Origin of the sequence: Blastococcus capsensis (assembly GCF_030165005.1) — a bacterium.
Classification (GTDB): Bacteria; Actinomycetota; Actinomycetes; order Mycobacteriales; family Geodermatophilaceae; genus Blastococcus; species Blastococcus capsensis.
Genome location: NZ_JASNNW010000012.1, coordinates 1 through 189029 on the forward strand (window position 1 = coordinate 1; position 189029 = coordinate 189029).

The 189029-nt window shown below is 74.2% G+C and carries 176 protein-coding genes, 3 tRNA genes, 2 pseudogenes and 1 riboswitch; of the genes and pseudogenes, 76 read left to right on the plus strand and 105 right to left on the minus strand.

Annotated elements, in window-relative coordinates:
- Positions 1-1986, plus strand: a 1986-nt coding sequence (locus tag QOZ86_RS11825) for an HNH endonuclease signature motif containing protein (RefSeq protein ID WP_284492166.1), incomplete at its 5' end; no start/stop codon positions are given.
- Between the two features lie 164 nt (positions 1987-2150).
- Here the strand turns inward: QOZ86_RS11825 and QOZ86_RS11830 are convergent.
- On the minus strand, positions 2151-2459 hold the full coding sequence (locus QOZ86_RS11830) for a putative quinol monooxygenase (protein WP_284492167.1): 309 nt from the start codon (positions 2457-2459) through the stop codon (positions 2151-2153).
- 73 nt (positions 2460-2532) lie between these two features.
- Between QOZ86_RS11830 and QOZ86_RS11835 the strand changes: the two genes are divergently transcribed.
- Positions 2533-3942, plus strand: coding sequence for a ferredoxin--NADP reductase domain-containing protein (locus QOZ86_RS11835; RefSeq protein WP_284492168.1), 1410 nt, complete (start codon positions 2533-2535; stop codon positions 3940-3942).
- Here the strand turns inward: QOZ86_RS11835 and QOZ86_RS11840 are convergent.
- From QOZ86_RS11840 to QOZ86_RS11855, 4 genes are all read right to left on the minus strand, one after another.
- On the minus strand, positions 3939-5042 hold the full coding sequence (locus tag QOZ86_RS11840) for an inositol monophosphatase family protein (RefSeq protein WP_284492169.1): 1104 nt from the start codon (positions 5040-5042) through the stop codon (positions 3939-3941). The two genes, QOZ86_RS11835 and QOZ86_RS11840, sit on opposite strands and share 4 nt — an antisense overlap.
- Positions 5035-7872, minus strand: a complete 2838-nt coding sequence (gene ppc / locus QOZ86_RS11845) for a phosphoenolpyruvate carboxylase (protein ID WP_284492170.1) — start codon at positions 7870-7872, stop codon at positions 5035-5037. Before ppc ends, QOZ86_RS11840 begins: the two co-directional genes overlap by 8 nt.
- Positions 7873-7920: 48 nt before the next feature.
- Entirely contained in the window at positions 7921-8781 is an 861-nt protein-coding gene (locus QOZ86_RS11850) for a tetratricopeptide repeat protein (protein WP_284492171.1), read from the minus strand.
- A gap of 115 nt (positions 8782-8896) precedes the next feature.
- Positions 8897-9877 carry a TIGR03557 family F420-dependent LLM class oxidoreductase gene (locus QOZ86_RS11855; RefSeq protein WP_284492172.1) on the minus strand — a complete coding sequence of 327 codons (981 nt, stop codon included), beginning with the start codon at positions 9875-9877 and terminating at the stop codon, positions 8897-8899.
- 102 nt (positions 9878-9979) lie between these two features.
- On the opposite strand from QOZ86_RS11855, the gene QOZ86_RS11860 reads away from it, so the two are divergent.
- Complete coding sequence (locus QOZ86_RS11860) at positions 9980-10648, plus strand: UdgX family uracil-DNA binding protein (RefSeq protein WP_284492173.1); 669 nt, start codon at positions 9980-9982, stop codon at positions 10646-10648.
- Between the two features lie 17 nt (positions 10649-10665).
- Here QOZ86_RS11860 and QOZ86_RS11865 read toward each other — a convergent pair whose 3' ends face one another.
- The gene (locus QOZ86_RS11865) at positions 10666-11991 is read right to left on the minus strand and encodes an MFS transporter (RefSeq protein ID WP_284492174.1); all 1326 of its coding nucleotides are present in this window, start codon (positions 11989-11991) and stop codon (positions 10666-10668) included.
- A 96-nt stretch (positions 11992-12087) separates the two neighbouring features.
- Entirely contained in the window at positions 12088-12735 is a 648-nt protein-coding gene (pdxH, locus tag QOZ86_RS11870) for a pyridoxamine 5'-phosphate oxidase (protein ID WP_284492175.1), read from the minus strand.
- 265 nt (positions 12736-13000) lie between these two features.
- On the opposite strand from pdxH, the gene QOZ86_RS11875 reads away from it, so the two are divergent.
- The 3 genes from QOZ86_RS11875 (at position 13001) to QOZ86_RS11885 (ending at position 18109) form a co-directional block, all read left to right on the plus strand.
- Positions 13001-14119 carry a citrate synthase 2 gene (locus QOZ86_RS11875; protein ID WP_284492176.1) on the plus strand — a complete coding sequence of 373 codons (1119 nt, stop codon included), beginning with the start codon at positions 13001-13003 and terminating at the stop codon, positions 14117-14119.
- A 95-nt stretch (positions 14120-14214) separates the two neighbouring features.
- Positions 14215-15327: a phosphoserine transaminase gene (serC, locus tag QOZ86_RS11880; protein WP_284492177.1), complete on the plus strand. Its 1113-nt coding sequence runs from the start codon at positions 14215-14217 to the stop codon at positions 15325-15327.
- A gap of 67 nt (positions 15328-15394) precedes the next feature.
- The gene (locus QOZ86_RS11885; RefSeq protein ID WP_284492178.1) at positions 15395-18109 is read left to right on the plus strand and encodes an ATP-binding protein; all 2715 of its coding nucleotides are present in this window, start codon (positions 15395-15397) and stop codon (positions 18107-18109) included.
- An 8-nt stretch (positions 18110-18117) separates the two neighbouring features.
- Here the strand turns inward: QOZ86_RS11885 and QOZ86_RS11890 are convergent, their stop codons facing one another.
- Both QOZ86_RS11890 and QOZ86_RS11895 read right to left on the minus strand, forming a co-directional pair.
- A complete protein-coding gene (locus QOZ86_RS11890; protein ID WP_284492179.1) occupies positions 18118-19593 on the minus strand; it encodes a circularly permuted type 2 ATP-grasp protein in 1476 nt (491 codons plus the stop codon).
- On the minus strand, positions 19590-21482 hold the full coding sequence (locus QOZ86_RS11895; RefSeq protein WP_284492180.1) for a S9 family peptidase: 1893 nt from the start codon (positions 21480-21482) through the stop codon (positions 19590-19592). Before QOZ86_RS11895 ends, QOZ86_RS11890 begins: the two co-directional genes overlap by 4 nt.
- A gap of 250 nt (positions 21483-21732) precedes the next feature.
- On the opposite strand from QOZ86_RS11895, the gene sepH reads away from it, so the two are divergent.
- Positions 21733-22644, plus strand: coding sequence for a septation protein SepH (gene sepH, locus QOZ86_RS11900; protein WP_284492181.1), 912 nt, complete (start codon positions 21733-21735; stop codon positions 22642-22644).
- 59 nt (positions 22645-22703) lie between these two features.
- Complete coding sequence (locus QOZ86_RS11905; RefSeq protein ID WP_284492182.1) at positions 22704-23177, plus strand: YflT domain-containing protein; 474 nt, start codon at positions 22704-22706, stop codon at positions 23175-23177.
- On the opposite strand, the gene QOZ86_RS11910 is transcribed toward QOZ86_RS11905, so the two are convergent.
- Positions 23174-23986 (minus strand): TrmH family RNA methyltransferase, encoded by an 813-nt coding sequence (locus QOZ86_RS11910; RefSeq protein ID WP_284492183.1) that lies wholly within the window; start codon positions 23984-23986, stop codon positions 23174-23176. The two genes, QOZ86_RS11905 and QOZ86_RS11910, sit on opposite strands and share 4 nt — an antisense overlap.
- A 197-nt stretch (positions 23987-24183) precedes the next feature.
- Between QOZ86_RS11910 and QOZ86_RS21185 the strand changes: the two are divergent.
- Together QOZ86_RS21185 and QOZ86_RS21015 are read left to right on the plus strand one after the other, a co-directional pair.
- Positions 24184-24309, plus strand: a pseudogene (locus QOZ86_RS21185) (TetR family transcriptional regulator); the annotation flags it as partial.
- A gap of 85 nt (positions 24310-24394) precedes the next feature.
- Entirely contained in the window at positions 24395-24547 is a 153-nt protein-coding gene (locus tag QOZ86_RS21015) for a TetR/AcrR family transcriptional regulator (protein WP_431521217.1), read from the plus strand.
- Between the two features lies 1 nt (position 24548).
- Here QOZ86_RS21015 and QOZ86_RS11920 read toward each other — a convergent pair whose 3' ends face one another.
- Positions 24549-25382: an acyl-CoA thioesterase gene (locus QOZ86_RS11920; protein WP_284492185.1), complete on the minus strand. Its 834-nt coding sequence runs from the start codon at positions 25380-25382 to the stop codon at positions 24549-24551.
- An 18-nt stretch (positions 25383-25400) separates the two neighbouring features.
- Here QOZ86_RS11920 and QOZ86_RS11925 point away from each other — a divergent pair, with 18 nt between their 5' ends.
- The gene (locus QOZ86_RS11925; protein ID WP_284492186.1) at positions 25401-26378 is read left to right on the plus strand and encodes an aldo/keto reductase; all 978 of its coding nucleotides are present in this window, start codon (positions 25401-25403) and stop codon (positions 26376-26378) included.
- A gap of 203 nt (positions 26379-26581) precedes the next feature.
- On the opposite strand, the gene thpR is transcribed toward QOZ86_RS11925, so the two are convergent.
- From thpR to QOZ86_RS11950, 5 genes are all read right to left on the minus strand, one after another.
- Positions 26582-27112 carry an RNA 2',3'-cyclic phosphodiesterase gene (gene thpR / locus QOZ86_RS11930; protein WP_348637971.1) on the minus strand — a complete coding sequence of 177 codons (531 nt, stop codon included), beginning with the start codon at positions 27110-27112 and terminating at the stop codon, positions 26582-26584.
- The gene (locus QOZ86_RS11935; RefSeq protein ID WP_284492187.1) at positions 27013-27399 is read right to left on the minus strand and encodes a hypothetical protein; all 387 of its coding nucleotides are present in this window, start codon (positions 27397-27399) and stop codon (positions 27013-27015) included. The genes thpR and QOZ86_RS11935 overlap by 100 nt, the downstream gene beginning before the upstream one ends.
- Before the next feature lie 67 nt (positions 27400-27466).
- Entirely contained in the window at positions 27467-28801 is a 1335-nt protein-coding gene (locus QOZ86_RS11940; protein WP_284492188.1) for an MFS transporter, read from the minus strand.
- 47 nt (positions 28802-28848) lie between these two features.
- Positions 28849-29301 (minus strand): MarR family winged helix-turn-helix transcriptional regulator, encoded by a 453-nt coding sequence (locus tag QOZ86_RS11945; protein WP_284492189.1) that lies wholly within the window; start codon positions 29299-29301, stop codon positions 28849-28851.
- A gap of 29 nt (positions 29302-29330) precedes the next feature.
- Positions 29331-30890 (minus strand): NCS2 family permease, encoded by a 1560-nt coding sequence (locus QOZ86_RS11950; RefSeq protein ID WP_284492190.1) that lies wholly within the window; start codon positions 30888-30890, stop codon positions 29331-29333.
- 156 nt (positions 30891-31046) lie between these two features.
- Here QOZ86_RS11950 and QOZ86_RS11955 point away from each other — a divergent pair, with 156 nt between their 5' ends.
- Positions 31047-31331, plus strand: coding sequence for a DUF2530 domain-containing protein (locus QOZ86_RS11955; RefSeq protein WP_284492191.1), 285 nt, complete (start codon positions 31047-31049; stop codon positions 31329-31331).
- Here QOZ86_RS11955 and QOZ86_RS11960 read toward each other — a convergent pair.
- Complete coding sequence (locus tag QOZ86_RS11960) at positions 31328-32131, minus strand: DUF3027 domain-containing protein (RefSeq protein ID WP_284492192.1); 804 nt, start codon at positions 32129-32131, stop codon at positions 31328-31330. The genes QOZ86_RS11955 and QOZ86_RS11960 overlap by 4 nt on opposite strands.
- Positions 32132-32256: 125 nt before the next feature.
- Between QOZ86_RS11960 and QOZ86_RS11965 the strand changes: the two genes are divergently transcribed.
- Both QOZ86_RS11965 and QOZ86_RS11970 read left to right on the plus strand, forming a co-directional pair.
- Positions 32257-33714 (plus strand): MFS transporter, encoded by a 1458-nt coding sequence (locus QOZ86_RS11965; RefSeq protein WP_284492193.1) that lies wholly within the window; start codon positions 32257-32259, stop codon positions 33712-33714.
- Positions 33711-34175, plus strand: coding sequence for a DUF2771 family protein (locus QOZ86_RS11970; RefSeq protein ID WP_284492194.1), 465 nt, complete (start codon positions 33711-33713; stop codon positions 34173-34175). The genes QOZ86_RS11965 and QOZ86_RS11970 overlap by 4 nt, the downstream gene beginning before the upstream one ends.
- 9 nt (positions 34176-34184) lie before the next feature.
- Here the strand turns inward: QOZ86_RS11970 and QOZ86_RS21190 are convergent, their stop codons facing one another.
- Positions 34185-34577: a cold-shock protein gene (locus tag QOZ86_RS21190; RefSeq protein ID WP_431521216.1), complete on the minus strand. Its 393-nt coding sequence runs from the start codon at positions 34575-34577 to the stop codon at positions 34185-34187.
- A 135-nt stretch (positions 34578-34712) separates the two neighbouring features.
- Between QOZ86_RS21190 and QOZ86_RS11980 the strand changes: the two genes are divergently transcribed.
- On the plus strand, positions 34713-35069 hold the full coding sequence (locus tag QOZ86_RS11980; RefSeq protein ID WP_284492195.1) for a YidH family protein: 357 nt from the start codon (positions 34713-34715) through the stop codon (positions 35067-35069).
- Positions 35066-35392, plus strand: coding sequence for a DUF202 domain-containing protein (locus tag QOZ86_RS11985; protein ID WP_284492337.1), 327 nt, complete (start codon positions 35066-35068; stop codon positions 35390-35392). The genes QOZ86_RS11980 and QOZ86_RS11985 overlap by 4 nt, the downstream gene beginning before the upstream one ends.
- Here QOZ86_RS11985 and QOZ86_RS11990 read toward each other — a convergent pair.
- Positions 35379-35945, minus strand: a complete 567-nt coding sequence (locus QOZ86_RS11990) for a hypothetical protein (RefSeq protein ID WP_284492196.1) — start codon at positions 35943-35945, stop codon at positions 35379-35381. The two genes, QOZ86_RS11985 and QOZ86_RS11990, sit on opposite strands and share 14 nt — an antisense overlap.
- Before the next feature lie 76 nt (positions 35946-36021).
- Between QOZ86_RS11990 and QOZ86_RS11995 the strand changes: the two genes are divergently transcribed.
- Together QOZ86_RS11995 and QOZ86_RS12000 are read left to right on the plus strand one after the other, a co-directional pair.
- Positions 36022-36789, plus strand: coding sequence for an endonuclease/exonuclease/phosphatase family protein (locus QOZ86_RS11995; protein WP_284492197.1), 768 nt, complete (start codon positions 36022-36024; stop codon positions 36787-36789).
- Positions 36790-36838: 49 nt separating this feature from the next.
- Complete coding sequence (locus QOZ86_RS12000; RefSeq protein ID WP_284492198.1) at positions 36839-37144, plus strand: hypothetical protein; 306 nt, start codon at positions 36839-36841, stop codon at positions 37142-37144.
- Positions 37145-37147: 3 nt separating this feature from the next.
- Here QOZ86_RS12000 and QOZ86_RS12005 read toward each other — a convergent pair whose 3' ends face one another.
- From QOZ86_RS12005 to QOZ86_RS12015, 3 genes are all read right to left on the minus strand, one after another.
- Complete coding sequence (locus tag QOZ86_RS12005) at positions 37148-38803, minus strand: AMP-binding protein (RefSeq protein ID WP_284492199.1); 1656 nt, start codon at positions 38801-38803, stop codon at positions 37148-37150.
- Between the two features lie 154 nt (positions 38804-38957).
- Complete coding sequence (locus tag QOZ86_RS12010; RefSeq protein ID WP_284492200.1) at positions 38958-39188, minus strand: hypothetical protein; 231 nt, start codon at positions 39186-39188, stop codon at positions 38958-38960.
- A 115-nt stretch (positions 39189-39303) separates the two neighbouring features.
- On the minus strand, positions 39304-39828 hold the full coding sequence (locus QOZ86_RS12015; RefSeq protein WP_284492201.1) for a hypothetical protein: 525 nt from the start codon (positions 39826-39828) through the stop codon (positions 39304-39306).
- A 52-nt stretch (positions 39829-39880) separates the two neighbouring features.
- Between QOZ86_RS12015 and QOZ86_RS12020 the strand changes: the two genes are divergently transcribed.
- Both QOZ86_RS12020 and QOZ86_RS12025 read left to right on the plus strand, forming a co-directional pair.
- Complete coding sequence (locus QOZ86_RS12020; protein ID WP_284492202.1) at positions 39881-42142, plus strand: helicase C-terminal domain-containing protein; 2262 nt, start codon at positions 39881-39883, stop codon at positions 42140-42142.
- A gap of 64 nt (positions 42143-42206) precedes the next feature.
- Complete coding sequence (locus QOZ86_RS12025; protein ID WP_284492203.1) at positions 42207-43892, plus strand: DNA repair helicase XPB; 1686 nt, start codon at positions 42207-42209, stop codon at positions 43890-43892.
- A 23-nt stretch (positions 43893-43915) separates the two neighbouring features.
- Here QOZ86_RS12025 and QOZ86_RS12030 read toward each other — a convergent pair whose 3' ends face one another.
- Both QOZ86_RS12030 and QOZ86_RS12035 read right to left on the minus strand, forming a co-directional pair.
- On the minus strand, positions 43916-45940 hold the full coding sequence (locus QOZ86_RS12030) for an HNH endonuclease signature motif containing protein (protein ID WP_284492204.1): 2025 nt from the start codon (positions 45938-45940) through the stop codon (positions 43916-43918).
- A gap of 55 nt (positions 45941-45995) precedes the next feature.
- Complete coding sequence (locus QOZ86_RS12035; RefSeq protein WP_284492205.1) at positions 45996-46580, minus strand: GNAT family N-acetyltransferase; 585 nt, start codon at positions 46578-46580, stop codon at positions 45996-45998.
- 34 nt (positions 46581-46614) lie between these two features.
- On the opposite strand from QOZ86_RS12035, the gene QOZ86_RS12040 reads away from it, so the two are divergent.
- The 4 genes from QOZ86_RS12040 (at position 46615) to QOZ86_RS12055 (ending at position 52227) form a co-directional block, all read left to right on the plus strand.
- The gene (locus QOZ86_RS12040) at positions 46615-47151 is read left to right on the plus strand and encodes a 2Fe-2S iron-sulfur cluster-binding protein (protein WP_284492206.1); all 537 of its coding nucleotides are present in this window, start codon (positions 46615-46617) and stop codon (positions 47149-47151) included.
- Positions 47148-48161, plus strand: a complete 1014-nt coding sequence (locus tag QOZ86_RS12045; RefSeq protein ID WP_284492207.1) for an FAD binding domain-containing protein — start codon at positions 47148-47150, stop codon at positions 48159-48161. Before QOZ86_RS12040 ends, QOZ86_RS12045 begins: the two co-directional genes overlap by 4 nt.
- A complete protein-coding gene (locus QOZ86_RS12050; protein ID WP_284492208.1) occupies positions 48158-50257 on the plus strand; it encodes a xanthine dehydrogenase family protein molybdopterin-binding subunit in 2100 nt (699 codons plus the stop codon). The genes QOZ86_RS12045 and QOZ86_RS12050 overlap by 4 nt, the downstream gene beginning before the upstream one ends.
- 197 nt (positions 50258-50454) lie before the next feature.
- Positions 50455-52227, plus strand: a complete 1773-nt coding sequence (locus QOZ86_RS12055; protein ID WP_284492209.1) for a DEAD/DEAH box helicase — start codon at positions 50455-50457, stop codon at positions 52225-52227.
- On the opposite strand, the gene QOZ86_RS12060 is transcribed toward QOZ86_RS12055, so the two are convergent.
- Both QOZ86_RS12060 and QOZ86_RS12065 read right to left on the minus strand, forming a co-directional pair.
- Positions 52224-53945, minus strand: coding sequence for an alkaline phosphatase D family protein (locus QOZ86_RS12060; protein WP_284492210.1), 1722 nt, complete (start codon positions 53943-53945; stop codon positions 52224-52226). The two genes, QOZ86_RS12055 and QOZ86_RS12060, sit on opposite strands and share 4 nt — an antisense overlap.
- A gap of 324 nt (positions 53946-54269) precedes the next feature.
- Positions 54270-54968, minus strand: coding sequence for a phospholipid scramblase-related protein (locus tag QOZ86_RS12065; RefSeq protein ID WP_284492211.1), 699 nt, complete (start codon positions 54966-54968; stop codon positions 54270-54272).
- A gap of 59 nt (positions 54969-55027) precedes the next feature.
- Here QOZ86_RS12065 and QOZ86_RS12070 point away from each other — a divergent pair, with 59 nt between their 5' ends.
- Both QOZ86_RS12070 and QOZ86_RS12075 read left to right on the plus strand, forming a co-directional pair.
- Positions 55028-56296, plus strand: coding sequence for an ArgE/DapE family deacylase (locus QOZ86_RS12070; RefSeq protein WP_284492212.1), 1269 nt, complete (start codon positions 55028-55030; stop codon positions 56294-56296).
- On the plus strand, positions 56293-56949 hold the full coding sequence (locus tag QOZ86_RS12075) for an HD domain-containing protein (protein ID WP_284492213.1): 657 nt from the start codon (positions 56293-56295) through the stop codon (positions 56947-56949). Before QOZ86_RS12070 ends, QOZ86_RS12075 begins: the two co-directional genes overlap by 4 nt.
- On the opposite strand, the gene QOZ86_RS12080 is transcribed toward QOZ86_RS12075, so the two are convergent.
- Positions 56891-57166, minus strand: a complete 276-nt coding sequence (locus QOZ86_RS12080) for a DUF4031 domain-containing protein (protein ID WP_284492214.1) — start codon at positions 57164-57166, stop codon at positions 56891-56893. The genes QOZ86_RS12075 and QOZ86_RS12080 overlap by 59 nt on opposite strands.
- Positions 57167-57204: 38 nt before the next feature.
- Here QOZ86_RS12080 and QOZ86_RS12085 point away from each other — a divergent pair, with 38 nt between their 5' ends.
- The 3 genes from QOZ86_RS12085 (at position 57205) to QOZ86_RS12095 (ending at position 59767) form a co-directional block, all read left to right on the plus strand.
- Complete coding sequence (locus QOZ86_RS12085; protein ID WP_284492215.1) at positions 57205-58200, plus strand: Gfo/Idh/MocA family protein; 996 nt, start codon at positions 57205-57207, stop codon at positions 58198-58200.
- The gene (locus QOZ86_RS12090; protein ID WP_284492216.1) at positions 58197-59024 is read left to right on the plus strand and encodes an SDR family oxidoreductase; all 828 of its coding nucleotides are present in this window, start codon (positions 58197-58199) and stop codon (positions 59022-59024) included. The genes QOZ86_RS12085 and QOZ86_RS12090 overlap by 4 nt, the downstream gene beginning before the upstream one ends.
- Before the next feature lie 107 nt (positions 59025-59131).
- Positions 59132-59767 carry a hypothetical protein gene (locus QOZ86_RS12095; protein WP_284492217.1) on the plus strand — a complete coding sequence of 212 codons (636 nt, stop codon included), beginning with the start codon at positions 59132-59134 and terminating at the stop codon, positions 59765-59767.
- Between the two features lie 47 nt (positions 59768-59814).
- Here the strand turns inward: QOZ86_RS12095 and QOZ86_RS12100 are convergent, their stop codons facing one another.
- Complete coding sequence (locus tag QOZ86_RS12100; RefSeq protein WP_284492218.1) at positions 59815-60597, minus strand: DUF72 domain-containing protein; 783 nt, start codon at positions 60595-60597, stop codon at positions 59815-59817.
- 55 nt (positions 60598-60652) lie between these two features.
- Between QOZ86_RS12100 and QOZ86_RS12105 the strand changes: the two genes are divergently transcribed.
- Complete coding sequence (locus QOZ86_RS12105; protein WP_284492219.1) at positions 60653-60787, plus strand: VOC family protein; 135 nt, start codon at positions 60653-60655, stop codon at positions 60785-60787.
- 774 nt (positions 60788-61561) lie between these two features.
- Here QOZ86_RS12105 and groL read toward each other — a convergent pair.
- The 3 genes from groL to thrC all read right to left on the minus strand — a co-directional run bounded on the left by groL (position 61562) and on the right by thrC (position 65260).
- A complete protein-coding gene (groL, locus tag QOZ86_RS12110) occupies positions 61562-63187 on the minus strand; it encodes a chaperonin GroEL (RefSeq protein ID WP_284492220.1) in 1626 nt (541 codons plus the stop codon).
- Between the two features lie 370 nt (positions 63188-63557).
- Positions 63558-63758: a cold-shock protein gene (locus tag QOZ86_RS12115; protein ID WP_284492221.1), complete on the minus strand. Its 201-nt coding sequence runs from the start codon at positions 63756-63758 to the stop codon at positions 63558-63560.
- A gap of 200 nt (positions 63759-63958) precedes the next feature.
- Entirely contained in the window at positions 63959-65260 is a 1302-nt protein-coding gene (thrC, locus tag QOZ86_RS12120; RefSeq protein ID WP_284492222.1) for a threonine synthase, read from the minus strand.
- Positions 65261-65272: 12 nt separating this feature from the next.
- A riboswitch (SAM riboswitch) is annotated at positions 65273-65406 on the minus strand.
- A gap of 58 nt (positions 65407-65464) precedes the next feature.
- Between thrC and QOZ86_RS12125 the strand changes: the two genes are divergently transcribed.
- On the plus strand, positions 65465-66286 hold the full coding sequence (locus QOZ86_RS12125; RefSeq protein ID WP_284492223.1) for an HAD family hydrolase: 822 nt from the start codon (positions 65465-65467) through the stop codon (positions 66284-66286).
- A gap of 127 nt (positions 66287-66413) precedes the next feature.
- Here QOZ86_RS12125 and QOZ86_RS12130 read toward each other — a convergent pair whose 3' ends face one another.
- The 5 genes from QOZ86_RS12130 to rarD form a co-directional block, all read right to left on the minus strand.
- Positions 66414-67295 (minus strand): ABC transporter permease, encoded by an 882-nt coding sequence (locus QOZ86_RS12130; RefSeq protein ID WP_284492224.1) that lies wholly within the window; start codon positions 67293-67295, stop codon positions 66414-66416.
- 80 nt (positions 67296-67375) lie between these two features.
- Positions 67376-70198, minus strand: a complete 2823-nt coding sequence (locus tag QOZ86_RS12135; protein WP_284492225.1) for an alpha/beta fold hydrolase — start codon at positions 70196-70198, stop codon at positions 67376-67378.
- A gap of 137 nt (positions 70199-70335) precedes the next feature.
- Entirely contained in the window at positions 70336-71520 is a 1185-nt protein-coding gene (locus tag QOZ86_RS12140) for a LytR C-terminal domain-containing protein (RefSeq protein ID WP_284492226.1), read from the minus strand.
- 296 nt (positions 71521-71816) lie between these two features.
- The gene (locus QOZ86_RS12145; RefSeq protein ID WP_284492227.1) at positions 71817-72155 is read right to left on the minus strand and encodes a DUF3263 domain-containing protein; all 339 of its coding nucleotides are present in this window, start codon (positions 72153-72155) and stop codon (positions 71817-71819) included.
- Positions 72156-72273: 118 nt separating this feature from the next.
- Entirely contained in the window at positions 72274-73191 is a 918-nt protein-coding gene (gene rarD / locus QOZ86_RS12150; RefSeq protein ID WP_284492228.1) for an EamA family transporter RarD, read from the minus strand.
- A gap of 74 nt (positions 73192-73265) precedes the next feature.
- On the opposite strand from rarD, the gene QOZ86_RS12155 reads away from it, so the two are divergent.
- From QOZ86_RS12155 to QOZ86_RS12185, 7 genes are all read left to right on the plus strand, one after another.
- Positions 73266-73661: a DUF5313 family protein gene (locus QOZ86_RS12155; RefSeq protein ID WP_284492229.1), complete on the plus strand. Its 396-nt coding sequence runs from the start codon at positions 73266-73268 to the stop codon at positions 73659-73661.
- Between the two features lie 717 nt (positions 73662-74378).
- On the plus strand, positions 74379-74642 hold the full coding sequence (locus QOZ86_RS12160) for an SDR family NAD(P)-dependent oxidoreductase (RefSeq protein WP_284492230.1): 264 nt from the start codon (positions 74379-74381) through the stop codon (positions 74640-74642).
- Positions 74635-76515: a glycoside hydrolase family 15 protein gene (locus QOZ86_RS12165; protein WP_284492231.1), complete on the plus strand. Its 1881-nt coding sequence runs from the start codon at positions 74635-74637 to the stop codon at positions 76513-76515. Before QOZ86_RS12160 ends, QOZ86_RS12165 begins: the two co-directional genes overlap by 8 nt.
- 102 nt (positions 76516-76617) lie before the next feature.
- Positions 76618-78414, plus strand: a complete 1797-nt coding sequence (locus QOZ86_RS12170; RefSeq protein ID WP_284492232.1) for a thiamine pyrophosphate-requiring protein — start codon at positions 76618-76620, stop codon at positions 78412-78414.
- Between the two features lie 10 nt (positions 78415-78424).
- Entirely contained in the window at positions 78425-81526 is a 3102-nt protein-coding gene (locus QOZ86_RS12175) for an FAD-binding and (Fe-S)-binding domain-containing protein (RefSeq protein WP_284492233.1), read from the plus strand.
- The gene (locus QOZ86_RS12180) at positions 81523-82641 is read left to right on the plus strand and encodes an enolase C-terminal domain-like protein (RefSeq protein ID WP_284492234.1); all 1119 of its coding nucleotides are present in this window, start codon (positions 81523-81525) and stop codon (positions 82639-82641) included. Before QOZ86_RS12175 ends, QOZ86_RS12180 begins: the two co-directional genes overlap by 4 nt.
- Before the next feature lie 137 nt (positions 82642-82778).
- The gene (locus tag QOZ86_RS12185; protein ID WP_284492235.1) at positions 82779-83219 is read left to right on the plus strand and encodes a PPC domain-containing DNA-binding protein; all 441 of its coding nucleotides are present in this window, start codon (positions 82779-82781) and stop codon (positions 83217-83219) included.
- A gap of 54 nt (positions 83220-83273) precedes the next feature.
- On the opposite strand, the gene QOZ86_RS12190 is transcribed toward QOZ86_RS12185, so the two are convergent.
- The 3 genes from QOZ86_RS12190 to QOZ86_RS12200 all read right to left on the minus strand — a co-directional run bounded on the left by QOZ86_RS12190 (position 83274) and on the right by QOZ86_RS12200 (position 84566).
- Positions 83274-83346 (minus strand) — tRNA-Thr (locus tag QOZ86_RS12190).
- The gene (locus tag QOZ86_RS12195) at positions 83325-83804 is read right to left on the minus strand and encodes a hypothetical protein (RefSeq protein WP_284492236.1); all 480 of its coding nucleotides are present in this window, start codon (positions 83802-83804) and stop codon (positions 83325-83327) included. Before QOZ86_RS12195 ends, QOZ86_RS12190 begins: the two co-directional genes overlap by 22 nt.
- A 78-nt stretch (positions 83805-83882) precedes the next feature.
- Positions 83883-84566: a hypothetical protein gene (locus QOZ86_RS12200; RefSeq protein ID WP_284492237.1), complete on the minus strand. Its 684-nt coding sequence runs from the start codon at positions 84564-84566 to the stop codon at positions 83883-83885.
- 252 nt (positions 84567-84818) lie between these two features.
- On the opposite strand from QOZ86_RS12200, the gene QOZ86_RS12205 reads away from it, so the two are divergent.
- The 5 genes from QOZ86_RS12205 (at position 84819) to QOZ86_RS12225 (ending at position 89896) form a co-directional block, all read left to right on the plus strand.
- Complete coding sequence (locus QOZ86_RS12205) at positions 84819-85715, plus strand: universal stress protein (protein ID WP_284492238.1); 897 nt, start codon at positions 84819-84821, stop codon at positions 85713-85715.
- Between the two features lie 216 nt (positions 85716-85931).
- Positions 85932-86705, plus strand: coding sequence for an ABC transporter permease (locus QOZ86_RS12210; RefSeq protein ID WP_284492239.1), 774 nt, complete (start codon positions 85932-85934; stop codon positions 86703-86705).
- Positions 86706-86808: 103 nt separating this feature from the next.
- Entirely contained in the window at positions 86809-88083 is a 1275-nt protein-coding gene (locus QOZ86_RS12215; protein WP_284492240.1) for a trypsin-like peptidase domain-containing protein, read from the plus strand.
- A gap of 42 nt (positions 88084-88125) precedes the next feature.
- Positions 88126-89406 (plus strand): DUF445 domain-containing protein, encoded by a 1281-nt coding sequence (locus QOZ86_RS12220; protein WP_284492241.1) that lies wholly within the window; start codon positions 88126-88128, stop codon positions 89404-89406.
- A gap of 13 nt (positions 89407-89419) precedes the next feature.
- Positions 89420-89896: a nucleoside deaminase gene (locus QOZ86_RS12225; protein ID WP_284492242.1), complete on the plus strand. Its 477-nt coding sequence runs from the start codon at positions 89420-89422 to the stop codon at positions 89894-89896.
- Between the two features lie 105 nt (positions 89897-90001).
- Here the strand turns inward: QOZ86_RS12225 and rlmB are convergent, their stop codons facing one another.
- From rlmB to QOZ86_RS12255, 6 genes are all read right to left on the minus strand, one after another.
- On the minus strand, positions 90002-91006 hold the full coding sequence (gene rlmB / locus QOZ86_RS12230; RefSeq protein WP_284492243.1) for a 23S rRNA (guanosine(2251)-2'-O)-methyltransferase RlmB: 1005 nt from the start codon (positions 91004-91006) through the stop codon (positions 90002-90004).
- Positions 90988-92418 (minus strand): cysteine--tRNA ligase, encoded by a 1431-nt coding sequence (gene cysS / locus QOZ86_RS12235; RefSeq protein WP_284492244.1) that lies wholly within the window; start codon positions 92416-92418, stop codon positions 90988-90990. Before cysS ends, rlmB begins: the two co-directional genes overlap by 19 nt.
- A gap of 107 nt (positions 92419-92525) precedes the next feature.
- Complete coding sequence (locus QOZ86_RS12240; protein ID WP_284492245.1) at positions 92526-93800, minus strand: S8 family peptidase; 1275 nt, start codon at positions 93798-93800, stop codon at positions 92526-92528.
- A gap of 202 nt (positions 93801-94002) precedes the next feature.
- Entirely contained in the window at positions 94003-94485 is a 483-nt protein-coding gene (gene ispF, locus QOZ86_RS12245) for a 2-C-methyl-D-erythritol 2,4-cyclodiphosphate synthase (RefSeq protein ID WP_284492246.1), read from the minus strand.
- Positions 94482-95141 carry a 2-C-methyl-D-erythritol 4-phosphate cytidylyltransferase gene (ispD, locus tag QOZ86_RS12250; protein ID WP_284492247.1) on the minus strand — a complete coding sequence of 220 codons (660 nt, stop codon included), beginning with the start codon at positions 95139-95141 and terminating at the stop codon, positions 94482-94484. The genes ispF and ispD overlap by 4 nt, the downstream gene beginning before the upstream one ends.
- A 36-nt stretch (positions 95142-95177) precedes the next feature.
- Positions 95178-95660 (minus strand): CarD family transcriptional regulator, encoded by a 483-nt coding sequence (locus QOZ86_RS12255; RefSeq protein WP_091929357.1) that lies wholly within the window; start codon positions 95658-95660, stop codon positions 95178-95180.
- Positions 95661-95790: 130 nt separating this feature from the next.
- Between QOZ86_RS12255 and QOZ86_RS12260 the strand changes: the two genes are divergently transcribed.
- The 5 genes from QOZ86_RS12260 to QOZ86_RS12280 all read left to right on the plus strand — a co-directional run bounded on the left by QOZ86_RS12260 (position 95791) and on the right by QOZ86_RS12280 (position 100551).
- Positions 95791-96639: a UbiA family prenyltransferase gene (locus QOZ86_RS12260; protein ID WP_284492248.1), complete on the plus strand. Its 849-nt coding sequence runs from the start codon at positions 95791-95793 to the stop codon at positions 96637-96639.
- Between the two features lie 161 nt (positions 96640-96800).
- A complete protein-coding gene (locus tag QOZ86_RS12265) occupies positions 96801-97394 on the plus strand; it encodes a copper chaperone PCu(A)C (protein ID WP_284492249.1) in 594 nt (197 codons plus the stop codon).
- A gap of 77 nt (positions 97395-97471) precedes the next feature.
- Complete coding sequence (gene radA / locus QOZ86_RS12270; RefSeq protein ID WP_284492250.1) at positions 97472-98839, plus strand: DNA repair protein RadA; 1368 nt, start codon at positions 97472-97474, stop codon at positions 98837-98839.
- 116 nt (positions 98840-98955) lie between these two features.
- Positions 98956-100041 carry a DNA integrity scanning diadenylate cyclase DisA gene (disA, locus tag QOZ86_RS12275; protein ID WP_284492251.1) on the plus strand — a complete coding sequence of 362 codons (1086 nt, stop codon included), beginning with the start codon at positions 98956-98958 and terminating at the stop codon, positions 100039-100041.
- A 78-nt stretch (positions 100042-100119) separates the two neighbouring features.
- Positions 100120-100551 carry a hypothetical protein gene (locus QOZ86_RS12280; RefSeq protein WP_284492252.1) on the plus strand — a complete coding sequence of 144 codons (432 nt, stop codon included), beginning with the start codon at positions 100120-100122 and terminating at the stop codon, positions 100549-100551.
- Positions 100552-100589: 38 nt separating this feature from the next.
- Here QOZ86_RS12280 and QOZ86_RS12285 read toward each other — a convergent pair whose 3' ends face one another.
- Entirely contained in the window at positions 100590-101273 is a 684-nt protein-coding gene (locus QOZ86_RS12285) for a MucR family transcriptional regulator (RefSeq protein ID WP_284492253.1), read from the minus strand.
- A gap of 77 nt (positions 101274-101350) precedes the next feature.
- Here QOZ86_RS12285 and QOZ86_RS12290 point away from each other — a divergent pair, with 77 nt between their 5' ends.
- Positions 101351-102244, plus strand: coding sequence for an HhH-GPD family protein (locus tag QOZ86_RS12290; protein ID WP_284492254.1), 894 nt, complete (start codon positions 101351-101353; stop codon positions 102242-102244).
- A gap of 89 nt (positions 102245-102333) precedes the next feature.
- On the opposite strand, the gene QOZ86_RS12295 is transcribed toward QOZ86_RS12290, so the two are convergent.
- From QOZ86_RS12295 to QOZ86_RS12325, 7 genes are all read right to left on the minus strand, one after another.
- Entirely contained in the window at positions 102334-104871 is a 2538-nt protein-coding gene (locus QOZ86_RS12295; RefSeq protein WP_284492255.1) for an ATP-dependent Clp protease ATP-binding subunit, read from the minus strand.
- A 343-nt stretch (positions 104872-105214) separates the two neighbouring features.
- Positions 105215-105565, minus strand: coding sequence for a histone-like nucleoid-structuring protein Lsr2 (locus tag QOZ86_RS12300; RefSeq protein ID WP_284492256.1), 351 nt, complete (start codon positions 105563-105565; stop codon positions 105215-105217).
- A gap of 146 nt (positions 105566-105711) precedes the next feature.
- Positions 105712-107235 carry a lysine--tRNA ligase gene (gene lysS / locus QOZ86_RS12305; protein ID WP_284492257.1) on the minus strand — a complete coding sequence of 508 codons (1524 nt, stop codon included), beginning with the start codon at positions 107233-107235 and terminating at the stop codon, positions 105712-105714.
- Between the two features lie 11 nt (positions 107236-107246).
- Complete coding sequence (locus QOZ86_RS12310; RefSeq protein ID WP_284492258.1) at positions 107247-108050, minus strand: type III pantothenate kinase; 804 nt, start codon at positions 108048-108050, stop codon at positions 107247-107249.
- 16 nt (positions 108051-108066) lie between these two features.
- Positions 108067-108558: an aspartate 1-decarboxylase gene (gene panD / locus QOZ86_RS12315; protein WP_284492259.1), complete on the minus strand. Its 492-nt coding sequence runs from the start codon at positions 108556-108558 to the stop codon at positions 108067-108069.
- 8 nt (positions 108559-108566) lie between these two features.
- Positions 108567-109421 carry a pantoate--beta-alanine ligase gene (panC, locus tag QOZ86_RS12320; RefSeq protein ID WP_284492260.1) on the minus strand — a complete coding sequence of 285 codons (855 nt, stop codon included), beginning with the start codon at positions 109419-109421 and terminating at the stop codon, positions 108567-108569.
- The gene (locus QOZ86_RS12325) at positions 109418-110395 is read right to left on the minus strand and encodes a Rossmann-like and DUF2520 domain-containing protein (protein ID WP_284492261.1); all 978 of its coding nucleotides are present in this window, start codon (positions 110393-110395) and stop codon (positions 109418-109420) included. Before QOZ86_RS12325 ends, panC begins: the two co-directional genes overlap by 4 nt.
- A 281-nt stretch (positions 110396-110676) precedes the next feature.
- On the opposite strand from QOZ86_RS12325, the gene QOZ86_RS12330 reads away from it, so the two are divergent.
- Positions 110677-111429, plus strand: coding sequence for an SDR family oxidoreductase (locus QOZ86_RS12330; RefSeq protein ID WP_284492262.1), 753 nt, complete (start codon positions 110677-110679; stop codon positions 111427-111429).
- 6 nt (positions 111430-111435) lie between these two features.
- Here the strand turns inward: QOZ86_RS12330 and QOZ86_RS12335 are convergent, their stop codons facing one another.
- On the minus strand, positions 111436-112887 hold the full coding sequence (locus QOZ86_RS12335; protein WP_284492263.1) for a DUF6779 domain-containing protein: 1452 nt from the start codon (positions 112885-112887) through the stop codon (positions 111436-111438).
- A gap of 82 nt (positions 112888-112969) precedes the next feature.
- Here QOZ86_RS12335 and QOZ86_RS12340 point away from each other — a divergent pair, with 82 nt between their 5' ends.
- On the plus strand, positions 112970-113578 hold the full coding sequence (locus tag QOZ86_RS12340) for a DUF1684 domain-containing protein (protein WP_284492264.1): 609 nt from the start codon (positions 112970-112972) through the stop codon (positions 113576-113578).
- A 69-nt stretch (positions 113579-113647) separates the two neighbouring features.
- On the opposite strand, the gene QOZ86_RS12345 is transcribed toward QOZ86_RS12340, so the two are convergent.
- The 3 genes from QOZ86_RS12345 to QOZ86_RS12355 form a co-directional block, all read right to left on the minus strand.
- Positions 113648-114640 (minus strand): glycine betaine ABC transporter substrate-binding protein, encoded by a 993-nt coding sequence (locus tag QOZ86_RS12345; RefSeq protein WP_284492265.1) that lies wholly within the window; start codon positions 114638-114640, stop codon positions 113648-113650.
- Positions 114641-114786: 146 nt separating this feature from the next.
- A complete protein-coding gene (locus QOZ86_RS12350; RefSeq protein WP_284492266.1) occupies positions 114787-115515 on the minus strand; it encodes an ABC transporter permease in 729 nt (242 codons plus the stop codon).
- Positions 115512-116210, minus strand: coding sequence for an ABC transporter permease (locus QOZ86_RS12355; protein WP_284492267.1), 699 nt, complete (start codon positions 116208-116210; stop codon positions 115512-115514). Before QOZ86_RS12355 ends, QOZ86_RS12350 begins: the two co-directional genes overlap by 4 nt.
- A 26-nt stretch (positions 116211-116236) precedes the next feature.
- Between QOZ86_RS12355 and QOZ86_RS12360 the strand changes: the two genes are divergently transcribed.
- The gene (locus tag QOZ86_RS12360) at positions 116237-117424 is read left to right on the plus strand and encodes an ABC transporter ATP-binding protein (RefSeq protein WP_284492268.1); all 1188 of its coding nucleotides are present in this window, start codon (positions 116237-116239) and stop codon (positions 117422-117424) included.
- 45 nt (positions 117425-117469) lie between these two features.
- Here QOZ86_RS12360 and QOZ86_RS12365 read toward each other — a convergent pair whose 3' ends face one another.
- The 10 genes from QOZ86_RS12365 to dacB form a co-directional block, all read right to left on the minus strand.
- Positions 117470-117982, minus strand: a complete 513-nt coding sequence (locus tag QOZ86_RS12365) for a DUF3180 domain-containing protein (RefSeq protein ID WP_284492269.1) — start codon at positions 117980-117982, stop codon at positions 117470-117472.
- A gap of 7 nt (positions 117983-117989) precedes the next feature.
- On the minus strand, positions 117990-118511 hold the full coding sequence (gene folK / locus QOZ86_RS12370; RefSeq protein WP_284492270.1) for a 2-amino-4-hydroxy-6-hydroxymethyldihydropteridine diphosphokinase: 522 nt from the start codon (positions 118509-118511) through the stop codon (positions 117990-117992).
- Positions 118508-119020, minus strand: a complete 513-nt coding sequence (gene folB, locus QOZ86_RS12375; protein ID WP_284492271.1) for a dihydroneopterin aldolase — start codon at positions 119018-119020, stop codon at positions 118508-118510. Before folB ends, folK begins: the two co-directional genes overlap by 4 nt.
- Positions 119013-119867: a dihydropteroate synthase gene (gene folP / locus QOZ86_RS12380; RefSeq protein WP_284492272.1), complete on the minus strand. Its 855-nt coding sequence runs from the start codon at positions 119865-119867 to the stop codon at positions 119013-119015. Before folP ends, folB begins: the two co-directional genes overlap by 8 nt.
- 75 nt (positions 119868-119942) lie before the next feature.
- Positions 119943-120560 carry a GTP cyclohydrolase I FolE gene (gene folE, locus QOZ86_RS12385; protein ID WP_284492273.1) on the minus strand — a complete coding sequence of 206 codons (618 nt, stop codon included), beginning with the start codon at positions 120558-120560 and terminating at the stop codon, positions 119943-119945.
- A 13-nt stretch (positions 120561-120573) separates the two neighbouring features.
- Positions 120574-122550, minus strand: a complete 1977-nt coding sequence (gene ftsH, locus QOZ86_RS12390) for an ATP-dependent zinc metalloprotease FtsH (RefSeq protein WP_284492274.1) — start codon at positions 122548-122550, stop codon at positions 120574-120576.
- 415 nt (positions 122551-122965) lie between these two features.
- On the minus strand, positions 122966-123550 hold the full coding sequence (hpt, locus tag QOZ86_RS12395; RefSeq protein WP_284492275.1) for a hypoxanthine phosphoribosyltransferase: 585 nt from the start codon (positions 123548-123550) through the stop codon (positions 122966-122968).
- Positions 123441-124574 carry a tRNA lysidine(34) synthetase TilS gene (gene tilS, locus QOZ86_RS12400; protein ID WP_284492276.1) on the minus strand — a complete coding sequence of 378 codons (1134 nt, stop codon included), beginning with the start codon at positions 124572-124574 and terminating at the stop codon, positions 123441-123443. The genes hpt and tilS overlap by 110 nt, the downstream gene beginning before the upstream one ends.
- A 7-nt stretch (positions 124575-124581) precedes the next feature.
- A complete protein-coding gene (locus QOZ86_RS12405) occupies positions 124582-125670 on the minus strand; it encodes a zinc-dependent metalloprotease (protein WP_284492277.1) in 1089 nt (362 codons plus the stop codon).
- A gap of 167 nt (positions 125671-125837) precedes the next feature.
- Positions 125838-127265: a D-alanyl-D-alanine carboxypeptidase/D-alanyl-D-alanine endopeptidase gene (gene dacB / locus QOZ86_RS12410; RefSeq protein ID WP_284492278.1), complete on the minus strand. Its 1428-nt coding sequence runs from the start codon at positions 127263-127265 to the stop codon at positions 125838-125840.
- Positions 127266-127322: 57 nt separating this feature from the next.
- Here dacB and QOZ86_RS12415 point away from each other — a divergent pair, with 57 nt between their 5' ends.
- Positions 127323-127817, plus strand: coding sequence for an inorganic diphosphatase (locus QOZ86_RS12415; protein ID WP_284492279.1), 495 nt, complete (start codon positions 127323-127325; stop codon positions 127815-127817).
- Positions 127818-128450: 633 nt separating this feature from the next.
- On the opposite strand, the gene QOZ86_RS12420 is transcribed toward QOZ86_RS12415, so the two are convergent.
- The 3 genes from QOZ86_RS12420 to tmk all read right to left on the minus strand — a co-directional run bounded on the left by QOZ86_RS12420 (position 128451) and on the right by tmk (position 132108).
- Positions 128451-128526 (minus strand) — tRNA-Thr (locus QOZ86_RS12420).
- Positions 128527-128662: 136 nt separating this feature from the next.
- Entirely contained in the window at positions 128663-129862 is a 1200-nt protein-coding gene (locus QOZ86_RS12425; protein WP_284492280.1) for a DNA polymerase III subunit delta', read from the minus strand.
- The gene (gene tmk / locus QOZ86_RS12430) at positions 129859-132108 is read right to left on the minus strand and encodes a dTMP kinase (RefSeq protein WP_284492281.1); all 2250 of its coding nucleotides are present in this window, start codon (positions 132106-132108) and stop codon (positions 129859-129861) included. Before tmk ends, QOZ86_RS12425 begins: the two co-directional genes overlap by 4 nt.
- A 205-nt stretch (positions 132109-132313) precedes the next feature.
- Between tmk and QOZ86_RS12435 the strand changes: the two genes are divergently transcribed.
- Positions 132314-133141 carry a trans-aconitate 2-methyltransferase gene (locus QOZ86_RS12435; protein WP_284492282.1) on the plus strand — a complete coding sequence of 276 codons (828 nt, stop codon included), beginning with the start codon at positions 132314-132316 and terminating at the stop codon, positions 133139-133141.
- 4 nt (positions 133142-133145) lie between these two features.
- Here the strand turns inward: QOZ86_RS12435 and QOZ86_RS12440 are convergent, their stop codons facing one another.
- The 3 genes from QOZ86_RS12440 to QOZ86_RS12450 form a co-directional block, all read right to left on the minus strand.
- Entirely contained in the window at positions 133146-133277 is a 132-nt protein-coding gene (locus QOZ86_RS12440; protein WP_284492283.1) for a hypothetical protein, read from the minus strand.
- 183 nt (positions 133278-133460) lie between these two features.
- Positions 133461-136325: a type I DNA topoisomerase gene (gene topA / locus QOZ86_RS12445; protein ID WP_284492284.1), complete on the minus strand. Its 2865-nt coding sequence runs from the start codon at positions 136323-136325 to the stop codon at positions 133461-133463.
- A gap of 265 nt (positions 136326-136590) precedes the next feature.
- The gene (locus QOZ86_RS12450; RefSeq protein WP_284492285.1) at positions 136591-138855 is read right to left on the minus strand and encodes a sodium-translocating pyrophosphatase; all 2265 of its coding nucleotides are present in this window, start codon (positions 138853-138855) and stop codon (positions 136591-136593) included.
- Positions 138856-139284: 429 nt separating this feature from the next.
- Here QOZ86_RS12450 and QOZ86_RS12455 point away from each other — a divergent pair, with 429 nt between their 5' ends.
- On the plus strand, positions 139285-141774 hold the full coding sequence (locus QOZ86_RS12455; protein ID WP_284492286.1) for a DEAD/DEAH box helicase: 2490 nt from the start codon (positions 139285-139287) through the stop codon (positions 141772-141774).
- A 44-nt stretch (positions 141775-141818) separates the two neighbouring features.
- On the opposite strand, the pseudogene QOZ86_RS21200 reads toward QOZ86_RS12455, so the two are convergent.
- The 7 genes and pseudogenes from QOZ86_RS21200 to ssd form a co-directional block, all read right to left on the minus strand.
- Positions 141819-142154, minus strand: a pseudogene (locus QOZ86_RS21200) (Rv3654c family TadE-like protein); the annotation flags it as partial.
- Positions 142151-142525 (minus strand): TadE family type IV pilus minor pilin, encoded by a 375-nt coding sequence (locus QOZ86_RS12460; protein ID WP_284492287.1) that lies wholly within the window; start codon positions 142523-142525, stop codon positions 142151-142153. The pseudogene QOZ86_RS21200 and the gene QOZ86_RS12460, both read right to left, overlap by 4 nt.
- Before the next feature lie 4 nt (positions 142526-142529).
- Positions 142530-142796, minus strand: a complete 267-nt coding sequence (locus tag QOZ86_RS12465; RefSeq protein WP_284492288.1) for a DUF4244 domain-containing protein — start codon at positions 142794-142796, stop codon at positions 142530-142532.
- A 115-nt stretch (positions 142797-142911) separates the two neighbouring features.
- A complete protein-coding gene (locus tag QOZ86_RS12470) occupies positions 142912-143658 on the minus strand; it encodes a type II secretion system F family protein (RefSeq protein ID WP_284492289.1) in 747 nt (248 codons plus the stop codon).
- The gene (locus QOZ86_RS12475; RefSeq protein ID WP_284492290.1) at positions 143655-144458 is read right to left on the minus strand and encodes a type II secretion system F family protein; all 804 of its coding nucleotides are present in this window, start codon (positions 144456-144458) and stop codon (positions 143655-143657) included. Before QOZ86_RS12475 ends, QOZ86_RS12470 begins: the two co-directional genes overlap by 4 nt.
- Positions 144455-145594 carry a TadA family conjugal transfer-associated ATPase gene (locus QOZ86_RS12480; protein WP_284492291.1) on the minus strand — a complete coding sequence of 380 codons (1140 nt, stop codon included), beginning with the start codon at positions 145592-145594 and terminating at the stop codon, positions 144455-144457. The genes QOZ86_RS12475 and QOZ86_RS12480 overlap by 4 nt, the downstream gene beginning before the upstream one ends.
- Entirely contained in the window at positions 145591-146673 is a 1083-nt protein-coding gene (ssd, locus tag QOZ86_RS12485; protein ID WP_284492292.1) for a septum site-determining protein Ssd, read from the minus strand. The genes QOZ86_RS12480 and ssd overlap by 4 nt, the downstream gene beginning before the upstream one ends.
- Before the next feature lie 126 nt (positions 146674-146799).
- Between ssd and QOZ86_RS12490 the strand changes: the two genes are divergently transcribed.
- Entirely contained in the window at positions 146800-147639 is an 840-nt protein-coding gene (locus tag QOZ86_RS12490; protein ID WP_284492293.1) for an HAD family hydrolase, read from the plus strand.
- Positions 147640-147658: 19 nt separating this feature from the next.
- On the opposite strand, the gene QOZ86_RS12495 is transcribed toward QOZ86_RS12490, so the two are convergent.
- Positions 147659-148435: a Fic family protein gene (locus QOZ86_RS12495; protein WP_284492294.1), complete on the minus strand. Its 777-nt coding sequence runs from the start codon at positions 148433-148435 to the stop codon at positions 147659-147661.
- Between the two features lie 68 nt (positions 148436-148503).
- On the opposite strand from QOZ86_RS12495, the gene QOZ86_RS12500 reads away from it, so the two are divergent.
- A complete protein-coding gene (locus QOZ86_RS12500) occupies positions 148504-149055 on the plus strand; it encodes a histidine phosphatase family protein (RefSeq protein ID WP_284492295.1) in 552 nt (183 codons plus the stop codon).
- A gap of 342 nt (positions 149056-149397) precedes the next feature.
- Here the strand turns inward: QOZ86_RS12500 and QOZ86_RS12505 are convergent, their stop codons facing one another.
- From QOZ86_RS12505 to def, 4 genes are all read right to left on the minus strand, one after another.
- A complete protein-coding gene (locus QOZ86_RS12505) occupies positions 149398-149901 on the minus strand; it encodes an FKBP-type peptidyl-prolyl cis-trans isomerase (RefSeq protein WP_284492296.1) in 504 nt (167 codons plus the stop codon).
- A gap of 123 nt (positions 149902-150024) precedes the next feature.
- Positions 150025-150354 (minus strand): tetratricopeptide repeat protein, encoded by a 330-nt coding sequence (locus QOZ86_RS12510; RefSeq protein ID WP_284492297.1) that lies wholly within the window; start codon positions 150352-150354, stop codon positions 150025-150027.
- Positions 150355-150394: 40 nt separating this feature from the next.
- Positions 150395-151573, minus strand: a complete 1179-nt coding sequence (locus tag QOZ86_RS12515) for a glucose-1-phosphate adenylyltransferase family protein (RefSeq protein ID WP_284492298.1) — start codon at positions 151571-151573, stop codon at positions 150395-150397.
- Positions 151574-151711: 138 nt separating this feature from the next.
- Positions 151712-152269, minus strand: a complete 558-nt coding sequence (gene def / locus QOZ86_RS12520; RefSeq protein ID WP_284492299.1) for a peptide deformylase — start codon at positions 152267-152269, stop codon at positions 151712-151714.
- 67 nt (positions 152270-152336) lie between these two features.
- Here def and QOZ86_RS12525 point away from each other — a divergent pair, with 67 nt between their 5' ends.
- The 3 genes from QOZ86_RS12525 to QOZ86_RS12535 all read left to right on the plus strand — a co-directional run bounded on the left by QOZ86_RS12525 (position 152337) and on the right by QOZ86_RS12535 (position 155644).
- Entirely contained in the window at positions 152337-153287 is a 951-nt protein-coding gene (locus QOZ86_RS12525; RefSeq protein WP_284492300.1) for a cobalamin biosynthesis protein, read from the plus strand.
- A gap of 192 nt (positions 153288-153479) precedes the next feature.
- Positions 153480-154145: a lysophospholipid acyltransferase family protein gene (locus QOZ86_RS12530; protein ID WP_284492301.1), complete on the plus strand. Its 666-nt coding sequence runs from the start codon at positions 153480-153482 to the stop codon at positions 154143-154145.
- Positions 154142-155644 (plus strand): cobyric acid synthase, encoded by a 1503-nt coding sequence (locus QOZ86_RS12535; RefSeq protein WP_284492302.1) that lies wholly within the window; start codon positions 154142-154144, stop codon positions 155642-155644. The genes QOZ86_RS12530 and QOZ86_RS12535 overlap by 4 nt, the downstream gene beginning before the upstream one ends.
- On the opposite strand, the gene QOZ86_RS12540 is transcribed toward QOZ86_RS12535, so the two are convergent.
- Complete coding sequence (locus QOZ86_RS12540; protein WP_284492303.1) at positions 155631-156020, minus strand: acyl-CoA thioesterase; 390 nt, start codon at positions 156018-156020, stop codon at positions 155631-155633. The two genes, QOZ86_RS12535 and QOZ86_RS12540, sit on opposite strands and share 14 nt — an antisense overlap.
- 37 nt (positions 156021-156057) lie before the next feature.
- Here QOZ86_RS12540 and QOZ86_RS12545 point away from each other — a divergent pair, with 37 nt between their 5' ends.
- Positions 156058-156657, plus strand: coding sequence for an MSMEG_1061 family FMN-dependent PPOX-type flavoprotein (locus tag QOZ86_RS12545; protein WP_284492304.1), 600 nt, complete (start codon positions 156058-156060; stop codon positions 156655-156657).
- A 254-nt stretch (positions 156658-156911) separates the two neighbouring features.
- Here the strand turns inward: QOZ86_RS12545 and QOZ86_RS12550 are convergent, their stop codons facing one another.
- Positions 156912-157109 (minus strand): hypothetical protein, encoded by a 198-nt coding sequence (locus QOZ86_RS12550; protein WP_284492305.1) that lies wholly within the window; start codon positions 157107-157109, stop codon positions 156912-156914.
- Between the two features lie 171 nt (positions 157110-157280).
- Between QOZ86_RS12550 and QOZ86_RS12555 the strand changes: the two genes are divergently transcribed.
- The gene (locus QOZ86_RS12555; RefSeq protein WP_284492306.1) at positions 157281-157781 is read left to right on the plus strand and encodes a type II toxin-antitoxin system PemK/MazF family toxin; all 501 of its coding nucleotides are present in this window, start codon (positions 157281-157283) and stop codon (positions 157779-157781) included.
- Between the two features lie 6 nt (positions 157782-157787).
- Here the strand turns inward: QOZ86_RS12555 and QOZ86_RS12560 are convergent, their stop codons facing one another.
- Both QOZ86_RS12560 and QOZ86_RS12565 read right to left on the minus strand, forming a co-directional pair.
- Positions 157788-158003 carry a hypothetical protein gene (locus QOZ86_RS12560; RefSeq protein ID WP_284492307.1) on the minus strand — a complete coding sequence of 72 codons (216 nt, stop codon included), beginning with the start codon at positions 158001-158003 and terminating at the stop codon, positions 157788-157790.
- Positions 158004-158124: 121 nt separating this feature from the next.
- On the minus strand, positions 158125-159189 hold the full coding sequence (locus QOZ86_RS12565) for an AbrB family transcriptional regulator (RefSeq protein ID WP_284492308.1): 1065 nt from the start codon (positions 159187-159189) through the stop codon (positions 158125-158127).
- A gap of 404 nt (positions 159190-159593) precedes the next feature.
- Here QOZ86_RS12565 and QOZ86_RS12570 point away from each other — a divergent pair, with 404 nt between their 5' ends.
- Positions 159594-159875, plus strand: a complete 282-nt coding sequence (locus tag QOZ86_RS12570) for an aminotransferase class I/II-fold pyridoxal phosphate-dependent enzyme (RefSeq protein ID WP_284492309.1) — start codon at positions 159594-159596, stop codon at positions 159873-159875.
- A 184-nt stretch (positions 159876-160059) separates the two neighbouring features.
- Positions 160060-161253: a uroporphyrinogen-III C-methyltransferase gene (gene cobA, locus QOZ86_RS12575; RefSeq protein ID WP_284492310.1), complete on the plus strand. Its 1194-nt coding sequence runs from the start codon at positions 160060-160062 to the stop codon at positions 161251-161253.
- A 14-nt stretch (positions 161254-161267) separates the two neighbouring features.
- On the opposite strand, the gene QOZ86_RS12580 is transcribed toward cobA, so the two are convergent.
- The 4 genes from QOZ86_RS12580 to QOZ86_RS12595 form a co-directional block, all read right to left on the minus strand.
- Complete coding sequence (locus QOZ86_RS12580) at positions 161268-161882, minus strand: class F sortase (protein ID WP_284492311.1); 615 nt, start codon at positions 161880-161882, stop codon at positions 161268-161270.
- On the minus strand, positions 161863-162702 hold the full coding sequence (locus tag QOZ86_RS12585; protein ID WP_284492312.1) for a hypothetical protein: 840 nt from the start codon (positions 162700-162702) through the stop codon (positions 161863-161865). The genes QOZ86_RS12580 and QOZ86_RS12585 overlap by 20 nt, the downstream gene beginning before the upstream one ends.
- Positions 162703-162989: 287 nt before the next feature.
- Complete coding sequence (gene ygiD, locus QOZ86_RS12590; protein WP_284492313.1) at positions 162990-163841, minus strand: 4,5-DOPA-extradiol-dioxygenase; 852 nt, start codon at positions 163839-163841, stop codon at positions 162990-162992.
- Between the two features lie 34 nt (positions 163842-163875).
- Positions 163876-164616, minus strand: a complete 741-nt coding sequence (locus tag QOZ86_RS12595) for a (2Fe-2S)-binding protein (RefSeq protein WP_284492314.1) — start codon at positions 164614-164616, stop codon at positions 163876-163878.
- Between the two features lie 132 nt (positions 164617-164748).
- On the opposite strand from QOZ86_RS12595, the gene acs reads away from it, so the two are divergent.
- From acs to QOZ86_RS12610, 3 genes are all read left to right on the plus strand, one after another.
- Positions 164749-166707, plus strand: coding sequence for an acetate--CoA ligase (gene acs, locus QOZ86_RS12600; RefSeq protein ID WP_284492315.1), 1959 nt, complete (start codon positions 164749-164751; stop codon positions 166705-166707).
- 218 nt (positions 166708-166925) lie between these two features.
- A complete protein-coding gene (locus tag QOZ86_RS12605; protein ID WP_284492316.1) occupies positions 166926-167426 on the plus strand; it encodes a phage holin family protein in 501 nt (166 codons plus the stop codon).
- A gap of 5 nt (positions 167427-167431) precedes the next feature.
- Positions 167432-168361 (plus strand): alpha/beta fold hydrolase, encoded by a 930-nt coding sequence (locus QOZ86_RS12610; protein ID WP_284492317.1) that lies wholly within the window; start codon positions 167432-167434, stop codon positions 168359-168361.
- Positions 168362-168519: 158 nt separating this feature from the next.
- On the opposite strand, the gene QOZ86_RS12615 is transcribed toward QOZ86_RS12610, so the two are convergent.
- Genes QOZ86_RS12615 through nth form a run of 5 tightly spaced genes read right to left on the minus strand, consistent with a single transcriptional unit; the run spans position 168520 to position 172321 of the window.
- Positions 168520-169701, minus strand: coding sequence for a MarP family serine protease (locus QOZ86_RS12615; RefSeq protein WP_284492318.1), 1182 nt, complete (start codon positions 169699-169701; stop codon positions 168520-168522).
- A 4-nt stretch (positions 169702-169705) separates the two neighbouring features.
- Positions 169706-170194, minus strand: a complete 489-nt coding sequence (locus QOZ86_RS12620; RefSeq protein WP_284492319.1) for a plastocyanin/azurin family copper-binding protein — start codon at positions 170192-170194, stop codon at positions 169706-169708.
- Positions 170191-170952: an NUDIX hydrolase gene (locus tag QOZ86_RS12625; RefSeq protein WP_284492320.1), complete on the minus strand. Its 762-nt coding sequence runs from the start codon at positions 170950-170952 to the stop codon at positions 170191-170193. The genes QOZ86_RS12620 and QOZ86_RS12625 overlap by 4 nt, the downstream gene beginning before the upstream one ends.
- On the minus strand, positions 170949-171521 hold the full coding sequence (locus QOZ86_RS12630) for a TlpA family protein disulfide reductase (RefSeq protein WP_284492321.1): 573 nt from the start codon (positions 171519-171521) through the stop codon (positions 170949-170951). The genes QOZ86_RS12625 and QOZ86_RS12630 overlap by 4 nt, the downstream gene beginning before the upstream one ends.
- Positions 171521-172321, minus strand: a complete 801-nt coding sequence (gene nth, locus QOZ86_RS12635; RefSeq protein ID WP_284492322.1) for an endonuclease III — start codon at positions 172319-172321, stop codon at positions 171521-171523. The genes QOZ86_RS12630 and nth overlap by 1 nt, the downstream gene beginning before the upstream one ends.
- Positions 172322-172422: 101 nt before the next feature.
- Between nth and QOZ86_RS12640 the strand changes: the two genes are divergently transcribed.
- Both QOZ86_RS12640 and QOZ86_RS12645 read left to right on the plus strand, forming a co-directional pair.
- Entirely contained in the window at positions 172423-172665 is a 243-nt protein-coding gene (locus tag QOZ86_RS12640) for a hypothetical protein (protein ID WP_284492323.1), read from the plus strand.
- Positions 172666-172845: 180 nt separating this feature from the next.
- Positions 172846-173520, plus strand: coding sequence for a Crp/Fnr family transcriptional regulator (locus QOZ86_RS12645; protein WP_284492324.1), 675 nt, complete (start codon positions 172846-172848; stop codon positions 173518-173520).
- 192 nt (positions 173521-173712) lie between these two features.
- Here QOZ86_RS12645 and QOZ86_RS12650 read toward each other — a convergent pair whose 3' ends face one another.
- The 3 genes from QOZ86_RS12650 to sp36 all read right to left on the minus strand — a co-directional run bounded on the left by QOZ86_RS12650 (position 173713) and on the right by sp36 (position 175274).
- Positions 173713-174501 carry an NUDIX hydrolase gene (locus QOZ86_RS12650; RefSeq protein WP_284492325.1) on the minus strand — a complete coding sequence of 263 codons (789 nt, stop codon included), beginning with the start codon at positions 174499-174501 and terminating at the stop codon, positions 173713-173715.
- Between the two features lie 126 nt (positions 174502-174627).
- The gene (locus QOZ86_RS12655) at positions 174628-175107 is read right to left on the minus strand and encodes a RidA family protein (protein ID WP_284492326.1); all 480 of its coding nucleotides are present in this window, start codon (positions 175105-175107) and stop codon (positions 174628-174630) included.
- Complete coding sequence (gene sp36, locus QOZ86_RS12660; protein WP_014374390.1) at positions 175104-175274, minus strand: Sp36 family protein; 171 nt, start codon at positions 175272-175274, stop codon at positions 175104-175106. Before sp36 ends, QOZ86_RS12655 begins: the two co-directional genes overlap by 4 nt.
- A 108-nt stretch (positions 175275-175382) precedes the next feature.
- Between sp36 and bagA the strand changes: the two genes are divergently transcribed.
- Genes bagA through QOZ86_RS12675 form a run of 3 tightly spaced genes read left to right on the plus strand, consistent with a single transcriptional unit; the run spans position 175383 to position 179948 of the window.
- The gene (bagA, locus tag QOZ86_RS12665; RefSeq protein WP_284492327.1) at positions 175383-176453 is read left to right on the plus strand and encodes an ATPase BagA; all 1071 of its coding nucleotides are present in this window, start codon (positions 175383-175385) and stop codon (positions 176451-176453) included.
- Entirely contained in the window at positions 176450-177670 is a 1221-nt protein-coding gene (gene bagB / locus QOZ86_RS12670) for an ATPase BagB (protein ID WP_284492328.1), read from the plus strand. The genes bagA and bagB overlap by 4 nt, the downstream gene beginning before the upstream one ends.
- Before the next feature lie 40 nt (positions 177671-177710).
- Entirely contained in the window at positions 177711-179948 is a 2238-nt protein-coding gene (locus QOZ86_RS12675; RefSeq protein WP_284492329.1) for a transglycosylase domain-containing protein, read from the plus strand.
- 48 nt (positions 179949-179996) lie between these two features.
- On the opposite strand, the gene QOZ86_RS12680 is transcribed toward QOZ86_RS12675, so the two are convergent.
- Positions 179997-180449: a GatB/YqeY domain-containing protein gene (locus tag QOZ86_RS12680; protein ID WP_284492330.1), complete on the minus strand. Its 453-nt coding sequence runs from the start codon at positions 180447-180449 to the stop codon at positions 179997-179999.
- 54 nt (positions 180450-180503) lie between these two features.
- On the opposite strand from QOZ86_RS12680, the gene QOZ86_RS12685 reads away from it, so the two are divergent.
- From QOZ86_RS12685 to QOZ86_RS12695, 3 genes are all read left to right on the plus strand, one after another.
- A complete protein-coding gene (locus QOZ86_RS12685) occupies positions 180504-181415 on the plus strand; it encodes a metallophosphoesterase (RefSeq protein WP_284492331.1) in 912 nt (303 codons plus the stop codon).
- A gap of 60 nt (positions 181416-181475) precedes the next feature.
- A tRNA-Pro gene (locus QOZ86_RS12690) sits at positions 181476-181549 on the plus strand.
- A gap of 66 nt (positions 181550-181615) precedes the next feature.
- Positions 181616-183487: a S9 family peptidase gene (locus QOZ86_RS12695; RefSeq protein WP_284492332.1), complete on the plus strand. Its 1872-nt coding sequence runs from the start codon at positions 181616-181618 to the stop codon at positions 183485-183487.
- A 138-nt stretch (positions 183488-183625) separates the two neighbouring features.
- Here the strand turns inward: QOZ86_RS12695 and QOZ86_RS12700 are convergent, their stop codons facing one another.
- Both QOZ86_RS12700 and QOZ86_RS12705 read right to left on the minus strand, forming a co-directional pair.
- A complete protein-coding gene (locus QOZ86_RS12700; RefSeq protein ID WP_284492333.1) occupies positions 183626-184684 on the minus strand; it encodes an aspartate-semialdehyde dehydrogenase in 1059 nt (352 codons plus the stop codon).
- Positions 184681-185946, minus strand: a complete 1266-nt coding sequence (locus tag QOZ86_RS12705) for an aspartate kinase (RefSeq protein ID WP_284492334.1) — start codon at positions 185944-185946, stop codon at positions 184681-184683. Before QOZ86_RS12705 ends, QOZ86_RS12700 begins: the two co-directional genes overlap by 4 nt.
- A gap of 74 nt (positions 185947-186020) precedes the next feature.
- On the opposite strand from QOZ86_RS12705, the gene QOZ86_RS12710 reads away from it, so the two are divergent.
- Positions 186021-187613 carry a phospholipase D family protein gene (locus QOZ86_RS12710; protein WP_284492335.1) on the plus strand — a complete coding sequence of 531 codons (1593 nt, stop codon included), beginning with the start codon at positions 186021-186023 and terminating at the stop codon, positions 187611-187613.
- A gap of 172 nt (positions 187614-187785) precedes the next feature.
- On the opposite strand, the gene QOZ86_RS12715 is transcribed toward QOZ86_RS12710, so the two are convergent.
- Entirely contained in the window at positions 187786-188949 is a 1164-nt protein-coding gene (locus QOZ86_RS12715) for an IS701 family transposase (protein WP_284493342.1), read from the minus strand.
- Positions 188950-189029 lie beyond the last annotated feature (80 nt).

The following is a 189029-nucleotide window of genomic DNA, read 5'->3' on the forward strand; positions in this document are numbered from 1 at the left end:
GGCGCGCCGGTGGCCGGCTGGGCGTCGGGGCCGTTGGGTGCGGTGCAGGTCGCCGATCGGGAGATCGCCCGGCAGACGGCGGCGCGGGCGCGGGCGGTGGCGGAGTTCGCGGCGTCCCGGCCGGCGTCGGCCGACCGGCAGCCCGGTGAACGCGGTGCGATGAGCGCGGCGCGGCGGGCGGCCCGGCCGGCGGTGCTGGCCGATGTGTCGGAGTGGGCGGCCCAGGAGCTGTCGATCGCCCTGGGGTCGAGCAAGGAGGCCGCCGGGCAGCTGCTGGAGCGCTCCCTCACCCTGGTGCACCGGCTGCCGGGAACGCTGGACGCGCTGGAGTCCGGGCTGTTGCACGCCGGGCACCTGTGGGCGCTGCTGGAGCGGGTCGCGCCGGTTCCCGATGACCGGAAGCGGGCCGAGCTGGAGCGGGACGTGCTGGCCTGGGTGGCTACGCGGGCCGGCAAGCGGCAGCTCACCACCCCCGCACAGCTCGGTGCGAAGCTGCGCCGGATGGGTCTGGGCCGCGACCCTCGGGAGGAAGCGAACGAGCTGCTGGCGGCGCTCAAGGAGCGTGGGGTGTGGGCACGGCCGGACCGCCGCCCCGGCATGGCGGCGCTGACCTCGCTGCTCACCCAGCCCGAGGCCCAGGCGGTGGTCGACGTCCTGGGCCGCTACGCCGACGCCCTCGACGACCCCGCCGACCGCCGCACCCGGGGTCAGCGGATGGCCGACGTGCTGCTGGACCTGGTGCTGCGCCCGGGCGAGAGCCGGCTGCCGCCGGTGCAGGCGCAGCTGACCGTCGTCGCCGGCGTCCGCACCGTGCTCGGCGGCAGCCAGGCCGGGGAGATCGGCGGCGAGCCGGTGCCGGCGGAGATGGTCCGCGCCGTCGCCCGCGCCCTGGGCCTGCTGCCGACCCCCGCAGCCGGCCCGGCGCCTCCCGACCCCGTCGGCGGGGACCGGAGCCCCGAGCGACCGCTCACCCGGTGGGATCCCGAGGACCCGGCACAGCAGATGTGGCCGGACTGGCTGCGCGAAGCCGACCAGCGGTGGTGGGCCGAGCTGGAGGCCCGCGCCCTGGCCGGCGTATGGGCCGGTGAAGAGGATCCGCCACCGGAGGTGCAGCAACGGATCTGGGCGGAAGAAGCCCGGTGGGCCGCCCAGCCGCCGGCCGACGATCGCGAGTCCGGAGCAGCGCACACAGACGTCCTCACGCGGAAGGACCAGAGGTGGGCGGCCACGGAGTCCGATCCCTCCAGGTCGCCGACCCCGGTCGAACTGTGGCCGGCCGCGCATGCGGCAGTGGATGAAGCGAACCTCGCCCAGCTGGAGCTGGACCGGGCGATCGACCGCGCCTCCGGGGCGGTCGACCGGGCGCGACTGGCCGACCGCAAGGACGAGCAGAGCTGGCGACACACCCCGGACGGCCGGGTCGACGCGGCCCGATCGGACCTGGCAGCGCTGGCCGCGGCGACCGTCGCCCAGCGCGCCGAGCTCGCCGCGCTGCTCGACCTGTCCGGTGGTGGCACGCTGGTCGACCGGCCGCGCATCGCGGTCGTCGACGAGCTCACCGGCGCCCTGCTGGCGCTCACCGACAGCCGCGAACTACGCCGCCGCGCGACCTGCGGCCGCCCGGCCTGCCGCCGGAGACCGGCCCGCTGCGACCACGACCTCAGCGACCGCCCGGGCCTCGGCCCGCCGCCACCCACCGACGGCTACCGGCCCGCCGCCGACCTCGACCGGTACCTGCGCGCCCGTGACCACCGCTGCCGCTTCCCCGGCTGCCGCCGCCGCGTGCCCGGGAGCGGTGAACTGGACCACAACACGCCCTACCCCGACGGGCCGACCGCCGCGGAGAACCTGACCGGCTTCTGCACCGGCGACCACCGCGGCAAGCACCAGGCACCGGACTGGAGCTACGACCTGACGCCCGACGGCACACTCACCGTCACCACCCCCACCGGCCTGGTCGCCCAGACCGAACCGCCCCCGTTCTGACCCGGATGTGCGGCGGTCACAGCGTCCGGACGTAGGCCGCGCTGTCGGCCTGCGCCCGCTGCCTCTCCGACCCAGGACCACCCGGGCGCGATGCAACCCCCGCCGATGCGGCGCGCCGGCCCGACCTCCGCTGTGTGGCCACCCCCACGACTCGTGGATCTCGGTCAGACCGCGCCCTTGTCGGCGTCACCGGCGGGCACGGCGGTCAGCCGGCGCACGTCCGGCGCAGCGGCCAGCTTGTCCGCCAGCGCGGCGCCCAGCGTCGTCAGCGCCTCGGCCTTGCCGTGCGCACGGAGCGCCTCCGGGCTCTCCCACCGCTCCACCATGACGAAGATCCCCTCGCCCTCGTGCAGTGCGTAGAGCTCGCAGCCCGGCTCGGCGTGCACCTCGGGTACGGCGGCCAGGATCGCCTCCCGGACGGCATCCACCGCGTCGGGCTTGGGCGTGAGGGTGGCGACGACGACGACGGACACGGGGCCTCCTGGAGCGACGGCGATCAGGGAACCCGGGCGGTTGCTCTGGTGGAGCGGCCCCGGCGGGGTCAGGATGCCAGTCGTGGTCGACGACGGTTCCCCCGCTCCCCCGTCCGCAGGCCACCCCCTGCGGGTGGCGGTCGTCGGCGCCGGCCCCGCCGGCATCTTCGCCGCCGACGCCCTCACCCGGCAGAGCGCGGTACCCGTCGCCGTCGACCTGGTCGACCGGCTGCCCACGCCGTTCGGCCTGGTACGCCACGGGATCGCGCCGGACCACCCGAAGATGCGGGCCATCCGGGACACGCTGCACCGCAGCCTCGACCACCCGCTGGTCCGGTTCGTGGGCAACGTCGAGGTGGGCACGGACATCACGCTGGCCGAGCTGCGCGAGCACGTCGATGCGGTGATCTACACCTACGGGGCCGCGCTCGACCGGCACCTGGGCATCGAGGGCGAGGAACTGCCGGGCAGCCTGGCAGCCACCGACGTCGTCGCCTGGTACTGCGGGCACCCCGACGCCGACCGCGGCACGGTCGAGGCCGCCCTGGCCGGTGTCCGGTCGGCCGTGGTGATCGGGGTCGGCAACGTCGCCCTCGACGTCGGGCGGATCCTCGCCCGCACCGCCGAGGAGCTGGAACCCACCGACATGCCCCAGCACGTCATCGACGCCCTCGCCGCCGCGCCGGTCGAGGAGGTCACCGTGCTCGGCCGGCGCGGCCCGGCGCAGGCCACCTTCACCACCCAGGAGCTCCGGGAGCTCGGCGAGCTGGCGGCGGCCACGGTGCTCGTCGACGCCGCCGACCTGGAGCTCGATCCCGACGCCGAGGCGCGCGCCGCCGCCGACCGCAACGCCGCCCGCAATCTCGCCGTCCTGCGCGAGTACGCGACGCACACCCCGGAGCCCGGGCGCGCCCGGCTGCGGCTGCGCTTCTACTCGCGGCCGGTGCGGCTGCTGGGCACCGACCGGGTGACCGGCGTGGAGGTGGAACGCACCGCCGTCGACGGCGACGGCCGGGCAATCGGGACGGGTGAGTTCGAGGTGCTGCCGGCCGACCTGGTGGTGCGGTCGGTGGGCTACCGCGGCAGCCCGCTGCCCGGGCTCCCGGTCGACGAGCGCTCCGGCACGGTGCCGAACGAGGAGGGTCGGGTGCTGCGGGAGGGCCGCCCATCGCCCGGGGAGTACGTCGCCGGGTGGATCAAGCGCGGGCCCAGCGGGGTGGTGGGGCACAACAAGCACGACGCGCGGGAGACCGTCGCCGCACTCCTGGCCGATGCCGCCGAGGGGTCGCTGCGCGTGCACGGGGAGCGCGATGACCTGGTGCACACGCTGCGGGCCCGCGGCGCGGAACCGGTGCTGCTCGAGGACTGGCGGGCGATCGACACCGCGGAGCAGGCGCTCGGGGCCAGCCGGGGCCGGGCCAGGACCACGCTGCACGAGCGGGAGGCGCTGATGGCCGCCGTCCGGGCTGCCACCGCTCGCTAGCCCACCGCGCGGATCAGTTCCTCCGCGGCTCCCGCCGAGGACGCCGCGACGAAGCGGATCTTCGTCGCGGTGTCCGGGTCCAGCCGCAGCGGCCGCCCGTCGTCGGTCAGGGCGGCCCCGCCCGCGGCCAGCAGCACCGCCAGGCCGCCGGCGACGTCGTGCACGTGCGTCCCGCTGCGGTCCAGGTCGTGCCAGGCCGCCGCCGCCCCGTCGGCCACCAGGCACAGGTCGACGGCGGTGCAGCCGGTCACCCGCACCCGCTGCGCCGTCGACGGGACGGCGACGGCGCCGCCCCCCGGCCCGCTGGGGACGACGACGGTACTGCCCGGCCGCGGCTCGATCGGGACGGCGTCCCGCTCGGCACCCACCCCGTGCACGCCGGTCCACCGCCGCCCCGACGCCAGGTCGGCCACCAGTCCCGCGACCGGCACCCCGCCCTCCACCAGGCCCGCGGAGAACGCCCACGGCGGCAGCCCGGCGGAGAAGTTGCCGGTGCCGTCCAGCGGGTCGAGGACGATCCAGGGCTCCCCGGCGGTGACCGGGCGGTCGCGGCGTTCCTCGCTGAGCACGGTCACCCCGAGACCGCCCAGCACCTCGACGGCAGCGGCGTGCGCGGCCTCGTCCGCGGCCAGCGACGGGCTGCCGTCCCGCTTGGTCCGCTCCTCGCCGCTGTCGCGGGCCAGCGCGACGGCGATCTCCACCCGGGTGGCAGCCAGCGCGGCCAGGTGCCGGAAACGGTCGGCCAGCGGGGCCTCGGGGGCAGGCACGGGCACGGCGACCCAGCGGTCGGTGCTGCCGTGCCGGGCGCGTTCGCACCCCCACCCCGCGGCCAGCGCCCGGACGGCCGGGTGGTCCAGGGTGACGCCGGTGCGCCGCAGGACGACGGCCTCGGCGAACCCGTCGGAGTGCCACTGCCGCCGGACCAGCGCCGCCTGCCCGGTGCCGAGCAGCACCCGCAGCCGGGGGTCGTGGACGGCCGGGGCCAGTGCGGCCGGCTGCAGGCCCAGGGTGAGCGCCGCCGCCCGCACGTCCGTCCCGCTGACCGCCACCCGGAGCTCCCCCTCGGGTGCCGGCCGTCGCAGGAACCAGCGCTCAGCCACTGTTGCGCAGTGCGGTCGCGATGCCGTTGATGGTGAGCTGGATGTTCCGGCTGGTCAGCTCGTCGTCGGGGCCGTCGTCAGGAACGGCACTGCGCCGGCGTCGCAGCATCTCCACCTGCAGGTGGTGCAGCGGCTCCAGGTACGGGAACCGGTTGCGGATCGAGCGGGCCAGTGACGGGTTGTCGGCCAGCAGGTCCTCCTCACCGGTGATCGCCCGCGTCATCCGGCAGGTGCGCTCGTGCTCCGCGCTGATCCGGTCGAACACCCGGGCACGCAGCTCCTCGTCGGGCACCAGCCCGGCGTACCGGGCAGCCAGGCCCAGGTCGGTCTTGGCCAGCACCATGCCCATGTTGGACAGGACCGTGCGGAAGAACGGCCAGCGCCGGTACAGCTCCCGGAGCTGCTGGAGCCGTTCGGGCGATCCGTCGACGAACGACTCCAGCGCCGATCCGGTGCCGTACCAGCCGGGCAGCATGATCCGGGTCTGCGACCAGCTGAACACCCACGGGATCGCCCGCAGGTCGGCGATCGAGTCGCCGGCCTTGCGGGAGGGCGGCCGGCTGCCGATGTTGAGCTCGGCCAGCTCGCCGATCGGGGTGGCCGCCCGGAACCACTCGACGAATCCGGGCGTCTCGTGCACGAGCTCCCGGTAGGCCCGCTGGGCGCGGGCGGCGAGGTCGTCGAGCAGCGCGTACGCCTCGTCGGCGTCCTGGCCCAGCCCCTCGACGTCCAGCAGCGTCGACTCCAGGGTGGCGGCGACCAGCGCCTCCAGGTTCCGGCGGGCCAGGTCCGGATCGGCGTACTTGGCGGCGATCACCTCGCCCTGCTCGGTGATCCGCAGGGCCCCGGCCACCGCACCGGGCGGCTGCGCCCGGACCGCCTCGTAGCTGGGGCCACCGCCCCGGCCGACGGTGCCCCCGCGACCGTGGAAGAGCCGCAGCCGGATGCCCTCCCGGCGGGCCACCTCCACCAGGTCGAGCTCGGCCCGGTACAGCGCCCAGTTGGCGGCCAGGTAGCCGCCGTCCTTGTTGCTGTCGGAGTAGCCGAGCATGACCTCCTGGACGTTCCCCCGGTTGGCCACCAGCGACCGGTACAGCGGCTGGTCGAGCACCGCACCGAGCGTGGTCCCGGCAGCCTGGAGGTCGCCGATGGTCTCGAACAGCGGCGAGATGCCGACCGGGCAGGTGGGCCCTGGGTGGGTCGGCGAGGAGAGGACGCCGGCCGGGTCGAGCAGGCCGACCTCCTTGAGCAGGACGGCGACCTCGAGCACGTCGCTTCCCGACTCGCACATGCTGATCACGTAGTTCGGGATGGTCCTCGGTCCGAGCAGCGCCACCTGCCCGGCGGCGGCGAGGAGCACGTCGAGCTCCTTCCGGGTGCCCTCGGAGAGCTGGGCGTCGGGTCGCACCAGCGGACGGCGCAGCGCCAGCTCCCCGGCCAGGAGCTCGACCCGGGCCGCCTCGTCCAGCGCCGTGTAGTCGTCGCACACCCCCGACCAGGCGAGCAGCTCGGCGACCACCTCCTCGTGCACCGCCGAGTTCTGCCGCAGGTCCAGTCCGCACAGGTGGAAGCCGAAGACCTCGACCGCCTCCCGCAGCCGCAGCAGGCGGTCGTCGGCCAGCGCACCGGCACCGTGGCTGCGCAGCGACGCGTCGACGACGTCGAGGTCGGCCCGCAGTTCGTCCGGATCGGCGTAGGCGGCGACCTCGGGACCGGGTGGGCGGCCACCGGGCACGGTCCCCAGCACCCGGACGGCGGTGGCGGCCAGGCGCGCGGCGATGCCGGTGAGCGCCCGGCGGTAGGGCTCGTCGGCGCGGAAGGGCGAGTCGTCGCCCGAGGCCTCGGCCAAGGCGTAGAGCTTCGGCGTGGGGGTGATCAGCCGGTCGGACATGGACAGGTCGCTGCGCAGCTGCGCGAGCTCGGCCAGGTGGTGGCCCAGCGCCGTCTCCGCCTGCCGGGTGGTGGCCCGGCGCAGCGCCTCGGCGGTGACGAACGGGTTGCCGTCCCGGTCGCCGCCGATCCAGGAGCCGGGCAGCAGCATCGGCCGGCGCAGCACCCCTGCCCCCGGCCACCGCTCCTCCACCGCCCGGCGCAGCTGGGCGTTGATGGCCGGCACCACGTCGAACAGCGACAGCTCGTAGTAGCGCAGCGCCTCGTCGATCTCGTCCTCGAGCCGGAGCCGCGACAGCCGCAGCAGCGCGGTCTGCCAGAGGGTGAGCACCGAGCGCCCCAGCCGCGCCGACCACTCGCCGTCGACGTCCCCGTCGCCCGTGCGGTCCCGCTGCCGGATCAGCTCGGCGATCTGGCGCTGCACCTGGAAGACGGTCTTGCGGCGCACCTCGGTGGGATGGGCGGTGACCACCGGGCAGACCAGGGCACCGGCCAGCTCGCGGGCGACGGTGTCGACGGAGAGGTCGGCGCGGTCCAGCAGCGCGAAGGTGGCCGCCAGGCTGCCCCGCTGCGGCGGGGAGCCGGCCCGCCGGTGGTGCCGCCGGCGGCGCTCGTGGTGGATGTCCTCGGCCAGGTTGGCCAGCACGGAGAAGTGGCTGAAGGCCCGGATCACGTGGTTGGCCGAGCGGACGTCGAGCCCGTCGAGCCGGGCGGCGAGCGCCACCCGGTCGCCCTCCGAGCGGTGGACCCCAAACGCCGCCAGCCGGGTGGACTCGACGAGCTCCAGGACGTCGGGCCCGGCGTGCTCGCCGATCACCCCGCCGAGGACGCGCCCCAGCAGCCGGATGTCCTCGCGCAGCGGCTCGTCGTCGGCGCGGCCGCCGGTCCCGGCGGATCCGGAGTGGCGGAGATCGGCGACGTCGACGGTTGCTTCGGACACGGCCCGAGTATCTCGGACGGGGAGACGGGGATCACACCCCCACCGGTCTCAGTCGTGTTCGAGCTCCCCCAGGCACTGCGCCGCCAGCTGGTCGCCGGCAGCGGCGCCGAGGCGGAACTGCTCCACCGCACCCTCGAGGTCGCCCCGGTCGGCCAGCAGGACGCCCAGGTTCTGGTGGCAGTAGGGATCGCCGGCGGCGATCCCGCTGCGGTAGGCCTCCTCCGCGGCCTCCTCGTCACCGAGGTCCTCGCGGTACAGGTTGCCCAGCGGCAGCCAGGCGACCTGCTCGCCGAGCTTCGCCCCGCGCTCGAGCACCGAGCGGGCCTCGCCGGAGCGGCCGGTCTCGCGCAGCAGGTGGGCCAGATCGGCCCGGGCGGCCGGGAAGTGGTGCTGGCCGGCCCGCAGGTCCGCCTCCAGCGAGGGGTCGAGGCTGGAGCACCAGCGCCAGCAGGCGACGACGGCGGCGGCCTCCTCGTCCCCGGCGGCGGCGAACTCCTCCGCGACCACCAGCGCCTGGTCCCGCTCGCCCTGCTCGCGCAGCAGGAAGGCCAACTGCAGCCCGCCCTCCAGGTCGCCGGCGGCGGCGGCGCCCCGGTAGGCGCGCATCGCCCCGGCGAGGTCCCCGAGGTCCTCCAGCACCAGGCCGAGGTTGCGCCAGGCGTCGGCCTCGCCGCCGCGCAGCGCCACCTCGTAGGCGTCGACCGCCTCCTCCCACTGGTTCCGGGCGGCGAGGGAGTTGCCCAGGTTGAACGCGGCGACGGAGTCGCCGAGGTCGAAGGCCCGGCGGAAGCACGTCTCGGCGTCCTCCTGCCGACCGGCGTCGGCCAGGTCGCAGCCGAGGTCGATCAGCGCATCGGCGTCGTCGGAGGCGAGCAGCCGCCGCAGCCGCACGTCCAGGTCCTCGGTCATGCCGCCGATGATCACGGCGGCACGGCCGGTTCCGCGCCTGTCCGTCCGGGAACCTCACCCCAAGGGAGCGCCCGGGGGCACCGGGGTCACCCGATCAGCTGTCCCCGGCCCCCGCTCAGGCTCCGAACGCCTCCCGCCAGGCCGGCATGAGAGCGCGCTCGGCCCACTCCAGGTACGGCTTCTGCTGGTCACCACCGATCTGCACGAGGGCCAGGTGGGTGAAGCCGGCGTCGGCGAACTCCCTGGCTCCCTCGATCACCGCCTCGACGTCGTCGCCGCACGGGATCGACCCGGCGACGTCGTCGGGCGTCACGAACTGCGCGGCGGCGTCGAAGGCGCTCGGGCCGGGCAGCTCGGCGTTGACCTTCCACCCGAACCCGAACCAGCGGAACAGCTCGTGGGCCCGCGCGACGGCGGCGTCCCGATCGGTGCCGAAGCTGATCGGCATCTGCCCGATGCGCGGCTTGCCCGCGCCGCCGGCGGCGTCGAAGTACTCGCCGAGCTCGGCCTTCGGCTCGACGGCGACCATCACGTCGCCGAGCTCACCGGCGATCTCGCAGGACTGCTTGCCCGAGACCGCGATGCCGATCGGCACGCGGGTCTCCGGCAGGTCCCAGAGCTTGGCCGACTCGACGTCGAAGTGCTTGCCCCGGACGTTGGTGTGGCCCTCGCCGTCGAAGAGGTCGCGGATGATGTGGACGGCCTCGACCAGCATCTCGTGGCGGACGTCTGCCGGCGGCCAGCCCCCGCCGACGATGTGTTCGCTGAGGTTCTCCCCCGCGCCGAGCCCGAGGGTGAACCGGCCCTCGGAGAGGATCTGCAGGGTCGCCGCCTGCTGGGCGACGACGGCCGGGTGGTAGCGGAACGTCGGGCAGGTCACGTAGGTCATCAGCGGGATGCGGCTGGTCGCCTGCGCGGCCGCGCCCAGGGTCACCCAGGCGTTCGGGGAGTGACCCATCTCGGCCAGCCACGGGAAGTAGTGGTCGCTGCTGACGGCGAAGTCGAAACCGACCTCCTCCGCCCCCACCACGTGGCGGACGAGATCCTTCGGCCCGGCCTGCTCGGTCATCATCGTGTAGCCCAGCTGCATCGCCATGCGGCGCGGCTACCCCGGGCCGATCGCGCCCAACCGGGCCGACGCCCGGGTGGCCGGCCGGGTCGGCTCGCGGTCGTGGGCCGGGTGCGGTGTCATCGGGTCATGAGCGAGCGCAACGGCGTGGCGCAGCCGCCTCCGGGCGTCGGCCTGGAGCAGCTGCGCACCGCAGCCGCCGGCTGCCGGGCGTGCGAGCTGTGGCAGGACACCACCCAGGCCGTCTTCGGCGAGGGCCCCGAGACCGCCCGGATCGTCTTCGTGGGCGAGCAGCCCGGCGACCAGGAGGACCGCAGGGGCGAGCCGTTCGTCGGCCCGGCCGGCCGGCTGCTGGACAAGGCGCTCGACGAGGCCGGGATCGACCGCGCCGAGGCGTACGTGACCAACGCCGTGAAGCACTTCGGGCACGTCACCAAGGGCAAGCGGCGGATCCACCAGACACCGGGTGCGGAGCACCTGCGGGCCTGCCGGCCGTGGCTCGAGGCCGAGTTCGCCGTCCTGCAACCGGAGGTGGTGGTCGCGCTCGGTGCGACGGCGGCGAAGTCGCTCATCTCGCCCTCGTTCCGGATCACCCGCGAGCACGGGCAGCTGATGCCGTGGAGCCCTCCGGGCGCCGCCACGCCGGCCGAGGACGACGACGAGGACGCCCCGCACCAGACCTGGATCCTCGCCACCACCCACCCCTCGGCGATCCTGCGCACCCCCGCCGAGGCCCGGGACGCCGCCTACGGCGCCCTGGTCGCCGACCTGAGGGTGGTCGCGCACGCCCTGGCCTGAGCTCGCTGCGCCGGCGGTCAGGCCCGCTCGTCCACCGTCGACCTCGAGGCGCGGAACAACCAGAACGAGGGCACGAGCACCGCGACGGCGACCATCGCGACGATCACCACCACCCCACCGGATGCCATGGCGAAGGTGACCCCGGCGGCGCTGGCCAGCCCGCCGGCGCGCAGGTCGCCCAGCCGGGGGCCGCCGGTGACCACGACGATGAAGACGCCCTGCATCCGGCCCCGCATCTCCTCCGGGGCGGCCAGCTGCAGCATCGCCGACCGCAGCACCGCGCTCACCATGTCCCCCGCCCCCGCGACGGCCAGGCACAGCACCGCCAGCCACAGCGTCGGGGCGTAGCCGAACCCGATGATCGCCACGCCCCACACCGCGATGGAGACGATCACCACCGCGCCCTGCCGGTCGACCTTCGAGACCCAGCCGGAGGTCAGGCCCATCGCGAGCGCGCCGATCGAGATGCCGGCGAACAGCCAGCCCAGCGCGTTCGGCGACCCCTCGAACCGGGTCTCGGACAGCTCGGGGAACACCGCCTGCGGCCAGGCGAAGAGCATCGCGATGATGTCGACGACGAACGTCATGAGCAGTACCGGCTGGGTGCGCAGGAACGCGAAGCCCTCCCACACCCCCTGCAGGGTCGTCCCCAGCCGCAGCGGGCCGGCACCCCGCCCGGGTGGCAGCGGCGGTAGCCCCCGCAGCAGTACCACGGCGACGAGGAACCCGACGGCATCGATGGCGTAGGCGGTGAACAGCGAGCCGAGCCCGATCAGCAGGCCGGCCACCAGCGGGCCCACGATGACGCCGATCTGCCGGACGGTCATGGCCAGTGCGTTGGCCGCCGGCACGCCGGCCGGCCCGACCAGCGCGGGGATGACGGCGTAGCGCGCCGGGGAGTTGACGGCGGTGAAGGCGGAGACCGCGGCGGTCAGCACCCACAGCAGGGCGAGATTCCCGCCCCCGGGCAGCAGCGCCTGCGCCGCGAGCAGGGCGCTGGTGACCGCGGCGCCGACGGAGGTGATCACCAGCAGCCGGCGGCGGTCCATGGCGTCGGCGATCGCCCCGCCGAGCAGCCCGAAGACGATGAGCGGGACCAGCGCGACCATCGAGGTGATGCCGACCATGAACGAGGACCCGGTCAGCGCGTAGACCTGGAACGGGACGGCCACCAGCGTCATCTGCTGCCCGACGGTGGTGGTTGCGATCCCCCAGAACAGCCGCCGGTAGCCGGGGTCGCGCAACGGCGTGGTGTCGATCGTCCACCCACGCCGGCGCACCCGCTCCGGGACGGGCTCCTGGACCGGCGCGCCACCCTCCGCAGGGTCGACCGGCTGGGTCACGGTGCCACCTGCCGGCTCACGGTGTCACCTGTTCGCTCCCGCGGGCCGCTCCGCTCCTCGCTCGTTCCTCGCTGCGATGCTCACGTCCCTGTCCGCTCACGGCGCCAGCCGTTGGACGATCCAGCCGCCGCCTTCCGCCTCGTCGCGCACGAAGCGCAGCCGGTCGTGCAGCCGGTCGCCGCCGCCCTGCCAGAACTCCACCCGCTCGGGGACGACGCGGTAGCCGCCCCACGCCGGCGGCCGGGGCAGCGGCCCCTCCGGCGCCTGGGCGTCGAGCAGGCGCACCCGCTCCGCCAGCTCGTCCCGGGAGTCGACGACGGTCGACTGCACCGACGCCGCGGCCGCGAGCTGGGCGCCGCGGGGACGGGGGTCCCAGAGCCCGTCGGACGCGGCCTCGCCGATGCGCTCCACCCGGCCGGCCACCCGCACCTGGCGCTGCATCGGGTGCCAGGGGAAGACCAGTGCCGCCCGCGGGTTCACCGCCAGCTGCGCACCCTTGGCCGAGGCGTAGCTGGTGCCGAAGACGAACCCGGAGGCGTCGTACCCCTTCAGCAGCACGATTCGCGCGTCTGGTGCGCCGTCGGCGTCGGCCGTGGCCACCACCACGGCGTTGGGCTCGGGCAGTTCGGCGGCGACGGCGTCGGTGAACCACCGGTCGAACTGCTCCAGCCAGGTGGGCGCGAGGCCCTCTTCCGGGAAGCGGCCGGCGTCGTAGTCACGGCGCATGCGGGCGAGGTCGGGCACGCCGCAATGCTGACACCGGGCGCCGGCGCCGGCTCGGGAGGGCACCGCACGGGTCCCCACGCCTGGGCATCGGGGCGCGCACGGCGCCTCTCGAAGCCGCGCGCATGCGCATCCGGGCGGCGCACCGCCGGTGCGGGTACAGGCCGCTGGACGGTCCCCGCACCGCCCCCCCGTGTGCCGCGAGCCTGCCGAAGGCCTAGGGTCGGCAGGCAATCGAGCGCCCCCACCGGGCGTATGCAGGTCCGCGCGCAGAGGAGCATGCGAGATGGCCGACGACTTCGTACCCGGCCTGGAAGGCGTCATCGCCTTCGAGACCGAGATCGCCGAACCGGACAAGGACGGCGGTGCGCTCCGCTATCGCGGCGTCGACATCGAGGATCTCGTCGGCAAGGTGACCTTCGGCAACGTCTGGGCCCTGCTGGTCGACGGGAAGTTCGGCCCGGGTCTGCCCCCGGCCGAGCCGTTCCCGATCCCGGTGCACAGCGGTGACGTCCGGGTCGACGTGCAGGCCGCGCTGGCGATGCTGGCGCCGTTCTGGGGCTATCGCCCGCTGCTGGACATCGACAGCGAGACGGCCCGGGAGCAGCTGGCCCGCGCCGCGGTCATGGCGCTGTCCTACGTCGCGCAGTCCGCCCGCGGCATCGGCACCCCTGCCGTGCCCCAGGCCCGGATCGACGAGGCCGACACCATCGTCGAGCGGTTCATGGTGCGCTGGCGCGGCGAGCCCGACCCTCGCCACGTCGCCGCCGTCGACGCCTACTGGACGTCGGCCGCCGAGCACGGCATGAACGCCTCGACGTTCACCGCCCGCGTCATCGCCTCCACCGGCGCCGACGTCGCTGCCGCGATGTCCGGCGCGATCGGCGCGATGTCCGGCCCGCTGCACGGCGGCGCCCCCTCCCGCGTGCTGCACATGCTCGACGACGTCGAGAAGACCGGCGACGCCGAGAAGTACGTGAAGGACCTGCTCGACCGCAAGGAGCGGTTGATGGGCTTCGGCCACCGGGTCTACCGCGCCGAGGACCCCCGCGCCCGCGTGCTCCGCCGCTCCGCCCAGGAGCTCGGCGCCCCGCGCTTCGAGGCTGCGCTCGCCCTGGAGAACGCCGCCCTCAAGGAGCTGCGCGAGCGGCGTCCCGACCGGCCGGTCGAGACCAACGTCGAGTTCTGGGCGGCGATCGTCCTCGACTTCGCCGAGGTGCCCAGCCACATGTTCACCTCGATGTTCACCTGCGCCCGCACCGCCGGCTGGTGCGCGCACATCCTCGAGCAGAAGAACACCGGACGCCTCGTGCGCCCCTCGGCCCGTTACATGGGCCCCGAGTCCCGCAAGCCCGAGGACGTCGAGGGCTGGGACACCATCAACCACGAGGCTGCCTCGATCTGAAAGAGGACCCCGTCCCTCTCACCCCTCGCACGCCCGGGGCGAGCCTCCGGACGGGGCCACGGCCGACCCACACCCCCCAGAGAGACTTCCCCCGGATGAGCATCACCATCCCCGCCGAGCTCCTGCCTGCCGACGGCCGGTTCGGGTGCGGCCCGTCCAAGGTGCGGCCCGAGGCGCTGCGGGCGCTGGCCGGTGCGGGGGCGGCGCTCATGGGGACCTCCCACCGCCAGGCGCCGGTGAAGCAGCTGGTCGGCCGGGTGCGCGCGGGCCTGCGTGAACTGTTCGACCTGCCGGACGGCTACGAGGTGGTCCTGGGCAACGGCGGCACCACGGCCTTCTGGGACGCCGCGCTGTTCGGTCTGATCCGCGACCGCGCCGCCTTCGGCACCTACGGGGAGTTCTCCGCCAAGTTCGCCTCCGCCGCCACCGAGGCCCCGTTCCTCAGGGATCCGCTGGTCGTCACGGCCGCGCCCGGTTCGCTCGCCCTGCCGCCCGCCACCGACGGCGTCGACGCATACGGCTGGGCGCACAACGAGACCTCCACGGGTGTCATGGCCCCCATCGCCCGGCCCTCGGGCACCGAGGACGCCCTCGTCCTGATCGACGCCACCAGCGGCGCCGGCGGCCTGCCGGTCGACGTCTCGCAGACCGACGTCTACTACTTCGCACCGCAGAAGTCCTTCGCCGCCGACGGCGGGCTGTGGGTGGCCGTGATGAGCGCCGACGCCCTGCAGCGCATCGCCGAGATCAAGGCCGCGGGACGCTGGATCCCCGGCTTCCTGGACCTGTCCATCGCCGTCGACAACTCGGCGAAGGACCAGACCTACAACACCCCCGCCGTCGCCACCCTCTTCCTCCTGGCCGAGCAGATCGACTGGCTGCTCTCCCTCGGGGGGCTGTCCGGCGCCGTCGGCCGCAGCCGCCAGTCCTCGTCCCGGCTCTACGGCTGGGCGGAGAAGTCGCCCTACGCGACCCCGTTCGTGGCCGACCCCGACCACCGCAGCTACGTCGTGGGCACCGTCGACTTCGCCGACTCCGTGGACGCCACCGCCCTGGCGAAGACGCTGCGGGCCAACGGCGTGGTCGACGTGGAGCCCTACCGCAAGCTGGGCCGCAACCAGCTGCGCGTGGGCATGTTCCCCGCCGTCGACCCCGACGACGTGACGGCGCTGACCGCCTGCATCGACTACGTGGTGGAGCGCCTCTGACAGAGGCCCCCGGGCCCCCACCGCTCGCGCGCTCGCGGCGGGTCCCTGGCAGGCGTAGTAACTCTTCGTGACGTGCAGGTCTTTCTGGCGGGAGGTGGATGTGAGCTCCGGTGGGTCGTCGGGCCCCGGCGCAGGCGACCTGTTCGCGGCCGGTGGTGAGGCCGGCCGGATCATGGCCGACCTGGACTGGTCGCGGACCTCCGTGGGCCCGGTCGAGACGTGGCCGGTGAGCCTGCGGATGGCGGTCCGCACGGTGCTGGTCTCGCGCTTCCCGATGATCGTCTGCTGGGGACCGGACCTCCTGCAGTTCTACAACGACGCCTACGCGCCCGTCCTCGGCGCGAAGCATCCCGCGATCGGCAAGGACATCCGGCTCACCCAGCCCGAGACCTGGGATGCGCTGCGTCCACCGATCGAGCACGCGATGACCACCCTCGAGGCCTCCTGGATGCCGGAGCTGCTCCTCCCCCTGGATCGGGCCGGGTACCGGGAGGAGACCTACTTCACGGTCTCCCACGCCCCGGCGTTCGACGACGACGGCCGGGTGGCCGGCATCCACGCCGTCTGCACCGAGGTGACCCGGGAGGTGCTGGCCGCCCGGCGCCAGCAGCTGCTGCGCGAGCTCGCCGCCGTCGGCACCCGGCTGGGCGAGGAGGCCGACATCGTTGCGGCGATGTGCCGGACGCTCAGCGCGGACGGGCTCGACGTGCCGTTCGCGGCGGTCTATCTCACCGTGCCGGGTAGCGCGGAGCTGCACCGCGTCGCCGCCGTCGGCTGCGGCGCCGACCTGCTGCCCGCCGGAGCGGGAGCCGGTGACGACGCCCTGGTGCCGGACGTGACCGCGCTCGGCGTCCGCGGCGGGCCCTGGGGCGATCCGGTGACCGACCACGTCGCGCTGCCGCTGCCGACCGGCGGGGACGGGGAGCCGCTGGGGCTGCTCGTCGCCGGCCGCAACCCCAACCGCGCGATGGACGACGAGTACCAGTCCTTCTACGAGCTCGTCGCCGGCCAGTTCGGCGCCGTCGTCACCACGATCCGCGCCTTCCAGGCCGAGCGGCGGCGGGCGGAGTCCCTGGCCGAGCTGGATCGCGCGAAGACCACGTTCTTCTCCGACGTCAGCCACGAGCTGCGCACCCCGCTGGCCCTGCTCCTGGGGCCGATCGGCGACGTCCTGGAGAACAGCACCCCCGCGCTGCCCGCCGACGTGCGCGACCAGCTGGAACTGGCCATGCGCAACGGGCAGCGCCTGCAGCGGCTGGTCAACGACCTGCTCGACTTCGCCAGCATCGAGGCCGGGCGGGTGACGCCGGTCCGGGTCGAGACCGACCTCGCCGCCTTCACCGCCGAGCTGGCGGGCGTCTTCCGCTCCGCCGCGGAGCGGGCCGGTCTCCGGCTCACGGTCGACTGCCCTCCCCTGGACCGGCCCGCCTACGTCGATCCCCGCATGTGGGAGAAGGTCGTCGTCAACCTGCTCGCCAACGCGGTGAAGTACACCTTCGTCGGCTCCATCGACGTGGCCCTCCGGTCCGACGGGGCCCGCCTCCTGCTCACCGTCACCGACACCGGTGTGGGCATCGTGGCCGAGGAGCTGCCGCACCTGTTCCAGCGGTTCCACCGCGTTCCCGGCTCTACCGCGCGCACCCGCGAGGGCACCGGCATCGGCCTGGCGCTGGTGCAGGAGCTGGTCGGGCTGCACGAGGGCACGGTCACGGTCACCAGCGAGCCCGGCCGCGGCAGCACGTTCACCGTCGCGATGCCCTTCGGCGAGCCCGACGCCGTACCGGTCGGCCGCGCCGCGGTGCCGTCGGAGGCGGCGCGCGGTGAGGCGGCGAGCTGGGAGCAGGAGACCTCCCGGCCCGTCGGTGGGGCTCCCGGCGCCTCGGGGGCGGCGACCGTCCTGGTGGTCGACGACAACGCCGACATGCGCGCCTACCTGACCCGGCTGCTCGGCCCGCACTGGACGGTGCGGACCGCCGCGAACGGGGAGGAGGCGCTCGCCGCGGTGACCGGAGGGGCGCCGGACCTGGTGCTGACCGACGTGATGATGCCCCGCATCGACGGCTTCGAGCTGCTCCGCAGGCTCCGCGCCGATCCGGCCACGCGCGGCATCCCGGTGATCATGCTGACCGCCCGCGCCGGGCAGGAGGCCTCCGTCGAGGGCCTCCAGGTCGGCGCCGACGACTACCTGGCCAAGCCGTTCCGCTCCACGGAACTGCTCGCCCGGGTGCGCGTGGTGCTCGAGCGCGCGGCCGGCCGTGCCGCGCCGCCGGCACCGGCTCCGGCCGGCCTGCCGGACACCCGGCGGCCGGAGCCCACCCCGCCGCCGACGAGCACGCCGGTCCAGCGCCCGGAGCCGATCCCGGTGCCGCGGACCGCCGTCCGGCCGGCCGACCGGCCTGCGGACCGCCGCGACGAGCGCTGGCGGCTGCCCTCGGAGCTGTCGTCCATCCCGGCGGTGCGCCGGCGGCTGCGCCGGTTCCTCAGCGACGCCGGGGTCGGTGAGGAACAGGCCTACGACCTGCTGCTGGCCACCTGCGAGGCGACCAGCAACGCCATCGAGCACGCCCAGGACCCCACCGAACCGTTCGTCGAGGTGAGCGCCTGCATCGGGCCCGGCCAGGTGGAGATCACCGTCCGCGACCACGGCCAGTGGCGGGAGCGGGTGCCCAGCATGGACCGTGGGCGGGGCTCGACGCTCATGAGCGCGTTCGCCGACGTGACGGCGATCCCCAGCCCGGAGGGCACCACGGTCCGGATCCGGGCCACCATCTCCACCGGCTGACTCTCCCGTCAGCGGAGCAGCCAGGTGTCCTTGCTGCCGGCCCCGGGCACGCCGACACGGGCCGGCGCCGCCTCGGGAGCCACCCGCGTCAGCGCCACCGGCAGCGTGGTCGTGGTCGCCCCCGCCACGGAGAACACCCGCAGATCCACCGGCCGGGGCCGGAGCACGCCGTCGACCAGGGTGGGCGCGGTGGAGGGCTCCACCGGCTCCCGGGCCACGAAGCGGTGCGGGGCCGCGGCGATCTCCTCGCGCAGGGCGGCCAGCTCGGCGGCCGAGCAACCCGGGCCGTGGACCACGCCTCGCCCGCCGTACCCGGCGACCTCCTGGACCTCCAGCTCGTGCAACCGGTCCCGGACAGCGGCCCACGCGGACGGGTCCGCCAGCACCCAGGTCCGCGCCGACTCCAGCAGGGGCTCCTCCCCCAGGTAGAAGCGGATCATCGCCGGCACCCACGCGTAGCCGGCGGCGTCGTCGGCTACGCCGTTCCCCGGCACGTTGGCCAGCGTGAGCCGGCCGGCGCGGACCGCCTCGGTGAGCCCCACGTCGAGCGGGAGTCCGGCACCGGTCGGATAGGCGCCGAGCAGCGCGTCGTCGAAGCGGCGGTACAGCACGTCCACCGGCAGCCGCCCGCCGTCGACCGCCACCTCGACCCCGCTGTCGCCGCGGGGCCACAGGTCACCGGCCCGTACCAGCGGGGCTCCGAGCGCCTCGGCCAGCACCTGGTGCTCGAACCAGGCGCCGTCGCTCTCCCCCTGGGTGAGCACCGCGATCTGCGGGGTGCCCGTGCACGCCGGCGGTGCGGCAGCGGTCAGCGCGCCACGCAGCAGCCGCACCGCGTCCGTGGGGTCGACCAGCCGGCTGCCGAGCCCGGTGAGCAGCTCCGGGGTGGCCGCCCGGGCACTCTCCCGGTTGGCCAGCGCGTACCCGATGCCGGACGGCACCCGCAGGGCGTCCCGCATGACCAGCCACCGGCCGTCGGCGCCGCGTATGACATCGGCGGCCGCGACGGTCGCCCTGGGCTGCCCGGGCCAGGCGCGGGCGACCGCGCCCGGATCGCGACCGGGACCGTGCGCGACGGCCCACTCGGGAACCATCCCGGCCCGGACGATCTCCGCGGCACGGTCGGTGTCACCGCGCCGTCGTCCGGCCGGCCGGTAGACGTCGGCGAGGAAGGCGTTGAGCGCGCGGTGCCGTTGCGCGACCCCGCTCGACAGCGCCGCCCACGTGCCGGCGTCCATCACCCGGGGCACGGGATCCATGGGGACCGGGCGCAGCTCCTGGCGGCCGTCCGCCCAGGCCGAGACCACGACGCCGCGCTCCCGCCGCCGCGCGCCGAGGTCCCCGGCGGCCGCGACCAGGCCGGCGGACCCCAGCCGCTCCAGCGCAGCGGCCACCTCCACCCACCCGTTGCGCAGCCGGCCGTCCGGGCCGACGGCCTCGTCGACGCGGGCGGTGGGGTAGCCGGCGAACAGTTCCCCGTTCACAGCCACCGATCGAACCAGGCGGCGAGCCGCTCGCCCAGTTCGACCAGGTTGGCGCGACCGACGATCGCGTGGCCCTCCCCGGGGAAGAGCAGCAGATCGGTGCGCGCGCCCCGGGCCTGCAGCGCCTGGTGGGCCTGCACGGACTCCGCGACGGGCACGTTGCTGTCGCGGTCCCCGTGGGCGAGGAGCACCGGGGCGGTGAGCCGGTCCAGCGCGGTCATCGGCGAGATGCCGGCCAGCAGATCCCGGTCGGCGACGGGGTCGCCGTACTCGGTCACCGACGCCGCGGCCATCCACGGCTCGGTACCGGCGAAGAAGGTCCGCAGATCGCTCATGCCCGCCAGGGAGGCGCCGGCGGCGAACAGCTCCGGCCACCGGGTGAGCGCGACCAGCGTCAGGTAGCCGCCGTAGGACCAGCCGTGGGCACCGATCTGCCCGGGAGCCGCGATCCCGGCGGTCACCAGCTCGTCGACCGTCGTCCGGACGTCCGCGAAGGACCCCTCGCGCGCCGGTCCGTCGTCGGCGGTCATGAACGCCCGGCCGAACCCACCCGAGCCGCGCACGTTGGGGGCGAAGACGGTGAGGCCCGCCGCCACCATGCACTGCACCATCGGCGTCCAGAACGGCCGCTCCTGCCCTTCCGGCCCGCCGTGGAAGCTGACCACCGTCCGGTTGGGCCCGCGGGAACCAGAGGGTGCGTACAGCAAGCCCGACAGCCGGACGCCGTCCGGGGCCACGTACTCGTGCCAGACCGGCTCGACCAGCCCGTGCGTCCCGGGCCGGGACGGCGAGCACGCCAGCAGCTCCGGTACGCCGTCCAGCGGCACCCGCCACAGTGCGCGCGGCGCCCGCGGTCCGGTCAGCTCGGCGACCAGCGCCGCACCGTCGGCCGTGGGCGCCCAGGCGGACAGCACCGGCTCGGGCAGCGGAACGCGCCGCACCACGGCGCCGTCGGACAGGGCGTGCAGCGACAGCTCGCTGACGCCGTCGACCGTCCAGAGCGCCACCACGGTCCCGTCGCCGCGCACCGCGTAGCCGTCCAGGTCGGCGTCGGCCCGGTACAGGACCGTGCGCCCCCGTCCGGGTACGCCGTCGCCGTCGACGGGCACGGCGACCAGGCCGGCCCGGTCCGCACCGGGCGGGCCGGGCAGCGCGGCCCGCACGTACACCGTGCGCCCGTCGGCGGAGAACCGGCCGTCCTCCGAGGCGATGCCGCCGGGGACGTCCAGCGGGAGCGCGCGTCGCTGCACGCCGGTGGGCACGTCGATCAGGACGACGTGCCGGTAGCCGCGCGGGCCCCGGCGGGCCAGGACGGTCCGGCGGTCGGCGGAGACGGCGGTGACCGACAGGAAGCCGCCGGACGCCAGGGTGCGGTGCTCACCGGAGACGACGTCGACGACCACGACGTCCGCGTCCGGACCGGAACCCGGCGCGATGGAGCAGGCGTAGTGGTGCGGGCCGGCCCACGAGCCGGCGAAGACCGTGGCGCGCGGGTCCTGCCCTGCCAGCAACCGCCGGCCGGTGCCGTCCGGGCGGACGACGTGCAGCTCGGCGCAGATGGAGCCACCGGGGCTGACCAGGTAGGCCAGCCAGGCGCCGTCGGGCGACCAGGAGACGGAGACGACCTCCTGGTCCGGGCCGGACAGCTCCGCCGGCGGCGTGCTCCCGTCGAGCGCGGCCACCTCCAGCCGCGGCAGCCCCGAGCGGTCGGTGACGTAGGCGATCCGGCGGCCGTCCGGCGACGGCGCCGGGCACCAGGCGGCCGCGGCGCCGGCGACCCCGGCGATGACCCCGCGGACGTGCGCCGGCAGCGCCTCCGGCGGCGCGAGCGCCTCCAGGGCGGAGAGTCCTGCGGGCGCCGTCCGCTGGTCGTTTCCGGGACCGGCCATCGCACCTCCTCGGCTGCGTGAGTGCCTGCGGCGCGCCCGTCCACCGTGGCAGGCGCCCGTCGCGGGCAGATGTCAGCGCTGTCATCGGCGGAGAACGGCCCCGACCGCACCCCCCGGCGGAGGGAGCCGGCTCCCGCAAGTGCTCCGCGCCACGCCGGTCCGCCTGCGCGCAGGACCCCGCCGGCCCCGATAGCCTCGGGGACCCGGACTCTCGTACGGGTCCGCCGCGCCGGTTGCAGGAGGTCGCCCCATGCGCACGCTGCGCCTCGTGGCGCTCTCCGACGACGGGAAGAGCCTCGTCCTCGCCGCGGAGGGGCCTGACGCCGACGGCGGCGAGCGGTTCGAGCTGCCCATCGACGACCGGGTGCGCGCGGCCGCCCGGGGGGACGCCCGCCGGCTCACCCAGATCGACGTGGACCTCGGCACCGAGCTGCCGCCGCGGGTGATCCAGTTCCGCATCCGGGCCGGCGAGACCCCCGAGCAGGTCGCCGTCGCCACCGGGGCCCGGGTGGAGCGGATCATGCGGTTCGCCCACCCCGTGCTCCAGGAGCGCGAGCGCGTCGCCGGCCAGGCGCGCGAGGCGCGCGTCCGGCTGACCGAAGGGGCGCCCGGCGCGGTCCTGCAGCAGTTCATGGTCGAGCGGCTGCGGCTCATCGACACCGACATCGACGCGGTGCAGTGGGACGCGTTCCGCGGCGAGGACGGCGCCTGGGTGGTCACCGGAGCCTGGCGCGCGGGGGCCAAGTCCGGCATCGCACGCTGGACCTACGACCTGCCCTCCCGCACCGTCACCCCCGCCGACGCCTCCACGGCGGACTTCGCCGAGGGCACCCGCCTGGTGCGGGTGGTCCCGGAGGTGCCGGCCGGCCCCCCGCTCTCCCCCTCACCCCGCAGCCGGCCCGTCTCCGTCGTCCGCACGCCCGGACCCGACCCCGTCCCCGCCCCCGTGCCGGCGCGCAGGGACGACGAGCACGTCCGCGACGTGCACGCGCCCGCTGGCTCGCCGGCGGACGAGGACGCGATGACCGCGCTCCTGGACGAGGTCGCCGACCACGACACCGTCGTCCTGGGGCGGAACACCGACGGCCCGGACGACGAGGACCCCCGCGCCCGCATCCCGGCGTGGGAGGACATCGTCTTCGGGGTCCGCCGCAACCGCTGAGCAGATCCCCGTTGGCACCCGTGGTGGAACAGGACGCTCGTCCGGGTAGTTGACCAGGCATGAGTGCTTCCGTGTCGATGCCGCTGGGCGGCGTCCAGGTGGGTTCCTACGACAGCTACGAGCAGGCGCAGGCCGCGGTCGACTACCTGTCCGACGAGAAGTTCGCGGTCGAGAACGTCACGATCATCGGCACCGACCTGCGGATGGTCGAGACCGTGACGGGGCGCATGACCATGGGCCGGGCGATCGCCGCGGGCGCCGCGGCCGGCGCCTGGTGGGGTCTGTTCGTCGGGCTCCTGCTGGGCATCTTCGCCCCCGACGGCGGGAACTGGATCGGTTCGGTGCTGACCGGCCTGCTGATCGGTGTCGCCTTCGGTGCGGCCTTCGGCGGGATGGGCTACGCCGCCACCCGCGGCCGGCGCGACTTCACCAGCACCAGCAAGATCACGGCCAGCCGGTACGACGTCATGTGCCACCCGGCGCACGCCGAGCAGGCCCGCGAGATGCTGGCCCGCTTCTCCCTGCGGAGCTAACCCGAGCGGAGAGCGGCGAAGGCGACCGCCGCGGCGGCGGCCACCCCGAGGGAGTCCACGCCCGCCCGCATCGGGATGCGGGCCCGCACCCGTGCGGCCCGCTGCGCCTCGGAGGTGAGCCCTGGGCCCTCCGCGCCCAGCAGTACCGCGGTGCGCCGGTGCGCGCGCGGATCGACGTCGACCAGGTCGACCGCGTCGGGCGCGGGGGTGAGCGCCACGGTCAGGTAGCCGGCGTCGTGCAGCCGCTCCAGCCCGGCCGGCCACTCGGGCAGCACCGCGAACGGCAGCGACAGCACGTGCCCCATCGAGACCCGGACCGAGCGCCGGTAGAGCGGGTCGGCGCAGCGCGGGTCCAGCAGCAGTCCGTCGACCCCCAGGGCCACCGCCGAGCGGGCGATCGACCCCAGGTTCTCCGCGTCGTTGAGCGCCTCGAGGACGGCGAGCCGCCGGGGTGCGGCCGGCTCGGGCCCGGCCAGGAGCGCGTCGAGGTCCGCGGGCGGCCTGCGGTCGGCGGAGGCGACGACGCCGCGGGTGAGCCGGAAGCCGATCACCTCCGAGAGCACCCACTTGTCGGCCTCGTAGGCCGGGACCTCGTCGGGCAGGCCGAGCACCGCCACCCGGCCGGGGACGCCGAAGACCGCCCGCACCCGGTACGGCGAGGCCAGCAGCCGCTGCACCGCCGGCACGCCCTCCACGATCACCGGTCCGGTGCCGCGCTCCCGGCCCGCCGGCCGGTCACCGGCCTTGAGGTCGCGGAAGTCCTCGACCCGCGGGTCGGCGGGGTCGGTGATCAGGACGGGGGCGCGCACGGTGCCCGATTCTGCCCGGCGCCCCCACCGCGATGACCAGGTGACCTGATCATCGAGCGCCCTCCCTCACGGTGGGCGGTGAGGGAGGACGCTTCACCTTGGCGGCGGCGACCCTGCGGAGGAGGACCAGCTGAGCACTCCGCGGTCGGCTCGGCGCCCCGGGGCGGCGCCCGGGGAACCCCGGCACCCGGGACGCCGTGCTCGCCGCCGCGCGGGAGGCCTTCGCCGAGCGGGCGTTCGACGGCGCCACGATCCGGCAGATCGCCGGCGCCGCCGAGGTCGACCCGGCGCTGGTGCACCACTACTTCGGCAGCAAGGACAAGTTGTTCCCGGCCGCGATCGAGGCACCGGCCGACCCGGCGGACTTCCTGCCCGAGGTGCTCGCGGGAGGCCGGGACCAGCGGCGCCCTGGTCGCCAGCCAGCTGGTCGGTGTGGTGATCGCCCGGTACGTGCTCCGGCTGGAGCCGCTCGCCTCGGCGTCCCCGGAGTCCCTGGTCGCCGCGATCGGGCCCACCGTGCAGCGCTACCTCACCGGCGAGGTGGAGCTGCCCAGCCGGTGACTCAGCGGGGGGCGCGGGCCAGCTGACGGCTCTGCGCGACGAGCCGCCCGGTGGAGTCCCAGATCCGGTACTCCTCGTCGAGCCAGCCACCGGCGATCTCGTTCGCCCGGGCCTCTGCCAGACACCACCCCGGCGCCGGCAGCGCCCGCACCAGCACCTGGAGCTGGACGGTCGGCGCCCAGCCCATCAACCCCATCGACCAGCTCGTCGGGGGAAGCACGTCGGCGAAGAGCAGCAGCGCCAGCGGGTCGGGATCCCGACCGTCGGCGAGCCGCAGCCAGGCGCGCATGACCGGCTCACCCGACGGAGTGCCGAGCGCCCATCCCGCGGTCGCCGGGTCCAGGCGGGTCTCCACCCGGTGCCGCAACCCCACCGCGGGCACGGGGTGCCCGCCCATCTCGGCGCCCGGCTGCGCGACCAGGCACTCCTCGACCGGCGGCACCTCCGGCGCCGGCGAGGAGTGCACCGGGGCGTCGTCGGAGAGCATCGCCGTCGTCACCTGCACGCTCAGCGTGGGACCCTCGGCGCCGCTGAGGACGACGCCCGTGTGCGCGAGGGTGCGCCCGGCCGGTCCCGGCGCGACGGCCAGGATCGCCGGGCCAGGCGGCGTCGCGCGCAGGTAGCTGGCCGACACCGCGACCGGGTGCGGATGCGGGCTGTCGGCCACGGCCGCCCGCGCCGCGACGGCGAGCAGGTAGCCGCCGTTGAGGATCCCGCTGCCCACGTCCCAGCCCGGCTGGAGGTCGGCGACGTAGCCACCGGCCTCGGCGCGGCGGACCGTCGTCGCGCGGTCGAACTCGGAGTCGGCGGTGGTGAGCTGATCAACCTGCGGCACGGTGCCCAGGGTGCCAGGGTGCCTGTCGTGGAGTACACGCACCTCGGCCGCAGCGGCCTGTCCGTCTCCCGGCTCTGCCTGGGCACCATGAACTTCGGCTGGAAGACCGGGGAGGCGGACTCCCGTGCAGTGATGGACCGCGCGCTGGACGAGGGCGTCAACTTCTTCGACACGGCCAACGTCTACGGCTTCGATGCCGGCAAGGGCCGCACCGAGGGGGTGCTGGGCAGCTGGTTCGCCCAGGGGGACGGCCGCCGGGAGAAGACCGTGCTGGCCACCAAGGTCTACGGCGGGATGTCCGACTGGCCGAACGACACGTTCCTGTCCGCCCGCAACATCGTGCGGGCCTGCGAGGCGTCGCTGCGCCGGATGGGCACCGACTGGATCGACCTCTACCAGTTCCACCACGTCGACCTGCGCACACCGTGGGAGGAGATCTGGCAGGCCTGCGAGACGCTCGTGGCCCAGGGCAAGGTCCTCTACGTCGGCTCCTCCAACCACGCGGCCTGGCAGATCGCCGCCGCCAACGAGGCAGCCGCCCGCCGCAACTTCCAGGGCCTGGTCAGCGAGCAGTCGCACTACAACCTGCTCACCCGGCACGTCGAGCTCGAGGTGCTCCCGGCCGCCCAGCACTACGGCGTCGGCATCATCCCGTGGAGCCCGCTGGCCGGCGGCCTGCTCGCCGGCGCGCTCGAGAAGAACGCGGGCACCCGGCGCAACGAGGAGCGCAACCAGAAGCGGGTCGAGGAGCACCGTCCCGCGCTCGAGGCCTACGAGGCGTTCTGCCGCGAGCTCGGGCACCCGCCGGCCGACGTCGGGCTGGCGTGGCTGCTGCACCAGCCGGCGGTCACCGCCCCGATCGTGGGTCCGCGCACGATGGCACAGCTCGAGGGGACGCTCGGCGCCCTGGAAGTCCGCCTGGACGACGCCGCGCTGACCCGGCTGGACGAGATCTTCCCGGGCTACCGGCCGGCCCCGATGGAATACGCCTGGTAGGCGATTTGATGACCACCCCGGTCGTCGACCATCGGCGAATGGCTGCCCGACACGCCGCCGGAGCCGACCGCATGCCGATGATCAACCCGGAAGGGGCCAGGTGGCGAGAGTCTCGTAGCGCGCCTCGGCACCCAGCCGACTCTCCTCCAGGCGCACCCCGGCCACCCGCCAGTCGGGGCCCCGGTAGCCGGCCAGCCGGTCGGTCAGCCTTCCGTCGGCCGGCCGGGTCGCCAGCGGCCGAGGGTGAGGTGCGGGCGGAACGGGCGGTCCTCGACCGGGAGTCCCAGCCCGCGGGCGCCGGCGGTCAGCCGGACCGCCAGCTCGGAGAGCGGGCCGACGTCCCCGTCGACTCCCGCCCAGGCCACCTGCGGCCGGCGGGCGGAGCCGAACCGCCCGCCCCCGGCCAGCCGCAGCGTCATGGCCGGGGCGTCCGCGACGGCGGGCCCGGCCGCGGCCACGAGGTCGGGCACGACCGGGTGGGGCACCTGCCCGAGGAACAGCAGCGTCAGGTGCCACCGACCGGGACGGCTCCACCGCGGCGCGCCGGGAGCGTCGCGCAGCGGTGCCAGGGCCGCGTCCAGGTCGCGGCGGGCCTGCTCCGGCGGGACGACAGCGAAGAATAGCCGGCCGGCGCTCAGCCGTCCACCCGCAGCCCCGCCGCGCGCAGCGCGCAGTTCACCCGCAGCCGCTCGACCTCCCGGGCCCGGCCCTCGGGCACGGCGGTCAGCCCGCAGGCCACACCCACCATGCCCGCGGCCTCGGCGAGCACGTCGTCGTAGGCGGCCAGCAGCGCGCGTCGCCGCACCATCGGCGACCCGGCCGGCACGAGCGCCACCTGGCGGGCCAGCCGGCGCAGGTCTGCGGCGACCGCCTGCAGCGGCCGGGCCTGCGGGACGGGATGACGGACGGCGCGGCGGCGGGCCGCCCAGTGCTCCAGCCGGCGGGTGAGCGGCCCGGTGAAGGCCACCAGTGCGGCGAAGGCAGCGAGCAGGGCGACGAGCTGGATCAGTGCGGTGGCCATGTCCGCCCCCTGGGCACGTGCGACGACCGGTGCGACCCGACGGTACGCGCGTCCGGGGCCGAGCGAGTCACACCGACTGCTGACCCGGCGCCTTCTCCGAGAGCTTCTCCTCGGCCGCGCGTACCTGCGGTGAGGGCACCCCGGGGGCGCCGTCGCCGATCCGGAGGCGGGCCCGCAGCGGCGCCCGCTGCACCTCCACCCGCACCGACCGGTCGCGCGCCAGCCAGACCGCCGCCCCGAGCCCCGCGACGACGCAGACCGCCCCGCCGAGGATCAGCCCCCAGGGCGCACCGAAGTGCTCGGAGATCCAGCCCACCAGCGGCGCCCCGACCGGCGTGCCCCCCATGAAGCACATGAAGTACAGGGCCATGACCCGGCCGCGCATCTGCGGGTCGACACCCAGCTGCACGAAGCTGTTGGTCGCCACGCTGAACACCAGCGCGGCCGCGCCGGTGGGCACGAGCAGCAGCGCGAAGCTCGCGTAGCTCGGCATCAGCCCGGAGACGACGGTGAGCACGCCGAACAGCACGGCCGAGCCGACCAGGAACCGCTGCCGGGGCCGGGCGCTGCGCCGGGTGGACAGCAGCGCACCGGTCAGCGAGCCGACGGCGAAGGCCGTGGAGAGCAGCCCGAATGCCGCGGCGCCCAGCTCGAAGGTCTCCCGGGCCATCAGCGCGATGGTCACCTGGTAGTTGAAGCCGAAGGTGCCGATGACGAACGCCAGACCCATGGCCAGCAGCAGATCGGGGTGCGCCCACGTGTAGGCCAGTCCGGCGCGCAGCTGCCCCTTGCCGCGGGCGACCGGTGGGCTGGGCAGCAGCTCGTCGGCGCGCATGCCCGCCAACGCCACGATGGTGAAGGCGAAGCTCGCCGCGTTGATGAAGAAGGTCGGCGCGGTGTCGCCCGACGCCGCCGCGATCAGCAGCCCGGCCAGCGCCGGCCCGACCAGCCGGGCGCCGTTGAAGATCGTCGAGTTGAGGCTGACGGCGTTGGTGAGCAGCGCGGGCCCGACCATCTCGGAGACGAACGCCTGCCGCACCGGCACGTCGACGGCCGACACCGACCCCAGCGCCCCGGCGAGCACGAACACGTGCCAGAGCTCGACCGTGCCGGTCGCGACCAGCACTCCGAGGACCAGGGAGAGCAACCCCATGAGGGCCTGGCTGATCAGCAGCAGCCGGCGCTTGGCGTAGCGGTCGGCCAGGACGCCGCCGTACATGCTCAGCAGCAGCGAGGGCCCGAACTGCAGCGCGGTGATCAGCCCGAGCGCGACGCCGTTGTCGTCGGACAGCTGCAGCACCAGCCAGTCCTGGCCGATGCGCTGGATCCAGGTGCCGGTGAGGCTGAGCAGGTTGGCCGAGGCGTAGCGACGGAAGTTGCGCACCCGGAGGGCACGGAACATGCCGCTCCCCTGCTCGGACGACGTCCGCTGGTCAGTGTTCGTGCAGGTCACCCACTGGCGAGCTTGTCCATGATCCCGGCGGCCTGCCGCAGCACCGCACGCTCCTCGGCGGTGAGCTCCTGGAGCCGGCCGGCCAGCCAGGCCTCGCGGGCCTGCGCCTCGGCCGCGAGCATCTCCTCCGCCGCCGGCGTCAGGCCGATGATCACCTGCCGGCCGTCGGTGGGGTGCGGGGTGCGGGTGACCAGCCCGGCGGCCTCGAGCGCGACCACGACGCGGGTCATCGACGGTGGCTGCACCCGCTCGTGGCCGGCCAGCTCACCAGGGCTCATCGGACCGTGCCGCTTCAGCGTCGACAGGGCGGCGAGGTGGGTGAGCGTCACCGAGGTGTCCACCCGCTGGTTGCGCAGCCGCCGCGAGAACCGCATGACCGCCAGCCGCAGCTCGTGCGCGAGCGCGGCGGTGTCGAGCGTCGTCCGGCCCACGGCGATCAGCGTAGCCACCCAGGTGTCCCGGTTCGGCCCGTCCGCGATCAGAACAGCTGCTGCAGCGGCTCCAGGGCGAAGTAGACGACGAAGAGGACCGCGATCACCCACATCAGCGGGTGCACGTCGCGGCGCCGGCCGACGGCGAGCCGCAGCAGCACGAAGCTGATGACACCGGCGCCGATGCCGTTGGTGATCGAGAAGGTGAACGGCATCAGCGCGATCGTGAAGAACGCCGGGATCACCAGGGACATGTCGTCCCAGGCCAGGTGCCTGATCTGGCTGATCATCAGCGCACCGACGATCACCAGGGCCGGGGCCGCCGCCTCCGACGGCACCACGGTCACCAGCGGAGTGAAGAACACGGCTACCAGGAACAAGAGCCCGGTGACGATGCTGGCCAGGCCGGTCCGGGCACCGTCGGCCACCCCGGCAGTGCTCTCGATGTAGGTGGTGTTCGACGAGACGCTGCCCGCGCCGCCCGCGGCGGCGGCGAGCGAGTCGACGAGCAGGACCGGCTGCGACCTGGGCAGGTTGCGCTTCTCGTCGAGGAGATCCCCCTCGGCGCCGACAGCGGTCACCGTGCCCACGGTGTCGAAGAAGTCGGCGATCATGATCGAGAAGACGATCAGCAGGGCGGCGATGACACCGATCCGCTCGAAGGCGCCGAAGAGCGAGAAGTTGCCGAGCAGCGAGAAATCCGGAACGCCGACGATGTCGCCGGGCAGCGCGGGGACCTGCAGCGCCCAACCGCGGTCGTTCACCGCGCCGTCACCACCGAAGCGCGGACCGATCTCTGCGATGGCCTCGACCACGATCGCGATCACCGTCGTCGCCACGATGCCGATGAGCAGCGCCCCCTTGACCCGGCGGACCACCAGCACGCTCGTCACCAGCAGGCCGACGACGAAGACGAGCATCGGCCAGCCGGCCAGCTGACCCTCGACGCCGAAGACGATCAGGGGGGGACCCGGCCGGACGATCCCGGCGTTCGCCAAACCGATGATGGTGAGGAAGAAACCGATGCCGACGGCGATGGCGGTCTTCAGCTGGGGCGGGATCGCCTCGAAGACCGCCTTCCGGAAGCCGGTGAGCACCAGCACGGTGATCAGCAGGCCCTCGAGCACGACCAGGCCCATGACCTCCGGCCAGGACAGCTGCGTGGCGGCGAAGACCGCGACGATCGCGTTGATCCCCAGCCCGGTGGCCAGCGCGAAGGGGTACCGCCCGACGACGCCCATGAGGATCGTCAGGGCGCCGGCGAGCAGCGCGGTGACGGCGGCGATCGAGCCGAACGGGAGCACCGTGCCCTCGACGTCGGCCCCCTGCACGCCGTCGGGTCCGGCGATGCTGGTCAGGATGATCGGGTTGAGCACCACGATGTAGGCCATCGCGAAGAACGTCGTGAGCCCGCCGCGGACCTCGCGGCTGACGGTCGACCGGCGGGCGCTGATCTCGAAGTACCGGTCCATGCCGTTCTTCGGCTTGACCCGGGGCCCCTCGCTGCGGCGCGGCGTGGTCGGGGGTGCGCCGGCCGAGACGTCGGCAGGGGTGTCGCCGGTGGCGGTGACGGACGCACCTGCGGACGAGCGGGACTTCTCGGGCATGCGGTCTCCCGGTGACGAGGCTGCGGAACTGGCGGGCGGCCCTGCCCGCGCCCGGCCGGTCGGACGGCACCGAGCGGCGACAGCGTGTCACACGATCGTTGCGGCCCTGCAACGGCCGACCGGCCCTCGCCGTATCCGACGCCCTAAGGTCGCGGCGTGCCCCGCCCGACGAAGCAGGCCCCGCCGCCGCTGCAGGTGGACACCCTCCGGGTGGTCCTCGCCGGGATCGCCGTCTGGGCTGTGGCGCTGGTCGTCCTGCTGATCCTCGGTGACCGGGTGGACCGCCTGTGGACCTGGACCTGCGTGGCCGCCATCGGGCTGGCCTGCCTCGGCATCTGGGTCATGCACGCCCAGGGGCAGCTGAAAGACCACTCCGCCCCCCACCGCTCGCACGCTCGCGGCGGGCCCCTGCGGAGGGGCCGTTCCAGGAGCAGCGACTAGAGGACGTCGTACTCGGAGGTGTCGTAGCGGGCGGAGGTGACCACCTCGGTCTCCTCGACCACCACGAGCGTCGCCTGGCTGTGCGCACCGCAGCCGTAGTCGGCGGTCACCACCCGGCCGTCGGCGGGAGCGTAGGCGTTGCCGCAGGCGCCGAGCACCTGCCGCAGTGAGCCGGCCAGCGGCAGGTAGAAGCCGCAGGTGACGCACGGGCCGGGCGCCTGCCGCGCCATCGGGGCCGACGGCCCGAAATCACCGGCGGTCCAGCGGTCGACCGCCTCCGAGCGGCCCTCGCGGGACATGACCCGCTCGCGCCCGAACCCGATCTCGCGCGCGACCACGCGCCCCTCCGGATCCTCGGCGGAGTCGTCGTCGACCGTGTACGCCGGGGCCAGCCGCCCGTCGTCCTCGGTGGCCGGCAGGACGTCGCCCACCGACAGGTCCCCGGGGCGCAGCCGCTCGTGCCACGGCACCCAGGCCGGCGCGAGGAGCGCCTGCTCGCCGGGAAGCAGCACCACCTCGTCGACGGTGACGCCGTCCTCGCCGGGGATCTGCGCGATCGTGACCGCCCAGTGCCAGCCGACGTAGCCGGGAAGGCGGCTGGCGAAGGTGTGCGTGAGCACCGCGCCCAGGCCGGCACCGACCTCGGGCTCGGCGACGGCGCCCAGGTGATCGCCCACCAGATCGGGGTCGCCGGCCGTCTCGACGGCGGCCGCGCGGGCCGGCTCGATCGCGGCGGTCAGCGGGTCGACCGCCGCGGGGGCGGGCCGGACTGCTGCGAAGGACTCGGACACGCCTCCCATTGTGGCGGACGACCGCCCGGACGTCTCCGACCGGACTCCCCGGGTCGGTGCGGCACCATGGTTCCGTGTCCGCCGCCCGCCGCCCGCCCGGAGCGCCCCGGCGGTCCCGGCTGTCCCGTCGCGCGGTGCCGTCCGCCCCGGACCGGCTGGACACCACCCCGCTCGGCGTCCCGCGGCCGCAAACCCGGCCGCTGCCGGCGGCGCCGGAGCCCGAGCCGGGGACCGGGCAGCCGAAGGTCACCGTCACCCGCGTGGCCGCCGCCCGCAGCCGGGAGCTGACCCTCGCCGCCGCCCGGCGGGTGCGCGCGGCCAGCCGGGCCGACGGCGCCGCCGAGAGCGGCCTGACCCAGCTGCTCTGGGTCAACGCCCTGCACATGGCCGGCGACGCGATGATCGCCGTCTCGCTCGCCGGAACGCTGTTCTTCGCCGCCACCACCGACGCGCAGCGGGGCAACGTCGCGCTGTACCTCCTCGTCACCATGGCGCCGTTCGCGCTGCTCGCGCCGGTGATCGGGCCCGCTCTTGACCGGCTGCAACGGGGGCGCCGGTGGGCGCTGGCGGTGTCCCTGGGTGGCCGGGCGGTGCTGGCGCTGGTCATGGCGGCGCACTTCGACGACCTCTGGCTCTACCCCGCCGCGCTCGGGGTGCTCGTCCTCTCCAAGGCGCACAACGTGCTGCGGGCGGCGGTCGTCCCCCGGGTGCTGCCGGGCGCGATGTCCCTGACCTCGGCCAACGCGCGGCTGTCGGTGTTCGGCCTGGCGACGGCGGGCGTCGCCGGCGGCCTGGCCGCGGGGGTCGCCGCGCTCGTCGGCTTCGACTGGGAGCTGTGGGCCACCGCGGCGGTGTTCGTCAGCGGCGCGGTGCTCGCCGTCCGGCTGCCCCCGCACGTCGACGTCCCCACCGGCGAGGAGCCGGCCCACGTCCTCACCACCACGACCGAGATCCCGCGGCCCGGCCGGCGCCGGCGGGTCAGCCCGCACGTGGTCCTCGCACTGCGGTCCAACGCGGCGCTCCGCGGGCTGGGCGGCTTCCTCACCATCTTCTCCGCGTTCCTCGTCCAGGCGACCTTCGCCGATGGCTGGGAGGCCACGCTCGCGCTGGGTGCGATCGCGGCGGCCGCCGGGGCGGGCAGCTTCACCGGGACGGCGGTGGGCTCGCGGCTGCACACCGCCGCTCCCGACCGGCTGGTGCTCTACGCCGCCGGGACGGCTGCGGCGATCACGGTGGTGGCCGCGGTGTTCTACGGCTTCGGCATGGCGGTGCTGGTGGCCGGGGTCGCCGCCGTCGCCAATGCGCTGGGCAAGGTGTCCCTGGACGCGATCATCCAGCGGGAGGTGCCCGAGAGCCTGCGCGCCTCGGCGTTCGCCCGGTCGGAGACGATGCTGCAGCTGTCGTGGGTGGCCGGTGGCGCGCTCGGGATCGCGCTCCCGCCCACCGGCTGGCTGGGCTTCACCGTCGCCGCGGTGCTGCTCGGGCTCGCCGTGGCGCTGATCCTCTGGAGTCTCCACCGGAGCCGGCGACCGCCCGCGCCGACGGGGTCCGCGGAGCTGCCGACGACGCCGGTGGGACCGTCGTGGTCGTGAGACGTCCCGCCACCGCACTCCTGCTCGCCCTCTGCACGGCCGGCCCGCTGTCCGCGTGCGCCGGGGAGCCCGAGGCGCCCGGCGACGTGCGGGTGCAGGCCGGCGGCCAGGACATCACCGCGCGGCCGACCCAGTACTGCGTGGACGGCGAGGGCCAGCGCTACGAGACCACGCCACCGGTCGTCGAGGTCTCCCCCGACACCGCGATCGGCCTCACCGTGCCGGAGGAGATCGCCGAGCGCGGCTGGCAGGTGCAGGTGTTCGACGAGTCGCTGCAGGAGGTGATCGGCGAGGTGGACGTCCCCGACGGCACGGAGACCTTCGACGGGATCAACTCCTCCGACGTCCTCCCGCCGGCCTTCTACCTCGTCGTGGTCGAGGACAGCGGCGGGGACTGCGGCGAGTTCGGCGCCGCCTGGCCGATCGGCTTCCTGCGGGCCGGCGGCGACCTGGGGACCTGAGTCCCCGGGTCAGCCCTCCAGGTCGGTGGCCACGGCGCGCAGCACCGACGCGACCTTGCGCGACTCCGCGCGGTCGGGGTGCCGGCCGTGGCGCAGACCCTCGCCGACGTCGTCGAGCAGCTTGATCAGGTCCTCGATGATGGGGACCAGCTCGTCGGGCTTCTTCCGGCTCTTCGCGGCCACGGTGGCCGCCACCGACGGCAGCGGGTCGAGCAGCCGCACCTGCAGCGCCTGGTCACCCCGGCGGCCGGCCACGATGCCGAACTCCACCCGCTGGCCGGGCTTGAGGTCGGTGCCGGCGGGGAGCGCGTCCTTGTGCACGAAGACGTCGGGCCCGTCCTCGCGGGACAGGAAGCCGAAGCCCTTCTCCGCGTTGAACCACTTCACTCTGCCGGTGGGCACGGTGGGATCCTCATCCTCGATGGCACGGCCGCGCAGGCCGGGGAACGACGGCGGCACGACGCCGCTCGTCGCAAGGTTAACCGTCCGTCTCCCGCGCCCCGTCCCGCCTTTCCGGCAGGTCCCTACCCTGACCCGGTGCACGAGCCCACCGACGGCCCCGACCACCCCGACTACCGGTTCACCCTGGCCAACGAGCGCACCCTGCTCGCCTGGCTGCGCACCGGGCTGGCGCTGGTCGCCGGCGGGGTCGCCGTCGCCACCTACGCGCCGGACCTCGGGGTGTCCTGGGGCAGCGCGGCGATCGCTCTGGCGCTGGTGCTGGTCGGGCTGGGAGCCGCCCTGGCGGGATACCACCGCTGGCGCCGGAACGAGGCGGCCATCCGCGCCGACCAGCCCCTGCCGCAGGGCTGGGCGGTGCCCGCTGCGACCGCCGCCATCGCCGCCGTGGTGGTCGTGGTGGGCGTGCTGGTCGCCCTGGAGGTGCTCCGCTGACCCGGCCGGAGGTCCCCGGGGCGGCGGGTGAGCGCACCGACCTGTCCTGGCAGCGCACCGGCCTCGGGGTCCTCGCCGTCGCCGGGTTGATCGGATTCCGGGCGGTGGCCGCCGACCGCCCCGCCCTCGTCGTCGCCGCCGGCCTCGCGGCCCTCATCGGCCTGGGCATCCTGGGCGGCCTGGCGCCGCTGCGCTACCGGCGGCTCCGCCACCAACGGGCCGCGGGGGAGAGCGTGGCCTCCCCCGCGCTGGTGGGAGCCGCCACCGCCGGGGTCGTGGTCACCGCGCTCGCCGCCGCGGTCGCCGTGGTCATCCCGGGCTGAGGCCCGGCACGATGTCCAGCCGGTCCAGCAGCGCCAGGAAGACGACGGCGAAGTCGTTCTCGGCCACCTCGCGCCCGACCTGCGCCCAGTCGACCTGCTCGCGCATCGCCCGGGCCACCGGCAGCAGCCGGGCGAGGTCGCAGTAGTGCTCGTCGAGCGCCATGAGCTTGGAGACGACGAGATCGGTGGCGTCGAGCACCGGCATCTGGACCGAGAGCACCGGCATCACCTCCGACCGCTCGATCAGGTCGGTCTCCACGAACCGGCCGCAGGTACGCCACAGCACGTCGACGAAGACGTCGTCGCGCACCACCTTGATCAGCCAGTCCTCCGCGGGGTCGACCACCTGCAGCCCGGCGTCGGCCAGCGCCTTCGCCGCCCGCTCGGACTCGGCGGCCGGCACCACGAAGTCGGCGTCGTGGTCGGGCTCGGGGGCGCCCCGCACCCAGGCGGCGTAGCCACCGCACAGCGCGAAGGGCACCTCGCCCTCCTTGAGCGCGACGGCGGTCCGTTTCAGCAGGTCGCGCACCTGGTCGCGGGGAGAGGTCTGCACGCACCGACTGCTACCCGGAGGTAACCGCCGCACACAGCAGGGGTAGAGCGGGTGGCCGCCGGGGCACAGGGAGCAGGTGCGCATCGCCACCTTCAACCTCCTGCACGGACGCTCGCTCGACGACGGCCGGGTCGACGTCGACCGGCTGGCCGCCGCGGTGAAGACCCTCGACGCCGACGTCCTCGGCCTGCAGGAGGTCGACCGCGACCAGCCGCGCTCGCTGGGGGCCGACCTGACCGCGGTCGCCGCCGAGGCCATGGGCGCCCCGGAGCACCAGTTCGTGGCCGCGCTGTCCGGGACGCCCGGCGGCACCTGGATGGCTGCGACCGGCGACGAGCAGCCCGGTTCGGCCAGCTACGGGATCTCGCTGCTGTCGCGCTATCCGGTGGTGTCCTGGCGGGTGGTCCGCCTGGCGCCGCTGCAGGTCAGCGTGCCGCTGTGGTCACCCCAGTCCCGGCGCCCGTTCCTCGCCCGCGACGAACCGCGGGTCGCCGTCGCCGCCGTCCTGGACGGGCCCTTCGGGCAGTTCACCGTCTGCAACACCCACCTGTCGTTCATCCCGCGGTGGAACGCCCACCAGCTGCGCATGCTCGTCCGGTCGCTGGAGGGCACCCCTGAGCCGCTGGTGCTGATGGGCGACCTCAACATGCCGCAGCGCGCGGCCGCCCGGCACAGCGGGCTGCGGCCGATCGCCACCGCCGCCACGTTCCCGGCGCCCCGGCCCACCCGGCAGCTGGACCACGTCCTGGCGCGCGGCGCCCTCCGGGCCGGCGGGCCGGCCGAGGCGGTGCACCTGCCGCTGTCGGACCACCGGGCGCTGGTGGTGCCGGTCGAAACGGCCTGAGCAGCGACGACGGGTCGCGGATGGGGCCGGCGCAGTGGATCATGCGCCCATGGCCCGTGTCCTCTCGCTCCTCGCCACGGTCGTCCGGGTCGTCGCCTCGGGAATCGCCGGGCTGATCGTGGTGTACGCCGTCTTCGTGTTCTTCGAGGCCAACCCGGCGAACCCGCTGGTGGAGCTCACCCGGGGCGTCCGGGAGAACTTCGGCTGGTTCACCCAGGACCTGTTCGCGCCGGAGGACCCGAAGATCGCCGAGACGGTCAACGCCGCGCTGGCCGCACTCGTGTGGGTCGTCGCCGGCATGCTGATCTCGAAGCTGATCGTCCGGCTGACCCCCAGGACGAGCGCAAGGGTCTAGCGCTCAGGCGTTCCGGACCGCCGCGGCGGACTCCAGCCCCAGCTCCTCGACCGACACCTGGCGCATCTCGACCTTGCGGATCTTGCCGGTGACCGTCATCGGGAACTCCTCGACGACCTTCACGTACCGGGGCACCTTGTAGTGGGCGAGCCGGCCGGCGCAGAACTCCTTGAGCGCCTCGGCGGTGAGCGGCTCGGCGCCCTCGCGCAGCCGCACCCAGGCCATCAGCTCCTCGCCGTACCGCTCGTCGGGAACGCCGATGACCTGCGCGTCGACGATGTCCGGGTGGGTGTAGAGGAACTCCTCGATCTCCCGCGGGTAGACGTTCTCCCCGCCGCGGATCACCATGTCCTTGATCCGGCCGACGATGTTCAGGTAGCCGGCCTCGTCCATGACGGCGAGGTCGCCGGTGTGCATCCAGCGGGCGGCGTCGATGACCTCGGCGGTCTTCTCCGGCTCGCTCCAGTACCCCAGCATCACCGAGTACCCGCGGGTGCAGAACTCCCCCGGGGTGCCGCGCGGCACGGTGAGCCCGGTGGCCGGGTCGACCACCTTCACCTCGAGGTGCGGGTGCACCCGGCCGACGGTGGCCGTGCGCCGGTCGATGTCGTCGTCCGCGCCGGTCTGCGTGGACACCGGTGAGGTCTCGGTCATCCCGTAGCAGATGGTCACCTCGGTCATGCCCATCTCGGCGACCACCCGCTTCATCACCTCCACCGGGCACGGCGAGCCGGCCATGATGCCGGTGCGCAGGCTGGAGAGGTCGTAGTCGGCGAAGTCCGGCAGGCCGAGCTCGGCGATGAACATCGTCGGGACGCCGTAGAGCGAGGTGCAGCGCTCGTCCTGCACCGCCTGCAGGGTCAGCGCGGGGTCGAAACCCGGCGCCGGGATGACCATCGTCGCGCCGTGCGAGGTGGCCCCGAGATTGCCCATGCCCATGCCGAAGCAGTGGTAGTACGGCACCGGGATGCACACCCGGTCGGCCTCGGTGTAGCCGCACCCCTCACCCACGAAGAACCCGTTGTTGAGCAGGTTGTGGTGGGTGAGCGTGGCGCCCTTCGGGAAGCCCGTCGTCCCGGAGGTGTACTGGATGTTGATCGGGTCGTCGGCGGAGAGCTCGGTCTCCCGCTCGGCGAGGAGCCCGCGGTCCCCCGCCCGGCCGGCGTCCATGAGCCGCTCCCACTCCGGGGAGCCGAGGAAGACGATCTCGCGCAGCTCGGGGCAGTCGCCGCGGACCTCGGCGACCATCGCCCGGTAGTCGCTGGTCTTGAACTCCGGCGCCGAGACCAGCACCGAGATGCCGGCCTGCTGCAGCACGTAGGCCAGCTCGTGCGTGCGGTAGGCCGGGTTGATGTTGACCAGGATCGCGCCGAGCTTCGCCGTCGCGTACTGGACGAAGACCCATTCCGCGCAGTTGGGCGCCCAGATGCCGACCCGGTCGCCCTTCCGCACCCCGAGGTCGTCCAGACCGAGCGCGCAGGCGTCGACGTCGGCGACCAGCTGCGGGTAGGTCCAGCGGCGACCGGAGGCGCACTCGACCAGCGCCTCGTGGTCGCCCACCCGCGCTGCCGTCCGATCGAGGTTCGCCCCGATCGTGTCGCCCAGCAGGGGCACCGTCGCGGTACCGCTGCTGTAGGACGGCAGCGCGGGCTGTGTCATCGCTCGACTCCGCCCTCGTTCCGCTCCTCGGTCGAAAGCATGGGTCGCCTCCGCGGTCGCTCCGCTCCTCGCTCGCTGGCGCTCGCTGCGATGCTCACTCCCTGTCGGCTCCCGGCATCTCCCTGCGATGCTCGCTCGGGCGTCGTCTTCGCCCTCACCGCCGACGCCGCCCCTCGGGCGTCTGCACACCGGCCCGGTTCGGCTTGTCGGTCGGGTGCGCGTAGCGCAGCCGCTCCGCAGGCAGCGGGAAGCTGTGGTCCTGCCCGAAGGGCGACAGCGAGCCGGCGACCGAGGCCGAGAGCTCGGTCAGCGGCGGGCCGCCGTCCTCGGACTCGCCCCAGGTGGGCTCTACCAGGTGCGCGTGCTTCTCGTTGCGCTTGGCCATGACGCCTCCGTGTGCGGTACCGGTGCACCGCGCGGTGCACCTTTCCCGCTCATCTTGGCCGATCACCCCCTGCGGACGCACGCCACCGCCCCGGGCGGGCGATCCCGGGTCGCCGTCAGCGCCGGCCGCGCACCTCGCGGGCGCCCCACACGGTGCCGGCGCCGTCGGCGGTGAGGACCCACCGGTCGCCCCCCACCGGCGCGGCGCGGACGGTTCCACCGTCGAGGCCCTGCACGGCCCGGGTCCGCCACACCGCGGTGCTGAGCAGCCGCAGCCGAACCGGCTCGTCGGCCAGCTCGTCGTACCCGGCGGGCTCGAACGACAGAGCGGCCGGCCCGGCGATCCGCAGCGTGCCGGTGCACCAGGCCGTGCCGGCGAGTGCACGGCGCCAGCGGCGGGTGCGCAGCAGGGCGCCGGTACCGACACCGACGGCGACGAGCCCGACGACCACCAGGGCGACGACGACCAGCCCGGCGGCGGGCACCCGCCGCCCGTCCTCCCCCGCCATGGCCGCCGCCGCGACGGCGAGCAGCACCCCCAGGACGACGGCGATGACCCCGCCGCCGAGCCAGCGCAGCGCGCCGACCTGGTGGGCGGCCAGGGCGGTACGGGTGCTCGGGTCCTCACTCGCGGGGTGCACCCGCCCATGCTGGCAGCAGCACGGGCAGGTACCGCGACGTAGCGTGGAGCGGATGTCCACGGAAGCTCCTGCGACGCTCGCCGCCTGGCTGCGCACGCGCAGCGACGAGCAGCTGGGTGCCCTGCTGGCGGCCCGGCCCGACGTCGCGCGCCCCGCGCCTGCCGACGTCGTCGCGCTGGCCGGCCGGCTGGCCGTACCGGTGTCGGTGGACCGTGCGCTGGACGAGCTCGACGCCGGCACGCTGCAGGTGCTCGACGTGGTGCTGCTCGCCCCCACCGACGGCCTGGCCCCCGACGAGCTGATCGCGGCGCTGCCCGAGGTGCCCGACGACGTGCTCGCCGGCGCGCTGGAGGCGCTCACCACCCGGGCGCTGCTCTGGGGGGACGACGTGCTGCACGCGCCCGACCCGGTGCGCCGCGCCGTCCGCCACCCGGCAGGCCTGGGCCGGCGCGCCGTCGACCTGCGCGTGCAGCTGCCCGCCGACCTGCCGGCCGCCGTCGCCGAGCTCGCACCGGAGGAACGCGCGGTCCTGGAGAAGCTGGCCGGCGACCGCCCCGTCGGCCACCTCCCCGACAGCCCGGACGGTGGGTCGACGCCGGCCCGCCGGCTGCTGCAGCGCGGTCTGCTCGCGCGCATCGACGCGCTGAACGTCGAGCTCCCCCGGGAGATCGGCCTCCTGCTGCGCGGGAACCACCCCTACGGCCGACCGCGGCGCCGTCCCGCACCTGGCGTGGTCACGCGCGACCCGCAGGTGGTCGACCGCCAGGCCGCCGGCGCCGCGCTGGAGGGCGTCGGCCGGATCGGCGAGCTGCTGGCACTGCTGGAGGAGGAGCCCGCCGGGCTGCTGCGCAGCGGCGGGGTCGGCGTGCGCGACCAGAAGCGGCTGGCGAAGGCGCTGAAGGTGCCCGAGCCCGATGCCGCGTGGCTGCTCGAGCTCGCGTTCGCCGCCGGGCTGCTGGACGTGGGCGGGCCGCACCGCGACGAGTGGCTGCCCACCCGTGCCTACGACGTCTGGCGGGAGCAGGACCTCGCCGACCGGTGGGCGCTGCTCGCGGCCGGCTGGCTGGACGGCGTGCGGCTGCCCTCGCTGGTCGGAGTCCGCGACCTGGCGGGCAAGGCGGCCAACGCGCTGTCCCCCGATCTGGTGCGGCACACCGCGCCGGCGATCCGGCGCTCGGCGCTGCGCGTGCTGGCCGAGCAGCCGGCCGGCTCGGGCCTGGCAGCCGAGGACCTCACCGCGCTGCTGCGCTGGCGCACCCCCCGGCGGTCCGACCGGCTCGCCCCGGTGCCGGACATGCTGGCGGAGGCGGCGCGGCTCGGCGTCCTGGTATCGGGAGTGCTCTCCACCGCCGGCCGAGGGCTGCTGGCCGGCGGGGAGGACGGCGCGGCCGGCGGCATGCGGAGGCTGATGCCCGAGCCGGTGGACCACGTGCTCGCGCAGCCCGACCTCTCGCTGATCGCGCCGGGGCCGCTGGTCGCCGAGCTGGCCGACACCCTCGCCGTCGTCGCCGATGTCGAGTCCTCCGGTGGGGCGACGGTGTTCCGGGTGTCGGACGGCAGCGTGCGCCGGGCGCTGGACGCCGGGTGGTCGGCGACCGACCTGCACGACTTCTTCGCCAAGGCGTCGCGCACCCCGGTGCCCCAGGCGCTGGACTACCTGATCGACGACGTCGCCCGCCAGCACGGCCGGCTGCGGGTCGGGGCGATCGAGTCCTACGTGCGCTCGGACGACCACGGGCTGCTCTCGCAGGTGCAGGGCGACCGGCGGACCGCATCGGCCGAGCTGCGCCGGCTGGCGCCGGGCGTGCTGGTCAGCGCCCTGGGGGCCGACGAGGTGCTCACCGTGCTCCGCGAGGCCGGTTACGCACCGGCCGGGGAGCACCCTGGTGGCGCCGTCCTCACCCGGCCGCCGGCCCGCCCGCGCGCCGCCGGCCGCCGCACCGGCAGCGAGGCGCACCCGGCGCCGCGGGCGTTGAACCCGGACGACCTGGCCGCCACGGTGCGCGAGATCCGGGCCGGCGACGCCGCGCTGGCCGCCCGCCGCGGCGAGGCGGTGCGGCAGGTGCCCGGGGTGACGACGGCCTCGACGCTGGAGCTGCTCTCGCGCGCGGTGCGCGAGGGGGTGCCGGTGTGGCTCGGGTACGTCGACGCCCAGGGCAGCGGCAGCCAGCGCGTGGTGCAGCCGGTGTCGCTCGCCGGCGGCTTCCTCTCCGGCTACGACGAGCGGCGCGGGGAGAACCGCACCTTCGCCGTGCACCGGATCACCTCGGTCGCCCTGGTCGAGGGGGAAGCTCCCGAGGGCTCCGGCGGTTGACCCCGACGAGCCCGCCGGCCGTGCCGGTACGCACGATCCCCAGCCCCTGCCAGGAAGGCCTGCGTTGAACGACGGTCCGCTCATCGTCCAGTCGGACAAGACCCTGCTGCTCGAGGTCGACCACCCGCTGTCCCGTGACTGCCGGGCGGCGATCGCCCCGTTCGCGGAGCTGGAGCGCTCCCCGGAGCACGTGCACACCTACCGGGTGACCCCGCTCGCGCTGTGGAACGCCCGGGCCGCCGGCCACGACGCCGAGCAGGTGGTCGACGCGCTGGTGCGCTACTCGCGCTACCCGGTGCCGCATGCGCTGCTGGTCGACGTCGCCGACACGATGGACCGGTTCGGCCGGCTGACGCTGGCGAACAACCCGGTGCACGGGCTGGTGCTCACCACCACCGACCGCGCGGTGCTGGAGGAGGTCATCCGCTCCAAGCGCGTGGCCCCGATGCTCGGCGCACGGATCGACGCCGACAGCATCGCCGTGCACGCCGCGGAGCGCGGCCGGCTGAAGCAGGCGCTGCTCAAGATCGGCTGGCCGGCCGAGGACCTCGCCGGATACGTCGACGGCGCCGCGCACCCGATCGAGCTCGACCAGAGCAGCTGGCACCTGCGCGACTATCAGCAGGAGGCCGTGGACGGCTTCTGGGCCGGCGGGTCCGGCGTCGTCGTGCTGCCGTGCGGGGCGGGGAAGACGCTGGTGGGTGCGGCCGCGATGGCCGAGGCGAAGGCCACGACCCTGATCCTGGTGACCAACACCGTCTCCGGCCGGCAGTGGAAGCGCGAGCTCATCGCCCGCACCTCGCTGACCGAGGACGAGATCGGCGAGTACTCCGGGGAGCGCAAGGAGATCCGCCCGGTCACCATCGCGACCTACCAGGTGATCACCACCCGCCGGAAGGGCGAGTACCGGCACCTGGACCTGTTCGACGCGCAGGACTGGGGGCTGATCGTCTACGACGAGGTGCACCTGCTCCCCGCCCCGATCTTCCGGCTGACCGCGGACCTGCAGTCCCGCCGCCGGCTCGGTCTCACCGCGACGCTGGTGCGCGAGGACGGGCGTGAGGACGACGTCTTCTCCCTCATCGGGCCGAAGCGCTACGACGCGCCGTGGAAGGACATCGAGTCGCAGGGCTACATCGCGCCGGCCGAGTGCGTCGAGGTCCGGGTCTCCCTCGACGACGAGGAGCGGATGACCTACGCCGTCGCCGAGCCCGAGGAGCGGTACCGGATCGCGGCGACCGCGCACTCGAAGCTGCCGGTGATCCGCCGGGTGCTGGATCGCCACCCCGAGGAGCAGAAGCTGGTCATCGGCGCCTACCTGGACCAGCTCGAGGAGCTCGGCACCGCGCTGGACGCGCCGGTGATCCAGGGGTCGACGACTAACAAGGAGCGCGAGCGGCTGTTCCAGGCGTTCCGCACCGGGGAGATCAAAACCCTGGTCGTCTCCAAGGTCGCGAACTTCTCCATCGACCTGCCCGAGGCCGCGGTCGCCGTACAGGTGTCGGGAACGTTCGGCTCACGGCAGGAAGAGGCGCAGCGGCTCGGCCGGGTCCTGCGGCCCAAGGCCGACGGCCGGCAGGCGCACTTCTACACGGTGGTCAGCCGCGACACCCTCGACAGCGAGTACGCCGCGCATCGGCAGCGGTTCCTCGCCGAGCAGGGTTACGCGTACACGATCGTCGACGCCGCCGACCTGGCCGGCCCCGGCGAGGTCAACGGACCCGACTGGGTGGACGAGCCGGCGGACTGACGCGGCCACCTCGGCGCCGTGCCTCAGAACGACGGGGGCGCGGTGTCGGCGACCAGGCCGGTCGGGGTGGTGACGGTGAGGGTGCCGTCGGCGGACAGCTCGTGGCGCCACCCGGGCGCCTGGTGCTTGCCGCGGTGGTGGCCGGTGCAGTAGCCGGTGAGGTTGGTCGCGGCGGTGGGCCCGTCGGGGTACGGGCGGTCGTGATCGAGTTCGCCGCCGCGGGGCACCGGCCGGCGGCAGCCGGGGAAGCGGCAGCGCCGGTCGCGGGCGCGGAGGTAGCGGTCGAGCGCGGCACTCGGCCGGTAGCCGTCGGTGGGCGGCGGTGGGCCGAGCCCGGGGCGGCCGGTCAGGTCGTGGTCGCAGCGGGCCGGGTCGCGGCGGCAGGCGGCGTCCCCGCAGACGGCCAGCCGGCGGAGCTCCGGCGCATCGGTGAGCGCCAGCAGGGCACCGGTGAGCTCGTCGACGACCGCGATCCGCGGCCGGTCGTTCATTCCGCCGCCGGCGGTGCGGTGCAGCAGGTCGGCCAGGGCCGCGCGCTGTTCCTGGGCCGCCACAGCCAGGGCGGCGATCGCATCGGCTGCCGCGGACGTCCTTCCTTCGGGGCCGGCCTGCCACGCCTCCTCGTCGTCGGCGTCGGCGAGCCGCGCGGCCGTGACCGCACTCTGCGCCCGCCCCACGGCGCGCTCCAGGTGGAGCAGCGCCACACCTGCGACATCGACGGCACGATCGGCCGCCGCCCACGTGCCGGCGGCAGGCTGAGGATGTGCCTCGGACCCGGGGCCGTCGGCCGGTGAGGAGGGGCGGGCTCGCACCCCGCCGTGGGGTGCGGGTTCGTCGGACCACCATGGGTCGTGGGGCGGTGCCGCACCGGCCCGCGGTGGGTCGAACACACCCATGTCCACGGGTGAGGGCATGCGGTGGAAACGGGCCTGCTCGGCCCAGTAGCGTTCCATCTCCTCCTCCGGCGGCTCCTCCGCACCGCCCCACTCGGCGAGCACGAGCGCCTCGGTGGCCGCACACCAGTCGGCGAAGGCCTCCTCCTCCTTGGGCCAGGCGGCACGTGCCGGAGTGGGTGGCGCGGCGGGCGGAGCAACGGCCGGCGCGGCCTTCCCCGCAGCGGTGTCGGGCAGCAGGCCCAGGGCGCGGGCGAGCGCCCGCACCATCTCCGCAGGCACCGCCTGGCCGCCGATCTCGCCCGGCTCGTCACCGCCCAGCAGGGTGCGCACGCCGGCGACCACGGTGAGCTGGGCCTGCACCGGCGGCAGGCCGTTCTCACCGGGCCGCAGCACCAGGTCGAGCAGGCAGTCGGCCATCTTCTGGCCGCGGGTCCGCCGGTCCTCGGGGTCAACATCGAGGGCGTCGGCGTACCGGCCCAGCGCATCCAGCAGCGCCTGGGCCTCGGGCACGGTGAGCAGCGCGCTGAAGACCGCCATCCCGTCGGCGGCGTCCGGCCGCACCGACACCCCGCGCCGGCGCAGCGCCCGGTCCAGCCGGCCGGCGGCATCCCGGGCGTCGCGGCGCAGCACCACCCGCCGCGCCTTGTCACCCAGCTGGGCCGGGGTGGTCACCCGCCCCGCCGCCCAGGCCAGCACCTCGGCCTCCACCTGCCCGCGCACCGTCGCGTCGACGATCGGGGCCACCGTGCCCAGCATCGGCCACAGGTGACCCTCGTGGATCGCGCCGGACTCCAGCGCGTCCAGCGTCTGCGGCAGCCGGTGCACCAGCGTCAGCGACCGCTCCAGCAGCGCCTCAGCAGCCTGCGACGTGCGGGACAACGCCACGACCAGCTCCTGGGCCGCCCACTCGCTCACGTCGGCCAGCACCTCGGGGCGAGCCGCCCGGCGCTCGGCACTCATCGCGCCGGGCTGGCCGGGCTGCCGATCCGCCGACGCCGGGCGGGTGGCGGCGAACTCCGCCAACGCCCGCGCCCGCAACGCCGTCTGCCGGGCGATCTCCCGGTCGGCGGCCTGCACCGCACCCAGCGGCCCGGACGCCCGACCGGCCACGGGCGCGCCGGTACCGGCGGCGGGGGGAACCTCCTGCTCCATGTCTCGAACATAGGTTCGACCACCGACAGTTTTCCGTCGCGCCGTGACATCGGGATCAGAACCGTGGTGCGTGGGTCAGGACCGTGGCACGCGGGATCAAGACCAGATCGAGCCCCATCAGCACCTCGTCGCGCCGGTCGTCAGCACTGATCTGCAGCGCGCCCGGCCAGCAGCCGGCCACCGTCCAGCCGAACTGCCCGTAGAAGCCCTCCAGCCCCATCCCGCCGCGCACCTCCAGCCGGAGCGACGCCAGCCCCAGGTCCTCGCGGGCAGCCCGGGCGACCTCGGCCATCAGCAGGCGGGCGATCCCGGTGCCCCGCGCCGGCAGCGCCGTCTGCACGTGGGTCACCCGCCCCCAGTGCGCCACCACCGGATCGGCGTTGCCCGTGAGCACCAGCCACCCGGCGAGGTCGCCTGCGCGGGTGGCGACCAGCAGCCGGCGCAGACGCGGGTCGAGCCCGGCGACGAGCTCGTCGACCACCGGCCGGACGACGTCGTCCCCGACCGGCAGCCGCTGCGCGAACCCGACCGCTCCCCCGGCGTCGGCGACGTCCCGCCAGCACGTGGCCAGCTTTCCTCGCAGCGCCTCGGGCACCTGCTCCGGCGCGCAGTACCAGCGCAGCGAAGGGTCGGCGGTCACCGCGCCAGCCTCGCAGGACGCCACCGGGTTTGCCGTGCCTGCCCCACCGGGCACCGCCCCGGCCATGGACGCGGACATCACCCTGCGGGTCGACGGCGAGACCCGCCGGCTGACCGTCGACACCCGCACCTCGCTGCTCGACGCGCTGCGCGAGCGGCTCGGCAACCCCAGCCCGAAGAAGGGCTGCGACCACGGCCAGTGCGGGGCCTGCACGATCCTGCTCGACGGGCAGCGCGCGCTGTCCTGCCTGGCGCTCGCGGTCGCGTACGACGGCGCGGAGATCACCACCGCCGACGGCCTCGCCCGGGACGGCGAGCTGCACCCCGTCCAGCGCGCCTTCCTCGAGCGCGACGCCTTCCAGTGCGGCTACTGCACCCCGGGCCAGATCTGCTCGGCGGTCGGCGTGATCGACGAGTTCGAGAAGGGCTGGCCGAGCCACGTCACCGAGGACCTCACCGGCGAGCCGGAGATCACCCATGACGAGGTGGCCGAGCGGATGAGCGGCAACCTCTGCCGCTGCGCGGCCTACGTGAACATCACCCCCGCCGTCCAGGAGGCGGCAGGCGCATGAAGCCCTTCGCCTACGCGCACCCCGGCGACGTCGCCGAGGCGGTCCGCGACGTCGCCGCCGAGCCGAACGCCGTCTTCCTCGCCGGCGGCACCAACCTGGTCGACCACCTGCGCCTCGGCGTCGCCCGGCCCGACCTGGTCGTCGACGTCCGCACCCTCACCTCGCGCGAGATCACCGACCTCGACGACGGCGGCCTGCGACTGGGGGCCGCCAGCACCAACAGCGAGGTGGCCGCCGACCGGCGGGTGCGCGAGCGCTACCCGGTGCTCGCCCAGGCGCTGCTGGCCGGCGCCACCGGGCAGCTGCGCAACATGGCGACCACCGGCGGCAACCCGCTGCAGCGCACCCGCTGCCCGTACTTCCAGGACGTCACGACGCCCTGCAACAAGCGCCAGCCCGGAACCGGCTGCTCCGCCGTCGGCGGGTACACCCGCTACCACGCGATCCTCGGGACGCCGGGCGCGCTGCCCGACCCGACCGCCCCCGAGACCTGCATCGCCACCCACCCCTCGGACATGGCCGTCGCCCTGACCGCGCTGGACGCCCAGGTCCACACCCTCGGCCCGGCCGGCGTCCGCACCGTCCCCTTCGTCGACCTGCACCGGCTGCCCGGCGATGACCCGTCGAAGGACACCGTGCTCGAGCACGGCGAGCTGATCACCGCGATCGACCTCCCGCCGCTGCCGGCCGGTGCCCGGTCGGCCTACCGCAAGGTGCGCGATCGGGCGTCCTACGCGTTCGCGCTGGTGAGCGTCGCGGCCGTGGTCCACGACGGCGATGTCCGCATCGCGCTCGGCGGCGTCGCCCACAAGCCGTGGCGGGCGACCCGCGCCGAGGAGATCCTGCGCGGCGGCCCGCTCACCGACCACGCCGTCCGCGCCGCGATGGACGCCGAGCTCGCGGTCGCCCAGCCACAGCCCGGCGTCGAGGGCGGCAACGGGTTCAAGATCCCTCTCGCCGCCCGCACCGTCGCGGCTACCGTGCGCACGCTGACCGAGGAGCAGTCATGACCGACCTGCTGGAGCCGCGCGCGATCGGGCAGGGCCTGGTCCGCCGGGACGGCGAGCTCAAGGTGCGCGGCACCGCCACCTACGCCGTCGAGACGCCGGTCGAGAACCCGGCCTACTGCCACCCGGTGCAGGCGACCGTCGCGCGCGGCCGGGTCACCGCCATGGACACCGCAGCGGCCACGGCCCTCGACGGGGTGCTGGCGGTGCTCACCCCGTTCGACGCCGAGCGCCTGGCGAGCACCGAGGACGCCGAGTACGCCGTCCTGCAGAGCGACGAGGTCGCCTTCCGCGGGCAGCTGATCGGCGTCGTGATCGCGGAGACCTCCGAGGTCGCCCGTCAGGCCGCGGACTCGGTCAGGGTCACCTACGACGAGCAGGAGCACGACGCGGAGCTCGCGGTCGACCACCCCGGCCTGTACAAGCCGGAGAAGGTCAACGCGGGCCACGAGACCGACACCGCGGAGGGCGACGTCGCCGCCGCGATGGCCACGCCCCAGCGGGACGGTGGAGTGACCCTGGAGCGCACCTACTCCACCGCGATGTACCACAACAACCCGCTCGAGCCGCACGCGACGACGGCGCTGTGGGACGCCGACGCGCAGTTCCTGACCCTGTGGGACTCGACCCAGGGCGTGCACCCCGACCGCGCCGCGGTCTGCGAGGTGTTCGGCCTGGAGCAGGAGCAGGTGCGGGTGGTCTGCCCGTACGTCGGCGGCGGGTTCGGCTCGAAGGGCACCCCGCACGCGAACGTCATGCTCGCCGTGATGGCCGCCCGCGCGCTGCCCGGCCGGCCGGTGAAGCTGGCGCTCACCCGGCAGCAGATGTTCTTCCTGGCCGGCTACCGCACGCCGACCATCCAGCAGATGCAGCTGGCCGCCGACCGCCGCGGCCGGCTGCAAGCGATCGCGATCGACGTGGTCGAGCAGACCTCGCGGATCAAGGAGTTCGCGGAGCAGACCGGCGTCCCGGCCCGGATGATGTACGCCTCCCCCAACCGGCGCTCCACCCACCGGCTGGCCGCCCTCGACGTCCCGGTGCCGTCCTGGATGCGCGCACCCGGCGAGTGCCCGGGCATGTTCGGCCCCGAGGTGGCGATGGACGAGCTGGCCGAGGAGCTGGGCCTCGACCCGGTCGAGCTGCGGGTCCGCAACGAGCCGGAGGTCGACCCGGAGACGGGGAAGCCGTGGTCGAGCCGCAACCTGGTGCGCTGCCTACGGGAGGGCGCCGAGCGGTTCGGCTGGGCCGAGCGCCCGCGCGGGCGGCGGGAGGGCGACTGGCTGGTCGGGTACGGGGTGGCGTCCTCGGTCTACCCGACGATGCGCCAGGCGACGTCGACGGCGAACCTGCGCTACGCGGACGGCCGCTACGTCGCCGAGATCGGCGCCGCGGACCTGGGCACCGGGGCGTGGACGATCCTGCCGCAGATCACCGCCGACGCCCTCGGCGTGGACGTCGGCGACGTCGACGTGCGGATCGGCGACACGCAGTACCCGACCGCCTCGGTGGCCGGCGGCTCCTCGGGCACCAACACCTGGGGCTCGGCGCTGGTGGTGGCCGCCCGCGCGTTCCGCGACAAGTTCGGCGGATCGCCGGACGACGGCGACGAGATCTCCGGCGACGTCGACCAGGCCGCCAAGGACGACGCCCACGCCCCCTATGCGTTCGGCGCCCAGTTCGTGGAGGCGCGGGTCAACGCCGACACCGGGGAGATCCGGGTGCCGCGCCTGCTCGGCGTCTTCGGCGTCGGCCGGGTGATCAACCCGCGCACCGCGCGCTCGCAGCTGATCGGCGGCATGACCATGGGCCTGTCGATGGCGCTGCACGAGAACAGCGTCTGGGACCCGCGGATCGGGCAGGTGGCCAACCACGACCTCGCCGAGTACCACATCACGGTCAACGCCGACGTCGGCGAGATCGAGGCGGTGTGGCTCGACGAGCACGATCCCTACGTCAACGCGATGGGGTCCAAGGGCATCGGCGAGATCGGCATCACCGGGACGGCGGCCGCCGTCGTCAACGCCGTGCACGCCGCGACGGGCGTGCGGGTGCGGGACCTGCCGGTGACGCTGGACAAGGTCCTGCCGGGGCTGCCCTGACCCGTGCGCCGGGCGTGACCGGCGTGACGTGACGGGTCGGTCCGGCACGGGCATGACTCTTGCCACAGCGCCGACCGCCGTCGATGAACGCGCTGGTCAGCGGCTCGCCGGCAGCCCGCCATACGTCCCGACGGCGGTGGCGCGCGGGAGGGCCCCGTTGGGCGTGTCGTCTCCGCGGCAGCGAAGATGTCTCCGACATGGCGACTGCAGCAGCAGCGGCGGCCCGGGCCCCGCAGACGACCAGCCGACCGCTCCGGGCATGGCAGCAGGCCGCCCTCGGCCAGTACGAGGAGGCCTCCCCCAAGGACTTCCTGGTCACCGCTACGCCGGGCGCCGGCAAGACGACGTTCGCCCTGACGCTGGCCGCGCGGTTGCTGGCCCGTCGCGAGGTCGCGCGCGTGGTCGTCGTCGCCCCCACCGACCACCTGCGGCTGCAGTGGGCCGAGGCCGCCGACGCGATGGGCATCGTGCTCGACCCGAACCTGACCAACGCCGTCGGCCCGGTGCGCGCCGGCACCCAGGGCTACGTGACCACCTACGCGCAGGTCGCGGGCAAGCCGATGCTCCACGCCGCCCGCTCCACCGCCGTCAAGTCCCTGGTCATCCTCGACGAGGTGCACCACGCCGGCGACGGCCTCTCCTGGGGCGAGGCGGTCGAGGAGGCCTACGGCATGGCCGCCCGTCGGCTGTGCCTGACCGGGACGCCGTTCCGCACCAAGCCCGACGAGCGCATCCCCTTCGTGCGGTACGAGGAGGACACGTTCGAGGGCGAAGCGGGCGGCCTGGTCAGCCGCGCCGACTACACCTACGGCTACAAGGAGGCGCTGGCCGACGACGTCGTCCGCCCGGTCGTCTTCGCCGCCTACACCGGCACCTCGCGCTGGCGGAACTCCGCCGGCGAGGTCGTCGCCGCATCGCTGAGCGAGGCCGGCACGAAGTCGGTGGAGATGCAGGCCTGGCGCACGGCGCTGGACCCCAAGGGGCAGTGGGTGCCGCACGTCATCGCCGCGATGGACGACCGGATCACCCACCTGCGCGAGGAGGGCGGCATGCCCGACGCCGCCGGCCTGATCCTCGCCAGCGACCAGGACGACGCCCGCGCCTACGCCAAGATCGTCCGCCGGGTCACCGGCAAGGCCGCGGAGCTGATCCTCTCCGACGACCCGAAGGCGTCGAAGAAGATCGAGAAGTTCGCCACCGGGTCCGCGCGGATCGCGGTCTGCGTCCGGATGATCTCCGAGGGCGTCGACGTGCCACGCGCCGCCGTCCTGGCGTGGATGACCTCCTACCGGACGCCGCTGTTCTTCGCCCAGGCCGTCGGCCGCGTGGTCCGTTCCCGGGCGTCGCACGAGTCGGCCACGGTGTTCCTGCCCGCCGTCCGCCCGCTGCTGTCGCTGGCCGCCTCCATGGAGGAGCAGCGCAACCACGTCATGCCGCCGCCCAGGAGCCAGCCGGAGGATGAGCTCGAGGCGCTCGACCTGCCGCCCCGGGAACCGCGGGAGGGCGAGATGAAGCAGTGGGAGGCCCTGGAGGCCGACGCCCGCTTCGCGCACGTGCTGCACGGCGGGACGGCGCACACCGGCGAGGGCCGCCCCGCGCTCGTGGCGCCCGAGGAGGAGGACTTCCTCGGCATCCCCGGCCTGCTCACACCCGAGCAGACGGCGTCGCTGCTGGCCAAGCGGGACGACGAGCTGCGGGTGCGCATCGCCTCCCGCCAGCACTCCGACGACGAGGAGTTCATGCTCGTCGAGGACCACCCCGACGAGCACGATGCCGGCCGCTCGTGGCGCGACGCCGCCGAGCTGCGCCGGGAGATCAACCGCCTGGTCAACCGGGTGGCGGCGCGGACCTCGCAGCCGCAGGCCGTGGTGCACACCCAGCTGCGCCAGTCGGTGCCCGGGCCGCCGTCGGCGTCGGCATCGGTCGACGTGCTCCGCGCCCGCCGGGAACGCCTCCGCACGATGCTCTAGCTGCCCGGCGAGGTCCCCTCAGGCCGGTGCCGGCCCAGGCGCTCGGCGTGCACCTCGGTCAGCGCGGCGCGGCCCTCGCGCCGCACGGCCCGCTCGATGCACAGACCGGCGGCCGACGCGTCGAGGTGCAGGCTGACCAGGGTGTTGCCGTAGAGCGGACCGGTCGTGACCCGCCAGTCGGGAACGGGCGGACGCACCCCGGCCGAGCGGGTGAGCAATCGCCCGACCGCCTCGGCGACCCGGGTGGAGGCGAACCGGAAGGCACGCTGCCCCCGCCGCGGGAAGGCGTTGCGCAGCGGCGAGCTGACGATCTGCACGACCTCGCTGGTCACCCCCTCCGCGGGGGGATAGCGCACCGGTGCCACGTACGAGTGGTGGACGTCGCCGGAGAGCACCAGCACCGAGGCCGGGGCGCGCCCGCGCCGTCCGGCGGCGACCTCGCCGAGCCGGCCGGCCAACCGGTCGAACGAGCTGCGGAAGGCAGCCCAGTGCTCCAGGTCCACCCCTTGGCGCACCCGCTCCCCCAGGCTCGCCGCCCGGCGGCCCCAGGCACCGCCGCAGACGGCCTCGTTCCAGCTCTCGAGGTCGTGCACGGCCCGCTCGAGGAAGACCGGGAGGGACGAGGCCACGAGCAGGTGGGCGCAGTCGCCGCGGAGCTGGCCCTCAACCCCGCTCCACTCGGCCTCGCTCAGCATGCTGCGCCGCCCCTGCTCGAGCACCCGCCCCGACCGCGTGTCCACCACGACCAGGCGGGCCACGCCCATGTCGCGCGCGTAGCTCCACCACGACAGCTTGCGGCCGTCGACTTCGTCGTCCGCGCGTTCGGCCCGGGCCCGGAGCGGCTCCCCGGCCGCGCCGGGAGCCCGCAGCAGGTCGAGCAGCCCGTCCTCGGCGAGCTCGGCCGGCGAGACGTTGCCGATGTGCTGGTACGCCCAGTACGACATGTAGGCGCCCGCGATCCGTTCGGACCACCAGGGCAACTGCTGGATCTGGTGCCGCCAGACCTCGGACGTGTTCCAGTCGTCGTGCACGTCGTGGTCGTCGAAGATCATCGCCGAGGGCACCGTCGACAGCAGCCAGCGGACGTCGGGGTCGGTCCAGGAGTCGCGGTAGAGCCAGGTGTACTCCTCGAAATCGGCCACCCCGCGCCGGGGCTCGCTGTCCGGACCCCGCCGGGCGATCTGCATGTCCCGGATCCGCGGGGCCAGCCCCTCGTCGGCGTAGACCTGGTCGCCCAGCATCAGCAGCAGATCCGGCAACGGCCGCTCGCCGCGCGCGCACGCCACCGACAGCGCGGCCAGCGCGTCGACGCCCACGCCGCGCTCGTCCTGCTCGGGTTCGAGCACCCACGGCTCGGTGTGCGGACGGTCGACCCGGCAGGACCCGAAGACCACGTCCAACGGGGCGTCGGGCCGTCGGGTGCGCAGCCGGCTGGGTGGCCGGTCGTCGTCCTCGGGCCACACCCGCTCGCCGTCCAGGGCCACGGTGTAAGGCGAATCGGTGCCCGGCGCCAGCCCGTCGACGACGACGAGGGCGTAATGGTGGCCCTCGACCTCGAACGTGCGGTCACGGACGGTGACGTCGCTGGCGCGGACCTCGACCTCGCAGGCCGCTGACGTCTCCATCCACACCGTGGCCGTGGTGGCATCGGCGTAGCGCGGCATCGGTCCCAGCACCAGGCCGGCGGTCTCGCAGAAGTGCTGGATGTCCGACGGCATGGCGTCGTCCCTACCGCAGCCGTCGCCCGGAGGCCAACGCGGAAGCGATGTCAGGGTCCGGACCGGATGACGGCCGCCTCGCGGCGAGATGCACAACGCGGCTCCAGGCCCCCGACCGAGGTCGGGGCGGTAGTCCGTGAAGGCGTAACCAAATGGCACCCGGGGGCACGTGGCACCCGGCCCGGACGCTGTCGAGGCTACCCGCGGACGGCGGATCGTGTCGTGCCGAGTGGGCCCGGAGGGTCCCGCGCAGGCGCGACGAAGCGGCTCCACGCAAGCCGGGACGGCACCTGGTCGCGGTGCGGTCCGGAGGACCGCGATGTCTCAGCGCTCGTCCTGCTTCAGGGCGGTGTCCACGGTGAGTGCCGAGGCGATCACCATGCTGGCCAGCGGCTCGGGCAGCCGGTAGTGCACCAGGACGACGTAGCGGTCCGCGGTGGTGAACATCGTCCGCGCCAGGCCCTCCCACTTCTTCGTGATCCGGGCGACCTCGACCCCGGCCGCGTCGGTGATCGCGAAGTCCCAGGCCCGCCAGTTCTCCGCCTGGATGGCACCGACCAGCTGACCGCCGGCCACCAGGTCAAAGCGGATCCTGCCGAACACGTTGGCCTGCACGATCTCGCCGATCGGCGCCCCGTCGGGGCGCTCCACCACCACCCGGGACTTCACCAGCTTCGCCGGCCGGGTGAGCACCAGCACCGGGCCGCGGGCGTCGCGCACCTCCAGCCGGTGGGTGAGGAACTGGTCCAGGCTCGACAGCAGCCGGACCGCCTTCTGCACCCCGCTCTGGCCGACCTGGACGACGGCGCCGATCTGCTGGCCGTCGCCGTCGAGGACGGCGTACTCGTTCGTCAGCTCGATCAGCTTGGTCTTCTGGTTCACCAGGAGCACCGGCTGGTCGTACAGGGACGGCCCGGCCGGCGCCTGCTGGACGGAGCCGGTCCAGCCCTGGCCGTCCCACCAGCGGGTGCCCGCGGTGCCGGCGGGGTCGGGGTACCAGCCGGGCGGCGGGCTCTGGGTCACCCGGTCACGCTAGCGCCGCTCCCCGGAGACCCCCGGCGAGGCGTGCCAGACTCCGGCCCATGGCCGACCTCACCCCCGTCGAGGCCCGGGTGCTCTCCGCCGTCGACGAGCAGTGGGCGGTCGACCGGCTATGCGCCCTGATCGCCGTCCCCTCGGTCGGCGGCACGCCCGCTGAGAGCGAGGCGCAGCACCTGCTCGGCGACTGGCTCGAGGAGCTCGGCTGCGACGTCGACCGCTGGCCGATCGACCTCGTCGAGGCATCCGCAGCTCCGGACGCCCCGGGCCAGGAGGTCGTGCGCACCGAGGCGTGGGGCGTCGTGGGCACGGTGGGTGGCGAGGGCCGGCCGGCCCTGGTGCTGTCCGGGCACACCGACGTCGTCCCGCCCGGTGACCCCGGCCTGTGGGCCGGCGACCCCTTCGTGCCCCGGATCGTCGACGGCGCGGTGCACGGGCGCGGCGCCTGCGACATGAAGGCCGGCGTCGTCGCCTCGCTGGCCGCGGTGCACGCCCTGCGGACGGCGGGGGTGCGCCTGGCCCGGCCGCTGGCGGTGCACGGTGTCGTCGGCGAGGAGGACGGCGGGCTCGGCGCGTGGGCCACCCTGCGCCGCGGGCACACCGGCGACGCGTGCGTCGTCCCCGAGCCCACCGAACAGGCCGTCGTCACCGCCGCCGCCGGGGCGCTCACCTTCCGGCTGGAGGTCACCGGGCACGCCGCGCACGCCGCCATGCGCGACCGCGGGGTCAGCGCGATCGAGCTGTTCGCCCACGTCCACGCCGAGCTGCTCGCGTTCGAGGCGGACCGGCAGCGGGACGCTGATCCGCGCTTCGGCGATGCCCGCTTCCCCTACGGCCTCAGCATCGGCCGGGTGCAGGCCGGCGACTGGGCGAGCTCGGTGCCCGACCGGCTGGTGGCCGAAGGCCGGTACGGAGTCCGCGTCGGCGAGCCCGTCGAGACGGCGAAGGCGGCGCTCGAGACGCGGCTGGCCGACGTCTCCGCCGGGCACCCCTGGCTGGCCGGACGCCCGGTGCGGCTGACGTGGACCGGCGGGGCCTTCGCCAGCGGTCAGCTGCCGACCGGGCACCGGTTGCTGGACGACGTCCGTGCCGCCGTCGCCGACGCCGGCGGTGGGCTGCCACCCGAGCGGGCGGTCGCCGCGGGCACCGACCTGCGGCTGTACGCCGCGGCCGGGATCCCCACGCTGCACTACGGCCCGGGCGACCTGCACCTCGCCCACGGCCCGCTCGAGTCGGTGCCGGTGGCCGAGGTGGTCACCGCCGCCCGCGCCCTCGCCCTGCTCGCACTGCGCAGCTGCGGGGCGGCGCGATGAGCGGCCCGGTCGGCTCCGACGCCTGGGCGGCGCTGGCCGGCGACTCCCCCACCTCGCGGACCGAGTGGGCCGCCGTCGTCGCCGCCTGGAGCGAGCCGCACCGGCGCTACCACGACCTGGCGCACCTGGCCGCCGTGCTCGGGCTGCTCGACGGGTTGACCGCCGACGTCCCGGATCCGGACGCCGTGCGGCTGGCCGCCTGGTACCACGACGTCGTCTACGACCCGCAGCGCCCGGACAACGAGGAGGTCAGCGCCGCTCGCGCGCAGGCGGGGCTTCGCGGGCTGGTGCCCGACGAGCGGGTGGCCGAGGTGGTGCGGCTGGTCCGGCTCACCGCCGGGCACGACCCCGAGCCCGCGGACGGGAACGGCGCGGCGCTGTGCGACGCGGACCTCGCGGTGCTGGCCGGACCGCCGCAGGTCTACGCCGGCTACGCGTCGGCGGTCCGCGCCGAGTACGGGCACCTCCCCGACGAGGAGTTCACCGCCGGGCGGACCGCCGTCCTGGAGCGGCTGCTCGCCCTTCCCCGGCTCTACCGGCTGCCCGCCACCAGGGAGTGGGAGCCCCTCGCGCGCGCCAACCTGGCCGCCGAGCTCACCCTGCTGCGGTCGCGCGCTTCCGCCGGCGGAGCCCCGCCGCCAGCAGGCGGCTGAGCAGCTCCCGGGCACCCACCGGCTCCGCCCCGGCAGCGACGGCGACGGCGTAGAGGTCCTCGGGGACGTCGTAGTGGTCGCCCTGGAACGCCCGGCGCGGGATGCCGAGCTCGGCCGCGACGAAGGCGTGCAGCTCGTCGTAGCTGACGTCGCTCACCAGGTGCGACCAGCGGCGCCCCCGCCACGGCCACACCGGGGAGTCGATCAGGACGGCCACGGGGAGCAGTCTGCCGTGCCCGGGCTAGCGTCTGCCCGGTGAGCAGGGAGATCCGCTGGGGCGTCGTCGGGCCGGGCCGCATCGCCGAGAACGTGGTGCGCGACTTCGCCGTCGTCCCCGATGCACGCGCGGTGGCCGTCGCATCGCGCTCGCAGCAGCGGGCCGACACCTTCGCCGCCCGCCACGGGCTGGAGCGGGCCTACGGGTCCTACGCCGAGATCATCGCCGACCCCGACGTGGACGTCCTCTACGTCGCCACCCCGCACCCGCAGCACCACGCGATCGCGCTGGCCGCCCTGCGGGCGGGCAAGGCGCTGCTGGTGGAGAAGGCGTTCACCGCCACCACGGCCGGCGCCGCGGAGGTGGTCGACACCGCACGGCACACCGGGATCTTCGTGATGGAGGCGATGTGGACCCGGTTCCAGCCGGCCGTCGTCGCCGTCCGGGAGCTGGTCGCCGACGGCGCCATCGGCGAGGTGCGGTCGGTGCAGGCCGACCTCGGGATCGCCCGCGAGTACGACCCGCTGGACCGGCTGTTCGCCATGGAGCTCGGCGGCGGCGCGCTGCTCGATCTGGGGGTGTACGTCGTGTCGTTCGCCCAGATGCTGCTCGGCACGCCCGAGCGGGTGGTCGCCGCGGGTTCGCTGCTCCCCTCCGGGGCCGACGCCGACGCCGCGCTGCTGCTCGACTTCGGGAACGGCCGCACGGCGACGCTCGCCACCTCGCTGCGCACCGCCCTGCCCGGCCAGGCCCGCGTGTTCGGCACGACCGGCTGGATCGACGTCCTCCCCCGCTTCCACCACCCCGACACGATCGTGCTGCACCGCGCCGGCGCCGAGCCCGAGACGATCACCCGCCCACAGACCGGCGCGGGATACGCGCACGAGCTGATCGAGGTCACCGAGTGCCTGCGCGCCGGGCGGACCGAGAGCGCCGTCATGCCGCTGGCCGACACGCTCGTCGTGCAGGACGCGCTCGGGCAGGCGGCCGACCAGCTCGGCGTCCGGCACGCCGAGGCGCTCGACGCCCTGTGATCGTCGTGACCGCCGCCGGCGGGGCCACCGGAACCGCCGTCGTCCGCGCGCTGCTGTCGGGGGGTGAGCAGGTCCGCGCGGTCGTCCCGTCGCGCCGACCACGCCCCCAGCTGGACGGGCTCGGCGCCGAGGTCGTCGCCGGGGACCTGACCGGCGATCTCTCCGACGCGTTCGCCGGCGCGGACGGCCTGTACCTCATCTGGCCGAACTTCGACCCGTCGGAAGCCACGGGGGCGCCCGCCGTGCTGACCGCCGCCGCCCGGGCCGGGGTGCGCCGGCTGGTCTACCACTCGGTGCTCCGGCCCCAGGCCCGAGCGATGCCGCACCACGCGGCGAAGGACCGCGTCGAGGAGGCGCTCGACGGCGCGGTCGTGGGGACGGCGGCGCGGTGGCGGGTGCTGCAGCCCTGCGCCTACGCCGACAACCTCGACGGGCAGCTGGCGGAAGCGGTGGACGGCGGCGAGCTGCGCAGCCCGTGGGGCCTGGAGCAGGCGCAGTCCTTCGTCGACCTGTACGACGTCGCCGAGGCCGCCGCGGTGCTGCTCACCACGGACGGCCTGGACAGCGGCACCTTCGAGGCCGTGGGTCCCGAGGAGCTGACCGCACCCGACGTCGCCGCGCTGCTGTCCGCCCGCTCCGGGCGCCCGGTCACCGCCGTCGACGTCCGGGTCGACGACGACGGGGCCTACGCCGGTCGCTGCCGGACCACGATGTTCGACTGGTACCGCGTGAACGGGTTCACCGGCAGCCCGCGCGTGCTCACCGACCTGCTCGGACGGTCGCCGCGCACGTTCGCCGAGCGCCTCGCCCTCCCGTCCGGGTAGTTCCCGTCCGGGTGAATCCGCCTGGACGGCTACAGCCGGACCCGCCCGATGCCGATACCCCTTCGAACCGCCGCGTCCGCGGTCCCCGTTCGGAAGGAGCTCCACCCATGGCACTGCTCGAAGGACTCGCCGTCGTCGTCGCCAAGATCGCCGGTGCCGGCACCGCGGCGCAGGTGGCCACCGGCCTGGGCATCGCGGCCGCCGGCGTGACCGGCGCCGGTGCGGCCGGTGCGCTGCCGGCCCCGGTGCAGGACGCCGTCGCGTCCGCCGTGGAGACGGTGACGCCGTTCGAACTGCCCGAGTCCGATGACTCCACGGGCGGGGACCTGTCGTCCGACGACACCACCGAGGTGGAGGCCGTCGAGACCGAGGAGGCCACGGAGGACGCCACCGAGGAGGCGACCGAAGAGGCGACCGAGGACGGCGCCGACGACACCGACCTCCGCGGCCTGGACAACGCCATCGCGCACGCCGACGAGCACGCCCAGGAGGCGCTGGAGGCGGCGAAGGAGCGCAAGGCGGCCCATGACGCGGAGAAGGCCGCCCGGGACGCCGTCAAGGAGACCGAGAAGGCCGCGCGGGAGGCGGCCGAGGAGGCACGCGAGGCAGCCGAGGAGGCAGCCGAAGAGGCACGCGAGGCAGCGGAGGAGGCGGCCGAGCAGGTCCGGGAGGACGCCGAGGAGGCCGCCCAGCAGGCCCGCGAGAACGCCGAGCGCGCCGGCGGGAAGCCCGGGGACGACTGACCGCCGCGAGGCCGGGCTCCCCGCTGGGGATCCCGGCCGCCGCCGCGTCAGGCAGTCGCCCAGGCCAGCCCGGTCGCCTGGTCGGCCGTGGGTACGCGGGTCGGGGTCCCCCCGGCCCGGCGGACCGCCTCGGCGAAGACCACCGAATCGATGACCGCGTTGCAGCCGGGGTCGTTGTTGAAGTACACGAGCACATCGTCGTCGCCGTAGGCCGCGGCGATCCGGTCGGCCCACAGCTGCAGCGTCTGCGGTCGGTAGCCCCAGCTCTCGAACCCGTGGTGCAAGCGCAGGTAGCCCCAGCCGGTGGTGCGCCACAGCGGTGCGACCGGCTGCTCGTCCCGATCGGCCCAGCACAGCGCCGCGCCGTAGCGCTCCAGCAGCGCGCGCACCTCGTCGGTCCACCACGACTCGTGCCGCGGCTCCACGGCCACCCGGGTGCCGACGGGGAACTGCGCGAGGCACTCGCGGAGCAGGTCCGGGTCGGCCTTCAGCGTGGGCGGCAGCTGCAGCAGGATCGTGTCGAGCTTGTGCTCCAGGCCCGCGGCCCTGCCCACCAGCCGCGCGACCGGCTCCTCGGGTTCGCGCAGCCGCTTGATGTGGGTGAGGAAGCGGCTGGCCTTGACCGCCCACCGGAAGTCCGGTGGCGTGCGCTCCCGCCACTTCACGAACGTCTCGTGCTCGGGCAGCCGGTAGAAGGCGTTGTTGCTCTCGACGGTGGCGAAGTGCTGGACGTAGTGCTCCAGCCACAGCCGCTGCGGGAGCTTCGGCGGGTAGAAGGCGCCGCGCCAGTCTCGGTACTGCCAGCCCGAGGTCCCGATGATCACAGCCACGCCGGTGATCGTTCCCCGGGTGCGGCCGGCTCGCCTCCTGTGCTGAGCTGATCGGGTGACCGCTCCGGCCCGCTTCAAGGACCTCTGCCTCGACGCCCGCGACCACCAGGCCCTCGCCGACTGGTGGTGCGCCGCCATCGGCTACACCCGCGGCGAGTGCGACGAAGTCGTGGCCATCAGCATCGGATGACCACGACTTCGTCGCACTCGGTGGCGACAGCCCCCAAGGATCGGGTGCTCTCCGAAGCACTGAAGGCGGAGGTCGTCCCAGTAGGCGTTGGGCATCGCACGTTGGAGGGGAGCGGACCCGGCGATCCGCCAGACGCCCTTGCGAGAGCTACCCCACTCGTGGGCGTCACGGCGTTTCATGCCAAGCGCGATCAAGTTCCGCACGCGTGTTCTGGGCCGCTTCCATTCCTTCCAGCGCATCGCCCGCAGCCGTCTGCGCACCCACTCGTCCAGATCCCGGAACCGACGAGGGGCGGTAGCCCACTCACCTGACGTTCGACCCTTCCCGGCTGTTCCGTTCCCCGACCGGTACTACGGCCTCTGCTGACTCCTGCCCGGTCAGCCGCCACCTTCCAGCAACGACCGTCACCGGCAACCCTCACCGCTGACACCCGAACAGGCCTCCCCGGATAAGAACGACTGATGTCCCTCTACCGCCGCCGCGTCTACACCCCGGCCCTGTTGGTGGTGACGGGCTTCGTCATGGCGTGCTGACTCACCCAGACCGGACCGCCTCATACGCGGTTGGTGTTCCTCGGTGCAGAGGTCTCGCCTCGGGCTTCCTCCCGACCTCACGATGACGCCGTCGCCTCCGGCTCGGGGTTGGCACCACCGCCTCCCCCAGGGGACTTCCACCCCCAATCGATCGCCCATGCCAGGCGTACACGCCGCCAGGGGCGGCCCCGCGATGCGGGACCGCCCCTGGCGGGCAGTGCTGGTGCCTAGGTGGTCGGACTCAGAAGTCCATGCCGCCCATGCCGTCGCTGTTCGGCATCGCCGGCGCGTTCTTCTCCGGCTTGTCGGCGATGACGGCCTCGGTGGTGAGGAAGAGCGCCGCGATGGAGGCGGCGTTCTGCAGCGCCGAGCGGGTCACCTTGGCGGGGTCGATGATCCCGGCGGCGACCAGGTCCACGTACTCGCCGGTGGCGGCGTTGAGGCCCCAGCCGGTCTCCGAGTTGCGGACCTTCTCCGCCACGACGCCGCCCTCGAGGCCGGCGTTGACGGCGATCTGCTTCAGCGGCGCCTCGAGCGCGACGCGCACGATGTTGGCGCCGGTGGCCTCGTCACCCTCGAGCTCGAGCTTGTCGAACGCGACGGCCGTGGCCTGCGCGAGAGCGACGCCACCACCGGCGACGATGCCCTCCTCGACGGCGGCCTTGGCGTTGCGCACCGCGTCCTCGATGCGGTGCTTGCGCTCCTTGAGCTCGACCTCGGTCGCGGCGCCGGCCTTGATGACGGCGACGCCACCGGCCAGCTTGGCCAGGCGCTCCTGCAGCTTCTCGCGGTCGTAGTCGGAGTCCGACCGCTCGATCTCGCTGCGGATCTGGTTGACCCGACCCTGGATCTGGTCGGCGTCACCGGCACCCTCGACGATCGTCGTCTCGTCCTTGGTGACGACGACCTTGCGGGCGCGCCCGAGCAGCTCGACGCCGGCGGTGTCGAGCTTGAGGCCGACCTCCTCGCTGATGACCTGGCCACCGGTGAGGATGGCGATGTCGCCCAGCATGGCCTTGCGGCGATCACCGAAGCCCGGGGCCTTGACGGCGACGGACTTGAAGGTGCCACGGATCTTGTTCACGACCAGGGTCGCGAGGCCCTCGCCCTCGACGTCCTCGGCGATGATGGCCAGCGGCTTGCCCGACTGCATGACCTTCTCCAGCAGCGGGAGCAGGTCCTTGACCGAGCTGATCTTCGAGTTGACGACGAGCACGTACGGGTCGTCGAGGACGGCCTCCATGCGCTCGGCGTCGGTGACGAAGTAGGGCGAGATGTAGCCCTTGTCGAAGCGCATGCCCTCGGTGAGCTCGAGCTCGAGGCCGAAGGTGTTGCTCTCCTCGACGGTGATGACGCCTTCCTTGCCCACCTTGTCCATCGCCTCGGCGATGAGCTCACCGATGGCGGGGTCAGCGGCGGAGATCGACGCGGTGGCGGCGATCTGCTCCTTGGTCTCGACGTCCTTGGCGGTGGCGAGGAGGTACTCGGTGACCGAGGCGACGGCCTTCTCGATGCCCTTCTTCAGGGCCATCGGGTTGGCACCGGCGGCGACGTTGCGCAGACCCTCGCGGACGAGCGCCTGGGCGAGCACGGTGGCGGTGGTGGTGCCGTCACCCGCGACGTCGTCGGTCTTCTTCGCGACCTCCTTGACGAGCTCGGCCCCGATCTTCTCCCACGGGTCCTCGAGCTCGATCTCCTTGGCGATGCTCACGCCGTCGTTGGTGATCGTGGGGGCGCCCCACTTCTTCTCCAGCACGACGTTCCGGCCCTTGGGGCCGAGGGTCACCTTGACGGCGTCGGCGAGGGTGTTCATGCCCCGCTCGAGGCCGCGGCGCGCCTCTTCCTCGAAGGCGATCATCTTGGCCATGTGGTGATGTCCTCCATGCATTGATCGCTGCACGGCCGGGTTGGTGCCCGCGACGGACGACACCAGCGACGTGGGCGCTCCGTCGGCCCACGGACCGGTGCCTCACCGTTCCGACCTGATTGGCACTCAGGAGCCCCGAGTGCCAGAAACGAGTTTGGCACTCGACCCCGGCGAGTGCAAGAAGTGGGGGGTCACGAGCCACTCGTTCCGGCCCCCCGGCCCCCCGGCATAGGAGGCTTTACCTACGGATGCGGCCCCGGATCCACAGGCAAAGCCTCCTATGCCGCCAGAGGCGCAAGCGGGTCCCGGACGAGCGAAGGGCCCGGTCCCCCTCTCGGGGAACCGGGCCCTCAGTGCTTCTGGTACCGGCTCAGGAGGCGGTGACCGCGTCGGCCTGCGGGCCCTTGGCGCCCTGGACGACCTCGAAGCTGACCCGCTGGCCCTCTTCGAGGCTCTTGTACCCGTCCATCTGGATGGCCGAGTAGTGGACGAAGACGTCCTGGCCGCCGTCGACGGCGATGAAGCCGAAGCCCTTCTCGGCGTTGAACCACTTCACGGTGCCCTGTGCCACGTGCGCTCCCACGTTTCGTGCGTACGGACGGTCCCTCTGGATCGGGGAACCGGGTCGAGCTCTTCCGCCCGTTCGAGCACGAACATGGAACTGGAACCGCGCGAGAACGTACAACAGCAGGTGCCCGGTCGCGGTAGATCGATGCCGGACCGTTGCCCGGATCGGGCGACGTGTCGCGCGCCCGCTCCGCGCCCCGGACCTCAGCCGATGAGCCCGGCCGTTCGGACCGACTTGAGCGACGGCTCGACCCGGTGCGTCGGGCCGACGACCGGCTCCAGCGGGTCGAGGGTCTTGAGCCCCTCACCGGTGTTCAGGACGACGGTCTCCTTGGCCGGGTCCAGCCGCCCGTCCTCCACCAACTGGCGCAGTACGGCGACGGTCACCCCGCCGGCGGTCTCGGCGAAGACGCCCGTGGTGCGGGCGAGGTCGCGGATGCCCTGCACGATCTCGTCGTCCCCTACCCGGCCCACGGCGCCACCGGTGCGGCGGACCGCGTCGAGTGCGTACGGGCCGTCGGCGGGGTTGCCGATGTTCAGCGACTTGGCGATGCCGGTCGGCTTCACCGGCTTGACGACGTCCCAGCCGTTGTCGAAGGCGGTGGCGATCGGGTCGCAGCCGGCCGACTGGGCACCGAAGATCGTCCACTCGGTGGCCTCGACGATGCCCGCGGCGGTCAACTCGCGGAAGGCCTTGTCGACCTTGGTGAGCAGGGAGCCCGACGCCATGGGGATGACGACCTGGGCCGGGATGCGCCAGCCGAGCTGCTCGGCGAGCTCGTAGCCCATCGTCTTGGAGCCCTCGGCGTAGTAGGGCCGCACGTTCTGGTTGACGAAGGCCGTGTCCTCGAACTCGTCGGTCTCGGCGAGTTCACTGGTCAACCGGTTCACGTCGTCGTAGGAGCCGTCGACGGCGACCAGCGTCTGCCCGTAGACGGCCGACTGCACGACCTTGCCCGGCTCCAGGTCGCTCGGGATGAACACGACCGACGGCAGGCCGACGCGGGCGGCGTGCGCGGCGACGGAGTTCGCCAGATTGCCGGTCGAGGCGCAGGCGATCTTCCGGTAGCCCAGGCCCTTGGCCGCGGTCGCCGCCAGGCTGACGACGCGGTCCTTGAACGAGTGCGTCGGGTTGGCCGAGTCGTCCTTGACCCACAGCCCGCCGGTGAGGCCGAGCTCCGCGGCCAGCCGGTCGGCACGCACCAGCGGTGTCATGCCCGGGTCCAGCGACACCCGGTCGGCCGGGTCCTGGCCCACCGGGAGGAGGGCGGCGTAGCGCCAGATGTTCTGCGGCCCGGCCTCGATCTGCTCGCGGGTGACGGCCTTCATGAGCTCGGGGTCGTAGTCGACCTCCAGCGGGCCGAAGCACTCCGCGCAGGCGTGCTCGGCGACCAGACCGAAGGTGGCGCCGCAGTTGCGGCAGACCAGCCCGCGGGCCGGACAGGGGGGAACAGGGCCGCCGGCGGACGAGTCGGCCTGGGCGGAACCGGGAGCGGTGAGAGTCATGCGACGACTACCTCCTCATCTTCCCCGCTGCGGGCCGTCGAGCCGCGCGGGACGGAATTGGCACCTCCCGCCGGCGCGGAGATCGCGTCGGACGGCGGTTGCCGGGGCTTCAACGGGCCGTGTCCCTCTGCCCCTCTGGATGAGTGAACGGGATGCATCGTACCCGCGGGCGGTACCGGGTCCGGCGCCGGACAGGATGGTGTCGTGGCAGCCCGCATCGTCTACACCGATCTCGACGGCACCATGGTCGGCCCGCGCGGCTCCTTCTGGCACACCGCCGGCCGGGAGCTGACCGACGGGCCGGCGGGTGCACTGCTCGACCTGCACCGGGCCGGGGTGTCGTTGGCGCTGGTCAGCGGCCGGACCTACGAGCAGGTCGTGGAGGCCGCGCGGATATTCGCCGCCGACGGCGCCATCGCCGAGCTGGGCGCCACCATCGGCTGGGGCTACGGGCGCAACACCCACCGGCTGCGCGGCGAGCTGCCCGAGGAGTTCGGCGACCGGACGCCGATGGTGGTGATGGCGCAGCTCGGCGTCGTCGAGGAGCTGATCGCCGCCCACCCCGGACGGCTGGAGTGGCACGCCCCCTGGCACGCCACCCACGACACCGACGCCCTGCTGCGCGGTCGCGTCGACCCGCTGTCGGTCGACGCCTGGCTGGCCGAGCGGGGAGTGGGCTGGCTGACGCTCAAGGACAACGGCGCGATCCCCGCGGCGTCGTGGATGGGTCTGGACGCCGAGCCCGTGCCGCCGCGGATCTACCACCTGATGCCGCGCGGCATCTCCAAGGGCGCGGCCATCGCGTGGGACCTGGAGCGCCGCGGCCTGTCCCCCGCTGACGCCGTGGCCATCGGGGACAGCGTGAGCGATCTCGACATGGCGCCCGCGGTGGGGCGGTTGTGGATCACCGCGAACGGCGCCTCCGTCGACGGCATGGCCGGCCTGATGGACGCCGTCCCGAACGTGACGGTCACCGACGCCGCCATGGGCGAGGGCTGGGCGCAGGCGGTGCGGGCCAGCTTGTAGGGCGAGCCGTGCACGATGCGATCCGCACCCCGCTCCCCGCTCCCCGCTCTTGCGGTGATGCACCGCCGCAAGAGCGTGCACAACACCGCAAGAGCCCACCGGGATGGGGCGGACGTCGCCGCCCGGACTAGCTGGTGACGTCGCGCCGGGCGAAGTGCCGGAAACCCAGTGCGGTGAAGACGGCGATGTAGACCAGCGACTGGATGACGCCGCGGAACAGGTCGTCGGACTGGATCGGCGTCTGCAGCAGGTCGGTCCAGGCGAATTCCTCCGCCGTCGGGAACCAGTCGCGGATCGAGCCCAGCTGCTCCACCTGGTCGAGGATCGCGAAGACGAACATGGTGAACACCGCGCCACCGACCGCGGCCAGGGGTGCATCGGTGATCGTGGAGAACCAGAACGCCAGCGCGCCGACGACCAGCAGGTGGACGGCGAGGTACCCGAGCATCCCGGCCAGTCGCAGCATCCCGTCACCCTGCTCGATGGCGACCCCCACCGGCGTCCGGATGTCGTCGAACCCGAAGGCGATGCCGCCTGCGACCACGGCCACCGCCGCCAGCGTCAGCAGGGCCGCCACCGACTGCACCAGCGCGGCCAGCCACTTCTGCCGGAGCAACCGCATCCGAGGGACCGGGGTGGCGAGTGCGTACCGCAGCGACCCCCACTGCGCCTCCACGGCCACCGTGTCGCCGAAGAACAGCGCGTACACCACGACCAGGAAGAAGCTCGTCGTCGCGAACAGCACGAACAGGGTGAAGTTCAGCCCGCTCGCCGTCGCGACGTCGACCAGGTTGATCCGGCTGTTCTCCGCCGCCTCCTCGCTGGCACCCAGCTGCAGCGCCGCGATGAGCACCAGCGGCAGCGCGATCATCAGCGCAAAGACGCCGATGGTGCGCCGCCGCTTGAACTGCCGGCGCAGCTCCACCGACAGCCGCAGGGTGCGCTCCGGCCGGTAGCCGGCGACGGCGCCCGTCGGCTGTACGTGATCGGTCTCGACCGCTCGGTGCATCGGCTCGACTCCGGATACGATCCGCTCCCCGGTCGCTGGCGCTCCCTGCGATGCTCCCTCGCCCGTCGTTCTCGCGGTGCTCATGACTCCCCCACCAGCGCCAGGAAGGCGTCCTCGAGCCGCCGGCGCGGCGTGAACTGGTCGACGGCGATGCCCGCGGCGACCAACGCCTGCAGCACGTCGGCCCGTCGAGCGCCGTCGAGCTCGGCGACCAGGCCGTCGTCGGTCACGCCGGCGGTGACCCCGGGCAGCGCGGACAGGACACCGATCGCGCGGGCGGTGTCGGCGTCGTCGGCGAGGCCAACCAGCACCGAGCCACCACTGCCGACGATCTCCTCCACCGTGCCCTGCACGATCTTCTGCCCCTTCGCCATGACGACGACGTGGCTGCAGGTCTGCTCGATCTCACTGAGCAGGTGGCTGGAGACGATCACGGTGCGGCCGGTCGCGGCGTAGTTGCGCAGCACCTCGCGCATCGCGTGGATCTGCGGCGGGTCCAGCCCGTTGGTCGGCTCGTCGAGCACCAGCAGGTCGGGCAGACCGAGCATCGCCTGGGCGATCGCGACACGCTGCCGCATGCCCTGGCTGTACCGGCGCACCGGCCGGTCGAGCGCCGCACCGAGCCCGGCGACCGCGATCGCCTCCTCCATGTGCGCGTCCTCTGCCGGCCGGCCGGTCGCGGCCCAGTACAGCGTCAGGTTGTCGCGACCGGACAGGTGCGGCTGCAGCCCGGTGCCCTCCACGAAGGAGCCCAGCCGGGACAGCACCGGGGCGCCCGGCCCGGCGGCGTGCCCGAAGACGCTGATCCGTCCCTCGGTCGGCCGGATGAGGCCCATGAGCATGCGCAGCGACGTCGTCTTGCCGGCCCCGTTGGGGCCCAGCAGGCCGAGGACCTGACCGCGGCGCACCTCGAAGGACAGGTCGCGGACGGCCACGAAGCCGTCCTTGTAGGCCTTCGTCACGCCGTCGAACCGCAGCGGCACGTCCTCGCCGTCGGGCGCGACGTGCGAGACCTGGCGCCGGCGGTGCCGGCCCCACAGGAGTGCCGCTGCCCAGCCGAGCAGACCCAGTGCGACGACGGCGGCCAGCAGTGCCCACCAGCGCAGTGAGCCGGCCGCGGCCTCGGTGCGGCCGTCGACCTGCGGGACGGCGAGCAGCGTCTCGCCCGCGGCCGTCCCGTTCACCGCCTCCGTCGAGGCGAGCCCGACCGAGTACACCGCCGCCTCGTCGGGGAGCGCGTAGGCCTGGTCGGTCGAGGACACCACCAGCCGCATCGCGTGCCCGGCCTCGAAGCGGTGCACGATGCCCGGCAGCGTGACGCTGACCCGGGTGGGCGCGGTCGCGTCGGTGGAGATGCCGTTGAACGACAGCGGCGCCACGAGACCGCCCGGCAGCGTCGTGCCGCCGTTCGGTCCGACGTCGTAGAGCTTGGCGAAGAGGGTGGCCGAGCCGGTGGGCGAGGCGACCACCAGCTCGACGGTCGAGGCACCGACCACCTCGACCGCGGTGTCGAGCGGCTCGCTCTCGAAGGCGGCGAACTGGCCGGGGATCTCGGCGGCCGTCCCGCCGAGGGCCGCGGTGAGCGCACCGAGGCCGGGCACGGTCGTGAGCGCCGCGGGCGTGCCACCGGCCGGGGTGACCACCGGCTGCACCGGGCCGGCGAGGGTCACCGGCTGCCGTTCGGCCGGGTCGGCGCCGCCCAGGCCCGGGTACTCCTCGGCGACGACCGTCTGGCCGCCGCCCTGCACCCGGCCGATCGTGGCGCCCAGACCGGTCGGAGCGGGGAACTCGAAGCCGGCGCCCGGGTCGGGGCCTCGGGTGGGGTCGCCAGCAGAGCGCAGGTGCCAGTCGAACCAGCCGGCAACCTGCTCGCGCAGGTCCTCCTGCTGGCGGTCCGTCCCGGGGGCGTCGTGACCACCGGCGAACCAGACGACCTTGACCGGCGTGCCGTCGCCGGCGATGCCTCGGGCGTTGGCGTCCGCGTGCCCCAGGCCGAACAGCGAGTCCTGCGTGCCCTGGACGAGCAGCGTCGGCGCCTCGATGCGGTCGAGCACCCCGGCCGGGCTGCTGCGGTCGAGGACGGCGGCGACCTCCGGCGTCAGGGTGCCGGTGGAGGCGGCCGACTGGTAGGCCGCGCAGATCTCGGGCCGGAAGCGGCCGCAGGTGAGCAGCTGCTCGACGGCCTCCGGGTTCTGGGCGGCGCGCTCGAGCAGCTCCTCCGGCGGCGCGGCCGCGGCGCCCTGTGCCCCGCTCGGTCCCCCGCCGACGGCGTCGAGCAGGCCACCCGCCGCCGAGCCGATACCGAAGAACAGCCCGGCCCACAGCTGCTTGAAAACGCCGTCGTCCACGGTCGGGGGTACGGCGGCGACCGTGCCGGTGTCGAGGTCGCCGGTGTAGGACGGGAACAGCGCGGTGGTCAGCGAGTGCCAGGTGATCTGCGGGGCGATCGCGTCGATGCGCTCGTCGTAGGCGGCGCCGAGCAGGGCCAGCGCCCCGCCGTAGGAGCCGCCGGCGACGCCCACCCGCGGGTCGCCGTCGCCGTCGAGCTGCACCTCGTCGCGCTCGGCCAGCAGATCGAGCAACGTGGAGAGGTCGGCGACCTCGTAGCGCGGGTCGTTCAGGCCGATCCGGCCGCTGCTCTTCCCGAAGCCACGAGCCGAGTAGGTGAGGACGACGTAGCCGCGCCCGACGAGGTCGAGCGCGTCATCGGCGACCGAACGCTTGCTGCCACCGAACCCGTGCGCCAGGACCACCGCGGGCGCCGGCTCGTCGTTGTCGGGCAGGTAGAGCGTCGCGTCGAGCTCCACCGCGTCGGGACCGGAGCCGGACGGCACCCGGATGTCCTCCGTGCCGACCTCCGCCGCACCGGCGGGGGACGCGAGCACGAGGAGGCCCAGGGACAAGGCGAGGATGAGCAGAGCCGCGAGCGTGGCGCGCGCACCAGGGCGCGGGCGGGAACGCACGAGCCCGCAGAGGGAGCGCACGATGCGCCCAACGGCCGGCCGGCCGTGCGTGTTCCGAACCGGCCCGGAGGCACCGATCAGGGCTGCCAGTTGCCGGTGGCGACGATGACCAGACCGGGCGCCGGCACGTCGGCGACCTCGAAGAAGCGGGGCGCGGGGCCGGCCAGGTCGGGGAACTGCTCGATCAGCTGGAGCGCGGCCTGCCGCTGCTGCTCGTCGCCCTCGGTGAAGAAGACGGTCGTGGTGGCCACGTCGGTGCCGGGGTAAGCCCCCGCGCCCGGGGACTCCCAGCCGCCGGCGACGACGGTGTCGGAGATGCTGCCGGCCAGCCCGGTGACGTTGGTCGCGTTGAGCACGGTGACCGGGACCCGGACGGGTGTCGTCGCCGCAGCCTCGACGTCCAGGGGCAGGGTGTTCAGCGGGGGCAGGGTCTGGGTCGGCGGGGCGACGGGGGGCGGGCTGGACGGGGCCGCGGCGTCGGCCTGCGCAACGGGTGCCGTGGGCCCCGGCTGGGTGACCGTGTAGACGCCGAGCACGGCGCCGGCCACGACTGCCATGGCGACGAGGCCCTTGAGGACGCGCCGGGGCTTGCGGTCGAGTTCGTCCTCGAACAGCACGTCGGGGGTGCCGTTGCGCTTGGCGGCCTTGCGGCGCGCCGCGTCCGCTGCCTGCCGCTCCGCACGGTAGGTGGCCCGGCTGCGCTTCGCGGACCCGATCCCCGGGCCCGCGACCACGGCGGACCCGCCGGCGGGCAGCTCGTCGTCGTCGTGGTCGTGGTCCGGGTCGGCGTCGGCGTCGGCGTAGTACTCGTCCTCGGCGAAGTCATCGCGGAGGTCGTCGTCGAGGTCGGCGACCTGGTCGCGACGGGCCGCTGTCTCCCGCTCCGGGATCGCGGTGGTGGCCGGCGCCAGGGGCACTCGCTGCAGCTCCGGCCCGGCGTCCGGCCCGAGCCGCGATCGACCGGTCTCGTCGCTCCGGGAGGGCTTGGTCCAGTCGCCGTAGGAGGACGAGGGGGTGCCCGCGGGCGTGGTCTGGCGCGGGACACGGGGAACCCGCGGTGCGGCGGTGCGCACGCCCTGGCCGCGGCCGGTGGTCGCCAGCGGCTCGTCCACCACCCACGTGCGCGACGGCATGACGTCCGCGACGGCGGCCTTTCCGGCGGGGCGGGCCGGCTGCTCGCCGAACGCCGGGGCCGCGGGAACCAGGACGTCGGCGCCACGGCTCGGAACCGGCCGCTCCACACGCGGCTCGGGCGCGGGCACGACCTGGAAGGGAGTGGCGCCGCTGCGTGCGGCTGCGGGGCGAGACCCAGCCGGAACCGGGGGAAGCGGCAGCCGGGAACGGGACATCTGCCTCGGCGGCTCGGCGGGGGTGTCGAGCCGCACGTCGCGACCCCGCCCGCGCCCGGGTGCGGTCGGGTGATCGGACAGCCCCTGAGCGATGCCCGGCCGCGAACCGTCGAGGGAATCGGTCCTGCGCCGCCCAGCGGCTGCAGACGCGTTCCCCTGGTTCAGTCCGTCACTGCCTGACGCGGCGTGCCTGCCCACGGTGAGCAAATCTAATCCATGTAATTCCCCTTGCCCAGGACCTGGGACGAACGCGTTCGTTGCCGTGCCGTCCGGAGCCGGCGCAGCCGCCGCACCAGCAGTGGGTCGGCGGCCAGCGCCTCGGGACGGTCGACCAGGGCGTTGAGCGTCTGGTAGTAACGGGTCGGCGTGGTATCGAAGAGGTCCCGGATCGCCGTCTCCTTGGCGCCGGCGCGGCGCCACCACTGCCGTTCGAATCCGAGGATCTCGTGCTCGCGTCGCGACAGACCCACCGTGCCGACCTGCGCGGACGCCTCCCCTGACCCGTCGACCCGGGGCGGGGAGACCACGGGGGCTGGGTCGCTGTCCATGGCTAGTCCATCTCCTGCCGTGCGCGGCTGCCCGGGTGCCCCGGGCGGCTCGATCACGACCGTAGCGCCGCCCACCGACGTTTCCCGCCGCGCGCCGCGGCGGGTCCGGGGAGCCGCGTCAGGGGGTGACGACCACCGCGTCCGCCGGCGCACGCCGGGCACCGGCCCGGGCGTGTCGGAGCGTGTCGACGGTGAACACCGCCAGGGCCGCCCAGACGATCACGAAGCCGGCCAGCCGCGCGGGCGGCATGGGCTCCCCGTAGACGAAGACGCCGATGGCCAGCTGCATCAGCGGGGTCAGGTACTGCAGCAGACCCACCGTCGACAGGGGGATCCGCCGGGCCGCGGCCGCGAAGAGCAGCAGCGGCACCGCCGTCGCCACCCCGGCGCTGGCCAGCAGCACGGCGTGGCCGGTACCCGCGTTGGCGAACGTGCCGGTCCCGTTCGAGTGCATCACCGCCAGGACCACCGCGGCGGGGATCGCCACCAGCGCCGTCTCGAGGAACAGCCCGGGAGCCGCCTCGACCGACACCACCTTCTTCATCAGCCCGTACAGCCCGAAGGACAGTGCGACACCGAGCGCGATCCACGGCGGGCGCCCGTAGTCGATGGTCAGCACCGCGACGGCGACGGCGGCGATCCCGACGGCGACCCACTGCAGGGGACGGAGCCGTTCGCTGAAGACGACGACCCCGAGGACGACGCTCACCAGCGGGTTGATGAAGTAGCCGAGGGAGGTCTCGACGACCTGGCCTGAGTTGACGCCGTAGACGTAGATCAGCCAGTTCGTGGCGATGAGCACCGCCGCACCGGCGAGCACCAGCAGCGTGCGCGGGCTGCGCACCGCCGCCCGCACGTGCCCCCAGCGGCGGACGACGCACAGCAGCAACCCGACGAACAGCAGCGACCACAGCACCCGGTGGGCGACGATCTCGAGTCCGCCGGCGGGCTCCAGGAGGGGGAAGTACAGCGGGAAGACACCCCAGAGCGCGTAGGCGCCGAGCCCGGAGACCACCCCCAGGCGACGCTCGTCCACACGACGCACCGTACGCGCGGCGACGGGGCGGTTCCGCGCCCCCGGCCGGCGCCGCGGCGGCCTACCGTCGGCACGTGCGCAACCAGCCCAATCCGGTGCAGTGGGTCTGGTACGCCCTCGGCGGGCGGCTGCCCCGGAACCTCTCCCCGTGGGTGCTGGCCGACACGACCGGCAGCACGTGGGTGTGGCGGCACCTGGCCCGGGCGGTCGTCCAGCTCCTGCCGGTGGTCGCCCTCTGCCTGCTGGTGGTGCCCGTCCCCCTGGTCTACCGGCTCTCGGCCGCCGGCGGCGGCCTGCTGCTGGGGTTGCTGTTCTCGCTCGCCTTCATGGTGGAGACGACCGAGCACCGGGTGGTCAAGGCCGGGTACGAGCCGGGGACTGCCGCCCGCGTCCGCGCGGAGCGGGTCGAACGCGCGCGGGTCGAGCGGCTGTCGCGCTACCGGCGCGACGGCGCGGGCAGCTTCGACTGAGCCGACGAGGGGACTCGAACCCCTGACCGCCCGACTACCGGGTCGAATGTGACCACTGCTGACCGCCCCCCAGCCCCCACTGAGGTGCGGTTTCTGTCCGTGTCAGCCATCTCCGGACGCCGCTGCACACGTGTGAGAACGCTCCTGTCCGTTGGTTCTCCGACGGCACAGCCGGGACCACGGGGCGTCCCCCGCTACCGATCGGCACTCACGGTCCCATCCGCTGCTGCAAGACGGACAGCGCCGGCCGCCGAGCAGGCGTCGAGGCTCGCACTGCGGGGACCGGGCTCGGACGCCGACCGGGCGCGTGGGGTTCGCAGACCACCCGGTCGAGGGAGGGCCGCGACGATGTCGAGCACACGGGCATCCGCACCGCCAGACCTTCGTCAGCCCACTGGTCGAGGAGGCCGCCGTCCGCGGCGACGAGGAATGCGTGCTGGCTCGCGCGGCGCCCGGGGTCGGAGGGCGCGGCCCGAGGTCGTCGTCCGCGAGGTGATCATCCGTGGGGAAAGAGCTTCCCACGGCCTGCTCGCCTGCGATCGAGTCCGAGTCGTGAGGTCGCGTGCCCGCAGGCCGTGCGGAAGGGTGGACGCGAACTGAACGTCGTCCGCGCGAAACGGCAAGCCCGTCGGCTGCGGTCCGGGGTCGTGCGGAATGGAACACACGTACCTGCATCGCCTGCCTCAGCAGACCGTCAGGCCGACGGAAGGAGTTGCCATGCCGCGAGCCCCCGCTGCCTCCCGGCATCCGAAGGTGATCGTGGTGACCGGCGCCAGCGGGGGGATCTGCCGGGCGACGGCCGTGGCCATCGCCCGCCGCGGCGACGCGATGGCGCTGCTGGCCCGGGGCGAGAGAGGTCTGGCCGCAGCCGCCGACGACGTGCGAGCCGCCAGCGGCACGTCCCCCGTCCTTCCGGTCGGCGTCTCCGACGCCGGCGCCGTCGAGGCCGCCGCGGGCGCCGCCCTGTGGCGGCGTGCGTGAGCCGCCGGCCGGCCAATTGACGGAGCGGAATGCGGCGGCGCCCGGCCGCATCGAGGACTACGGCCTGATCGGTGACCTGCAGACCGCGGCGCTGGTCGGGCGTGACGGCTCCATCGACTGGCTGTGCCTGCCGCGGTTCGACTCCGCCGCCTGCTTCGCCGCGCTGCTCCACGACGAGCACGCCGGCCGCTGGCTGCTCGCCCCGGCCGGGGGCGGCCCCGCCACCCGCCGCCGCTACCGGGGGGACTCGCTGGTCCTCGAGAGCGAGTGGACGGCCGACACCGGGACCGTCCGGGTGATCGATCTCATGCCGGTACGTGGCGAGGCCGCCGACGTCGTGCGCGTGGTCGAGGGTGTCACCGGCCGGGTGCGGATGCGCACCGAGCTGCGGCTGCGGTTCGACTACGGGCACGTGCCCCCGTGGCTGCGCCGGCAGGACGGCGGCCTGGTCGCGATCGCCGGCCCGGACGCTGCCTGGCTGCGCACGCCGGTCCCGCTCGACGAGTCCGACGGCGCGTGCGCCGCCGAGTTCGAGGTCGGCGCCGGCGAACGGGTGCCGTTCGTGCTCACGCACGCCGCGTCATACGGTCCCCGTCCGCAGCCGGTGGATGCCGACCAGGCGCTGAACGACACCGAGACCTTCTGGGCCGACTGGATCGGCCGCTGCGACTACACCGGCCACTGGCCGAACGCCGTGCGGCGCTCCCTGCTGACGCTCAAGGCGCTGAGCTACGCGCCGACCGGCGGCATCGTCGCCGCGGCGACGACCTCGCTCCCGGAGGACCTCGGGGGCGTGCGCAACTGGGACTACCGCTACACCTGGCTGCGCGACGCCACCTTCACCCTGCAGGCCCTGCTCGGCACCGGATACGTGCGCGAGGCCCGTGCCTGGCGGGACTGGCTGCTGCGGGCGGTCGCCGGCGACCCGACCGACCTGCGGATCATGTACGCCCTCGACGGGGCCCGGCGGATCCCGGAGCAGGAGCTGCCGTGGCTGCGCGGGTACGAGGGTTCGGCGCCGGTACGCATCGGCAACGCGGCGGCCGACCAGTTCCAGCTCGACGTGTGGGGCGAGGTCCTCGACGTGCTGAACCTGTCCCGCGAGGCCGGCCTGACCAGCACCGACGACGCCTGGCGGCTGCAGCGCGGGCTGCTGGACTTCCTGGAGGGCGCCTGGGACCAGCCCGACAACGGGTTGTGGGAGGTCCGCGGCCCGCGCCGGCACTTCGTGCACAGCAAGGTCATGGCCTGGGCCGGCGTCCACAGCGCCGTCCAGGCCGTCGAGCGGCACGGCCTCGACGGCCCGGTCGACCGGTGGAAGGCGCTGCGTGCGGAGATCCACGCCGACGTCTGCGCCCGGGGCTACGACGCCGAGCGGAGGACCTTCACCCAGTCCTACGGCTCCCCGGGACTGGACGCCGCCCTGCTGCTGATCCCGAGGTTCGGCTTCCTCGACTGGCGGGACGAGCGGGTCATCGGCACCGTCGAGGCCGTCCAGCGGGAGCTCACCGAGGGCGGCCTCCTGCTGCGCTACCGGACCGACACCGACGACGGGTCGGTCGACGGCCTGCCCGGCCGCGAGGGCACCTTCCTGGTCTGCAGCTTCTGGCTGGTCGACGCGCTGGCCGGCATCGGCCGCCCGGCGGAGGCCGAGCGGTTGTTCGAACGGCTGCTGGACCTGCGCAGCGACCTGGGGCTGCTCAGCGAGGAGTACGACCCCCGCACCGGCAGGCAGGTGGGCAACACCCCCCAGGCGTTCAGCCACGTCGGGCTGGTCAACGCGGCGCGGCACCTCAGCGGCACGCAGGCGGCGGAGGAGAGCGAACCGGGTCCGGATCCGGGCAGGTGGGCCGCCCGGTCGGGTGGACTGTGACGAACTCGTGACACGCCTGGACCGGCCGTTTGGCCTGCCCCCGGTAGCGGCTAGGGGCCCTCGGAACGTTGCTGCGCTCGACCGGACTCCGTGGAGGTCACCATGACCCAGACCGTCGCCGACTACCTGCTCGCCCGCCTGCGGGAGTGGGGGGTGCGCCAGGTGTTCGGCTACCCCGGGGACGGTATCAACGGACTGCTCGCCGCCTGGGGCCGGGCGGACAACGATCCGGAGTTCGTCCAGGCCCGCCACGAGGAGATGGCGGCGTTCGAGGCGGTCGGGTTCGCCAAGTTCAGCGGCGGCTTCGGGGTCTGCGCCGCGACCAGCGGGCCCGGGGCGATCCACCTGCTCAACGGGCTCTACGACGCCAAGCTCGACCACGTCCCGGTGGTCGCGATCGTCGGGCAGACCGAGCGCTCGGCGATGGGCGGGTCCTACCAGCAGGAGGTGGACCTGCTCAGCCTCTACAAGGACGTCTGCAGCGACTACGTGCAGATGTGCACCGTGCCCGAGCAGCTGCCCAACCTCATCGACCGCGCGATCCGGGTCGCGGTGAGCGAACGGGCGCCGACGGCGCTGATCTTCCCGTCCGACGTCCTCGAGCTCGAGTACGAGCCCCCGCAGCACGCGTTCAAGGACGTGCCCTCCAGCCTCGGCATCGCACCCTCGGTGCCGCAGCCGGACCCGGCCGCCGTCCAGCAGGCGGCCGATCTGCTCAACGCCGGCGAGAAGGTGGCGTTGCTGGTCGGCCAGGGTGCGCACGGCTGCCAGGAGGAGCTGACCGAGGTGGCCGACCTGCTCGGCGCCGGCGCGGCCAAGGCGCTGCTGGGCAAGGACGTCCTGCCCGACACCCTGCCGTGGGTCACCGGAGCGATCGGCCTGCTGGGCACGCGGCCCAGCTACGAGATGATGATGGACTGCGACACGCTGCTGACGGTCGGCTCGAACTTTCCCTATACGCAGTTCATGCCCAAGCTCGACCAGGCCCGCGCCGTCCAGATCGACCGCTCCGGCAGCTGGATCGGGATGCGCTACCCGTACGAGCTCAACGTCGTCGGCGACGCGAAGGCCACCCTGCGCGCGCTCATCCCCCTGCTGCGCCGCAAGGAGGACCGGTCGTGGCAGGAGAAGATCAGCTCCGACGTGGCCGACTGGTGGCAGACCGTCGAGCGGCGGGCGCTCACCGACGCCGACCCGGTCAACCCGATGCGGATCGTGCACGAGCTCTCCGAGCGACTGCCGGCCAACGCCATGGTCACCAGTGACTCCGGCAGCGCCGCCAACTGGTACGCCCGGCACCTGAAGGTCCGTGGCGAGGTCACGTGCTCGCTGTCGGGCACGCTGGCCACGATGGGCCCGGGCGTGCCCTACGCCATCGGCGCCAAGTGGGCCCACCCCGACCGGCCCGCCATCGCCCTGGTCGGGGACGGCGCGATGCAGATGAACGGGCTGGCCGAGCAGATCACCATCGCCCGGTACTGGAAGCAGTGGTCCGACCCCCGGCTGATCACCGCCGTCTTCCACAACGACGACCTCAACCAGGTCACCTGGGAGATGCGGGCCATGGAGGGCGCGCCGAAGTTCGCCGAGTCGCAGACCATCCCCGACATCGACTACGCCGCCTTCGCCCGTGGCCTGGGCCTGCAGGCCATCAACGTCGACAAGCCCGAGGACGTCGGGCCGGCCTGGGAGGCGGCGCTGTCGGCCGACCGCCCGACCCTGCTCGACATCCGATGCGATCCCGACGTGCCCCCGATCCCGCCGCACGCCACCTTCGAGCAGGCCATGGCCACGGCGAAGTCCGCGATGAAGGGCGACGAGGACGCCGTCGGGTTCATCAAGCAGGGCGTCAAGCAAAAGGTGCAGGAGTTCCTGCCCGGCTCCAAGAGCGACGACTGAGGGGCGGCCGATGACCTCGGTCGACCTGCCCGCGCCCGTCGTCCGGCCCCCGGAGGACGCCGGTCCCGTCGCCGGTGTCGACGTCGCCGCCCTGGAGCGCGACCTGCGCGCCCGGGTGGACGGCGAGGTGCGGTTCGACGCCGGTTCCCGCGGGGCCTACAGCACCGATGCCTCCAACTACCGGCAGGTGCCGATCGGGGTGGTGGTGCCGCGGTCGGTGGAGGCGGCCGCGGAGGCCGTGGCCGTCTGCCGCGACCACGGCGCGCCGCTCCTGGCCCGCGGGGGAGGCACGAGTCTCGCGGGCGAGTGCACCAACACCGCCGTGGTCCTCGACTTCTCCAAGTACTGCAACCGGCTGGTCTCGGTCGACGCGGATGCGCGCACCTGCGTGGTGGAGCCGGGCATCGTGCTCGACGAGCTGAACCGGCAGCTGGCGCCGTACGGGCTGGAGTTCGGCCCCGAGCCGGCCACCCACAACCACTGCACGATCGGCGGGATGATCGGCAACAACTCCTGCGGGGCGACGGCGCAGCGCACCGGCAAGGTCGTCGACAACGTCGTCTGGCTGGACGTACTGCTCTACGACGGGACCCGGATGCGGGTCGGTGCCACCTCCGACGAGGAGTACGCCGCGATCGTGCAGGCCGGGGGGCGGCGGGGCGAGGTGTACCGGCAGCTGCGCCAGCTGCGCGACCGGTACGCCGACGAGATCCGGCGGCGTTATCCGGACATCCCCCGCCGGGTGTCCGGTTACGACCTCGACTCGCTGCTGCCGGAGCGGGGGTTCGACCTCGCCCGGGCACTGATCGGCTCGGAGAACACCCTGGTCACGGTGCTGCGAGCCGAGCTGCGGCTGGTGCCGGTGGTCGAGCACCGGGCGCTCGTGCTGCTCGGCTATCCCGACGTCGTCGCCTCGGCCCGCGACGTGCCGGCGATCGTCGAGCAGGAGCCGATCGCCCTGGAGGGTCTGGACCAGTACCTGATCAGCTTCCAGCAGGCCAAGGACCTCAACCCCGACACGCTGGACCTGCTGCCCGAGGGGCCGCGCGCCTGGCTGCTGGTCCAGTTCGGCGGCGAGACCCACGACGAGGCCAGTGGCCGGGCCAGGGAGTTCGCCGACCTGGTCGGCGGCTGGCCGAGTGCTCCCTCGGCCACCGTGTTCGACAAGGGCGAGCACCAGGCCGACATCTGGAAGGTGCGTGAGGCGGGGCTCGGCGCCACCGCCCGCGTGCCTGGGCAACCGGACGCCTGGCCGGGCTGGGAGGACTCCGCGGTCGATCCGGCCGACCTCGCCGACTACCTCGCCGACCTGCAGCGGCTCTACGACGAGTTCGGCTTCGAACGCGTGTCGCTGTACGGCCACTTCGGGCAGGGGTGCGTGCACACCCGCATCCCGTTCGACCTGATGACCGCCTCCGGGGTCGACCAGTTCCGCAGCTTTCTCGAGCGGGCGGCGGACCTGGTGGTGTCCTACGGCGGCTCGTTCTCCGGGGAACACGGCGACGGCCAGGCCCGCGGTGAGCTGCTGCCGAGGATGTTCGGCTCCGAGCTGGTCGACGCCTTCGCCCGGCTCAAAGCGGTCTTCGACCCGGGCAACCGGATGAACCCGGGCAAGGTCGCCGCCCCGTATCGGCTGGACGAGAACCTGCGGCTGGGGCAGGACTACGAGCCCCGGCAGGCGGAGACCCACTTCCGCTATCCACACGACGACGGCAGCTTCGACCGGGCCGTGCTGCGCTGCGTCGGCGTCGGCAAGTGCCGCCGGCACGAGAGCGAGGGCACCGTGATGTGCCCCTCGTACATGGTGACGAAGGAGGAGGAGCACTCCACACGGGGACGCGCGCGACTGCTGTTCGAGATGATGCAGGGCCACGACGACTCGCCGATCGCCGACGGCTGGCGCTCGGAGGCGGTCCGTGACTCGCTCGACCTCTGCCTGGCCTGCAAGGGCTGCAAGACCGACTGCCCGGTCAACGTGGACATGGCCACGTACAAGGCCGAGTTCCTGTCGCACCACTACGCCCGCCGGCTGCGCCCGATCACCCACTACACGCTGGGCTGGCTGCCGCTGGTGGCCAGAGTCGCCGCCATGGCCCCTCGGGTGGTCAACGCCCTCACCCAGGCGCCGGTCATCCGGCGGATCGCGACGACCGTCGGCGGGGTGGCGCCACAGCGGGAGATCCCGCAGTTCGCCGACCAGACGTTCCAGGCCTGGTACGCGGGCCGCAGGCCGCGGGGCACGGGGCAGCGCGGCGAGATCGTGCTGTGGCCGGACACGTTCAGCAACTCCTTCCAGCCCGGGCTGGCGAAGGCCGCCGTCGAGGTGCTCGAGGACGCCGGCTGGCGGGTCGTCGTCCCGACCGACGCCGTCTGCTGCGGCCTCACCTGGATCTCGACCGGGCAGCTGGACGTCGCCAAGCGGGTGCTGCGGCGCACGATCGACGTGCTGCGCCCGCACGTGCAGGCGGGAACCCTGGTGCTCGGGCTCGAGCCGTCGTGCACGGCGGTGTTCCGCTCCGACGCCGCCGAGCTGTACCCGGACGACCCCGACGTCCAGCGGCTGCGGCAGCAGACCGTGACGCTGGCCGAACTGCTCACCGAGCACACCCCGGGGTGGGAGCCGCCCCGCCTGCGCCGGCGGGCCGTCGTGCAGACGCACTGCCACCAGCACGCGGTGATGGGCTTCGACCGGGACGTCGAGCTCATGCGGCAGATGGGGATGGACGTGGACGTGCTCGACTCCGGCTGCTGCGGGCTGGCCGGCAACTTCGGGTTCGAACGCGACCACTACGACGTCTCGATGGCCTGCGCCGAGCGCGTGCTGCTGCCCGAAGTCCGCAAGGCCGGCCCTGACGACGTCGTCCTCGCCGACGGGTTCAGCTGCCGGACCCAGATCGAGCAGGGCGACGCCGGAGGCCGGCAGGGAGTGCACCTGGCCGAGGTACTCGCCGCCGCACTCCGCGACGACCCGGCCGCGCCCGGCGAGCGGCCGGAACGTGCCTACGCCGACCGGCCGTCGACCCCTCGCGTCGCGGCCTGGACGGCGCTCGGCGGGACGGTCGCACTCGGGCTCGGTGCGGCTGGGGCGGCGGCCCGGGCGCTGCGCCGGTGAGCAGTCGAGGCACGGCGTCGGCCCCGACGGTCGAGCACGTCGACGTCGCCGTCTACACCGTTCCCACCGAGCAGCCCGAGTCCGACGGCACCCTGACGTGGGACTCGACGACCTGCGTCGTGGTCCAGGTCCGGGCAGCGGGCCGGACGGGACTCGGGTACACCTACGGACCGGCCGCGTGCGCAACGCTGGTCACCGACGTCCTGGCAGACGTGGTCCGCGGCCGGCCGGCGCTGGCGGTACCGGCCGCCTGGGAGGCGATGGTGCGCCGCTGCCGGAACGCCGGACGTCCCGGCGTGGTCTCCATGGCGATCGCCGCGGTCGACACCGCCCTCTGGGACCTCGCCGCGCGACTGCTGGAGGTGCCCCTCGTCGTCGCACTGGGCCAGGCGCGCGACGACGTCCCCGTTTACGGCAGCGGCGGTTTCCCGACGTGGGACGAGGCCACGTTGTCCCGGCACGTCGAGCACTGGGTCGGGGAGCTGGGCATCCCGGGGGTGAAGATCAAGATCGGTGCGTCGTGGGGCAGCCGGTCCGACCGCGATCTGGCCCGTGTCCGCCGGACCCGTGACATCGTCGGCGACGGGGTCGAGGTCTTCGTCGACGCCAACGGCGGCTACACGCCTGGCCAGGCCCGGCGGATCGGCCGGGAACTGGACGGGCTCGGCGTCACCTGGTTCGAGGAGCCGGTCTCCTCGGACGACCTGCCGGCGCTGGCGGAGCTGCGCGGCGTCCTGGCCGTGGATATCGCGGCCGGCGAGTACGCCTACGACCTTCCCTACGTGTACCGCATGTGCGACGCCCGCGCCGTCGACTGCCTGCAGCTCGACGTCACCCGCATCGCCGGGGCCACCGAATGGCGCCGGGCGGCGGCGGTGGCCGCCGCGACCGGGCTGGAGGTCAGCGCGCACTGCGCACCGGCCCTGCACGCACACGTCGCCGCCAGCGTGCCGAACCTCCGCCACGTCGAGTACTTCGTCGACCACGCCCGACTGGAGCCGATGCTCTTCGACGGCGTGCCAGAGGTCCGCGAGGGACGGATGCATCTCCGGCTGGACCGGCCGGGGAACGGACTGCTCCTGCGTCCCGCCGCCGAGCGGTACCGGGTCGCCTGACGCCGTGCGGCGTTCGGAATTCGGGCGGAGCGGTCCAGAGAGAGGGGCCTGACACGCGCGCCGACGTACGGCGCATGCCGCCCGCGACCCCGGGTAGGAGCGCGATGTCCGCACTGCACAGAGAGAGAAGTGATCCCATGAAGGCGGCGACGCTCACCGACGGGCCTCCCGTACAGCACGTTCTGGTCTTCGAGCCCGGGGAGGAGGTCGTGTCCGGGCTCACGGACTGGGCCACCGAGAACCAGATCCCCGGCAGCTCGTTCACCGGCGTCGGCGCCTTCACCGAGGCGACACTGGGCTACTACGACCTCGACCGGCAGGAATACGACGAAATCCCGGTCGACGGCCAGGTCGAGGTGCTGGTGCTCGCCGGTGACATCACGCTGGACGGGCAGGGCGGGTGGAAGGTTCACGGACACGTCGTGTGCGGCCGCCGGGACGGCTCCACCGTCGGCGGGCACCTGCTACGTGCGGTCGTCCGCCCGACCCTGGAACTGGTGGTGACGGCCAGCGATCGGCACCTGCAACGCCGGCAGGACGCTGCATCCGGTCTCGCCCTGATCGACCCGGCGGCCTGACCGCGCTCGACTTCCTCTCGTGTGCCGGGAGTACAGGCCTGCCGAACTTCGGAGAGCCGACGAGGGGACTCGAACCCCTAACCGCCCGATTACAAGTCGGGTGCGCTACCAATTGCGCCACGCCGGCGGAACCTGGGAGCAAGTCCCGGGACAAGGATAGGTACAACCCATGACGCCGCCGCCCACCACGGCGAAGACCACGGCCACCCACCGCTGGCCGTTCCACTCCCGCACCTCCTCCCGCAGAGCCCGCCGCCACAGCTCGTGATCCGGATCGGGCGGGAGGACGCCCGATCTCATGGCCGATGCGACAAGCCTCGACTGCCGGGTACGGACCTGAGCGGAGGACTTCTGCGGGAGGCGGCCGCGGTCGACCGCTCGCCAGGCCAGCCACATGGCCGGCGGCCCGAGCACAGCCCACCTCACGACGTAGACCGCCATCTCCGCCCAGTTCCACGGCTCGCCGCCCACGAGGCCGCGTACGGCCTGCTGGAAGCCTCCGACGAAGATCCCCGCGGCAAGCCCGAGCGCCAGCAGGAGACCCCACCGCGGCCCGGGCCGCACGTCGGTCATGCGGACGGTCATGGGGACAGCCCGTGCGCCGCCACCCATCGGCTATCAGTTCACCCGGTCACTCCGGGGCGCCTTCCCGCGCAAGGGCTGTCAGGCGGCCTCGGCCTCGGTGCCCGGAGTAGCTCGCGGGGGTTCGCTGCGCACGAAGCCGGCCGGGTCACCGCCGTGCAGCGGGCCGGCGGCCAGCCAGCGGGCGAACCCGGCGGGGTCACGGCGCTCGAGCTCGTCTAGCACCTGCCCCCGCCGCGTGACGATCCGCTGCCGGACGGCAGGGGCGAGCGGGCCCTGCAGCGCGGCGCCCGTCCGCAGCCACTCCTCTCCCAGCGCCGCGGTCGGCAGCCCCGCCACGGCCGGCGCCGGCGACGACGGGCCGGGAAGCGGGCGGACCACCGGGGACGGCGTCGCGAAGAGCGAGCCGGTGGCGGCCTGCTGGCGGTCGCGGAACCAGCGGAGCGCGGCCCAGCCGGCGACCAGGACGCCGACGAGCAGCAGCGCCGTCGCGCCCCCCGCGATCACGGCGGTACCGCTCACGACCAGCAGCGCCCCGATGGTGATCGCGGCAGCCTGGCCGGCCGCCTCGACGGTCGACCGGCGGGCCGGGCCAGGCGTCTCCCGGGCCACCCCCGCGGCGACGCAGCCGGCCAGCGCACCGGACACGCAGACGGCGACCAGCCCCGGACCGCGCAGCGCGATGCCGCCGACGACGGCCACCACGGCGGCACAGGTCAGGCCCAGGCCGAGGAGGAACCGGAGCAAGGGACGACGGGCGGGCACGGGCAGCCTCCACGGCAACCGACGGGACGGGACCGGCGGCCGGCGGGCACCGACCCGGCCCGGCCGTCGGGCACCCCCCTACCCAGCTGCAGCTCTCCCTGCACACGCAGGCACCGATCGATCACGCCCAGGACGGACGGCGCCCGGGCGGGATGCCGAGGACGCACTGCGGCACCAGGAGGTCTTCCCTCCGGGCGTCGACGGGAGGACCCTCGGAGAGGCGAAACGCCCGCTGCACTCCGGAGGTGCGCCGTGCCGACCTCGACCCCCCTCGCCCCGTCCCGGCGGCAGACGGCCGGTGGACCGGATCCCGGTGCCCGGGAGGTCGTCGTCGGGGTGGACGGCAGCGAGTGCGCGCTGGGCGCCGTCCGCTGGGCTGCCGGCGAGGCGCAGCGCCGCGGTGCCCCGCTGCGGATCGTGCACGCGGCCCCCTACCTGGCGCACCGCCGCGGCTCGGGCGAGGAGCCGCCGCCACAGCTGGCGCGAGCCCGGCAGATCACCGGCACCGCCTTCACGGTGGCCCGGCACACCGAGCACGACCTGCCCGTCACCACCGAGATCGTGCCGGGCGACCCCGCACCCACGCTGCTGGGTGCCGCGGCCGCCGGGCAGCTGGTGGTGCTGGGCAGCGCCACCACCGGAGCGGCCGACGAGATGGTCCTGGTCCCGGTGGCGCGGCGGGTCGCCGCCCGCTCGCCGCAATCGGTCGTCGTCGTCCCCCGGCGCCGGGGCAGAACCACCCCGGGTCGGCCCGTCGTCGCCGTCCTGGGCGCCGGGGACCCTGACGACGACGTCGCCGTCGCAGAGTTCGCCGCCTCCGCCGCGGAGCGCACCCGCGCCCCGCTCTCCGTGCTGCTGACCGGCCCGGCCGGCGGCTGGGCGGACGACCCCGCCGAGTGGGACCGCCGCTTCCCGGGCACCGACGTCGAGCGCACCGAGCTGCCCGCCGCCGGCGCGCGGCAGATCCTCGAGGCCGCCTGCCCCGCTCCGCTGCTGGTGCTCAGCGCCGGCCACGGCAGTCTGTTGCACCGCGGGCTCGACGGGCCGCACCGCTGGCTGCTGCGGCACTGCACGTCGCCGATGGCGCTGGTGCCGCCGGTGCACCGCCCGGAGCTCGAGCCGCACGAGGAGATCGTCGCCGTCGGCTGACAGCCTCGGGAGCATCGCAGCGAGCGCCAGCGAGCGAGGAGCGGACCGGGGCGCGGAAGCCGACCAGGGTGATCGTCGGCTGACAGCCTCGGGAGCATCGCAGCGAGCGCCAGCGAGCGAGGAGCGGACCGGGGCGCGGAAGCCGACCGGTGTGACCGTCGGCTGACAGCCCTGCCCTGCCGGGGCACGTGCGCCGATCCGGCAGGATCGGCGCACGTGGGGTCCTCCGTGGTCGACGTCGATCTGCGCCTCGCCGTCGTCCTCGTCATCCTGACCGCGCTCGCCGCGGGAGGCGGGCGGCTCTCCGGGCTCGGCGAGGACCGCCCGGTCCTGGTGGCCGCCCTGCGAGCCACGGTGCAGCTGGCGGTCGTCTCGGCGCTGCTGCTGGTCGTCGTCGACTCGCTCTTGCTCTCGGCGGCCTTCGTCCTGCTCATGGTCGGCGTCGCCACCGTCACCGCGACCGGCCGGACCACCGCCCGGCCGCTCCGCACACCCGGCAGCGCCCGCCGACTGGCCGCCGTCACGCTCCCGGTCGCCGGCGGCGCGGCCCCCGTCGTCGCGCTGGTCCTGGCCAGCGGCACGGTCCCGCTGCGCGGGGAGGCGGTGATCCCGATCGCGGGCATCCTCATCGGCGGCGCCATGACGGCGACCTCCCTGGCCGGCCGTCGGTTGCGCGAGGAGCTGGCCCAGAAGCGCGGCGAGATCGAGGCCGCGCTCGCCCTCGGCCTGGTGCCCCGCGACGCCGTCCTGCTCGTCGCCCGCCCGGTCGCCGGCACCGCCCTGGTGCCTCCGCTCGACCAGACCCGCACGGTGGGGCTGGTCACCCTGCCGGGCGCCTTCGTGGGCGTGCTCCTGGGTGGGGGCAGTCCGCTGGAGGCCGGCGCCGCCCAGCTGCTGGTCTTGATCGGCCTGCTCGCCGCCGAGATGCTCGCGGTCTGGGCGGTCACCGAGCTGGTCGCGCGAGGCCGGCTCCTGCCGGTGCCGCGGTAGCACCCAGGAAGTTCACAGGCTCTCCCCAGCGTTGGGGCAGAGGCGGGTCGGACAGTGGGTAGCGACGCAGCAGCCGCGACGGCTGCGCGAGGAGAGGACACCAGTGAGCGAGCACCAGCACCAGTACCCCGGCGCAGGCCAGCAGTTCGCCTGGCAGCCACCGCAGCAGCCGACGGCGACGCAGCCGACCACCCCGCAGCCGATGGCGCCCCCCGTCTACCCGGGGTACGGCGGCCTGCCCTCCCCCACGATCCCGCTGCCGGAGCGCCCGGAGCCGCGCCGCGGCGGGCGGCTGCGGATCGGCCTGGCCGGTCTGGTCGCCGGCGCGCTGATCGGCGGCGGCGCCGGCGCAGGCGTCACCGCGCTGATCGACGAGCCGGCGGCCGGCGGCGGCACGTCGGCGTCCGCCCAGAGCGTGACCATCGACAACCCCGAGCGGGCCACGACCGCCACGGCGGCCGCCGCCAAGGCCGCACCCAGCGTGGTGACGGTGTACGTGAGCACCGGCACCGGCGGGGGCAGCGGCTCCGGCGTCGTCCTCACCGCCGACGGCTACGTGCTCACGAACAACCACGTCGTGGCCGGCGACGGCGGGAGCACCGGCACCGTGCAGGTGCGCACCGCCGACGGCACGCTCTACGACGCAGAGGTGGTGGGCACCGACCCCGCCTTCGACCTCGCCGTCCTGCGCCTGACCGACGCCCAGGACCTCGTCGCCGCTGTGTTCGCCGACTCCGACGAGGTGCAGGTGGGTGACATCGCCGTCGCCATCGGCGCCCCGCTCGGCCTGTCCAACACGGTCACCGACGGCATCATCAGCGCCACCGGTCGCGCCGTGGCCACCGGCTCCACCCAGGACGACGCGACGGTCCTGGACGCCATCCAGACCGACGCCGCGATCAACCCCGGGAACTCCGGCGGAGCGCTGGTCGACGGCGCCGGCGAGGTGATCGGCATCAACACCGCGATCGCCACCGTCGCCTCCGGGATCCCGGGCGGCCAGTCGCAGAGCGGCAACATCGGTGTCGGCTTCGCGATCCCGGGCAACTCCGCTCAGCGCATCGCCCAGGAGATCATCGAGACCGGCAGCGCCACCCGCGCCCTCCTCGGCGTCCGGGCGAGCACCGCCGCCGACGACGGGAACCGCGAGGTCGGCACCGGAGCCGAGGTCGTCAGCATCGAGATCGGCAGCGCGGCCGAGGAGGCCGGCCTGCGGGTGGGGGACGTCGTCACCGCCGTCGGCGAGCGCCCGGTGACCACGTCCACCGAGCTGACCGCCGCCATCCGCAGCCAGGCACCGGGCAACACCGTCGAGCTGACGGTGCGCCGCGGCTCGGACACCCGCACGGTCGACGTCACCCTCGGCACGACCAGCTGACACCCGGCGGCCGCCCCCGGTCCGGTCCCTAGGCTGGGCCGGGTGGCCGCTCCCCGACTGACCGCTCCCCTGGCCGGGTCGCTCGACGACCCGGCCCGGGCGCGTGACCTCGCCCGGATGAAGCGGCTGGCGACCGGGCTGTTCGTCCTCGCCGCCATCGTCTTCCTCGGTTGCGTGCTGCTCGGGGACGACGGCGGCGCGTGGGTGGGCTACGTCCGTGCGACCGCCGAGGCCTCCATGGTCGGGGCGCTGGCCGACTGGTTCGCCGTCACCGCGCTGTTCGGGCACCCGCTGCGACTGCCGATCCCGCACACCGCGATCATCCCGCGGAAGAAGGACCAGATCGGCACCAGCCTGGGCGCCTTCGTCCAGGAGAACTTCCTGACCGCGGCCGTCGTCGACCACACCCTCGAGACGGTCGACCTCCCCGGCCGGCTGGGCACGTTCCTGGCCGCCCCCGGCCGCGCCGAGCGGCTGGCCGGTGACGCCGGGGTGGCCCTCTCCGGGCTGGGCGACCTGCTGCGCGACGACGACCTGCGCCCCGCCGTCGCCGCGCTCGTCGAGCGCAAGCTGCACGAGACGCCCGCAGCGCCGGCCGTGGCCCGGGCGCTGGAGCTCGTGGTCGACGGGGACCGGCACCAGGAGGTGCTGTCGGCAGGCCTGCGCGGGCTGGCCCGCTTCCTCGAGGACAACCGGCTGGTCTTCCGCGCCCAGCTCGGGGACGCCTCCCCCCCGTGGGTGCCGGACTGGGTCGACGACCGGGTGTTCGACCGGGTGTTCGCCGGCCTGCAGGGCTTCCTGACCGAGGTGGGCGACGACCCGCGGCACGAGCTGCGTCGCTCCTACGACGCCCGGTTGCGGGCCTACGCGCACGCCCTGCGCACCGATCCCGCCACCGCCGCGCGGATCGAGGAGCTCAAGGCGGAGCTGCTCCAGCACCCGGCCGTGCGCACCTGGTCGGGCTCGCTGTGGACGCAGGCCAAGGACGCCGTCCTCGCGGCCGCGGCCGACCCCTCGTCGGAGCTGCGCAGCCGGGTCGCCGGGCTGATCACCGAAGGGGCACGGCTCCTCCGGAGCGACCCCGGGGTGCGGGAATCGGTGCAGAAGCAGGGCCGGCGGGCCGCCGTCTACCTGGTCGAGCGGTTCTCCAGCGACCTCGCCGACCTGGTGGGCACGACCGTCGCCCGCTGGGACACCGAGGAGACCAGCCGCCGCATCGAGCTGCAGGTGGGCCGGGACCTGCAGTGGATCCGGGTCAACGGCACCGTCGTCGGTGGCCTCGCCGGCCTGGTCATCTACACCGTCGCCCAGCTGCTGGGCTGACTACCCTGCATCGGTGGACCTCATAGCGGAGCATCTCGAGCGCTGCATCGCGCTCGCCACCGAAGCCCTGGACGCCGGCGACGAGCCGTTCGGCTCGGTACTGGTGGCGGCTGACGGCAGAGTCCTCGCGGAGGACCGCAACCGCATCATCGCCACCGGGGACCCGACGGCGCATCCCGAGATCACCCTGGCCCGTTGGGCGGCAACACATCTCAGTCCGGCCGAGCGGGCCGCCGCAACGGTCTACACGTCCGGGGAGCACTGCCCCATGTGCTCGGCGGCACACGGCTGGGCCGGCGTCGGTCGGATCATGTACGTCCATTCCTCAGCGCAGCTGAGCGAGTGGCTGGCGGAACTCAGCGTTCCGCCGGCGCCGGTACGGCCCATCCCCGTTCAGGACGTCGTCCCCGGCATCTCGGTGGACGGGCCGGTGCCGGGGCTCGACGAGCGCATGCGGGAACTGCACCGCCGGTACCACGCGGGGTCGTGAGGAGCGGGGCCCGGAGGGCTCCCGACGAACGACCTGAGCCGCCCTGCGAGGGCCGCCGCCGAGTGGGCCCGGAGGGTCCGCGAGAAGGTGGCGGAACGGCTCAGCTCACGGTGAGCCGCTGCCTGGCCGCGGTGCGCTGCGGAGCAGCGCAGTTTGATAGAGCGCGATTCCCGCCGCCACGCTGACGTTGAGCGACTCGGTGTCGCGGTCGATCGGGATGCGGACGACGACGTCGCACCGCTCGCGCACCAGCCGGGACAGGCCCGTGCCCTCGGCGCCGACCACCAGCGCGACCGGGTCGGCGAAACCGTCGAACTCGTGCAGGTCGACGTCGCCGTCGCCCGCCAGGCCGACCGTCATCAGACCGGCGTCCTGGTAGGAGCCGAGCGTGCGGGCGAGGTTGACCGCCCGGGCCACCGGGATCCGGGCCGCGGCGCCGGCGCTGGTCCGCCACGCGGACGCGGTCATGCCGACCGCACGACGCTGCGGGACGACGACGCCGTGCGCGTCGAACGCGGCCGCGGAGCGGACGACCGCGCCGAGGTTGCGCGGGTCGGTGACCCCGTCCAGCGCGACGATGATCGCCGGCCGGCCGGAGTCGCGGGCCAGGTCGATCAGGTCGTCGGGGTGCGCGTAGTCGTAGGGCGGGACCTGCAGGCCGATGCCCTGGTGCAGCGCACCCTGCGACATCCGGTCGAATTCGGCCTTGCCGACCTCGAGCAGCGGCAGGCCCCGGTCGGCGGCGAGGCCGAGAGCCTCGGCGATCCGCTCGTCGGTGGTGCGGTGCGTGTCGCCGGTGACGACGTACAGCGCGGTGGCCGGGATCTTGGCTCGCAGCGCCTCGACGACCGGGTTCCGGCCGAGCAGCAGCTCCGGCTGCTCCTCGGCCCGCGCACGGGCGCGGGCCCGGTCGGCGCGCTGCCGCTGCTCGGCGGCTGCCCGTCGCTGCGCCGGGTGGCCGGGCCGTGCCTCGGCCGGCGGTGTCGCACCCCGGCCGGCGAGCGAGCGGCGGTTCTTGCCGCCGGTCCCGGCGGTCGCGCGCTTCTTGCCCGCGCCTTCGCTGCGGCCGCGCCGCTGGCTGTTGCCGGCCATCAGGAGGTCAGCTCCCATCGGGGTCCCTGGGGGGTGTCCTCGACGGAGACGCCGAGGCTGGCGAGCTGGTCGCGGATCGCATCCGCGGCCGCGAAGTCCTTGCGGGCGCGGGCGGCTTGGCGCTGCTCGAGAGCCAGCGCCACGAGGCCGTCGGCCGCCCGGCTGAGCTTCTCGTCGCCGCCGACGGCGGCCCACTGCGGGTCCAGCGGGTCGAGGCCGAGCACGCCCAGCATCGCGCGCACCGAGCGCAGGGTGCCGGCGACCGCGGCGTCGTTCCCGTCGGCCAGCGCGGTGTTGCCTTCCCGGACGGTCTCGTGGACGGCCGCGATGGCCGCCGGCGTCCCGAGGTCGTCGTCGAGCGCGTTGCTGAAGTCTGCGCAGAACACGGGGGCACCCGCTGTGTCGCCCGCCCGCCCCGCCACCCCGTCGATCCCCACCCGCTCGCCCGCGCGCTTCACGAACGACTCGATCCGCCGGTAGGCCGCCGCCGCCTCCTCGAGCGCGGAGTCGGTGAACTCGATCATCGAGCGGTAGTGCGGCGTGACCAGGTAGTAGCGCAGCTCCACCGGCCGGACCCGCCGGACGACCTCGTCGACCAGCGCCGTGTTGCCCAGCGACTTGCTCATCTTCTCGCCGCCGAGGGTGACCCAGCCGTTGTGCAGCCAGTACTGGGCGAACCCGTCGCCGGCCGCCCGGGACTGCGCCTGCTCGTTCTCGTGGTGCGGGAAGCGCAGGTCCAGCCCACCGCCGTGGATGTCGAACTCCGCGCCGAGGTACTTCCCGGCCATGGCCGAGCACTCCAGGTGCCAGCCGGGGCGGCCGCGGCCCCACGGGGTGGGCCACGAGGCGGTCTCGGGCTCCCCTGGCTTCGCGGCCTTCCACAGCGCGAAGTCGCGCGGGTCCCGCTTGCGCTCGTCGGTCTCGGTGTCGGCCGCCGGCTGGAGGTCGCCGAGCATCTGGCCGGTCAGCGCCCCGTACTCGGGGAACGACCGGACGTCGAAGTAGACGTCGCCGTCGACGGCGTAGGCGTGCCCGCGCTCGATCAGCCGCTGCATGAGCTCGACCATCTCGGGGACGTGCCCGGTCGCCCGCGGCTCGTAGGTGGGCGGGAGGACGCCGAGCACGTCGTAGGCCCGGGTGCAGGCGCGCTCGAACTCGTAGGCCCACGCCCACCACGGGACGCCGTTGGCCTCGGCCTTCGTCAGGATCTTGTCGTCGATGTCGGTGACGTTGCGGACGTAGGTGACGTCGAGCCCCTGGGCGGTCAGCCAGCGCCGCAGGACGTCGAAGGCGAGCGCGGCGCGGACGTGGCCGACGTGCGGCGGGCCCTGGACGGTGAGCCCGCAGACGTAGACCGACGCCTTCCCCGGACGCAGGGGCACGAAGTCCCGGACCGCGCGGGCTGCGGTGTCGTAGAGGCGGAGGCTCACTGCGCGGAGTCTACGGACGGCGCGTCCTGGCCGTTCAGCATCGGTGGGTGCCCTGCCCGGAGACGCCACCGGCCGGGCCGTCGACGGCCCGGCCGATGACGACGGGATCAGAAGGCGTCGACGTCGAGCAGCGGCTCCTTGGTCGTATCCCCGTCGTCGCTGTTGTCCCAGCCGTCGTTCCCGGCCAGGAGCAGGGCTGCCTTGACCTGCTCCGGCGTGGCAGCGTTGGCAGCCCGGTAGAGTGCGGCCGCGCCGGCGACGTGCGGCGAGGCCATCGACGTCCCGCTGATGGTGGTGTAGCCGCCCCCCTTCCAGGTCGAGTCGATGCAGACCCCGGGCGCGACCAGGTCGACGTCGGCCCCGTGGTTGGAGAAGTCGGCGAAGGTGTCGTCCCCGTCAGTGCGGCAGGTCGGGGACCCCAGACCTCCCGGCGCGCCGTCGAAGTCCGCCAGTGCGGAGACGGTGATGACCTCGTCGTACGCGGCGGGCACGAAGCCTGCCGCATCGGCGCTGTCGTTCCCCGCCGCCACGACGTGCGTCACGCCGCCGGAGACCGACGTGCAGATCGCGTCGTGCAGTGCGTCACCCGTCGAGCACCCGGCCACCGTCGGCTCCGTCCCGGTGCCGCCGAGGCTCATGTTCGCGACCTCGATGGTGCTCCGGTTCGCGGTCACCCAGTCGACACCGCAGATGATCGAGGACCAACTGCCGCTGCCCTGGTTGTTCAGGACCCGCACCGCCCAGAGCCGGGCACCGGGCGCGACACCGACGACGCCGTCGCCGTCGTCCTCGGCGCCGATGGTCCCGGCGACGTGGGTGCCGTGGCCGTTGCCGTCGTCATAGGTGTTCTTGCCGCCGCGGACGCAGTTCTTGCCGCCGACGACGTTCAGATCGGGGTGGTCGACGTCGATGCCGGTGTCGATGACCGCCACGTCCACCTGGACACTTCCGCTGCCGTCGCCGGAGACCGTGCTCGACAGCTCGCCGTCGATGCGTGCGATCCCGGTCGGCAGGCGCTGTGCGGCGGTGCTCGCCGGTTCCCGGTTCGGCGGGGCGACGGCCGTGACCACACGATCGCGCTGGACCGACGCCACCCGGGGATCCCGCGCCACACGGGCGGCAGCCTGCTCCGACATCCGGGCGGCGTAGCCGCGGAGCGCGTGCTGGTAGAGGTGGTCGACCTGGGCGCCGTGCTGCCGGGCGTGCTCGCCGGACACCCGCTCCGGCGCCTGGCCGGGCTGGAGGGTCACGATCCAGGCGCCCGGGATCGCGCCCGGTCCGGCAGGGGGGACCTGCGCGTTCGCGGGAGCGGCGAGCAGCGCCAGGGACGTGGAGGCGAGTGCCGCCGCGGCGAGCAGGCGTGAACGGGCGGAGCCGGGCATGAGGCCTCTTCGGTGGGTGAAGGCAGCCCCGGACTCACCGGAACGCGACCGGCGGCGAGGGCGGCAGCTGAGGAGCAGGTGGTGCCGGACGGCAGGCGGCGAGCTCTCGATGGTGACGCCGGCAACAGTGTGCGGCCGCCGAGCCGCCCAGACCAGCACTCGGCGCATCCCGACCGCAGGTGTCGAACCGGGCCAGCGACGGTCAGGCCGTCCGCACCACCAGGGCGGTGGCCACCGCGGCCCGCCCCTCGCCCCGGCCGGTGAGCCCGAGCCCGTCGGTGGTGGTGGCGGTCACGCTGACCGGTGCGCCCAGCGCGGCGGAGAGCACCGCCTCGGCCTCCCCTCGCCGGGGCCCGAGCCTCGGGGTGGTCGCGATCAGCTGGACCGAGGCGTTGCCGACGTGCCAGCCCTCGCGCGCCAGGACCTCCCGGACGTGCTCCAGCACCGCCGGTCCCGTCACGCCGGCCCAGCGCGGGTCGTCGGTGCCGAGCAGACCGCCGATGTCGCCGAGGCCGGCGGCCGACAGCACCGCATCGGTCAGCGCATGGGCGACGATGTCGCCGTCGGAGTGACCGGCGCAGCCGTCGACCCCGGGCCATTCCAGGCCCGCCAGCCGGCACGGCCTCCCCGGCTCGATCGGGTGGACGTCGGTGCCGATGCCGACCCGCAGGCTGGCGGCGGTCACCGGCGCACCTGCGCCTCGGCCAGCACCAGGTCGTGCGGGACGGTGATCTTGGCGGCGCGCTCGTCGCCGGGGACGGTGTGGACGCGGACGCCGGCGGCGCGCACGACGGCGGCGTCGTCGGTGAGTTCGGTGCCGTCAGGGAGCGCCGCGTAGGCGGCGATCAGGGCGGCACGGTCGAAACCCTGCGGCGTCTGCACCCGGCGCAGGGTGGCACGGGGCAGCGACCCGGTGACGACGCCGCCGTCGTCGACCACCACGGTGGTGTCGACGACGGGCAGGACCGGGACGACGGCGGGTGCGCCGGCGGCGAGCGCCGCCACCACCCGGGCGACCACCCCAGGTGGGGTGAGCGGCCGCGCGGCGTCGTGGATCAGGACGACGTCGGCGTCCCCGGCGGCGGCCAGCCCGGCGCGGACGGAGGCGGTGCGGCTGGCCCCACCGTCGAGGAGGCGCACCTCCGTGGGCAGCACCGCAGCGAAGGCGGCGCGGTCAGCGGCCGGCACGGTGACGACGACGTCGGCCACGCCTGCGGCGAGCAGGCCCTCGACCGCCCAGCTGACCAGGGGCCGCCCGGCGAGCGGCACCAGTGCCTTGGGGCGGTCGGCCCCCAGACGCGAACCGCTCCCGGCCGCTGCGACGATCGCGACAGCGTGCACGGGAGTGGTCCGGTTCGTTCTGAGGAGGTGGCCAGCTCAGCTGGCGAGGACCTCGTCGAGCAGGACCTCGGCCTTGTCCTCGTTGGTGCCCTCGGCGAGTGCCAGCTCGCTCACCAGGATCTGGCGGGCCTTGGACAGCATCCGCTTCTCGCCGGCGGAGAGCCCCCGGTCCTTGTCGCGGCGCCACAGGTCGCGGACGACCTCGGCAACCTTGTTCACGTCGCCCGAGGCCAGCTTCTCGAGGTTGGCCTTGTAGCGGCGCGACCAGTTCGTCGGCTCCTCGGTGTGCGGGGCGCGGAGCACCTCGAACACGCGGTTGAGCCCTTCCTGACCGACGACGTCACGGACGCCGACGATCTCTGCGTTGTCGGCCGGCACACGCACGGTGAGGTCGCCCTGGGCGACCTTCAGCACGAGGTAGGCCTTCTCTTCGCCCTTGATCGTCCGCTTCTCGATCGCCTCGATGAGCGCGGCACCGTGGTGCGGGTAGACGACGGTCTCGCCGACAGTGAAGCCCATGTGGATGTGACCCCTTTCGCTCCCCCTAGGTTAGCACGGCAGACTGACCAGCGGATCCGACCCGGGCAGTAAATCTGCAGGTCAGAGCCCTGATCGATGGACCCGGAGGGGTTGACACAGCGTGATTGATGTGCCTGCGGGGGCCTCCAGGCGACTTGCGGCCGCGCGCGCGCTGGCGCTCGCGACGCACCCGGGACCGACGGTCGCGGTCACCACCGTCGCCACCGTCATGGGGATCTCCGCGGGTCTCCCCGCCGGCCGGGCAGCCCTGCTCTGCGCCGCTGTCCTCGCAGGTCAGGCGTCCATCGGCTGGAGCAACGACTGGCTGGACGCCGACCGTGACCGCGCCGTGGCGCGGCCGGACAAGCCGGTGGTGCAGGGGGCGGTGACGCCGGGGACCCTGCGCCGGGCGGCCCTCCTGGCGGCGGGCACGGCCGTCGTCCTCTCCTTGCTCCTCGGCCTGGTCCCCGGTCTGCTGCTGCTGCTCCTCGTCGCCAGCGGCTGGGCCTACAACGCCGGCCTCAAGCGAACCGTGTGGTCCGGCGCCGGGTACGTCGTCGGGTTCGGCGCCCTCCCCGCCGGGGTGGTCGCCGCCGCACCGGGCGAGGCGGCCGCCCCGTGGTGGCTGGTCGCCGCCGGCGCCGCCCTGGGAGCCGCCGCACACCTGGCCAACGTCGCCCCCGACCTGGAGGACGATCTGGCCACCGGCGTCCGCGGCCTCCCGCACCGGCTCGGCGCCCGGAGGTCGGCGGTGTCCGGGGCACTGCTGCTCGCCGCGGCGTCCCTGGTGCTGGTGCTCGGCCCGGCCGGCGACCCCACCGCCTCCGGGTGGGTCGCCCTGGCGCTCGCGGCCCCGGCGGCCGCCGTGGCCGCTCTCTCGGGCACACCCCGCTTCCGGGAGCTCGCCTTCCCTGCCGTGATGCTGCTGACCGTGCTCGACGTCGTCCTGCTGGTGGCCGGCGGGGCGACGCTCACCTGATCCGCCCCGGTCGTCGAGGCCGCACCGCCGGCCTCGCGGAGAGGGACGCGCGACCGGCACCGCTCCCTGCGGGCGGCGCGCTGGAGCGACCGTTAGGCTCGGGGGGTCTCCGTGCCACCGACCCCCGGTGGCCGGCACGGTCCTGCTGGAGGTCGACGGCTGTGAACCGCGCTCTGCGCGCCGCCACCATGGGCGTTCTGCTCTTCTCCCCCGTCGCGCTCGCCGCGTGCAGCGCGGGGCAGGTCACGCAGACCGCCACGCAGCTGCGCGACCAGCGGGGCGCGATGGCGGAGGTCGGTGACCTGAACCTGCGCGCGATCACCCTCGCGAGTCCCGAGGACGGCGTGTACGAGGCCGGCGACGACGCCACGGTGCAGTTGGCCATCGCGAACCCCGGCAACGAGGACGACACCCTGACCGGTATCTCCGGCGAGGGCTTCGACGAGGCGGTCGTCGAAACCCCCGACGGCAGCGGCTCCGGGTCCGAGGACCTGGAGATCCCGGCCGGGTCGACGGTGTTCGTGGGCGCCGAGGACGGACCCACGATCACCCTCGCCGGTCTCGACGAGGAACTCACGACCGGCGAGGCCGTCGACCTGCAGCTCACCTTCGAGAACGCCGGCGAGGTGACCGTGCGGGCCGTGGTGACCACCCCCGACGAGGTGCTCGAGCGTGGCGAGGGCTTCGACTTCCACCACGAGGAGGCGGAGGGCGCCGACGAGGAGGCCGAGGGCGCCGGCGAAGCCCACGGCTGACCCGGACTGCTGACCGGCGCCCGCCGGTCGGCGTCCGTTCCCGGGAACTGTCGGTACCGGCAGCTAGCGTCCTCGACGTGCCGTCCCCCGCAGTGAAGTCCGCTCGTCCCGCCCACCGCTGCACCGAGTGCGGTTACGCCTCGGCCAAGTGGGTCGGCCGCTGCCCCGAGTGCCAGGCCTGGGGCACCCTGCAGGAGAGCGGCGCCCCGACGACCGGCCTGCGGGCGGTCTCGGCCGGTCAGGTGAGCGCGCCCGCCCGCCCCATCGCGCAGGTCGAACTCGCGGGCGCCCAGGCGGTCCCCACGGGCATCCCGGAGTTCGACCGCGTCCTCGGCGGTGGGCTGGTGCCGGGTGCGGTGCTGCTCGTCGCCGGTGAACCGGGCGTCGGAAAGTCCACCCTGCTGCTGGAGGTCGCGCAGCGGGTCGCGGCGACGAACGGCCCGGCCCTGGTGGTGTCCGGCGAGGAGTCCGCCGGCCAGGTGCGGCTGCGCGCCGAGCGGATCGGTGCGCTGCACGATCAGCTCTACCTCGCCGCCGAGACGGAACTGTCGGCAGTGCTCGCCCACGTCGAGGCGGTGAACCCCTCGCTACTGGTCCTGGACAGCGTGCAGACCGTCCGCTCACCGGCCGTCGACGGCACCGACGGCGGGTCCACCCAGGTACGCGCCGTGGCGTCCGCGCTGACCGGGGTGGCCAAGACCCGCGGCATGACCACCATCCTCGTCGGCCACGTCACCAAGGACGGCGCCATCGCCGGCCCACGCACTCTCGAACACCTGGTCGACGTGGTGATCTCCTTCGACGGCGAACGGCACTCCACCCTGCGCATGGTGCGGGCAACGAAGAACCGCTTCGGCCCGGCCGACGAGATCGGCTGCTTCGAGATCGGCGACAGCGGTGTGGTCGGCGTGCCCGACCCGTCCGCACTGTTCGTCTCACGGCGAGCCGATCCGGTGCCCGGCAGCTGCGTCACCGTCACCCTGGAGGGGAGCCGGCCACTGCTGGCGGAGGTCCAGGCCCTCGTCGCCAGCACCGGTGGTGGAGGGTCCCCCCGGCGGGCGGTCAGCGGGCTGGACTCGCAGCGCGTCGCCATGGTCAATGCCGTGGTGGAGCGGCGGGGCCGCGTCAAGCTGGCCGACGCCGACGTGTTCGCCGCCTCGGTCGGCGGGGTCCGGATCGCCGAGCCCGCGGCCGACCTGGCCCTCGCGCTGGCGATCGCGTCAGCGGCGAAGGACACCCCGCTGCCGGCCGGGATGGTCGCCCTCGGCGAGGTGGGGCTCTCCGGCGAGATCCGCCGAGTGGGGGGTACCGGGCGCCGGCTGGCCGAGGCCGCCCGCCAGGGCTACCGCTCCGCGCTGGTCCCGCCGGACGCCGGCTCCGCACCCCCCGGCATGCGGTTGATCGAGGTGCCCGACCTGGGCGCGGCCTTTCACCGCCTCTTCTGAGCCCGTAAGGTCTCGTATCACGGCCCCGCCACGGGCTGTCCGTACCCGAGCGCGTCCGGGCCACCACCCGGGCACGTAGACTCAGCCGCCGTACCACTCGACCGTCAGGAGCGCTCGTGCCCGCCGCCGTGGACCCCGAGGTCGCGCTGCGCGAACTCCTCGGTCGCATCGCTCCGGGGACGGCACTGCGCGACGGCCTGGAGCGCATCCTGGCGGGCCGCACCGGCGCGCTGATCGTCCTCGGGTACGACCGGGTGGTGGAGTCGCTGTGCACTGGCGGGTTCGCTCTGGACGTGGCCCTCTCGGCTACCCGCCTCCGTGAACTCGCCAAGATGGACGGCGCGGTGATCGTCTCCTACGACGGAACCCGGATCGTGCGGGCCGGTGTCCACCTCATGCCCGACCCGACGGTGCCCACCGAGGAGTCGGGCACCCGGCACCGGACCGCGGAGCGGGTCGCCGTGCAGACCGGCTTCCCGGTCATCTCGGTGAGCCAGTCGATGCACATCATCAGCGTGTACGTCGCTGGACGCCGGTACACGCTGGAACATCCCACGACGATCCTCGCCCGCGCCAATCAGGCCCTCGCGGCGCTCGAGCGGTACAAGCTGCGCCTCGACGAGGTCGCCAGCACGCTGTCGGCGCTGGAGATCGAGGACCTGGTCACGGTGCGCGACGCGATGAGCGTCAGCCAGCGGCTGGAGATGGTGCGGCGCATCGCCGATGAGATCGAGGGCTTCGTCGTCGAGCTCGGCACCGATGGGCGGCTGCTGGCCCTCCAGCTGGACGAGATGCTCGCCGGGGTGGAGGAGGACCGCGGGCTCCTCGTGCGCGACTACCTCCCGCCGACCGGCCGCCGGCCGCGCACCATCGACCAGGTGCTGACCGACCTGCGGGCACTCACGGCCACCGAGCTGCTCGACCTGTCGGCCGTGGCGCGGTGCTACGGGCTCCCCACCTCCCCCGACGCCCTGGACTCCCCCGTCAGCCCGCGCGGGTACCGCCTGCTGGCGCGGGTGCCCCGGCTGCCGGCGGGCATCATCGACCGGCTCGTGACCCACTTCGGCGGGCTGCAGAAGCTGCTGGCGGCCACCATCGAGGACCTGTTGGCGGTCGAGGGCGTCGGCGAGGCACGGGCCCGCGGCATCCGCGAGGGGCTGTCCCGGCTGGCCGAGACCTCGATCCTCGACCGCTACAGCTGACCCGTGGGACCTCGCGAGCGGAAAGGGGCGGAGCCCCGCCCTGGGTACGGCCGGCGAGTCATGGCCACCTTGCTGATCATGGCTGCTGCGATTGCCGTGGGGATCGTTCTGGCGTACGCCTCGTGGTCGGTCCTGGGTCCGCTGCTGGCCGGTCGGCCCGGGGTGCTGCAGGGGACGGTGGGCGCGGTGTGCGGAGCGGTCGCCGCCGCTCCCACCGTACTGCTGCTGTCCGCGCGGACGCGTCGCTGGGTGCTGGTGCCGACGATGTGCTGGCTCCTGGCGGCGGCGGTGCTCTTCCTGTGGGCCGTGCCGTTCCGCCGCGGGGACATCGAAGGCAGGGCGGCCTTCCTCGCGGAAGCCGGCATGTACGTGCCCTTCTCCGTGCTGGTCTTCTTCGCCATCGCGATCGTCCTCCTCCGTCAGGTACCGGACGAAGGCTTCCGCCCGATGACACAGTGGCTCGAGCGGGATCCACCCGCCCGGGAGCGGACCCGCAGACGCGGCAGGTAGCCGCGCAGCTCCACCGGCGTGAGTGGCCGGCCCCGCGCCTAGCCGAGGACGATCGGGGCGTCGCCGGAGACCTTCGTGTCGAGCCGGCCACGTAGGACGTACTCCCCCGGCGCCGGGTTCACCCGCGGCGCCGTGCAGGTGGGCTCGCTGGTCAGCCCGCCCCAGACGATCGGGAACACCACCGCCTCGCCGGGCGCGAGGGTCCGCTGGTCACTGCTGCTCTCCGGGAAGCAGTCGTTGCTTCCCCACACGCGGGTGCGGGCGGCATCCACCATCACCAGCTCCTGCAGTTGCTTGTCCAGCGCCCGGACGCACGGCACCGAGGCGGTGTTCACCACGACCAGTTCGAACGTCGGCTTGGTGCCCACGGCGACCTGACCGGGCGTACGCACCTCCAGGCCCAGCATGTCGTCGGTGCACGGCCCGCCCGGGGTGGGTCCGGCCGGGGCAGGGTCGCCGACCGGCGCCGGTGCCGCCGGAGCGGGGGCCGGCGCAGTGGCCGGCGTCCGGAGTTCGGACACCGTGGGCACCACGCGCTCCAGCGCGGGCAGCTCGGCGGGCTCCGCCGTGCCGGTCGCCGCCGCTCCACCGGCTCGGGGCCCCGCGACCAGGCTCACTGCCAGCCAGGACGCCCCGCCGAGGACGACGAGGAGGACGACGAGCACGGTCAGCCGTCGCCGCCAGTAGACGGCGGCGGGGAGTGGGCCGACCGGGTGCAACACGCCGGGAACGCTAGTGCGCCCGGTGCGGACTGGTCCGATCGGCACGCCGCACGCCTCGCACGGCAGACTGGCTGCCCGTGACCGGTTCTTCCCGCGCCGCCGCGGCGCCTCCGGTCGGCGAGGTGCTCGTCGACTGGTACGCGACCGCCGCCCGGGATCTGCCGTGGCGGGCACAGGGGGTGGCGCCCTGGGCCGTCCTGGTCAGCGAGGTCATGCTCCAGCAGACCCCCGTGGCCCGCGTGGAGCCCGTCTGGCGCTCCTGGATGGCCCGGTGGCCCACCCCGGCCGATCTGGCCGCCGCACCGCCCGCCGATGTCATCCGCGCCTGGGGCAGACTCGGCTACCCGCGGCGCGCCCTGCGGCTGCGGGAGGCGGCCGCCGCCATCGCCGAACGCCACGGGGGCGTGGTGCCCGACGACGTCGCCGCCCTGGAGGCGCTGCCGGGCATCGGCACCTACACCGCCCGGGCGGTGGCGTGCTTCGGGTACGGGCAGCGGCAGCCTGTCGTCGACACCAACGTCCGTCGGGTCGTCACCCGGCTGGTGCACGGTCGGGCGGAGGCGGGCAACGCCCGCGCCGCGAATCTGCCCGACGTCGCCGCCCTGGCGCCGCAGGACGACGCCCGCGCGGTGCGCTTCTCCGTGGCGGTCATGGAACTGGGCGCCCTCCTCTGCGTCGCCGGGACACCGCGGTGCGGGGGCTGCCCGGTGCGGGACCGCTGCGCCTGGCGGCTGGCCGGGTATCCGCCGCACGAAGGCCCCCGGCGGCCGGTGCAGAAGTTCGCCGGCACCGACCGGCAGGTCCGCGGCCGGCTGCTCGACGTGCTCCGGGCCGCCGACGCCCCCGTGACCGTCGAGGCGCTGGCGGCCACCTGGGACGACGCGGTCCAACGCAGCCGATGCCTGGACTCGCTGCTCATCGACGATCTGGTCGAGCAGACCCCCGACGGTCTGTTCACCCTGCCCGCCTAGCGCGCGACCGTGGTCCAGCCAGGGCGGACATGACGAAGGGGCCGTCCCCGCCGAAGCGGGAACGGCCCCTGTCGTCGTGCCGGACGGGATCACTCGGCCTTGGCGGCCGGGCCTCCCTCGTCGCCCTCGGCGCCCGAGAGGGCGACCGGCGGGGTGTCGGGCAGGTCGAGCGGCTTCGGCTCGCCGCGGAAGGTGAACTTCTGCGCGGGTCCCTCGGCGTCGTCGACATCCACCACGACGATCTGACCGCTGGTCAGCTCGCCGTAGAGGATCTTCTCGCTCAACGCGTCCTCGATCTCGCGCTGGATGGTCCGGCGCAGCGGCCGGGCACCCAGGACGGGGTCGAACCCGCGGGCCGCCAGCAGCTGCTTCGCCGCCGGGGTCACCTCGATCGCCATGTCCTTGTTCTTCAGCTGGGTCTCCAGGCGAGCGAGCATGAGGTCCACGATGTGGACGATCTCTTCCTCGGTCAGCTGGTGGAACACGACGATGTCGTCGATGCGGTTGAGGAACTCCGGCCGGAAGTGCTGCTTGAGCTCCTCGTTGACCTTGAGCTTCATCCGCTCGTAGTTGCTCGTCGAGTCGTTCCCGGCCTGGAATCCGAGGCCCACGGCCTTCGAGATGTCCCGGGTACCGAGGTTGGTGGTGAGGATCAGGATCGTGTTCTTGAAGTCCACGATCCGGCCCTGACCATCGGTGAGCCGGCCATCCTCGAGAACCTGCAGCAGCGTGTTGAACACATCTGCGTGCGCCTTCTCGATCTCGTCGAAGAGGACCACCGAGAACGGCTTGCGCCGCACCTTCTCGGTCAGCTGGCCACCCTCGTCGTAACCGACGTAACCGGGAGGCGCACCGACCAGACGCGACACGGTGAACTTGTCGTGGAACTCACCCATGTCGATCTGGATCAGCGCGTCGTCCTCACCGAAGAGGAACTGCGCGAGCGCCTTGGCCAGCTCGGTCTTACCGACACCCGAGGGGCCGGCGAAGATGAACGAACCACCGGGACGGCGCGGGTCCTTGAGGCCCGCCCGCGTGCGCCGGATCGCCTGCGAGACGCTCTTGATGGCCTCTTCCTGACCGATGATCCGCTTGTGGAGCTCGTCCTCCATGCGGAGCAGACGGGTGGTCTCCTCCTCGGTGAGCTTGAAGACGGGGATGCCGGTCCAGTTGGCCAGCACCTCGGCGATCTGCTCGTCGTCGACCTCGGCGACGACGTCCATGTCGCCGGCCTTCCACTGCTTCTCGCGCTCGGCCTTCTCGCCCAGCAGCTGCTTCTCGGTGTCGCGCAGCGACGCGGCCTTCTCGAAGTCCTGGGCGTCGATCGCCGACTCCTTCTCGCGGCGCACGGCCGCGATCCTGTCGTCGAACTCGCGCAGGTCCGGCGGCGCGGTCATCCGCTTGATCCGCATCCGGGCGCCGGCCTCGTCGATCAGGTCGATCGCCTTGTCCGGCAGGAAGCGGTCGGAGATGTACCGGTCGGCCAGCGTCGCGGCAGCCACCAGCGCGCTGTCGGTGATGCTGATCCGGTGGTGGGCCTCGTAGCGGTCCCGCAGACCCTTGAGGATCTCCACGGTGTGGGCGAGGGTCGGCTCGCTGACCTGGATCGGCTGGAAGCGGCGCTCGAGGGCCGCATCCTTCTCCAGGTGCTTGCGGTACTCGTCCAGCGTGGTGGCACCGATGGTCTGCAGCTCACCACGGGCGAGCATCGGCTTGAGGATGCTGGCGGCGTCGATCGCGCCCTCGGCCGCACCGGCCCCGACGAGGGTGTGGATCTCGTCGATGAACAGGATGATGTCGCCGCGGGTGCGGATCTCCTTGAGGACCTTCTTGAGCCGCTCCTCGAAGTCACCGCGGTAGCGGCTACCCGCCACCAGGGCCCCGAGGTCCAGCGTGTAGAGCTGCTTGTCCTTCAGCGTCTCGGGCACCTCGCCCTTGACGATGGCCTGCGCCAGCCCCTCGACGGCGGCGGTCTTGCCGACGCCGGGCTCGCCGATGAGGACCGGGTTGTTCTTGGTGCGGCGGGACAGCACCTGCATGACCCGCTCGATCTCCTTGGCCCGCCCGATGACCGGGTCGAGCTTCTGGTCGCGAGCGGCCTGGGTGAGGTTCCGGCCGAACTGGTCGAGCACCAGGGAGGTCGACGGCGTGCCCTCGGCGGGGCCGCCGGCCGCGGCCGGCTCCTTGCCCTGGTAGCCGGAGAGCAGCTGGATGACCTGCTGGCGGACGCGGTTGAGGTCGGCGCCGAGCTTCACCAGGACCTGGGCGGCGACGCCCTCGCCCTCGCGGATCAGGCCGAGCAGGATGTGCTCGGTGCCGATGTAGTTGTGGCCGAGCTGCAGCGCCTCGCGCAGCGACAGCTCCAGCACCTTCTTCGCCCGCGGGGTGAAGGGGATGTGACCGGAGGGGGCCTGCTGCCCCTGGCCGATGATCTCCTCGACCTGCTGGCGGACGCCCTCGAGCGAGATGCCCAGGGATTCCAGTGCCTTGGCAGCGACGCCTTCACCCTCGTGGATCAGGCCCAGGAGGATGTGCTCGGTGCCGATGTAGTTGTGGTTGAGCATCCGGGCCTCTTCCTGGGCCAGGACGACGACACGGCGGGCTCGGTCGGTGAACCGTTCGAACATCTGCTGCTTCTCCTCTGACCGGCTGGTCCGGCGCTGCCCTCCCCCGATATGGAGAGGAGCACCCGACGTCCGTCGGCGCGCGGGGGCACCGGTCTTTCCACTGTAGTCGCGGACCACGCCGCCCCGTCGTCGTGCGACGGTGCGGTGGATGGCTGCCCGGTGCAACGGCCCCCGGTGAGGTGGTGTTCCGCGCCGGTTACGCCGTGAGCGGACGACGGCGAAGGCCCCGGCAAGCGGAGCTTCCCGGGGCCTTCGCCGTCGTCCCGGGCGGAGCCCGGGTGGTTCTTGCTGGAGGAAGAGGATCAGCCCGCCGGAGGCGGTCCGCTCCTCAGCGGCAGCTGCGTCAGTGCGCGGCCTCGTAGGCCTCGACGACGCTGGCCGGGATGCGGCCGCGGTCGCTGACCGCATGGCCGTTCTTGCGCGCCCAGTCACGGATGGCACCGGCCTGCTCCCGGTCCATGCGGCCACCGCCACCGGTGGCCCGGGAGCGGCCACCGCCGGAGGCGCGCGTGCCGCGGCCCACCTTCCGCGCCGCAGAGACGTATCGGGCGAAGGCGTCGCGCATTTCCTGGGCGTTCTTCTCCGCGAGATCGATCTCGTACGACGTACCGTCGAGCGAGAAGCTCACGGTCTCGTCGGCCGGGAGATTCTCGTCGAGGTCGTCGCTCAGGATGACCTGGACCTTGCGCGCCATTCGTTCCTCGCTTTTCGCAGTGGCCCGGGAGCCGGTCGGAAATAGCACCCGACGGGTGCGGGAGCTATTAGATCACAAGTCCCAGCCATTCGGTGATGACGGAGAGCCGTCACCCGTTTATTGAAACCCGGCGGGGTCGGCTGACGTCAGTAACCAATTGGCCTGACCAGCGGAAAGAGGATCGTCTCCCGAATTCCGAGCCCCGTGAGTGTCATCATCAAGCGATCCATGCCCATCCCCATACCACCGGTAGGTGGCATGCCGTATTCGAGCGCCTCGAGGAAGTCCTCGTCGAGCGCCATGGCCTCGGGGTCGCCGGCCGCGGCGAGCGCGGCCTGAGCGGTGAACCGCTCGCGCTGCACGACCGGGTCGACCAGCTCGGAGTAGGCCGTGGCCCGCTCGATCCCGCCGATGTAGAGGTCCCACTTCTCGGCGACCCCGGGGGTCGAGCGGTGCGCGCGGGTGAGCGGCGAGGTGTCCACCGGGTAGTCGATGACGAAGGTCGGCGCCTGCAGCGTGTGCTGCACCAGCGCCTCGAAGATCTCCTCGACCAGCTTGCCGTGGATCCAGGCCGGGTCGACGCCGACCTCGTGCCGCTCGGCCAGCTCCCGCAGCCGCTCGATCGGAGTCCCGGGGGTGACCTCCTCCCCCACCGCCTCCGACACCGCTGCGAAGAGCGGGATCTGCGGCCACTCGCCCGACAGATCCACCTCGGTGCCGTCGTGGTGCCGGGCCACGTGGTCGCCGAACAGCGCCTCCGAGCACTCCTGGATCAGCTCCCGGGTGACCGTCGCCATCACCTGGTAGTCGGCGTAGGCCTGATAGGCCTCCAGCATCGCGAACTCCGGTGAGTGCGAGCTGTCGGCGCCCTCGTTGCGGAAGTTGCGGTTGATCTCGAACACCCGGTCCAGGCCGCCGACGATGCACCGCTTGAGGAACAGCTCGGGGGCGATGCGCAGGTAGAGGTCCAGGTCGAAGGCGTTCATGCGGGTCCGGAACGGCCGGGCGGCCGCGCCGCCGTGCACGGTCTGGAACATGGGGGTCTCGACCTCGAGGTAGCCCCGGGCGGCGAGGCCGGCCCGCAGCGTCGACATCACGGTGGCCCGCTGGCGCACCGTGCGCCGCGCCTCGTCGCGCACGATGAGGTCGACGTACCGGCGGCGGACCCGCAGCTCTTCGCTCATCGGCTTGTGCGCCACCGGGAGCGGCCGCAGCGCCTTGGCGGTGAGCTGCCACGCGTCGGCGAACACCGAGAGCTCGCCGCGGCGCGACGTCCCGACCTCGCCCTCGACGAACACGTGGTCACCGAGGTCGACGTCGGACGTCCAGGCGGCGAGAGCCTCCTCGCCCACGCGGTCGCGGGAGAGCATCGCCTGGAGTTCGGCGTCGCCCTCGCGCAGCGTCGCGAAGCACAGTTTGCCGGTGTTGCGGACGAAGATCACCCGGCCGGTCACGCCGACCCGTTCGCCGGTCATGGTGTCCGGCTCCAGCTCGGGGTGGGCGGTACGGACGCCGGCGAGCGTGGTGGTGCGGGGCACGGTGACCGGGAACGGGTCGATGCCCGACTCGCGCAGCCGGTCGAGCTTGGCCCGCCGGACCCGCATCTGCTCGGGGAGCTCCTCCGCGCCGGTGTCGTCGCTGGCGGGGCCGTTCGGTCCTTCGTCGGTCACGGGGGCCCAGCCTACGGGGCGCCCACCCGCCGCTCGGCGGACTGCTGCCGCTCGAAGGCCAGCCGCAGCCCGTGCACCGTCAGGTCCGGCTCGCGCTCCCCGATGGTGCGGCAGCTGCCGACCACCACGGGGGCCAACCCTCCGGTGGCGACGACGACCGGTGCGGTACCGAACTGGGTGACGATCTCCGCCGCGATCCGGGCGACCAGCCCGTCGACCAGGCCCGCGAACCCGAGGACCAGCCCGGACTGCAGCGCGGCCACCGTGTTCTTGCCGATGGCCTGGGCAGGGCAGGTGAGCTCCACCGACCGCAGCTGGGCGGCCCGGCTGGCCAGTGCGTCGAGGCTGACCTCGACGCCCGGGGCCAGCGCGCCGCCGAGGAACTGCCCGCCCGGTCCTACGGCATCGACGTTGGTCGAGGTGCCGAAGTCGACGACGACCACCGGGCGGCCGCCGTCGGCCGTCCGGCCGAACATCTCGTGGGCGGCCAGCGCCGTGACGACGCGGTCGGCACCGACCTCGCGTGGGTTGTCGACGTGCAGCGGGACCCCGGTGCGCACACCGGGGCCGATCAGCACGACCGGCACCTCGAGGAAGTCCAGCAGCTGGCGCAGCGACGGCAGCAGCGCGGGGACCGTCGAGCAGGCGGCGACGCCGCTGACCTCGGTGTCGCGGAGCAGGCCGCGCCACACCATCCGCAGCTCGTCGGCGGTGGCGCGGGGCGCGGTGGTCACCCGCCAGGAGCCCACCAGCCGGTCGCCGTCGAAGGTGGCCAGGACGGTCTGGCTGTTGCCGACGTCGACGGTCAGCAGCACGGGAGGACCCAGCCGGTCACCGGACCGGTACGCCGAGCGGAAGGACCTCGTCCTGCCCTCCGCTCGCACGCTCGCGAGGGAACCCGGGACGAGGCCGGAAGTCGGAAGCTGTCGAAGGGCTGCGCTGCTGGTCGGGGGCACCGGGTACCGGGGCCGACGGGTCCCCGCCGAGCTCGACGACGCGGTTGGCGCCGTCGACGTGGACGACCTTGGGGAGGTAGCTCTTCGCCTCGGTCTCGTCCATGACGCCGTAGCTGATCAGGATCACCAGGTCGCCGGGATGCACCAGGTGGGCGGCCGCGCCGTTGATGCCGATGACGCCGGTGCCGCGCTCGCCGGGGATCACGTAGGTCTCCAGCCGGGCGCCGTTCGTGACGTCGACGATCGCGACCTGCTCGCCGGGCAGCAGGTCGGCGGCGTCGAGGAGATCCTCGTCGATGGTCACCGAACCCACGTAGTGCAGGTCGGCCTGGGTGACCGTGGCGCGGTGGATCTTGGACTTGAGCATCGTGCGCATCATCGGGTCTCTCCCAGTCTCACGCGGGTGTTGTCGAGGAGTCGGGTGCTGCCGGCGCGGACGGCGACCAGCAGGCGGACGCTGCCGGCGACGGGTGCCGGGCCGAGATCGGCGTCGGTGAGCTCCAGGTAGTCCAGGACGAGCTCGGGGGCGGTCGCCAGCACCTCGTGGGCAGCGGCGAGGACGGCGTCGGCTCCCTGCGGTCCGGCGTCGACGCCCGCCTGCAGTGCCCGGTACAACGTGGCGGCCGTGCGGCGCTGTTCCGGGTCGAGGTAGCGGTTGCGGGAGGACAGCGCCATGCCGTCGTCCTCACGGACGGTGGGGACGCCGTTGACACCCACCCGCAGGGCGAGTTCCCGGGACATGGCGCGGATGAGGACCAGCTGCTGGTAGTCCTTCTCCCCGAAGAACGCCTCGTCGGGGCGGACCAGGCCGAAGAGCTTGGCGACGACGGTGAGCACGCCGGCGAAGTGGCCGGGGCGCACGGCCCCTTCGAGCACCGAGCCGAGCGGGCCGGGGTCGACGGTCACACCCAGCGCGCAGGACCCGTAGACGTCCTGGACGCCGGGGCGGAAGACCACGTCGGCGCCTTCCTCGGCCAGCGCGGCGAGGTCGGCGTCCCAGGTGCGCGGGTAGCGGTCGAAGTCCTCGCCGGGGCCGAACTGCGTCGGGTTGACGAAGACGGAGACGACGACGCTGTCGCACTGCTGCCGGGCGGCGCGGACCAGGGTGCGGTGCCCCTCGTGGAGCGCCCCCATGGTGGGTACCAACGCCACCCGGCCGGGCAGCTCGGCACGCAGTCGCAGCAGGTCCCGCCCGGTCTCGGCGACGGTCGGGGTGGTGCGCAGGTTCATCGCGAGCCCGCGGGGTCGTCGGTGCGGGCCGTGGTCGGGGTGGTGGGGTGGGCTGACCGGCACAGCAGGTCGAGCAGCGGCGCGGCCTCGTGCGCCTTGAGCCGGCCGGCGGCGAGCGTGCGCTCCGCGGTGCGCTGCGCCATGGCCACGTAGGCGGCCACCGAGTCCGGGGCGCGCTCGGCGAGCATCGTCAGGTGGTGGGCGACGGTGCCGGCGTCCCCCCGGCTGACCGGCCCGGTGAGCCCCCGGTCGCCCCGCCGCAGTCCGTTGTCGAGGGCAGCGGTGAGCAGCGGGGCGAGCACCCGGGCCGGATCGGCCACGCCGGCGGTGCGCAGCAGGTCCGTCGCCTCGGCCACCAGCGTGACCAGGTGGTTGGCGCCGGTGACCAGGGCGGCGTGGTAGAGCCCGCGGTCGGCCTCGGCCACGAAGAACGGCTCGCCGCCCATCTCCAGGACCAGGGTCTCGGCCACGGGCCGGTGCTCCGGGCGACTGGTCACGCCGAAAGGCGCGCCGACGAGCCGCTCGGCGTCCTCGGCGGCGCCGGTGAAGGTCATCGCCGGGTGCAGGGCGAGGGCGAGGACCCCGGCCCGCTCGGCGGGGGCGAGGACGGCCAGACCGTGCGCCCCGGAGGTGTGGAAGGTCAGCTGGCCGGCCCGCCAGGCGCCGGTGTCCGCGAGCCCGGCGACCAGGCCCGGGAGGGTGTCGTCGGGGACGGCCAGGACGACCAGGTCGGAGGCGGCGACGACCTCGTCGGCGGGGACGAGAGGGGCGCCGGGGAGCAGTCGTGCGGCCCGATCGGCGGAGGCGGTGGAGAGGCCGGAGGCGGCGACCACGTCGTGGCCGGCGGCGGCGAGGGCGGCGCCCAGGACGGCGCCGACGCGACCGGCGCCGATCACCCCCACCCGCAGGCGGGCGGGCGCGGAGGAGGCCGCCGGCAGTCCGGCGGCGCGGACGGTCCTGCGGGCAGCAGGCATCGATGCACCTCTCGTTCCAGTCCCGGGCGGGTACCGGACGTCGGGCGCGATCTCCGCCATCGGAGACCGCGGTGGGTCGTACGGGTGGAGCGTCGGCCGGCGCCCGCTGCAACCGGATGTGTCACGCGGGCGTCGTGCCGAGGGCGAGTGTTGCGACCAGTGTGCGTCCTCGCAACGTCTGGTTGCTGTGGCGTGGCTCACGTGCGGCCGGAGACCCCGGCGATCGGGGCGCCACCACGCCGTCCTACCGTGACGGCCGGCACATCGTCGAGGGAGGCACCGTGCACACGTTCGAGGGACGCACCGCTCTGGTCACCGGCGGCAGCCGGGGCATCGGCCTGGGTATCGCCCGCAGCCTGGTCGACCGGGGGGCCCGGGTCGTGCTCACCGCCCGCAAGCCCGACGCCCTCGCCGAGGCGGTCGAGTCGCTCGGCGGCCCCGAGGTGGCCGTCGCCGTCGCGGGCAACGCCGGTGACCCGGAGCACCGGGCGGCGGCGGCGCGCACGGCGGTCGAGACGTTCGGCAGCCTGGACGTGCTGGTCGGCAACGTCGGCATCAACCCTGCCTACGGGCCGCTGATGGACCTGGACCTGGACGCCTGCCGCAAGATCCTGGACACCAACGTCGTCGCCGCGCTCGGCCTGGTGCAGCAGGCCTGGCGGGCGTGGATGTCCGAACACGGTGGCTCGGTGCTCTTCGTCGCCTCGGTCGCCGGGCTCCGCTCGTCGCAGGAGATCGGCGCGTACGGCGTCAGCAAGGCCGCGCTGATCAACCTGACCACCCAGCTGGCCGTCGAGCTGGCGCCCAGGGTGCGGGTGAACGCGGTGGCCCCGGCGGTCGTGAAGACCCGGTTCGCCGGGGCGCTGTTCGAGGGCCGGGAGGCCGAGGTGGCGCAGGCCTACCCGATGGCCCGCCTGGGGACGCCGGAGGACGTGGGTGAGGCCGCGGCCTACCTGCTGGGCGACGGCGCCGGGTGGGTCACCGGGCAGACGCTGGTGCTCGACGGCGGCGGGCTGTCGCGCGGCCCGCGCTGATCCGGTTCAGTCCCGGCCGAGGACCCGCGCCAGGACGTCGTCGGACTCCCCGTCCTCCCGGTACCGCCGCCGGCGACGGCCACCGGAGGACGGGCTGACGCCGTTCTCGGCGAGGATCTGGGCCAGCCGGTCGGAGGTGTCCTGACCCGACGCCCGGCCGGCGTCGGCCGGCTGCGGCGCGGCCCACGACGGCGTCACGGCGGGGTGCTGCGTCGTCGGCGCGAACGCGCCCGGCACCGGCGGCTCGAGAGCGTCGTCGGAGCGCCGACGGCGGGGGACGTCCTCCATCCGGGGAGGCGTGGGCGGGTCGAGCGACGACCGGGCGGCCAGCCACTCCACCGGTGACCGGGGAGCGGCGGCCGGCGGCGGCTCCGCCGCGGGCGGGACCGCGGGCGAGGCAACCGTGCGCGGTGGCATCGGCGGCAACCCGTCGGGCACGTGCCGCGACCGGACGGACCCCAGGTACGGGTCGTCCTCGTGTGCGGCCGCCCGGTCGTGCCGGTCGAAGGCCGGGGAAACGGGCTCGGGAGCCGACGGGCGGGGCGGCACCGGCGGACGCGGTGCGGCCGGCGGCGGGCCTGGCGTGGTGGCGCGTGCGGGCGGGGGGGTGGCCGGGAACGCGGTGGTGGCCGGCGGTGCCGGCGTGGACCAGGTGCTGGTGTGGACCTGCTGGTACCGCTGGGCCTCGCGCGGTTCGTCCAGCCGGATCGCCGGCCATCCCCCGGTCAGCTCCCGCGGGGGCGCCTCGTCGCTCCACGGAGCGCTCCCGTCCAGGACGCGGGCGGGCCCGTCGAGCCGACTCGCCTCCCCCGGCAACCGGCTGGCCTGCGTGCGCATGACGATCCGCTCGACGAGCATCTCGCTGGACAGCTGCTCGGCGAGCTCGGCGCGGAGCCGGCCCATGTCCTCCCGCAACGCCGCCAGCTGATCCAGCTCCGACCGCAGGCCCGCCAGGGCGGCGACGTCGTCCCGGAGGGCCGCCACCCGGGCGACCTCGTCGCGCAGCCCGCCGAGCGCGGCGAGGTCGCCGCGCATGCTGGACACGCGCGCCACCTCGTCGCGCAGGTCCGCGAGCGCCGCGATGTCCCCACGGAGCGCCGCGAGTTCGTCGCGCATCGAGTCCTCGGTCTCGCGGCGCAGCTCGTTCTCCAGCTCGAGCTCGTACTCGCGGCGCCCGGCGACCTCGCGCTCGATCTCCAGCTCGTAGGCCCGGCGCAGCTCGGCCTCGCGGGCGGCCGCGCGCACCCGGTCGGTGTCGCGCCGCCCGGCTGCGAAGGTGGCGAGCACGAAAGCCCAGGCCACGGCGACGACGGCGACGCGGAGCAGCTGCTCGTTGTCGGTGAGGAAGACCGCCAGCGTGGCGCCCACGGCGAGGGCGAAACCACCGGCCTGCAGCAGCATCCGGGGGCCTCGAGCGGCCGGGCCGCGGTCGACGTCGTCGTCCTCGCGGCGGGGCATGGCCCCAGGGTAGCGACGAGCGGCGTTCACGGGGAGCATCCGCGCCCGTGCCGACCGTGGTCGCGGATGCCACAGTGCTGCAGTGACTCTCTCGCTCCTCGACTGGCGCCGCCAGGTCTCCGCCCTCTACACCGCGGTACGCGACACCGCCGATCCCGAAGCCGGCTGGCGCCGATGGCGGGAGGGGCGCGAGGAGCTGTTCGCCGGCCATCCGCAGTCACCGCTCGACGCCGCCGCACGGGCCGCGTTCACCGGACTCCCGCACGCGGTGTACGACCCCTCGCTGCGCTTCGAGCCGTCGGTGGAGCCGGTGGCACCGCTGCGGCGCGAGGTGCCGACAGCTGCCGACGGCGTGGTGCCCCTGGAGCGGATCGGCGCGGTGACGCTGCCGGGCGTGGGCCGCCTCGACGTCTGGTGGGTGGCGCTCTACGGCGGCGGCGTGTTCCTGCCGCTGCGGGACGGCAGCGCCGGGCACACCACGTACGGCGGGGGCCGCTACCTGCTGGACACCGTCAAGGGCGCCGACCTGGGCGGCGACGGCGACCGGCTGGTGGTGGACCTCAACTTCGCCTACCACCCGTCCTGCGCCTACGACCCGCGCTGGTCCTGTCCGCTGGCCCCGGAGGGCAACCGGGTCGGCCGCGCCGTCGCCGCCGGGGAGCTGCTGCCCCCCGGCGGCTGGCACCGGTGAGATCCTGGAACGGCCCCCGTGCAGGGCCCCGACGCGAGCCTGCGAGCGGTGGGGGGCACGGGGGTCCTTCTACTGGGCGAGGGCACCGTCGGAGCTGAACACCAGGCCGAGGGAGACCTCGCCCTGCTGGAGGGCGGCCTTCGTCAGCGGCCCACCGGCGTCGAGCTCCCGGAAGCTCTCGAACTCAAGGCCGTAGGTCTCTTCGAGGCCCGGCTGGCAGAACGGCCGCTCCGGGCACTCGCCGGGGCCGCCGAGCACCAGGGACCCGTCGCCACAGGCCTCGGCGAGCTCGGAGAGGGTGCTCACCCCCAGCTCGTCGGCGAAGGCCTGGGTGACGGCGAAGGCGTTCTGGTCGGCTGCCTCGGAGGGCTCGCCGAACACCAGCCCGGCCTCCTCGGCCAGCGGCATGAGCGCCTCGACCGTCGCGTCGACGTCGCCGGAGGCGACCTGGGTGGTGTCGTCGCCCTCGATGAACTCCGTGGCGGTCGAGAGGTACTCCGGGAACACCTGGATCTCACCGCGCTGCAGCGCCGGCAGGTACAGCTCGCGGTTGCCGACCTCCTGCACCGAGGCGTCGAAGCCCGCGGCGTCGAGCACGTCGGCGTAGATCGTGGCCAGGATCGTGGACTCGGTGAAGTTGGCGCCGCCGACCACGACGGTGCCGCTGCCCTGCTCCAGGGTGGCGGTGTCGATGTTCTCCTCGACCCACGCGGCGGCGACGTCCTCGGCGCTCTGCCGCTGGACGTCCACGGCGGCGTTCATCTCCACCAGCTCGTCGGTGGTGAGCGCCTCGGACACGGCGTCGAGGGCGGGCAGCAGGGCGGGGTTGGCCGCGGCGGTGGCCGCGTTCACCGCCGGGATGACGTTGTCCGGGTTCTGCAGCTTCTGGTCGTCCTCGAGGACCACCAGCTGGTCGCCGGGGACCGGGGCGCAGGCGTCGCCGGAGGCCGCCGTCTCGCCGCCACCTCCCCCGCCGGTGCCCGAGGAGCCCGACTCACCGCAGGCCGCGGTGAGTGCCACCGCGACGGCGAACGGAGTGATGTACCGGATGCGTGCGCGCATGTCGTGACGCCCCGCCTTCTGTGTCCCGTGGCAGCCGGCTGCCACGCGTGTCTGGCGGGAATTCCCGCAGCGCCCATGCAACCTGGCCGACCGGTTGCGTGCAACCGAGGCCGGGACCTGTTGTGCTTCCGTTACCGGACCCGCGGCTACCGCGGTCGCGCGACCACGGCCTGTCCGGAGTCGCTCGCCGTCCGTACGCGCGGGAGGGGCCAGCGGCGCCTGGGCCCGGGCGTCACGGCCCAGGCGAGGGCGGCGAGCACCGCCTCGGTGAGCACCGCCAGGAGCGCGACCAGGATCGCGCCGGCGAGCACCGCCCCGTAGTTCTGCTGGGCGAACGCCAGGGTGATGATCCGCCCGAGGCCGCCGCCGGCGACCAGGGCCGCGAGCGTCGCCGTCGCGACGACCTGCACCGCGGCCGTCCGGACGCCGGTCATCATCAGCGGCGTCGCCAGCGGCAGTTCGGCGCGCAGGATCACCTGCCGGGCGTTCATGCCCATGGCCCGGGAGGCCTCGACGATGTCGCGGTCGACCGAGCGAAAACCGACGTAGGTGTTGGTGAGGATCGGCGGGACCGCGAACACGGCCAGGGCGATCGTCGTCGCGGTGGGTCCGAAGCCGATCGGCGTGACCGCGAAGATCGTGAGCAGCGCCAGTGTCGGGACGGCGCGGGAGACGTTGGACAGCGCCACGGTGAAACCGCCGCCGCGGCCGGTGTGCCCGAGCAGCATGCCCACCGGCAGGGCGAGCACCATCGCGGCCAGCACCGCGGAGGCCGAGATCTGCAGGTGCTCGACGAGCAGGTCCAGGATGCCGCCGTCGCGGGTCCAGTTGTAGGGGTCGTTGAGGTAGCGGAGCGCCTCCTGGACCAGGTTCATGCGCGGGCCCGCCTGGCCCACGGGGTGAGCAGGCGCTCGGCTCCGGCCAGCAGCAGGTCGGCCAGCAGGGCCAGCAGCACGCATCCGACGGCGCCGGTGACGATCTCCGCGCGGTAGAAGTTCGCGTTGAACCCGCCGACGATGAGCTGGCCCAGGCCCCCGTGGCCGACGATGACGCCGACCGTGGTGAGCGCGACGGTGGACACGGTGGCCACCCTGAGCCCCGCCATGAACGCCGGCAGCGCCAGCGGCAGCTCGACCTGCCACAGCAGCCGGCCCGCTCCGTAGCCCATCCCCCGCGCCGCTTCCCGCACGTCGGCCGGCACCGACTGCAGCCCGGCCAGGAAGTTCCGGACCAGGATGACCAGCGTGTACAGGACCAGCCCGATCAGCACCGTCGTCGCGGACAGGCCGGTGAACGGCGCGACGAAGGCGAACATGGCCAGCGACGGGATGGTGTAGATCAGCGTCGACAGGCCGAGCACCGGCCCGGCGAGCCACCGGCTGCGCCGCGCCAGGAGGGCCAGGGGCAGCGCGATGAGCGCCCCCAGCAGGACGGCGGCGACGGTGAGCCTGACGTGCTCGGCCAGGTAGCCCACAATGGAGTCCCAGTTCGACGTCACGTAGGACGGGTCGAACCACGGGTTCGGCGCCGCATCGACCGCGAGCGCGTTCCGGCTCGCCGCGCTCAGCACCGGGCGCCCCGAAGGAAGGCCATCTCGTGGACGCTACTGCCCCTCCGCCCTCCCCCGCACGGGGCGGGGGCGCCGAAGCGATCCGCCTGGAGGGCGTCAGCAAGGTCTACCCCGACGGCACGGTGGGGGTGCAGGAGCTGGACCTCACCTTCGCGGCCGGCGAGCTCACCGTACTGGTGGGCCCCTCGGGCTGCGGCAAGACGACCACGATGAAGATGATCAACCGGATCATCGAGCCCACGACCGGCCGGATCCTGCTCGGGGAGGACGACGTCACCGCAGCCGACCCGGTGAAGCTGCGCCGCCGCATCGGTTACGTCATCCAGAACGTCGGGCTCTTCCCCCACCAGACGATCCGCGGCAACGTGGGCACCGTGCCCCGGCTGCTCGGCTGGGACAGGCGGCGGATCGCCGAACGGGTCGAGGAGCTCCTCGTCCTCGTCGGCCTGGATCCCGCCGTCCACGGCGACCGCTACCCGCACCAGCTGTCCGGTGGCCAGCGACAGCGGGCCGGTGTGGCGCGCGCGCTGGCGGCCGACCCGACCGTCCTGCTGATGGACGAGCCCTTCTCCGCCGTCGACCCCATCGTGCGCGAGCGCCTCCAGTCGGAGTTCCTTCGCCTTCAGGACGCCGTCGGCAAGACCATCGTCTTCGTCACCCACGACATCGAGGAAGCCGTGCGCCTCGGTGACCGGATCGCCGTGATGAGCGAGGGCGGACGGGTGGAGCAGTTCGCCACCCCGGCCGAGTTGCTGGGCCGGCCGGCCAACGCGTTCGTGGCCGACTTCGTCGGCGCCGACCGGGGCCTCAAGCGGCTCGCGGTCACCGGCATCGACGTCGCCGACCTCGAACGGCCGCCGATCGTGCACGTGGCCGACGGGCTGGCCGGCGCCCGCTCGGCGTTGCAGGCGTCCGGCGCCCGCTGGGCCGTCGTCCTCGACGACGACGGGAACCTGCACGGCTGGCTGTCGCTGGAGCGCGCCGCCGGTGCGGGCACGGTCGGGCCGGCGGCCCGGCGGATGGAGGCGTGGGTGCCGGCCGATGCCTCGCTGAAGACGGCGTTCGCCACGATGCTGCAGCACGAGGCCGGCTGGGTGGCGGTGCTCGACGGCGACCACTTCCTCGGCGTCCTCACCCCCGAGTCGCTGCACGCGGCGCTGCGCCGATCGGTCGAGGGCGCCGCTCCGGAGACCGCGGGGGCGCTCCTCGCCTGATCGCGCCGAGTGGGGCCCGGAGGGTCCCGGAGGGTCCCGCGCAGATCACATGGCGCTCGCGCCTTCGCCGGGGCCCTCGTCCTCCGGCGGGATCCGGCAGACGCTCTCCAGCCACAGGGCCGCGGCCACCAGGGCCAGCGAGCTCATCAGGCCGATCAGCGCGGTGACGGTGTCGCTGCCGGCGTACTGCAGCCGGGCCACCGCCGGCCCGACGTGCAGCAGCACGCCGGCCCAGATCCCGGCGAACACGGCGCCCACGTACGCGCTGGCCTGGGCGAGCACGGCGAGGCGGGCCACGAGCATCGGTTCCACCGGCCGGACGGCGGGGGTGTCGGGGCCGGTCGGACCCCGCCCGGCGCGGGCCGTCCGCAGTGCCTCCAGCCTGGCGCGCAGCGTGCGGGCTCCCAGGCCCTCGGCGACGGCGAGGACGGCGAGCGGGATCGGCAGCCACCAGCGCAGCGGTGGCAGCTCCCCGTACCAGGTGCGGACCAGCAGCCAGGCGGCCACGGCCAGCCCCAGGGCGAGCACGGCGAGGTCACGGCGACGGACGGGGGTCACGGCCGGCTCAGTGCAGGTGGTCCCAGCGCACGACCGCGGCCACCTCGGCCGGGTCGAGCGCCGCCACCAGGTCGGCGACCGCGCCGCGTCCGGGGAGGACGGCGGTCGGATCGAGCGTGAGCCACGGGACCAGCACGAAGGCCCGCTCGTGCGCCCGCGGGTGCGGGAGGGTGAGCGCCGGGTCGTCGGAGAGGACGGGCGCGCCGTCGTCGCCGGTCACGGTGACCACGTCGACGTCGAGCGTGCGCGAGCCCCACCGGACCTCCCGGGTGCGGCCGGCGGCCTGCTCCAGCTCGTCGGCCAGGGTGAGCCAGCCGCGGGCGTCGCGGTCTCCCCGGACGACGGCGAGGGCGTTCAGGTACGGCGGCTGCTCGACCGGGCCCCACGGCGGCGTCTCGTACAGCGTCGAGCGGGCTACCAGCCCCTCGCCCCCGAGGGTCGTGAGCGCGGTCCGGATCGTGCCGGCGCGGTCGCCGAGGTTGGCCCCCAGCGACAGGACGGCGCGGGTCCGTGAAGGTCTGTTCGTCATGGGCCTTCCGGCCCGCTCCCGGGGCCCGCTGGCCCTCTTCGGAGGCTCCCCCGAGCTTGCGAGGGGAGAGGGGAAGAGGGTCCTTCTGGAGTCGTGGGGAGGAGCGGGTCCTTCTTCTCGCGCCGGATGGTGACCGTGACGTCGTCGAACGGGACGCCCAGCTCGGCCTCCGGCTTGTGCACGGTGATCTCCACCGCCTCGACGAGCTCGTGGCGCAGGCAGACGTCGGCCAGCCGCTGCGCGAGCGTCTCGAGCAGGTTCACCGGCTTCCCGTTGAGGACGGCGTGCAGCTGCTGGGCGAGGTCGGCGTAGTTCACCGTCCGGTGCAGGTCGTCGGCCCCGGCGGCGGCGGTGGTGTCCAGCTCGAGGACCGCGTCGACGCGGAACATCTGCCCGCGCTCCCGCTCGAAGGCGTACACCCCGTGGTGGGCGTGCGCCCGGATGCCGCGGACGGCGATGCGGTCGGGGGTGCGGCCGCTGGGGCGGTCTGATGGGTGGGCGCTAGCCATGTCGGGTCCCCTTCGCCCCACGCACCGCGTCGAGGGTGCGTACCGCGTCGACGGAGGCCGCGGCGTCGTGCACGCGCACCCCCCAGGCCCCCGCCTCGGCGGCGAGGACGGTGGTGGCGAGGCTGGCGGCGTCGCGCTGCTCGGCCGGCCGCGGCTTACCGTCCGGCCCGGCGAGCAGCCGGCCGAGGAAGGACTTCCGCGAGGCCCCGACGAGCACCGGGAGACCGAGCGCCACCACCCGGCCGAGGCCGGCCAGCAACGCCCAGTTGTGCTCCGGACGCTTGGCGAACCCCAGCCCCGGATCGAGCACCAGCTGCTCGGGGCGCACGCCGGCGGCGACGACGTCCTCCACCCGGGCCGTGAGCTCGGCGCACACCTCGGTGACCACGTCGCCGTACTGCGCGGCCGCATACATCTCCCGGCTGTGGCCGCGCCAGTGCATGAGCACCCACGGCGCGCCGGTCTCGGCCACGAGCTTGGCCATGCCCTCGTCGGCCAGTCCGCCGCTGACGTCGTTGACCAGCACCGCGCCGGCATCCAGCGCCGCCTCTGCGACCTCGGCGCGGGTGGTGTCGACACTCGTCCGCACCCCGGCGGCCGACAGCTCACGGATCACCGGCAGCACCCGCCGGCACTCCTCGGTGGCGTCCACCCGGGCGGCGCCGGGGCGGGTGGACTCCCCGCCGACGTCGACGTAGTCGGCGCCGGCCGCGTGCATCGCCAGCCCGTGCGCGATCGCGGTCGTGGCGTCGGCGAAGCAACCGCCGTCGGAGAAGGAGTCCGGCGTGACGTTGAGGACGCCCATCACCAGGCAGTGCTCGGCCCGCGGCAGGTCCAGCGGGGTCATCGCCGGACCGTGCTCACCGGCCGACGCCCATCGCTCGGTTCCGTCCTCGCTCCGCTCCTCGGTCCACGTCTTCAGTCACCTCCGCACCACAAGGCTCATCGCCTCGCTGCGGGTGGCCGCGTTCTCCCGGAAGATGCCCCGGACCGCTGAGGTGACCGTCGAGGACCCGGGCTTGCGCACCCCGCGCATGGCCATGCAGAGGTGCTCGGCCTGGACGACCACCAGCACGCCGCGCGGCTTGAGGGCGTCGTTCAGGGCGTCGGCGATCTGCCGCGTCATCCGCTCCTGGACCTGCGGGCGCCGGGCGTAGACCTCGACCAGCCGGGCCAGCTTGGACAGCCCGGTCACCCGGCCGTCGTCGCCGGGGATGTAGGCCACGTGCGCCACGCCGTGGAAGGGCACCAGGTGATGCTCGCAGGTCGAGTACATCGGGATGTCCTTGACCAGCACCAGCTCGTCGTGGTCCTCGTCGAACGTCGTCGCGAGGATGTCGTACGGGTCCTGCGCCAGCCCGGCGAAGGTCTCCGCGTAGGCGCGCGCGACCCGGTCCGGGGTGTCCCGGAGGCCCGGCCGGTCGGGATCCTCCCCGATGGCGAGGAGCAGCTCGCGCACTGCCGCGGCCGCCCGCTGCTGGTCGATCCCGCGGATCGGCTCCAGCAGCTGGTCCGCCGGCTCGGCGGGCACCTCGCTCATCGCCGGCCCCGGCTCATCGCTGCGCCGGGGCCCCGACGTCGCCCACCGGGGTGGTGTCGTGCGTGGCGCCGTTCCCGGCGGCCCGTTCGGCGGGGGTGAGCACCGGCGGCTTGCTCGACGGGGTGCGCTTGCCGAATCCGTTGTACGGCGCGAGGGAGGGCCGCTTGGCGACCGGCGCGCAGATGCGGGCCATGTCCTCCTTGGAGAGGGTCTCCTTCTCGATCAGCTCGAGCACCAGCTGGTCCAGGACGTGCCGGTACTCGACCAGGATCTCCCAGGCCTCGTCGTGGGCGGCCTCGATGAGGGCGCGGATCTCCGCGTCGATGTCGGCGGCCACGGCCTCGGAGTAGTCCGGCCGCGAGTGCATGTCCCGGCCCATGAACGGCTCGGCGTCACCGGTGCCGTACTTGACCGCGCCGAGCTTGGCGCTCATGCCGTACTGGGTGACCATCGAGCGGGCCATCGCGGTGGCCTTCTCGATGTCGTTGCCGGCGCCGGTGGTCGGCTCGTGGAACACGAGCTCCTCGGCCGCCCGCCCGCCGAGGGCGTAGGCCAGTGTGTCGATCATCTCCGAGCGCGTCTGGGTGTACTTGTCCTCGGTCGGGAGCACCAGCGTGTGCCCGAGCGAGCGGCCGCGCGGCAGGATCGTGACCTTGTGCACCGGGTCCAGGTTGGGCAGTGCGTGCGCCACCAGGGCATGGCCGCCCTCGTGGTAGGCGGTGACCTTCTTCTCCTTCTCGCTCATCGCCCGGGTCTTCCGCTCGGGGCCGGCGATGACGCGGTCGATCGCCTCCTCGAGGGTTTCGTCGGTGATCAGCGACCCGTTGTTGCGGGCGGTGAGCAACGCCGCCTCGTTGAGCACGTTGGCCAGGTCGGCCCCGGTGAAGCCGGGGGAACGACGAGCCACGGTCTCCAGGTCGACGTCGGGCGCCAGCGGCTTGCCCTTGGCGTGCACCTCGAGGATCTTCTTGCGGCCCATCAGGTCGGGCCGGTCGACGGCGATCTGCCGGTCGAAGCGGCCGGGGCGCAGCAACGCCGGGTCGAGGATGTCGGGACGGTTGGTCGCCGCGATCATGATGACGCCGCCCTTGACGTCGAAGCCGTCCATCTCGACCAGCATCTGGTTGAGGGTCTGCTCGCGCTCGTCGTGCCCGCCGCCCATGCCGGCACCGCGGTGCCGGCCGACGGCGTCGATCTCGTCGACGAAGATGATCGCCGGGGCGTTCTCCTTGGCCTGGGTGAACAGGTCGCGGACCCGGCTGGCGCCGACACCGACGAACATCTCGACGAAGTCGGAACCGGAGATGGAGAAGAACGGCACGCCGGCCTCGCCGGCCACGGCGCGGGCCAGCAGGGTCTTGCCGGTCCCTGGCGGGCCGAACAGCAGCACGCCCTTGGGGATCTTCGCGCCCACGGCCTGGAACTTGACCGGGTTCTGCAGGAAGTCCTTGATCTCGTGCAGTTCCTCGATGGCCTCGTCGGCACCGGCCACGTCGGAGAACGTCGTCTTCGGGGTGTCCTTGGTGACCTGCTTGGCCTTCGACTTCCCGAAGGCCATGACTCCCCGGCCGCCACCCTGCATGGAGTTGAACAGCCAGAACAGCAGCAGGAGCAGGATGAGGAAGGGCAGGAAGCTGAAGAGCAGGCTGACGAGCAGGCTCTCCTGCGTGACGTTGGTGTCGAACTCGGCGTTCTCGCCGTCCTCGGCGCGCAGGAGCTCGACGATGTCGCCCTCGATGGCCACCGGGTAGGACGTCATCACCTCGGTGCTGTCCTCGACCTCGTCGGTGAGCACGAGCTCGAGCGTCTGCTCCTTGGTGTTCAGGGTCGCCGACTCGACGTTGCCCTCCTCGATCTGCTCGAGGGCCGTCGAGGTGGGGATCTCCTCGAGCTCACCTTCGCCGCTGAACAGCGAGGAGACGGTGAGGGCCAGCAGGATGACCAGGACGACCCAGAACCAGACGGAGCGGAAGATCTTCTTGCGTTCCATACACCGATGCCGGGCACCGGCAAGCCGGCCTGCCCGTCGTCCCTCCTGCTCATCCCGGGACACCGCCAGCGGCCCGGGTACGGACCCGGCGCTCGGTGCAACTCGTCGGGTTCGAAGGTACACCGGGGAACCTGGCGAACTCCTGCGTGCGAGCTGGGAACCCCACCCGGGCGAGCTACGCACCGCTCCAGTGGATCGGTGCGCCGAGCGGGGGCCGGAGGCTCCCCGAGGCACACCGAGGAGCCGCGGGCCCCACCCGGGGACGGCTGGCAGTCGCGGCACCGACTGCGAGCCGCTCCGCGGGACCGGTGCGCCGAGCGGGCGGCCGGAGGCCACCCCGAGGCGTGCCGGGAAACGGCTCCACGCAGCCCGGGGACGGCACCTGGTTACGTTGGTCGTCCGGAGGACGACAGAGTTACGTGTAGACCTCGGGCTTCAGCGTCGCGATGTAGGGCAGGTCCCGGTACCGCTCGGCGTAGTCCAGCCCGTAGCCGACGACGAACTCGTTGGGGATGTCGAACCCGATGTACTTCACGGGCACCTCGACCTTGACGGCGTCGGGCTTGCGCAGCAGCGCGCAGACCTCGAGCGACGCCGGGGCACGGCCACCGAGGTTCTTGAGCAGCCAGGAGAGCGTCAGCCCCGAGTCGATGATGTCCTCGAGGACGAGCACGTGCTTGCCGTTGATGTCCCGGTCGAGGTCCTTGAGGATGCGGACGACGCCGGAGGAGCTGGTGGAGGACCCGTAGGAGGAGACCGCCATGAACTCCATCTGCGTCGGCAACTGCAGCGCCCGGGCGAAGTCGCTCATGAACAGCACCGCGCCCTTGAGCACGCCGACGAGCAGGACCTCCTTGCCCGCGTAGTCGGCGGCGACCTGCGCGACGAGCTCAGCGATCTTCTCCTGGATCTGCGCCTCGGTGAGCGTGACGTGGTCGATGTCCGGGCCGTAGCCGTGGTCGGGACCCAGCGCCCCGGGAGTGCTGGCAGGCTCCGTCACGGAAGGGCTCCTCATCGGGTGCGGGTCCGGGGATGCTGCCCCGGGCTCCCGGCAGCAGCACCACCAGAGTGCCAGACACCCGGATGACGCCGGTGCCGCCGGGTAGGTCCACCGGGCCCTGCCCGCGCCAGCGCATGACCAGGCTCTCCACCGCATGCAGGTGCACCGCCTGCAGGTCGGGAACGCCGGCCGAGCGCAGCCAGCCCCGCAGCACCCGTCGGCGCACCGCGGCGGGCAGCAGCTGCAGGGAGCGGGCGGGCAGGCCGCCGTCGCCGCCCTCTGCGGCCAGCCGGGCCAGTTCGGCCGCGGCGAGCCCGTCGAGGGCGTCGAGATCCTCCCGGAGAAGTTCGGCGGTGCGGGCGAGTGCCGGAGCGACCCCGCCGCCGAGCACCTCCTCCAGCAGGGGCAGCACCTCGGTGCGCAAGCGCACCCGCGTGTAGGCAGGGTCGGTGTTCCACGGGTCGTCCCACACCGGCAGCCCCTGGTCGGCACAGGCCTGACGGGTGGTCTCGCGGCGGACCCCGAGCAGCGGGCGCCACCAGACCACCGCACCGTCGGCCCGTTCGGGGACCATCCCGGCGATCGACCGCGGACCCGAACCGCGACCCAGCCCGAGCAGGACGGTCTCGGCCTGGTCGTCGAGGGTGTGCCCGAGGGCGATCCGCGCGCCGTGGTCGGCCGCCGCCGCGGCCAGCGCCGCGTACCGGGCGGTGCGGGCCGCGGCCTCCGGTCCACCGGCGCCGGTGACCTGCACCGGCAGGACGAGCACCGGGTCGAGCCCGAGTTCGCCGAGCACCGCCGCCGTGGTGCGGGCGCGCCGGTCCGACCCGGGTTGCAACCCGTGGTCGACGGTCACCCCGCCGACACGGACGCCGACGGCACGCCCCTCGAAGGCGAGCGCCGCGGCCAGGGCCATCGAGTCCGCTCCCCCGCTGCAGGCTGCCAGCACCCGCCGGTCACTGCCGCGCAGCCCCGTGCGCACGGCGCTCCGCAGCTCCGCGACCGCGGGGGGTGGCCCGCTCACGCGGCCGTCAGGCGGGAAGTGCCGGGCGACCGAGCACCCGCTCCACCCACCGGTCGGGGGCGGTGAGCTCGTCGATGAGCGGCAGGTTCTCCGGCCCCTGCCAGACCCGGTTGAACCCCTCCATGCCGGCGAGCTCCACGACGCCGCCGACGAAGTGCCGGCCGTCCGCGTACTGCTTCATCTTCTGCTCGAGCCCCAGCAGCCGGCGGAGCACCCGGTCGATCGGGCCGCGGCCCTTGCGGCGCTGGGCGAATCGTTTGCGCAGCGTGCGCACCGACGGCACGACGTCCGGGCCGACGCCGTCCATCACGTACTCGGCGTGCCCCTCGACCAGGCTCATCACCGCCGTGACGCGGTCGAGCACCGCCCGCTGCCGGGGGTCGCGCACCAACGCCATCAGGCCTTCGGCCTCGCCGTCCCCATCGCCGCCCCGCACGGCGTCGGCGACGCCGCGCAGCACGTCCTGCAGGCGCTCCCGCAGCACGTCGGGGCTCAGATCGGTGGCCGCCACGAACTCCGCGATCTGCGTCTCGACGTAGTCGGCCAGCCAAGGAACCCCGGTGAACTGGAGCTGGTGGGTGACCTCGTGCAGGCAGACCCAGAGCCGGAAGTCCGAGGGGTCCACGCCCAGCTTCCGCTCGGTGGCGACGATGTTCGGCGCCACCAGCAGCAGCCGGCCACCGGTGCCGAAGATCTCGTACTGGCCGAGCACCCGGGAGGAGAGGAAGGCCAGCAGGCCACCGGCCTGGAGGCCGGTGGCGCGGGAGCCGATGGCGGTGGCCAGCGCCCCCGGCCGGGCTTCCTGCCGCTCGGCCAGCTTCTCGACCAGGGGGTCGAGGAGTGCGGCCATGCCGCGGGCGTTGGCGTCCGCCCAGCCAGGACGGTCGACGACGACGACCTCTGGCACCGCCCCACCGGGCACCGGGCGCAGGCCGGTGAGCTCCTCGACGTGCGCCACCGCCGTGGCGGCGGCCTCGTGCAGCTCGGCGACGACGGCGGCGGCCTCCTCCCGCGTGGTCTGCGGGCCGGCGTTCACCAGGCGGCGGGCCGTTCGTCCGGCGAGGTCCCAGTCGACCATCGAGGAGGCGCTGCTCATCGACCCACCTCCGGTGCAGGAGCGGAGTGGCTGCGCCACGCTGGAGAACACATCGCAGCTCACCGTACGCGAGCAGGGCGACCCTCCCGCGTGCTCCGGCCCCGTCCAGAGGCTCGCCGCGAGCGTGCGAGCGGTGAGGAGGACGGGGTCCTTCTGGGGGTCCTTGCTCAGCGGCAGCCGCAGGCGGCGAGGGTGGCGGCGAACTGGTCGAGCGCGGCTTCCGCCGCCGCTTCGCTGGCGGTGGTCTCGTCGGCCACGACCGCGAACGCCAGGAGCCGCCCGTCGGCGGTGACGACGGTGCCCGCGAGCGCGTGCACGCCCAGCAGGGTCCCGGTCTTGGCGCGCACGGTGCCGGGCGCGGTCGCGGGGTCGTCGTCGCCACGGTCGGCGAGCGTGCCGTCGTACCCGGCCACCGGCAGGCCGGCGAGCAACCCCGAGACGTTGCCGAGGCTGCCGTCGGCTGCCCCGCTGATCAGCTCCGTCAGCACCTCGGCGGTCAGCACGTTCTCGCGGGCGAGCCCGCTGCCGTCGGCGAGGGTGACGCCGGAGACGTCCAGCCCGGCTTCCTCCAGCGCGTCGACGACCGCCTGCGCGGCCCCTTCGAAGGTGGCCGCTTCGCCCCGCGCGAGCGCCACCTGCCGGGCCAGCGCCTCGGCGAGCACGTTGTCCGACATCGACAGGGCCTGCTCCACCAGCCGGTACACCGGCGCCGACTGCACGGTGCCGAGCACCTCCGCGTCGGGAGGCGCCTGGCCGAGCACGACGGTGGCCCCCGGAGCGCCGAGAGCGTCGGCGAGCGCAGCACCGGCGTCGAGACCGGGTTGGCCGCTGCGTGCCACCGCCCCGGGGCTGACCCGTGCGCCGTCGACGGCGGTCGCGGTGATCGGGGCGGCATAGCTGGACGGGGCGTCGCCCGGGCCCCAGCCGGAGGCGGTCAGCGGGCCGCCGTACAGCGAGCTGTCCACGACCACGCGGGTCACCGGCGTGCCGGCGGGCAGCGCGGCGACCACCTGGGTGGCGAGGTCGGCCATGGTCGCCGCGCCCGGGTAGGTCTGCGACGGGTCGGTCCGGGACAGCGTCGGGTCGCCGCCACCCACCAGCACCACCTCGCCCGGGGCGGCCCCGCTGACCACGCGGGTCTCCAGCCTGGTTGCGGGGTCGAGGGTGGTCAGCGCGGCGGCGGCGGTGAGCAGCTTCACGGTGGACGCGGGGGTCAGGGGCGCGGCGGCGTCCCGCTCGAACAGCACCTGGCCGGTGGCGACGTCGACGACCTGTGCCGTGGTGCCGGGCCCCAGCGCGGGGCCCGTGACGATCGGGGTCAGGAGGGCCGACAGCACGTCGGGATCGGGGGCGGGGGCGTCGGTGGAGAGGGCGGCGAGGACCGGCTCGGCCTCGCCGAGCTGTGGCAGCTCCGCGTCGGTGACGGCGACCGCGTCGCCGGTGCCACCGGCGTCGGTGCCGAGCAGCACACCGAGGCCGATGCCGCCGCCGACGAGGAGCACGACGAGTGCCACGGCGGCCAGCGCGATGCGGCGCCGGAAGCGCCCGTAGTTGGCCGTGACGACCGTCGATCCGCTCGACGAGATGCTGTCCACCCCCCGGAAAGGGGGCCTGCGCCGACCTGATCGGCCCCCGTGGGCCACACTACGTTCGTGCAGTTCGACGTGACGGTAGAAATTCCGAAGGGCCAGCGGAACAAGTACGAGCTGGACCATGAGACCGGACGCATCCGCTTGGACCGGATGCTGTTCACCTCCACCCGCTATCCGGCGGACTACGGCTACATCGAGAACACCCTGGGCATGGACAGCGACCCGCTCGACGCCCTGGTGATCCTTGAGGAGCCGACGTTCCCCGGATGCCTGGTCACCTGCCGGGCCATCGGCATGTTCCGCATGACCGACGAGGCCGGAGGGGACGACAAGGTCCTCTGCGTGCCGGCGACCGACCCGCGGGTGGCGCACCTCAAGGAGATCGAGGACGTGTCGGAGTTCGACCGCCTGGAGATCCAGCACTTCTTCGAGACCTACAAGGACCTCGAGCCGGGCAAGTCGGTCGAGGGCGCCGAGTGGGTCGGCCGCGAGGCGGCCGAGGCCGAGATCCTGGCCTCGATCGAGCGCGCCAAGGAAGCTTCTCCGCACCACTGAGAAAGGACCCTCCTGCCCCCCACCGCTCGCACGCTCGCGACGGAACCCTGCGGGAGGGCCTTCGGACCGGGCGCCGAGCGCACCGACGGCGGCACACCTCTCCGAGGCGCGCCGCCGTCAGCCGTCCCCGCGTGCCGGTCGGCCGGTCACGGCCTACGGTGCCCGCATGGCCGCTGAGGAGGACCACGCCTACGCCAGCCTCCTGGCCCTCTCCTCCGGCGAGCCGGTCCCCGCGCCCCCGCCGTCGGCGACCGACGCCGACGACGAGGACCTGTGCCGGTTGCGGCGGGACGTGGTCGAGCCGATCGTCCGGAGCATCGTGCGGTACGACGAGCTCACCGCCGTCCGCGTGTACCGGCAGGGCAGCGGAGTGGCCGGCGAGATCTGGGTCGAGGTGATCGCCGCCCGGGACGACTGGTTCGGCCTGTTGCTGAGCAGCGCCTCCTGGGAGGAAGAAGAGCGCTGGGGGTCCGACCGACTCGCCGAGCGCCTGGCCGACGCCCTGGAGGACTGGGTACCGGAGACCCGATTTGCGTGGGGCGAGCGCCGCTTCGCCGATCCACAGTCCCGGCGGGCCGGTGGAGCCGGGAGCGGAACACCGGGCCCGTCATCCCGAACGAGCCCGCTGCTGCGTGGAGCCGCCTGTCGGAATCGAACCGACGACCTTCTCATTACGAGTGAGATGCTCTACCGACTGAGCTAAGGCGGCGAACTGCCCGCACAGCCTACGACACGGCGCCGCCGGGTTTGCGCAGGGGCGGGCGGCTCGCCGCCCCGTCGAATGTCGGCCGGCGGCTGTGTCGGTGCGCCGGAGACTGCGAGAGCCCGACAGTCGACGGGCTTCTTCAGGCGGGCAGCCGCAGCGCCACGACGAGCGCCTCCAGCGCGACCTGCGGCTTCACGTTGCGCTCCAGCGCCTGGCGGCAGCCGAGGATCGCGTCGATGCGGCGCAGCGCCCCCTCTGCCCCGATCCGGCGGGCGAGCTCCTCGGCGTCGGCCCGGCGGTCGGGATGGTTGAGCGCCGGCGCGGGGTGGGCGGGGGACGACTGCGCTACGTCGAGCACCAGCGCGTCGCGGTAGAGGCCGGCGAGGTCGACCAGCGCGCGGTCCAGTGAATCGCGGCCGATGCGGGTGGCCCGGGACTTCTGCCGGCGCTCGAGCTCCTTGAGCTGGCCGGCACCGCCCCGGGTGGCCGCGGCGACGCCGGGCCCGCGGGCCCCCACGCCCAGGCTGACCTTCAGCGCATCGGTCTCGGAGCCGTCGAGGGCCTCGGTCGCCGCGTCGGTCTCCTCCTTCGCGGACCCGACCAGGTCGTCGGCGGCGTCGAGACAGGCGGCCAGCGAGACCAGCCGCAGCGGGACGTCGAGCACCGCCTTGCGGGCCAGGCGCGCCTCCTCGTCCCGGGCCAGCCGCCGGGCCCGGCCGACGTGCCCGCCGGACGCGGCCGCCGACCAGGCGGCCAGCGCCGGATCGATGCCGTCGCGGCGGACCAGGACATCGGCGATCGCATCGACCGGCGGGGTGCGCAGGCCGATCACCCGGCACCGGGACCGGATGGTGACCGGCACGTCGTCGGGGTGCAGGCTCGGGGCGCACAGGAGGAAGACCGTCCGTGGCGGCGGCTCCTCGATCATCTTGAGGATGGCGTTGGCCGCCGACTCGGTCATCCGGTCGGCATCCTCCACGACGACGACCTGCCAGCGCCCGCCCGACGGCGCCCGGCCGGCCACCCGGATCAGGCTCCTGGCCTCCTCCGCGCCGATCGACAGCCCGTCGGGGACGACGACGTGCACGTCGGCGTGCGTGCCGGCGAGCACCGTGCGGCACTCGTGACAGGTGCCGTCGCCGCCGGCCGGGCACTGCAGCGCGGCAGCGAAGGCGCGCGCGGCCACCGAACGGCCCGAACCGGGAGGACCGGTGAACAGCCAGGCGTGCGTCATCGCCGTCGGGTCGGTGATCGCCGCCCGCAGCTCGGCCTCGACGGCCGGCTGGCCGACCAGCTGGGTCCAGACGCCCTCCGTGGGCGCCGTCACCGGTGCGCTCACGGGTGCAGCTGGGGGGTGGCGCCGGTCTGCGCGTGCGGGTGGTGGGGCGCCGACTCCGGTCGTCCGTCGTGCCGCATCCGGGCGGCGATCTCGGCCGGCTCGACCGGATGCGCGAGGGTCTGCAGCGGCAGGCCGGAGAGGAACTGGGCGACCCGCATGCGGACCGCGGCCGCGATCTCGTCGGGAGACTGCCGCGCGTCCAGGACCAGGTACCGGTCGGGGTCGGATTCGGCCAGGGCGCGGAAGGTCTGCCGGACCCGCTGGTGGAAGTCGAGCGACTCGGATTCCAGCCGGTCGGCGGCGGCCCGTCCGCGGGCCCGCGCCAGCCCGACCTCCGGCGGCAGGTCGAGCAGGATGGTCAGATCCGGCTGCAGCCCCTGGGCCGCCCAGCGGGAGAGCATGCGGACGTCGTCGAGCGGGATCGTGCGGCCGGCCCCCTGGTAGGCCAGCGAGCTGTCGATGAACCGGTCGGTGATGACGACCTCGCCGGCGTCCAGCGCCGGCCGGAGCACGTCGTGCACGTGCTGGGCTCGGTCGGCGGCGTAGAGCAGCGCCTCCGCCCGCGGGGCCATGCCCGCGTGCGCCTTGTCGAGCACGATGGACCGGATGCCTGCCCCCGCGGGCGTCGCACCGGGCTCGAAGGACGTGCGCGCGACCAGGCCCTCGTCGGCGAGCCACTCCTGCAGGCGGCGCACCTGGGTGGACTTGCCGGCACCCTCTCCGCCCTCGAAGGCGATGAGCACCCCACCCCTGGCCAGCCGGCGCCGGGCGGTGGTGTCCCGCCGCAGCGCCGTCACGACGTCGGCCAGCAGCGGTACCGGCCGCCCGTCGTCCATCTGCCGGTAGGCCAGCAACCCCACCCCGACCGCCAGCAGGCCCGCCGCGAACAGCATCACCCGCTCGCCGGAGAGAGACACCGCGACGGCGCCGAGGTCCACCTCGTGCTGCCCGATCAGGCCGACCCCGAACGGCACGAGCCCCAGCGACAGGATCAGCGCGGCCCGCACGAGCGACTGCACGATGGCGAACGTCCGGCCGCGGATCTCGTCCTCGACCTCCGTCCCGAGCAGGGTGAACCCGGCCAGGTAGGCCATGCCGGCGAAGAAGCCCATGAGGACGACGAGCACCAGCGAGATCCACAGGGTCGGCGACGCCGACAGCAGCAGGACGGCGATGCCGGCGAAGACGATGGCCACCCCGAACACCCGCTCGCGGGCGAGGTCGCGGGCGATGCTGGGCCCGACGCCGATGCCCAGGCCGAGGCCGACGAAGACGGCGCCGAAGAGCAGGCCGTACGCAGCGTCGCCGCCGCCCAGGGCCTGCACGTAGAACTGGCCGGTCGCGATGATCGCACCGGCGGCCACGAAGGCGCCGGTGATGCCGACGACCAGCCCCCGCACCAGCGGGGTGTGCCCGGCGAAGGAGAAGCCGTCCTTCAGGGAACCCAGGAAGTTCTCCTGCTGCACCACGGCGCCGGCGGCCCGGCGCCCGCTGATCGAGGGCAGGTTCCAGATGACCACCGCGGCGACGAGGAAGGTCAGGGCGTTGACGTAGAGGGCGAGGTCGACCTCGTCGACCCACGCCAGTTCCCCACCGATGACCGCGAGAAGGGCGAAGACGATCGCCGCGAGCACCGGCGTGAGGCCGTAGGTGGTGATCAGGGAGAGCTGGTTCGCCGGCTCCAGCTGGTCCTTGCGCAGCATGTTCGGGACGGCGGCGTCCTTCGCCGGGATCCAGAACAGGCTGAACGCCTCGATGACGAACTGGGCGATGAACAGCCACACCAGGTTGTCGACGATCGGGATCGACGCGAAGAGGCCGAACCGGATGATGTCGGTGACCACCATGGTCCTGCGCCGGTCGAACCGGTCGGCGAACGCACCGGCCAGCGGACCGAGCACGATCGCCGGCAGCAGGCGGAACAGCAGCACCCCGCCCAGGGCGAAGTTCGACGCCGCGAACCCCTCGACCATCGACGCGGCCATCGCGGTGATCGCCAGCAGGCCCAGCCAGTCGCCGAAGCTGGACAGCGACATCGACAGCCAGAGCTTCCGGAAGTCGCGGACTCGCAGCACCGCGCGGATCTTGGCGACCGAACCCACCGCACCCGCACCTTCGCCCTGCCCGGACGTGTCGGCCTCGCCGGCATCGGCCAGCGGCACTCCGGCGTCCGGCGGCACCGGAGTGCCGGCGGGCGGCATACCGTCGCCGGGTGCGGCGTCCTCCTCGACCGGCGCAGCCGTCACCGCCTCGTCGGGCGAGGGTGCCGGTGAGGTCTGGTCGGCCGGAATCGCGAGCTCCCTGGGTCGATGGACGGCGGGGCGGAGCCGGCCCCGGCGGAGGCCACGGTACCGGGCCGCCCGGACGATTTCCCCCGACCTGCCGCCCGGAAGGAGGAAGCGGCTACCGCCGGTTCCGTACCACGGTGTCCCGGGGCTAGGGTCGGGGGCGATGGCACCACCCGACGATGCGACTCGCCCGGCCGCCCAGAGTTCGCCGGGCGACTGGCAGCCGGACACCTATCTCCGGTTCGCCGGAGAGCGGGCCAGGCCGTTCACGGATCTGCTCGCGCGGGTGTCCGCGGAGTCGCCCTGCAGGATCGTGGACCTCGGCTGCGGCGAGGGCTCGCTGACCGCGTCGCTGGCGCGCCGGTGGCCGGGTGCGGCCGTCACCGGTGTCGACTCCTCCCCCGACATGCTCGCTGCCGCGGCGTCCTCCGCCGTGCCGGGCCGGGTCACCTTCGAGGCCGGCGACGTGCGTGAGTGGACACCGGACGGGCCGGTCGACGTCCTCGTCAGCAACGCCGTCCTGCACTGGGTGCCCGGGCATCCGCAGCTGCTGGCGCGCTGGGCCGCGAGCCTGCCGCCCGGCGGGTGGCTCGCCGTCCAGGTGCCCGGGAACTTCCGCGCCCCCACCCACGCGCTGCTCGCCGACCTGTGCCGCTCCCCGGAGTGGGCCGACCGGCTCGCCCAGGCCGCACCGCGGCCCGACACGGTCCTCGAGCCGGCCGGGTACGCCGACGTGCTGGCGGCGGCAGGGCTCTCCGTGGACGTGTGGGAGACGACCTACCTGCACTTCCTCACCGGCTCGGATCCGGTGCTGACGTGGGTGCGGTCGACGGTGCTCCGCCCGGTGCTCGCCCGGCTGGACGACGCCGCCGCCGCCCGGTTCACCGCTGCCTACGCCGCCGCGCTCCGGGCCGCCTACCCCGCCCGCCCCGACGGCACGACGCTGCTGCCCTTCCGGCGCGTCTTCGCCGTCGGCTCCCGTCCCACCTGACCGCTCAGCGAGGGGTGAGCCGGTAGGCATGGGTGCGGTAGGGCAGCTCGACCTCCGGGCGCCCCCGCGTGCCGGGGTGGCCGGCCAGCAGCTGCCGGACCTCCCCCAGGAACTCCTCGCGGCGGGCATCGTCCATGACCGCCACGTAGCTGCGGTTCCGGCGCCGACGTCGAGCACGTCCAGCGGCCGGCCCCGGCCGAGGAGGAAGGCGACGGCCTCGGCCGGGTAGGTCGGGCGGAGCGCGGCGTAGCCGGCCGCGACCACCCCGAACGAGCGCGCCCGGGACCGCAGCGCGTCCTCCTCCGGCCGGGGCACCGGATCAGCCCGCGGTGACGGTGCCGGCCGCTGCCTTCGTCGCCGTCTTCTTGGCGGTCGCCTTCTTCGCGGTCGTCTTCTTCGCCGCCGCCGCCTTCTTCGCCGTCGTCTTCTTCGCGGCCTTCTTCTTGGTCGCCGGCCCGCGCGCCCGGCGGTCGGCCAGCAGCTCGGCCGCCCGCTCGATGGTGATCGACTCGATCTCGTCGCCCTTGCGCAGGCTGGCGTTCGTCTCGCCGTCGGTCACGTACGGGCCGAACCGGCCCTCGCGCACGGTGACCTGCCCCTGGGTGACCGGGTCCGGGCCCAGCTCCTTGAGCGGGGCCTTGGCAGCCGCGCGGCCGCGCTGCTTGGGCTGGGCGAAGATCGCCAGCGCCTCGTCGAGGGTGACGGCGAACAGCCGGTCCTCGCTCTCCAGCGAGCGCGAGTCGGTGCCCTTCTTCAGGTAGGGCCCGTACCGGCCGTTGAGCGCCTGGATCTCATCACCCTCCGGCGTGGTCCCGACCGTGCGCGGCAGCGTGAGCAGCTTCAGCGCGTCGTCGATGGTGACCGTCTCCGGCGACATGGAGGAGAACAGGCTCGCCGTCCGCGGGGCGTCCTTGCTGCCCTCGGGGACGACGGTGGTGATGTAGGGCCCGTAGCGGCCGGCCTTCACGACCACCGGGTGGCCGGACTCCGGGTCGGTGCCCAGCTCGCGGTCGCTCGACGGGGCGGCGAGCAGCTCGCGGACCTTCTCGGTGATCAGCTCGTCGGGCGCGAGGTCCTCGGGGATGCTGACCCGAGCGCCTTCCTCGCCGTCGACCTGCAGGTACGGGCCGTACCGGCCGACGCGGACCACGACCGGGCGCCCCTCGGGGTCGGTGGCGCGCAGCGGGATCGAGTTGATGCCGCGGGCATCGATCTCCTCCAGCCGCTGGCCGATCACGTGCTTGAGGCCACCGGACTGCGCAATGGCGCCGGCGTGCCGTCCCTCGCCGCCGAAGTAGAACTCGGTCAGCCAGGTGACCCGCTGCAGGCTGCCGCCGGCGATCTCGTCCAGCTCCTCCTCGAGGGAGGCGGTGAACTGGTAGTCGACGAGCTGGGCGAAGTACTGCTCCAGCAGGTTGACCACGGCGAACGCCACGAAGGACGGGACGAGGGCGTTGCCCTTCTTCCAGACGTAGCCGCGGTCCTGGATGGTCTGCATGATCGACGCGAAGGTCGAGGGCCGGCCGATCCCGAGTTCCTCGAGCCGCGCGACCAGGCTGGGCTCGGTGTACCGGGACGGCGGCTGGGTGGTGTGCCCCTTGGCGTCCAGCGACCGGGTGTCCAGCTGCTGGCCGCGCTCGAGGCGGGGCAGTCGGCGCTCGGCGTCGTCGCTGCCGTGGTCGTCGTCGCCGTCCTTCTGGGCGCCCTCGTCGCGGGACTCGACGTAGGCGCGCAGGAAGCCGGGGAAGGTGATGGTGCGCCCCGACGCGGTGAACTCGACCGCCTCGTCGGTGGTGCTGCGGCCGGCCAGCCGGACGCTGACGGTCTGCCCGACGGCGTCGGCCATCTGGGAGGCGACGGTGCGCTGCCAGATCAGCTCGTAGAGCCGGAACTCGTCGCGCGCCAGGCCCGAGGCGAGCTGGCCGGGGGTCCGGAAGCTGTCACCGGCGGGACGGATGGCCTCGTGCGCCTCCTGGGCGCCCTTGGCCTTCTTCGCGTAGCGGCGGGCCTCGGCCGGCACGTAGGCGTCGCCGTACAGCTCGCGGGCCTGCTGGCGGGCGGCGTTGATCGCCTCCTGCGACAGGTTCGTCGAGTCGGTGCGCATGTAGGTGATGTGGCCGTTCTCGTACAGCCGCTGGGCTACCCGCATGGTCTGCGCGGAGGACCAGCCGAGCTTGCGACCGGCCTCCATCTGCAGCGTGGAGGTGGTGAACGGGGCGTACGGACGACGACGGTAGGGCTTCTCGTCGACCCGGCTGACCGCCACCTGGCGGCCCTCGAGCCGGGCGGCCAGACCGCGGGCGCCGGCCTCGTCGAGGTGGACGACGTCACCGCTGACGCGGCCGGTGGCGGCGTCGAAGTCCTTGCCGGTGGCGACCCGGCTGTCGTCGACGCTGACCAGCTTGGCGCGGACGGTGGTGGGCTCGCCCTCGTCGGCGCCGGCGGCGCGGCCGGGGACGGCGAAGGTGCCCTCCAGCGACCAGTAGTCGGCCGAGTGGAAGGCCATCCGCTCCCGTTCGCGCTCGACGACGATCCGGGTGGCCACCGACTGGACGCGGCCGGCCGAGAGCTTCGGCAGGACCTTCTTCCAGAGGACCGGGCTGACCTCGTAGCCGTAGAGCCGGTCGAGGATTCGGCGGGTCTCCTGGGCGTCGACCAGCGCGGTGTCGAGCTCACGGGGGTTGGCCACGGCGCGGGCGATCGCCTCGGGGGTGATCTCGTGGAACACCATCCGGCGCACCGGGACCCGCGGCTTGAGCGTGTCGACCAGGTGCCAGGCGATGGCCTCGCCCTCCCGGTCCTCATCTGTGGCGAGGTAGACCTCGCTGGCGTTCTTGACCAGCTGCTTGAGCCGGGTCACCTGCTGCTTGCGGTCGGGGCTGACCACGTAGAGCGGCTCGAATGAGTTGTCGACGTCGACGCCGAGCCGCGCCCACGCCGCACCCTTGTGCTCGGCCGGGACGTCGGCGGCGTTGCGCGGCAGGTCGCGGATGTGCCCGACGCTGGCCTCGACGACGTAGCCGCTGCCCAGGTACCCGGCGATCTTGTTGGCCTTGGTCGGCGACTCGACGATGACCAGCGGCCTGCCGTCGGACGCGGCCGACCCCCGGCGGGCGGGCTTCTTGGCCGCCCCGTCGGTCGTCGGGTCGCTCTCGGCTGCGGGCTGCGTGGTCTTCGTGGGCACGGGACTCCTGTCGGGTGGTGCTGAGGTGGTGCGGTCGCGGCGTACGGGTCGCCCTGGTGCGTCGGCCCCAGGGGTCCGGGACGGGGCGGGCGCCACCGCAGAACGCCCCTCGGCGGGCCACGGTAAGCCACCCCGGCACCAGGGCGCCGGGGGCGACCCTTCGTGGGCGTGCCGTCACCCCGACCAACGCGGATGCTGCGGCCGTGTTCCCGGGGACGGAAGAGGGGTCCCGCGAAAGGGTCGGGTGCGGTGTCGGACCGACCGGTCAGGGAGCGCTGGCGGTGAGCGTGGCGTCGGTGGGTGTGCCGGTGACCTCGCCGACCACCACCGACCGTCGCTTGGACACCACGACGGCCGCCACCACGACGGCGACCGCGGCCAGCGCGATCCCCAGGCGCAGCCCGGTGCTGGCGTCCTCCCCCACCGACAGGCTCACGACGGCGGGCGCGATCAGCAGCGCCACCAGGTTCATCACCTTGATCAGCGGGTTGATCGCCGGCCCGGCGGTGTCCTTGAACGGGTCGCCCACGGTGTCGCCGATGACGGTCGCCGCGTGCGCCTCGCTGCCCTTCCCGCCGTACGCGCCGTCCTCCACCATCTTCTTGGCGTTGTCCCAGGCGCCGCCGGAGTTGGCGAGGAAGACCGCCATGAGCGTGCCCGCTGCGATGGCGCCCACCAGGTAGGCGGCCAGCGGCCCGATGCCCAGCCCGAAGCCCACGGCCACCGGGGCGAGGACGGCGAGCAGGCCCGGCGTGGCCAGCTCGCGCAGCGAGTCCTTGGTGCAGATGTCGACGACGGCGCCGTAGTCGGGACGCTCGGTGAAGGTCATGATCCCGGGGTGGGTGCGGAACTGCTCGCGCACCTCGAACACGACCCGCCCGGCCGCGCGGGAGACCGCGCTGATGGCCAGCCCGGAGAAGAGGAAGACCACCGCGGCCCCGAGCACCGCCCCCACCACGTTGTTCGGGTTGACCAGGCTGAACGCGTCGCCGAGCGTGGCGCCCGCCTCCTCGAGCGCGACCGCGACCTGGGCGTTGTAGGAGCCGAAGAGCGCCGTGGCGGCGAGGACGGCGGTCGCGATCGCGATGCCCTTGGTGATCGCCTTGGTGGTGTTGCCGACGGCGTCGAGATCGGTGAGCACCCGGGCGCCGTCGCCGTCGATGTCGCCGGACATCTCGGCGATGCCCTGGGCGTTGTCGCTGACCGGGCCGAAGGTGTCCATGGAGACGATGACGCCGGCGGTGGTGAGCAGACCGCATCCCGCCAGCGCGACGGCGTAGAGGGCGGCGCCGCCGCCGATGAGGAACGCGCCGTAGACCGCACCGCCGATGAGCAGCGCGGCGTAGACGGCGGACTCCAGGCCCAGCGAGATGCCCGAGAGGATGACGGTGGCCGGCCCGGTGAGCGAGCTGCGGCCGACGTCCTGGACCGGCTTGCGGCTGGTCTCGGTGAAGTAGCCGGTGAGCTGCTGGATGGCCGCGGCGAGGACGACGCCGACGAGCACGGCTCCGAAGCCGAGCACCGGCAGGCTGACCGGGAGGTCGACGCCGGTGCCGGTACCGGGCAGCACCGTGAAGGAGGCGACCGCGACCAGCAGCAGCGCGACCGCCGCGGAGACGAAGAAGCCCCGGTTGATCGGGGCCAGCCCGCTGCTGTCCCGCTCGCCGGGCCTGGTGGCCAGGATGCCGGCGATCGAGGCGATCACCCCGATCGCGGCCACCACCAGCGGGAAGACCATGCCCACGGAGCCGAAGAAGACCTGCCCGAGGATGAGCGCGGCCACCAGCGTCACGGCGTAGGACTCGAAGAGATCCGCGGCCATGCCGGCGCAGTCGCCGACGTTGTCCCCCACGTTGTCGGCGATGGTCGCGGCGTTGCGCGGGTCGTCCTCGGGAATGCCGGCCTCGACCTTCCCGACCAGGTCGGCGCCCACGTCGGCGGCCTTGGTGAAGATCCCGCCGCCGACCCGCATGAACATCGCCAGCAGGGCGCCGCCGAAGCCGAACCCCTCCAGGACCACCGGCGCGGTCTCGTCGTACAGCAGCAGCGCCAGCGCCGCCCCGAACAGGCCCAGGCCGACCGTGATCATCCCGCAGACGCCACCGGTGCGGTACGCGATCCGGAAGGCCGGCTGGTACCCGCCGTCCCGTGCCGCGGCGGCGACCCGCACGTTGCCGCGGGTGGCCAGCGTCATGCCGATGAAGCCGACGGCGGCCGAGAACACCGCGCCGACGAGGAAGAACAGCGCCCGCCCGATGCGCGTGCCCCAGCCGCCGTCGGCGACCGGGAGGACCAGCAGCACCAGGAAGACGAGGACCGCGAACACCGCGAGGGTGCGGAACTGACGCCGGAGGAAGGCCGCCGCCCCTTCCTGCACTGCGCGGGCGATCTCCTGCATCTTCTCCGTGCCCTGGTCCGCGGCCGTGACGGCCCGCACCAGATAGCCGGCGAACACGAGGGCGGCGAGCGAGATGACGAGGATGACGGCGACCAGCGCCATCTCCCCGCCGGACAGGGAGCTGTCGGGCATGAGTCCTCCAGGCGTCGGCGGCCGTCCGGGGGGCGCCGTGCTCCCCGGTACGGCGGAGGTCGGCGTTCCGGCACCGGCCTGGGCTGACCAGCCCCGGAACGGGGCGAAGTGTAAGGGAGATCACACTTCTGGTAGTGGTCTCGCGCCCTCCCGTGCTCGGTGAGCCGTGTCGAGCTCCCTGGTCGCCGCCCGGGCACGCTGGTCGGCGTGCGGTTCCCGTCCCCCTGACCTGCAGTAGCCGCCCCCTTTCCCCAGACGGTCTGGCTCTGAGTGCCACGGCACTCAGAGCCAGACCGTCCGGGGCCACACCTCCTGGAGGCGGCGCCTTGCCAGGAGGTGTGACAGTGGGACGGTGACCGAGCTCGCGAGGTCACCCAGAGAGACAGCACCCGTGGGCTCGCGGGCGACGAGCGCCAGCGAGGAGATCGCGTGACCACGCTCCACCCGGTCCGGCCGGCTCCCCCTCCCGGCACGGACGACGGTCTCGGAGGTGGGGATCCTGCCCGGCCGGTGCCGCCCGGCGGCGAGCTCCTTGCGGCCGTCCTCGCCGCGACGCCGGAGGAGGAGCAGCCGGTCACCCACGTGCACCACCTGCCGGTGCGCCCGAGCCGGACCGCCGACTGGCCCGAGTGGGTCGACCCCGCGCTGCGCGAGCGGCTGGCGGCCCGCGGCGTCGGCGCCCCGTGGCAGCACCAGGTGGCGGCGGCGCAGCTGGCCCGCGAGGGCCGGCACGTGGTGGTGGCCACCGGCACGGCGTCGGGCAAGTCGCTGGCCTACCAGCTCCCCGCCCTGACGACGCTGGCCGAGGACCCGCGCGCCTGCGTCCTGTACCTGGCACCGACCAAGGCACTGGCGCGCGACCAGCTCGCCTCCGTTGCGGCGCTGGCCGATCCGTCGGTGCGGCCGGCCGCCTACGACGGCGACACCCCCGCCGAGGAGCGCGACTGGGTCCGGCGGCACTCCCGCTGGATCGTCACCAACCCCGACATGCTGCACCGCGGGATCCTGCCGGCCCACCAGCGCTGGTCGAGCACGCTGCGACGGGTGGCCTACGTGGTCATCGACGAGTGCCACGCCTACCGCGGCGTGTTCGGTTCGCACGTCGGCCACGTGCTGCGCCGGCTCCGCCGGATCTGCCGCCGGTACGGGGCCGACCCGGTGTTCGTGCTGGCCTCGGCCACGGTCGCCGACCCGGCGGCCGCCGCCACCCGGCTCGTCGGCACGGGCGTCGTCGCGGTCACCGACGACGGCTCGCCGCGCCCCGGGGCCACGTTCGCCCTGTGGGAGCCACCGCTGACCGAGCGCACCGGCGAGCACGGCGCACCGCTGCGCCGGTCGGCCGCCGCGGACGCCGCAGGCCTGCTGGCCGACCTCGTGGAGCGGGGCGCGCGGACACTGGCGTTCGTCCGCTCCCGGCGCAGCGCCGAATCCGTCGCGGAGCAGGCCCGGCGGATCCTCGCCGAACGGGGGCGGGCCGACCTGGTGCGCCGGGTCGACTCCTACCGCGGCGGCTACCTGCCGGAGGAACGGCGCGAGCTGGAGCGGGCGCTCTCGGCGGGCGACCTGCTCGGCGTCGCCACGACCAACGCCCTCGAGCTCGGCATCGACATCGCGGGGCTGGACGCCGTCGTCCTGGCCGGTTACCCGGGGACGCTGGCCTCGCTGTGGCAGCAGGCCGGCCGGGCCGGCCGGGCGCAGCGCGAGTCCCTGGTCGTCTTCGTGGCCCGCGACGACCCGCTGGACCACTACCTGGCGCACCATCCGCGGGCCGTGTTCGGCCGACCGATCGAGGCCACCGTCACCGATCCGGCGAACCCCTACGTCCTCGGCCCGCAGCTGTGCTGCGCTGCGGCCGAGCTGCCGCTGACGCCGGCCGACCTCGCCGACTTCGGCGGTCCGGTGGCCGAGGCGCAGCTCGAGGAGCTCGTGAGCGCCGGTCAGCTGCGGCACCGGCCGACCGGCTGGTACTGGGCGGGACGCGGGCGTCCCGACGTCGACATCCGCGGCAGCGGCGACGAGCCGGTCGCGATCAGCGAGGCAGGAACCGGGCGGCTGCTGGGCACCGTCGACGGCGGCGCCGCGCACGCGACCGTGCACGAGGGCGCGCTCTACGTGCACCGCGGCGACACCTTCGTCGTCGACGAGTACGACGTCGAGGACGCGTGCGCCGTCGTGCATCCGGAGAGCCCCGACTGGACGACCGTCGCCCGGGACGTCACCGACCTCGCGATCGTCTCGATCGAGCAGACCCGGCCGCTCGGCACGGTGACCGCGCACACCGGCGTCGTCGACGTGACCAACCAGGTGGTCGCCTACCAGCGGCGACGGCTCGGCACCGGTGAGGTGCTGGCCGAGTTCCCGCTCGACCTGCCGCCGCGCCAGCTGCGCACGCGGGCGGTGTGGCTGACGCTGGACCACCGCGCCGTGCAACGGGCCGAGGTGGACGACGCCGCCCTGCCCGGCTCGCTGCACGCAGCCGAGCACGCGGCGATCGGCATCCTGCCGTTGCTGGCCACCTGCGACCGCTGGGACCTCGGTGGCCTGTCCACCGCGGTGCACCCCGACACCGGCACGGCGGCCGTCTTCGTCTACGACGGTCATCCGGGCGGGGCCGGTTTCGCCGAGCGCGGGTACGCGGCGCTGCGCCGTTGGCTGCAGGCCACGCGGGCCACCGTCGCCAGCTGCGAGTGCGAGAGCGGCTGCCCGTCGTGCGTGCAGTCACCCAAGTGCGGCAACGGCAACGACCCGCTGGACAAGGCCGGGGCGGTGCGGGTGCTCGACGTCGTCCTCGACGAGCTGGCCGCCCGGGACGACGCCGGAGACCCTGGATCATCCGACGCAGCCGACGCAGCCGACGACGGCATGGTGGACGCCGGGGACGAGGCCCCGGCCGCCGCGGAGCCCGACCTGGTGTTCTGACCGCCGGGCTCGGCCCCGCCCGCCTCGGGCACCGGCCCGGCGCGGGCCCGGCCGGTGGCGGTGTGCACGCCGAGGCGCCCCAGCCGCACGGTCACCCGCGTCGTGACCTCGACGACGCTCCCGTCCACCACGCGGCAGCCGCTCAGCTCGGCGCCGTTCGCGGCAGCGATGTCGGCGGCCACGGCGCAGACGCTCGGATCAGCGAGCACCGCGCGTCCGGCGGCGGCCAGGGCGGCGAGGTCGGCCGCGCCGGCGGCCCGGTGGCGGGCCACCGCCGCCACTCCGACGAGCACGGCTGCCGTGGCCAGTAGCGCGAGCACCGCGGACAGCGCGAGCACCCACACGGTCGCGGATCCCCGTTCCGGGGAGTCGGGGCTCATGGGCGTCCCCCGATCAGCTCCGGCAGCGCCACCGCGTCAGCGGTCACGGTCACCCGCCAGGGCAGCGGACCGAGCGGGGCCACCTCGGCGGTCACCCGCACGCTGACCTCGCCGGCACCGGTGACCACGGTGGTGCGCGCACCGTCGGGCGCCGCGCGGCCGGCCCACGCGGTGACCGAGGCGAGGTCCTCACCACGGGCCGCCGCCCGGGCGCCCTCGCGCGCGGCGTCGACACAGCGCAGCTGAGCGCCCACCACCGTCACCGCGGCGACCGCGCCGACCAGGACCAGCAGCAGCACCGGCAGGACGACCGCGGTCTCGGCGGTGACCATGCCGGCCTCGGCGCGATCCCTGCTCACGAACAGGCGCATGGGCTCAGGACAGCGTCGCGAGCGCCGTGTCCACGAGCGCGGTGAGCCCCGTGACGATCGAGTCGCCGGTGACCACGCGGTACAGGACGGCGGCGAAGGCGCAGGCGGCCACGGTGCCGACCGCGTACTCGGCGGTGCTCATCCCCGCCTCCGTCGCGGTCTGGAGCCGTGCCCGGCGACGGGCCAGGGGACCGCACGGAACAGGCTCGGCAACGGGCTCGCCGGCCCGGCCTGCGGGTGCGGGATCGGCAGCGGGCAGCGGTGCGGTCATGGAGTTCCTCCTCGGTCGAGGCCCCGGCGGGGCCGTGCCCCGAGCCTGCTGGCCGGACGGGACCCGGCCGAGGGCCGCGGACGATCTGTGGAGGACGCCGGCGGCTGTGGACCGATCAGCCGAAGACGTCGCCGGCGATGCCGAGCACCAGCGGGACCACGCCGAGGCAGACGAACGCCGGCAGGAAGCACAGCCCCAACGGCGCCAGCACCCAGATCCCGGCCCGCTGCACCGCCGCCTCGGCGTTCGCCCGGGATCCGGCCCGGCTCTCCGCCGCCAGCGCCCGCAGCGCCGGCACCGCGGCCGCCCCGGACTCCCCCGCCCGCACCAGCGCACGGCCCAGCCCGGCCAGCTCGGCAGGTGCGTCGGCCCACGCCCGCCGCGGCTCGGCGCCCAGCCGTTGGAGCGCGGCCACGTGCCGCAGTCGCGGCCCCAGCGGCCCCGGCACCGCATCGGCCACGGCCGCCAGCGCGCCGGCGACGGGCAGGCCCGCGGCCAGGCAGACGGCGAGCAGGTCGCAGGTGGCCGGCAGGTCGCGGGCGAGGGCGGCCTGCTCGGCGGCGTCCTCGCCCGGGTCGGCGCGCCGCAGCAGGCGCTCGACCCCCACGGACACCGCGGCGGCGGTGGCCAGCCCGAGGAGTCCCCCGAGCAGGAGGCCGGCGGCCAGCCCGGCGGCCCCGCTCAGCAGCCACCGCCGTCGCCGCTCGCTCGCCGGGCCGGGCGCCGGCTCCTCGGGTGCCCGCGCGGTCCGGCCTGCGCGCACCAGCCGGCGCACGCGGGCGCCGACGACGACGGCCCCGGGGGCCCACGCCACGACCGCTCCGGCCAGCAGCAGCACGGGCAGCCACGGCCCGGACGTCATCGCCCCATCCGCCGGACCAGCCGACCGGTCCAGGCGATCCCGGCGATCTCCAGCAGCACGCCCACGACGAGCAGTGCCTGCCCGGGGCCGGTCTCCGTCAGCACCTGCCAGGGTCTGGCGCCGATCCCGCTGCCCATGGCCAACCCGAGCACCGGCAGCCCGGCCAGCAGCCGGGCGCTGGAGCGGGGGCCCGCGGTCGCGACGAGCAGCGCCCGCCGGTGCCGGAGCCGGGCCCGCAGGTCGTCCTCGACGGCGGTGACCACGGTGGCCAGCGAGCAGCCGGTGCGGGTGCTGAGCACCACGGCCGCCGACAGCCGGGCGAGCTCGGCCGCCAGCCGGTCGCCGTCGGCACGCGGATCGCCCCAGCCGGTCCCCGCCGCACCGGGCACCCGGACCGCACGCGCCAGCGCGGCACCGCACTCCCGGTCAGGACAGGCGCCGGCGGCCCCGCGGGCTGCGTCGTCGAGCGCCCGCCCGGCCCGCAGCTCGGCGGCCAGCGCCCCGAGCGCCTCGGCCAGCGCCCCGAGCCGGACCCCGGCGGCGGCGTCCGCCCGGTGGGAGGCCCACGCCCGCGCGGCCAGCGCCGCGCTGCCGCCGGCGAGCAGGGCCACCAGCGGGGTGCTGAGGAGGGCAGCCGTCCCGGCCGCACCTACCGCGGCCAGCAGCGGCAGGTGGACCGGCCGTCCCTGCACCCCGCTCGCGGCGTCACCGGTGACCGACCGCAGCCGCCGGTGCACGCCCGACCGTCCGCCGGGCCACAGGACGGCGGCGCAGGCGGCCGCCAGCAGGGCCGCGGTCACGTTCCGGCCAGGCGGGCACGAAGCACGTCGCCGGCCGGGCACGGGCCACCGTCGGCCCGCCACCCCGCCTCCACCACGACCAGGTCACCCTCCCGGCGCACCACGGCGATCTCCTCCACGCGCCGTCCGCCGTCCGCCCGCCGCACGTGCACCACCACCTGCAGGGCGGCCGCCGCCTGGCTGTGCACGGCGACGCGCCCCATCCCCGCGGCGACCCCGAGAGCCTCCAGCCGGGCCGGTACCTCGGTGGACCGGTTGGCGTGCAGGGTGCCGCACCCGCCGTCGTGCCCGGTGTTGAGCGCGGCCAGCAGGTCCACCACCTCCGCGCCGCGCACCTCCCCGACCACCAGCCGGTCCGGGCGCATCCGCAGCGCCTGGCGCACCAGGTCGCGCAGGCCCACCGCTCCGGCGCCCTCCACGTTCGGCGGCCGCGTCAGCAGGCGGACCACGTGCGGGTGCGACGGGCTGAGCTCGGCGGCGTCCTCGCACAACAGCAGCCGCTCGGCCGGGTCGACCTCCCCGAGCAGGGCGGTGAGCAGGGTGGTCTTCCCCGAGCCGGTGCCCCCGGTGACGAGGAAGGCCAGCCGGTGCGCGACGACCGCCCGCAGCAGCACCCCGCTCTGCCCGGGCAGCGTCCCCGACCGCTCGAGGTCGGCCAACGTGTGCGCGCGCCGACGCAGCACCCGCAGCGAGATGCAGGTGCCCCCGCCGGACACCGGCGGGAGGACGGCGTGCAACCGCGTCCCGTCGGGCAGGCCGACGTCCACCCACGGTGCGGCGTCGTCGAGCCGCCGTCCGGCGGACGCGGCCAACCGCACGGCCAGCCGCCGCACGGCTTCCTCGTCGGCGAACCCGACGCCCGGAGCCGGCTCGAGGCCGGCTCCGCGGTCCACCCACACCTGGCCCGGCCCGTTGACCAGCACGTCGGTGACCCCGGGCAGGCGCAGCAGCGGCTCGAGCGGCCCCGCCCCGGCCAGCTCGTCGACGGCGCTCCGGACGGCGAGCAGCACGTCGTCGTCGCCGATCAGTCCGCCCGCCTCCTGGCGCACGAGCGCGGCGACCCCCGCCCGCGACGGCACCTCGTCGGCGAGGGCGAGCCGAACCCGCACCCGGTCGAGCAGTGACGGCGCGGTCACCGGTGCTCGTCCCCGGACAGCGCGGCCAGCACCCGTCGCGCCAGGGCTCCCAGCGGCGACCGCGCTCCCGTGCCCGGCGGCTCCCCGCGCTCGGCGCGCGCCACCGCGCCGCGGTCGTGCGGCAGTTCGGTGAAGACCGGCCGGCCCACCACCTCGGCGACGTCCTCGGCCGTGAGCCCACCGGGCACCGACCGGACCACCAGCCGCGCCGATGACCACGGCCGCCCGTCGGCGGCCACCAGCAGCCGCGCAGCCGTGGCCGCCCGCAGGCGCGCGGGCACGACGAGGAGCGCGAGGTCGGCGTCGGCGAGCACCGCCTGCGGCCCTCCGCCCACGCCGCAGCAGCCGGGCCGGGGCAGGTCGACGACCACGCACCGGCCGGTCGTCCGGGCCGCCTCCACCACGGTGATCAGGGCCTCCTCGGGGACCGGCTCGGCGGACCCGCGGCCCGCCGAGAGCAGGTGCCCGCCTGCCACCTCGGGGAGCGCGGCCAGCAGGGCGTCCCCCGCGACCCGGCCGCGGAGACCGGCGAGCTCCGGCCAGCGCAGCCCGTCGGTGAGCTCGGCGCCCAGGAGGAGGTCGAGCCCGCCGCTCCACCCGTCCGCGTCGACGAGCACCGCCGGCCCCGCGGCGGCGGCCACCGCCGCGGCGACCGTGCTGGCGCCCGCTCCACCGCAGGCACCGCCCACGGCGACCAGCCGGCCGTGCTCCGCCGGGATCCGGACAGCGGCCGCTGCGCGAGGGAGCAGCCAGGCCTCGTCCGCCGGGAGCACCACCACCCGCTCGGCCCCGACCTCCACCGCGGCAGCCCACTCCGCCGCAGGCAGCTCTGCGGTCGAGACGACGACCACGCCCGGGCGGCGGGGCAGCGCCCGCGGTGCGGCCAGGGCCAGCGCATCGGCGCCCAGCAGCACCAGCGGTGCCTCGCGGTACGCCCGGCGCAGCGCCGGCCCGCCGGTGCAGAGCTCCGGCTCGGCGCCGACGGCCGCCAGCAACCGGAGCAGCTCGTCGAGCAACTCCTCGTCGGAGCTGACGACCAGGGGACGGGGTGGCCGGGTGGACGGCAGGGAGTCGGACACGTGGTCGACCCCACCGGAGGTTCGGCAGACAGTGCCAGAAGGCGGGGTGAACTGTGGATGACCCCATCGGGTGTGGACGGTGTGCGGTCCACGTCACACCGTGCCGACACACCTACAGTGACTGACGTGTCCCGCGCCGCGGCATTTTTCGACCTCGACAAGACGGTCATCGCCAAGTCCAGCACCCTGGCCTTCGGCCGGCCGTTCTTCAACGGTGGGCTGATCAACCGCCGTGCCGTGCTCAAGACTGCCTACGCGCAGTTCGTCTTCTCCCTCGCCGGCGCCGACGCGCAGCAGATGGACCGGCTGCGGGCCCAGCTCACCGCCATGGTCACCGGCTGGGACGCCGCCACGGTGCACGAGATCGTCCGCGAGACCCTGCACGAGATCGTCGATCCGCTGGTCTACGCGGAGGCCGCTGACCTCGTCGAGGAGCACCGCGCGGCCGGCCGGGAGATCGTCATCGTCTCCAGCAGCGGCGCGGAGATGGTGGAGCCGATCGGCGAGATGCTCGGTGTCGACCGCGTCGTCGCCACCCGGATGGTCACCGTGGACGGCCGCTACACCGGGGAGATCGACTTCTACGCCTACGGCGAGAACAAGGCCGAGGCGATGCGGCAGCTCGCCGCCGAGGGCGGGTACGACCTGGCCGACTGCTATGCCTACAGCGACTCGATCACCGACCTGCCGATGCTCTCGGCCGTCGGCCACCCGACCGCGGTGAACCCCGACCGGGGGCTGCGCAAGGCAGCCCTGCAGCGCGGCTGGCCGGTGCGGCGCTTCGAGCGGCCGGTGAGCATGCGGGCCCGCTTCTCGGTGCCGCCCGCACCGGTCGTCACCGGCGCTGCCATGGGCGTGGGCGCCGCCGTCGTCGGGCTGGCCTGGTACGCCCGGCACCGGGCGGTGCGTGCCGGGCTGGTTCCGGAGGCACCGGCTCCGGGCCGGCGCCGCCGCCGCGGGGCCTGATCCCTCCGCTCCCCCAGTGTCAGCCCCGCAGCAGGCTCTCGCAGACGGCCAGGCCCTCCAGGGCGCCGTGCTCGGTGGCGCGGCAGCAGTGCACGAGCCACACGGCGACGCCCTCGGGCGTACCGGAGCCATATCCGGCCAGCGCCTCGGCATAGGCGTCCCGGCCGAGCTCGATGAACCCGACCTCGGGCACCGACACCGCCTTGGGGTCCAGCCCGCGGGCGATCCCGGTGAGCCGGGCGGCGGCCCGGGCGACGACGCCGTCGGCGACCCCGAAGGGGGCCAGCGCCGCCAGTTCCCCGTGCACCAACCCGGCGACCAGCACCGCGGGCACCGTGGTCGCGCCGGTGACGAGGGAGAACAGCCCGCCCAGCCGGGGGCCGGCGTGCGCGGCCGGCCGCCCCAACCCGGCGCGGTCGGCGAGGTCCGCCGCAGCCAGGACGTGCAGCCGGGCCAGCACCTGCCCCGGCGCCTTCGGCCAGGTCTCGACCATGGAGCCGAGCGCCGCCGAGGCCCGCAGCGCCCCCTGCACCACCGGATCGGTCACCGACCCCGCGCGCAGCTCGGCCAGCGGGACGTCGACGCCCGCCAGCGCCGCCGAGGCGCGGGCCCCGCGCAGCGCCGACTCGGTGCTCACGCCGGCCGACTCCCGCCGCAGGACCCGGTGGCCCAGGAGTCGGTCGATGCCCGCCCGGGCGCCGTCGGCGGCCTCCCGCACCCCCGGCAGGTCCAGCAGCGGGGCCAGCGGGTCGGGGGCGGCGGGGCGCGCGGCGCCGGGGCGGACGGGGGTGCTCACGTCGACGACGGTACGAGGCGGGGCCACCCGCTCCGCCGCAGGCCCCTGCCCTACGCTGCGTCCCTGCCATGACCCGACCCGTCACCCTGCTGCTCGTGCGACACGGGCAGAGCGAGTGGAACGCCGCCGGCCGCATGCAGGGACAGGTGGCCCACGTGCCGCTGACCCCGCTGGGGCACACCCAGGCGGAGGCGGCCGCCGCCGAGCTGGCCGGCCTCCGTCCCGGGGCGCTGCTGTCCAGCGACCTGCTGCGCGCGGTGCAGACCGCGGAGCACTGCGCCCGGGCCACCGGCCTGCCCTTCACCACCACCCCGGCGTTGCGGGAGCAGGGCTACGGCGTCCTCGAGGGCCGGCCGTCCCGGGAACTGTGGGACGTCGTCGACTGGTCCGACGCGCACTGGTCGGCCGAGGGCGGGGAGAGCCTGGCCGAGCTGCACGCGCGGGTCGCGGCGTTCCTCACCCAGCTGTGCGCGGAGCCCCCGGCCGACGTCGTCGCCCTGGTGACGCACGGCGACACGATCCGCGCGGCCCAGGCGGTCGCCGCCGGGCTCGGGCCCGACGCGATGCCCGCGGTCACCCCGCACAACGGCACGGTGACCCGGCTCGAGATCTGCGAGTGACGCCCCCCGGGACGTCGCTCAGCGGCGGCGGAGCAGGCCTCCGAGCATGCCGGCGAGACCGCCCGGGGACGCCGGGGCCCCACGGCCACGGCTCATGCCCCGGCGGGCGGTCGTCCGGCCCATGCCGCTCCGGGGCATCCCCCGGCCCGGTCGTCCGCCCGCCCGTCCGCCTCGTGCCGCGCCCCGGCCGGCGCCGCTCGCAGTTCCCATCAGCTTGCCGAGAATGCTCATGGATCAGGAGTGCCCACGCCGGCCGGGACGACGCCGCCTGCGTTCAGCGAACACCCCCGGCCAGGCGCGCCGTTACTGAGCGCACGCCTGCGCCGCCGAGGCGTCGGAAGGTCAGCCGCTGACCTCCACGAGGTCGATCACGAAGACCAGCGTGGAGCCGCCGGGGATGGGGCCACGGTCGGCGTCGCCGTAGCCGAGCTCGCTGGGGATGGTGACCACCCGCCGCCCGCCGACCTGCATCCCGGTGATCCCCTGCTCGAAGCCGGGGATCACCTGCCCGGCGCCGATCGTGACCGGCAGCGTCTCGTCCGCCCCACGGCTCCAGGAGGAGTCGAACTCCTCACCCGTCTCGTAGAACGCACCGACGTACTTGACCGCGACGGACGTGCCCTCCACGGCCTCGGCCCCGTCGCCGACCACGACGTCCTCGATCACCAGCTCGTCCGGCGCAGGGGCGTCCGTCGGCGGGACGTCGGGCGCCTGGGACAGGTCGGTCGAGATCTCCTCGGCGACCTCGGCCGCCGCTGGGGGCGTGGGCTCCTCCTCGCCACCCCCGCAGGCGCTCAGGGCGAGGGTGAGCGCGAGGAGCGCGCCGGGGACGGTGCGGCGGGACATGGGGCCTCCAGAGGAGCAGCAGTTCTCGGATCGGGTCCGGCGAGCCGGGACGGCGCTTGCCGCCGGGGTGCAGGCAGGGCGCGTTCGGCGCCCTGCCCATCGTCCCAGAGCGGTCGGGCCGGCTCAGGCCGCGCCGAGGGCGTCGGCCATCCGGTGGTGCACGACCGCCTCGGCACCCCGGCTCTGCCGCTCGAGCGTGCGGGCGAGCGCACGTCGGGCCCACCCGTTGCTCGGCGCGAGCTCGACCAGCCGGGCGAGCGATTCCTCGGCCGGACCGAGCTGCGCCGAGCCGTAGTAGGCCCGGGCCAGCAGCTCCAGCGCCGCCTCGTTGCGCGGCTCCGCGTCGACGAGGGGCTGCAGGATGCGCGCGGCCTCGGCGGGCTGACCCATGTTCAGGAAGAGGTCGGCCCGGAGGAACTCCGAGTGCAGGTCGCACTCGTTCGGCTGGGTCATGGCCGGTGCAACGCAGCCCCGGCCCGGCCGCTTCCCGGGCTCAGTCCTCCGGCTCGGGGTAGCGCGCGCCCGCGGCCAGCTCCGTGCCGTCGGCGACCCGCGCCTGCCGGCCGACCAGCGTGATGTCGCCGTCGCCACCCACCGAGGCGCCCTCGCCCACCTCGACCCGGTCGTCGAGCACCGCGCGGGTCACCGTCGCCCCCGCACGCACCCGCACGCCGGGAAGCAGCACGGAGTCCACGACGGTCGCGCCCCGCTCGATGACCACCCCCGGGGAGATGACCGAGCCGCGCACCTCCCCACCGACCCGGGTGCCACCGGAGATCAGGCTCTCCTCGACGACGGAGCCGCTCAGCACCCGCGCCGCGCTGTGCCGGCCGCCCCGGGTGTGCACCGGCCACCGCGGGGCGTCCAGGTCCAGCGGCGGCTCCGCGGAGATGAACTCGCGGTGTGCCTCCCAGTAGGCCGGGATCGTGCCGACGTCGCGCCAGTAGCCGTCCAGCGGGTACGCGCGGGCCAGCCCGTCCCCGGCCTGCGCCGGCAGCAGGTGGGTGCCGAGGTCCTCCAGGCCCTCGTCCCCCACGTCGGAGTTCAGCGCCTCCAGCCGGTCGAGGGTCGGGGTCGGCGAGAAGACGAATACCTCGTTGGTGGCCGTCGTCGTCGCCGGCTCGTCGGGCTTGTAGGCGTAGCCGGTGATCCGGTCGCCGTCGCCGACCTCGACGACGCCGTAGCGCGGGGCGTCGTCGGCGGCCACCTCCGTGGTCACCATGGTCACCTCGGCGCCCGAGCCGAGGTGTGCCTCGACCACTTCGCGGTAGTCGAGCTTGTAGACGGCGTCGGCGCTCACGACGATCAGCGCGTCGGCGTCGAACTCCCGGATCTGCTCCGCCTGCCGCCACAGCGAGTCGGCCGTGCCGGTGTTCCACCCGCCGCGCTCGGTGCCCTTGTACGGCGGCAGGGTCAGCAGCCCGCCGGCGGTGCGGTCGAGGTCCCACGGCCGGCCGTTGGACAGGTGGTCGTGCAGCGACGTGGGGTGGAACTGGATCGAGACCCAGACGTCGGCGATCTGGGAGTTCTGGCAGTTGCTCAGCGGGAAGTCGATGAGCCGGTAGACCCCGGCGAACGGCACGGCCGGCTTGGCCCGCTGTTCGGTGAGCAGTTCGAGGCGCCCACCGGCCCCACCGGCGAGCACGAGGACGAGGATCCGCGGGAGGGCCATGCTCCCCCGCTACCCCGTGCCCGCCGGGCACACCCGCGGCGGTCAGGGACGTCGCACGGGCTCCACGAGCGGTCGGTTTTCGGACGATGTGCGCCGGTGTGCAGTTCCACCGGCTCGAACTGCACACCGTCGCCCCGGTCAGGCGGGGAGGTCGCCGCCCGGTCCGGCGGCCTCGGCGAGCAGCCGTTCCCGCTGCTCCTCCGGCAGCAGGTCGACGTAGACGGTGCCGTTCAGGTGGTCGACCTCGTGCTGGAGGCAGCGGGCCGCCATGCCGGTCGCCTCGATCGACACCGGGTCGCCGTGCAGGTCCACCCCGTCGACGCGCGCACGGAAGGCGCGCGGCAGCTCGGCGTAAGGCCCGGGCACCGACAGGCAGCCCTCCTCGGTGACCTCCTCCGCCGGGTCCTCGCCCACCGGGTCGGGGACGGTGAGCGAGGGGTTCACGACGTAGCCGACGACGTCCTCCCCCTCGGCGTCCGGGCAGTCGATCACGAACACGCGGGCGTCCACCCCGATCTGGTTGGCCGCCAGCCCCACCCCGTCGGCAGCCTCCATGCTGGCGAACATGTCCAGCACCAGCCGGCGGAGCCCGTCGTCGAAGGCGGTCACATCCGCGCAGCGGCGGTGCAGGACCGGGTTGCTGCCGTAGGTGACGATCGGCCGGGCGACGCCGTCGTAACGGCCGAACAGGCGCATGACGCCCGATCCTAGGGACGCCGGACCGGCCCGGCAGCGGCCACCGGGCGCTTGGCACCATGACGCCGTGCCGCGCCCCGCCCCAGATCCGGCGACCGCGCTGGGCCTGGCCCTCGGCGCGCTGGCCGACGTCGCCCTGGCCGACCCCCGGCGGGGGCACCCGGTGGCCGGGTTCGGGGCCGTCGCCGCGACGGCCGAACGACACCTCTGGCGGGATTCCCGTCTCGCGGGCGCCGGCCACTGGGCGCTGCTGGTCGCCGGCACGACGGCGCTGGGGGTCGTGGCCGACCGGAGCACCCGGCAGCGGCCGTTCGTGCGCACGGTGGCCACGGCCGCCGCCACCTGGGCCGTGCTGGGCGGCACGTCGCTGGGCCGGACGGCCGGCCGGCTGCACGACGCCCTGACGGCGGGCGACCTGGACACCGCCCGGGCGACGCTGCCGAGCCTCGCCGGGCGGGACCCCAGCGCTCTCGACGGCGCGGGTCTGGCCCGGGCCACCGTGGAGTCGGTCGCCGAGAACACCGCCGACGCCGCCGTCGCCCCGCTGTTCTGGGGGGCGCTGGCCGGGCTGCCCGGCCTCCTCGGCTACCGGGCGGTCAACACCCTCGACGCGATGGTCGGCCACCGCTCCCCGCGGTACGCCCGGTTCGGCTGGGCGGCGGCACGTGCCGACGACGTCGCCAACTGGCTGCCCGCCCGGCTCACCGCGGCGCTGACGGTGGCGTGCGCGCCCCTTGCCGGCGGCTCGGCGGCCGAGGCGTGGCGTACCTGGCGGAGGGACGGCGCCGCACACCCCAGCCCGAACGCGGGTCGCTGCGAGGCCTCCGCGGCAGGGGCGCTCGGGCTGCGGCTGGGCGGCCGGAACGTGTACGGCTCGCGGGTGGAGAACCGGCCGCCGCTGGGAAACGGACGTGCGCCCGCGCCGGCGGACATCCCCCGCGCGGTGCGGCTGTCCCGCGCCGTCTGGCTCGCCGCCGCCGGGCTGGCCGTGGCCCTCCGCGCGGTGCGCGACCGATGAGCGGGACGGCACCGGCCGGCAGCGTCCACGGGATGCTGCGCGACGCCTGTCCCCCGGCCCTGGCCCCTCGCCCGAGCGGCCCGGGCCGCCGCCGGGCCCCCGGGCCGGTTCGGGCAGGATCGTGGACAGCGCGTGGCGTCCGCAGCAGCGGTGCCCGCCGCCGCGGCGCCGAGCCGCCGAGGAGGGAGCCCGATGTTCTACGTCCTGGCCACTTTCGTGCTGCGTCCACTGTTCTTCATCCTGTGCCGGCCGCGCATCACCGGACGCGAGCACGTGCCGCTGGACCGGCCGGTGATCCTGGCCAGCAACCACCTGTCCTTCATCGACAGCATCGTCATCCCCCTGGCCGCGCCCCGCCGCGTCGCCTACCTGGCGAAGGCCGAGTACTTCACCGGCCGCGGGTTCAGCGGCTGGGTCACCCGCACGCTGTTCACCGCGCTGGGCGCGTACCCCGTCGAGCGGGAGACCCACCGGGCCGCGCAGTCCGCCCTCGACACCGCCCTGGGCATCCTGCGGGGCGGCACCGCCTTCGGCCTCTACCCGGAGGGCACCAGGTCCAAGGACGGCCGGCTGGCGCGCGGCAAGACCGGCGTCGCCTGGCTGGCCCTGACCGCCGACTGCCCCGTCGTCCCGGTCGCGGTGCACGGCACCGACCGGGTGCAGCCGGTGGGCGCCCGCTGGCCGCGCCCCCACCGCGTCACGGTCACCTTCGGCGAGCCGCTGACCTTCCCCGAGCAACGCGGTCAGGCCAACCGCAACCGGGCCCGCCGCGAGGTCACCGACCGCATCATGGTGGCGATCGCCGAGCTGTCCGGTCAGGAGACGGCCGGCTGGGAACTGCCCCGAGAGGCGGTGTGAGCGGCGCGCTGCTCGTCGCCGGGACCACCTCCGACGCCGGGAAGTCCGTGGTCACCGCCGGCATCTGCCGATGGCTGGCGCGCCAGGGCGTCTCGGTGGCGCCGTTCAAAGCGCAGAACATGAGCAACAACTCCATGGTGACCCCCGACGGTGCGGAGATCGGCCGGGCGCAGGTGATGCAGGCGGCCGCGGCCCGGGTGCAGCCGGAGGCGGCCATGAACCCGGTGCTGCTGAAGCCGGGCGGCGAGAACTCCAGTCAGGTGGTGGTGCTGGGCCGGCCGGTCGCCGAGGTCACGGCGCTGTCCTACCGGCCGATGAAGGCGATGCTGCTCGAGCAGGTCCTCGAGTCGCTGACCGACCTGCGCGCCCGGTTCGACGTCGTCGTCTGCGAGGGCGCCGGTTCCCCCACCGAGATCAACCTGCGGGCCGACGACATCGCCAACATGGGACTGGCCACCGCGGCGGGCCTGCCGGTGCTCGTCGTCGGCGACATCGACCGCGGCGGCGTGTTCGCCGCGCTGCACGGCACCGTCGCCCTGATGCCGCCGGCCGACCAGCGGCTGGTCGCCGGCTTCCTGGTGAACAAGTTCCGCGGCGACGTCCGGCTGCTCCGCCCCGGCCTGGACCAGCTGACCGCGCTGACCGGGCGGCCGACCCTCGGCGTGCTGCCCTGGCTCGGTGGCCTCGAACTGGACGTCGAGGACTCGCTGAACGTGCCCGTGGCCTCGTCGGGGGCCCCGCCGGTCGGGGACGACGTCCTCCGTGTCTCGGTGGCCCGGCTGCCCCGGCTGTCGAACTTCACGGACCTGGACGCGCTGGCTGCCGAGCCGGGCGTGCTCGTGCGCTACGCCACCCGCCCCGAGGAGCTCGCCGACGCCGACCTGGTCGTCCTGCCTGGCAGCCGCGCGACCGTGGCCGACCTGTCGTGGCTGCGCGCCACCGGCCTGGCCGATGCGGTGCTGCGCCGGGTAGCGGAGGGCGCGCCGGTGCTCGGCATCTGCGGGGGCCACCAGATGCTGGCCCGCACGATCACCGACGAGGTCGAGTCTCGGGTGGGCACGGTGGCGGGGCTGGGGCTGCTGCCCGCCGACGTCCGCTTCGCCCGGGAGAAGACGCTCGCCCGCCCGATGGGCAGGGCGCTGGGCGAGACGGTGCACGGCTACGAGATCCACCACGGCGTGGTGACGGTGGACGGCGACGCCGAGCCGTTCCTGGACGGCGCCCGCGCCGGAGCGGTGTTCGGGACGACGTGGCACGGCGCGCTGGAGAACGACGGCTTCCGCCGGGCCTTCCTCGCCGAGGTCGCCGGGATCACCGGCCGCCGGTTCGTGCCCGCGCCGGACACCGACTTCGCCGCCGTGCGAGAGGACCGACTGGACCGGCTCGGTGACCTGATCGCCGAGCACGCCGACACGGACGCGCTCTGGCGGCTGATCGAGACCGGGCCCCCGGCCGGGCTGCCGCTGCTGCCGCCCGGCGCCGGCTTCAGCTGTCGGTGAGGCGCGCTCGCACGTCGTCCGGCCAGGGGGTGGCGCGGCCGTCCGCGACGGCGACGTAGGTGTTGCGGACGACGCAGCACACCCGCTCGCCCACCCGCACGGTGAACCGCACGGTCACGCTCGTGCGGCCCACCTTCTCCGTGTCGGCGTCCACGGTGACGGTGTCGCCCCAGCGTGCCGACGACGTCCACTCCAGCGAGCTGGCCCTGACCACCGGGTCGATGCGGCGGGCGACCAGCTCGTCCCACGTGAGCCCGTGAGCGGCCCACCAGCCGTTGGACGCCTCGTCGGCCCAGGTCAGGTAATGGCCGTTGAAGACGACACCCTGCTGGTCGCACTCGGCGTAGCGGACGGGGGAACTCCAGACCTCGGGCACGCCGCCCACGCTAGTGGTGGCCGACTACGGTTCCGGCGTGGATCCCGCCGCCGACGCCCTGCACGCCTACCGCGCGCCCTCGCAGCGGGTGCTCGACAAGGAGATCCACGCCCTGGACGCGTACTGCCGCGATTTCATCGGGCTCTCGCCCTTCGCCACCCTCGCCACCGCGACCGCCGACGGCTGGCCGGACGTGTCACCGCGCGGCGGGGCCCCCGGCTTCGTGCACGTGCTGGACGAGCGGCGGCTGGCACTGCCCGACCGGCTGGGCAACAACCGGATCGACAGCCTGCACAACCTGGAAGCCAACCCCCGGGCGGCGCTGATGTTCTTCGTGCCGGGCTTCGACGAGACACTGCGGGTCTACGGGACGACGTCCGTCGTCGACCCGAGCGACCTCGACGTCGACCTCACCGAGTTCGGCAAGCCGCCGCTGTCGGTGCTCGTGCTGTCGGTGGTGCGGGCGTACTTCCAGTGCCCGAAGTCGGTGATGCGGTCGGGGCTGTGGGATCCCGGGCGCCGGGTGGACCGGTCGTCCTACCCCTCGTTCGGCACGGTGCTGCGGGAGCACTGCCGGGACACCGCGATCCCGACCGACGATGCCGTGATGCGAGCCGCGCTGACCGAGGAGCTCTGAAAGGACCCCCCTGCCCCCCACCGCTCGCAAGCTCGCGGCGGGACCCTGCACGGGGACCGCTCCAGCAGCTTCCGGCCCTGCCCTTCGCACGCTCAGGGCGGGACCCTGCACGGGGGCCGTTCCAGCAGCTTCCGGCCCCCCCACCGCTCGCAAGCTCGCGGCGGGACCCTGCACGGGGGCCGCTCCAGCAGCTTCCGGCCCTGCCCTTCGCACGCTCAGGGCGGGGCCCTGGACGGCGCCATCCTCTCGGGGTGCTAACTGGCGCGCAGATCGCGGGCGAGCCTGCGGTCGGCCACCGCCCGTTCGGCGAGCGCACGCACGCGCACCCGGCGGGGCCTGCGGTCGGAGCCGAAGTACCGGGCGTCCTCCACCAGCTGGAAGGCGGCGAGCACGCTCGCCTTCACCTCACGTGTGCGCGGGACGGCGGGCCGCGCCGGCTCTGCCGATGTCATGGAGACCCCCTTCTCCCGGGGAGCCGCGACGCACCCCGCAGCTCCATGGTTGCCCCCCTTTCGGCGCAGCCAACCCCCACGGTGACCAATTGGTGTCGATGGGTCACCTGTGACGTGCGGTGACCATTTCGTGTCCGGGCACCGGCCACAGGGGTCCGTACGGTGCTGCCCATGGCGGCTCCTCGACGGCTCGGGCGGACGGCGGCACGGCTGGCGGGGCGCCTGCGCGGTGCCCTGTCACGCGGCCGCGCGGCCCTTGCCGCGTCCCGCCCCGCACCGCGACCCGACACCGTCGACGTCTCCTACCGTCCGCACGCCGACGACCGGCCGGACCCGGGCGAGATCGTGTGGGCGTGGGTACCGTTCGAGGAGGACGACGGGCGGGGCAAGGACCGTCCCGTGCTCGTCGTCGGCCGCCGCGGGGAGGAGCTGGCCGGGCTGATGCTCAGCAGCCAGGACCACGACCGGGACGCCGCCGACGAGGCCCGGCACGGGCGGCGCTGGACCGACATCGGCAGCGGCGCCTGGGATCCCCGGGGGCGGCCGAGCGAGGTCCGGCTGGACCGGCTGCTGGTCCTCGACCCCGCCACCGTCCGCCGGGAGGGCGCCGCGCTGGACCGTGCGAGGTTCGAGCGGGTCGTCGCCGAGGCGCGGCGTGTGCAGGGCTGGTGACGTTCCTCAGTCGGCGAGCCGGTCCTCGCGGGTGAGCCTCTGGGCGGGCGGGCGTAAGTGGTAGATCCCGGCCTGCTCGCCGACCACCTGCAGGTCGTACCGGTGCACCACCTTGGGCCCGCCGTGCAGGTGCACGTGGGTGACCGTGGGCAGCGGATCGCCGTGCCGCGCCGCCCGGATCTGGACCCTGCCGTCGAGGGGCCCGCCGACGAACAGCAGCACCGCATCCTGGTCGGCGGGATCGGTCCCGGGCCCGGTCTCCTCGGACAGTTCGCTCTCCTCCCGCTCGCGCGCCGGTCCACGAGAGTAGGCCCGCCGCGGCGGTTCGGGCAGCGCCGGCCGCTCAGCCGGGCCGTGACCGCCGCAGCCAGCGGGCGATGAGCGGCGCGCTGCCCAGCATCACGAGCAGCCGGAGCACCTGCACCGACAGCACGAAGGTCGTGTCGGCACCGGAGTCGCGCGCCGTGGCGAGGACGGCGTTGAGGCCACCGGGAGTCGTCGCCAGGTAGCCGTCGAGCGCACTGACGCCGGTGACCCCGGCCAGCAGGACGCCGAGCCCGGCGCACGCCACGATCAGCGCGGCGGTGATCCCCAGGGCGACGGGGAGCGCCCCGCCGATGGCGCGCAGGCTGCCCCAGGTGAAGCTGACGCCCACCTGCAGGCCGATCCCCAGGAAGGCGGCGTCCTCGAGCAGGCCGGGCACCTCCGCACCCCCGGAGAGGCCGGTGAGATCGACGATCGCGGCGACGGTGAGCGGGCCGAGCAGCGCGGCGACCGGCAGCCGCAGCAGCCGCCCTCCGGCCACCCCGGCGACCGAGCAGGCCGCGGTGAACGCCAGACCGGCACCCCAGCCGGGCCCGCTCGCGCCGTCCGGAATGATGCCCGCACCGGCGGTGGCACCGTAGGCGGTGGTGGCGACCACCGGCATCAGCAGCACGATGAGCAGCACCCGCAGGTACTGCAGAACGGCGACCGTCCGCTCGTCGGCACCGAGCTCACGCGCCATCACCGTGATCCCCGCCGCCCCACCGGCGATCATGGCGAAGGCGCCGGTGACCGGGCTGATGCCCCGGTGCAGCCGCAGCGCCGACCCCGCTCCCAGGCTGAGCGCGAGCGTGGCGAAGGTGACCAGCAGGACCGGCAGCCAGTTGACCGCCACCGCGCGCAGCGCGCCGAGGTCGACCAGGGCACCCACGGCCACGCCGATCACGGCCTGCGCGGCGATCCCGGCGGGCTCCGGCACGCGCGCCGGCCTCCGGACGGCCAGCGCCCGGACCAGGCCGGCGACGAGACCGCCGAACAGCGCCGGGGTGGGCATCCCCGCCAGGTCGAGCAGCAGGCCGACCACGACCGCGCCGGCCACGACGACGGCGGCGTCGAGCAGCTTCGCACCCCGCCGTCCCCGCACGGCGGTCACTCTGCCGGTGCCCCGGGAGCGGGCGCACGAGGGGTCAGCCGCCGGGATCCGCCGCAGCTCGGCGGCGTGCGCGTCGAACGCCGCCCGGCCGGCGGGGGCAGCGCGAGGCTGGTGCGCACCCGCGAGGCGCGGGTGGCCTTGCGCACCCGCACGCACCCGGCCTCCTCCAGCTGCCGGACGTGCTCGGACAGCACCGAGTCGCTGACGCCGACCTGCTCGAGACCGGCGCGTCACACAGGCCTGCGAGAGTGGTGCCGTGACCGACCTGCGGCACCACGGCGCCGAACTGGCCCCCGGCCTGATCGCCCTCGCGGTCTCGCGCGGGCAACCCGACCAATCCCACGTCGGTCCTGCACCCGGCCCGTTCGCCGGCGGGACCGGCCCGGCAGGGGCGAGTGCTCGTGGTCGACGAGGCGTTCGCCGACACGGTCCCCGGCGAGCCGGAGTCGCTGGCCGGGTGCGCCGATCTGCCGGGGGTGGTCGTCGTCCGCAGCCTGACCAGGACCTGGGGGCTGGCGGGGCTCCGGGTCGGGTACGCGCTGGGCCCGCCGGAGCTGGTCGCCGCGACGGCCGGCCAGCAGCCGCCGTGGCCGGCCGGCACGCCGGCGCTGGCGGCGCTGGGGGCCTGCAGCTCACCGACTGGGCGGTGCGGCGCGGGGAGACCTTCCCGGGGCTGACCGCCGACCACCTGAGGGTCACCGTCCGCGATCCGGACACCTCCCGCGCCTTCGCCGCAGACCTCGCTGCGATCCTGGGCGGGACAGCTCGGCCCCGCTCCGCAGCGGGCGCCGCGACCGCCGGCCTCGAGGAGATCCGCTGAACGCCACCCCGGTCCCCCCGGAGTCGGGCTCGGTCTACCCCGTGGGCCTGCGGCTGCGCGACCGCCTGGTGGTGGTCGTCGGCGGCGGCCGCGTCGCCCACCGGCGGGTGGCCGGCCTGCTGGAGGCCCGTGCCCGCATCACCGTGGTGAGCCCGGCGGTCACCCCGGCGGTGGAGTCGCTCGCGGCGGCCGGGCGGATCACCTGGCTGCGGCGGCCCTACCGGTCCGGCGACCTCGACGGCGCCTGGTACGCCGTCGCCGCGACCGACGATCCCGCGGTGAACACGGCCGTGTCGGAGGAGGCCGAGCGGGCGCGCATCTTCTGCGCCCGGGCCGACGACCGGGCCGCCTCCAGCGTCTGGACCCCGGCCATCGGCCGCCAGGGCGATCTGGTCATCGGCGTGCACGGCGGCGGCGACCCGCAGCGGGCCGTCGGCGTCCGCGATGCGATCGTCGCCGGGCTGACCGACGGCACCGTCGGTGACCGCGCCGCCCGGCCGGTCCCGGGCGGCAGCGTGGTGCTCGTGGGCGGTGGCCCCGGCGACCCTGGCCTGATCACCGTGCGGGGCCGGCAGGCCCTCGCGCACGCCGACGTCGTCGTCGCCGACCACCTCGGCCCCCAGGCCCTGCTGGCCTCGCTGCCCCCCGAGGTCGAGGTCATCGACGCGTCCAAGCTCCCCCGCGGCCGGTCGATGGCCCAGGAACGGATCAACGAACTGCTGGTCACCCATGCCCGCGCCGGCCGCCGCGTCGTCCGCCTCAAGGGCGGCGACCCGTTCGTGTTCGGCCGCGGCATGGAGGAGCTCCAGGCCTGCGCCGCCGCCGGCATCCCGGTCGAGGTCGTCCCCGGCATCACCAGCGCGATCGCCGTCCCGGCCCTGGCCGGCATCCCCGTCACCCACCGCGGGCTCACCCACGAGTTCGTCGTCGTCTCCGGCCACCTCGCGCCCGGCCACCCCGACTCGCTCGTCGACTGGCCGGCCCTCGGCCGGCTGCGCGGCACCGTCGTCGTCCTCATGGGCGTGGACACCGCACCCGCCATCGCCGCCGCCCTCATCGCGCACGGCCGCGCACCGGGCACCCCGGTGGCCGTCATCAGCGACGGCTCCACCCCGACCCAGCGGACCGCCCGCACCACTCTGGCGGAGTTGCCGGAGACCCTCGCCGAGAGCGGCATCCGCCCCCCCGCCGTCTGGGTCGTCGGCGAGGTCGCGGGGCTCGTCCACCAGCCCTGAACGGGCCTGCGGAACTAGCGGGCGGTGGAGACCGTCGCGAACACCACGGTGTTGTCGGTGCTCGTGCCCGCGCGGTCGTCGAACTCCCCGCCGCAGGTCACCAGCGCGACGCCGACGCCCACCGGGTGCCCGTTGAGCGTGTCCGCGAGCGCGGAGGTCGCCTTGCTCAGCCCGGTGCGGGGCGCGCCCAGCACGGTCAGGTGCAGCACCGCGCCGGCGGCGCTGCGCAGGACGACCTCGTCGCCGTCGCGCAGCTCGTGCAGCCGGTCGAACACGGCGGAGCCCCCGGACTGCTCGTGCCCCAGTATCACGGCCATCTGCCCGGAGCCCGGCGCCGGCCCGTCGGACCACCACGACGTGGTGGCCATCGACTCGGGGACGCCGTAGCCGTCGACGGCCTGCCCGGTGAAGGGGTTCTCGTACCGGACGGTGCCCCGCGACTCGACGGCGGCGTCCACGCCGATGGCCGGGATCGCCAGGCGGGTCGGGACGACCGCCCCCGCGGCACCCGGCTGCGGTGCCGGGCCCGCACCCGGGCGGGCCCCGACGACGAGGACCACCGCCACGGCCGCGGCCAGGAAGACGAGGACGCCGGCGACGACGCCGGGATCAATCCGTCGGAGCCGCACGCCACTGCCTCCGGTACGCGGTCGCACCCGCCCCGGTGCCGACCAGGAGCGCCAGCGCACCCACCAGGGCAGCGGGCGGGACGTCGTCCCGATCCTCGTCGGCACCGGTCGGCGCGTACCCCGGGTAGACGACGGGCTGCGCCACCGGCTGCGGCGCGGGCGCGACCGGCGGGGCGGGAGCCGGCGCCGGGGGCGCGGGCGGCTGCGGGAACTCCGGAGGCGCGGCCGGCAGCGTGGGCATGCAGGTCGGCAGGGTCTCGGCCAGCAGCTCCAGCCCCTCGACGATCGACGAGTCGGCCACGAGGGCCGGGTCCGCCGAGCCCGCGAGGATCAGCTGCAGCTCCTCCGCGAGGTCGGGGAGCCCGTCCGGGCCCCCGCCGGCGGCCGCCCTCTCCAGCGCTGCGCGCAGATCGGCCACCAGTGCCTCGAACTCGGCGGGAATCGCGAGCAGGCCACCGACGACGAGGTCGAGGCTCTGCGAGATCCCGTCCACGCACTCGTCGGGCAGCTGGAGGGCCGCGGCCAGCTGCCCCAGCGCCGCGTCGAGCTCCGGGGGGACCTCCGGAGACCGGGCGGGCGCCGGGTCCTCCGTCCCGCCCGTTGCCGCCGGCTCCGTGCCGGGCAGCGCTCCGCCACCGACGGCGTCCGTGTCCCCCTCGATCACCTCGCCCAGCGGCGCCCCGGCCTCGCCCGGGAGCGCTGGCGGGTCCTCGGCCCTCGCCAGCCCGGGGACGACCACGAGAGCGGCGGTCAGGCCGGAGGCCGCCAGAGCCTGTCGGCCACGGGAGCTGCGGGTACGGAGCGGGGCGTGCGTCGACAAGGGGGACCTCCCGGCATCAGGACGTGCGCGGCAGCGCTGACCGGCGCAACGACGAGCCGACGGACCGGTGACGCGCCCGACCCGGTCGTCCGAGTGTCATGACTTGCTGTCAGCGGTCGTTCACGGAAAAGCGCTCTGGGTTCTCTGCCGGCGCCCGAGTTCTCGACACCGCCGGCGTGTGCGCTGGGGCGGAGTGCGCGACTCGAGGACCGGGCGCCGGCGCATACCATCGAGCCCGAACAGGCATCGCCGTCCCCGCCTGCGGGGCGGAGGAACAGGTGGCCCAGTCAGATGTTGGCGCCGTCCGGCGGGGGCCCGTCCGGCAGTGCCGCCGCGATTCCCGAGCCCGAGAGCTCGGGAGCGTCCATGCCCACGGTGTAGGCGGTCATCGACAGCGAGCCGTACGCGTAGCCGTCGACGAGCACGTCGACGGGGGCGTCGGTGGCACCGGCGACCCCGGCCACGTAGAGCAGCGGCAGGAAGTGGTCGGGGGTGGGGACGGCGAGGTCGAAGTCGCGGTGCCCGTCGAGCCGGCCGATGTCCGTGGGGTCGGTGAGCATCCGCTCCTTGGCGTCCTCGTCGAACCGCTGCGCCCAGTCGAACCCGGCATCAGGGAGGGCACGGCTGACCCCGCCGAGGTTGTGGACGACGTTCCCGCTGCCGATCACCAGCACGCCGTCCTCCCGCAGCGGCGCGAGGGCGGCGCCCAGCTGCAGGTGGTAGTCGAACGGCTTGAGCGCGTTGATCGACAGCTGCACCACCGGGATGTCCGCATCGGGGAAGGCGTGCATCAGCACCGACCAGGTGCCGTGGTCGATGCCCCAGCTGTCCAGGTCGGCACCGACCCACGTCGGATGCGCGATGTCGGCGATCTCCTCGTACAGCTCCGGCAGCCCCGGCGGCTCGTACCGGACGTCGAACAGTTCGCGCGGGAACCCGAAGAAGTCGTGGATCGTGCGCGGTCGCGGCATGGCGGTCACCGCGGTGGCCTGCACGTACCAGTGCGCCGAGACGACGAGGATCGCCCGCGGGCGCGGCACCGACCGCCCGAAGGCCCGCCAGGCCTCCGTGTACCGGTTCCTCTCCAGCGCGTTCATCGGGTTGCCGTGGCCGAAGAACGCGGCAGGCATCACGGGCATGACCGACCTCCCTGTCGTCACCGGGCTGCGCCGATCATCTCCCGGCGGCTCCGGGAGGGCGAGGGGCCGGGCCCGATCCCCGGAACCGGGCGGCCGCGCCCTCCAGCAGCGCGCGCCGCTCGGCCGGTGGCCGGCGCGGGCAGGACAGGCAGGCCGCCCCGTGCGGCAGCCGGTCGACCAGGCAGCAGGACACCCGGGAGGTGAACCGCGCGCCGGCGACGTCGACGTAGCGGGGAGCCGGCAGCGGTGCGCCCACCGCCGCGGCCAGCGGTCCGGCCAGGGCGGTGACCGCCCCGATGTCGCCGAGCGCCCGCCCGAGGGTCAGCAGCCCGCCCGCCAGTGAGTCGGCGGCGATCGCCCACAGCGGCCGCGGCCGCATGCGGGCAGCCGCGGCCAGCGCCGGGACCACGGCCGACAGGCACTCCCGCAGACCGTCGGCCGGATCGCCACCGGCGACCGCGGACACCGCTGCGACCGGCAGCCCGCCGTGGCCGAGGAACACCGTGGTGTCGGCCGGCCGCGCCGACAGCGGACTACCCGTGGCCAGCCCGGCCAGCACCGGCGCCAGGAGCACGGCGGACGCCGAGTACCACCACACCGTGGCGTGCACCCGGGCGGCGCCCGCCCGGGGAGCGCGCGCGGCCAGGAGATCCCCCAGCCATCGCGCATCGGCCAGCCGCTCGGCCGGGACCGGGAGCGCACCCGGCGGCGGCACCAGCCCGAGGGTGGTGGCACCGGGGATGCGCGCCACCACCTCCGCCTGCGGGCCCGTCACGGGTCCAGTCTCCTGCAGCGGCCCCGGCCGACGTCGCGCGGGGAAGACGCCGAGGGCCCGGGGCCATACGGTGTGTCCTGGACCACGCTGCACCGTCGCGGACCCACGCGCCGCAGGACTCGGGAGGACCCCATGAGCGAGATGACCCAGGTCGACGGCCCCACGTTCGCCCCGCCGGAGGACCTGGCGGCGCAGGCCAACCTCGGGCCGGAGGCCTACGGGGAGGCGGCCCGTGACCGGCTGGGATTCTGGGCGTCGGCGGCGGAGCGGCTGAGCTGGACGCAGAAGTGGGACACGGTCCTGGACTGGACCGACCCGCCGTTCGCCAAGTGGTTCGTCGGCGGCAAGCTCAACGTGGCCTACAACTGCGTCGACCGGCACGTCGAGGCCGGCCACGGCGACCAGGTCGCCTACCACTGGGAAGGCGAGCCCGGCGACACCCGCACGATCACCTACAAAGAGCTCCAGGACGAGGTCTGCAAGGCCGCCAACGCCCTGACCGAGCTCGGCGTCACCGCCGGTGACCGGGTGGCGATCTACCTGCCGATGATCCCCGAGGCCGTCATCTCGATGCTGGCCTGCGCCCGCATCGGCGCCGTCCACATGGTGGTCTTCGGCGGCTTCTCCGCCGACGCGCTGGCCAGCCGGATCACCGACGCCGGCGCGCAGGTCGTCATCACCTCCGACGGCGGTTACCGGCGCGGGGCACCCAGCGCGCTCAAGCCCGCCGTCGACGAGGCGGTGTCCCGCACCGAAGGCGTGCGGCACGTGCTGGTCGTCAAGCGCACCGAGCAGGACGTCGACTGGGACGACCGCCGCGACCTGTGGTGGCACGACGTCGTCGACCGCCAGTCCACCGAGCACCAGGCGCAGTCCTTCGACGCCGAGCACCCGCTGTACATCATGTACACCTCCGGGACGACGGCGAAGCCCAAGGGCATCCTGCACACCAGCGGCGGCTACCTGACCCAGGTCAGCTTCACCCACTGGGCGAGCTTCGACCTCAAGGCCGACACCGACGTCTTCTGGACCGCCGCCGACGTGGGCTGGGTGACCGGCCACAGCTACATCGTCTACGGGCCGCTGTCCAACCGGGCCACGTCGGTCATGTACGAGGGGACGCCGGAGACCCCGCACCGCGGCCGCTGGTTCGAGCTGATCCAGAAGTACGGCGTCACGATCCTCTACACCGCGCCCACGGTCATCCGCACCTTCATGAAGTGGGGCGAGGACATCCCGGCCGGCTTCGACCTGTCGACGCTGCGGCTGCTCGGCTCGGTCGGTGAGCCGATCAACCCCGAGGCCTGGCTCTGGTACCACCGGAACATCGGCGGCGGCCGCTGCCCGATCGTGGACACCTGGTGGCAGACCGAGACCGGCGGGCACATGATCAACCCCCTGCCCGGCGTCACCACCCTGGTCCCCGGCTCCGCCCAGCGCCCCTTCCCCGGCATCTCGGCCAAGGTGGTCGACGACGAGGGCAACGAGCTGGACAACGACTCCACCGGCCTGCTGGTGATCACCGAGCCGTGGCCGGCCATGCTGCGCACCATCTGGGGCGACGACGACCGCTACGTCGACACCTACTGGTCGCGCTTCGGCACCGACGCCTACTTCGCCGGCGACGGCGCCAAGAAGGACGCCGACGGCAACATCTGGCTGCTCGGGCGGGTCGACGACGTCATGAACGTCTCGGGCCACCGCATCTCCACCACCGAGGTGGAGTCCTCCCTGGTCAGCCACCCGACGGTGGCCGAGGCGGCCGTCGTGGGCGCCACCGACCCCACCACCGGCCAGGGCATCGTGGCCTTCGTGATCCTCCGCGGCAACGTCACCGAGGAGGAGGCCTCCGGCGAGGAGATCGTGCAGACCCTGCGCACCCACGTCGCCCGCGACATCGGCCCCATCGCCAAACCCCGCCAGATCATGGTCGTGCAGGAGCTCCCCAAGACCCGGTCGGGAAAGATCATGCGCCGACTGCTGCGGGACATCGCCGAGAACCGGGAACTGGGCGACGTCACCACGCTCACCGACTCCTCCGTCATGAACATGATCAAGGACAAGCTCCCCGCCGCGCCCGCGGAGGACTGAGCCACCCAAGGCATAGGAGGCTTTACCTACGTCCTGGACCTCCGAACCGTAGGTAAAGCCTCCTATGCCTCCCGCCTCCTATGCGTCCCCGCGCTCCGTCCGGGGGGACTCCGAGCGCGCGCCGGGCCATCGTGGGGCACGATCTTCGATGACCAGGGGTACGGGCGTCGCACCGCGTCGACCGCGTCCCGCACGCAGGACCGAAGGAGGAGCCACCCGTGGCCCACAGTGTGTCGCAGATCCGCACCGACGGAGCCAGCCCGGCCGTCGAGCCCTCGATCGGCACGCTCGTGCAGAGCGCGATGGCCGACGTCTCCACGTTGGTCCGCAACGAGATCGAGCTGGCGAAGGCCGAGATCGGCGCCTCGGCGAAGAAGGGCGGCATCGGCGCCGCCTCGTTCGCCGCGGCCGGCGTGTTCGCCGCCTTCGCCGGCATCTTCTTCTTCATCGCCCTGGCCGAGTTGCTCACCTGGGTGGGGTTGGCCCGGTGGATCTCCTACGCCGTCGTCTTCCTCCTGCTCATCGCGCTGGCCGGCGTCGCCGCGCTCGTCGGCATGAAGATGATCAAGAAGATCGAGAAGCCGGAGCGGACGATCGAGTCGCTCAAGGAACTGCCCGAGGTGATGCACCGTGAGGCGCCGGGGGCGCGGCACCGCGACGTGCCCACCGTGAACGAGGGCAGGGTGGAGCTGCACGGCAACGAGTCGTACCGGGTCTGAGGCCGATGACCGTCCCTCCGGACGGCCGCCCCGATGCCACGAGCGTGCTGCTCCCCGGACCGTGGACCCACCGCGACATCTCGGCCAACGGGGTGCGGCTGCACGCCGCCGAGGCCGGGGAGGGACCACTGGTCCTGCTGCTGCACGGCTTCCCCCAGTTCTGGTGGACCTGGCGGTCGCAGCTGACCGCCCTCGCCGACGCCGGGTTCCGCGCCGTCGCCCCCGACCTGCGCGGCTACGGGGCCAGCGACAAGCCGCCCCGCGGCTACGACCTCCCGACCCTCTCCGCCGACGTCGCCGCACTGGTACGGGCGCTGGGTGAGCGGGAGGCCGTGCTGGTCGGCCACGACTGGGGCGGTCTGCTGGGCTGGACGGTGGCGGCGCTGCAACCCCGGGTGGTGCGCCGGCTGGTCGTCGTCTCGATGGCTCATCCACGGCTGCTGCGCGCCGGGATCGTCGAGCGCCGCCAGCGCCGCGCCCTGCGGTACGCGCTCGGCTTCCAGGTACCGCGGCTCCCCGAGCGCCGGCTCACCCGCCTGGACGACGACCCGGTGGCCGACCTGATGCAGCGCTGGGCGGGGCCGGACTGGTCCCGTACGGCCGACTTCGCCGCGGCCGTGGACCGGTACCGCGCCGCCGCCCGCATCCCGCAGGCTGCGTACGGCGCGATGGAGTACTACCGGTGGGCCGGCCGGTCACAGCTGCGGCCCGACGGCCTGCGCTACGCCCGCCGGATGGCCGCACCGGTCACCGCTCCGACGCTGCAGCTGCACGGCGCGCTGGACCCCTACGTGCTGCCGGATACCGCCCGCGGGTCGGGCAGGTACGTCGCGGGAGCCTACGAGTGGCGGGAGCTCCCCGGCGTCGGCCACTTCCCGCAGGAAGAGGCCGCCGAGCAGGTCACCGCCGCCATCGCGAACTGGGCGACCGTCTGAGGCACCGCTCCCGGCGCCCTCCGGTGGATTCGCGAACACACCTCCGGTGGGGTGACCGCCGGTGAATCGCGAAGCCATTCACCGGAGGGGCCGTAGGCCGGCTCCGATGTGCTCGACAGCACGGCGCAGCCGTTCCGGCTCCTCACCGGAGGTGCGTGTCACTCGCAGGAACCGGTGCTGACCTCGGCGCGCGCCCTGCTGCCCGCCGTGGCCGCCTCGGCCACCTGCGGACCGGTGAGGGCGTACCCGGTCTCCGGGTCGTCGATCGCCGAGGCGAACACCACCCCGAGAACGCTCCCGTCGGGAGCGAACAGCGGGCCTCCGGAGTTACCGGCGCGGACCTGCCCGAACAGCGCGTAGACGTCCCGGACCACGGTCGCGGTGTTCCGGAAGTCCGGCCCGCTGATCTCCCCGCGGTCGCGGACGCGGGCCGGTCCGACGTACCGCGCTCCGCCACCCGGGTAGCCCATGATGAACGCGTCGTCCCCCGTCTCGGCGGCCGCCGCGGTGAATGTCAGCGGCACCTGCGGCAGGCCCGGGACCGCCAGGACCGCGACGTCGACGGCCTCGTCGACGAACACCGGCACCGCGTCGTACTCCTCTCCCTCGGCGACCACCACCGGCTCGGTGACGCCGGCCAGCACGTGCGCGTTGGTCATCACCCGTTCGGGGGCGTACACGAAGCCGGAGCCGTCGACCTGCCGCGAGCACGACGGAGCGATGCCGCGGATCTTCACCACCGACCCCTCGACGGAATTCACGACGGTGCTGTCCACCAGCGCCGGGTCCGGCGCCGGCACCTCCCGGGCATCGGTCGGCGTGAGCGGGTCGAGCACGTCGGGCAGCCCACGCCGGTCGATCGCGTCCCGGAGGTCCTGGTAGACGGTGCGGACGCCGTCCGGGACCGTCCCGTCGACGGCCTGCACCAGTGCCGACTGACGGATCTGGCTGGCCACCTGCGGGAACGGGGAGCTGGCCAGCGGTGAGGCGACCATCCACGCGACCAGCAGGACCGACGCCGCGGAGGCGACCGCCCCGGCTGCGGAGTCGACCATCTTGGCCGGCTCCCACGTGACCCGGGACCGCAGCGCCCGTCCGGCCGCACCGGCCAGGATCTGGCCGAGCAGTGCCCCCGCGAGCACCACCACGAGTGCGGCGAACACCCGGGTCACGCTCGATCCGTCGATCCGGTCGGCCACCGGGCCCGACAGCTGGGCGCCGAGGACGGCGCCGCCCAGGAACCCGAGGATCGAGGTGGCCGAGACGAGCAGGCCCTGCCGGAACCCGGACAGGGCGAACAGCAGCGCGAGGACGATCAGCAGGACGTCGACCAGGGACACCCGGTCACCCGCTGACCGTCATCGTGCCCACCTGGCCCAGCTGGAGGTGGAAGGTGCAGGCGAACGGGTAGTCGCCCGGCGTCGTGACGTCGAACTCGATCGTCTCCTGCTGCCCGGGGGCGAGGAAGGGGACGCCCGCGTCGATCGGGGCGGGCAGCTCCTCGTCGGTGTACTCGAGGTTGTGGGTCATCTGGTCGGCGACGTTCTCCACGGTCAGCCGCACCCGCCCGGGGGCGACGGTGAAGTGGTCCGGGTAGAACTCGTAGTCGTCCCTGGTCTGGACGGTGATCTCCTGGACCCCGTCGGCGGCCACCGTGACCTCACCCAGGCCCTCGGGAACCGGCGCCGGGGCCGGCACCTCGCTGCCGCAGCCGGCCAGCAGGACCAGCGCAGCGGCGACCGCGACGGCCGTTCCCCGGTGGCCCCGGCCACCTCCCGGGTCCCGCCCCGAGCCTGCGAGGGGTGGGGAGGAGGTGGTCCTTTCGCCGCTCATCGGGGCCGAACCGTACGCGTCGGAGCGCCGTCGGGCGCGGGATCGGCCACGGTCGGCGCGGCGGCGTCCTCGGCTCCTCCGGCGCCCAGCGAGCCGGGGAGGTGCGGCGGGCGCACCCCGGTCTCGCGCAGCGGTCGGACGTCGGAGGCGTCCCACGGGCGCGCGAGGCCGGCCGCCTCGAGGATCGCGTCGAGCAGGGCTGCGGTGAACCCCCACACCACCATGTCGGCAACGCCGAAGGCCGGGCCGATGAAGCCGGCCGGGTGCCGGACGCGGAAGCGGTTCGCCGGGTCGGCGAGGTCGGCGAGCGGGACGCGGGCGACCCGGGCCACCTCCCGGGGATCGCCGACGGTGACGTCCCGCGGGTCGTCCCACCAGGCGACGACGGGCACCACGAGGTTGTCCGACGGGCCGAGGAAGAGCTCCGGCAGCGTGGCCAGCACCCGCACACCCCCTGGGTCGATGCCCGCCTCCTCCTCTGCTTCGCGCAGCGCCGTCTCGACCGGGTAGTCCTCGCCGGGGTCCGCCCCTCCCCCCGGGAACGCCGGCTGGCCGGCATGGCTGCGCAGGTGCAGCGATTTCTCGATGATCAGCACGTCGGGGCCGCGCGGGCCCTCACCGAACAGGATGAGGACGGCGGAGCGCCGCGCGGTGCGCGTCGCCTGCGGCATGCGGTGCCGTAACGGCAGGTCGTCGGCGCGCTCGACCAGCCGGCGCAGGTAGTCGGGCACCCCGTCGGCCACCGGCTGCGCGCTCACAGCTGGACGCCCAGGTGCTGGACCACCAGGCCACGGAGTTCGTCGAGCGAGCCCACCGGCCCCGCCTCGGTGTGCACCAGTGCTCCCCCGGCGTCGACGAAATAGGTGAACGGCAGGACGTTGATGCCGAGCTCGGCCATCAGCTCTCCGTCGCCGTCGAACGCGCTGGGGAAGGTGACGCCGGCGTCCTCGGCGAACGACGCCGCCTGCGGCAGGCCGTCCTTGCTGATGACCCCCAGCATCCGGACCTCGTCCCCGGCCAGCTCGGCGAACTCCTGCAGCACCGGCATCTCCTCCCGGCACGGCGGACACCAGCTGCCCCACAGGTTCACGACCATCGGCGCTCCCGGGGCGCGGGCGAGGTCGAGCGAGCCGCCCCCGGGACACTCGAACGCCAGCGCCGGCAGCCGCTGCGCCCCGGCGGCCGCCGCCTCGGGTTGCTCGGGGCAGGCCACCAGGTCCGGCACCGCCGTCGAGGGCGCGGCGGCCGGGGCGCCGTCGTCGGCCGGCGCGCCGGTGCAGCCGGTCAGCAGGATGCCGAGTGCGAGGGCCGCGATCGGTCGGCGCATCACTCGGTGTCCGAGGCGACGGGTGTCTTCACGAGCTTCAGGGCCACCTCGGGATCGACCGGACCGATGCCGAACGAGGGGCACCACTGCGCCAGGCCGCACGCACCGCACGCCGCCTTCTTCGCATGGCACACCCGGCGCCCGTGGAAGATCACCCGGTGGCTGAAGTCGGTCCACTCCTTCTTCGGGACCAGTTGCGCGATCTCCGCCTCGACCTTGACCGGATCCTCCTCGTCGGTCCAGCCGAACCGGCGCACCAGCCGGCCGAAGTGGGTGTCGACGGTCAGCCCCGGCACGCCGAAGGCGTTGCCGAGCACCACGTTGGCGGTCTTGCGGCCGACGCCGGGGAGGGCCACCAGGTCGGCCATCCGGCGCGGGACCTCGCCGTCGAACCGCTCGACGAGGGCCTGGCTGAGCCCGAGCACGGAGTTCGCCTTCGCCCGGAAGAAGCCGGTGGGCTTGAGGACGGCCTCGAGCTCTTCCCGGTCGGCTCCCGCGAGCGCGACCGCGCCGGGGTACCGGGCGAAGAGCGTGGGCGTCACCTTGTTGACCATCTTGTCGGTGGTCTGCGCCGACAGGACCGTGGCGACCAGCAGCTCGAAGGCGTTGGTGAAGTCGAGCTCGCAGTGCGCATCGGGGTGGATGACGGCGAGCTCACGGGCCATCCGGCGGGCCCGGCGGGTTCGCGCCAGCGGCGTCTCGTCCGGATCGAACGGCGATGCCCCGGTCAGCGCCGCGCGGGTGGGACGACGGGCACGGATCGGGCGCGCATAGGCCGGTGAAGAGGCGGGTGCGGACACGCGCTCGAGGGTAGGCGGGCCTGCCGACCTTCTCCTTCCGTGCCATCATCGAGGACGGGCCGCTCCCCCGGTTCCACGCCGACGACGCAGAGGAGGTCGGGATGGTCGCCCTCAGCGTCATCCTCTTCCCACCGCTGCTCATCGCCTTCCTGCTGGTCATGGAACGGGTGGAAGAGCCCCTCCGCCGCCCGGCATCGTCCGCCCGCGAGGTCAGCGAGTTCCTCAACACCGCCACGCCCGGCGAGGTCGACACCCTGGCGACGTCCGGGATCCGGCGCGCCCTGTCCCGTTGGCGGCGACGGCGGCACAGCGCCCGCCGCTCCGACAACCCGCCGCTGGTCTGAGGGAGGACCTCGCTACCCCCCACCGCTCGCACGCTCGCGGCGGGACCCGGCAGGGAGGCGACATCTCGCTCGGAGGAGGGACGCGTCCGCCCACCGAACGGGTGACCGACTGCACAGCCGCCTAGACTCGCGTTCGACACGGGCACCCCTGTGTCGGCGAAGAGTGTGAGAGGACGTGCAGTGGACGAGGTGCTGGCTCAGTCGGGGCTCTTCCAGGGGCTCTCCGAGGATGCGGTGGACCCCGTTCTCAGCCGCCTCGAGACGATCAACCTGCCGCGGGGCCGGGTGATCTTCAACGAGGGCGAGCCCGGCGACAGCCTGTACATCGTCATGACGGGCAAGATCAAGCTGTCCCGCCGGTCACCCGACGGCCGGGAGAACGTGCTCGCGGTCATGGGCCCGTCCGACCAGTTCGGCGAGCTGTCGGTCTTCGACCCGGGCCCGCGCACCGCGACGGCCACCGCGGTCACCGACGTGAAGCTGGCCCGCATGCCGCAGTCGGTGCTGCTGCCGTGGATCGAGGCGCACCCGGAGATCGGTGAGCAGCTGCTGCGCGTGCTGGCCCGCCGCCTGCGCCGTACCAACGACTCCGTCGCCGACCTGATCTTCACCGACGTTCCCGGCCGCGTGGCCAAGGCGCTGCTGCAGATGGCCGACCGCTTCGGCAGCCGCGAATCCGACGGACTGCGGGTGAAGCACGACCTCACCCAGGAGGAGCTGGCCCAGCTCGTCGGCGCGTCCCGCGAGACGGTGAACAAGGCGCTGGCCGACTTCGTGCACCGCGGCTGGATCCAGCTCCAGGGCAAGTCGGTCGTCGTCCTCGACGAGGAGCGCCTGCGCCGCCGCGCGCGGTGATGCTGCACGACCGTTGAACGCCAGAGGCCCGGAACCGATCAGGTTCCGGGCCTCTGGCGTTCGATGCTCGGTCCGGCGCCGGGTGACTGCCTGGGTGGCGCCGGCGCGGGGGCCGGAGGCTTCCCGACGGCGTCACCGGATGCGCTCAGCGCCAGCCGGGGACGGCCATTGGCCGCGGTGTGACGCGGAGCGTCACGAAGGCAATGGCACCGCGACCCGGATGCGGGTGCCGTCGGGCAGCACCGCCCAGCGGCCGTCAGGGGTCTCCTCGAACCGCGGGCTGATCGGGTGCATCGGCTGCGGGGGCGACCCGGCGAGGGCGGTGGTGACGTCGGGGAACTCGGTCAGCTGGCCGAGCGTGTGCGACGTCGGCGGCAGCATCGGCCGGGTGCCGGCCTCCAGCTCGGCCAACGCGGCGGCCGGGCTCAGCCACGCGGCCTCGTCCGCCTCGCCCGACACGTCCCGCGCCTCCTGCCCGACCGGGAGCGCCGCGGCGAAGAACTTGGTGTCGTAGCGCCGCGGCTCGACCGGCGGGGTGATCCAGTGCGCGAACGGCCGCAGCAGGTCAGCCCGGAGCACCAGGCCACGGTCGGCCAGCAGCCCGGCCAGCGACAGCTCCCGGCTCAGCAGCGCCTGCCGCTGCTCCTCCCAGTCGTCGCCGGAGACGTCCGGCACCACTGCATCGCCGGGCAGTCCAGCCAACAGGACGCCGGCCTCCTCGAACGTCTCCCGTACCGCGGCGCAGACCAGCTCCCGGGCCGTTCGCTCGTCGCACCCGAAGGCGGTGGCCCAGTGGGCGGGCGACGGCCCGGTCCAGCCGATCTCGGTGTCGCCGTCCCGAGGGTCGACGCCGCCACCGGGGTAGGCGGTCATCCCGCCCGCGAAGGGCATGCCCTTGGTGCGGCGGAGCAGGTACACCTCCAGCCCGGGCGTCCCGTCGCGCAGCAGCAGCACGGTGGCCGCCTGCTTCGGCTCAGGCATGCCACACGACGCAGTCGTCGGTTCCGAGCAGTGGGGGTCCGGAGGACCTCCCGGCGAGGAACCGGGACACGCTCGGCGCAACCGGCACCGAGGCTTGGCCGCGGTGCCGTCCGGAGGACGGCAGTGTCATAGCAGCTCGACGGTGAGCTCGACCTCGACCGGGGCCCCGAGGGGCAGCTCCGCCACGCCGACGGCGCTGCGGGCGTGCTGCCCGGCCTCGCCGAAGATCCGCCCGAGCAGCTCGCTGGCCCCGTTGACCACGCGCGGCTGGCCGGTGAAGCCCTCCACGCTGGCCACGTAGCCGACCACGCGGACGATCCGGGCGACCGAGTCCAGCCCGACCAGGCCGTCGACGGCGGCGAGCGCGTTGAGCGCGCACAGCTTGGCGTCGGCGGCGGCGGCCTCGACGTCGACCGAGCCGCCGACCTTGCCGGTGCGGCGCAGCCCGCCGTCGACGAACGGCAGCTGGCCGGAGGTGAACACCAGGGAGCCGCTGCGCACCGCGGGCACGTAGGCGGCGACCGGGGCGGCCACCGCCGGCAGCCGGATGCCGAGCTCGGCGAGCCGGGCGTGCCAGCCCTGCCCCGGCTGGGTCGAGTCGGTCATACCGGGCGCTTGAGGTAGGCGACCAGCTGCTCGGCGCCGGCGGGGCCGGGGAGCACGGTCACCAGCTCCCACCCGTCGACGCCCCAGGAATCGAGGATCGCTTTGGTGTTGTGGACCAGCAGGGGGATGGTCGCGTACTCCCACTTCTGGCGGGCGGCTTCGCTCATGGGCGCGACGCTAGCGCACCAACCGTGGAGGGTCCCGGCCCCCTGCAGGGTCCCGCTGCGAGCCTGCGAGCAGTGGGGGGCAGGGGGTCCTTCTTCTACGCTGGTGCCGTGATCCCCGACCTGCCCTCCGCGCGTCTGCACGTGGTCACCGGCAAGGGCGGGACCGGGAAGACCACCGTCGCCGCCGCCCTGGCCCTGGCGCTGGCCGCCGACGGGCGGTCGGTGCTGCTGGTGGAGACCGAGGGTCGGCAGGGCATCGCCCAGCTGTTCGACACACCCCCGCTGCCCTACGAGGAGCGCCGCGTCGCCGTCGCCCGCGGCGGAGGGGAGGTGAAGGCGCTGGCCATCGACGTCGAGGAAGCCCTGCTGGACTACCTCGACATGTTCTACAACCTCCGGCGGGCGGGGCGGGCGCTGCGCAAGATGGGCGCCATCGACTTCGCCACCGCCATCGCGCCGGGTCTGCGCGACGTGCTCATCACCGGCAAGATCAAGGAAGCGGTGACCCGGCGCCGGAACGGCCGGGAGGTCTACGACGCCGTGGTCGTCGACGCTCCGCCCACCGGACGGATCACCCGGTTCCTCGGGGTCACCGGGGAGATGTCGCAGCTGGCCCGGTCCGGGCCCATCAAGACCCAGAGCGACGGCGTCATGGCGGTGCTCCGCTCCCCGCAGACGGCGGTGCACCTGGTGACGATCCTCGAGGACATGCCGGTGCAGGAGACCGCCGACGCCATCGCCGAGCTGGAGAAGGCCGGGCTGCCGATCGGCTCCGTCGTCGTGAACATGGCCACCGAACCGGTGCTGCCTGCCGACGCCCTCTCCCGCGCAGCCGCCGGCGAGCTGTCCGGCGCCGACCTCTCCCCCGCGCTCACCGCGGCGGGCCTGCCCGGGGGCGCGGCGCTGGCCGACGCCTTGGCCGCCGAGGTGGTGGAGCACGCCCGCCGCTGGGCCGCCCAGGATGCGCTGCGCGACCAGGTGGCCGCGCTCGGCCGCCCCACCGTGGAGCTGCCACAGCTCCCCGGTCCCATGGACCTGGGCTGCCTGTTCGAGCTGGCCGACCGCCTGGAGGACCCCTTGCGCACGGAGGTGGGGCGAGCGGACAGGGGCGTGAGCATCGCAGCGAGGGACGAGCGAGGAGCGGAGCGCCCCGCGGGAGCGAGCGGGGGCCCCGCGTGAGCGCGGCGCCGGGCGGTGCCCCCGCGGGTGGGCAGGGCCGGGGGCAGGCGCCCGCCATGGACCTGGGGCAGCTGATCGCCGACCCGGCCACCCGGATCGTCGTCTGCTGCGGCGCCGGCGGCGTCGGCAAGACGACGACGTCGGCCGCGCTGGCGCTGGCCGCCGCGGAGGCCGGGCGGAGCGTCGTCGTGCTCACCATCGACCCGGCGCGGCGGCTGGCGCAGTCGCTCGGCCTGGTGGAGCTGGACAACGAGCCGCGGCGGGTCGACGTCCCCGGGATCGACGGCGAACTGCACGCGATGATGCTGGACATGAAGCGGACGTTCGACGACGTCGTCACCGCTCACTCCACGCCCGAGCGCGCCCAGCAGATCCTGGACAACCCCTTCTACCAGGCGCTCTCGTCCTCGTTCGCCGGGACGCAGGAGTACATGGCCATGGAGAAGCTGGGTCAGCTGAGGGCCGCCGACCGGTGGGACCTCATCATCGTCGACACCCCGCCGTCGCGGTCCGCGCTGGACTTCCTGGACGCGCCGAACCGGATGGGCCGCTTCCTCGACGGCACGATGATCCGGCTGCTCACCGCGCCCAGCCGGACCGGGTTCAAGTTCGCCAGCGCCGGCCTCCTGTTCTTCAGCCGGATCATCAGCAAGATCCTCGGCGGCCAGCTGCTGCGGGACATCTCCGCCTTCGTGGCGGCCCTGGACACGATGTTCGGCGGCTTCCGGGAACGGGCGACCGCGACCTTCGAGCTGCTCCGCCGTCCCGGCACCTGGTTCGTGGTGGTCGCCGCTCCCGAGCCGGACGCCCTCCGGGAGGCCTCCTACTTCGTCGACCGGCTGTCGGCGGAGGGCATGCCGCTGGCCGGGCTGGTGCTCAACCGCACCCATCCCCCGGCGACGACCGCGTTGTCGGCCACGCGCGCCGAAGGGGCCGCGGAGGAGGTGGCCGAGTCCGGCGGGGACACCGCGGCGCTGACCGCCGCCGCGCTGCGGGTGCACGCCGAGCGCATGCAGCAGGCCGCGCGCGAGCAGCACCTGGCCGACCGCTTCACCAGCGCCCACCCCGAGGTGGCGGTGCGCACGGTGCCGGCGGCTGCGGGAGACGTCCACGACGTGGACGGGCTGCGGGGGATGGCCGAGGCGCTGACCGGGGCCGACGACGACACGCCGACCGGCACGCCGAGGACGCGAGTCTTCCCCGCGCGCCGCGGCTGAGGGCGGCGGCGACCAGCCGGACCGACGTACCCTGGCCGCGATGTCGGAAAACGCGCGCCTCCGTTCCCGTGTGCTCGCCAAGCTCGCCGCGACGATCGTCGTCGCCGGTGCGCTCGTGGCCGGTCTCCTGCTGCCCTGGGTCGGCGGCCCCGGCCTGGTGGCACGGAACTCCGTCTCGCTGCTCGACGCGCTCCCGGTCGAGCTCACCGACGAGACCCCGGCCGGCCCCAGCCGGCTGCTGGCGGCCGACGGCACGCTCATCACGAACTTCTACGAGCACAACCGCACGCCGGTGACCTCGGACCAGATCGCCGACGTGATGAAGCAGGCGCTGGTCGACATCGAGGACTCCCGCTTCTACGACCACAACGGCCTGGACGTCCAGGGCACCATGCGGGCGCTGATGACGAACCTCGCCGCCGGCTCTGTCCGGGAGGGCGGCTCGACCCTCACCCAGCAGCTGGTCAAGCAGACCCTGCTGCAGACGGCGAAGACCCCGGAGGCGCGCGAGGCGGCCAACGCCGAGACGGTGGGCCGCAAGCTCCGCGAGGCCCGCCTGGCGCTCGCCCTGGAGGACACCTACTCCAAGGACGAGATCCTCACCCGGTACCTGAACATCGTGTACTTCGGGCAGGGCGCGTACGGCATCCAGGCCGCCGCCCAGCGATACTTCAGCGTGAACGCCACCGACCTGACCGTCCCCCAGGCGGCGATGCTGGCCGGCCTCGTGCAGAACCCGGGCACCGACGACCCCATCAGCAACCCGGAGAACGCCGTGGAGCGGCGCAACCAGGTGCTGCAGCGGATGCACGACCTGGGCCACATCAGCGCGCAGGAGCTGACCGACTACACCGCGCAGCCGGTCCAGGTCACGCCGGGTCTGGCTCCGCCGAACGGCTGCATCGACGCGTCCATCGGCGGGTTCTTCTGCGCCTACGCCAAGGACTACCTGATCGGGACCGTCGGGCTGACCCAGGCCGACCTGGAGAAGGGTGGGCTGACCATCCAGACCACGCTCCGCCCGGACATGCAGGCCGCCGGCGACCAGGCGGTGCTCAACACGGTGGGCATGGGAGCCCCGGTGGTCGGGGTCTTCGACGCCATCGAGCCGGGCACCGGGCACGTGCTCGCGATGAGCGTGAACCGCAGGTTCGGCTGCGGCGACCCCGCCGCCGGCTGCGAGTCGATCAACTTCGCGACCATCCCCACCAAGGGATCGGGGTCGACCTTCAAGACCTTCGTCGCCGCGGCGGCGATGGAGAAGGGGCTGCCGGCCAGCCACACCATCACCACGCCCGAGCCCTACACCTCCCGGGTGTACGAGTCGTACGACCCGGAGACCCGGAAGATCGAGCCGTACGAGATCGGCAACGTGGGCAGCCGCTACCCGAACACGCTGACCATGACGCAGGCGCTCTACATGTCCTCCAACACCTACTTCCTGGCGCTGGAGGACGCGCTGGGCCGGATCGAGCCGGCCGTCGAGATGGCGCAGCGGCTGGGCATGAACTTCGACTACTCGATCACCCAGACCCCGGCCCAGCAGATCATCGACGAGAACCGCCCGTCGTTCGCCTTCGGGACCGACGGCGTCAGCCCGCTGGATCTGGCCAACGCCTACGCGACCATCGCCGCCGGCGGGGTCAAGTGCGCCCCGACGCCGGTCCTCTCGATCACCAAGCCCAACGGTGAGCCGCTGACCGGCGAGGACGGCGAGCCGGTGGTGAAGGGTGATCGGTGCGAGCAGGTCATCGAGCCCGGGCTCGCCCACACGCTCAACCAGATGATGCGCAGGGACGTCGAGCCGGGGAACCGGATGCAGACCGGGTCGCGGGCCTACATCCCCGATCACCAGATCGCCGGCAAGACCGGCACGGTGAACGCCAACGACTCGGTGACCTTCGTCGGCTCGACCCCGCAGTACACCGCAAGCGTCATGGTGTTCCGCCCGCGGGACAACCAGAGCGTCGGCGGCTACGGCGGCGGCAAGCCGGCCAGCATCTGGCACGACGCGATGCTGCCGATCCTGTCGGCGCAGGCCCCCGCGGCGTTCCAGCCCGCCGACCCCAGGTACGCGGGCCGGGGCGTCGACGCACCGCCCATCGGCAACCGGTCCTCCGACGGCGACGGCGACGGCGACGACGACGACGACGACCGTCGGCGCAACCGTGGCTCCTCGACGCCACCGCCCGTCGCGCCGCCTGCGGAGCCCGCGACACCGCCCGCGGACGTGCCGGCACCACCGGCCGAGCCCGGCACGCCCCCGACGCCCAACTGACGAAGGACCGTCCTCCGCACCGCGCGCGGTGCGGAGGACGGGGCCTGCTCAGCCGAGCTGGCGGCGCACCTCGGCGGCGACCCGGGCACCCTCGGCCCGGCCGGCGACGACACCGTTCGCCGCGCCCATGACCTTGCCCATGTCCGTCATGCCCGAGGCGCCGGTGCGGGTGATCACGTCGGCGACGATCGCGGCGAGGTCGGCGTCCTCGAGCTGGGCCGGCAGGTAACCGGCGAGGACCTCGCCCTCCGCCTGCTCGCGGGCGGCCTGCTCGGCGCGGCCGGCCGACCCGAACGCCTCGGCGGCCTCCCGGCGCTTCTTGGCCTCCCGGCGGAGCACCGCCTGCACCTCGTCGTCGGTGAGCTCGCGGGCCTCCTTGCCCGCCACCTCCTCGGCGCTGACGGCGGCGAGCACCATGCGCAGCGTGGCGGTGCGCAGCTCGTCGCGGGCCTTCATGGCGGTGGTCAGGTCGGTGCGCAGCTGTTCCTTGAGGTCGGACACGGGACCAAGCCTGGCACGACGCCGGTGCGACGTGCGCCCGTAGGCTCTACGACCGTGCGCTGGTACACCGCCGTCCCCACCGCCGCCGTCGCGTCCGGCGCAGCGGTGACCGCCTACGCGAGCCTCTACGAGCGCACCCGCTGGACCCTGCGCCGGTTCGACGTCCCGGTGCTCGCCCCCGGGTCGGCGCCGCTGACGATCCTCCACGTGTCCGACCTGCACATGACCGCCGGCCAGCGCAGCAAGCAGGAGTGGGTCGCCGGGCTGGCCGAGCTGGAGCCCGACCTGGTCATCGACACCGGGGACAACCTCGCCGGCGTCGACGCCGTCCCCGGCACGCTGCGCGCTCTCGACCCGCTGCTGGACCGGCCCGGCGCCTTCGTCATGGCCAGCAACGACTACTACGCGCCCCGGCCGAAGAACCCGCTGAAGTACTTCTGGCCCGACCACAGGCGGGTGCACGGCACGGAGCTCCCCTGGCGGGACCTGCGGGACGGGATGCTCGCCCGCGGCTGGCTCGACCTCACCAACGCCGCCGGCGAGCTGACCGTCGGGGGACGGCGGATCTCCTTCGCCGGCGTGGACGACTCGCACCTGAAGCGGGACCGCTACGACCTAGTCGGGGGCTCGGCCGATCCGGAGGCCGACGTCCGCATCGGCCTGGCGCACTCCCCCGAGCCCCGGGTGCTCGACCGGTTCGCCGCCGACGGCTACGACCTGCTGCTGTGCGGGCACACCCACGGCGGGCAGCTGCGCGTACCGTTCTACGGCGCGCTGGTCACCAACTGCGGCATCGACCGCGACCGGGTGCGCTGGCTGCACCGCTGGGCCCCGCCCGCGACCGGTCGGCCGGCCGGTACCTGGCTGCACGTCTCGGCCGGGCTGGGCACCAGCCCGTACGCCCCGGTGCGGTTCGCCTGCCCGCCCGAAGCCACGCTGCTCACGCTCACCGCGCGCCCGGCCTGATCACCCGGTCCCCCGCCGCCGAGCCGGCAACGGGGCAGCGCTAGACTCGACGACGCACCTCGGGGTGTGGCGCAGCTTGGTAGCGCGCGTCGTTCGGGACGACGAGGCCGCAGGTTCAAATCCTGTCACCCCGACCCTCCGCTCAGGGGCCGCCGGAAGGCGGCCCCTGAGTCGTTCCGGGACGCTGCGAGGATGGGCACGTGAGCGAGCGTGCGAGCGGAACCAACGGACAGAGCAACTGGGGCACGCGTTCCACGCGCGCCGGCGAGGCGCGGCGCGTGACCGCCGAGCAGGCCACCCCCGCCCTTCCGCCCGAGGTCACCGCCCGCTGGCAGGCCCGGTTCCGGACGCCCCGGGTCTCCCTGCCGGACTGGGCGGAGGAGGCCCCGCACCGGAACCTCTACTCCTCCGACGTCAGCGGCGTCGTCGAGCAGTACGCCTGGGACCGCGGAAGCGGCGCTCACCGGCAGGTCACCGACCGCCCCAACGGCACCCTCGTCGCCACGCTGAGCCCCGACGGCGAGACGATCTGGTGGTTCGCCGACGACGACGGCGACGAGTTCGGCGTGTGGATGACCCAGCCGTTCGAGGGCGGGGAGGACGCCGTCGCCGTCCCGGAGGTCGGGCCGGCCTACCCGGCGGGCCTCGAGGTCGGCAGGTCGCTCGTGGCGATCGGTCGCAGCACGGACGACGGCAGCGAACTGTGGCTCGCCCCCCACGGCGGGGCGCCGCGGGTGGTCTACCGGCACCCCGACCCGGCCTCGGTGGACGCGCTGACCCGTGACGACGAGCTGCTGGTCATCTCGCACTCCGAGCACGGCGACCCGCGCTACCCGGCCCTTCGGGTGCTGCGGACCGTCGATGACGCCGTCGTGGCCGAGAAGTGGGACGGCGACGGGCTCGGGCTGCACGCCCTGGAGTTCGCGCCGCAGCCGGGCGACCGGCGGCTGCTGGTCGGCCACGAGCGGCGGGGCCGCGAGGAGCTGCTGGTCTGGGACGTCGCCGCCGACACCGAGACCGAGATCGTGCTCGACCTGCCCGGCGACGTCACGGCCGGCTGGTACCCCGACGGCTCGGCGCTGCTGGTGGGCCACGACCACGCCGCCCGCACGGAGCTCTACCGCTACGACCTCGTCTCGGGTGCGCTGGAGCGGGTGGAGACCCCGCCCGGCGTCGTCCGGGGGGCCACGGCGCGCCCCGACGGCACCGTGGAGCTGGCCTGGTCGAACTCCGAGCGCCCGCCGGTGATCCGCCGGGCCGACGGCCCGGTCGTGCTCTCGGTGAGCGACCAGGAGCCCCCGGCGGCGTACCCCGTGGAGGACCGCTGGGTGCCGGGCCCGGGCGGGGACGTGCACGCGCTGCTGGTCCGGCCGCAGGGCCCGGCCCCGTACGCCACGGCGTTCCTGGTGCACGGCGGGCCGGAGGCGGCCGACGACGACTCCTACCGCGCCCGCCGGGCCGCCTACGTCGACGCCGGCTACGCGGTCGTGCACGTGAACTACCGGGGATCGACCGGCTACGGGTCGACCTGGCGGGACGCGCTCACCGGCCGGCCGGGGCTCACCGAGCTGGAGGACATCGGCGCGGTCTACGACGCGCTGGTGGCCGAGGGCGTCGTCGACCCGTCGCGGGCGCTGCTGACCGGCGGCTCGTGGGGTGGCTTCCTCACCCTGCTCGGGCTCGGCACGCAGCCCGAGCGCTGGGCAGCCGGTATCGCGGAGGTGCCGGTGGCCGACTACCTGGCCGCCTACGAGGACGAGATGGAGGGCCTGCGGGCCTACGACCGGGCGCTGTTCGGCGGGTCACCCGACGAGGTGCGCGACGTCTACGTCCGTTCCTCGCCGATCACCTACGTCGACGCCGTCGCCGCGCCGGTGCTCGTGGTGGCCGGCGCGAACGACCCGCGCTGCCCGATCCGGCAGATCCACAACTACCTGGCCGGCCTCGAGGAGCTCGGCAAGGAGCACGAGGTGTACCGCTTCGACGCCGGCCACGGCTCGCTGGTGATCGAGGAGACCATCCGGCAGGTGGAGATCGCGCTGGCGTTCGCGCTGCGGCACGTGAAGCCCTAGGGACCCGTCCCGAGCGGGGGCCGGAGGCTCCCCGAGGGACGGGTCGGCCAGGGTCCGCGCGGAGCGGGGGCCGGAGGCTCCCCGACGCGTGGGCCGGATGAGGCTCAGCTCAGGCCGGGACGGCTCCTGGCAGCGGTGTCACGCGGAGCGTGACGATGCAAGGAGCTCGGCGATCTGGACGGTGTTGAGTGCGGCGCCCTTGCGCAGGTTGTCGTTGCTGACGAACAGCGCGAGGCCGCGACCGCCCTCGACCCCCTGGTCCTGCCGGATCCGGCCGACGTAGCTGGGGTCCCGGCCGGCCGCCTGGAGCGGGTTCGGCACGTCGGACAGCTCGACGCCGGGCGCGGCCGACAGCAGCTCGGTGGCCCGCTCGACGGAGAGCTCACGCGCGAATTCGAGGTTCAGCGAGAGCGAGTGCCCGGTGAAGACGGGCACGCGCACGCAGGTGCCCGAGACGCGCAGATCCGGGATGCCGAGGATCTTGCGGCTCTCGTTGCGGAGCTTCTGCTCCTCGTCGGTCTCGAACGAGCCGTCGTCGACGACCGAGCCCGCCATCGGCAGCACGTTGAACGCGATCGGCGCCACGTACTTGACCGGGTCGGGGAAGACCACGGCCGATCCGTCGTGGGTGAGCGCGTCGGCCTTCTCCACGACGGCCTTCGCCTGCCCGTGCAGCTCCTCCACGCCGGCCACGCCGCTGCCGGAGACGGCCTGGTAGGTGCTCGCGACGATGCGGACCAGCTGCGCCTCGTCGTGCAGTGGCCGGAGCACCGGCATCGCGGCCATGGTCGTGCAGTTGGGGTTGGCGACGATGCCCTTGCGGATGTCGGCGAGGGCGTGCGGGTTGACCTCGCTGACGACCAACGGGACGTCGGGGTCGCGGCGCCAGGCGGAGCTGTTGTCGATGACGGTGACGCCGGCCTCGGCGAAGCGGGGCGCCTGGGCCCTGGACGTCGTCGCGCCGGCGGAGAAGATCGCGATGTCCAGGCCGGTCGGGTCGGCGGTGGCCGCGTCCTCGACGGTGATCTCGCCGCCCGCCCACGGCAGGGTGCTGCCGGCGGAGCGCGCAGAGGCGAAGAACCGCAGCTCGCTGAGCGGGAAGTTCCGCTCGGCGAGGATCTCGCGCATGACGGTGCCGACCTGGCCGGTCGCGCCGACGATGCCGACCCGCAGGCCGCTGGTGGAGATGGTGGTCATCGTCCTGTCCCTCCGTAGACGACGGCCTCGACGTCGGAGCCGAGGTCGAACGCGTCGTGCACCGCGCGGACGGCGATGTCCACGTCGGTGTCGCGGCAGACCACGGAGATCCGGATCTCCGAGGTGCTGATCAGCTCCAGGTTGACACCGGCGTCGGCCAGCGCGCCGAAGAACTTCGCGGACACGCCGGGGTGCGACCGCATGCCGGCGCCCACCAGCGAGACCTTGCCGATGTGCTGGTCGAAGCTGACGTCGGTGTAGCCGACCGTGTGCTTGACCCGCTCCAGCGCCGCCAGTGCGGTGGGGCCGTCGCTCTTGGGGAGCGTGAAGGAGATGTCGGCGAGCTTGCTGGCCTCGGCCGACACGTTCTGCACGATCATGTCGATGTTGACCTCGGCGTCGGCGAGCACCCGGAACAGCTGCGCGGCTTCACCCGGCCGGTCGGGCACCCCGAAGACGGTGATCTTGCCCTCGGAGCGGTCGTGCGCAACGCCCGTGATGATCGCCTGTTCCACCGGGAGGTCCTCCATCGAGCCGGCCACGATCGTGCCGGGGAGCTGTGAGTAGGAGCTGCGGACGTGCACGGGGATGCCGTAGCGGCGGGCGTACTCGACGCAGCGGAGCATGAGCACCTTGGCGCCGGACGCCGCCAGCTCGAGCATCTCCTCGTAGGTGATCGTCTCGAGCCGCTGGGCGTTGGGCACGATGCGCGGATCGGCGGTGAAGACGCCGTCGACATCGGTGTAGATCTCGCAGACGTCGGCGTTCAGTGCCGCGGCGACGGCGACGGCGGTGGTGTCGGAGCCGCCGCGGCCGAGCGTGGTGATGTCCTTGGTGTCCTGGCTGACGCCCTGGAACCCGGCGACGATGACGACCGATCCCTCGTTCAGCGCATCGCGCAGCCGGCCGGGGGTGACGTCGATGATCCGCGCCCTGCCGTGGCTGCCCGTGGTGATGACACCGGCCTGCGAGCCGGTGAAGGACCGGGCCTCGTAGCCGTGCTCGGAGATGGCGATCGCCAGCAACGCCATGGAGATCCGCTCGCCGGCGGTGAGCAGCATGTCGAGCTCCCGGCCGGGCGGGTCGTCGGTGATCTGGCTGGCCAGATCGAGCAGCTCGTCGGTGGTGTCACCCATCGCGGAGACCACGACCACGACGTCGTCGCCGTTCTTCTTCGCGGCGACGATCCGCTCGGCGACACGCTTCATGTGCGCTGCGGAGGCGACGGAGGATCCGCCGTACTTCTGGACGACGAGGGCCACGGGTCCACAGGTTACCGGCGTGGCCGCGGTCGCCGTCGTTTGCGTCCGACCGGCGACTCGGATGTCATCACCGGATGGACGAAGCGGAGCGGTGGCTGCTGCGCGCCGACGAGCGCGGCAACCCGGCGTCCGGGCTGGAGGCGTGCAGCGAGGGCAATCTCGCCGAGCCCCTGGTGCACGGTGCGGCCTACTTCGACCGGCTGGTCGACGTGGTCGACGGGCTGGGCCCGGACGACCACGTCTACTTCACCGACTGGCGCGGCGACCCCGACGAGCGGTTGCGTCCCGACGGGCCCACCGTCGCGGAGCTGTTCCAGCGGGCGCTGGACCGCGGCGTCACCGTCCGTGGGCTGGTGTGGCGGTCCCACATGGACCGGATGCAGTTCAGCAAGGAGCAGAACCGCGCCCTCGACCGCGAGGTGGAGAAGGCCGGTGGCCAGGTGGTCCTCGACCAGCGGGTCAGGTGGATGGGGTCGCACCACCAGAAGTTCGTCGTCGCCCGTCACCGCCACGACCCGGGTCGCGACGTCGCCTTCGTCGGTGGCATCGACCTGTGCCACGGCCGGCGCGACGACGCCGATCACGAAGGCGATCCGCAGCCGGTGCCGATGGCGAGCCTGTACGGGGACCGCCCGGCGTGGCACGACGTCCAGGTGCAGGTCAAGGGGCCGGCGGTCGCCGACATCGAGGCCGTCTTCCGCGAGCGATGGGACGACCCCACCAACCCGCTGGCGCACAATCCTCTGGCTTGGGTGCGGGGCAAGCTCCACGACGCCCGGCTGCAGCCCGATCCCCTGCCGGACCCGCTCCCTCCCCCGCCACCGTGCGGGCCGCACCTGGTCCAGCTGCTGCAGACCTATCCGACGATCCGGGCGTCCTACGAGTTCGCCCCGAACGGGGAGCGCTCGGTCGCCCGCGGGTACCGCAAGGCCGTCGACCGGGCCCGGCGGCTGGTCTACATCGAGGACCAGTACCTCTGGTCGGCCGACGTCGCCCGGCTGTTCTCCGATGCGCTGACCCGCTCCCCGGACATGCACCTGGTCGTGGTCGTCCCGCGAGCGCCGGACCACGAGGGGCGGTTCTCCGAGGTTCCGCAGCACATCGGGCACCGGCAGGCGATCGAGCGCTGCGAGCAGGCCGGGCCCGGGCGGGTGCACGTCTTCGACGTGGAGAACCCCGCAGGCATGCCCGTCTACGTGCACGCCAAGGTCTGCGTGATCGACGACACCTGGGCAGCGGTGGGCAGTGACAACTTCAACCGGCGGTCGTGGACCCACGACAGCGAGCTGTCCATCGCGGTGCTCGACACCAGCCACGACCCCCGCGAGCCGCGGGACCCGGCCGGCACCGGCGACTGCGCCCGGACCTTCGCCCGGGACCTGCGGCTGGAACTGGCCCGCGAGCACCTCGACCTGCCGCGGAACGGCAGCGAGGACGACCTGCTGCTCGATCCCGACCGCTTCGTGGCGACCCTCGAAGCCCGGGCGAACGCCCTGGACGACTGGCACGAGCAGGGCCGGCGCGGCCCCCGCCCACCGGGACGACTCCGGCCGCACCGCCCCGAGAAGCTGCCCTGGCCGACCCGTCTCTGGGCCACACCCGTCTACCGGCTGCTGGTCGACCCCGACGGCCGCCCACTGCGCCTGCGCCGGCGCAAGGCCTTCTAGTACTACAGCCGCATTTCACTGGCGGAGCCGCGTCGGGCGTAGTGGCAGCGGCGGGCGCGGGCCTGGTGTCTGCGGCGCCAGTGCGACCAGTCCAGGACTTGCTGGGGTGGGTGCTGCGGTGCCCAAACCAGGCAGGTGATCAGGTGGCGGATCTCGGGCAGTGAGAGCTCGGTCAGCTCGCCGTGCAGGTTCGGGACCCCCCTTTTTCGCCGCTGGTGGCGGCGCGGGTGACGGTGAGGAAGGCGTGTGCCCAGCAAGCGAGGGTGATGTGTCGGTACCAGGCGTCGTAGCGGCGGACCTGGTACTGGTCCAGGCCGACTTCGCCCTTGCCGGTCTCGAAGGATTCCTCGATCGCCCAGCGACGGCCGGCGACGCCGACCAGGTCGGCCAGCGACGCCTGCGCCGGGCAGAAGCACAGATAGTGGGCCAGTTCGCCATCGGTGAGGCGGCGACGGACCAGCAGCCAGTACCGGCCGGGCTCATCCAATGACCGGATCGGGATGCGCGCCCAGTCGTAGAGCCGGTGGCCCTTGGCGCCGACACCGGCCGACAGTCGCTGCCAGTCCGCCTCGGGCACGGCGGCCGAAAGCGCATCGACCCGGGTGCCGGCCGGCCGGTCGTCGATGGTGGCGATGACGTGCTGGTTCACCGGGACGGCGAGCACGTAGGCCATGCGACGTTCCTCCAGCGCCAGCCGCAGGGCGCCGTTCTGCCCGTAGACCTCATCACCGGCGACCCAGCCGGCCGGCACCTCGGCGTCCAGGGCCCGGATGAGCATTCGCAGAGCCAGCTCCGGCTTGGTCGCGAACTCCACCTCCGGGCCGATACCAGCCTCAGCACAGCGGGCACGATCATCGGTCCAGGCCTTGGGCAGATACAGCTCCCGGTCGATGAACGTCCGCCCGGCCGCAGCGGCGTAGACCAGGAACACCCCGATCTGGGAGTTCTCGATCCGCCCCGCCGTACCGGAGTACTGCCGGGCCACCCCGGCGGACTTGCTGCCCTTCTTCAGGAAGCCGGTCTCATCGATCACCAGCACCGCGTCGTCATCGGCGAGGTACTCCACGACGTATTCGCGCAGGTCATCGCGGACCCCGTCGGCGTCCCACTCGGCGTGGTTGAGCAACCGCTGGGTCGCATCCGGGGTCTGATCACCGGCCTGCTCGGCCAGCGTCCACCCGTTCTTGCGCTCCACCCCCGACAACAGACCCCGCAGATAGGCGCCGGCCTGCGCACGCGGCTGCGGCCGAGAAAACCGCGGCCCGATCCGCCAGGTCACCTCTTCCAGGCCGACTGCCCAGCCCTCGACCTCGGCCACACTGACATCTTCGACCATCCAGCCAAGGTCACCGGCCCGATCGCCGCAGTCCGGCAGACACGCCGCGGCCACTCAAAACCTTGCGGCTGTAGTACTAG

Excerpts from the sequence above, each read along its gene's own strand:
- QOZ86_RS11835 (WP_284492168.1), top strand. The coding sequence starts at position 2,533 with ATGCCAGTCGTGGTCGACGACGGTTCCCCCGCTCCCCCGTCCGCAGGC.
- QOZ86_RS11850 (WP_284492171.1), bottom strand. The coding sequence starts at position 8,781 with ATGACCGAGGACCTGGACGTGCGGCTGCGGCGGCTGCTCGCCTCCGAC.
- QOZ86_RS11855 (WP_284492172.1), bottom strand. The coding sequence starts at position 9,877 with ATGGCGATGCAGCTGGGCTACACGATGATGACCGAGCAGGCCGGGCCG.
- QOZ86_RS11860 (WP_284492173.1), top strand. The coding sequence starts at position 9,980 with ATGAGCGAGCGCAACGGCGTGGCGCAGCCGCCTCCGGGCGTCGGCCTG.
- QOZ86_RS11875 (WP_284492176.1), top strand. The coding sequence starts at position 13,001 with ATGGCCGACGACTTCGTACCCGGCCTGGAAGGCGTCATCGCCTTCGAG.
- serC (WP_284492177.1), top strand. The coding sequence starts at position 14,215 with ATGAGCATCACCATCCCCGCCGAGCTCCTGCCTGCCGACGGCCGGTTC.
- QOZ86_RS11895 (WP_284492180.1), bottom strand. The coding sequence starts at position 21,482 with ATGGCCGGTCCCGGAAACGACCAGCGGACGGCGCCCGCAGGACTCTCC.
- sepH (WP_284492181.1), top strand. The coding sequence starts at position 21,733 with ATGCGCACGCTGCGCCTCGTGGCGCTCTCCGACGACGGGAAGAGCCTC.
- QOZ86_RS11905 (WP_284492182.1), top strand. The coding sequence starts at position 22,704 with ATGAGTGCTTCCGTGTCGATGCCGCTGGGCGGCGTCCAGGTGGGTTCC.
- QOZ86_RS11935 (WP_284492187.1), bottom strand. The coding sequence starts at position 27,399 with ATGGCCACCGCACTGATCCAGCTCGTCGCCCTGCTCGCTGCCTTCGCC.
- QOZ86_RS11940 (WP_284492188.1), bottom strand. The coding sequence starts at position 28,801 with ATGTTCCGTGCCCTCCGGGTGCGCAACTTCCGTCGCTACGCCTCGGCC.
- QOZ86_RS11950 (WP_284492190.1), bottom strand. The coding sequence starts at position 30,890 with ATGCCCGAGAAGTCCCGCTCGTCCGCAGGTGCGTCCGTCACCGCCACC.
- QOZ86_RS11960 (WP_284492192.1), bottom strand. The coding sequence starts at position 32,131 with ATGGGAGGCGTGTCCGAGTCCTTCGCAGCAGTCCGGCCCGCCCCCGCG.
- QOZ86_RS12000 (WP_284492198.1), top strand. The coding sequence starts at position 36,839 with ATGGCCCGTGTCCTCTCGCTCCTCGCCACGGTCGTCCGGGTCGTCGCC.
- QOZ86_RS12005 (WP_284492199.1), bottom strand. The coding sequence starts at position 38,803 with ATGACACAGCCCGCGCTGCCGTCCTACAGCAGCGGTACCGCGACGGTG.
- QOZ86_RS12010 (WP_284492200.1), bottom strand. The coding sequence starts at position 39,188 with ATGGCCAAGCGCAACGAGAAGCACGCGCACCTGGTAGAGCCCACCTGG.
- QOZ86_RS12020 (WP_284492202.1), top strand. The coding sequence starts at position 39,881 with ATGTCCACGGAAGCTCCTGCGACGCTCGCCGCCTGGCTGCGCACGCGC.
- QOZ86_RS12030 (WP_284492204.1), bottom strand. The coding sequence starts at position 45,940 with ATGGAGCAGGAGGTTCCCCCCGCCGCCGGTACCGGCGCGCCCGTGGCC.
- QOZ86_RS12045 (WP_284492207.1), top strand. The coding sequence starts at position 47,148 with ATGAAGCCCTTCGCCTACGCGCACCCCGGCGACGTCGCCGAGGCGGTC.
- QOZ86_RS12050 (WP_284492208.1), top strand. The coding sequence starts at position 48,158 with ATGACCGACCTGCTGGAGCCGCGCGCGATCGGGCAGGGCCTGGTCCGC.
- QOZ86_RS12055 (WP_284492209.1), top strand. The coding sequence starts at position 50,455 with ATGGCGACTGCAGCAGCAGCGGCGGCCCGGGCCCCGCAGACGACCAGC.
- QOZ86_RS12060 (WP_284492210.1), bottom strand. The coding sequence starts at position 53,945 with ATGCCGTCGGACATCCAGCACTTCTGCGAGACCGCCGGCCTGGTGCTG.
- QOZ86_RS12070 (WP_284492212.1), top strand. The coding sequence starts at position 55,028 with ATGGCCGACCTCACCCCCGTCGAGGCCCGGGTGCTCTCCGCCGTCGAC.
- QOZ86_RS12075 (WP_284492213.1), top strand. The coding sequence starts at position 56,293 with ATGAGCGGCCCGGTCGGCTCCGACGCCTGGGCGGCGCTGGCCGGCGAC.
- QOZ86_RS12095 (WP_284492217.1), top strand. The coding sequence starts at position 59,132 with ATGGCACTGCTCGAAGGACTCGCCGTCGTCGTCGCCAAGATCGCCGGT.
- groL (WP_284492220.1), bottom strand. The coding sequence starts at position 63,187 with ATGGCCAAGATGATCGCCTTCGAGGAAGAGGCGCGCCGCGGCCTCGAG.
- thrC (WP_284492222.1), bottom strand. The coding sequence starts at position 65,260 with ATGACTCTCACCGCTCCCGGTTCCGCCCAGGCCGACTCGTCCGCCGGC.
- QOZ86_RS12130 (WP_284492224.1), bottom strand. The coding sequence starts at position 67,295 with ATGCACCGAGCGGTCGAGACCGATCACGTACAGCCGACGGGCGCCGTC.
- QOZ86_RS12145 (WP_284492227.1), bottom strand. The coding sequence starts at position 72,155 with ATGGACAGCGACCCAGCCCCCGTGGTCTCCCCGCCCCGGGTCGACGGG.
- QOZ86_RS12160 (WP_284492230.1), top strand. The coding sequence starts at position 74,379 with ATGCCGCGAGCCCCCGCTGCCTCCCGGCATCCGAAGGTGATCGTGGTG.
- QOZ86_RS12170 (WP_284492232.1), top strand. The coding sequence starts at position 76,618 with ATGACCCAGACCGTCGCCGACTACCTGCTCGCCCGCCTGCGGGAGTGG.
- QOZ86_RS12175 (WP_284492233.1), top strand. The coding sequence starts at position 78,425 with ATGACCTCGGTCGACCTGCCCGCGCCCGTCGTCCGGCCCCCGGAGGAC.
- QOZ86_RS12185 (WP_284492235.1), top strand. The coding sequence starts at position 82,779 with ATGAAGGCGGCGACGCTCACCGACGGGCCTCCCGTACAGCACGTTCTG.
- QOZ86_RS12195 (WP_284492236.1), bottom strand. The coding sequence starts at position 83,804 with ATGACCGTCCGCATGACCGACGTGCGGCCCGGGCCGCGGTGGGGTCTC.
- rlmB (WP_284492243.1), bottom strand. The coding sequence starts at position 91,006 with ATGGGAGCTGACCTCCTGATGGCCGGCAACAGCCAGCGGCGCGGCCGC.
- QOZ86_RS12240 (WP_284492245.1), bottom strand. The coding sequence starts at position 93,800 with ATGCCCGGCTCCGCCCGTTCACGCCTGCTCGCCGCGGCGGCACTCGCC.
- QOZ86_RS12255 (WP_091929357.1), bottom strand. The coding sequence starts at position 95,660 with ATGGGCTTCACTGTCGGCGAGACCGTCGTCTACCCGCACCACGGTGCC.
- QOZ86_RS12280 (WP_284492252.1), top strand. The coding sequence starts at position 100,120 with ATGGCTGCTGCGATTGCCGTGGGGATCGTTCTGGCGTACGCCTCGTGG.
- QOZ86_RS12295 (WP_284492255.1), bottom strand. The coding sequence starts at position 104,871 with ATGTTCGAACGGTTCACCGACCGAGCCCGCCGTGTCGTCGTCCTGGCC.
- QOZ86_RS12300 (WP_284492256.1), bottom strand. The coding sequence starts at position 105,565 with ATGGCGCGCAAGGTCCAGGTCATCCTGAGCGACGACCTCGACGAGAAT.
- panD (WP_284492259.1), bottom strand. The coding sequence starts at position 108,558 with ATGCTCAAGTCCAAGATCCACCGCGCCACGGTCACCCAGGCCGACCTG.
- panC (WP_284492260.1), bottom strand. The coding sequence starts at position 109,421 with ATGAACCTGCGCACCACCCCGACCGTCGCCGAGACCGGGCGGGACCTG.
- QOZ86_RS12325 (WP_284492261.1), bottom strand. The coding sequence starts at position 110,395 with ATGCCTGCTGCCCGCAGGACCGTCCGCGCCGCCGGACTGCCGGCGGCC.
- QOZ86_RS12335 (WP_284492263.1), bottom strand. The coding sequence starts at position 112,887 with ATGCCCCGCCGCGAGGACGACGACGTCGACCGCGGCCCGGCCGCTCGA.
- QOZ86_RS12345 (WP_284492265.1), bottom strand. The coding sequence starts at position 114,640 with ATGCGCGCACGCATCCGGTACATCACTCCGTTCGCCGTCGCGGTGGCA.
- QOZ86_RS12350 (WP_284492266.1), bottom strand. The coding sequence starts at position 115,515 with ATGAACCTGGTCCAGGAGGCGCTCCGCTACCTCAACGACCCCTACAAC.
- folK (WP_284492270.1), bottom strand. The coding sequence starts at position 118,511 with ATGACGAACAGACCTTCACGGACCCGCGCCGTCCTGTCGCTGGGGGCC.
- folB (WP_284492271.1), bottom strand. The coding sequence starts at position 119,020 with ATGGCTAGCGCCCACCCATCAGACCGCCCCAGCGGCCGCACCCCCGAC.
- folP (WP_284492272.1), bottom strand. The coding sequence starts at position 119,867 with ATGACCCCGCTGGACCTGCCGCGGGCCGAGCACTGCCTGGTGATGGGC.
- folE (WP_284492273.1), bottom strand. The coding sequence starts at position 120,560 with ATGAGCGAGGTGCCCGCCGAGCCGGCGGACCAGCTGCTGGAGCCGATC.
- ftsH (WP_284492274.1), bottom strand. The coding sequence starts at position 122,550 with ATGGAACGCAAGAAGATCTTCCGCTCCGTCTGGTTCTGGGTCGTCCTG.
- QOZ86_RS12405 (WP_284492277.1), bottom strand. The coding sequence starts at position 125,670 with ATGAGCAGCGCCTCCTCGATGGTCGACTGGGACCTCGCCGGACGAACG.
- QOZ86_RS12435 (WP_284492282.1), top strand. The coding sequence starts at position 132,314 with ATGGCACCACCCGACGATGCGACTCGCCCGGCCGCCCAGAGTTCGCCG.
- QOZ86_RS12440 (WP_284492283.1), bottom strand. The coding sequence starts at position 133,277 with ATGGACGATGCCCGCCGCGAGGAGTTCCTGGGGGAGGTCCGGCAGCTG.
- QOZ86_RS12450 (WP_284492285.1), bottom strand. The coding sequence starts at position 138,855 with ATGCCCGACAGCTCCCTGTCCGGCGGGGAGATGGCGCTGGTCGCCGTC.
- QOZ86_RS12460 (WP_284492287.1), bottom strand. The coding sequence starts at position 142,525 with ATGCGCCTGTTCGTGAGCAGGGATCGCGCCGAGGCCGGCATGGTCACC.
- QOZ86_RS12465 (WP_284492288.1), bottom strand. The coding sequence starts at position 142,796 with ATGACCGCACCGCTGCCCGCTGCCGATCCCGCACCCGCAGGCCGGGCC.
- QOZ86_RS12470 (WP_284492289.1), bottom strand. The coding sequence starts at position 143,658 with ATGACGTCCGGGCCGTGGCTGCCCGTGCTGCTGCTGGCCGGAGCGGTC.
- QOZ86_RS12500 (WP_284492295.1), top strand. The coding sequence starts at position 148,504 with ATGACCCGACCCGTCACCCTGCTGCTCGTGCGACACGGGCAGAGCGAG.
- QOZ86_RS12505 (WP_284492296.1), bottom strand. The coding sequence starts at position 149,901 with ATGTCCCGCCGCACCGTCCCCGGCGCGCTCCTCGCGCTCACCCTCGCC.
- QOZ86_RS12510 (WP_284492297.1), bottom strand. The coding sequence starts at position 150,354 with ATGACCCAGCCGAACGAGTGCGACCTGCACTCGGAGTTCCTCCGGGCC.
- QOZ86_RS12515 (WP_284492298.1), bottom strand. The coding sequence starts at position 151,573 with ATGGCCCTCCCGCGGATCCTCGTCCTCGTGCTCGCCGGTGGGGCCGGT.
- def (WP_284492299.1), bottom strand. The coding sequence starts at position 152,269 with ATGCGCCTGTTCGGCCGTTACGACGGCGTCGCCCGGCCGATCGTCACC.
- QOZ86_RS12530 (WP_284492301.1), top strand. The coding sequence starts at position 153,480 with ATGTTCTACGTCCTGGCCACTTTCGTGCTGCGTCCACTGTTCTTCATC.
- QOZ86_RS12550 (WP_284492305.1), bottom strand. The coding sequence starts at position 157,109 with ATGACATCGGCAGAGCCGGCGCGGCCCGCCGTCCCGCGCACACGTGAG.
- QOZ86_RS12555 (WP_284492306.1), top strand. The coding sequence starts at position 157,281 with ATGGCGGCTCCTCGACGGCTCGGGCGGACGGCGGCACGGCTGGCGGGG.
- ygiD (WP_284492313.1), bottom strand. The coding sequence starts at position 163,841 with ATGCCCGTGATGCCTGCCGCGTTCTTCGGCCACGGCAACCCGATGAAC.
- acs (WP_284492315.1), top strand. The coding sequence starts at position 164,749 with ATGAGCGAGATGACCCAGGTCGACGGCCCCACGTTCGCCCCGCCGGAG.
- QOZ86_RS12610 (WP_284492317.1), top strand. The coding sequence starts at position 167,432 with ATGACCGTCCCTCCGGACGGCCGCCCCGATGCCACGAGCGTGCTGCTC.
- QOZ86_RS12620 (WP_284492319.1), bottom strand. The coding sequence starts at position 170,194 with ATGAGCGGCGAAAGGACCACCTCCTCCCCACCCCTCGCAGGCTCGGGG.
- QOZ86_RS12630 (WP_284492321.1), bottom strand. The coding sequence starts at position 171,521 with ATGCGCCGACCGATCGCGGCCCTCGCACTCGGCATCCTGCTGACCGGC.
- QOZ86_RS12640 (WP_284492323.1), top strand. The coding sequence starts at position 172,423 with ATGGTCGCCCTCAGCGTCATCCTCTTCCCACCGCTGCTCATCGCCTTC.
- QOZ86_RS12650 (WP_284492325.1), bottom strand. The coding sequence starts at position 174,501 with ATGCCTGAGCCGAAGCAGGCGGCCACCGTGCTGCTGCTGCGCGACGGG.
- QOZ86_RS12655 (WP_284492326.1), bottom strand. The coding sequence starts at position 175,107 with ATGACCGACTCGACCCAGCCGGGGCAGGGCTGGCACGCCCGGCTCGCC.
- sp36 (WP_014374390.1), bottom strand. The coding sequence starts at position 175,274 with ATGAGCGAAGCCGCCCGCCAGAAGTGGGAGTACGCGACCATCCCCCTG.
- QOZ86_RS12675 (WP_284492329.1), top strand. The coding sequence starts at position 177,711 with ATGTCGGAAAACGCGCGCCTCCGTTCCCGTGTGCTCGCCAAGCTCGCC.
- QOZ86_RS12700 (WP_284492333.1), bottom strand. The coding sequence starts at position 184,684 with ATGACCACCATCTCCACCAGCGGCCTGCGGGTCGGCATCGTCGGCGCG.
- QOZ86_RS12710 (WP_284492335.1), top strand. The coding sequence starts at position 186,021 with ATGGACGAAGCGGAGCGGTGGCTGCTGCGCGCCGACGAGCGCGGCAAC.
- QOZ86_RS12715 (WP_284493342.1), bottom strand. The coding sequence starts at position 188,949 with ATGGTCGAAGATGTCAGTGTGGCCGAGGTCGAGGGCTGGGCAGTCGGC.